General features: G+C 72.3%; 166 protein-coding genes, 1 tRNA gene and 4 pseudogenes (1 of these 171 running past the window's edge). 121 read left to right on the forward strand and 50 right to left on the reverse strand.

Annotated features, from left to right (window positions below; translation table 11 throughout):
- Nucleotides 1-120: 120 nt before the first annotated feature.
- Nucleotides 121-205: transfer RNA gene (locus tag ACIO6U_RS20705), tRNA-Leu, on the reverse strand.
- Nucleotides 206-451: 246 nt separating this feature from the next.
- Between ACIO6U_RS20705 and ACIO6U_RS20710 the strand changes: the two genes are divergently transcribed.
- Both ACIO6U_RS20710 and chpH read left to right on the forward strand, forming a co-directional pair.
- The gene (locus ACIO6U_RS20710) at nt 452-1789 is read left to right on the forward strand and encodes a M20/M25/M40 family metallo-hydrolase (RefSeq protein ID WP_355333086.1); all 1338 of its coding nucleotides are present in this window, start codon (nt 452-454) and stop codon (nt 1787-1789) included.
- Nucleotides 1790-1935: 146 nt separating this feature from the next.
- The gene (chpH, locus tag ACIO6U_RS20715) at nt 1936-2169 is read left to right on the forward strand and encodes a chaplin ChpH (protein ID WP_355333084.1); all 234 of its coding nucleotides are present in this window, start codon (nt 1936-1938) and stop codon (nt 2167-2169) included.
- Nucleotides 2170-2289: 120 nt separating this feature from the next.
- On the opposite strand, the gene ACIO6U_RS20720 is transcribed toward chpH, so the two are convergent.
- Complete coding sequence (locus ACIO6U_RS20720) at nt 2290-2478, reverse strand: DUF5703 family protein (protein ID WP_188283518.1); 189 nt, start codon at nt 2476-2478, stop codon at nt 2290-2292.
- Between the two features lie 47 nt (nt 2479-2525).
- On the opposite strand from ACIO6U_RS20720, the gene ACIO6U_RS20725 reads away from it, so the two are divergent.
- Complete coding sequence (locus tag ACIO6U_RS20725; RefSeq protein WP_355333082.1) at nt 2526-3134, forward strand: hypothetical protein; 609 nt, start codon at nt 2526-2528, stop codon at nt 3132-3134.
- Nucleotides 3135-3361: 227 nt separating this feature from the next.
- Here the strand turns inward: ACIO6U_RS20725 and ACIO6U_RS20730 are convergent, their stop codons facing one another.
- Nucleotides 3362-5623 (reverse strand): helix-hairpin-helix domain-containing protein, encoded by a 2262-nt coding sequence (locus ACIO6U_RS20730; protein WP_401721600.1) that lies wholly within the window; start codon nt 5621-5623, stop codon nt 3362-3364.
- Between the two features lie 337 nt (nt 5624-5960).
- Nucleotides 5961-6941, reverse strand: a complete 981-nt coding sequence (locus ACIO6U_RS20735) for an aldo/keto reductase (protein WP_355333079.1) — start codon at nt 6939-6941, stop codon at nt 5961-5963.
- A gap of 248 nt (nt 6942-7189) precedes the next feature.
- Here ACIO6U_RS20735 and ACIO6U_RS20740 point away from each other — a divergent pair, with 248 nt between their 5' ends.
- Complete coding sequence (locus tag ACIO6U_RS20740; RefSeq protein WP_401306699.1) at nt 7190-8245, forward strand: LLM class F420-dependent oxidoreductase; 1056 nt, start codon at nt 7190-7192, stop codon at nt 8243-8245.
- A gap of 201 nt (nt 8246-8446) precedes the next feature.
- Here the strand turns inward: ACIO6U_RS20740 and ACIO6U_RS20745 are convergent, their stop codons facing one another.
- Complete coding sequence (locus ACIO6U_RS20745) at nt 8447-9076, reverse strand: hypothetical protein (RefSeq protein WP_355333075.1); 630 nt, start codon at nt 9074-9076, stop codon at nt 8447-8449.
- Nucleotides 9077-9270: 194 nt separating this feature from the next.
- On the opposite strand from ACIO6U_RS20745, the gene ACIO6U_RS20750 reads away from it, so the two are divergent.
- The 5 genes from ACIO6U_RS20750 to ACIO6U_RS20770 all read left to right on the forward strand — a co-directional run bounded on the left by ACIO6U_RS20750 (nt 9271) and on the right by ACIO6U_RS20770 (nt 16106).
- A complete protein-coding gene (locus ACIO6U_RS20750) occupies nt 9271-9990 on the forward strand; it encodes an MSMEG_4193 family putative phosphomutase (RefSeq protein WP_391048270.1) in 720 nt (239 codons plus the stop codon).
- Nucleotides 9991-10092: 102 nt separating this feature from the next.
- On the forward strand, nt 10093-10683 hold the full coding sequence (locus ACIO6U_RS20755) for a DUF3090 domain-containing protein (protein WP_355333071.1): 591 nt from the start codon (nt 10093-10095) through the stop codon (nt 10681-10683).
- Nucleotides 10647-11582: an SCO1664 family protein gene (locus tag ACIO6U_RS20760; protein WP_401721102.1), complete on the forward strand. Its 936-nt coding sequence runs from the start codon at nt 10647-10649 to the stop codon at nt 11580-11582. Before ACIO6U_RS20755 ends, ACIO6U_RS20760 begins: the two co-directional genes overlap by 37 nt.
- A 117-nt stretch (nt 11583-11699) precedes the next feature.
- Nucleotides 11700-12929 carry a cysteine--1-D-myo-inosityl 2-amino-2-deoxy-alpha-D-glucopyranoside ligase gene (gene mshC, locus ACIO6U_RS20765; protein WP_391048265.1) on the forward strand — a complete coding sequence of 410 codons (1230 nt, stop codon included), beginning with the start codon at nt 11700-11702 and terminating at the stop codon, nt 12927-12929.
- A 123-nt stretch (nt 12930-13052) separates the two neighbouring features.
- Nucleotides 13053-16106 (forward strand): NPCBM/NEW2 domain-containing protein, encoded by a 3054-nt coding sequence (locus ACIO6U_RS20770; RefSeq protein ID WP_401721105.1) that lies wholly within the window; start codon nt 13053-13055, stop codon nt 16104-16106.
- A gap of 59 nt (nt 16107-16165) precedes the next feature.
- On the opposite strand, the gene ACIO6U_RS20775 is transcribed toward ACIO6U_RS20770, so the two are convergent.
- Nucleotides 16166-17281, reverse strand: a complete 1116-nt coding sequence (locus ACIO6U_RS20775) for a PAC2 family protein (RefSeq protein WP_401721108.1) — start codon at nt 17279-17281, stop codon at nt 16166-16168.
- Between the two features lie 281 nt (nt 17282-17562).
- Here ACIO6U_RS20775 and ACIO6U_RS20780 point away from each other — a divergent pair, with 281 nt between their 5' ends.
- From ACIO6U_RS20780 to ACIO6U_RS20810, 7 genes are all read left to right on the forward strand, one after another.
- Nucleotides 17563-18888 carry an L-fuconate dehydratase gene (locus ACIO6U_RS20780; RefSeq protein WP_355333059.1) on the forward strand — a complete coding sequence of 442 codons (1326 nt, stop codon included), beginning with the start codon at nt 17563-17565 and terminating at the stop codon, nt 18886-18888.
- Complete coding sequence (locus tag ACIO6U_RS20785) at nt 18885-19694, forward strand: SDR family NAD(P)-dependent oxidoreductase (RefSeq protein ID WP_401721111.1); 810 nt, start codon at nt 18885-18887, stop codon at nt 19692-19694. The genes ACIO6U_RS20780 and ACIO6U_RS20785 overlap by 4 nt, the downstream gene beginning before the upstream one ends.
- Nucleotides 19695-19837: 143 nt before the next feature.
- Nucleotides 19838-20875 (forward strand): sugar ABC transporter substrate-binding protein, encoded by a 1038-nt coding sequence (locus tag ACIO6U_RS20790; protein ID WP_355333054.1) that lies wholly within the window; start codon nt 19838-19840, stop codon nt 20873-20875.
- Between the two features lie 3 nt (nt 20876-20878).
- Nucleotides 20879-22465 carry a sugar ABC transporter ATP-binding protein gene (locus ACIO6U_RS20795; protein ID WP_401721114.1) on the forward strand — a complete coding sequence of 529 codons (1587 nt, stop codon included), beginning with the start codon at nt 20879-20881 and terminating at the stop codon, nt 22463-22465.
- Nucleotides 22462-23499 (forward strand): ABC transporter permease, encoded by a 1038-nt coding sequence (locus tag ACIO6U_RS20800; protein ID WP_188282963.1) that lies wholly within the window; start codon nt 22462-22464, stop codon nt 23497-23499. The genes ACIO6U_RS20795 and ACIO6U_RS20800 overlap by 4 nt, the downstream gene beginning before the upstream one ends.
- A gap of 28 nt (nt 23500-23527) precedes the next feature.
- The gene (locus tag ACIO6U_RS20805; protein ID WP_401306721.1) at nt 23528-24517 is read left to right on the forward strand and encodes an aldo/keto reductase; all 990 of its coding nucleotides are present in this window, start codon (nt 23528-23530) and stop codon (nt 24515-24517) included.
- 4 nt (nt 24518-24521) lie between these two features.
- The gene (locus ACIO6U_RS20810; RefSeq protein WP_401721119.1) at nt 24522-25376 is read left to right on the forward strand and encodes an amidohydrolase family protein; all 855 of its coding nucleotides are present in this window, start codon (nt 24522-24524) and stop codon (nt 25374-25376) included.
- Nucleotides 25377-25518: 142 nt separating this feature from the next.
- Here the strand turns inward: ACIO6U_RS20810 and ACIO6U_RS20815 are convergent, their stop codons facing one another.
- Both ACIO6U_RS20815 and ACIO6U_RS20820 read right to left on the reverse strand, forming a co-directional pair.
- A complete protein-coding gene (locus ACIO6U_RS20815) occupies nt 25519-26190 on the reverse strand; it encodes a FadR/GntR family transcriptional regulator (protein WP_355333046.1) in 672 nt (223 codons plus the stop codon).
- A gap of 146 nt (nt 26191-26336) precedes the next feature.
- Entirely contained in the window at nt 26337-27188 is an 852-nt protein-coding gene (locus ACIO6U_RS20820; RefSeq protein ID WP_401721122.1) for a DUF6597 domain-containing transcriptional factor, read from the reverse strand.
- A gap of 156 nt (nt 27189-27344) precedes the next feature.
- Between ACIO6U_RS20820 and ACIO6U_RS20825 the strand changes: the two genes are divergently transcribed.
- Both ACIO6U_RS20825 and ACIO6U_RS20830 read left to right on the forward strand, forming a co-directional pair.
- Entirely contained in the window at nt 27345-27920 is a 576-nt protein-coding gene (locus ACIO6U_RS20825; protein WP_391161069.1) for a TIGR03086 family metal-binding protein, read from the forward strand.
- Nucleotides 27917-28786 (forward strand): hypothetical protein, encoded by an 870-nt coding sequence (locus ACIO6U_RS20830; protein WP_401721125.1) that lies wholly within the window; start codon nt 27917-27919, stop codon nt 28784-28786. The genes ACIO6U_RS20825 and ACIO6U_RS20830 overlap by 4 nt, the downstream gene beginning before the upstream one ends.
- On the opposite strand, the gene ACIO6U_RS20835 is transcribed toward ACIO6U_RS20830, so the two are convergent.
- The 4 genes from ACIO6U_RS20835 to ACIO6U_RS20850 all read right to left on the reverse strand — a co-directional run bounded on the left by ACIO6U_RS20835 (nt 28783) and on the right by ACIO6U_RS20850 (nt 33789).
- A complete protein-coding gene (locus ACIO6U_RS20835; protein WP_355333038.1) occupies nt 28783-30390 on the reverse strand; it encodes a glycerol-3-phosphate dehydrogenase/oxidase in 1608 nt (535 codons plus the stop codon). The genes ACIO6U_RS20830 and ACIO6U_RS20835 overlap by 4 nt on opposite strands.
- Before the next feature lie 8 nt (nt 30391-30398).
- Nucleotides 30399-31976: a glycerol kinase GlpK gene (glpK, locus tag ACIO6U_RS20840; RefSeq protein ID WP_355333035.1), complete on the reverse strand. Its 1578-nt coding sequence runs from the start codon at nt 31974-31976 to the stop codon at nt 30399-30401.
- A gap of 70 nt (nt 31977-32046) precedes the next feature.
- Nucleotides 32047-32835, reverse strand: a complete 789-nt coding sequence (locus tag ACIO6U_RS20845) for an aquaporin (RefSeq protein ID WP_391161063.1) — start codon at nt 32833-32835, stop codon at nt 32047-32049.
- Nucleotides 32836-33024: 189 nt separating this feature from the next.
- A complete protein-coding gene (locus ACIO6U_RS20850) occupies nt 33025-33789 on the reverse strand; it encodes an IclR family transcriptional regulator (protein WP_401721130.1) in 765 nt (254 codons plus the stop codon).
- Nucleotides 33790-34118: 329 nt separating this feature from the next.
- Between ACIO6U_RS20850 and metH the strand changes: the two genes are divergently transcribed.
- From metH to ACIO6U_RS20890, 8 genes are all read left to right on the forward strand, one after another.
- Nucleotides 34119-37607 (forward strand): methionine synthase, encoded by a 3489-nt coding sequence (gene metH / locus ACIO6U_RS20855; protein WP_355333029.1) that lies wholly within the window; start codon nt 34119-34121, stop codon nt 37605-37607.
- Between the two features lie 155 nt (nt 37608-37762).
- Nucleotides 37763-38464, forward strand: a complete 702-nt coding sequence (locus tag ACIO6U_RS20860; protein ID WP_401721133.1) for an HAD family hydrolase — start codon at nt 37763-37765, stop codon at nt 38462-38464.
- Nucleotides 38465-38796: 332 nt separating this feature from the next.
- Nucleotides 38797-40356: an ABC transporter substrate-binding protein gene (locus ACIO6U_RS20865; RefSeq protein WP_355333024.1), complete on the forward strand. Its 1560-nt coding sequence runs from the start codon at nt 38797-38799 to the stop codon at nt 40354-40356.
- A 127-nt stretch (nt 40357-40483) separates the two neighbouring features.
- A complete protein-coding gene (locus ACIO6U_RS20870; protein ID WP_355333022.1) occupies nt 40484-41503 on the forward strand; it encodes an ABC transporter permease in 1020 nt (339 codons plus the stop codon).
- Nucleotides 41503-42546, forward strand: a complete 1044-nt coding sequence (locus ACIO6U_RS20875; protein ID WP_401721137.1) for an ABC transporter permease — start codon at nt 41503-41505, stop codon at nt 42544-42546. The genes ACIO6U_RS20870 and ACIO6U_RS20875 overlap by 1 nt, the downstream gene beginning before the upstream one ends.
- Nucleotides 42543-43643, forward strand: a complete 1101-nt coding sequence (locus ACIO6U_RS20880; RefSeq protein WP_355333017.1) for an ABC transporter ATP-binding protein — start codon at nt 42543-42545, stop codon at nt 43641-43643. The genes ACIO6U_RS20875 and ACIO6U_RS20880 overlap by 4 nt, the downstream gene beginning before the upstream one ends.
- Nucleotides 43627-44979 carry an oligopeptide/dipeptide ABC transporter ATP-binding protein gene (locus ACIO6U_RS20885; protein WP_401721140.1) on the forward strand — a complete coding sequence of 451 codons (1353 nt, stop codon included), beginning with the start codon at nt 43627-43629 and terminating at the stop codon, nt 44977-44979. The genes ACIO6U_RS20880 and ACIO6U_RS20885 overlap by 17 nt, the downstream gene beginning before the upstream one ends.
- A gap of 26 nt (nt 44980-45005) precedes the next feature.
- Nucleotides 45006-46604, forward strand: a complete 1599-nt coding sequence (locus ACIO6U_RS20890; protein WP_355333012.1) for an ABC transporter substrate-binding protein — start codon at nt 45006-45008, stop codon at nt 46602-46604.
- A 113-nt stretch (nt 46605-46717) separates the two neighbouring features.
- On the opposite strand, the gene ACIO6U_RS20895 is transcribed toward ACIO6U_RS20890, so the two are convergent.
- Complete coding sequence (locus ACIO6U_RS20895) at nt 46718-47389, reverse strand: response regulator (RefSeq protein ID WP_188282977.1); 672 nt, start codon at nt 47387-47389, stop codon at nt 46718-46720.
- Between the two features lie 19 nt (nt 47390-47408).
- Nucleotides 47409-48293 carry a PD-(D/E)XK nuclease family protein gene (locus ACIO6U_RS20900; protein ID WP_355333010.1) on the reverse strand — a complete coding sequence of 295 codons (885 nt, stop codon included), beginning with the start codon at nt 48291-48293 and terminating at the stop codon, nt 47409-47411.
- 91 nt (nt 48294-48384) lie between these two features.
- On the opposite strand from ACIO6U_RS20900, the gene ACIO6U_RS20905 reads away from it, so the two are divergent.
- The 3 genes from ACIO6U_RS20905 to ACIO6U_RS20915 all read left to right on the forward strand — a co-directional run bounded on the left by ACIO6U_RS20905 (nt 48385) and on the right by ACIO6U_RS20915 (nt 51472).
- Nucleotides 48385-49653, forward strand: coding sequence for a site-2 protease family protein (locus ACIO6U_RS20905; protein WP_401721144.1), 1269 nt, complete (start codon nt 48385-48387; stop codon nt 49651-49653).
- Nucleotides 49654-49753: 100 nt separating this feature from the next.
- Entirely contained in the window at nt 49754-50674 is a 921-nt protein-coding gene (locus tag ACIO6U_RS20910; protein WP_391046230.1) for a tRNA (adenine-N1)-methyltransferase, read from the forward strand.
- 231 nt (nt 50675-50905) lie between these two features.
- Nucleotides 50906-51472 carry a hypothetical protein gene (locus ACIO6U_RS20915; RefSeq protein ID WP_401721147.1) on the forward strand — a complete coding sequence of 189 codons (567 nt, stop codon included), beginning with the start codon at nt 50906-50908 and terminating at the stop codon, nt 51470-51472.
- Between the two features lie 57 nt (nt 51473-51529).
- On the opposite strand, the gene ACIO6U_RS20920 is transcribed toward ACIO6U_RS20915, so the two are convergent.
- Entirely contained in the window at nt 51530-51883 is a 354-nt protein-coding gene (locus ACIO6U_RS20920) for a ferredoxin (protein ID WP_355333001.1), read from the reverse strand.
- A 236-nt stretch (nt 51884-52119) separates the two neighbouring features.
- Between ACIO6U_RS20920 and arc the strand changes: the two genes are divergently transcribed.
- The 5 genes from arc (at nt 52120) to prcA (ending at nt 57518) form a co-directional block, all read left to right on the forward strand.
- A complete protein-coding gene (gene arc / locus ACIO6U_RS20925) occupies nt 52120-53886 on the forward strand; it encodes a proteasome ATPase (protein ID WP_355332999.1) in 1767 nt (588 codons plus the stop codon).
- A 93-nt stretch (nt 53887-53979) separates the two neighbouring features.
- Nucleotides 53980-55491 carry a depupylase/deamidase Dop gene (gene dop / locus ACIO6U_RS20930; RefSeq protein WP_355332996.1) on the forward strand — a complete coding sequence of 504 codons (1512 nt, stop codon included), beginning with the start codon at nt 53980-53982 and terminating at the stop codon, nt 55489-55491.
- Nucleotides 55492-55635: 144 nt separating this feature from the next.
- Nucleotides 55636-55854 (forward strand): ubiquitin-like protein Pup, encoded by a 219-nt coding sequence (locus tag ACIO6U_RS20935; RefSeq protein ID WP_188282985.1) that lies wholly within the window; start codon nt 55636-55638, stop codon nt 55852-55854.
- Entirely contained in the window at nt 55855-56700 is an 846-nt protein-coding gene (gene prcB / locus ACIO6U_RS20940; RefSeq protein WP_355332993.1) for a proteasome subunit beta, read from the forward strand. It abuts the gene before it with no gap.
- A gap of 71 nt (nt 56701-56771) precedes the next feature.
- Nucleotides 56772-57518, forward strand: coding sequence for a proteasome subunit alpha (prcA, locus tag ACIO6U_RS20945; protein ID WP_188282987.1), 747 nt, complete (start codon nt 56772-56774; stop codon nt 57516-57518).
- Between the two features lie 58 nt (nt 57519-57576).
- Here the strand turns inward: prcA and ACIO6U_RS20950 are convergent, their stop codons facing one another.
- A complete protein-coding gene (locus ACIO6U_RS20950) occupies nt 57577-58641 on the reverse strand; it encodes a substrate-binding domain-containing protein (protein ID WP_391046236.1) in 1065 nt (354 codons plus the stop codon).
- A gap of 133 nt (nt 58642-58774) precedes the next feature.
- On the opposite strand from ACIO6U_RS20950, the gene ACIO6U_RS20955 reads away from it, so the two are divergent.
- From ACIO6U_RS20955 to ACIO6U_RS21010, 12 genes are all read left to right on the forward strand, one after another.
- Nucleotides 58775-60031, forward strand: a complete 1257-nt coding sequence (locus ACIO6U_RS20955; RefSeq protein WP_355332988.1) for an MFS transporter — start codon at nt 58775-58777, stop codon at nt 60029-60031.
- A 9-nt stretch (nt 60032-60040) separates the two neighbouring features.
- Complete coding sequence (gene pafA, locus ACIO6U_RS20960; RefSeq protein ID WP_355332986.1) at nt 60041-61402, forward strand: Pup--protein ligase; 1362 nt, start codon at nt 60041-60043, stop codon at nt 61400-61402.
- A gap of 205 nt (nt 61403-61607) precedes the next feature.
- The gene (locus ACIO6U_RS20965) at nt 61608-62618 is read left to right on the forward strand and encodes an FKBP-type peptidyl-prolyl cis-trans isomerase (RefSeq protein WP_401721154.1); all 1011 of its coding nucleotides are present in this window, start codon (nt 61608-61610) and stop codon (nt 62616-62618) included.
- 39 nt (nt 62619-62657) lie between these two features.
- The gene (locus tag ACIO6U_RS20970; protein ID WP_188282992.1) at nt 62658-63029 is read left to right on the forward strand and encodes an FKBP-type peptidyl-prolyl cis-trans isomerase; all 372 of its coding nucleotides are present in this window, start codon (nt 62658-62660) and stop codon (nt 63027-63029) included.
- Nucleotides 63030-63149: 120 nt separating this feature from the next.
- Nucleotides 63150-64088, forward strand: a complete 939-nt coding sequence (locus tag ACIO6U_RS20975; protein ID WP_355332982.1) for a WYL domain-containing protein — start codon at nt 63150-63152, stop codon at nt 64086-64088.
- 141 nt (nt 64089-64229) lie between these two features.
- Nucleotides 64230-65156, forward strand: a complete 927-nt coding sequence (locus ACIO6U_RS20980) for a WYL domain-containing protein (protein ID WP_355333585.1) — start codon at nt 64230-64232, stop codon at nt 65154-65156.
- A gap of 12 nt (nt 65157-65168) precedes the next feature.
- Complete coding sequence (locus ACIO6U_RS20985) at nt 65169-65423, forward strand: hypothetical protein (protein WP_355332980.1); 255 nt, start codon at nt 65169-65171, stop codon at nt 65421-65423.
- Between the two features lie 128 nt (nt 65424-65551).
- The gene (locus ACIO6U_RS20990) at nt 65552-65755 is read left to right on the forward strand and encodes a hypothetical protein (protein ID WP_355332978.1); all 204 of its coding nucleotides are present in this window, start codon (nt 65552-65554) and stop codon (nt 65753-65755) included.
- A gap of 247 nt (nt 65756-66002) precedes the next feature.
- The gene (gene tatA, locus ACIO6U_RS20995; RefSeq protein WP_188282996.1) at nt 66003-66290 is read left to right on the forward strand and encodes a Sec-independent protein translocase subunit TatA; all 288 of its coding nucleotides are present in this window, start codon (nt 66003-66005) and stop codon (nt 66288-66290) included.
- Nucleotides 66291-66358: 68 nt separating this feature from the next.
- A complete protein-coding gene (gene tatC / locus ACIO6U_RS21000; RefSeq protein ID WP_355332976.1) occupies nt 66359-67288 on the forward strand; it encodes a twin-arginine translocase subunit TatC in 930 nt (309 codons plus the stop codon).
- An 82-nt stretch (nt 67289-67370) separates the two neighbouring features.
- Entirely contained in the window at nt 67371-68267 is an 897-nt protein-coding gene (locus ACIO6U_RS21005) for a diacylglycerol kinase (protein WP_355332974.1), read from the forward strand.
- A gap of 188 nt (nt 68268-68455) precedes the next feature.
- On the forward strand, nt 68456-71311 hold the full coding sequence (locus ACIO6U_RS21010; RefSeq protein WP_355332972.1) for a DEAD/DEAH box helicase: 2856 nt from the start codon (nt 68456-68458) through the stop codon (nt 71309-71311).
- A gap of 147 nt (nt 71312-71458) precedes the next feature.
- Here ACIO6U_RS21010 and ACIO6U_RS21015 read toward each other — a convergent pair whose 3' ends face one another.
- From ACIO6U_RS21015 to ACIO6U_RS21035, 5 genes are all read right to left on the reverse strand, one after another.
- Entirely contained in the window at nt 71459-72022 is a 564-nt protein-coding gene (locus tag ACIO6U_RS21015) for a hypothetical protein (protein WP_391161038.1), read from the reverse strand.
- Between the two features lie 76 nt (nt 72023-72098).
- The gene (locus ACIO6U_RS21020; protein ID WP_401721161.1) at nt 72099-73739 is read right to left on the reverse strand and encodes an allophanate hydrolase; all 1641 of its coding nucleotides are present in this window, start codon (nt 73737-73739) and stop codon (nt 72099-72101) included.
- 216 nt (nt 73740-73955) lie between these two features.
- Nucleotides 73956-77552 carry an urea carboxylase gene (gene uca, locus ACIO6U_RS21025; protein ID WP_401721164.1) on the reverse strand — a complete coding sequence of 1199 codons (3597 nt, stop codon included), beginning with the start codon at nt 77550-77552 and terminating at the stop codon, nt 73956-73958.
- Nucleotides 77549-78310: an urea amidolyase associated protein UAAP2 gene (locus tag ACIO6U_RS21030; protein ID WP_401721166.1), complete on the reverse strand. Its 762-nt coding sequence runs from the start codon at nt 78308-78310 to the stop codon at nt 77549-77551. The genes uca and ACIO6U_RS21030 overlap by 4 nt, the downstream gene beginning before the upstream one ends.
- Nucleotides 78307-79176 carry an urea amidolyase associated protein UAAP1 gene (locus ACIO6U_RS21035; RefSeq protein ID WP_401721169.1) on the reverse strand — a complete coding sequence of 290 codons (870 nt, stop codon included), beginning with the start codon at nt 79174-79176 and terminating at the stop codon, nt 78307-78309. The genes ACIO6U_RS21030 and ACIO6U_RS21035 overlap by 4 nt, the downstream gene beginning before the upstream one ends.
- Before the next feature lie 233 nt (nt 79177-79409).
- Between ACIO6U_RS21035 and ACIO6U_RS21040 the strand changes: the two genes are divergently transcribed.
- Nucleotides 79410-79982 carry a TetR/AcrR family transcriptional regulator gene (locus ACIO6U_RS21040; RefSeq protein ID WP_401721603.1) on the forward strand — a complete coding sequence of 191 codons (573 nt, stop codon included), beginning with the start codon at nt 79410-79412 and terminating at the stop codon, nt 79980-79982.
- A gap of 42 nt (nt 79983-80024) precedes the next feature.
- Here the strand turns inward: ACIO6U_RS21040 and ACIO6U_RS21045 are convergent, their stop codons facing one another.
- Nucleotides 80025-80465: a VOC family protein gene (locus ACIO6U_RS21045; RefSeq protein ID WP_391046260.1), complete on the reverse strand. Its 441-nt coding sequence runs from the start codon at nt 80463-80465 to the stop codon at nt 80025-80027.
- Nucleotides 80466-80638: 173 nt separating this feature from the next.
- Here ACIO6U_RS21045 and ACIO6U_RS21050 point away from each other — a divergent pair.
- A pseudogene (locus tag ACIO6U_RS21050) lies at nt 80639-81421 on the forward strand (DUF1731 domain-containing protein); the annotation flags it as partial.
- A 64-nt stretch (nt 81422-81485) separates the two neighbouring features.
- On the forward strand, nt 81486-82265 hold the full coding sequence (locus tag ACIO6U_RS21055) for an SDR family NAD(P)-dependent oxidoreductase (protein WP_401721172.1): 780 nt from the start codon (nt 81486-81488) through the stop codon (nt 82263-82265).
- A gap of 64 nt (nt 82266-82329) precedes the next feature.
- Here ACIO6U_RS21055 and ACIO6U_RS21060 read toward each other — a convergent pair whose 3' ends face one another.
- The gene (locus tag ACIO6U_RS21060) at nt 82330-82575 is read right to left on the reverse strand and encodes a hypothetical protein (protein WP_401721175.1); all 246 of its coding nucleotides are present in this window, start codon (nt 82573-82575) and stop codon (nt 82330-82332) included.
- Nucleotides 82576-82710: 135 nt separating this feature from the next.
- Between ACIO6U_RS21060 and ACIO6U_RS21065 the strand changes: the two genes are divergently transcribed.
- The gene (locus tag ACIO6U_RS21065) at nt 82711-83250 is read left to right on the forward strand and encodes a GNAT family N-acetyltransferase (protein WP_401721178.1); all 540 of its coding nucleotides are present in this window, start codon (nt 82711-82713) and stop codon (nt 83248-83250) included.
- 128 nt (nt 83251-83378) lie between these two features.
- On the opposite strand, the pseudogene ACIO6U_RS21070 reads toward ACIO6U_RS21065, so the two are convergent.
- The 5 genes and pseudogenes from ACIO6U_RS21070 to ACIO6U_RS21090 form a co-directional block, all read right to left on the reverse strand.
- Nucleotides 83379-83542 (reverse strand): annotated as a pseudogene (locus tag ACIO6U_RS21070) (diadenosine tetraphosphate hydrolase); the annotation flags it as partial.
- A 35-nt stretch (nt 83543-83577) separates the two neighbouring features.
- On the reverse strand, nt 83578-84756 hold the full coding sequence (locus ACIO6U_RS21075) for an ABC transporter permease (protein WP_355332948.1): 1179 nt from the start codon (nt 84754-84756) through the stop codon (nt 83578-83580).
- 158 nt (nt 84757-84914) lie between these two features.
- Nucleotides 84915-85601 (reverse strand): ABC transporter ATP-binding protein, encoded by a 687-nt coding sequence (locus ACIO6U_RS21080; protein WP_355332945.1) that lies wholly within the window; start codon nt 85599-85601, stop codon nt 84915-84917.
- Entirely contained in the window at nt 85598-87049 is a 1452-nt protein-coding gene (locus ACIO6U_RS21085) for a peptidoglycan-binding protein (RefSeq protein ID WP_401721183.1), read from the reverse strand. Before ACIO6U_RS21085 ends, ACIO6U_RS21080 begins: the two co-directional genes overlap by 4 nt.
- Before the next feature lie 127 nt (nt 87050-87176).
- Entirely contained in the window at nt 87177-87872 is a 696-nt protein-coding gene (locus ACIO6U_RS21090; RefSeq protein ID WP_401721186.1) for a hypothetical protein, read from the reverse strand.
- 111 nt (nt 87873-87983) lie between these two features.
- Between ACIO6U_RS21090 and ACIO6U_RS21095 the strand changes: the two genes are divergently transcribed.
- Both ACIO6U_RS21095 and ACIO6U_RS21100 read left to right on the forward strand, forming a co-directional pair.
- The gene (locus ACIO6U_RS21095) at nt 87984-88712 is read left to right on the forward strand and encodes a response regulator transcription factor (protein WP_355332939.1); all 729 of its coding nucleotides are present in this window, start codon (nt 87984-87986) and stop codon (nt 88710-88712) included.
- A 49-nt stretch (nt 88713-88761) separates the two neighbouring features.
- Nucleotides 88762-90594 (forward strand): HAMP domain-containing sensor histidine kinase, encoded by a 1833-nt coding sequence (locus ACIO6U_RS21100; protein WP_355332936.1) that lies wholly within the window; start codon nt 88762-88764, stop codon nt 90592-90594.
- Between the two features lie 10 nt (nt 90595-90604).
- On the opposite strand, the gene ACIO6U_RS21105 is transcribed toward ACIO6U_RS21100, so the two are convergent.
- Nucleotides 90605-90733: a hypothetical protein gene (locus tag ACIO6U_RS21105; protein ID WP_401721190.1), complete on the reverse strand. Its 129-nt coding sequence runs from the start codon at nt 90731-90733 to the stop codon at nt 90605-90607.
- Nucleotides 90734-91185: 452 nt separating this feature from the next.
- Complete coding sequence (locus ACIO6U_RS21110; protein WP_401721193.1) at nt 91186-92778, reverse strand: amino acid permease; 1593 nt, start codon at nt 92776-92778, stop codon at nt 91186-91188.
- 130 nt (nt 92779-92908) lie between these two features.
- Here ACIO6U_RS21110 and ACIO6U_RS21115 point away from each other — a divergent pair, with 130 nt between their 5' ends.
- Together ACIO6U_RS21115 and ACIO6U_RS21120 are read left to right on the forward strand one after the other, a co-directional pair.
- Entirely contained in the window at nt 92909-93211 is a 303-nt protein-coding gene (locus tag ACIO6U_RS21115) for a hypothetical protein (protein ID WP_401721196.1), read from the forward strand.
- 48 nt (nt 93212-93259) lie between these two features.
- Nucleotides 93260-93529: pseudogene (locus ACIO6U_RS21120) on the forward strand (ABC transporter permease); the annotation flags it as partial.
- A 282-nt stretch (nt 93530-93811) separates the two neighbouring features.
- Here the strand turns inward: ACIO6U_RS21120 and ACIO6U_RS21125 are convergent.
- Nucleotides 93812-94747 (reverse strand): siderophore-interacting protein, encoded by a 936-nt coding sequence (locus ACIO6U_RS21125; RefSeq protein ID WP_401721198.1) that lies wholly within the window; start codon nt 94745-94747, stop codon nt 93812-93814.
- Between the two features lie 370 nt (nt 94748-95117).
- On the opposite strand from ACIO6U_RS21125, the gene ACIO6U_RS21130 reads away from it, so the two are divergent.
- The 4 genes from ACIO6U_RS21130 (at nt 95118) to ACIO6U_RS21145 (ending at nt 104384) form a co-directional block, all read left to right on the forward strand.
- Entirely contained in the window at nt 95118-96806 is a 1689-nt protein-coding gene (locus ACIO6U_RS21130) for a cellulase family glycosylhydrolase (RefSeq protein ID WP_401721606.1), read from the forward strand.
- A 279-nt stretch (nt 96807-97085) separates the two neighbouring features.
- Nucleotides 97086-98792: a nitrate/nitrite transporter gene (locus tag ACIO6U_RS21135; RefSeq protein ID WP_401721201.1), complete on the forward strand. Its 1707-nt coding sequence runs from the start codon at nt 97086-97088 to the stop codon at nt 98790-98792.
- A gap of 195 nt (nt 98793-98987) precedes the next feature.
- Entirely contained in the window at nt 98988-100034 is a 1047-nt protein-coding gene (locus ACIO6U_RS21140; RefSeq protein WP_391161009.1) for a LuxR C-terminal-related transcriptional regulator, read from the forward strand.
- A 168-nt stretch (nt 100035-100202) separates the two neighbouring features.
- Nucleotides 100203-104384 (forward strand): carboxypeptidase regulatory-like domain-containing protein, encoded by a 4182-nt coding sequence (locus ACIO6U_RS21145; RefSeq protein ID WP_401721204.1) that lies wholly within the window; start codon nt 100203-100205, stop codon nt 104382-104384.
- 75 nt (nt 104385-104459) lie between these two features.
- On the opposite strand, the gene ACIO6U_RS21150 is transcribed toward ACIO6U_RS21145, so the two are convergent.
- The 3 genes from ACIO6U_RS21150 to ACIO6U_RS21160 all read right to left on the reverse strand — a co-directional run bounded on the left by ACIO6U_RS21150 (nt 104460) and on the right by ACIO6U_RS21160 (nt 106770).
- Nucleotides 104460-105119, reverse strand: a complete 660-nt coding sequence (locus ACIO6U_RS21150) for an alpha-ketoglutarate-dependent dioxygenase AlkB family protein (protein WP_401721207.1) — start codon at nt 105117-105119, stop codon at nt 104460-104462.
- On the reverse strand, nt 105116-105817 hold the full coding sequence (locus tag ACIO6U_RS21155) for a FadR/GntR family transcriptional regulator (RefSeq protein WP_401721210.1): 702 nt from the start codon (nt 105815-105817) through the stop codon (nt 105116-105118). The genes ACIO6U_RS21150 and ACIO6U_RS21155 overlap by 4 nt, the downstream gene beginning before the upstream one ends.
- Nucleotides 105818-105984: 167 nt before the next feature.
- The gene (locus ACIO6U_RS21160; protein ID WP_401721212.1) at nt 105985-106770 is read right to left on the reverse strand and encodes a polysaccharide deacetylase family protein; all 786 of its coding nucleotides are present in this window, start codon (nt 106768-106770) and stop codon (nt 105985-105987) included.
- 428 nt (nt 106771-107198) lie between these two features.
- On the opposite strand from ACIO6U_RS21160, the gene ACIO6U_RS21165 reads away from it, so the two are divergent.
- The 6 genes from ACIO6U_RS21165 to ACIO6U_RS21190 are packed head-to-tail and all read left to right on the forward strand — an operon-like array spanning nt 107199 to nt 112574.
- Entirely contained in the window at nt 107199-108659 is a 1461-nt protein-coding gene (locus tag ACIO6U_RS21165) for an ATP-binding protein (RefSeq protein ID WP_401721214.1), read from the forward strand.
- Nucleotides 108656-109078 carry a roadblock/LC7 domain-containing protein gene (locus ACIO6U_RS21170; protein ID WP_355332904.1) on the forward strand — a complete coding sequence of 141 codons (423 nt, stop codon included), beginning with the start codon at nt 108656-108658 and terminating at the stop codon, nt 109076-109078. Before ACIO6U_RS21165 ends, ACIO6U_RS21170 begins: the two co-directional genes overlap by 4 nt.
- Nucleotides 109075-109440, forward strand: coding sequence for a DUF742 domain-containing protein (locus ACIO6U_RS21175; RefSeq protein ID WP_355332902.1), 366 nt, complete (start codon nt 109075-109077; stop codon nt 109438-109440). The genes ACIO6U_RS21170 and ACIO6U_RS21175 overlap by 4 nt, the downstream gene beginning before the upstream one ends.
- Nucleotides 109415-110041 carry a GTP-binding protein gene (locus ACIO6U_RS21180; RefSeq protein ID WP_401721219.1) on the forward strand — a complete coding sequence of 209 codons (627 nt, stop codon included), beginning with the start codon at nt 109415-109417 and terminating at the stop codon, nt 110039-110041. Before ACIO6U_RS21175 ends, ACIO6U_RS21180 begins: the two co-directional genes overlap by 26 nt.
- Complete coding sequence (locus ACIO6U_RS21185; protein WP_401721222.1) at nt 110041-111342, forward strand: cytochrome P450; 1302 nt, start codon at nt 110041-110043, stop codon at nt 111340-111342. Before ACIO6U_RS21180 ends, ACIO6U_RS21185 begins: the two co-directional genes overlap by 1 nt.
- Nucleotides 111339-112574, forward strand: coding sequence for a cytochrome P450 (locus ACIO6U_RS21190; protein WP_401721224.1), 1236 nt, complete (start codon nt 111339-111341; stop codon nt 112572-112574). The genes ACIO6U_RS21185 and ACIO6U_RS21190 overlap by 4 nt, the downstream gene beginning before the upstream one ends.
- A 75-nt stretch (nt 112575-112649) precedes the next feature.
- On the opposite strand, the gene ACIO6U_RS21195 is transcribed toward ACIO6U_RS21190, so the two are convergent.
- Nucleotides 112650-113588 carry a 5'-3' exonuclease H3TH domain-containing protein gene (locus tag ACIO6U_RS21195; RefSeq protein ID WP_401721227.1) on the reverse strand — a complete coding sequence of 313 codons (939 nt, stop codon included), beginning with the start codon at nt 113586-113588 and terminating at the stop codon, nt 112650-112652.
- Between the two features lie 48 nt (nt 113589-113636).
- Between ACIO6U_RS21195 and ACIO6U_RS21200 the strand changes: the two genes are divergently transcribed.
- The gene (locus tag ACIO6U_RS21200; protein ID WP_401306835.1) at nt 113637-114386 is read left to right on the forward strand and encodes a helical backbone metal receptor; all 750 of its coding nucleotides are present in this window, start codon (nt 113637-113639) and stop codon (nt 114384-114386) included.
- Nucleotides 114387-114401: 15 nt separating this feature from the next.
- On the opposite strand, the gene ACIO6U_RS21205 is transcribed toward ACIO6U_RS21200, so the two are convergent.
- On the reverse strand, nt 114402-115523 hold the full coding sequence (locus tag ACIO6U_RS21205) for a TDT family transporter (RefSeq protein WP_401721230.1): 1122 nt from the start codon (nt 115521-115523) through the stop codon (nt 114402-114404).
- Between the two features lie 70 nt (nt 115524-115593).
- On the opposite strand from ACIO6U_RS21205, the gene ACIO6U_RS21210 reads away from it, so the two are divergent.
- Together ACIO6U_RS21210 and ACIO6U_RS21215 are read left to right on the forward strand one after the other, a co-directional pair.
- Entirely contained in the window at nt 115594-116544 is a 951-nt protein-coding gene (locus ACIO6U_RS21210; protein WP_401721233.1) for a LysR family transcriptional regulator, read from the forward strand.
- 141 nt (nt 116545-116685) lie between these two features.
- Nucleotides 116686-117678 carry a DUF2510 domain-containing protein gene (locus ACIO6U_RS21215; protein ID WP_355332884.1) on the forward strand — a complete coding sequence of 331 codons (993 nt, stop codon included), beginning with the start codon at nt 116686-116688 and terminating at the stop codon, nt 117676-117678.
- Between the two features lie 78 nt (nt 117679-117756).
- On the opposite strand, the gene ACIO6U_RS21220 is transcribed toward ACIO6U_RS21215, so the two are convergent.
- Nucleotides 117757-118959, reverse strand: a complete 1203-nt coding sequence (locus tag ACIO6U_RS21220; RefSeq protein WP_355332882.1) for an amino acid deaminase/aldolase — start codon at nt 118957-118959, stop codon at nt 117757-117759.
- Between the two features lie 165 nt (nt 118960-119124).
- Between ACIO6U_RS21220 and ACIO6U_RS21225 the strand changes: the two genes are divergently transcribed.
- From ACIO6U_RS21225 to ACIO6U_RS21240, 4 genes are all read left to right on the forward strand, one after another.
- Complete coding sequence (locus tag ACIO6U_RS21225) at nt 119125-120225, forward strand: hypothetical protein (protein WP_401721236.1); 1101 nt, start codon at nt 119125-119127, stop codon at nt 120223-120225.
- Entirely contained in the window at nt 120222-121457 is a 1236-nt protein-coding gene (mycP, locus tag ACIO6U_RS21230) for a type VII secretion-associated serine protease mycosin (protein WP_401721239.1), read from the forward strand. Before ACIO6U_RS21225 ends, mycP begins: the two co-directional genes overlap by 4 nt.
- Nucleotides 121458-121466: 9 nt before the next feature.
- Nucleotides 121467-122201, forward strand: a complete 735-nt coding sequence (locus ACIO6U_RS21235) for an SseB family protein (protein ID WP_401721242.1) — start codon at nt 121467-121469, stop codon at nt 122199-122201.
- Nucleotides 122202-122453: 252 nt separating this feature from the next.
- Nucleotides 122454-123212: an MIP family channel protein gene (locus ACIO6U_RS21240; protein ID WP_355332870.1), complete on the forward strand. Its 759-nt coding sequence runs from the start codon at nt 122454-122456 to the stop codon at nt 123210-123212.
- A 63-nt stretch (nt 123213-123275) separates the two neighbouring features.
- On the opposite strand, the gene ACIO6U_RS21245 is transcribed toward ACIO6U_RS21240, so the two are convergent.
- The gene (locus tag ACIO6U_RS21245) at nt 123276-123629 is read right to left on the reverse strand and encodes a DUF1844 domain-containing protein (RefSeq protein ID WP_188281368.1); all 354 of its coding nucleotides are present in this window, start codon (nt 123627-123629) and stop codon (nt 123276-123278) included.
- Nucleotides 123630-123989: 360 nt separating this feature from the next.
- Between ACIO6U_RS21245 and infC the strand changes: the two genes are divergently transcribed.
- The 9 genes from infC to ACIO6U_RS21290 all read left to right on the forward strand — a co-directional run bounded on the left by infC (nt 123990) and on the right by ACIO6U_RS21290 (nt 133577).
- Entirely contained in the window at nt 123990-124655 is a 666-nt protein-coding gene (infC, locus tag ACIO6U_RS21250) for a translation initiation factor IF-3 (protein WP_355333576.1), read from the forward strand.
- Nucleotides 124656-124765: 110 nt separating this feature from the next.
- Nucleotides 124766-124960 carry a 50S ribosomal protein L35 gene (rpmI, locus tag ACIO6U_RS21255; protein WP_327291998.1) on the forward strand — a complete coding sequence of 65 codons (195 nt, stop codon included), beginning with the start codon at nt 124766-124768 and terminating at the stop codon, nt 124958-124960.
- A 98-nt stretch (nt 124961-125058) separates the two neighbouring features.
- Nucleotides 125059-125442, forward strand: a complete 384-nt coding sequence (gene rplT, locus ACIO6U_RS21260) for a 50S ribosomal protein L20 (protein ID WP_018564305.1) — start codon at nt 125059-125061, stop codon at nt 125440-125442.
- 106 nt (nt 125443-125548) lie between these two features.
- Nucleotides 125549-126406, forward strand: coding sequence for a TrmH family RNA methyltransferase (locus tag ACIO6U_RS21265; protein ID WP_401721246.1), 858 nt, complete (start codon nt 125549-125551; stop codon nt 126404-126406).
- A 209-nt stretch (nt 126407-126615) separates the two neighbouring features.
- Nucleotides 126616-127671, forward strand: a complete 1056-nt coding sequence (locus ACIO6U_RS21270) for an ATP-binding protein (protein ID WP_391161384.1) — start codon at nt 126616-126618, stop codon at nt 127669-127671.
- Nucleotides 127672-127857: 186 nt separating this feature from the next.
- Nucleotides 127858-128979 carry a phenylalanine--tRNA ligase subunit alpha gene (pheS, locus tag ACIO6U_RS21275; protein ID WP_401721248.1) on the forward strand — a complete coding sequence of 374 codons (1122 nt, stop codon included), beginning with the start codon at nt 127858-127860 and terminating at the stop codon, nt 128977-128979.
- Complete coding sequence (pheT, locus tag ACIO6U_RS21280; protein WP_401721251.1) at nt 128979-131504, forward strand: phenylalanine--tRNA ligase subunit beta; 2526 nt, start codon at nt 128979-128981, stop codon at nt 131502-131504. Before pheS ends, pheT begins: the two co-directional genes overlap by 1 nt.
- A 261-nt stretch (nt 131505-131765) precedes the next feature.
- Nucleotides 131766-132920 carry a PP2C family protein-serine/threonine phosphatase gene (locus ACIO6U_RS21285; protein ID WP_401306855.1) on the forward strand — a complete coding sequence of 385 codons (1155 nt, stop codon included), beginning with the start codon at nt 131766-131768 and terminating at the stop codon, nt 132918-132920.
- Nucleotides 132921-132980: 60 nt separating this feature from the next.
- Entirely contained in the window at nt 132981-133577 is a 597-nt protein-coding gene (locus ACIO6U_RS21290; protein WP_401721254.1) for a hypothetical protein, read from the forward strand.
- A 398-nt stretch (nt 133578-133975) separates the two neighbouring features.
- On the opposite strand, the gene ACIO6U_RS21295 is transcribed toward ACIO6U_RS21290, so the two are convergent.
- Nucleotides 133976-134614, reverse strand: a complete 639-nt coding sequence (locus ACIO6U_RS21295; protein WP_355332851.1) for a TetR/AcrR family transcriptional regulator — start codon at nt 134612-134614, stop codon at nt 133976-133978.
- Between the two features lie 143 nt (nt 134615-134757).
- Here ACIO6U_RS21295 and ACIO6U_RS21300 point away from each other — a divergent pair, with 143 nt between their 5' ends.
- From ACIO6U_RS21300 to ACIO6U_RS21340, 9 genes are all read left to right on the forward strand, one after another.
- The gene (locus ACIO6U_RS21300; protein WP_401721256.1) at nt 134758-135684 is read left to right on the forward strand and encodes an ABC transporter permease; all 927 of its coding nucleotides are present in this window, start codon (nt 134758-134760) and stop codon (nt 135682-135684) included.
- 136 nt (nt 135685-135820) lie between these two features.
- Entirely contained in the window at nt 135821-136576 is a 756-nt protein-coding gene (locus ACIO6U_RS21305) for an ABC transporter ATP-binding protein (protein WP_401721610.1), read from the forward strand.
- A 343-nt stretch (nt 136577-136919) separates the two neighbouring features.
- Nucleotides 136920-138527: an ABC transporter substrate-binding protein gene (locus ACIO6U_RS21310; protein ID WP_401721259.1), complete on the forward strand. Its 1608-nt coding sequence runs from the start codon at nt 136920-136922 to the stop codon at nt 138525-138527.
- A gap of 4 nt (nt 138528-138531) precedes the next feature.
- Nucleotides 138532-139572 (forward strand): ABC transporter permease, encoded by a 1041-nt coding sequence (locus tag ACIO6U_RS21315; RefSeq protein ID WP_355332846.1) that lies wholly within the window; start codon nt 138532-138534, stop codon nt 139570-139572.
- Nucleotides 139569-141284, forward strand: a complete 1716-nt coding sequence (locus ACIO6U_RS21320) for an ATP-binding cassette domain-containing protein (protein WP_391160977.1) — start codon at nt 139569-139571, stop codon at nt 141282-141284. Before ACIO6U_RS21315 ends, ACIO6U_RS21320 begins: the two co-directional genes overlap by 4 nt.
- Complete coding sequence (locus ACIO6U_RS21325) at nt 141281-142132, forward strand: ABC transporter ATP-binding protein (protein WP_401721263.1); 852 nt, start codon at nt 141281-141283, stop codon at nt 142130-142132. The genes ACIO6U_RS21320 and ACIO6U_RS21325 overlap by 4 nt, the downstream gene beginning before the upstream one ends.
- Nucleotides 142133-142162: 30 nt before the next feature.
- The gene (locus tag ACIO6U_RS21330; RefSeq protein ID WP_401721266.1) at nt 142163-143647 is read left to right on the forward strand and encodes an amidohydrolase; all 1485 of its coding nucleotides are present in this window, start codon (nt 142163-142165) and stop codon (nt 143645-143647) included.
- An 8-nt stretch (nt 143648-143655) separates the two neighbouring features.
- The gene (locus ACIO6U_RS21335) at nt 143656-144522 is read left to right on the forward strand and encodes an alpha/beta fold hydrolase (RefSeq protein WP_391160970.1); all 867 of its coding nucleotides are present in this window, start codon (nt 143656-143658) and stop codon (nt 144520-144522) included.
- Nucleotides 144515-145174, forward strand: a complete 660-nt coding sequence (locus ACIO6U_RS21340; protein WP_401721270.1) for an FMN-binding negative transcriptional regulator — start codon at nt 144515-144517, stop codon at nt 145172-145174. Before ACIO6U_RS21335 ends, ACIO6U_RS21340 begins: the two co-directional genes overlap by 8 nt.
- A 24-nt stretch (nt 145175-145198) precedes the next feature.
- Here ACIO6U_RS21340 and ACIO6U_RS21345 read toward each other — a convergent pair whose 3' ends face one another.
- Nucleotides 145199-146683 carry a helix-turn-helix domain-containing protein gene (locus ACIO6U_RS21345; RefSeq protein WP_355332829.1) on the reverse strand — a complete coding sequence of 495 codons (1485 nt, stop codon included), beginning with the start codon at nt 146681-146683 and terminating at the stop codon, nt 145199-145201.
- Between the two features lie 74 nt (nt 146684-146757).
- Between ACIO6U_RS21345 and ACIO6U_RS21350 the strand changes: the two genes are divergently transcribed.
- From ACIO6U_RS21350 to ACIO6U_RS21360, 3 genes are read left to right on the forward strand one after another with little or no spacing between them, the layout of a single operon-like run.
- The gene (locus tag ACIO6U_RS21350) at nt 146758-147864 is read left to right on the forward strand and encodes a DUF917 family protein (RefSeq protein WP_391046362.1); all 1107 of its coding nucleotides are present in this window, start codon (nt 146758-146760) and stop codon (nt 147862-147864) included.
- Entirely contained in the window at nt 147861-149438 is a 1578-nt protein-coding gene (locus tag ACIO6U_RS21355; RefSeq protein WP_401721273.1) for a hydantoinase/oxoprolinase N-terminal domain-containing protein, read from the forward strand. Before ACIO6U_RS21350 ends, ACIO6U_RS21355 begins: the two co-directional genes overlap by 4 nt.
- Nucleotides 149435-150631 (forward strand): M20 family metallopeptidase, encoded by a 1197-nt coding sequence (locus ACIO6U_RS21360; protein WP_401721276.1) that lies wholly within the window; start codon nt 149435-149437, stop codon nt 150629-150631. Before ACIO6U_RS21355 ends, ACIO6U_RS21360 begins: the two co-directional genes overlap by 4 nt.
- Before the next feature lie 4 nt (nt 150632-150635).
- On the opposite strand, the gene ACIO6U_RS21365 is transcribed toward ACIO6U_RS21360, so the two are convergent.
- The gene (locus ACIO6U_RS21365; protein ID WP_355332819.1) at nt 150636-150824 is read right to left on the reverse strand and encodes an Lrp/AsnC ligand binding domain-containing protein; all 189 of its coding nucleotides are present in this window, start codon (nt 150822-150824) and stop codon (nt 150636-150638) included.
- A gap of 10 nt (nt 150825-150834) precedes the next feature.
- On the opposite strand from ACIO6U_RS21365, the gene rocD reads away from it, so the two are divergent.
- The 3 genes from rocD to ACIO6U_RS21380 all read left to right on the forward strand — a co-directional run bounded on the left by rocD (nt 150835) and on the right by ACIO6U_RS21380 (nt 154297).
- Nucleotides 150835-152043, forward strand: coding sequence for an ornithine--oxo-acid transaminase (gene rocD / locus ACIO6U_RS21370; RefSeq protein ID WP_401721279.1), 1209 nt, complete (start codon nt 150835-150837; stop codon nt 152041-152043).
- 188 nt (nt 152044-152231) lie between these two features.
- Nucleotides 152232-153470, forward strand: coding sequence for a CoA transferase (locus ACIO6U_RS21375; protein WP_391046371.1), 1239 nt, complete (start codon nt 152232-152234; stop codon nt 153468-153470).
- A gap of 2 nt (nt 153471-153472) precedes the next feature.
- Nucleotides 153473-154297 carry a hypothetical protein gene (locus ACIO6U_RS21380; protein WP_401721282.1) on the forward strand — a complete coding sequence of 275 codons (825 nt, stop codon included), beginning with the start codon at nt 153473-153475 and terminating at the stop codon, nt 154295-154297.
- Here ACIO6U_RS21380 and ACIO6U_RS21385 read toward each other — a convergent pair.
- A complete protein-coding gene (locus ACIO6U_RS21385) occupies nt 154294-156246 on the reverse strand; it encodes a helix-turn-helix domain-containing protein (RefSeq protein ID WP_401721285.1) in 1953 nt (650 codons plus the stop codon). The two genes, ACIO6U_RS21380 and ACIO6U_RS21385, sit on opposite strands and share 4 nt — an antisense overlap.
- Nucleotides 156247-156457: 211 nt before the next feature.
- Between ACIO6U_RS21385 and ACIO6U_RS21390 the strand changes: the two genes are divergently transcribed.
- Both ACIO6U_RS21390 and ACIO6U_RS21395 read left to right on the forward strand, forming a co-directional pair.
- Entirely contained in the window at nt 156458-157726 is a 1269-nt protein-coding gene (locus tag ACIO6U_RS21390) for a hydroxymethylglutaryl-CoA reductase, degradative (RefSeq protein ID WP_401721288.1), read from the forward strand.
- A complete protein-coding gene (locus ACIO6U_RS21395) occupies nt 157723-158724 on the forward strand; it encodes a hydroxymethylglutaryl-CoA lyase (RefSeq protein ID WP_401721290.1) in 1002 nt (333 codons plus the stop codon). The genes ACIO6U_RS21390 and ACIO6U_RS21395 overlap by 4 nt, the downstream gene beginning before the upstream one ends.
- Nucleotides 158725-158786: 62 nt before the next feature.
- Here ACIO6U_RS21395 and ACIO6U_RS21400 read toward each other — a convergent pair whose 3' ends face one another.
- Both ACIO6U_RS21400 and ACIO6U_RS21405 read right to left on the reverse strand, forming a co-directional pair.
- Nucleotides 158787-159644: a 3-hydroxybutyryl-CoA dehydrogenase gene (locus ACIO6U_RS21400; protein ID WP_355332800.1), complete on the reverse strand. Its 858-nt coding sequence runs from the start codon at nt 159642-159644 to the stop codon at nt 158787-158789.
- 117 nt (nt 159645-159761) lie between these two features.
- Nucleotides 159762-162488 carry a cellulose binding domain-containing protein gene (locus tag ACIO6U_RS21405; RefSeq protein WP_401721293.1) on the reverse strand — a complete coding sequence of 909 codons (2727 nt, stop codon included), beginning with the start codon at nt 162486-162488 and terminating at the stop codon, nt 159762-159764.
- 259 nt (nt 162489-162747) lie between these two features.
- On the opposite strand from ACIO6U_RS21405, the gene ACIO6U_RS21410 reads away from it, so the two are divergent.
- Nucleotides 162748-164016, forward strand: coding sequence for a family 10 glycosylhydrolase (locus tag ACIO6U_RS21410; protein ID WP_391161382.1), 1269 nt, complete (start codon nt 162748-162750; stop codon nt 164014-164016).
- Nucleotides 164017-164165: 149 nt separating this feature from the next.
- On the opposite strand, the gene ACIO6U_RS21415 is transcribed toward ACIO6U_RS21410, so the two are convergent.
- Nucleotides 164166-166013 carry a helix-turn-helix domain-containing protein gene (locus ACIO6U_RS21415; RefSeq protein ID WP_401721296.1) on the reverse strand — a complete coding sequence of 616 codons (1848 nt, stop codon included), beginning with the start codon at nt 166011-166013 and terminating at the stop codon, nt 164166-164168.
- A gap of 238 nt (nt 166014-166251) precedes the next feature.
- Here ACIO6U_RS21415 and dnaK point away from each other — a divergent pair, with 238 nt between their 5' ends.
- The 8 genes from dnaK (at nt 166252) to ACIO6U_RS21455 (ending at nt 175365) form a co-directional block, all read left to right on the forward strand.
- A complete protein-coding gene (gene dnaK / locus ACIO6U_RS21420) occupies nt 166252-168153 on the forward strand; it encodes a molecular chaperone DnaK (protein ID WP_391046389.1) in 1902 nt (633 codons plus the stop codon).
- A gap of 9 nt (nt 168154-168162) precedes the next feature.
- On the forward strand, nt 168163-168807 hold the full coding sequence (locus ACIO6U_RS21425) for a nucleotide exchange factor GrpE (RefSeq protein WP_401721300.1): 645 nt from the start codon (nt 168163-168165) through the stop codon (nt 168805-168807).
- Nucleotides 168808-168814: 7 nt separating this feature from the next.
- Nucleotides 168815-169792 carry a J domain-containing protein gene (locus ACIO6U_RS21430; RefSeq protein ID WP_355332789.1) on the forward strand — a complete coding sequence of 326 codons (978 nt, stop codon included), beginning with the start codon at nt 168815-168817 and terminating at the stop codon, nt 169790-169792.
- Nucleotides 169789-170178, forward strand: a complete 390-nt coding sequence (locus ACIO6U_RS21435; RefSeq protein WP_355332787.1) for a chaperone modulator CbpM — start codon at nt 169789-169791, stop codon at nt 170176-170178. The genes ACIO6U_RS21430 and ACIO6U_RS21435 overlap by 4 nt, the downstream gene beginning before the upstream one ends.
- The gene (gene clpB, locus ACIO6U_RS21440) at nt 170169-172793 is read left to right on the forward strand and encodes an ATP-dependent chaperone ClpB (RefSeq protein ID WP_401721303.1); all 2625 of its coding nucleotides are present in this window, start codon (nt 170169-170171) and stop codon (nt 172791-172793) included. Before ACIO6U_RS21435 ends, clpB begins: the two co-directional genes overlap by 10 nt.
- The gene (trxA, locus tag ACIO6U_RS21445) at nt 172793-173320 is read left to right on the forward strand and encodes a thioredoxin (RefSeq protein ID WP_355332781.1); all 528 of its coding nucleotides are present in this window, start codon (nt 172793-172795) and stop codon (nt 173318-173320) included. The genes clpB and trxA overlap by 1 nt, the downstream gene beginning before the upstream one ends.
- A complete protein-coding gene (locus tag ACIO6U_RS21450; RefSeq protein WP_401306912.1) occupies nt 173320-173583 on the forward strand; it encodes a UBP-type zinc finger domain-containing protein in 264 nt (87 codons plus the stop codon). The genes trxA and ACIO6U_RS21450 overlap by 1 nt, the downstream gene beginning before the upstream one ends.
- Nucleotides 173584-173688: 105 nt before the next feature.
- Complete coding sequence (locus ACIO6U_RS21455; RefSeq protein ID WP_401721613.1) at nt 173689-175365, forward strand: FAD-dependent oxidoreductase; 1677 nt, start codon at nt 173689-173691, stop codon at nt 175363-175365.
- A gap of 144 nt (nt 175366-175509) precedes the next feature.
- On the opposite strand, the gene ACIO6U_RS21460 is transcribed toward ACIO6U_RS21455, so the two are convergent.
- Nucleotides 175510-177531 carry a beta-galactosidase gene (locus tag ACIO6U_RS21460; protein ID WP_401721307.1) on the reverse strand — a complete coding sequence of 674 codons (2022 nt, stop codon included), beginning with the start codon at nt 177529-177531 and terminating at the stop codon, nt 175510-175512.
- Nucleotides 177532-178226: 695 nt separating this feature from the next.
- Here ACIO6U_RS21460 and ACIO6U_RS21465 point away from each other — a divergent pair.
- From ACIO6U_RS21465 to ACIO6U_RS21510, 10 genes are all read left to right on the forward strand, one after another.
- Nucleotides 178227-179888, forward strand: a complete 1662-nt coding sequence (locus ACIO6U_RS21465) for an ABC transporter substrate-binding protein (RefSeq protein ID WP_401721310.1) — start codon at nt 178227-178229, stop codon at nt 179886-179888.
- Nucleotides 179889-179893: 5 nt separating this feature from the next.
- On the forward strand, nt 179894-180937 hold the full coding sequence (locus ACIO6U_RS21470; protein ID WP_391161381.1) for an ABC transporter permease subunit: 1044 nt from the start codon (nt 179894-179896) through the stop codon (nt 180935-180937).
- 6 nt (nt 180938-180943) lie between these two features.
- Nucleotides 180944-181843, forward strand: a complete 900-nt coding sequence (locus ACIO6U_RS21475) for an ABC transporter permease (RefSeq protein ID WP_401721313.1) — start codon at nt 180944-180946, stop codon at nt 181841-181843.
- Entirely contained in the window at nt 181843-182901 is a 1059-nt protein-coding gene (locus tag ACIO6U_RS21480; protein WP_401721315.1) for an ABC transporter ATP-binding protein, read from the forward strand. Before ACIO6U_RS21475 ends, ACIO6U_RS21480 begins: the two co-directional genes overlap by 1 nt.
- Nucleotides 182898-184031 (forward strand): ABC transporter ATP-binding protein, encoded by a 1134-nt coding sequence (locus ACIO6U_RS21485; protein WP_401721318.1) that lies wholly within the window; start codon nt 182898-182900, stop codon nt 184029-184031. Before ACIO6U_RS21480 ends, ACIO6U_RS21485 begins: the two co-directional genes overlap by 4 nt.
- Complete coding sequence (locus tag ACIO6U_RS21490; RefSeq protein ID WP_391046419.1) at nt 184031-185071, forward strand: substrate-binding domain-containing protein; 1041 nt, start codon at nt 184031-184033, stop codon at nt 185069-185071. The genes ACIO6U_RS21485 and ACIO6U_RS21490 overlap by 1 nt, the downstream gene beginning before the upstream one ends.
- Before the next feature lie 143 nt (nt 185072-185214).
- A complete protein-coding gene (locus ACIO6U_RS21495; RefSeq protein WP_401306928.1) occupies nt 185215-186816 on the forward strand; it encodes an FAD-dependent oxidoreductase in 1602 nt (533 codons plus the stop codon).
- A complete protein-coding gene (locus ACIO6U_RS21500; RefSeq protein WP_401721321.1) occupies nt 186813-189017 on the forward strand; it encodes a glycoside hydrolase family 3 N-terminal domain-containing protein in 2205 nt (734 codons plus the stop codon). The genes ACIO6U_RS21495 and ACIO6U_RS21500 overlap by 4 nt, the downstream gene beginning before the upstream one ends.
- Nucleotides 189018-189334: 317 nt before the next feature.
- Complete coding sequence (locus ACIO6U_RS21505) at nt 189335-191026, forward strand: right-handed parallel beta-helix repeat-containing protein (RefSeq protein ID WP_401721324.1); 1692 nt, start codon at nt 189335-189337, stop codon at nt 191024-191026.
- 137 nt (nt 191027-191163) lie between these two features.
- A complete protein-coding gene (locus ACIO6U_RS21510; RefSeq protein ID WP_401721327.1) occupies nt 191164-193446 on the forward strand; it encodes an FAD-dependent oxidoreductase in 2283 nt (760 codons plus the stop codon).
- 24 nt (nt 193447-193470) lie between these two features.
- On the opposite strand, the gene ACIO6U_RS21515 is transcribed toward ACIO6U_RS21510, so the two are convergent.
- Together ACIO6U_RS21515 and ACIO6U_RS21520 are read right to left on the reverse strand one after the other, a co-directional pair.
- Nucleotides 193471-193692, reverse strand: coding sequence for a hypothetical protein (locus tag ACIO6U_RS21515; RefSeq protein ID WP_355332750.1), 222 nt, complete (start codon nt 193690-193692; stop codon nt 193471-193473).
- A 167-nt stretch (nt 193693-193859) separates the two neighbouring features.
- Entirely contained in the window at nt 193860-195491 is a 1632-nt protein-coding gene (locus ACIO6U_RS21520) for an FAD-dependent monooxygenase (protein WP_401721330.1), read from the reverse strand.
- Between the two features lie 303 nt (nt 195492-195794).
- Here ACIO6U_RS21520 and ACIO6U_RS21525 point away from each other — a divergent pair, with 303 nt between their 5' ends.
- From ACIO6U_RS21525 to ccrA, 3 genes are all read left to right on the forward strand, one after another.
- A complete protein-coding gene (locus ACIO6U_RS21525) occupies nt 195795-196556 on the forward strand; it encodes a thioesterase II family protein (protein ID WP_401721333.1) in 762 nt (253 codons plus the stop codon).
- Between the two features lie 252 nt (nt 196557-196808).
- The gene (locus ACIO6U_RS21530) at nt 196809-199622 is read left to right on the forward strand and encodes an AAA family ATPase (protein ID WP_401721336.1); all 2814 of its coding nucleotides are present in this window, start codon (nt 196809-196811) and stop codon (nt 199620-199622) included.
- A 28-nt stretch (nt 199623-199650) separates the two neighbouring features.
- Nucleotides 199651-200991, forward strand: a complete 1341-nt coding sequence (gene ccrA / locus ACIO6U_RS21535; protein ID WP_355332739.1) for a crotonyl-CoA carboxylase/reductase — start codon at nt 199651-199653, stop codon at nt 200989-200991.
- A gap of 115 nt (nt 200992-201106) precedes the next feature.
- On the opposite strand, the gene ACIO6U_RS21540 is transcribed toward ccrA, so the two are convergent.
- Nucleotides 201107-201559, reverse strand: coding sequence for a nuclear transport factor 2 family protein (locus ACIO6U_RS21540; protein ID WP_391046441.1), 453 nt, complete (start codon nt 201557-201559; stop codon nt 201107-201109).
- 206 nt (nt 201560-201765) lie between these two features.
- Nucleotides 201766-202956 carry a cytochrome P450 gene (locus ACIO6U_RS21545; RefSeq protein WP_401721340.1) on the reverse strand — a complete coding sequence of 397 codons (1191 nt, stop codon included), beginning with the start codon at nt 202954-202956 and terminating at the stop codon, nt 201766-201768.
- 423 nt (nt 202957-203379) lie between these two features.
- Between ACIO6U_RS21545 and ACIO6U_RS21550 the strand changes: the two genes are divergently transcribed.
- Both ACIO6U_RS21550 and ACIO6U_RS21555 read left to right on the forward strand, forming a co-directional pair.
- Entirely contained in the window at nt 203380-218847 is a 15468-nt protein-coding gene (locus tag ACIO6U_RS21550; protein WP_401721343.1) for an SDR family NAD(P)-dependent oxidoreductase, read from the forward strand.
- A 127-nt stretch (nt 218848-218974) separates the two neighbouring features.
- A pseudogene (locus tag ACIO6U_RS21555) lies at nt 218975-230686 on the forward strand (SDR family NAD(P)-dependent oxidoreductase); its annotated part runs 5274 nt beyond the window's last position; the annotation flags it as partial.

Here is a 230686-nt window from a genome sequence, read left to right on the forward strand (position 1 = left end):
ACCCCCACGGGGCCACCGCGCACCTGGACGCCGCAGAGCCCGCGCGCCCTGCCACCGCAGAGCCCGCGCGCGGACACCGAAAAGGGCCGCCCGAAGGCGGCCCTGTAAGGAGAGAAGATGTGTCCGAGGGGGGACTTGAACCCCCACGCCCGATAAAGGGCACTAGCACCTCAAGCTAGCGCGTCTGCCATTCCGCCACCCGGACGGGGTGTGTCACCTCGGCCTATGGGCCGTGGCGACGAGGTAAACCATAGCAAAGATCCGGTCACGTCGATCACGGGCGCGGAGCGGGCCGAGGGGGCCGATGAAGGGGCTGTGCGCGGGGCCCGGGGTGAGGGCCCGGAGGGGAGCCTTGGGCGGGGTGGGGGTGTCGGGGGAGGATGGGGGGAGGCATCGGCCGCGGTCGCCCGGGTGGTGGACGGACGCGGCAGGCAACGAGCGAGGAGACAGCGTGAGCGAGTCGGGGCCGGGCAGGGCGGAGAACGGGACGGTCACGGGCGAGGACGAGGTCGTCGACCTGTGCAGTGAGCTGATCCGGATCGACACCAGCAACTACGGCGACCACTCGGGGCCGGGGGAGCGGGCGGCGGCGGAGTACGTCGCGGAGAAGCTCGCCGAGGTGGGCCTCGAACCGCGGATCTTCGAGTCGCACCAGGGCCGGGCGTCCACGGTGGCGCGGATCGAGGGCGAGGACCGCTCGCGGCCCGCGCTGCTGATCCACGGGCACACCGACGTGGTCCCGGCCAACGCGGACGACTGGACGCACCACCCGTTCTCCGGCGAGATCGCCGACGGCTGCGTGTGGGGCCGGGGCGCGGTCGACATGAAGGACATGGACGCGATGACGCTGGCGGTCGTACGCGACCGGCTGCGCAGCGGGCGCAAGCCGCCGCGCGACATCGTGCTCGCTTTCGTCGCGGACGAGGAGGCGGGCGGTGTGTACGGCGCCCGGCACCTGGTCGACAAGCACCCCGACCTTTTCGAGGGCGTGACGGAGGCGATCGGCGAGGTCGGCGGCTTCTCCTTCACCGTCAACGAGAACCTGCGGCTGTACCTGATCGAGACCGCCCAGAAGGGCATGCACTGGATGCGGCTCACGGTGGACGGCACCGCGGGGCACGGCTCGATGACCAACAACGACAACGCGATCACCGAGCTGTGCGAGGCCGTCGGGCGGCTCGGCAGGCACGAGTTCCCGGTCCGCGTCACCAAGTCCGTCCGCGGCTTCCTCGACGAGCTGTCGGACGCCTTCGGGGTGGAGCTGGACCCGGAGGACATGGAGACGACGCTCGCCAAGCTCGGCGGCGTCGCCAAGATGATCGGCACGACCCTGCGGAACACCGCGGCCCCGACGATGCTCGGCGCGGGCTACAAGGTGAACGTGATCCCCGGCCAGGCCACCGCCCACGTCGACGGCCGCTTCCTGCCGGGCTACGAGGAGGAGTTCCTGGCCGACCTCGACCGGATCCTCGGCCCGCGCGTCAAGCGCGAGTCGGTGCACTCCGACAAGGCGCTGGAGACGGACTTCGACGGCTCCCTGGTGGACGCCATGCAGCTCGCCCTCAAGGCGGAGGACCCGATCGCGCGCGCCGTGCCGTACATGCTCTCCGGCGGCACCGACGCGAAGTCCTTCGACGACCTGGGCATCCGCTGCTTCGGCTTCGCGCCGCTCCAGCTCCCGCCGGAGCTGGACTTCGCCGGGATGTTCCACGGTGTTGACGAGCGGGTGCCGGTGGACGGCCTGCGGTTCGGGGTCCGGGTGCTCGATCGTTTCATCGAGAACTGCTGACGGTTCGGCCGCCCGTACGAGTACGGGCGGCCCGGATCGCTGGGACGAGTGAATGATCCAGTGCTTTCGTAGCTCTATTCCTCCGGCTTCGTTACGACGTGTGTGGTCCGCGGCTGGGACCGCACTTGTCAATCAGGAGGAAGAAAATGATCAAGAAGGTCGTAGCCGCTGCGGCTGTCACCGGCGGTCTCGTGCTCGCGGGTGCGGGCATGGCTGTCGCCGACTCCGGCGCCCAGGGCGCCGCTGTGCAGTCGCCCGGTGTGCTGTCCGGCAACCTGATCCAGATCCCCGTGCACGTGCCGGTGAACCTGTGCGGCAACACGGTCTCCGTGATCGGTCTGCTCAACCCGGCCTTCGGCAACTACTGCGTCAACAAGTAGTCCGAAGGCGTTCGGAACCCCTGTGGTCCGAACCGTCGGAACCGGCCCCGGAAGCGCGTATGCCGCGCTCCGGGGCCGGGCCGTGTCTGCGGCGGACCCCGCGTCCCACCGTCGCGCGTCTCACCATGTGGCCCGCACCTGGCGGATGATCCGGCGGCGCAACCGCACCCTGCGGCTGCCGTCGGGGTAGAGGCGCACCCGGTCCAGTTCCCAGTGCCCGTACTCGGCCTCGTCCGTGAGCAGTCGTGTCGCGTCCTTGCGGGAGACCCCGCGTGCGACGTACATCTCTCTGAATTCGTATTCCGGCATCGCATCTATTGTGCGGGCAACGCCCCGGTGCGGATAGCGTCTGCCTCATGTCTGATGACGTGCAGCCCACCGTTGCCGAGGTCCGAGCCGCTGTCGAGGCGGTCAAGGCCGCGCTGGACCGCCACCTCGAGGCGATCGAGAACCGTACGGGCGAAGACGATCCCGCCGTCTACGCGGCGTTCGAGTCGCTGGCTTCGGCCGCCGAGTCGTATGACGAGTTGCTGTACGACACCTACGACGAGGTGACTCCCTTCGAGGTGCCCGCGGGCGACTCGCTGCCGGAGTACACCGGTCCCGAGGACCCGGAGGCCATCAGTGTGCTGATCCGCCGCGACTACACGATCGTTGAGCCCTCCCGGCTGTTCGCGCAGGCCAGAAGGGCCGATGACGGCGACGGCGCGGCGGACGCCACGGTGAACGCGGCGGTCGGGGTGATCTTCGGCGAGTACGAGCCGGACGAGATCGCCCAGCGCCACAAGGAGTTCGGCCTGGAGGAGGGCGACTCCACGGTGTGGGTGTCGGCCGTGCCGGAGGCCGCGGAACCGGGGGAGTGGCTGGACGCGCCCTTCGAGCAGGCCGACCCGCAGCTCGTCATCTGCCGCTTCGACGTGAGCGCCGTCTTCGACGACGAGCTGAGCGTGCTCGACCCGGACTGAGCGGGTCGCCCGAGCGCCAGGAGGGGGCGGACAGCGGGCGCTGTCCGCCCCCAGGCGCGTCCGGAGCCGGTGGGCGGCGGGACGGGACCGTACGGGCGCGCCGGGCCGGTGGGCGGCGGTTGAGCCGTACGGGGCCGCCGGGGAGGTGGTGGGCGGCGGTTGAGCCGTACGGAGCCGCCGGGGAAGTGGTGGGCGGCGGCTGAGCCGTACGGGGACCGCGCCGCCCGTCAGTCGGCGGCCAGCTCCCGCAGCACGGTCACCAGCCGGGTCGTGCGCGGCGCGGCCTGGGGACCGGCCACGGCCTGGGCCAGGCCCTGATCGGCGCCCTGGACGACCGACAGGTGCCGCTCGCCGCGCGCGAACGCCGTGTAGACCCAGGACCGGGTGAGCAGCGGCCCCGCGTCGCCCGGTACGACCACCACGACCGCGGGCCAGCGCATCCCGGCCGCCTGGTGCCCGGTGATCGCCCAGGCGTGCCGTACGGTCGTCGCCACGTCCGCGCGCGGCACCAGCACCGGCCCGTCCTCGCACTCCAGCCGCAGTCCGTCCGGCTCCGCGCCGACGACCGTGCCGGGCAGCGTACGGCCGGGGACCGGCACGTGGACGACGCGGTCGCCGGGGTCGAAACCGGCGAAGCGGCCGGGGCCGGGATTCAGCCGTTCTTTGAGCGCCGCGTTGAGCACGCGGGTGCCGACCGCGCCGCCGTGCCCCGGCGTGATCACCTGGGTCCGCTCCGCCGGTACGCCGATGGCGCGCGGTACGGAGTCGGCGACGAGCTGCACCGTACGGTGCACGGCCTCGCGCGGGTCGCGTACGGGGACGACGACGACCTCCTTGTCCGGGGCCTCGACCGGGGCGAGTTCGCCGATGCCGATGAGCGAGACCAGCTCGCCGATCGGGCCGGGGTCCGGGGTGCGGGAGGCGACCCGCGGGCAGGACTTGGCGGCCAGCATGTCGGCGAAGGCCAGACCGGGGCCCGCCGACCACATCGCGTGCTCGTCGCCGCTGAACACCAGCCGGGCGCCGTCCGGCACCGCCTCCACCAGCGAGGCGGCCTCCTCGATGCCCAACTGCTGGGCGTCGAGCACCGCGAGCAGGTCCAGGGCGAGGGCGCCGTCGCCGGACCTGCCGGGGCCCTGCGTACCGGCCAGCAGTGCCTCGACCGTCACGGCCGCGTCCTCGCCGAGGGCCTCGGCCAGCCGCCGCCTGCCGTTCGCCGTGTACGCGGCGGCGTACGCCCGCAGGCCCGCCGCGCGCGCCGCGGCCACCAGGGCGGTCGGCTCCTCGCGGGCCGCCTCGCCGCCGGAGTGCACGACCAGGCCGCTGCCCGCGGCGGCCCTGATCAGCTCCGCCGCCGACTTCGACGGCGCGCCCGCGGCGGCCTTCTCCCAGTCCGTGCCGTGGTCGCCCTCGAAGGAGCGCAGCAGCCGCACACAGCCGTCGGCCAGGCTCTCCTCCGCCAGCGCGTACCGGTCGAGACCGATCAGCAGCGGTACGTCCGCCGCGCCGTCCTCGCCCTCGTCCTCCTCCTCGCTCGCGGCCTCCGAGGCCGTCGCGGGGCGCGCGGGGTGCTCGGGGAAGACGAGCACCTGGCCGTCGGCCACGGCGGAGGCCACGGCCGCCGCCGGGTCCGGTACGGCGCGGGCCGCCAGCTCCGCCTGTAGCTCTGCCGACCGCAGGGCTGTGTGCCCCTTCTCGGCGGCGCGCTCCAGCAGCCAGCCGACCAGCGCGTTCGCCCGCCGCTCGTCGTCCGGGCGGCACCGCGCGCCGAGCAGCGCGCGGGCGAAGGTGTCCGCCGGTTCCACCCGTACGCCGGGCAGGCCGAGCACCAGCCACGGGTCCTCCCGCAGCGCCTCCCCGGCCCGCTCCCCGAGCGCTCTGACCGCCGCCTCCGCCAACTCCCCTGGCGCGCCGCCCTCTTCCAGCACGGCCTTCGCCGCCGCGACGGCCGCCGGATCAACGGCCGCCTTTCGCAAGCCGCCCTCGCGCACCCGCGCCCCGGCCGAAGCCGCCCCGCCGCCGGACGCCGCGCCCGCGCCGGCCCGAGGCCGCGCCTCGACACCGGCCGCCGCGCCCGCCCCGGAGGCCGCCGGAGCCGCGCCGTGGCCCTCGCGCCCGTCCTGAGGGCCGTCGGCCCCGGCCGATGCCTGCGGCGCGGCGCCGGGACCTGTGACTCCGCTCTGGGGCGCGTCAGCCCCGGCGGACGGCCGCGGCCCCGTGGCAGGACCCGTGGCTCCCGACGCGGGTCCGTCCGCCCCGGCGTCCGGGGCCGTAACTCCCGTCTCGGACGCCTCCGTTCCGGCCCCTGACGGCTCCTCGGCGCCGTCCTCGTCCCCGCTCCCCTCCGTCGCCTCCACGGACGACTGGGCGTCGTCTGTCGCCTCCGCGTCGGCCTCCGGCCCGCCGTCCGCGCCGTCCGTCCCCGCCGGGGCACCGGCGCCGACCTCCGCCGCCTCCGCGGCCTGCATGGTGGCGGCCTCCGCCGCCATCGCCTCGCGCCGCTTGCGGCGGGCTTCGGCCGCGTCACCGCGCGGCGCGGGCGCCGCCGGATTGTCGCCGCGCTCGATCGAGCGGACGGCGGCGGCCAGCGCGGCCACGTCGGCGACCGGCTTGGCGGCGGCACGGCTCCCCGGCACCGCGGCGGACGCCGTGCCCGTGGGCTGCTCCTGCGGGGCCGTCCGCGAGCCGCCCCCGGAGGACGGCCCGTCCGCGGCGGCCGGTGGGTTCGCCGGGCCTTCGGCGGGGGCGCCCAGCGGCGGGGGAGTGGGGGACTCGGTCACTGCGGCCTCCGTGGGGTGGTGGACCGGCGGGAGGCTTGCGTGCCGTTCAGAGCGTGCTCCAGTCGTGGTCCGGATAGCGGTGCAGGGGTGCTGACACGTCGTCGAGCGCCAGGCAGATCTCTTCCGGAAGCGTAAGCGCCTCCACTGACAACGAGGCGATGAGCTGCTGCGCGTTGCGCGCGCCGAGGATGGGGGCGGCGACACCGGGCCGGTCGCGTACCCAGGCGAGGGCGACGTGCAGCGGGGAGACCGCCAGGCCGTCGGCCGCTATCGCGAGGGCGTCCACGATGAGCCGGGCGGTCTCGTCGAGGTAGGGGGCGACGAAGGCGGCCATGTCGTCGGAGCCGCCGCGCGACTCGGGCGGCGTGCCGTTGCGGTACTTGCCGGTGAGCACACCGCGGCCGAGCGGCGAGGAGGGCAGCAGGCCGACCCCGAGGTCGATCGCGGCGGGCAGCACCTCGCGCTCCACGCCCCGCTGGAGGAGCGAGTACTCCATCTGCGTACTGGCCAGCGGCGTCCGCCCGGGCGCGGCGAGCTGCCACGCGGCGGCCTTGGCGAGCTGCCAGCCGCAGAAGTTGGAGACGCCGACGTAGCGCGCGCGGCCGGAGCTGACGGCGATGTCCAGCGCCTGGAGCGTCTCCTCCGTGGGCGTACCGGGGTCGAAGGCGTGCACCTGCCAGAGGTCGACGTAGTCCGTGCCCAGCCGCTGCAAGGACGCGTCGAGCGCGGACAGCAGGTGTCCGCGCGAGGCGTCGAACCGCCGGTCGGGGTCCGGCACGCTGCCCGCCTTGGTGGAGATCACCAGATCGGCCCGGGGCACGAGATCCTCGATCAGCCGCCCGAGCAGATACTCGGCGCCGCCGTCGGCGTACACGTCCGCCGTGTCGACCAGGCTGCCCCCGGCGTCCCAGAACGCCTTGAGCTGGTCGGCGGCGTCGCGTTCGCCGGTGTTGCGTCCCCAGGTGAGCGTGCCGAGACCGAGTCGGGACACGCGCAACCCGGTGCGGCCCAGGTGCCTATGCTCCATGGGCGCTGAGATTACTGCCCGCACCGGCCGAATGGGCGGCAGTGACGTACCTGACAGGGCCCCGTGCCGCGGCGGGGCGCTACAGTCCGGAGGTACAACGACGTTACTCGCCAGTATGTCGGCGGACGACGGCGGTGACATGACAGCGCAGACCTGACAGCGAAGACCTGACAGCGACGGACGCGAGAGCGACGGACGCGAGAGCGACGACGCGACAGCGACGACACGGCGGCGGAAAGAGGAGCGGTATGCGGCTCGGGATCAACCTCGGCTACTGGGGCGCCGGGATGGACGCGGACAACCTCGCCGTCGCCCAGGAGGCGGACCGGCTCGGCTACGACGTGTGCTGGGCCGCCGAGGCGTACGGATCCGACGGCCCCACCGTGCTCTCCTGGGTCGCCGCGCAGACCGAGCGGATCGACGTCGGCTCGGCGATCTTCCAGATCCCGGCGCGTGCCCCCGCGATGACGGCGATGACCGCCGCGACCCTGGACTCGCTGTCCGGCGGCCGGTTCCGCCTCGGCCTCGGCGTGTCGGGCCCGCAGGTCTCCGAGGGCTGGTACGGCGTCAAGTTCGACAAGCCGCTCTCCCGCACCCGCGAGTACGTGGAGATCGTCCGCAAGGCGATGTCCCGCGAGCGGCTGAGCTACGAGGGCGAGCACTGGACGCTGCCGCTGCCCGGCGGCCCCGGCAAGCCGATCAAGCTCACCGTGCACCCCGAGCGCGAGCACATCCCGCTCTACATCGCCGCGATCGGCCCGAAGAACCTGGAGCAGACCGGCGAGATCGCCGACGGCGCCCTGCTGATCTTCCCGTCCGCCGCGCACCTGGAGGACACCGCGCTGCGGCACATCAGGGCCGGGCGCGAGAAGGCCGGCCTGACGCTGGACGGCTTCGACGTCAGCCCGACCCTGCCGCTCGCCCTCGGCGAGGACGTCCCGGCGCTGGCCGACATCTTCCGCCCGTACACCGCGCTGTACGTCGGCGGCATGGGCAGCCGCAAGCAGAACTTCTACAACCAGCTCGCGCGGCGCATGGGGTACGAGAAGGAGGCCGCCGAGATCCAGGACAAGTACCTGGCGGGCGACAAGAACGGCGCGGGGGCGGCCGTGCCGCAGGACCTCATCGACTCCACCTGCCTGCTCGGCACGGTCGACCGGATCGCGGACCGGCTGCGCGAGTACGCCGACGCCGGGGTCACCACGCTCAACATCACGCCCGCCGGATTCACGCGGGACGAGCGGATCGCGGGCGTACGGGCGGGCGTCGAGGCGCTGGAGCGGGCCGGGCTCGCGGGGGCGTAAGGCGAGGACGTGACGACGGGTCGGCCCGACGTGGGCCGGCCACGGCCCCGTGCCGATGTCGGTCCGATGGGCCGGTCATGGCCCCGTGCCGCTCGACGCGCGCGGGGCCGTGCGTGGCGCCCGCCTCGACGCGGCCCAGCGCCCGTCCTCATGACGGCCCGGCTCAGCCCGTCCTCATGACGGCCCGGCCCAGCGCCGCGCTCAGCTCGGTACCAGCCGCCCCAACAGCCGCCCGAAGGCGATGAGTCGCGCTATCTGCCCGGCGCCGCCGTCGTCCAGGGACTTGCTGAAACGGAACGCCTCGGGGCGGAATTTGGCGGAGGCGACCGGCAGCGGCGAGTCCGGGTCGGCCTGCACCGCGCTCATCTCGTGCGGCATCGCGGTGGCCAGCACCAGATAGACCCCGCGGTCGATCCGCTGCCCGCCCTCGTCGCGGCCGACCAGGGTGCGCATCCCGACGTGCCCGATCGAGTCCAGCGGCAGCACCTGCACCGACGAGTCCAGTACGGTGCCGCCCGGCGCCTTGTCGTCCGCCAACTCCTCGCTGTGCCACAGGATCAGCCGCCGCCCGTCGCACACCGCGGCCTCCTGCCACACCGAGGTGCCCGCCTCGGTCAGGTCGACCACCCGCTCCAGGGTGAAGCCGCGCACGCGGCGGCGGCCCAGCACACCCTCGATGGCGTCGAGCGCGACGTCCGCGTGCAGGAAATACGCGTCGGCGGCGTCCTCCAGGCGGCCGTACGGAGACCAGTCAGAGCCGGCCGGACCACTCCGGCGCGCGCTCGGACGGCTCCTCGTCGCCTTGCTGAACATCTCCACCTGCTTCGCCATCCCGACTGCTGCCCGAAAACTGAAGGGCCCCCCGACCCCTAGACCTTACCTATGAGGCAAGTCGGCGAGGGCTAGGCCGGGGGCAGTGGATCGCAGGGAATTCAGCGGCCGTGGTGGGGGCTCGGGGGGATCTTCCCCGCCACGGCCGTCACCCAGCACAACGGGTCGGCGGCGGAAGGGTTACGGTGGCGGACATGCCCACCGTGATCCTTGTCCGGCACGGCCGGTCGACCGCCAACGCCGACGGAGTGCTGGCCGGATGGAGTCCGGGCGTCGCCCTGGACGACACCGGCCGGGCCCAGGCGACCGTGCTCGCCGCCCGACTCGCCGCACTGCCGCTCGCCGCCGTCGTGTGCAGTCCGCTGCAACGCTGCCAGGAGACCGTAGGACCGCTGCTCGACACGCGCCCCGAGCTGCCGCTGCACACCGACGAGCGGGTCGGCGAGTGCCACTACGGCGACTGGACGGGCCGCAAGCTGGCAGAACTGGCGGAGGAGCCGATGTGGGCGACCGTCCAGCGGCACCCCTCGGCGGCCGTCTTCCCCGGTGAGAACGGCGAGTCGCTGCGCGCGATGCAGGCCCGCGCGGTGGACGCCGTACGGGACTGGAACGCCAGGATCGAGGCCGAGCACGGGCCCGACGCGCTGTACCTGGTGTGCTCGCACGGCGACATCATCAAGTCGCTGGCCGCCGACGCGCTCGGCATGCACCTGGACCTCTTCCAGCGGATCAGCACCGACCCCTGCTCGGTGACCGTCATCCGCTACACCCCGTACCGCCCCTTCCTGCTCCGCCTCGGCGACACCGGCGACCTGACCCCGCTGATCCCGCCCCCGCCGCGGGACAAGCCGCACGACAAGGCGCAGGGCAACGAGGACGACGCGGTCGTCGGAGGCTCCACCGGCGCCCTGTGATCAGCTTCCGCAGTAGGGTGGGGGACCGGCAGTGGAACCAGTGAATGCCACCAGAACGCATCGCGCCAAAGCAGCGATTCAGTCGAGATAACGGAGCGGGACGTGCCCCGTCAGGTCTTCTTCTACGAGCAGCCGGACCGTTTCGTGGCCGGGACAGTCGGCCAGCCGGGTCAGCGGACCTTCTTCCTCCAGGCCACCGCGGCGGGCAGGACCACCAGCGTGGCGCTGGAGAAGACGCAGGTCGCGGCGCTCGCCGAGCGGGTGGACGAGCTGCTGGACGAGGTGGTGCGCAGGTCGGGCGGCAACGCCTCGGTGCCCGCCGTCGCCCCCGCGGAACTGGCCGACTCCGCCCCGCTGGACGCCCCCGTCGAGGAGGAGTTCCGGGTCGGCACCATGGCCCTGGCCTGGGACGGCGCCCACGAGCGCATGGTCATCGAGGCGCAGGCGCTGGTCGAGCTGTCCGGTGAGGACGAGGACGACCTGGAGGCGGCCGAGGAAGAGCTGCTCCAGGACGACGAGAACGGCCCGCCGCTGCTGCGCGTCCTGCTGACCGGCGCCCAGGCCCGCTCCTTCGCCAAGCGCGCGCTCGACGTGGTCTCCGCGGGGCGCCCGCCGTGCCCGCTGTGCAGCCTCCCCCTGGACCCGGAAGGACACGTATGCCCGCGTCAGAACGGGTACCGGAGGTCGGCCTGAGCCCCGGCACCGAGGCCCTCGTCCACGGCGAGCTGACCGTGCGCGGCCAGGTGCGCGACGCCTCCAACGCCGTGCTGTTCTGCGAGACCGAGTACGAGGGCCGCGCGCTCGCCTGCGTGTACAAGCCGGTGGCCGGGGAACGCCCGCTGTGGGACTTCCCCGACGGCACCCTGGCCCAGCGCGAGGTGGCCGCGTACCTGGTCTCCGAGGCGACCGGCTGGGGCCTGGTGCCGCCCACCGTGCTGCGCGACGGACCGTACGGCGAGGGCATGGTCCAGCTCTGGATCGACCCGCCGGACCTGACCGCGGACACGGATTCGGGTACGGATACGGATACGGATACGGAAGCCGGCCCCGACGAGGCCCCCGACGCCGCCGCCGACACCAATTCCGACACCGACGCCGACGCCGGCCCCGCGCAGTCGGAGCTCTTCGGGCTGACCGAGGACACCGAGCCCGCCCCCGGCTGGAAGCCCGTCGTCGAGGCCCGGCTGGAGAACGGCCGCACCGCCCTGCTGGTGCACGCCGACGACATACGCCTGCGCCGCCTGGCCGTGCTGGACGCCGTCATCAACAACGCCGACCGCAAGGGCGGCCACCTGCTCCAGACCGCCGACGGGCGGCTCTACGGCATCGACCACGGAGTGACGTTCCACACCGAGGACAAGCTGCGCACCCTGCTGTGGGGCTGGGCGGGCGAGCCGCTGCCGGACGAGGCCGTGGCCGTACTGCGCAAGCTCCAGGCGGAGCTGTCGGGGGCGCTCGGCGACCGGCTCGCCGAGCTGATCACCCCCGCGGAGACGGCCGCCGTACGGGCCAGGACCGAGCGGCTGCTGCGGTCGGGAGTGCATCCCGAGCCCGGCGGCGAGTGGCCGTCGATCCCCTGGCCGCCGGTCTGAAGCGGGGCGCTCCGGGCCGTCCGGGAGAGCGTTCCGGCAGCGCGCCCGAGCCGCCTCGTCCGGCATTGCCCCAGCTCCGGTTCGTTTGCCAGTCGTCTGCACGGTTAATCTCATGACATGCATGCCTGGCCCGCTTCCGACGTCCCCGCCCTTCCCGGCACTGGACGCGCACTCCGTCTCCACGACACCGCGACCGGTGGGCCGCTGACGATCGATCCGGGCCCGGTGGCCCGGATCTACGTCTGCGGGATCACCCCCTACGACGCCACTCACCTGGGGCACGCGGCCACGTACAACGCGTTCGACCTCGTGCAGCGCGTGTGGCTCGACACGAAGCGCCAGGTGGAGTACGTCCAGAACGTCACGGACATCGACGATCCGCTGCTGGAGCGGGCCAACGCGACCGACGTCGACTGGGTCGAGCTGGCCGAGCGGGAGACCGCGCTGTTCCGCGAGGACATGACCGCGCTGCGGATGCTGCCGCCCGCCCACTACATCGGCGCGGTCGAGGCCATTCCGGGCATCGTCCCGCTGATCGAGCGGCTGCGGGACGCGGGCGCGGCGTACGAACTCGGCGTCGACACGTACTTCTCGATCGCCGCCGACCCCGACTTCGGCAAGGTCTCCGGGCTCGACGCCGCCACGATGCGCGCGCTCTCCGCCGAGCGCGGCGGCGACCCGGACCGGCCGGGCAAGAAGAACCCGCTGGACCCGATGCTGTGGATGGGCGCCCGCGAGGGCGAGCCGAGCTGGGACGGCGGCTCGCTCGGCCCCGGCCGCCCCGGTTGGCACATCGAGTGCGTGGCCATCGCGCTCGACCACCTCGGCATGGGCTTCGACGTCCAGGGCGGCGGCTCCGACCTGGCCTTCCCGCACCACGAGATGGGCGCCTCGCACGCCCAGGCGCTCACTGGCGAGTACCCGTACGCGAAGGCGTACGTGCACGCGGGGATGGTCGCGCTGCACGGCGAGAAGATGTCGAAGTCCAAGGGGAATCTGGTCTTCGTCTCCACGCTGCGCCGCGACGGCGTCGACCCGGCGGCGATCCGGCTCGCGCTGCTCGCCCACCACTACCGCGCCGACTGGGAGTGGACCGACTCCGTGCTCGCCGAGGCGGTCGAGCGGCTCGCGCGCTGGCGGGCCGCCGTCTCCCGGCCGGACGGGCCGTCCGCCGACGCGCTGCTCGAAGAGATCCGCGAGGCGCTGGCCGACGACCTCGACGCACCGCGCGCCCTGGCCGCCGTGGACCGCTGGGCCGCCGCGCAGGAGTCCGAGGGCGGCACCGAGACCGGCGCGCCCGGCCTGGTGTCGCGCACGGTGGACGCGCTGCTCGGAGTCGCGCTGTAGCCCGCACACCCCAACCGCCCCACCCGTGACCGCCCTTGGACTCGTCCGGAGTCCGAGGGCGGTTTCCGTTCCGCTTCCGTTCCGCCCATGGTCCCATGCTCGATTTTGCGCTAAACACGCTTCATGCAAACAAGAGTGCGCACTAGAGTGGCGCTGGTCGGTGCAGCCGTGCTCGGTCTGCTCATGGCATTCACGGGACCCGGCGGCGCGCAGGCCGCCGCACCCACCGCGACCGCCGAGACCTCCGTGGGGGACGTGACCGGCTTCGACCACGCCGGCGCCGTCTACCGGCTGCACGCGGGTCAGGCCCTGGCCCGGGTCAGCTTCGTGTCGGCCGACACCTTCCGTATCGAACTGGCCCCGGACGGCGCCTTCACCGATCCGACCGGCGACGACATCGTCCTGCCGCAGGGCGCGCCGCCCGCCACGCGCTGGAAGGACGTGGGCGACGCCTACGAGTTGAGCACCTCGGCCGTCACGCTGCGGGCCTACAAGGCGCCGCTGCGCTTCGCCCTCTACCGGGCCGACGGCACCCGGGTCTGGTCCGAGACGAAGCCGCTGAGCTGGACCAAGGACAGCACCACCCAGACCCTCGACCGCGGCGCGGCCGAGCAGTTCTACGGCGGCGGCATGCAGAACGGCCGCGGCAACACCTCGCACCGAGGCCAGACCGTCCAGGTCGGCGTGGACGGCAACTGGAACGACGGCGGGCACCCCAACTCCGTGCCGTTCTACCTCTCCACGGCCGGATACGGCGTCTTCCGCAACACCTACGCGCCCAACACCTACAGCTTCGGCGAGCCGGTGACCGCGAGCGCCGAGGAACAGCGCTTCGACGCCTACTACTTCGCGGGCGACGCCAAGAGGGTGATCGGCGACTACACCAAGCTGACCGGCAAGCCCTTCCTGCCCCCGGTCTACGGCCTGGAGCCGGGCGACTCCGACTGCTACCTGCACAACGCCAACCGCGGCGAACGCCACACCCTCGACGCGCTCGACGTGGCCGCCGACTACACCGCCAACGACATGCCCAACGGCTGGATGCTCGTCAACGACGGCTACGGCTGCGGGTACGAGAACCTGCCGGAGACGTCGGCGGGCCTGGCGAAGCAGGACATGAAGCTCGGCCTGTGGACCGAGGACGGCCTGGACAAGCTCGCCGACCAGGTCAAGGCGGGCCAGCGGGTCGCCAAGCTCGACGTCGCCTGGGTCGGCGACGGCTACAAGCACGCGCTGGACGGCTGCAAGGACGCCTACCAGGGCATCGAGGACAACAGCGACGCCCGCGGCTTCACCTGGGCACCGGAGAGCTGGGCGGGCGCGCAGCGCTGCGGCGTGCAGTGGTCCGGCGACCAGTACGGCACCTGGGACTACATCCGCTGGCAGATCCCGACCTACGCGGGCGCCACGATGTCGGGCCTGGCCTACACCTCGGGCGACATCGACGGCATCTTCGGCGGCAGCGCCGACACGTACACCCGCGACCTGGAGTGGAAGTCCTTCCTGCCCGCCGTCATGACGATGGACGGCTGGGCCGCCAACGACAAGCAGCCCTACCAGTACGGAGAGCCGTACACCTCGATCAACCGCCAGTACCTCAAGCTCAAGGAGTCGCTGCTGCCGTACATGTACAGCTACGCGGCCGAGGCGAACAGGACCGGTGTCGGCGCGGTGCGCCCGCTGGCGCTGGAGTACCCGGACGACCCGGTGGCGGCGACCGACGCGGCGAAGTACGAGTTCCTGTCCGGGCAGGACTTCCTGGTCGCGCCGGTCTACGAGGACTCCGCGGTGCGCGACGGCATCTACCTGCCCAAGGGCACCTGGACCGACTACTGGACCGGCCGGATCTACCAGGGGCCGACCACGGTCGACGGCTACAGCGCGCCGCTGGGCACCCTGCCGCTGTTCGTCAAGGCCGGTGCCGCCGTGCCGATGTGGCCCGGCATCAGGTCGTACCGGGACCGTACGGCCGACTCCCCGGTGGCCTGGGACGTCTACCCGCAGGGCACCTCGTCCTTCACCCTCTACGAGGACGACGGCGTGACCCGGCAGAGCCGCGCGGGGAAGTACGCGCGGCAGAAGGTCACGGTCACCGCGCCGAAGTCCGGCGCGGGCGAGGTGACGGTGGACGTCGGCGCGAGCGTCGGCGACTTCCGGGGCAAGCAGACCGCCCGGCCGTACGCGTTCACCCTGCACACCGGTGACGCGCCCGGCGCGGTGCTGCTCGACAGCAAGGTGCTGCCCCGGCTGGGCACCGAGGCCGCCTTCGACAAGGCGACGCAGGGCTGGTGGTACGACCCCGCCGACCGCGGGGGAGTGGTCCGGGTGAAGACCGCGACCCGGTCCACCGCGCAGGCGTTCCGGCTGAGGCTGGCGGGCTCCAGCGCGCTCGGCGGACGTGTGCCGGGCTCGGCCGCGGTGGTCTCCGCGCCCGCGGGCCAGGAGACCGGCGCCGGGGTCGCCTCCGACGTCGCCGTGGACCTGACCGCGGGCAAGCTGCCGGTGGTCGGCGCCAAGGTCTCGCTCCGGGCGCCGGACGGCTGGAAGGTGTCGGCGCCGCAGACCGTGCCCGTGCTGACCGCGGGGAACACCAAGCGGCTGCGCTTCTCGGTGACACCGCCTGCCGGGGTCACGGCCGGACAGGCCGTGCTCACCGCGCGGGCCGACTACCTGTCGTCGGCGCCCGGCCGGGTCGCCGTCCAGCCGTTCGCGGTCGCGGCGATGCCCGCGCCGCCGACGGCCGACACGTATGCCGGGGATCTGACCTGGCTGACCTCGACCAACGGCTGGGGGCCGCCGGAACGCGACCGCAGCAACGGCGAGTCGGGCGCGGCCGACGGGCACACGCTGACCCTGGACGGGATTACGTACGCCAAGGGCATCGGGGCGCACGCGGCCTCCGACGTCGAGGTGTACCTGGGCGGCCGGTGCTCGGTGTTCACCTCGGACGTGGGCATCGACGACGAGATCGACGGCTACGGCTCGGTGACCTTCTCCGTCGTCGCGGACGGCGTCACGCTGTGGACCTCGCCCGTGCTCACCGGGGCGTCCGCCACCGTGCCGGTGTCGGTACCGGTGACCGGGGCCCGGCACGTCCATCTGAAGATCACCCCGGCGGCGACGTCACTCAGCGGTGACCACGGGGACTGGGCGGGGGCGCGGTTCCACTGCGCGTGACCGGTTGAGGGTGAGGGGGTGCGCGCGGCGCTCCCCCTCACTCCCGTCCGTCGCGCGGTCTACTCCTCGCGGCCGTCCCCGTCCCCGTTTGGGGCGTCCAAGTCGCCTTCCCCGTCCTTGGCGGCCTCGGTCTCCGTGTCGGCGTCGGGGGCGGCCTTGCGGTCGGCCTTGCTGTCGGCCTCGGCCTCGGCTGCGGCGTCCTTGTCGGCGCCGTCGTCCGTATCGGTGTCCGTGCCCGCGCCCGCCCCGCTGTCCGGGCCCAGCCGCGGCGACTGCGCACGGTCCCGGAACTGCGGCACCCCGCCGTCACCCTCGCTCGCGTACTCCCCGGCCTGCGGGTCGCGGCGGCGCAGATAGCGCTCGAACTCCTTGGCGATGGCCTCACCCGACGCCTCGGGCAGCTCCGCGGTGTCCCGCGCCTCCTCCAGCGTCTGGACGTACTCCGCGACCTCGCTGTCCTCGGCCGCGAGCTGGTCCACGCCGACCTGCCAGGCGCGCGCGTCCTCGGGCAGCTCGCCCTGCGGGATGCGCAGGTCGAGCAGGTCCTCGAGGCGGTTGAGCAGCGCCAGGGTGGCCTTGGGGTTGGGCGGCTGCGACACATAGTGCGGCACCGCCGCCCACAGGCTCACCGCGGGGATGCCCGCGTGCGTGCACGCCTCCTGGAGGATGCCGACGATGCCGGTCGGCCCCTCGTAGCGCGACTCCTCCAGATTGAGCGTCGTCGCCAGGTCGGGGTCCGAGGTCACCCCGGTGACCGGGACCGGCCGGGTGTGCGGGGTGTCGCCGAGCAGCGCGCCCAGCACCACGACCATCTCGACGCCCAGCTCGTGGGCGAAGCCCAGGATCTCGTTGCAGAACGAGCGCCAGCGCATGCTGGGCTCGATCCCGCGGACCAGCACCAGGTCGCGGGGCTTGGGCGTCGTGATCCTGACAACCGAGAGCCGGGTCGTGGGCCATACGACCCGCCGTACCCCGGCGTCCATCCAGACCGTGGGGCGGTTCACCTGGAAGTCGTAGTAGTCCTCGGCGTCGAGCGCCGCGAAGACCTCGCCCTTGAACTCCCGGTCCATGTGCCCGACCGCGGTCGAGGCGGCGTCCCCGGCGTCGTTCCAGCCCTCGAACGCGGCCACCATGACCGGGTCGATCAGCTCGGGTACCCCCTCGAGCTCGATCACCCAGCGCCTCCTTCCGACCGGAGGGGAGCGGTGCCGTCCCCGTACCGGCTGCTGTTCCTGCACGTGCGGCACCAGCCTACGGCGTACCGAGGCCGGTGCCGTGGTTCTCGTAGCTGGATGATCCCCAGCGCGGCCCCCGATGAGTCACCGGCAGCGCCACCAGGTGAGACATCCGATCTGTTGCCCCACAAAGTTTGGCCCGCCCCTGGACTTCCGGCCCCGCGCGCCGCTATACATCGGATCATCAAGAAAAGATCCGATGTCTCACGACGGGGGTGTGCATGAGTCCGACCATTACCGAGGTCGATGTGTACGACATCCGCTTTCCGACCTCGGAGCAGCTCGACGGCTCGGACGCCATGAATCCCGACCCCGACTACTCCGCCGCCTACGTCATGCTCCGTACGGACTCGCCCGGCGGCCTGGCGGGCTACGGTCTCTGCTTCACGATCGGGCGCGGCAACGACGTCGTCGCCGCGGCGATCAGGACACTGCGACCCTACGTGGTCGGCCGCTCGGTGGACAGTGTCACGGGTGATCTTGGCGGCTTCTACCGGCTGCTCACCCACGACTCCCAACTGCGCTGGCTCGGCCCGGAGAAGGGCGTGATGCACATGGCCGCCGGGGCGGTGGTCAACGCCGCCTGGGACCTGGCCGCCCGCCGGGCCGGGCTGCCGGTCTGGGAACTGCTGGCCGGGATGAGCCCGGAACAGCTCGTGGACATGGTCGACTTCCGCTACCTCAGCGACGCCATGACCCGCGACGAGGCGCTGGAGATCCTGCGCCGCGCCGAGCCGGGCCGCGCCGAGCGCGCCGCGGAACTGCGCCGTCGCGGCTACCCCGCCTACACCACGGAACCCGGCTGGATCGGCTACTCCGACGACAAGTTGACCCGGCTGTCCAAGGAGGCCGTCGCCGCGGGCTTCCAGCAGATCAAGCTCAAGGTCGGCGGCGACCTCGACGACGACCTGCGCCGGATGCGGCTGGCCCGCGACGCGGTCGGCCCCGACATCAGGATCGCCGTCGACGCCAACCAGCGCTGGGACGTCTCCGACGCCGTGGACTGGATGCGGGCGCTGGCGCCCTTCGACCCGTACTGGATCGAGGAGCCGACCAGCCCCGACGACGTCCTCGCGCACGCCGCGATCCGCGCGGGCCAGCCGGTGCCGGTCGCGACCGGCGAACACGTCGCCAACCGCGTGGTGTTCAAGCAGCTCCTCCAGGCCGGCGCGGTGGACTTCGTCCAGATCGACGCGGCCCGCGTCGCCGGGGTCAACGAGAACATCGCGATCCTGCTGCTCGCCGCCAAATTCGGCGTCCCGGTCTGCCCGCACGCCGGCGGCGTGGGCCTGTGCGAACTCGTCCAGCACCTGTCGATGTTCGACTACGTCGCCGTCTCCGGCACCTGGGACAACCGGGTGATCGAGTACGTCCCGCACCTGCACGAACACTTCACCGATCCCGTGGTGATGGACCACGGCCGATACCGCGCCCCTGCCGCGCCCGGCTTCTCCGCCCGTATGGTCCCGGAGTCGCTCGCCGACTACCGCTACCCGGACGGCCCGGTGTGGCAGGCGCGACAGGCCCGACAGGAGCTGACCCGATGAGCACCAGCGCCGATCCGACGCACGCCGCCTCCGCCGCCCAGGACCTCGCGGGCCTCACCGCCCTCGTCACCGGGGGCGCCTCCGGGATCGGCGCCGCCACCGCGGCGCTGCTGACCGCCCGCGGCGCGCGCGTCGCCGTACTCGACCGCGACACCGCGGGCGCGCCGAGCGGCACCGTCCCCGTCACCGCCGACGTCACCTCGGACGAGGACGTACGGGCCGCGGTCGGCGCGGCCGTCGCCGAACTCGGCAGCCTGCACATCGTGGTGAGCAACGCCGGGATCGGCGCCATCGGCACCGTCGAGGACAACCCGGACGACGAGTGGCAGCGCGTGCTGGACATCAACGTCATGGGCATGATGCGGACCGCCCGCGCCGCCCTGCCGCACCTGCGCGAGGCCGCCGCCGCCCGGCCGGGCAGCGCCTCCATCACCCACACCTGCTCGATCGCCGCGACCGCGGGACTGCCGCAGCGGGCGCTGTACAGCGCGAGCAAGGGCGCGGTGCTCGCCCTCACCCTGGCGATGGCCGCCGACCACGTACGCGAGGGCGTACGGGTCAACTGCGTGAACCCCGGAACCGCCGACACCCCCTGGATCGGCCGCCTCCTCGACCAGGCCGAGGACCCGGCCGCCGAGCGCGCGGCACTCGACGCACGCCAGCCCCTGGGACGGCTGGTGTCCGCCGACGAGGTCGCCGCGGCCATCGTCTACCTGGCGAGTCCCGCCGCGGCGAGCGTGACCGGAACCGCGCTCGCCGTCGACGGCGGAATGCAGGGACTGCGCCTGCGCCCCGCCGGAAGCTGAGCCGCCACCCCGGCTTCCGCGCACGGCAGTTGTCCCCAAGTACGTCAGCTCCTCCGCACCTCAGCTCCTCCGCACCTCAGGCACCGCCCCCGCACCACATCCTCCGCAGAGCCGACACACAATTCGAAGGGCAGGGCTCGACGATGAGACTGCGCAGAACGACCGTGGCCGCCTGTGCCGCACTGCTCGCGGTCACCGCGCTCGCCGGTTGCAACCGGGGAAGCGACAGCAAGGCGGGCAGCTCCGGCAAGGTCGGCATCGACCTGCCGCGCTCCGACAGCGACTTCTGGAACTCGTACAACAGCTACATAGAAAAGGGCGTCAAGGCCGGTGACGTCTCGGCCCTGCCCCGCACCAACTCGCAGAACGACATCGGCAAGCTCGTCGCGAACGTGCAGAGCTTCGCCAACGAGGGCGCCAAGGCGCTCGTGATGGCTCCGCAGGACACCGGCGCCATCGCCTCCACTCTGGAGCAGATGGCCAAGAAGAAGATCCCGGTGATCAGCGTCGACACCCGCCCCGACAAGGGCCCGGTGTACATGGTCGTCCGCGCGGACAACAAGGCGTACGGCACGAAGGCGTGCGAGTACCTGGGCGAACAGCTCAAGGGCAAGGGCAAGATCGCGGAGTTCGAGGGCGACCTGTCCTCGATCAACGGCCGCGACCGCTCGGAGGCGTTCGCCGCCTGCATGAAGAGCAAATTCCCGAACATCAAGGTGATCCCGCTGGTCACCAACTGGGACGGCGCCACCGCCTCGGCCAAGCTCCAGACCACGCTGGCCGCCGACCCGGACCTGAACGGCATCTACATGCAGGCCGGCGGGGTCTTCCTCCAGCCGACCCTCGCGCTGCTCCAGCAGAAGAACCTGCTCAAGCCGCCGGGCACGCCCGGACACATCACGATCATCTCCAACGACGGCATCCCCGAGGAGTTCAAGGCCATCAAGGCCGGGCAGATCGACGCCACCATCTCCCAGCCCGCCGACCTGTACGCGAAGTACGCGCTGTACTACGCCAAGGAGGCACTGGCCGGGAAGACCTTCCAGCCGGGCCCGACCGACCACGACTCCACGATCATCAAGATCCCCAACGGTCTCGAGGACCAGCTCCCCGCCCCGCTGGTCACCAAGGACAACGTGGACGACGCGAGCCTGTGGGCCAACCAGCTCGGGAAGAGCTGACCCATGGCCGAGGCCGTACCGCCCCCCGCGGTCCACGCGGAGGGCATCGTCAAACGGTTCGGGGCCACCGTGGCCCTGGACCGGGTGGGCATCACCGTCGCGGCCGGCGACTCGCACGCGCTCGTCGGCCGCAACGGGGCGGGCAAGTCCACCCTGGTCTCCGTGCTGACCGGGCTGCACGCCCCGGACGCCGGGCGGGTCTCCTTCCTCGGGAAGCCCGCCCCCGCGCCCGGCGACACCGCCGCCTGGCAGTCCAAAGTGGCCTGCGTCTACCAGAAGTCGATGGTCGTCCCCGATCTGACCGTCGCGGAGAATCTGTTCCTGAACAGATTCGGCCGCGGCCGGATCCGCTGGTCCGCGCTGCGCGGCCGGGCCCGCGACCTGCTCGCCGAATACGGGGTCGACGTCGACCCGACCGCGCGCGCCGGTGATCTCACCGTCGAGCAGGGGCAGTTCGTGGAGATCGCGCGGGCCCTGTCCTTCGGCGCGCGCTTCATCATCCTGGACGAGCCCACCGCGCAGCTCGACGCGGCGGGCATCGAGCGGCTCTTCACCAAGCTGCGCGGCCTCCAACAGCAGGGCGTGGCCTTCCTGTTCATCTCGCACCACCTCCAGGAGGTCTACGACCTGTGCAGCACCGTCACGGTCTACCGTGACGCCCGCCATGTCGTGACCGCGCCCGTCGCCGAGTTGAGCAAGGCGGAACTGGTCGAGGCGATGACCGGTGAGGCGGCGCAGACCGAACTGGCCTGGCACGCACGGGGGTCGGCCGACGAGTCGGCGTCCAAGGCGCTGTCCACCTCGCTGTCGGTGCCGGTCTCCAAGGGCGCCGCGGACACCGGTGACGCCGTCCTGCGCGCCGAAGGGCTCGTGCTCGACGGCGCCTTCGACAGCATCGACTTCGCCGTACGCCCCGGCGAGGTGCTGGGCCTGGCCGGGGCCACCGCCAGCGGCAACACCGCGCTCGGCGAGACCCTGGTCGGGCTGCGCAAGGCCACCGGCGGCCGGACCCTGGTCGCGGGCAAGGCCGTACGCCCCGGCAGCGTCCCGCACGCGCTCGGCGCCGGGATCGGCTACGTACCCGAGGACCGGCACCGGCAGGGCCTGGTGCTCGGCCGCAGCGTCGCGGAGAACGCCACCCTCACCGTGACCGACCAACTCGGCCCGTACGGCACGGTCCTGCCGTCCAGGACCAGGGAATTCGCACAGCGCATGATCAGCTCGCTGGACATCAAGACCTCGGGACCGGCCCAGCCGGTGGCCGACCTGTCCGGCGGCAACCAGCAGAAGGTCGTCATCGCCCGCGCCCTGGCCCGCGACCCGCGCGTGCTGGTGGCCGTCCGGCCCACCGCGGGCGTGGACGTGAAGTCCAAGGACGCGCTGCTCGGCGTGGTCAGAGGCGTCGCGGACCGCGGCGACGCCGCCGTGATCGTCTCCGACGAACTGGACGACCTGCGGGTCTGCGACCGGGTGATCGCGCTCTTCCACGGGCGGGTGATCGCCGAGTTCGGCAGCGGATGGAGCGACCGGGACCTGGTCTCGGCCATGGAAGGGCTGCCCTCGGGCGGCGACGAGGGAGCCGAGGAATGAGTGACACCAGTCAGTTGACCGCCGATGTGGCGGTACCGGACAAGACCCGGCGGCCGGCGCCGCGTATCCAGCTCACCCGCTACCGGGACCTGTCCCTGCTGCCGGTGATCCTGCTGCTGGGCGTCATCGGCTTCATCGTGTCGCCCACCTTCCTGACCTCCGACAACCTCCTCGGCGTCCTCCAACAGTGCAGTGAACTGAGCCTGTTGGTGCTCGGCGAGGCGATGATCCTGATCTCCGGCCGGATGGACCTGTCGCTGGAGTCCACCATCGGCGTGGCCCCCGTGATCGCCATGTGGCTGGTGATGCCGAGCACCGGCTCCGCCACCTACCACGGCATCGGGCTGCTGCCCGGCTGGTCCTCGATCCCGCTCTGCCTGCTGGTGGGCGTGCTCATCGGCGGCTTCAACGGATTCCTGATCCTGAAACTGCGGGTCAACGGCTTCATCGCCACCCTCGGCATGCTGACCATGCTCCGCGGCCTCCAGGACGGCATATCCCAGGGCAAGTCCATCGTCGAGGTGCCCGCGTCCTTCTCCTACCTCGGCGGCGCGTCCTGGCTCGGCGCCCCGGCCGCGGTCTGGATCTGCCTGGTGCTCTTCGTCCTCGGCGGCCTGGCGCTCGGCTATCTGCGGCACGGCCGGGCGCTCTACGCGATCGGCGGCAACAAGGAGGCGGCCCGCGCGGCCGGTATCCGGGTCGACCTCATCACCTGGGTCGTCCTCGCCGTCGCGGGCCTGCTCGCCGCCTTCGCCGGTGTGCTCTACGTCGGCCACTACGGCGCGATCTCCTCGACCCAGGGCAACGGCTGGATCTTCCAGGTCTTCGCCGCCACCGTGATCGGCGGCGTCAGCCTCAACGGCGGCAAGGGCACCCTCTTCGGCGCCCTGACCGGTGTCGTCGCGCTCCAACTCGTCGTGAACGTCACGACGCTGGGCGGTGTGCCGCCGCTGTGGGACAAGTTCCTCTACGGTGCGATCATCATCGTCGCGCTGATCATCTCCCGCTTCGCGAGCGGCGAGAAGCAGGACTGACCGGATACCCGAGGGAGAGAACGTCACCATGCCCGTACCGGTACTGCCCCGGCTCGGCCTCGGCTGCGCGCCGCTGGGCAACCTCTACCGCGCCGTCACCGAGGAGGAGGCCGAGGCCACCGTGGCCGCCGCCTTCGAGACGGGGGCCGCGGGGCCCGTGTACCTCGACACGGCGCCGCACTACGGCCTCGGCCGGTCCGAGGAACGGCTCGGCCGGGCGCTGGCCGGACGGGACCGCTCCACGTACGTGCTCTCCACCAAGGTCGGCCGCAGGCTGCGCGACCTGCGGCCGGGCGAGGCCCCGGACGGCCAGGGCTTCACCGACTCCCCGGCCCGCGCGCGGGAGTGGGACTACACCGCCGACGGCATCCGCGCCACGCTGGAGGGTTCCCTGGAACGGCTCGGCGTGGACGCCGTCGACATCGTCTATCTGCACGACCCCGAGGACCACCTGCCGGAGATCTACGACACCGGCTTCGCCGCCCTGGCCGACCTGCGCGACCAGGGCGTGGTCAAGGCCATCGGCTTCGGCATGAACTACAGCGACATCCTCGCCCGCCTCGTCGCGGACCTCGATGTCGACGTCGTGCTGTGCGCGGGCCGCTGGACGCTGCTGGAACGCACCGCGCTGGACGACCTGCTGCCGGCCTGCGAACGGCGCGGTACGAAGGTCGTCGTGGGCGGCGTCTACAACTCGGGCCTGCTGGCCGACCCGCGACCCGGCGCACACTACAACTACGTCGAAGCGCCAGCGGAGATCCTGGCCCGCGCCCAGCACATCGCCGCCGTCTGCGCCGAGTTCGACGTCCCGCTGCGCGCCGCCGCGCTGCGCTACCCCTTCGCGCACCCCTCGGTGGTCTCGGCCGTGGTGGGCGCCGCCAACGCCGCCGAGGTGCGCGACAACGCGGAGCTGTTCTCGTACGACATCCCGGACGCGCTCTGGCACGCGCTGGTCGCCCGCGGGCTGCTGGACAAGGACGCGCCGCTGCCGCTCAGGGCTCCCGCCGAGGGGGCCTGACCGGATGCGGATCGACGCCCACCACCATCTGTGGGACCTCGAACGGCGCCCCCAGCCGTGGCTGACCGGGGCTGAACTCGACCCCATCGCCCGGACGTTCCGCCTCGCGGAACTCCTTCCACTGCTGGACGCGCACGGGATCGACGCCACCGTGCTCGTCCAGTCCAGCTCCTCGCTCGACGAGACCCGCGAACTCCTCGCCCTCGCCCGCGACTCCGGCGGCCGGGTCGCCGGGGTCGTCGGCTGGGCCGACCTCACCTCGCCCGAACTCCCCGGCACCCTGGGCACGTTGGTCGCCCTCGGACCCCTGGTCGGCATACGGCACCAGGTCCAGGACGAGGCCGACCCCGGATGGCTGGCGCGCGCCGACGTCAGGTCCGGCCTCGCCGCCGTCGGCGCAGCGGGGCTCGTCTACGACCTGCTCGTCACCGTCGACCAGCTCCCCGCCGCCATCGACACGGTGCGGGCGCTGCCCGAGGTGCGGTTCGTCCTCGACCACGGCGCCAAGCCGCCGGTCGGCGGCGGAGGCTGGGAGCCGTGGGCCGCCTCCATGACCGAGCTGTCGGCGCTGCCGAACGTCTCGTGCAAGCTCTCCGGGCTCGTCACGGAGGCCGACTGGCACCGGTGGCGGGTCGCCGACGTGCTGCCCTACGCCCGCCATCTCCTGGCCGCCTTCGGGCCCGACCGGCTCCTCTTCGGCTCCGACTGGCCCGTGTGCACCCTCGCCGCCGATTACTCCTCCGTCGTCGCCCTCGCCGAGGCCGCCCTCTCCCCTCTCACCCCCGCCGCCCGCGACGCCGTCCTCGGCCGCAACGCCGCTCGCCTCTACGCCCTGAACCTGCCCCCGTCGGGCCCCTGAGCCAGTGCAGCGCCTGCTCCCGGGGGCGCGGCCCCGGACGGGTCGTTCGCCGGGGCGGCAGGCCGAGTTCTCGGGGCGGAAAGCGAGGCCCCGCGGAGGGCGAACGCACAGGGCTCGCGCCCTCCCCACCCCGCCCGGAGGGCTAAAGCGTTGAGCGAAGCCACTGCTCCACGCTGGCGACATGCACCGTCGCCCACGAACGGGCAGCCTCGGCGTCGCGGTCGCGCAGGGCGGTGAGAATGGCCCGGTGCTCGTGCAGCGTGCGGCTGACGGCGTCGACCTGGGTGATGCCGCGCCAGACGCGCGCGCGGGTGGTGGGTCCTGACAGACCGTCGAGCAGCGAGCAGAGCACGGAGTTGCCCGAGCCCTGGACGATGCCGCGGTGGAACTCCAGGTCGGAGGCGACCAGTTCCTCGACGGACGGCTGCGGGCCGAGCGCGTCCAGCTTGCCTTCGAGGGCGTCCAGCTCCTCGACGGAGATGCGGACGGCGGCCATCGCGGTGGCGGCGGGTTCCAGGATGCGGCGGACCGCGAGGAATTCGAGCACGGTGTCGTCGCGGTGGAAGTCCACGACGAAGCTGAGGGCTTCGAGCAGGAGCTGCGGGTCGAGGCTGGTGACGTAGGTGCCGTCGCCCTGGCGGACGTCGAGGATGCGGATCAGCGAGAGGGCGCGGACGGCCTCACGCAGGGAGTTGCGGGACAACCCCAGCTCGGCCGCGAGTTCGCTCTCCTTGGGGAGCCGGTCGCCCGGACGCAGCGCCCCGGAGACGATCATCTCCTTGATCCTCTCGATGGCCTCGTCGGTGACCGCCATCAGCGCCTCCCCTGTCCAGGTCCCGCCGCCGCCAGACCTCCGATGTATGAGGCCCCATTATGGGCCCGGCGCGCCGGAACGCCTAACAACGGCCGGAACCGGGCACAGCCGCCCCCGAACCGGCCGAACCGCCCCCCTGTACGGGCTCAGCGGCTCGCGTACCGGCTCGGCGGCGCGCCGACCGCCGCGGTGAAGTCACGGGTCAGGTGCGCCTGGTCGGCATAGCCCAGGTCGGCGGCGAGCGCGGCCCAGTCGATGTCGGCGCCGCCGTCCGCGCGGGCCGCGGCCTCGTGCAGCCGGGCCCGGCGCAGCACCCACTTGGGGCTCGCCCCCACGTACTCCGCGAAGAGCCGCTGGAGCCGCCGTACGGGCAGGTCCAGCTCGCGGGCCAGCTCGTCCACCCGGAAGAGCTGCGGGCCGGCGGTGATCCTCCCGCGCTCATCGGCCGGGGGGACACCCCTCTCGATTCTCTCGACCAGGTCCGCCACCTCGGCCACCACCGGGTCCTGCCGGGTGCCGGGCAGCAGCTCCAGCAGATACTCCTCGGCCAGCGCCGTCATCGCCGCCAGGTCGTCCAGTGCCAGGATCTCCCGGCTCAGCGCCTCGACGGCCCCGGCCGGGCCGCCCAGCAGACCGGCCGCGGGCACCGCGCGGTCGGCCAGCTCCGCCACCGGCCCGTCGATGAACGGCCGGAAGGCGCCCGGCCGGAATTTCACCCCGAACACCTGGTCGCGCCCGTGCAGCACACGGCTGAACACCCCCCGCTGCACCCCGTACACCAGTGGCTCAGGGGCCTCGAAGACCAGATGGACATTGGGGTGGGCGAGCACCTTCTGCTCGTGGTCCGGCCGCCCCCGCAGGTCCCAGCGCGGATTCCAGTAGAAGTCGACCAGAGCCGCCAGCGCGGGCCGCGGCTGCTGCCGCCGTACTTCGACGCGCCCGCCCGTCGCCTCCGGCCTCAGCACCCCGCGCCCCAGCCCGTGCCCGTGCCCGCTCATGCCCGTCACTGTAAACGCGGCCACCGACAACGGCGCGGGCCCGCGCGGGCACGCACGGGCACGCGCGGGCACCGGCAACGGCGCGGCCACGCGACACGGGCCGGGTGTCGCGTTTCTTCAAGACCGCCGTCCCCGGTCGCGCCTAGCGTCGAGGGCATGAACTTCCACGCACAGATCGCCGACAGTGCCGCGGAGGCCGCCCGGGTCGCCGCCGGGATCACCGACGACCAGCTCACCGGCCCCACGCCCTGTCCCGACTACGACACCCGCACCCTGATCAACCACTGGGTCGCGTACACCGGCCTCGGCATGGAGCTGCGCGCCCGCAAGGAGCCGCACCCCGCCGACCTCGGCGAGCGCGACTTCACCGCGGAGCCCGGCTGGGCCGCCGCCTACGCGCGGCAGCTCGACCGGGCCGCGGACGCCTGGGCCGACCCGGCCGCCTGGGAGGGCGAGCTGGACATGGGCGGCATGGCGATGCCCGCGAAGGACATCGCCGGAATGCTCTTCATGGAGCTGCTGCTGCACGGCTGGGACGTCGCCAAGGCCACCGGGCAGGAGTTCAGGGCCGACGAGAAGTCCGGCGCCCTGCTGCTGGCCGTCGTGCGCGAGCAGGCCGAGATGTTCCGGCAGTACAAGGGCTTCGCGGAACCGGTCGCACCGCCCGCCGGTGCCACCGACTTCGAAACCGCTGTCGCCCTGTCCGGCCGCGACCCATACTGGGCGGCATGATCCAGCACGACCTCATCGCCCGGGTACGGGACATGTGCCGCGCCGACGAACGCCTCGGCGCGGCACTGATGTACGGCTCCTTCGCCGCGGGGGAGGGCGACGCCCACAGCGACGTCGAATTCTGGCTCTTCTTCGACCCGGAGCGGCGCGCGGAAGTGGAACCCGAGCAGTGGTGCCGGGAGATCGCCCCGGCCAATCTGGTGCTGCTCAACGAATTCGGCAGCCATGTCGTGCTCTTCCCGGGCCCGGTGCGCGGCGAATTCCACTTCGCGACCACCGACGACATCCCGACGGTCGCCACCTGGCCCGCGCGCGGCGCCGCCGTCGAGCGGATGGTGGTCGTCGACCGCGAAGGGCTGCTGACGCCGGTGCTCGAAGCGGTGCCCGAGCACCCCGTGCTCCCCGCGGCGCCCGACGAGATCGCCGACCTGTGCGGCCGGTTCGCCAACTGGCTGGTGCTGGCGCTGCACGTCACCGCGCGCGGCGAGCACCTGCGCGCGCGGGACGCGCTCTGGCACGCGGCCCGCCATGTGCTGTGGATGGCCCGGCTCGCCGAGGACAGCACCGCGCACTGGCTGACGCCGTCGCGCGCCGCGGAGGCCGAGCTGCCCGCCCGTACGATCGCGGCCGTGGCAGAGGCCAACCCCGTGAGCCTCTGGCACGAGGGCCGCGACCGCTGGCTGACCCTGCTGCCCAGGACCGGCCGCCCCGCCCCGACCGCCCTGTTCGCCGAACTCGACCGCCTGACCGCCGAGACGGCCCAGCCCGCCGGGACGGCCCAGCCCGCCGGGACGGCCCAGCCCGCCGGGACGGCCGAGGCCGCCGCGACGGAACCGCCCGCAGGGACGGCGGCCCCCACTTCCTAGTCCCGGCGAAGCACCCGCTCGACCCCTTCCCGCACCTCCGGCGTGTCGAGACCGCGGATGGTCAGCGTCGTCCGCCGCCGCAGCACGTCGTCCGCGTCCTGCGCCCACTCGTGGTCGCGGGCGTAGACGACCTGGGCCCAGATCTCCGGGGCGTCCGGGTGCACGCGCCGGGCCAGCTCCGGGTCCTCGTTGGCCAGCCGCGCGATGTCGAAGGCCAGCGAGCCGTAGTGGGTGGCCAGGTGCCTGGCGGTGTCGGCCGCCATGCGCGGTCCCGGCGCGTCGCCGTCGATCAGCAGCCGGTGGGCGACCGCGTCGGGGCTGGCGAAACCGGGCAGCGGGGCCCGGCGCGGCAGCGACGACATCGGCTCCATGTCGTCGGACAGCGGATGCCCGGGCAGCTCGGCCAGCTTGGTCATCACCGTGCGGCCGATGTGCCGGAAGGTGGTCCACTTGCCGCCCGCCACCGACAGCATGCCGCCGGTCCCCTCGGTGACGACCGTCTCCCGCTTGGCCTTCGAGGTGTCGCCGGGACCGCCGGGCAGCACCCGCAGACCCGCGAAGGAGTACGTGATCAGGTCGCGGGAGAGCTGCTGGTCGCGGACGGAGAAGGCCGCCTCGTCCAGGATCTGCGCGATGTCGGCCTCGGTGACCCGCACATCGGCCGGATCGCCCTCGTACACCTCGTCCGTGGTGCCGAGCAGCAGCATGTCCTCCCAGGGCAGGGCGAAGGTGATGCGGTACTTGTCGATCGGGGTGGCCAGCGCCGCCCGCCACGGCGAGTGCCGCTTGAGTACCAGGTGCGCGCCCTTGGACAGCCGGATCGACGGCGCCGCGGCCGGGTCCTCCATCCGCCGCAGGTGGTCCACCCACGGCCCGGTGGCGTTGAGCACCAGCCGCGCGTCGACCCCGAATTCGGTGCCGTCCACGCGGTCGCGCAGATCGGCGCCCGTGACCCGGCCCCGCGTGAAGCGCAGCCCGGTGACCTCGGCGTGGTTGAGCACGGTCGCGCCCGCGTCGACCGCGGCCCGTACCGTCATCAGCGCCATCCGGGCGTCGTTCATCTGCCCGTCCTCGTAGACGGCGACCGCGCGCAGGTTGTCGGTCCGCAGCTCGGGCACGTCCCGCGCGGCCTTGGCCGGGCTGATCACATGGCCGACGCCGTCGCGGAAGGCGGACAGCGCCGAGTACGCGAAGACGCCCGCGCCGAGCTTGGCCGCGCCGTGCGGGCCGCCCTTGTAGACCGGCAGATAGAAGGTGAGGGGGTTGGCCAGGTGCGGCGCGATGTCACGGGAGACCGCGCGCCGCTCCAGGTGGTTCTCCGCCACCAGCTTCACCGCGCCGGTCTGGAGGTAGCGCAGGCCGCCGTGGAGCAGCTTGGAGGAGGCGGAGGAGGTGGCCCCGGCGAAGTCACCGGCGTCCACCATGGCCACCCGCAGCCCCGACTGCGCGGCGTGCCAGGCGGTGGTGATGCCGAGGATGCCACCGCCGATCACCAGCAGGTCGTACGTGGCACGGCCGAGCAGATCCCGGGTCTCGGCCCTGCCGGGGTTGGCGCCTGCGGTCGGATGCGAACCCAGGGCGGGAACGCGCTGCGAGGTGGTCATGGGGTGAATCAGTGCTCCTCTGCGGTGCTCTCTTCGAGCCAGCCCATCGTGGCCTGCACGGCCTTGAGCCAGCTCTTGTACTCGCGGTCCCGTTGGGCCGCGTCCATGCGCGGGGTCCACTCGGCGGCGCGCCGCCAGTTGGCCCGCAGTGCCTCGGTGTCGGGCCAGAAGCCGACCGCGAGACCGGCCGCGTAGGCCGCGCCCAGGCAGGTGGTCTCGGCGACCATCGGGCGCACCACGGGCGCGTCCAGGAAGTCGGCCAGGGTCTGCATGAGCAGGTTGTTGGAGGTCATGCCGCCGTCGACCTTGAGGGCGGCCAGTTCGACGCCGGAGTCCTTGGTCATGGCGTCGGCGATCTCCCGCGTCTGCCAGGCCGTCGCCTCCAGCACGGCGCGCGCGATGTGCGCCTTGGTGACGTAACGGGTCAGCCCGGCGATCACCCCGCGCGCGTCGTCGCGCCAGTAGGGGGCGAACAGGCCGGAGAAGGCCGGTACGAAGTAGGCGCCGCCGTTGTCCTCGACGGACGAGGCCAGCGTCTCGATCTCGGCGGCGGTGCTGATCAGCCCCATCTGGTCGCGCATCCACTGCACCAGCGCGCCGGTGACGGCGATCGAGCCCTCCAGCGCGTAGACCGGCGCGTCGTCGCCGATCCGGTAGCCGACGGTGGTGATCAGGCCGTTGTAGGAGTTGACCGGGGTCTCACCGGTGTTCATCAGCATGAAGGTGCCGGTGCCGTAGGTGGACTTGGCCTCGCCCTCGGCGAAGCAGGTCTGCCCGAACAGCGCCGCCTGCTGGTCGCCGAGCGCGGAGGCCACCGGCACGCCGTCCAGCACGCCGCCGACCGTGCTGCCGTACACCTCGGCGGAGGAACGGATCTCCGGCAGTACGGCGGCGGGTACGCCGATCGACTCCAGGATCTTGTGGTCCCAGTCCAGGGTGCGCAGGTTCATCAGCAGGGTGCGGGAGGCGTTGGTGACGTCGGTGACGTGCCGGCCGCCGTCGACACCGCCGGTGAGGTTCCAGATCACCCAGGAGTCCATGGTGCCGAAGAGGATCTCGCCGCGCTCGGCGCGCTCGCGCAGGCCCTCGACGTTGTCCAGCAGCCAGCGGATCTTGGGTCCGGCGAAGTACGAGGCGAGCGGCAGGCCGGTCTCGCGGCGGAAGCGGTCCTGGCCGACATTGCGGCCCAGTTCGCGGCAGAGCACGTCGGTGCGGGTGTCCTGCCAGACCAGCGCGTTGTGCACCGGCTCACCGGTGTTCTTGTCCCACAGCAGGGTGGTCTCGCGCTGGTTGGTGATGCCGATCGCCTTGACGTCGGCGGCGCTGAAGCCCTCGTTGTCCTGGGCGGCCTTGGCGATGGCGCCCTCGACCACCTCCTGGACATTGGTCCAGATCTCGGCGGCGTCGTGCTCCACCCAGCCCGGCTTGGGGAAGATCTGCTCGTGTTCCTTCTGGTCGACGGCGACGATCCGGCCGTCCCGGTCGAAGACGATGCAGCGGCTCGACGTGGTGCCCTGGTCGATCGCGGCGATGAACGGGCCGGTGCCGTGCGAGTGGGTGCCGGCGGCGGCGGTGGTGTCGGTCACGTGGTGCTCCTCGGGATCTGCGCGGGGGAAGTGGCTGCGGGGGAGTGGGCGTGGCGGTCTCGCGGCGGCCCTACGTGAAGGCGAGCTTGTACAGGCCGCCGGCTATCGCGGCGCCGGCCAGCGGGCCCAGCACCGGGATCCACGCGTAGCTCCAGTCCGAGCCGCCCTTGTTGGGCAGCGGCAGAAGGCTGTGCACGATACGCGGGCCGAGGTCGCGGAACGGGTTGATCGCGTACCCGGTGGGGCCGCCGAGCGACAGGCCGATACCGACGACGAGGAGCGCGGTGAGCAGGATGCCGGTGCCGTTGAGCGCGAGTCCGGTCGTCATGCCCTGGGTGAGGATGAAGAGCACCAGGACGGCGGTGCCGATGACCTCGGTGAGGAGGTTCTGCACCGGGTTCCGTATCTCGGGTCCGGTGGAGAAGACGCCGAGCACGGGTCCCGCGGGCTGCCCCTTGCGGTCGGTCTCCGGGCCCTCGGGGGAGGTCGTGCCCGCGCCGACGATCTCGGGGTCGGTCAAGTGCGCCTGGAACTGGCCCAGGTAGGCCACCCACACCAGGAAGGCGCCGATCATCGCGCCGAGCAACTGCCCCATCAGGTAGAAGGGCACGGTGTGCCACACACCGGTCTTGATCGCCACGCCGAGGGTGACCGCCGGGTTGAGCTGGCCGCCCGAGTAGCCGTTGGCGATGTAGGCGCCGCCGAGCACCGCGAATCCCCAGCCGAAGGAGATGGCGACCCAGCCCGCTCCCCGGGCCTTCGACTTCTTGAGCGTGACGGCGGCGCAGACGCCGCCACCGAGCAGGATGAGCACGGCGGTGCCGAAGGTCTCGCCGATGAAGATATGGCCGTTGGACACAGCGACTCCTTTGTCCAAGTGTCTTTACGTCAGGGCACGGGCGACCCGAATCGCGTCCGGCGTTCGACAATGTCGACCGTACAGCGAATATTTTCTCTCCGGGAGCGGCAGGTCAAGAGGAGTGGACGGTGAAACGCGGGAGAAGGCCGCGCGGGCGCGGCGTCGAGGGCCGGATACGGGCGGGGCGGATCAGAAGCGGGCGGCGCCCAGATCGCGGGAGACGGCGCGGGCGCAGTCCCGTACCGCCGCCACCAGCCGGGCCTGGATGCCGCCCTCGTCGCAGACCCGTTCCACGGCGCCGGTGATGCCCACCGCGCCCACCGGCATCCGCCGCCGGTCGTAGACGGGCGCCGCGACCGAGGCCACGCCCTCCCACGTCTCCTCCAGGTCGGCGGCCCAGCCGCGCGCCCTGGTGAGGTCCAGCAGCGCCTCGAAGTCGGTGATGTCGGTGACGGTGCGCACGGTGAGCGTCGCCCGCTCGTGCTCGGTCACCTCGTTGTGCGCCACCGGGTCGAAGGCGGACAGCACCTTGCCGAGCGCGGTGCTGTGCAGCGGGTGCATCGCGCCCACCTCCAGCGCCTGGCGGCTGTCGTCCGGCCGGAAGACGTGGTGCACGATCAGCACGCCGTCCTGGTGCAGCACCCCGAGATACGCCGCCTCGCCGCTTGACCTGGCCAGGTCGTCGGTCCACACCAGCGCGCGGGCCCGCAATTCGTGCACGTCCAGATAGCTGTTGCCCAGCCGCAGCAGCTCCGCGCCGAGCTGGTACTTGCCGGAGACCGGCTCCTGTTCGACGAAGCCCTCCTGCTGGAGGGTGCGCAGGATGCCGTGCGCGGTGCCCTTGGCCAGGCCGAGCGACGAGGCCACGTCGGTGAGCCCCAGCCGGCGCTCACCGCCGGCCAGCAGCCGCAAAATCGCCGCCGCGCGTTCCAGTGACTGGATGGGACCTGGCATCGGCGGCACTCCAAGCAGAGGGGGGTGTCATGATCGGCGGTCGACAATGTCGACCGCCATCATCTCAGAGATGATTCTGGCACCACGGTCCGCCCATCGGAATGCCTTCGAGCCCGGACGGTGCGGCCCGCTAGGCTGGCCGGGTGCGCGTCCCGCCGCCCTCCGATCCGTCGGCCCCGGCGGGGAACGCATAGCCGACAGCCGTCGCATCCCAGGGAGCACGTTCCATGGCCTCGCTTTCTCCGTCGTCCCCTACGTCTGGTACGTCCGGTTCCTCCCCATCGGGGACGAACACGGCACCGACGCGTACGTCCCCGACCGCGTCGCCGATGGACGCACCCCGCGCCGCCGCCCTCCGCGAGGCGCTCGCCTCCCGCGTGGTCGTCGCCGACGGCGCCATGGGCACCATGCTCCAGGCGCAGGAGCCGACGCTCGACGACTTCCAGCAGCTCGAAGGCTGCAACGAGATCCTGAACATCACCCGCCCCGACATCGTGCGCTCGGTCCACGAGGCGTACTTCTCGGTCGGCGTGGACTGCGTCGAGACCAACACCTTCGGCGCCAACCACTCCGCGCTCGGCGAGTACGACATCCCCGAGCGGATCCACGAACTGTCGCAGGCCGGCGCCCGCCTGGCCCGCGAGGTCGCCGACGGCTTCGCCGCCGACGGCCGCCCGCGCTGGGTGCTCGGCTCGATGGGCCCCGGCACCAAGCTGCCGACGCTCGGCCACGCCCCGTACGGCGTACTGCGCGACGGCTACGAGGCCAACGCGGCGGGGCTGATTGCGGGCGGCGCCGACGCGCTGATCATCGAGACCACCCAGGACCTGCTCCAGACCAAGGCGGCCGTGATCGCGGCCCACCGCGCGATGGCGTCGGCCGGGGTGAGCCTGCCGCTGATCTGTTCGGTGACCGTGGAGACCACCGGCACCATGCTGCTCGGCTCGGAGATCGGCGCGGCGCTCACCGCGCTCGAACCCCTCGGCATCGACATGATCGGCCTCAACTGCGCGACCGGACCCGCCGAGATGAGCGAGCACCTGCGCTATCTCGCCCGGCACTCGCGTATCCCGCTGTCCGCCATGCCCAACGCGGGCCTGCCGGTGCTCACCAAGGACGGCGCGCACTACCCGCTCACGGCCTCAGAACTGGCCGACGCGCACGAGACGTTCGCCCGCGAGTACGGCCTGTCCCTGGTCGGCGGCTGCTGCGGCACCACGCCCGAGCACCTGCGGCAGCTCGTGGAGCGGGTCGGCGGGCAGGACCTGCACCCGCGCAGGCCGCGCCCCGAGGCGGGCGCCGCCTCCCTCTACCAGACGGTCCCCTTCCGCCAGGACAGCTCGTACCTGGCGATCGGCGAGCGCACCAACGCCAACGGCTCCCGCAAGTTCCGCGACGCGATGCTGGAGGGCCGCTGGGAGGACTGCGTGGAGATGGCCCGCGACCAGATCCGCGAGGGCGCCCACCTGCTCGACCTGTGCGTGGACTACGTGGGCCGGGACGGCGTCGCCGACATGGCCGAGGTCGCCGGGCGCTTCGCCACCGCCTCCACCCTGCCGATCGTGCTCGACTCCACCGAGGTGGACGTCCTGCGGGCGGGACTGGAGAAGCTGGGCGGCCGGGCGGTGCTCAACTCCGTCAACTACGAGGACGGCGACGGCCCCGAGTCCCGGTTCGCCAAGGTGACCGCGCTCGCCCAGGAGCACGGCGCCGCGCTGATCGCGCTCACCATCGACGAGGAGGGCCAGGCCCGTACCGTCGAGAAGAAGGTCGGGATCGCCGAGCGGCTGATCGACGACCTGACCGGCAACTACGGCATCAACGAGTCGGACATCCTGATCGACTGCCTGACCTTCACCATCTGTACCGGCCAGGAGGAGTCCCGCAAGGACGGCGTCGCCACCGTCGAGGCGATCCGCGAGCTGAAGCGCCGCCACCCCGACGTGCAGACCACCCTCGGCCTGTCGAACATCTCCTTCGGCCTCAACCCGGCCGCGCGCGTGGTGCTCAACTCGGTCTTCCTCGACGAGTGTGTCAAGGCGGGCCTGGACTCGGCGATCGTGCACGCCTCCAAGATCCTGCCGATCGCCCGCATCCCCGAGGAGCAGCGCGAGGTCGCGCTCGACCTGATCCACGACCGGCGGCGCGAGGGCTACGACCCGCTGCAACGCCTGATGGAGCTGTTCGACGGCGTCGACAACAAGTCGCTGAAGGCCAGCCGCGCCGAGGAACTGCTGGCGCTGCCGCTGGACGAGCGGCTCCAGCGCCGGATCATCGACGGCGAGAAGAACGGCCTGTCCGCCGACCTGGACGAGGCGCTGGCCGAGCGGCCCGCCCTGGACATCGTCAACGAGACGCTGCTCGCGGGCATGAAGGTGGTCGGCGAGCTGTTCGGCTCGGGCCAGATGCAGCTTCCGTTCGTGCTCCAGTCCGCCGAGGTGATGAAGACCGCGGTGGCGTATCTGGAGCCGCACATGGAGAAGTCGGACGACGAGGGCAAGGGCACCATCGTGCTGGCCACCGTGCGCGGCGACGTCCACGACATCGGCAAGAACCTGGTCGACATCATCTTGTCCAACAACGGCTACAACGTCGTCAACCTCGGCATCAAGCAGCCGGTCTCGGCGATCCTGGACGCCGCGCAGGAGCACCGCGCCGATGTGATCGGCATGTCGGGCCTGCTGGTGAAGTCCACGGTGATCATGAAGGAGAACCTGGAGGAGCTGAACCAGCGCGGCCTGTCCGCCGACTTCCCGGTGATCCTCGGCGGCGCCGCCCTGACCCGCGCCTATGTGGAGCAGGACCTGCACGAGATCTACGAGGGCGAGGTCCGCTACGCCCGCGACGCGTTCGAGGGCCTGCGGCTGATGGACGCGCTGATCGGCGTCAAGCGCGGCGTGCCGGGCGCGGCGCTGCCGGAGCTGAAGCAGCGCCGGGTGCCCAAGCGCGAGCAGCCGGAGCCGGACGGACCGGACAAGGCGGTCAACCTCGGCCAGATCCGCTCCGACGTCGCGGTCGACAACCCCGTCCCCACCCCGCCGTTCTGGGGCAGCCGGGTCGTCAAGGGCATCCAGCTCGCCGACTACGCGTCCTGGCTGGACGAGGGCGCCCTGTTCAAGGGCCAGTGGGGCCTGAAGCAGGCCCGCTCGACCGGTCCGACGTACGAGGAGCTGGTGGAGTCCGAGGGCCGGCCCCGGCTGCGCGGGCTGCTGACCAGGATGCAGTCGGAGGGCCTGCTGGAGGCCGCCGTGACCTACGGCTACTTCCCGTGCGTGTCCAAGGGCGACGACCTGATCGTGCTGCGCGAGGACGGCACCGAGCGGACCCGCTTCACCTTCCCCCGCCAGCGCAGGGGGCGGCAGCTCTGCCTCGCGGACTTCTTCCGGCCCGAGGAGTCCGGTGAGACAGACGTGGTGGGCTTCCAGGTCGTCACCGTCGGCAACCGGGTCTCCGAGGCGGCCAACGAGCTGTTCGCGACCGACTCCTACCGGGACTACCTGGAGCTGCACGGCCTGTCCGTGCAGCTCGCGGAGGCACTTGCGGAGTACTGGCACGCGCGGGTTCGCTCGGAGCTGGGCTTCGCCGGTGAGGACCCGGACGAGGTCGAGGACATGTTCGCGCTGAAGTACCGCGGCGCGCGCTTCTCGCTGGGCTACGGGGCCTGCCCCGACCTGGAGGACCGGGCGAAGATCGCGGACCTGCTGGAGCCGGGCAGGATCGGCGTGGAGCTGTCGGAGGAGTTCCAGCTGCACCCCGAGCAGTCCACCGACGCGATCATCATTCACCACCCGGAGGCCAAGTACTTCAACGCGCGTTGAGCGCGGCTCACCAGCGAGTCGTACACTTGACGGTCCGGCACAGGCCGGTCGCCTTCCCGTCCGCGGGACGCGGCGACCGGCCTTTGTGTCCCCCGGAAACGGGACGGGCCGGCCCGACCGGCACCGGGAACCGCGCGAGCCGAGGAGTGGGGCGTATGGCCAGCAGCATCCCTGTCGCCGACACCCGTATGGCGCAAGGCCCCGCCCTCCAGGCGGTGCTCCTCGACATGGACGGCACCTTGGTGGACACCGAGGGCATCTGGTGGGCGGCGGAGAGTGAGGTCTTCGCGGACCTCGGGCACGTGCTGGACGAGGCGCACCGCGAGGTGGTGATCGGCGGCCCGATGGCCCGCAGCGTGGGGCACCTGATCGCCGCCACCGGCGCGGACGCGACGCTGGCCGAGCTGATGCTGGCGGTCAACATCCGCTTCGAGAAGCTGATCGCCCGGGGCGCGCCGCTGATGCCCGGCGCCCGCAGGCTGCTCACCGAGCTGGCCGCGTACGGCGTCCCGACCGCCTTGGTGTCCGCCTCGCACCGGCGGACCATCGATGTGATGCTGCGCACGCTGGGCGCGGAGAACTTCGCCTTCACCGTCGCGGGGGACGAGGTGAGCCGCACCAAGCCGCACCCCGAGCCGTATCTGACCGCCGCCGCCCGGCTGGGCGCGGACCCGGCCGCCTGTGTGGTCGTCGAGGACACCCTGACCGGTGTGGCGTCCGCCGAGGCGGCGGGCTGCCGGGTGGTCGCGGTGCCCTCGCTGGTGCCCGTCGAGGCCGCTCCAGGGCGTACGGTCGTCGGTTCGCTCGAAGAGCTGAGCGTGCCTTTCCTGCGCGCTTTGAATGCGCGCGTTCACTGAGCGTATTTGCTGAATAGGAACCGTCCAGAGGCGTCTCACAGGTCGGAATCCGGCCCCTGGTGATCTATGTCACGCGCGGGGAGGTCGACGCCGCGCTGTCCTGCCTGGATGAGATCCGCAGATCGGGACGTGTGGCGCGGCTGAATGTCCGCAATGTTCCGACCGGGGAGGGATCGTACCGCCGTCCGTTTATCGGTGCTCCGAGCCCCGTTATCGGTATGTAATTCCGCCTCAACTTCGCCGTGCTCTAGCGGAGTAGGTCCCTCCGGCTAGTGTCCCTGCTGGTCAATGCCGAATCGAACGACCGGCATTTGAGCAAGGGGATTCACTGGATGTCACGTAACAAGCGTGTCGTCGCCGCAGCCGCCGTGGCCTTCCTGGCCGTCGGTGCGTCCGCGTGTGGTGGCAAGAAGGACAACTCGTCGGCCGGTGGCGGAAAAGGCGCCGTGATCGTCGGAACCATCGACTCGGTGTCGTCACTCGACCCCGCGGGAGCGTACGACTACGGCTCCTGGGAGGTCATCGACAGCGTCTACCAGAAGGTCATGCACTTCCCGACCGGCGGCACCACGCCGGAACCGGACGCGGCCAAGTCGTGCGCCTTCACCGACCCGAAGACGTACGCCTGCACGCTCCAGCCGGGGCTGGTGTTCTCCAACGGCGACAAGCTCACCGCCGCGTCGGTGAAGTTCTCGTTCGACCGCATGGTCGGCATCGCGGCGCCCAACGGCCCGTCCAGCCTGCTCGCCAGCCTGGACAGCACCGAGGCCAAGGGCGACGACCAGGTGGTCTTCCACCTGAAGAACGCCGACTCGACCTTCCCCTCGGTGCTCGCCACCGACGCGGGCGCGATCGTCGACGAGAAGACCTTCCCGAAGGACAAGCTCCTCGACGGCTCGAAGATCATCGGCTCGGGTCCGTACACGCTGGACAAGTACACGCCCAAGCAGCAGGCGTCGTTCCTGGCCAGCAAGACCTACAAGGGCCCGGCCAAGCTCAACAACGGCCAGTTCGTGCTCCAGTACTTCTCCGAGGCGTCCGCGCTCAAGCAGGCCGTCAAGGACGGCACGGTCAACGCGGCCTTCCGCACCCTGTCGCCCACCGACACCGCGGACCTGAAGAAGACCTCCGGCATCCAGGTGCTCGACGGCACCGGCACCGAGAAGCGCTACCTGGTCTTCGACGCCAAGGTGAAGCCGTCCGACCAGAAGGCGGTCCGCCAGGCCGTCGCCCAGGTCATCGACCGCGAGGGCATCGCCAAGGACGCCTACGACGGCACCGTGGCCCCGCTCTACTCCATGGTCGGCAACGGCATCCAGGGCCACACCGAGGCATTCAAGGACAAGTACGGCGCCCCGGACAAGGCCAAGGCCGCCGCGATACTCAAGGACGCGGGCATCACCGCCCCCGTCGACATCGCGTACGCCTGGACCCCCAGCCACTACGGCGCCGCGGCGGCCGACGAGGCCACCGCGATCAAGCGGCAACTGGAGGCCACCGGCCTGTTCAAGGTGAAGCTCAGCTCCACCGAGTGGCAGCAGTACCAGAAGGACGAGAAGTCCGACACGTACGCCTCGTACATGATCGGCTGGTTCCCCGACCTGCCGGACGCCGACAACGACGTCTCGCCGTTCCTGGGCAAGCAGCCCTTCCTCGGCACCGGCTACGACAACCCGGAGATCCAGCAGCTCCTGGTCAAGGAGCAGGGCACGGACGACGCCAAGGTGCGCGACCAGGCGTTCGCCGACATCCAGAAGATCGTCGCCGACGACGTCCCGATCATCCCGCTCTGGCAGGGCAAGCAGACCGTGGTCATCCGTGACGGCGTGACCGGCGCCGACAAGGCGCTCGACCCGACGATGTTCCGGTTCTACGAGCTCGGCTCCAAGTGACGGACGGCCGGTCCGCGGGGGTGACGCCCCCGCGGACCGGCCGCCGCGGCTGTTCCCCAGCCCGCACCCCAGCCCGTACCTGAGCCGTACCTGAGCCTGTTCTGTTCCTGAAGAAAGACACACTCAGTTGAGCAACACGAGCAAGCAGTCCGGGTCGCTGCGCCGCTACGTCCTCACCAGGATCGCGCTCGCCGTGCCCATGGTCCTCATCCTGCTGGTCCTGGTCTTCGTCATGATGCGGGTGGCGCCGGGCGACCCCATCTCGGCCTCGCAGGGCGGCAAGCTGAGCGCGGCCGAACTCGCCGCCAGACGCCACGCGGCGGGCTTCGACGCCCCCATCTACCAGCAGTTCTGGGACTACCTGAAGTCCGTCGGCACCCTGAACTTCGGCACCACGTTCTCCGACCGCCGCAGCGTGCGGGACATCATCGTCGAGAACGGCGGCGCCACCCTCACCCTCACCGCGGGCGCCCTGGTCTTCGCCGCCGTCATCGGCATCCCCGTCGGCCTGCTCGCCGGCCGCTACCGGGACCGCGCGGTCGACGTCACCAGCCGGCTCTTCAGCACCGTCAGCTACGCCGCGCCCGTCTTCGTCACCGCGCCGCTGCTGATGCTCGCCTTCGGCTCCACCTCCGGCCAGGCCTCCCCGCTGGTGCAGCTCAACGTGCCCACCCAGACGCACATCCTCATCGTGGACGCGGTGCTGGCCGGCGACTGGGACGCGGTCGGCGACATCACCCAGCACCTGATCCTGCCGTCGGTCTGCCTCGGCCTGCTCGTGGTCGGCGTCTTCATCCGGATGATCAGGATCAACCTCATCCAGTCGCTCCAGGGCGACTACATCGAGGCCGCCCGCGCCCGCGGCGTCAAGGAACGCCACGTCGTGGCGCGGCACGGCTTCCGCAACGCCCTGGTGCCGGTGATCACGGTCCTCGGCCTCCAGGTCGCCATGCTGCTCGGCGGCGCGGTGCTCACCGAACAGATCTTCAACTGGCCCGGCATCGGCCGCCAGTTGATCGACTACATCAACCAGCGCGACTACGTCGCCGTCCAGGGCATCGTCACCGTCTTCGCCCTGGTCGTCGTCGTGATCAGCATGCTGATCGACTTCGTGAACGCGCTGATCGACCCGAGGGTGCGGTACTGATGGCCCAGACAACCCCCATACCCCCCGGCCCGGCCACCGAGGCCCCGCAGGCACAGCTGCCCGCCCCCAGGTCGACCCGCTTCGGCGGCCTGCGGCGGATCTGGGCGGCGATCCGCGAGGCCCGCGGCGTACCGCGGTTCATGCTCTGGACCGGCGCCCTGATCTCCGCGCTCTTCGTGATCATGGCCGTCTTCGGCCCGCTGATCGCGCCGTACGACTTCGACACGTACCAGTCCGGCGGCACCCGCTTCCCCAAGCAGGGCGCGCCCGACGGCGACCACTGGTTCGGCACCACCGTGCAGAGCCTCGACGTGCTCTCGCGCACCATCTACGGCGCCCGCACCGCGCTGGAGGTGATGGTGCTCGCCGTGGTGTTCTCGCTGATCATCGGCGTCCTGCTGGGCCTGCTCTCCGGCTACTTCGGCGGCTGGCTCGACCGCGTCCTGGTGCTCGTGATGGACGCGCTCTTCGCGTTCCCCTACCTGCTGCTGGCGATCGTCGCCGGATTCGTCTTCGCCGGGATCGCGGGCGGCAGCATCATCACCGCCGCCCTGTCGATCACCGTGGTCTACATCCCGCAGTACTTCCGGGTGGTCCGCGCCTCCGCGCTCTCCGCCCGCGAGGCGACCTTCGTCGAGGCCGCCCGCGCGATGGGCGCCAAACCGTCCGTCGTCATCCGCAAGTACCTCTTCGGCAACGTCATCCAGTCGGTGCCCGTCATCACCACGATGAACGCCGCCGACGCCATCGCCACCCTGGCCGGCCTCGGCTTCCTGGGCCTGGGCATCCAGCCCACCGACGCCGCCGAGTGGGGCTACGACCTCTCCCGCGCCATCGACGACGTCAACGCGGGCATGTGGTGGACCTGCCTCTACCCGGGCCTGGCCATGGTCATCGCGATCCTCGGCTTCACCCTGCTCGGCGAGGGACTCAACGACGTCCTCAACCCGACCATGCGCCGCCGCCGGATCTCCAAGGTGCTGCTCCCGCCGCACACCCGCCGCCGCACCGTCATCACCCCCGAAGGGACGGCCGCCAAGTGACCACCGTGACCGAACCCGTCCCCGCCGGGCCCGCACCCGCCGGACCCGTCCTGTCCGTACGCGACCTGCGCGTCTGGTACGGCACCGACCGCGGCCCGGTCCGCGCCGTGGACGGCGTCAGCTTCGACGTACGCCCCGGCGAGACCCTCGGCCTGGTCGGCGAGTCCGGCTGCGGCAAGTCCACCCTCGGCCGCGGCGTCCTCGGCCTCACCCCGGCCGCCGCCGCGGTCGACGGCGAGGTCGTGCTGAACAGCGAGGGCGGCGCGGGCCGCAACCTCACCGAACTGTCCGACCGCGAGATCCAGAAGCTGCGCGGCCCGGAACTCGGCCTGATCTTCCAGGAGCCGATGACCCGGCTCAACCCCCTCATGCGGATCTCCCAGCACTTCGAGGAGGCCCTGCGCACCCACCACAAGGACCTCCCCAAGCGCGAGGTGAAGGCGCGCGCCCTGGAGGCGCTGCGCGGCATGGGCATCCCCGAGAGCCGCTACGAGAACTACCCGCACGAGTTCTCCGGCGGCATGCGGCAGCGCATCATGATCGCGCTCGCGCTGGTGCTGCGGCCCGCGTTCATCGTCGCCGACGAGCCCACCACGGCCCTCGACGTCCTGGTCGAGGCGCAGATCATCAAGATCCTCGCCGACCTCAGGAAGAACTTCGACACCTCACTGGTGCTGATCACGCACAATCTCGGTATCGTCGCCGAAGCGTGCGACCGGGTCGCGGTGATGTACGCCGGCCACATCGTCGAACAGGGCGATGCCCGCGCGGTGTTCGCCGACCCGCAGCACCCGTACACCAAGGAACTGCTCCGCTCGACCATCTCCCTGTCCACCACGGGACTGCACTACATCCCCGGCAGTCCGCCGGATCTGGTGCGACCGCCGGAAGGCTGCCGGTTCCATCCGCGCTGCCCGGTGGCGATGGCGGGATGCGCGACGGCGGAGCCGCCCGAGGTGACGCTGCCCTCCGGCGTGCGCAGCGCCTGCTGGCACCAGGCCATCGAGGCCGATCCCTCGCTGGCCGACGAGTTGGGAACGGGCGGGCGCGAGCCGCTCGCCGCGGTGAAGGAGATCAGCGTTGCTGACGAAGCCTGATGTGATGCCCTCCGGCGGCGCCGCCGGGGACGGCGCGGAGGCGCTCGTCGAGGTCGACGACCTCGAAGTCCACTTCGGCCTGCGCGGCAGCCTGCTGGGACGCTTCGGCGGCCGGGCGGCCGGCGCGGTCAAGGCCGTCGACGGCGTGAGCCTCACCCTGCGCAAGGGCGAGGTGCTCGGCCTGGTCGGCGAGTCCGGCTCGGGCAAGACCACCCTCGGCCGCACCCTGATCGGCCTGAACAAGGCCACCGGCGGCTCCATCCGCTACCGCGGCCAGGAGATCGGCGGCCTCGGCGAACGCGCGCTGCGCCCCCTGCGCCGCAAGCTCCAGATGGTCTTCCAGGACCCGCACGCCTCCCTCAACCCGGCGATGGACATCCGCACGGCCGTCGGCCACCCGCTGCGCATCCACCGACTCGTCGACAGCGAGCAGGAGTACGACGCCAGGGTCACCGACGCGCTGGAGCGCGTCGGCCTCACCCCGCCCGAGCGCTACCTCTCCAAGTTCCCCGCCGACCTGTCCGGCGGCCAGAAGCAGCGCGCCGTACTGGCCCGCGCGATCATCGCCGAGCCGGAACTGCTGGTCGCCGACGAACCCATCTCGATGCTCGACATGAGCGTCCGCGCCAAGATCCTCCAGCTCATGCTGGACCTCAAGCGCGACCTGGACCTCACGTACGTCTACGTCACCCACGACCTGGCGAGCGCGAAGTTCTTCTGTGACACCATCGCCATCATGTATCTCGGCCGGATAGTCGAGTACGGCCCGACCGCACAGGTCTTCGCCGACCCGCAGCACCCCTACACCAAGGCCCTGCTCGCGGCCATCCCGGAGCCCGACCCGCGGCTGGCCGTGGAGCGCGAACTGCCGCGCGGCGAGATCCCGGACGCCGCCGCACCGCCCCTGGGCTGCGCCTTTCACCCGCGCTGCCCGGTCGCGGTCGCCGAGTGCGGCTGGGAGGCCCGCGACCTGCGCGCCCTGCTGGAACGCCGCTGGCTGGAGCTGCCCCCGCAGGACAGCACCGCGGAGAAGGCGCTGTTCGCGGACCTCGATTCACTGTCCGCTCCAGGGCTCGGCCACGTATCGATCGCCCCCGGAAGAAGCCACACGGCCGAGGATGTGCTGGAATACCTCCGGCGTCTGCGCGAGGAAGCATCGGCGGCCGAACCGCGTGAGCCCTTCTGGCGCGGAGTGGTCACGATGCGTGCCGAAAGCGGCCGGGTCGTGGTGGAGTTCGCCCCGCCACGCGATCCGCGCCTCAACCTGATTCCGAAGACCGGCGTGCAAGTCGCCTGCCACCTGCACCAGCACGCCGCGAGCGCCCAGGGAACATGAGCGGGAACAAGAGGAGAACGACGACGATGAACCGCAAGCTTCTGGTGCTGCCCGCCCTGCTGGGCGTCATGACACCCCTGATCGCTGGGTGCGGCGGTACCGGCGGGGGGAGCGGCGACAGCGGCAAAGCCATCGTCGTCGGCACCACGGACAGTATCGAGCTGACCAAGGACAACCCGGCCCCCCTCGACCCGGCGACCTCCTACGACAGCGCGACCTGGAACATCTTCTACAACACGTTCCAGATGCTGCTCACCTACCCGCGCGGCAGCACCACCCCGACCCCGGACGCGGCGAAGGAGTGCCACTACAACGACACGTCCGGGCTGACGTACACCTGCACGATGCGCGACGGCCAGAAGTTCTCCAACGGCCACGACCTCACGGCGGAGGACGTCAAGTTCTCCATCGAGCGCATGCAGAAGATCAACTACAAGGTCGGCCCGGCCTCCCTCATATCGGACGTGAAGTCCGTCGAGGCGCCCGACTCCAAGACCGTGATCTTCCACCTGAAGGCCGCCGACGCCACCTTCCCGGCCAAGCTCGCCACCCCGGCCGCCGCGATCGTCGACAGCCGGGTCTACGAGATGGACAAGCCGTACACCGGCTTCAAGCTGGTCGGCTCGGGACCGTACACACTGGACTCCTTCGTCCAGGCCAAGCAGGGCGTGTTCTCCAAGAACTCGCACTACGGCGGCATCCTCAAGCTCAACAACAGCAAGGTCGACCTGAAGCTGTTCGCCGACTCCAAGAAGATGGAGGCGGCGCTCAAGGCCGGCAGCATCGACGTGATGTCGCGCACGCTGAACCCGGACCAGATCAACAACCTGCTCCAGAGCACCGACCCGAACGTGAAGCTGACCGAGGCCCCCGGCGGCGAGGCGCGCTACCTGTTCCTCAACACCGACTCGCCGAACCTCAAGGACGTCGCGGTCCGGCAGGCCATGGCATGGGTCCTGGACCGCCAGGCGATCACCCGTGACGTCTACAAGCGCACCGCCGAGCCGCTGTACTCGGTCGTGCCGCAGGGCATCACCGGTCACATCAACTCGTTCTTCAACAAGTACCAGGTGCCGAGCGTCAGCAACGCCAAGTCGCTGCTGCACCACGCGGGCATCGACGACAAGGTCGAGCTGACCATCAACTACCGCCGTGACACCGGCGGCACGATGAACCAGCCGGAGGCCGAGGAGATCGCCCGGCAGCTCAACGCCAGCGGCCTGTTCACCGTCACGGCCAAGAGCGAGCAGTGGAACGCCTTCCTGTCCAAGGCGTCCTCCCGCGCCTACCAGATCTTCGCGATCAGTTGGCTCCCGGACTTCCCGGACCCCGACAACTACATCGCGCCGTTCTTCGACAAGGACAACTTCCTGAACCTGCCGTACAAGAACAAGCAGATCCAGGACCAGATCCTGCCCGCCACCCGCAAGCAGGCCGAACGCAGCACCGCCAGCGCCGACTTCGCGACCGCGCAGAACCTCATCGCGCAGGACGTGCCGATGCTGCCGCTGTGGCAGGGCAAGCAGTACATCGCGTCGCGCCCCGACATCACCGGTGTCGAGTGGGCGCTCAACTCCTCGACCACCACGCAGTTCTGGGAGCTGGGCCGCGGCGTCTCCGGCTGACCCGGAGACCGGCCGTCCGGTGACGGCGCGACGACGAAAGCGGCCGGCCGCGGTCCCGAACCTCAGGGACCGCGGCCGGCCGCTTCGCGCGTGTCGTGCGCCCGCGGGCGGCGTCAGCCCGCGCCGGGGCGCACCAGCCCGCTCTCGTACGCGTAGACCGCCGCCTGGACGCGGTCGCGCAGCGCCAGCTTGGTCAGCACATGGCCGACATGGGTCTTGACGGTCGTCTCGCTGACGAACAGCTCGGCGGCGATCTCCGCGTTCGACAACCCCCGGGCCACCAGCTTCAGCACCTCGACCTCGCGCTCGGTCAGCGAGTGCAGCGGCTGCGGCACCGCGTCCTCACCGGACGGCAGCCGGCCCGCGTACTTGTCCAGCAGCCGCCGCGTGATGCTCGGCGCGAGCATCGCCTCACCGGCCGCGACCACCCGGATCGCCTGCACCAGCTCGGCGGCGGGCGCGTCCTTGAGCAGAAAGCCGCTGGCCCCCGCCCGCAGCGCCTCCACCACGTACTCGTCGAGGTCGAAGGTGGTCAGCACCAGCACCTTGGCCGGGCCCGACCGGTCGGGCCCGGTGATCTGCCGGGTCGCCTCCACCCCGTCCATCCGGGGCATCCGGATGTCCATCAGGACCACATCGGGCTGCAACGCCCGCACCTGGTCAAGGGCCTGCTGGCCGTCCCCGGCCTCGCCGACCACGACGAGATCGCCCTCGGCCTCCAGGATCATCCGGAAACCGGTACGCAACAGGGGCTGATCGTCCACCAGCAGGACGCGAATAGCCACGGGTTCTCCTTCGCCTTCGCTAGATCGGGCCATTCTCGCCCACGAGAGGCAGCGCACCCGCTATTTCCGCCAGGGGATAGGGCGGGGGAGTCCCCCCGAACTCGGGACAGAACGCCTGGTGGTCGCACCAGCCGCACAGCGGCGTACGGCGCGGGCGCCAGTCCCCGCTGGCCGTCGCCTCCCTGATCGCCTCCCACAGGGCCTGCAACTTGCGCTCGGTGGCCCGCAGATCGCCCTCGGTCGGGTCGTACGTCAGCACGTCCCCGCTGCCCAGGTAGACGAGCTGGAGGCGGCGCGGCACCACACCGCGCAGCCGCCACAGCACCAGCGCGTAGAACTTCATCTGGAACAGCGGCTCGTCCGCGTACTCCGGGCGCGGCGCCTTGCCCGTCTTGTAATCCACCACCCGCAGGTCGCCGCTGGCCGGTGCCACGTCCAGCCGGTCCACGTATCCGCGCAGCGTCAGCCCGGACTCCAGCACCGTCTCCACGTACAGCTCGCGCTCGGCGGGCTCCAGACGCGTCGGGTCCTCCAGGGTGAACCAGCGGTCCACCAGCCGCTCGGCGCTCTCCAGCCACTGCGCCAGCGCCCCCGCGTCCACCGCGTCGTCCGCCGCCCGGAACAGCGACGCCAGCTCGGGGCGGGCCGCCAGCAGCTTCCGCCACTCGCCAGGCACCATCGCCCGGGCCCGCTCGGCCGTACGCTCGGCGGCAGGGGCGTCGAAGAGCCGTTCGAGCACGGCGTGCACCACGGTGCCGCGGGTGGCCGCCTCGCTCGGCTGCTCGGGCAGCCGGTCGATCACCCGCAGCCGGTACAGCAGCGGGCAGCGCATGAAGTCCGCCGCGCGCGACGGGGACAGCGACGACGGCGGTCGCGGCGGGATGCTCTCGGTGCTGGTGCCCATGGCAGACGACCCTACGGCCTGCCACCGACAGTGCGGGTGTCCCGCCCGGAACAGCGGGGCAATAGCATGGCTGCGGAGCCCGTCGTCCCGCATGATCGACTCAGGGTCCGTATCCGAACGAGGGGAACCAGTGAGCGAGAGCGGCCGGCCGCCGTCCAAGAACACCAACATCCCGGGCCGGGACGGCGGCAGCGACAAGCCGCCGCGCGAGCCCGGAGGCGGCATCCTCATGGGCCGCTTCTACGGTGTCCCGATCTACGTCGCCCCGAGCTGGTTCCTGGTCGCCGCCCTGATCACCTGGGTCTTCGGCGGCCAGCTGGAAACCGTGCTGCCCGAGCTGGGCCGCATCCGCTACCTGGTCTCGCTCTTCTTCGCGGTCGCCTTCTACGCCTCCGTGCTCATCCACGAACTGGCCCACACCGTCGCCGCGCTCCGCTTCCGGCTCCCCGTACGGCGGATCCAGCTCCAGTTCTTCGGCGGCGTCTCCGAGATCGAGAAGGAGTCGGAGACACCGGGCCGCGAATTCGTGCTCGCCTTCGTCGGCCCGCTGCTCTCGCTGGTCCTGGCCGGGGTCTTCTTCGGCGGCATGCAGTTCGTGGAGTCCGGCACCGTCCCCGGAGTGCTGCTCGCCGGACTCATGGTCAGCAATCTGATCGTGGCCATCTTCAACTTCCTGCCCGGCCTGCCGCTGGACGGCGGCCGGATGCTGCGCGCCGTGGTCTGGAAGATCAGCGGCAAGCCGATGACCGGCACCGTCGCCGCCGCCTGGGTCGGCCGGGGCCTGGCCATCGCCGTACTGATCGGCCTGCCCCTGCTGTCGTACGCGGGCGGCCTGCGCAACAACGGCGACGGCAGCGGCGCGGACTCGCTCACCGACGCCCTGCTCGCCGCGATCCTGGCCGCCATCATCTGGACCGGCGCGGGCAACAGCCTGCGCATGGCCAGGCTGCGCGAGCGGCTGCCGGGACTGCGCGCCCGCACCCTCACCCGCAGGGCCGTGCCCGTCACCTCCGACACCCCGCTGTCCGAGGCGCTGCGCCGGGCCAACGAGGCGGGAGCGCGCGCCCTGGTCGTGGTGGACGGCGCGGGAGCCGCGACCGCGCTGGTCCGCGAGTCCGCGATCGTCAACATCCCCGAGCACCGCCGCCCCTGGGTCGCCGTCAGCGGCCTCGCCCAGGACCTCACCCCCGGCATGCGCGTCTCGGCCGAGCTGTCGGGCGAGGAGCTGCTCGACGCCCTGCGGGCCGCCCCCTCCACGGAGTACCTGGTGGTCGAGCCCACCGGCGAGATCTACGGCGTCCTGTCCACCGTGGACGTCGAACGCGCCTTCCTCTCGGCGATGTCCCGGCCCGACGCGTGAACGGGCCGACGCGTGATCGGGCCACGTCGGCGGCCCTGGCGAACGGGCGGCCGGAAGCCGCGTGAACAGGCGGCCGTAAAACAGCCGGTAGGGTGGTCTTATGTCCGAACCGACCGGTGCCGCCCGCCGACGCGGGCCCTTCAAAGTCGGGGACCAGGTCCAGCTCACCGACCCCAAGGGACGCCACTACACCTTCACGCTCGAAGCCGGAAAGCAGTTCCACACCCACAAGGGCGCTTTCCCGCACGACGAGCTGATCGGTGCTCCCGAGGGCAGTGTTGTCCGAACCACGGGAAACGTCGCCTACCTCGCGCTGCGCCCCCTGCTCCCCGACTACGTCCTGTCCATGCCCCGCGGCGCCGCCGTGGTCTACCCCAAGGACGCGGGGCAGATCCTGGCGATGGCCGACATCTTCGCCGGCGCCCGGGTCGTCGAGGCGGGCGTGGGCTCCGGCTCGCTGAGCAGCTTCCTGCTGCGGGCGATCGGCGACCACGGCATGCTGCACAGCTACGAGCGCCGCGCCGACTTCGCCGAGATCGCCACCCAGAACGTGGAGCGCTACTTCGGCGGCCCGCACCCTGCCTGGCAGCTCACCGTCGGCGACCTCCAGGACCACCTCTCGGACACCGACGTGGACCGGGTCATCCTGGACATGCTGGCGCCCTGGGAGTGCCTGGAGCCGGTCGCCAAGGCCCTGGTCCCCGGCGGCATCCTGTGCGCGTACGTGGCCACCACCACGCAGCTCGCCCGTACCGTGGAGGCCATCCGCGAGCACGGCACCTTCAACGAGCCCGCGGCCTGGGAGACCATGGTCCGCACCTGGCACGTCGAGGGACTGGCCGTCCGCCCCGACCACCGGATGATCGGACACACCGGCTTCCTGCTCACCGCCCGCCGCCTCGCGGACGGCGTGGAGCCCCCGCTGCGCCGCCGCAGGCCCGCCAAGGGCGCCTACGGCGAGGACTACACAGGACCCGGCAGCGCGAGCGGCGGCTCCGCCCCGGCCGACGCCGCCCCGTAGCGCCACCCGGTCAACAGCGCCGTTTCGGCCAACTTCACCCGGCCGCCGCCGGTTTGCCCTCCGATGGGCACCGGCGGCGGCTTTTTCGCGGTCCGATTCTCCGGGTCCGTGGGCCTTTCCCCGCACCGCACGCGCGGTACCACGGGCAACTGCCGCCCCGCCGTTCCCCCCTGGTGTGACGTATGGCACCATGCTGGCCACCCCCGCCGTTCGACCCCAGGAGACAGGCGAGTGCAGCCGTCCGCAGGCCCGGCCCTCCCGCACACCCGCACCCGCACGGTGCACTGGATCACCACGGCCGCCGCGCTCGGCGCCATCGTGGCCGCGGGGGCCCTCGTACAGCCCGCGGACGCCTCATCGGGCGGCGCCAAGGCGCCCGCCACCCCGGTGGCCGCGCCGGACCCCCAGGCGGTCACGTACCCGCTGGACTGCGCGGGCGCCCCGGTAGAGGTCCTGAACCACGTGTCCGGCGACCTGGACGGCGACGGACGGCCCGAGACGGTCGTCGTGGTGCGCTGCCGGACCGACACCGGCACCCCGCCCAGCGGCGTCTTCGTCCTCGCCGCGCCCGCCACCGCGGGCGGGCGTCCGACGATCGCCGAGACCCTGGTCAGGCCCGCCGACAAGCGGTCCGTCACCGGCTTCCGGCTCCAGGGCCGCACCGTACGGGCCACCGTGCTCGGCTATTCGAGCGACACCACGCCGCGCTGCTGCCCCGACCTGAAGCGGGACTACTCCTGGGAGTGGCGCGACGGCCGCTACGTGGCGCTGCCCGGCCCGGCGAACAACAGCATCTGACCGCGGGCGGCCTCCGGCCGCACGGGCCCGGCGCCCGCCCCCGGCCGCCCGTCCGGCTCAGTCGGCGTCCGGGCCGTACACCTCGACCCGGTCCGCCGCGCGCCGCACGTGAATGCAGTCGCCCGGGCACTCCTTGGCCGAGTCCACCACATCCCGCAACAGCGGCAGCGGTACGGGTACGGTGGCACCAGGTGTCTGGAGCAGCTCGGCTTCCTCACCCTCCGGAGCCGGACCCTTCACATAGGCCAGCCCGTCGATGTCCAGCTCGAAAATCTCGGGCGCGTACTGCACGCAGATCCCGTCACCGGTGCAGAGGTCCTGGTCGATCCAGACCTCGAGTGCTTCGGCCGTCTCGTTGCCCACGGAAACCCTCGCCTGCCGTTCGTCGTTCAGGAAGCATCGGAAACTCATCAGCAACACCATCAGGAAGCAACAGCCTTCGCAGGGTGTTGACCGGATCGACGATACAACCGGCGGCTTTCCGATGGTGATCGGCGGGTCTCGGTGGGTATCTCACTGGCGGAGGGACGTACGCAAGGGTGAAGATCGGACACACCGCGATCGTCTTTTTGATCTAGGGGTTTACACCCCTACCGGCCCAGGTAGGGTCTGGAAACGTCCAGCTCCCCTTGGAGGAGGTGAGGACCGTGGCGGCCCACGACGACGACTACAACCGTGGCGGCCGACCCGCTCGTGGTTCGGAAGACCCCATGAGCCAGGTCGCCTTTCTTGAGCAGGAGATCGCCGTCCTGCGACGCAAGCTCGCCGATTCTCCGCGGCACACGAGGATTCTCGAGGAGCGGATCGTCGAGCTGCAGACCAACCTGGCAGGTGTGTCCGCGCAGAACGAACGGCTGGCGAACACCCTCCGGGAGGCCCGCGACCAGATCGTGGCCCTCAAGGAGGAAGTCGACCGGCTCGCGCAGCCACCTGCCGGCTTCGGCGTATTCCTTCAGGCGAATGACGACGGCACGGCCGACATCTTCACCGGCGGGCGCAAGCTCCGGGTGAACGTCAGCCCGGCCGTCGACCTCGAAGACCTCAGGCGCGGACAGGAGCTGATGCTCAACGAAGCGCTCAATGTGGTCGAGGCGATGGAGTTCGAGCGCGTCGGCGACATCGTCACCCTCAAGGAGGTCCTGGAGGACGGCGAGCGCGCCCTGGTGATCGGACACACCGACGAGGAGCGGGTGGTACGGCTCGCCGAACCTCTCCTCGACGGCGCCCTGCGGACCGGCGACGCCCTGCTGCTGGAACCGCGCTCCGGCTATGTCTACGAACGGGTCCCCAAGAGCGAGGTCGAAGAGCTCGTTCTCGAAGAGGTGCCCGACATCGACTACCGCCAGATCGGCGGACTCGGCGGCCAGATCGAGCAGATCCGCGACGCGGTGGAGCTGCCCTATCTGCACGCCGAACTCTTCAAGGAGTACGAACTGCGCCCGCCCAAGGGCGTGCTGCTCTACGGCCCTCCCGGCTGCGGAAAGACCCTCATCGCGAAGGCGGTCGCCAACTCGCTGGCGAAGAAGGTCGCCGAGGTCACCGGGCAGCCGCAGGGCAAGAGCTACTTCCTCAACATCAAGGGTCCCGAGCTGCTGAACAAGTACGTCGGCGAGACCGAGCGGCAGATCCGCCTGGTCTTCCAGCGTGCGCGGGAGAAGGCGAGCGAGGGCACCCCCGTCATCGTCTTCTTCGACGAGATGGAATCCCTCTTCCGCACCCGCGGATCCGGTGTCAGCTCGGACGTGGAGAACACCATCGTCCCGCAGCTCCTCGCCGAGATCGACGGTGTGGAGGGCCTGGAGAACGTCATCGTCATCGGCGCGTCCAACCGTGAGGACATGATCGACCCCGCGATCCTGCGGCCCGGCCGCCTGGACGTGAAGATCAAGATCGAGCGTCCCGACGCCGAAGCGGCCAAGGACATCTTCTCGAAGTACCTGGTCGACACCCTGCCGCTGCACACCGAGGACCTCTCGGAGCACGGCGGATCCAAGGCGGGCACCGTGGACGCCATGATCCAGTCGGTGGTCGAGCGGATGTACTCCGAGACGGAGGAGAACCGCTTCCTGGAGGTCACCTACGCCAACGGGGACAAGGAAGTCCTCTACTTCAAGGACTTCAACTCCGGAGCGATGATCCAGAACATCGTCGACCGGGCCAAGAAGATGGCGATCAAGGACTTCCTCGACCACGACCAGCGCGGCCTGCGCGTCTCCCACCTGCTCGCCGCCTGTGTGGACGAGTTCAAGGAGAACGAGGACCTGCCCAATACCACCAACCCCGACGACTGGGCCCGTATCTCCGGCAAGAAGGGCGAGCGGATCGTCTTCATCCGCACCCTGGTGACCGGAAAGCAGGGCGCGGACACCGGACGCTCCATCGACACCGTGGCGAACACGGGACAGTATCTGTAAGCACTACCCTCCGGCTGCGGGTCCCCACAGCGGGTACCCGCAGCCGGTGTGTTTCCGGCTCAGCACGGGCCGGAGCCGGGCAAGGAGGGCCGCATGACCGTACGGCGAGTAATGGGCATCGAGACGGAGTACGGCATCTCGGTCCCCGGCCACCCCAACGCCAATGCCATGCTCACCTCGTCCCAGATCGTCAACGCCTACGCGGCGGCGATGCACCGGGCCAGGCGGGCCCGCTGGGATTTCGAGGAGGAGAACCCGCTGCGGGACGCCCGGGGCTTCGACCTCGCCCGGGACTCGGCCGACTCCACGCAGCTCACCGACGAGGACATCGGCCTGGCCAATGTGATCCTCACCAATGGCGCGCGGCTGTACGTCGATCACGCGCACCCCGAGTACTCCTCGCCCGAGATCACCAATCCGCGGGACGCGGTGCTGTGGGACAAGGCGGGCGAGCGCATCATGGCCGAGGCGGCGCTGCGGGCGGCGCAGCTCCCCGGCGCGCAGCCGATCCACCTCTACAAGAACAACACCGACAACAAGGGCGCGTCCTACGGCACGCACGAGAACTACCTGATGAAGCGGGAGACCCCGTTCTCGGACATCGTGCGGCACCTGACGCCCTTCTTCGTCTCCCGCCAGGTCGTGACCGGCGCGGGCCGGGTCGGCATCGGCCAGGACGGCCGTGAGGACGGCTTCCAGATCAGCCAGCGCGCCGACTACTTCGAGGTCGAGGTGGGCCTGGAGACCACCCTCAAGCGCCCGATCATCAACACCCGCGACGAACCGCACTCCGACGCCGAGAAGTACCGCAGGCTCCATGTGATCATCGGCGACGCGAACCTCTCCGAGATCTCGACCTACCTCAAGCTGGGCACCACCGCGCTGGTGCTCTCCATGATCGAGGACTCCTTCATCAAGGTGGACCTGGCCGTCGACCAGCCGGTCCGCACCCTGCACGAGGTCTCCCACGACCCCGCACTGCGACAGCTCGTCACGCTGCGTAACGGCCGGACGCTGACCGCGGTACAGCTCCAGATGGAGTATTTCGAGCTGGCCCGCAAATACGTCGAGGAGCGCTACGGCGTCGACGCGGACCCGCAGACCCGCGATGTGCTGGCCCGCTGGGAGGACGTGCTCAACCGGCTGGAGAACGACCCGATGAGCCTGTCGGGCGAGCTGGACTGGATCGCCAAGCGCGAGCTGCTGGAGGGCTACCGGCGCCGCGACAACCTGGGCTGGGACGCCGCCAGGCTGCACCTGGTCGACCTCCAGTACGCCGACGTACGCCCCGACAAGGGCCTCTACAACCGGCTGGTGGAGCGCGGCCGCATGCGGCGGCTGCTGGACGAGCCCGATGTCGTCAGGGCCGCCACCAAGCCGCCCGAGGACACCAGGGCGTACTTCCGCGGGCGCTGTCTCGAACAGTACGCGGACGACGTCGCCGCCGCCTCCTGGGACTCGGTGATCTTCGATCTGCCCGGCCGGGACTCGCTCCAGCGGGTTCCCACGCTGGAGCCGCTGCGGGGCACCCGCAAGCACGTGAAGGAGCTGCTGGACCGCTGTCGCACGGCGGAGGACCTGGTACGGATCCTTTCCGGCGGCTGATCCGCGGCTGAAACGGTCCAGAACCGGGAAACAACCCAGTGGCACTCGTACGTTGACGTAATCGAGCGCTGATGTCGGGCCCTGCTTGTAGGGTCTGATCTTGTAGGCAGTCAACCGAGCGCACGGAATAGCGGGGTGAGGGACATGGCTACCAAGGACACCGACGGCGGACAGCAGAAGGCGACGCGTTCCACGGAGGAGGTCGAGGAGGTCCAGCAGGACGCCCAGGCGGCCGACGACCTCAAGGAGCGCCAGGAGAAGCTCTCCGACGACGTGGACTCGGTGCTGGACGAGATCGACGACGTACTCGAGGAGAACGCCGAGGACTTCGTGCGTTCCTTCGTGCAGAAGGGCGGCGAGTAGGTGGCAGCCGGCACGTATGGCACCGGACGGCTCCCGGCGGCGTTCCTGACGCCGGGATCCTCCTCCTTCCTGGACTTCCTGGGCGACCACTCGCCGGAGCTGCTGCCGGGCAACCGGTCGCTCCCGCCGGTCAAGGGCGCCGTCGAACTCCCGCACGGCACCACCATCGTGGCCGCCACCTTCAGCGGCGGGGTCATCCTCGCCGGTGACCGGCGGGCCACGATGGGCAATGTCATCGCCCAGCGCGACATCGAGAAGGTCTTCCCCGCCGACGAGTTCTCGGCGGTCGGCATCGCGGGCACCGCGGGCCTCGCGGTGGAGATGGTCAAGCTCTTCCAACTGGAGCTGGAGCACTACGAGAAGATCGAAGGGGCGACGCTGTCCCTGGAGGGCAAGGCCAACCGGCTGTCCACCATGATCCGCGGCAACCTCGGCATGGCGCTCCAAGGGCTGGCCGTCGTCCCGCTCTTCGCCGGATACGACACCGAGCGCGAGAAGGGCCGCATCTTCTCGTACGACGTGACCGGCGGCCGCAGCGAGGACGTGGGCTTCACCGCGACCGGCTCCGGCTCGGTCTACGCCCGCAGCTCGCTGAAGAAGCTCTACCGCAGCGACCTCACCGAGCGTCAGTTGGCCACCGCTGTCATCCAGGCGCTCTACGACGCCGCGGACGACGACTCGGCCACCGGCGGCCCCGACATCACCCGGCGGATCTACCCGATCGTCGCGGTGATCACCGAAGAGGGCTTCCGCAGGCTCAGCGAGGCCGAGGTCTCCGAGATCGCCCGCGCCGTGCTGGACGGACGTCTGGAGCACCCCGACGGCCCGCGGGCCGAAGTGCTCTGAGAGCCGGTCAGTTGAGAACCGGTCAAGCGACGCATCCCTCAGAGCCGACAGCAGAAAGGCACGGTTAGCCGGTGTCCACGCCCTTTTACGTTTCACCTCAGCAGGCCATGGCCGACCGCGCCGAGTACGCCCGCAAGGGCATCGCGCGTGGCCGCAGCGTCGTCGTGCTCCAGTACACCGACGGCATCGTCTTCGTCGCCGAGAACCCGTCCCGCGCACTCCACAAGGTCAGCGAGATCTACGACCGGATCGCCTTCGCGGCGGTCGGGAAGTACAACGAGTTCGAGAATCTGCGGATCGGCGGCGTGCGCTACGCCGATCTGCGCGGATACACCTACGACCGCGAGGACGTGACGGCCCGTGGGCTGGCCAACGTCTACGCGCAGACCCTGGGCACCATCTTCTCCAGCGTGGGGGAGAAGCCCTACGAGGTCGAGCTGATCGTCGCGGAGGTCGGCTCGGCCCCCGAGGACGACCAGATCTACCGGCTGCCGCACGACGGGTCGATCGTCGACGAGCACGGCGCGGTCGCGGTCGGCGGCAACTCCGACCAGATCGGCAGCTACCTCGACCAGCGGCACCGCGACGGCATGACGCTCGCCGAGGCGCTGGCGCTGGCCGTCGAATCCCTCGGCCGCGACAACAACGGCAGCGACCGCCAGCTCACCGCCGAGCAGTTGGAGGTCGCCGTCCTCGACCGCACCCGCCCCCAGCAGCGCAAGTTCAAGCGCATCCTCGGCCGCCAGCTCTCCCGCCTGCTGGAGACCGAGTCCGCCTCGACGGCCACCACGGACGACCCCTCGGACGAGGAGGAGTAGCGCCCCGCGCGGGCGCGGCCCGCCCCCCGCGGGGGGCGGGCGGCGACCTGGCGAGGGATCAGGCCGGCGGCGGGGCCGAGGAGCCGCGGACGACGAGTTCGACGGGGAGTTCCACCGGCCCGACGGAGCCCCCGTCGAGAAGGCTGAGCAGCGCGGTCATACCGCGGTCCCCGACCGCCTCGGCGGGCAGCCGCACGCTGGTCAGCTCGGGATCAAGCGCGGTGGCCAACGCCAGATCGTCGAAGCCGGTGACGGACAGGTCCGCGGGCACCCGGAGCCCCAGGCTCCTGGCGGCCTTGCACGCCCCCGCGGCCAGGATGTCGTCGTCGCACAGCAGGGCGGTGGGCCGGGGGCCCGGCCCGCGCAGAGCGCGCAGGGCGGCGGAGCGACCGGAGTCCACGTCCAAGGAGCAGCGCTCGGAGGTGAGTTCCGCTCCGGGAACCGCGGCCAGCTCGGCCGCGACCGTCCGCGTGCGCTCGTGGAAGGTCCAACTGTCGATGTCGGCCGCGACATGGGCGATCCGCCGGTGCCCGAGCGCGACGAGGTGGCGCACCACCTGCCGGAATCCGTCGCCGACCGCCAGGTCGACCGTGGGGGGACCGCCCGGCGCCGCCGGACCGCTGTCCAGCATCACCAGCGGCAGTTCACCGCCGCCGATGCCGGTCAGGGCGTCCGCGGCCATCGAGGAGGCGATGACCCCGTCGATGGCCGCCCGGGCGGAGCCGAAGGGGTCGCGGGCCGGTCCGACGCCGTCGGGTGACGGGTAGAGCACCACGCCGAAGCCGTGCTCGGCGGCGACCAGCGCCGCCCCCGTGTAGACGCGGGCGAAGTACTCGTTGGTGAGCGCGGGCACCACCATCAGGGCCGTCCGGGTGCGGCCGAGCCGCAGATTGCGGGCGGCGAGATTCGGCCGGTAGCCGAGCCGCCCCGCCGCGTCCCGCACGGCGTGCGCCGTCCGCTCCGACACCCGGCCGTGCCACTTCCCGCCGAGCACGAGCGAGACCGTCGCCTGCGACACTCCGGCCGCCCGCGCGACGTCACGAGAGGTCGGCCGCGTACTCCCCGTCAACCTTCCGCACCCTTCCCGTTCGCTCCTGCGGGTGGACCCGCCGACTGCCGACATGGTACGTATGACCGTAGACGTTATACGTAACACGTGAGCGGTCGCGGCCTTCGGGTCGCGGTGCGGGTCGCGGCCCGTGACCCGCCGGTCACGGCGGCGAGGCACCGGGGACCGCCGGGGGAGAGGGGCCGGGATGGCTGGGCGGACCGCGGGATACGGGGACCTGCTGCGTACACGGCACGCCGCACGGCTGCTCGGCGGGACCCTCCTCGGACGGCTGCCCAACGCCATGGCGGCGCTCGCCATCGTGCTCTTCGCGCGCTCCGAGGGCGCCGGATACGGCCTCGCGGGCACCCTGTCCGCGATCTACGGCGCCGCCGTCGCCATCGGGCAGCCGCTGCTCGGCCGGGCCGTCGACCGGCGCGGCCAGCCGCGGGTGATGACCGCCGCCGCGCTGCTGGCCGCGGCGGGCTTCGGACTGCTCGCGGCCGTCGGCCCCGACCCGCTGCCGCTGGCCGTCGCCGCCGTCGTCCTGGCCGGGGTCGCCACACCGCCGCTGGAGGGCGGCCTGCGGGCCCTGTGGGCCTCCGTGCTGGGCGACGAGGAGCGGGTGCAGAAGGCGTACGCGCTGGACGCCGCCGCGCAGGAGGTGCTGTTCACCCTCGGGCCGCTGCTGGTGACCGTCATCGTCTCGGCCGCCTCGCAGGCCGTCGCCCTGATCGTCACCGGCGCGCTCGGCGTCGCGGGCACCCTCGTCGTGGTGACCTCCCGCCCCTCCCGGCAGTGGCGGGCCGTCCCGCACGAGGCCCACTGGCTCGGCGCGCTGCGCTCACCGGGCCTCGCCGTCCTGCTCGGCGCCTTCTTCTTCGTCGGCATCGCCCTCGGCGCCGTCTCGCTGGCCGCCGTGGCCTACGGCGACGCGCACGGCGGCGGCCCGGTCGCCGCGTACGTCCTGGCCGCCAACGGCGCGGGCGCCCTCGTCGGCGGCCTCACCTACGGCGCCCGCGTCTGGTCCGGCGTGCCCGAGCGCCGCCTGCGGCTGCTCTCGGTCGGCCTCGCCCTCTGCTACCCGCCGCTGGCGCTGGTGCCGGGCCTGCCCTGGATGCTGCCGCTGGCCGCGCTCGCCGGACTCTTCCTCGCCCCCGCCCTGGCCTGCGGCTTCCTCGTGGTCGACCGACACGCCCCGGCCGGCACCGTCACCGAGGCGTTCTCCTGGGTGGTGACCTCCGCCGGGGTCGGCGCGGCGCTCGGCACGGCCGCCGCCGGAGTCGCCGCCCAACACGGCGGAACGGCCGCCGGATTCGGGGTCGCGGGCGCGGGCGGCGCGGTCGCGATGCTCGTCCTGCTGTGCACCGGCCGAATCCTGACGCCGCCAAACCTCCGGAGCCCCTCCGAAAAAGATCGAAACGGAGCGGTCGAACCTCGTTTCAGCACCACGCATCAGGCGTAATGTTCAGACATGGACCGCCGCATTTTCGGGCTGGAGAACGAGTACGGCGTCACATGCACGTTCAGGGGACAGCGGCGTCTGTCCCCTGACGAGGTGGCGCGGTACCTCTTCCGCCGTGTCGTGTCATGGGGCCGGAGCAGCAATGTTTTCCTCCGCAACGGTGCCCGCCTCTATCTCGACGTCGGTTCGCACCCGGAGTACGCCACTCCCGAGTGCGACAACGTCACCGAACTCGTCACGCACGACAAGGCCGGCGAACGCATCCTTGAGGGCCTTCTCGTGGACGCCGAACGGCGCCTTCACGAAGAGGGCATCGCAGGCGATGTGTACCTCTTCAAGAACAACACCGACTCGGCCGGCAACTCCTACGGATGTCACGAGAATTACCTGGTCGCCAGGCACGGGGAATTCTCCCGGCTCGCGGACATCCTCATTCCGTTCCTCGTCACCCGGCAGCTTCTGTGCGGCGCGGGGAAGGTGCTCCAGACCCCGCGCGGCGCCGTTTTCTGCGTGAGCCAGCGGGCCGAGCACATCTGGGAGGGTGTCAGCTCCGCCACCACCCGCTCCCGTCCGATCATCAACACCCGCGACGAGCCGCACGCCGACGCCGAGCGCTACCGGCGCCTGCACGTCATCGTCGGCGACTCCAACATGTCCGAGACCACGATGCTGCTCAAGGTCGGCGCCACCGACCTCGTCCTGCGGATGATCGAGGCGGGCACCGTGATGCGCGACCTGACCCTGGAGAACCCGATCCGGGCCATCCGCGAGGTCAGCCACGACATTACCGGCCGCCGCAAGGTCCGGCTCGCCTCGGGCCGCGAGGCGTCCGCCCTGGACATCCAGCAGGAGTACTACTCCAAGGCCGTCGAGTTCTGCGAGCGCCGCGGCATCCGCAGCGGTGTCATCGAGCAGGTCCTGGAGCTGTGGGGCCGCACCCTGGACTCCATCGGCAGCGGCGACCTCGCCCGGATCGGCACCGAGATCGACTGGGTGATGAAGTACCAGCTCATCGAGCGCTACCGGAACCGGGACAACATCACGATGTCCCACCCCCGGGTCGCCCAGATCGACCTCGCCTACCACGACATCCACCGCCGCCGCGGCCTGTACTACCTGCTGGAACGCAAGGGCCAGGCCAAGCGGATCTGCACCGACCTGAAGATCTTCGAGGCCAAGTCGGTGCCCCCGCAGACCACCAGGGCGCGGCTGCGCGGCGACTTCATCCGCCGCGCGCAGGAACAGCGCCGCGACTTCACCGTCGACTGGGTGCACCTGAAGCTCAACGACCAGGCGCAGCGCACCGTGCTGTGCAAGGACCCCTTCCGGTCGGTCGACGACCGGGTGGAGAAGCTCATCGCCGGCATGTAGGCCGGTACGCGAGCCGATATGTCCTACCGGCGGCGTGACATCCCGGTACGACCTGTCGGTTAGACGTACCGGCGCACGCCATGACCCGGCGTCACAGACGGCACACAGGCCCCGTGCAGAACTCGTACGGGGCCTGTGGCACGCCGTAGGGTGTGGGACGGCATCCAGCCGCCGTTCCCGAACCCGATCCGAACCGAGGACATCCGTGCGCCGACGCTCCGTACTGCTCGCCGTGCCCGCGCTCATGCTCACCGCCGCCGGTTGTGGCAGCGACGACAGCAAGAGCAAGAGCGACCCGGCGGCATCCGAATCCCCCTCGACCTCGGGCTCGCCGTCCGCGTCCGCCACGCCCAGCACGAAGATCGTGGCGGGCCCCGTACCGGACATCACCGGCGGCACCAAGTTCGGCGACAAGCCCACCGTCGCCAAGGGCACCGGCACCCCGTCCACCGACCTGGCCGTCAAGACCGTCATCCAGGGCGACGGCGCCGCCATCGTCGCGGGCGACTACGTCACGACCAACTACCTCGGCCAGATCTGGGACACCGCCAAGGTCTTCGACACCTCCTACGGCCGCGCGCCGTACACCAACGTCATCGGCCAGGGGAAGGTCATCCCCGGCTGGGACAAGGGCCTGGTCGGCCAGAAGGTCAACAGCCGCGTCGAGATGGCGATCCCGCCGGCCCTGGGCTACGGCACCTCGGGCAACTCCCAGGCGGGCATCAAGGGCACCGACACGCTGGTCTTCGTGATCGACGTGCTGGCGACCTACAACGCCAAGAGCTCCGCCAAGGGCAAGGCCGTCCCGCAGAACGACGCGAATCTGCCGAAGGTCGGCACCAACACCGACGGCAAGGCGCCCAGCATCACGGTGCCCAAGGTCAAGGCGCCGACCAAGCTGGTCTCCGAGTACATCCTGGAGGGCGACGGCGCCGCGGTGAAGGCCACCGACACGCTGCTGCTCCAGTACAAGGGCGTGCTGTGGGACGGCGGCAAGGAGTTCGACGCCAGCTACACCGCCGGTCAGCTCGCCGCCTTCCCGCTCGCTCAGCTCATCAAGGGCTGGCAGGAGGGCCTGGTCGGCAAGAAGGCGGGCAGCCGCGTCATGCTGGTGACCCCCGGAGACCTGGCCTACGGCGCCACGCCGCCCAGCGGCAGCAACATCCCGGCCAACGCCACCCTGGTCTTCTCCTTGGACATCCTGGCGATTCTGTAAGACTGTCCAGGTTGCCCGCAACGCACAAGGAGCATTGAAGTGAGCATCGAGAAGCCCGAGATCGACTTCCCGGGCGGCGAGCCGCCGGCCGACCTGGAGATCAAGGACATCTGGGAGGGCGACGGCCCGGTCGCCAAGGCCGGGGACACGGTCTCCGTCCACTACGTCGGCGTGGCCTTCTCCTCCGGCGAGGAGTTCGACGCGAGCTGGAACCGCGGCTCCGCGCTCCAGTTCAAGCTCGGCGTCGGACAGGTCATCGCCGGCTGGGACCAGGGCGTGCAGGGCATGAAGGTCGGCGGTCGCCGCCAGCTCATCATCCCCGCGCACCTCGCCTACGGCGACCGCGGCGCCGGCGCCGCGATCAAGCCCGGCGAGACCCTGATCTTCGTCTGCGACCTCGTCGCCGTCTGATCGGGCCCGTCCGCACAGCCGTCACAGGAGCCCCGGCCTGCCAGGCCGGGGCTCCTCGGCTTTTGTCGCGGGACCTCGGAGCGGTACGGTCGGCGACGAGAGCCGAACGAAGGGTGCGGGATGGCGATTGCCAAGGCTGAGCGGTTGATGAATCTCGCACTGTGCCTGATGAACACCCGGCGGCCGGTCAGCAAACGCGAGCTGCGCAGCTCCATCGAGGCGTACCACGAGGTCACCTCCGACGACTCCTTCAACCGGATGTTCGAACGGGACAAGGACGACCTGCGCGAGCTGGGTCTGGTCATCGACACGGTGGAGAGCATCGACGGCGAGTTCGGCTACCTGGCGCGGCGCGACCGCAACCGGCTGCCCGACATCGCCCTCGACCCCGAGGAGGCCGCCGCGCTCGCGCTGGCCGCCAAGGTCTGGCAGCAGGCCAGATTCGCCGAGGCCGCCAGCGGCGCGCTCCAGAAGCTGCGCGCGGCGGGCGTCCCGTACGAGGACACCCACAGCGCCCTCGAACCGCGCATCCCCACGCCGGAACCCGCCTTCGAGGCCCTGATGCTCGCCACCCGCGAGCGGCGCGCCGTCTCCTTCGAGTACCGCAAGGCCAACGCCGCGCGGCCGGAGCCGCGGCAGATCGAGCCGTGGGCGCTGGAGTGCTGGCGCGGCCACTGGTACGTGGCGGGCTGGGACCGCGACCGCGGCGCCGTCCGCGTCTTCCGGCTCTCCCGGATCAGCGGCAAGGTCCGCGCCCGCGGCGCCTTCACCACCGAGGTGCCCGCGCACGTCGACGTCCGCGAGGCGGTGGCCCGCTGGGCGGGCGAGGGCGCCACCGCCACCGCCCGCATCCGGCTGCGCCGCGACAGCGGCTACCCGCTGCGCTCCCGCGCCGTGACGACCACCCCGGTGGACGCCGACTGGGACGAGCTGGAGATCCCGTACGGGCACGGACTCGACGCCTGGCTGGCCGAGTTCGGCCCCGACGTACTCGTCCTGGCGCCCGAGGAGCTGCGCACGGACGTACTGGACCGGCTGCGCGCCGTGGCGAAGGGCTGACGTGGCCGACGTGAGCGACGCACGCGGGGCAGCCGGGCGGCGGACCAGGACGACGGCCGCGGCCTTGCGCCGGGCGGGCACCGAAGCGAAGAACAGGCGGGGGACGGCGGCGTGAGCAACGCGATCGACCAGACGCGCAGGATGCTGTCCCTGGTGACGTATCTGCGGGAGCGGCCCGGAGCACGGGTCAGCGAGGTGGCACGGGCCTTCGGGGTGACCGAGGCCGAGCTGATCGGCGACCTCAATGTGCTGCCGCTGTGCGGCACCAGCTTCCGCGGCGGCGACCTGCTGGACATCGACACCGACGGCGAACGGATCTGGTGGCACAACCCCGGCACCGCGGACGACGTGGCGCAGCCGCTGCGGCTGGCCGCGGACGAGGCCACCGCGCTGCTGGTGGCCGCCCGCGCGGTGGCCAATCTGCCGGGCCTGCGGGACAGCGACCGGCAGGCGCTGCTGCGCGCCGGGGCGAAGCTGGAGGCCGCCGCGGGCGAGGCGGCCGGGGCCAGCGCGCAGCTCTCGGTGACCTTCGAGTCCGAGGGCAGCGTGTTCGCCACCGTGGACCGGGCGATCACCGAGCGGCGGCGGCTGTGGATGCGCTACTACTCGCCCGCCAGGGACGCGCTGACCGAGCGCGAGGTCGACCCGATCCGGCTGTTCGCCGTCGGCCACACCTACTTCGAGGGCTGGTGCCGCCTCTCGGAGGACCGGCGCACCTTCCGGCTGGACCGGGTCGAGGAGATCCGGCTGCTGGACGAGCCGTCCGACCCGCCGCGGCTCCAGCCGCGCGACCTGTCGCAGGGCCTGGTCCAGCCCGCGGGCGACGACCCCGAGGTAGTGATCGAAGTGGGCCCCGGCGGGCGCTGGGTCGCGGAATACTATCCGCACGACAGTGCCGAGGAGCAGCCCGACGGCGGCCTGCGCATCACCTTGCGCACCCCCGACCCCGGGTCGCTGCGGCGGCTCGCGCTGCGGCTCGGCAAGGACGGCCGGATCGTGTCGCCCCCCGAACTGGCGGGGGACGCGCGCGACGCCGCCGTGCTGGCGCTCGCCGCCTACGGGGAGTGAGAGGACATCACGATGACGGCCACGGCGTCCGGCTGCGCGCCCATGACCATGCCCGTGCTCTTCCGCGCGGGCTGCCCGCACTGCCGCACCAGCTTCGAACTGTCCGCGGGAGCGCTGCTGCTGGCGATCGGCGGCTCGGCGCGTACGACCTTCTACTCCTTCACCTGCCCCGAATGCGATACCGCCGTCCGCAAACCGGCGGGGGAGCGGATCGTCGAACTGCTCACGGTCGGCGGGGTCCGCACGATGCGGCTCCACGCCCCCTGACGGGTGTTCACGTCGGGCGGTCGCGGACAGGGCCGGTGCGCAGGAGGGGCGGTACGGAACACGCCGGTACGGAACAGGCCGGTACGGGTGGCGTCGGCGCGGAAACGGAACCGGTAGGCTCGCGGCCCATGTGGTGGCTCTATCTCTGCGTCGGCCTGGCGACCGCGGGACTCCTGGTGCTCGGGGTGCTGGCGGTCCGGGTCTTCGCCGCCGTCCAGGAACTGGCCCGGCAGGTGGCCGCGGCCACCGACGCGCTGGCCGCCGCGGGCGACCGTCTGCAGCGCGCCGCCCGCCCGTTGAGCGAGCGTGCCGGGCAGATCTCCAGAAGCTGAGCCTGCCGCGAGGCCGCGAACGCGGGGTACGCTGACCGGGCGGCCCGTACTCACGAGCGCGGCGAGGGTCGCAATCCGGCGGATTCCGGGGCATTCCCCGGTGTTCACCGGTGCACGATACGATCACAGCCAGCGCGGCGGCCGGGCACCTGCCCGAATCGTCGTGCACCTGCGGAAGCGGACGCGCGAGCGCCACGCCCTCGCAGTCACGGAACACGCCGCCCACCGGTGAGAAGGTAGACATTTTATGCTCGGCAATCTCAAGCCCCTAGAGATCGTCCTGATCCTTCTCGTCGTCGTCCTGCTCTTCGGCGCGAAGAAGCTGCCCGACATGGCCCGGTCGCTCGGCAAGTCGGCGCGCATCCTCAAGAGCGAGGCCAAGGCGATGAAGAACGACGACTCCGGCACCGCGGAGTCCACCGCCGCCCCGGCTCCCCAGGAGCAGGCCGCACCCCGCACCATCCAGGCCGCGCCCGGCGACACCACGAGCGCCCGTCCGGTCTCCGAGCCGGCGGACCGCACGCCCCGGGCCTGACCTGACCCTCTGCTGAAGGACGAAGCCGACCGCGAGCCGGGCGGCTGCCGCACGAGACGAGGACGTGGGTGCTCAAGACTGCCCGCAAGCAGGAGAAGGACCCCGAGGGGCGGATGCCCCTCGCGGACCACCTGCGTGAGCTGCGCAACAGGCTGGCCAAGTCCGTCCTGGCGATCCTGGCCGTCACGATCGTGGCGGCGTTCGTCTACAAGGACATCATTCACTTCTTCCAGCACCCGATCCTCAAGTCGGTCGGCTGTGTGGACGGTGCGACGCACCAGAAGAACGGCCAGCCCTGCGCCCAGATGACCGTCAACGGTCTGCTCGGCGGTTTCTCCATCGCGCTGAAGGTCTCGCTGATGGCGGGTATCCTCTGCGCCTCGCCGGTCTGGCTCTACCAGCTCTGGGCGTTCCTCGCGCCCGGTCTGCACCGCAGCGAGAAGCGGTACACCCTCGGCTTCGTCGGCGCGGGCGTCCCGCTCTTCTTCGCCGGTGCCTGGCTGGCCTACGCGATCCTGCCGCAGACCGCCAGGATCATGATCGGCTTCGTGCCGGACGACACCACCAACCTGCTGGCCCTGGACGACTTCCTCGACCTCGTCGTCCGCATGGTGATCGTCTTCGGTCTCGCCTTCGAACTGCCCCTGGTGCTGGTGCTGCTCAACTTCACCGGCATGGTCAGCGGCCGTCGCATGCTCGGCTGGTGGCGCGGCATGGTGATCGGCATCACCGTCTTCGCCGCGGTCGCCACGCCCACCGGCGACCCGCTCACCATGTGCCTGCTGGCCGCGCCGATCGTCTTCCTGTACTTCGTCGCCATGGGCATCTGCTTCTTCAACGACAGCCGCCGCAAGCGCCGACTCGAAGCGAACCCGGACTACGCCCTCGACCCGGACGAGGCGTCCACCCTGGACCACGTCCCGGAGCAGATCGCCGCGGAGCCGTACGAGGACCGGACCGGCGAGCGCGTCGACGACGGCTACGACGACGCGACCTGAGCGCCCGACCGCCCCGCCGACCCCTGACACCGCCGCCCCCCACCGCTACTGGTGGGGGGCGGCTGTCCGGTAAGGTCCGCGCGTGACCAGCGAGATCACCCTCTTCGTCAATCCCGTCGCCGGACGCGGCCGGGGCGCCCGCGCCGCCCAGCCCGCCGCCCACGCGCTCCGCGAAGCCGGTTACGGCGTCCGTACCGTCGTGGGCGAGGACGCGGCCGACGCGCTGGCCCGCGCCCGGCAGGCCGTCGACAGCGGTACGGGGGCGCTGGTCGCGGTCGGCGGTGACGGCATGGTCTCGCTGGCCCTCCAGGCGGTCGCCGGGACCGACACGCCGCTCGGCGTGGTCGCCGTCGGCACCGGCAACGACTTCGCGCGGGTCAACGGCCTGCCGGTCCGGGACGCCGCGGCGGCCGGTACGGGCATCGCCGAGGCGCTGCGGGACGGCCGCAGCCGGGCGCTGGACCTGGGCAGGACCGGGGAGCGCTGGTTCGGCACCGTCCTCGCCTCCGGCTTCGACTCGCGGGTCAACGACCGCGGCAACCGTATGCGCTGGCCCGTCGGCCGCTTCCGCTACGACCTGGCGATGCTCGCGGAGCTGGCGGCGCTGCGGCCGATCCCGTACCGGGTGACCTTCGACGACGCGCCGGAACGGCAGATCGAGGCCACGCTGATAGCCGTCGGCAACGGCTCGTCGTACGGCGGCGGCATGCGGATCTGCGCGGACGCGGTGATGGACGACGGGCTCTTCGACGTGTGCGTGGTCGGCCCGTGCAGCCGCACCACCCTGCTGCGGGTCTTCCCCCGCGTCTACCGGGGCACCCACCCGAGCCACCCGGTCGTCACCGTGCACCGCGCGGCCCGCGTCCGGCTGGACGTCGACCCGGCGCAGGGCGTGACCGGCTACGCGGACGGCGAGCGGATCGGGCCGCTGCCGCTGGTCGCCGAGACGGTGCCGAAGGCCGTACGGCTGCTGGTCTGAGCCGGTTGCCGCGCGGGTGCGCGGTGCCCCATGGGGGACCTGATCCGGTCGGCGTGGCGGGCCTGATCCGGGCGGCGCGGCGGGCCTGATCCGGGTGGCGTGGCGGGCCTGATCCGGCCGCTCGACGGGTATAGCGGCAATAAAGATCACGTGCCGTGTCAGTGGTGGCGGGTAGGCTCGGAGCCAAGATGACCGATGAGAAGTCCGCAGATGAGATGGCGCTCGATGAGATGTCGCCCGCCGAGCGCTTCGCCGCCAGCCGTCGCCGCGCAGCGGAGAACGCAACGGCCCTCGCCCAGTTCCGTGAGATGTACGAGTTCGGCCTCGACCCCTTCCAGGTCGAGGCGTGCCAGGCGCTGGAGGCGGGCAGCGGCGTCCTCGTCGCCGCCCCGACCGGCTCGGGCAAGACCATCGTCGGCGAGTTCGCCGTCCACCTCGCCCTCGCCGAGGGCCGCAAGTGCTTCTACACCACGCCCATCAAGGCTCTGTCCAACCAGAAGTACAGCGACCTCGCCAAGCGCTACGGCGCCGAGAAGGTCGGCCTGCTGACGGGTGACAACAGCGTCAACGGCGACGCGCCGGTGATCGTCATGACCACCGAGGTCCTGCGGAACATGCTGTACGCCGGCTCCGCCGCCCTCGACGGCCTCGGCTATGTGGTGATGGACGAGGTGCACTATCTCTCCGACCGCTTCCGCGGCGCCGTCTGGGAAGAGGTGATCATCCACCTCCCGCAGTCCGTCACCCTCGTGTCGCTCTCCGCGACCGTCTCCAACGCCGAGGAGTTCGGCGACTGGCTCGACACCGTCCGCGGTGACACCGAGGTCATCGTCTCCGAGCACCGCCCGGTCCCGCTGTGGCAGCACGTGCTGGCCGGCCGCCGGATGTACGACCTCTTCGAGGAGAAGGCCGGCGCCACCGACGGCAAGGGCCGCCGCGAGGTCAACGCCGATCTGGAACGGCTCGCGCGGATGGAGAACCAGCGCAGCTACCACCCGCGGGCCAAGCGCGGCCGCGAGGCCGACCGCGAGCGGGAGCGGCGCGCCCGCAGCCGGGTGTGGACGCCCAGCCGCGCCGAGGTCATCGACCGGCTGGACAACGAAGGACTGCTGCCCGCCATCACCTTCATCTTCAGCCGCGCGGGCTGCGAGGCCGCCGTCCAGCAGTGCCTCTACGCGGGCCTGCGGCTGAACACCGAGGACAAGCGCGCCCAGGTGCGCGCCATCGTGGAGGAGCGCACCCGCGCCATCCCCGACGAGGATCTGCACGTCCTGGGCTACTTCGAATGGCTCGAGGGCCTGGAGCGCGGCATCGCCGCCCACCACGCGGGCATGCTCCCGACCTTCAAGGAGGTCGTCGAGGAGCTCTTCGTCAAGGGCCTGGTCAAGGCGGTCTTCGCCACCGAGACGCTGGCGCTCGGCATCAACATGCCCGCCCGCTCCGTGGTGCTGGAAAAGCTCGTCAAGTGGAACGGCGAGACCCACGCCGACATCACCCCCGGCGAGTACACCCAGCTCACCGGCCGCGCGGGCCGCCGGGGCATCGACGTCGAGGGCCACGCCGTGGTGCTCTGGCAGCGCGGTTTCGACCCGGGCGCGGTCGCCGGACTCGCGGGCACCCGTACGTATCCGCTGCGGTCGTCCTTCAAGCCGTCGTACAACATGGCGGTCAACCTCGTGGGGCAGTTCGGGCGGCACCGCTCGCGCGAGCTGCTGGAGACGTCCTTCGCGCAGTTCCAGGCCGACCGCTCGGTGGTCGGCATCTCCAAGCAGGTGCAGCGCAACGAGGAAGGGCTCGACGGCTACAAGCAGTCGATGACCTGCCACCTCGGCGACTTCGACGCCTACATGCGGCTGCGGCGGGAGCTGAAGGAACGCGAGTCGGAACTGTCGAGGCAGGGCGCGATGCAGCGCCGCGCCGCGGCCTCCGACGCGCTGGAGAAGCTGAAGCCGGGCGACATCATCCACGTCCCCGCGGGCAAGTACGCCGGGCTCGCGCTGGTCCTGGAACCCGGTGTCCCCGCGGGCCGTTCCAACGGCCACCCGCATCGCAACGAGGAATTCGCCGACGGCCCGCGCCCGTTGGTGCTCACCGCGGAGCGCCAGGTCAAGCGGCTCGGGCAGATAGACTTCCCCGTTCCCGTCGAGGCGCTGGACCGGATGCGGATCCCCAAGTCCTTCAACCCGCGCAGCCCGCAGTCCCGGCGCGACCTCGCCTCCGCGATGCGCTCCAAGGCGGGCACCGCGGGCTGGGCCGCACCCTCACGGCACCGCAAGCAGCGGGCCGCCGCGGCCGACGACACCGAGATCTCCCGGCTGCGTACCGCGATCCGCGCGCACCCCTGCCACGGCTGCGAGGAGCGCGAGGACCACGCCCGCTGGGCCGAGCGCTACCACCGGCTGCGGCGCGACACCCAGCAGTTGGAGCGGCGCATCGAGGGCCGCACCAACACCATCGCCCGCACCTTCGACCGGATCTGCGCGCTGCTCACCGAACTGGGCTATCTCCAGGCCGAGAAGGTCACTCCCGAGGGGCGGCGGCTCGCCCGGCTGTACGGCGAGTTGGACCTGCTCGCCAGCGAATGCCTGCGCGAGGGGGTCTGGGACGGCCTCGGCCCGGCCGAACTGGCGGCCTGCGCCTCGGCGTTGGTCTACGAGACCCGGCAGGCCGACGACGCCGTCGCGCCCAAGCTGCCGACCGGCAACGCGAAGGAAGCCCTCGGCGAGATGGTCCGTATCTGGGGCCGTCTCGACGCGCTGGAGGAGTCCCACCACATCAACCAGGCCGAGGGCGTCGGCCAGCGCGAGCCCGACCTCGGCTTCGCCTGGCCCGCCTACCGCTGGGCCTCGGGCCACGGCCTGGACGCGGTCCTCTCCGACGCCGACATGCCCGCCGGTGACTTCGTCCGCTGGTGCAAGCAGCTCATCGACGTCCTGGGCCAGATCAGCGACGCCGCTCCCGAGGGCAGCCCGGTCCGCCGCAACGCCCGCCGGGCGGTCGACGGGCTGCGACGCGGGGTCGTCGCGTACTCCTCGGTGGGGTGAGCCGCCCCTGCGGCGTGCACCTGTGCGGCCCGGTCCCGGAGGATGACGGGCCGCACGGGCGGTCCGTGCGTTGACTCACGGCATCACGGCATCACGGCCTTACGGCCGCACCGGCGGACCGACACACCGGCGCACCGACGCCCCGACTCACTGACCGGTGAGCTTGGTGCAGGTCAGAGAGCCGTTGACGGTGATCGACTTCCTGTCGTCGCCGTGGTTGCCCGCGATGACGAGGTCCTTCACCGTCACTTTCCAGGTCCCGGCGCTCTTGGCGGCCGTCACGCTGCCGGACGACCGCTGGGAGTACGAGTCGGTGGCCGTCGGCTGGAGCATCGCCAGCTTCTGGAGGCCCCCGGTCGTCGCGATGAACGACGGGGACTTCGGCGCCGACGCGTCCGTCCTGTCGGGGGCGGTCACCCCGACCAGCTTTCCCGCCACGACCTCGCAGGAGATCGCCGAGGTGAACAGGGCGGTCCCGGTGGTGTCCCCGGTGTAGTCCAGCCTGCCGTTGGCGGTCTTCGTCGGCACCGCCGAGGCCGTCGGCGTGGCCGACGGTGTCCCGGCCGACGCGGACGGTTTGGCGCTGTCGTCGGACGAGTCCGACGACGAACAGCCCGCCAGGGCCGTCCCGGTGAGCGTGACGGTCAGCAGAGCGGTGGTGATTGCGGTGACGCGGCGCATACGGCCGTGGTCCTCCCCGTCGGTGAACAATCCGCACAGTGTACGGAGGGTGCCGCTGGGTGGCGGGGGACGGGTGGGGCGACTTCTCCGCGTTCGCCGTCGAGGTTCATGCCCCGGACCGGTCGGCGAGGTACGCGCGCCAGCCGCCGTAGGCCGTGATGTCCTCGGCGCTGTCGAGCGCCGACGGCTCGCACAGGAAGCCGGGGCAACTTGTGCCGTCGGACAGCTCGACGCTGCCCAGGGCCATCGGGCGCGGCAGGGCGGCGGTCAGCGTGCCGAGACCGGCGGCGGGCAGCTCCCAGACCTCGGCCTCGACGGCGGCGCCGCCCTTCTCGGTCCGCACCAGACCGGGCTTGGCGGGTTCGGTGTCCAGGGCGTAGAGCCGGTACGCCGTGGCGGTGGTGGTCGTGGCCGTCAACCGGGCTCCGAGCGCGACGAGTTGGTGGTTGAGGGGCTGGCCGCTGAGGTGGGCGCCGACCACGGCAACGCGGAGAGGCGGCTCCAGCAGGGCGGCGACGTCCGCGATCCGGTCGTCGGTGTGCGCGGGGCCGAGCAGCATCACGCCGAAGGGCCGGCCCTCGACGGTGCCCGCCTGGACCGCGACCGCGCAAAGGTCCAGCAGGTTGGCCGAGTTGGTGAAGCGGCCGAGGCGCGCGTTGGCGCCGAGCGGGTCGGCGGCGACCTCGGCGAGCGTGGGGTGCCCTGGTGCGGTCGGCAGCAACAGGGCGTCGGCGTCGCCGAGTCGCGCCATGGCCTCGGTGCGCAGCGCGGCCAGCCGCCGCTGGTCGGTGAAGAGGCGGTGCGCGGGCAGGTCGCGGGCCGCCGTGATGACGGCTGCGACGGTCGGGTCCAGGTCGGGGGCGTCCCGGTGCGCCTCGATGAACTCGCCCACGGCTGACCAGCGTTCCGCGACGAAAGCGCCCTCGTAGAGCAGCGCCGCCGCCCGCGTGAACGGCGTGAGGTCCAGTGTCCGCAGCTCGGCCCCGGCGGCGGCCAGCCGGTCCGCCGCCGCCTCGTAGGCCGCCGCCCATCCGGCGTCCATCTCGCCGAGTTGCGCTCGCGCCGCCACCGCCACGCGCCACGGTCCAGGGCGGCGCGGCGGTGCCTCGCAGCTCGCGAGGAGCGCCATCGTGCGGCGGGCCTCGGGCAGTGTCCTGGCGAAGACGGACACGCAGTCCAGGCTCGCGCACGCCGGTACGACGCCGCGCGTCGACACCAGGCCGCGGGTCGGCTTCACCCCGACGATGCCGTTGAACGCCGCCGGGACGCGGCCGGAGCCGGCCGTGTCCGTACCGAGCGCCACGTCCACGAGGCCGAGTGCCACCGCGACGGCCGAGCCCGAGCTGGAGCCGCCGCTCACCCGCTCCGGGGTGACGGCGTTGCGCACCGCGCCGTAGGGGCTTCGCGTGCCGACCAGGCCCGTCGCGAACTGGTCCATGTTCGTGCTGCCCAGCACGATCGCGCCCGCCGCGCGCAGGGCCCGCACCGCCGGGGCGTCCTCCCGCGGCGCGTACGCGTACGACGGGCAGCCCGCCGTCGTCTCCAGGCCCGCCACGTCGATGTTCCCCTTCACCGCCAGCAGCCGCCCCGCCAGTGGCAGCGCCTCCCCGGCCGCCCTCCTCGCGTCCACCGCCGCCGCCTCCGCCCGCACCTCCTCCTCCGCGCGCAGCGCGATCCACACCTCCGGGCGGTCCACCTCCGCGATCCGCCGATACGCGGCCCGCACGCGGTCCTGAGCGCTCTCCATGGGCTTCCTCCGTCTGATGTGCGGGTGCGGGTACGGGTGCGGTGGCAGGGGGCCGCTCATTGCCGCTGGGGCTAGTCCTCAATCGCCGGACGGGCTGATTTTGCTTCTGGCGCGTCGCACACGCCTGGCCGCATGCGGGGTGAGTTGCCGATTGGCGGTGGCGGCACAAATCAGCCCCGCCGGCGATTGAGGCGGCGTAAGCCGGAAGGGGGTGAGCTAGGGGGAGAGGGTCAGGAGGGGGGTGCCGGGGGTGACTTGGTCGCCGGGGGAGACGAGGACTTGGGCGACGGTCCCGCCGGTGGGGGAGGTGACGGGGGACTCCATCTTCATGGCCTCCAGGGTCAGGAGGTGCTGCCCGGCCGCGACGCGGTCGCCGGGGCGGACGGCGATGTGCCAGACGGCGGCGGCGAATTCGGCGTCGACCGTACGGCCGCCGGGCGGCACGGTGACGGCGGCGGGGGCCGGGACGGCGGCGGCCGAGTCGTCGGTGCGGGCGAACTCACCGGCGGCTTCCCACGCGTCGCGCTCCGCGGCGAACGCGGCGCCCTGCCGGGCGCGGAAGGCCGCGATGGACTCCGCGTTGTCGGCGAGGAACCGCTGATGGTCCGCGAGAGCGAAACTCCCGTCCTCCACCCGCAGCGGCAGGCGCCCGGCCGCCATGTCGGCCCGGAGGTCGAGGAGTTCGCCAGCGGAGACGGGATACCACTTGATGCGGTCGAAGAAGCGCAGCAGCCACGGCTGTCGGCGGGCGCGGCTGGACCAGACCTGGATCGTACGGCCGACGAACTGGTAGCCGCCGGGCCCTTCCATGCCGTAGATGCAGAGGTAGGCCCCGCCGATGCCGACGGAGTTCTCCGCCGTCCAGGTGCGCGCCGGGTTGTACTTGGTGGTGACGAGCCGGTGGCGCGGGTCGAGCGGCGTGGCGACGGGCGCGCCGAGGTAGACGTCGCCGAGCCCGAGCACGAGGTATTCGGCGTCGAAGACGGTCCGGTACACGTCGTCCACGGAGTCGAGACCGTTGACGCGGCGGATGAACTCGATGTTCCACGGGCACCACGGCGCGTCGTCGCGGACGCCCGCCATGTAGCGCTCGATGGCCTCACGCGTGGCGGGGTCGTCCCAGGACAGCGGCAGGTGCACGGTCCGGCTGGGCACCACGAGCCGGTCGGTGGGCGGCAGTTGCTCCTCGGCCTCGCGCACGGCGTCGAGCAGTTTGGCGGTGGGCAGCGCGCCCGGGTCGGCGTGGATCTGGAGGGAGCGGATGCCGGGTGTGAGGTCGACGACGCCGGGCAGGCGTTGGGCGGCGAGGTGTTCCGCCAGGGCGTGCACCCGCATCCGGAGCGCCAAGTCGAGCTGCATGGGCCCGTATTCGACGAGCAGATTGTCGTCGCCGCTGCGGCGGTACGTCACGGCCGGGCGTGTCGCGGTCGCTTCGGCGCGCCCGAGGACACCCCCGTCGGCGATGACGGGCCGCGACGGCGTCGGCAGGGTCGCGGGCGCGCGCCGCAGCCCGGCGGCGGCGTCCTCGCTGACCGGCACGAATCGTACGGTGTCGCCCGGCCGGAGCTGCCCGAGCTTCCAGCGCTGACCGGTCACGACGGTCGCGGGGCACACGAATCCGCCGAGCGAGGGGCCGTCGGGACCGAGCAGTACGGGCATGTCGCCCGTGTAGTCGACGGCGCCGACCGCGTACGGCGTGTCGTGGATGTTGGACGGGTGCAGTCCCGCCTCGCCGCCGTCGGAGCGCGCCCAGCGCGGCTTCGGGCCGACGAGCCGTACGCCGGTGCGCGCGGAGTTGAAGTGCACGCTCCACTCGGCGGCGTAGAAGTCGCGGATGTCGTCCTCGGTGAAGAACTCCGGCGCGGCGTGCGGGCCCTCGACGGCGCCGATCAGCCACCGCGTCCCCCACTCCGGCCGCAGCGAGGCCGGTACGGGGCCGCTCGCCTCCGTCGTCGTACCGCCGTGCAGGACGTCACCGACGCGCAGCGCCCGGCCGCCGTGGCCGCCGAATCCGCCGAGCGTGAAGGTGGCCGCGCTGCCGAGGAAGCGGGGGACGTCGAGGCCGCCCGCGACCAGCAGATATGTGCGCAGCCCTGCCGCCTCCGGCGCGCCGATGTCGAGCAGCGCGCCCGCCGGTACGGTGACCGGCTCCCAGCGCGGCACCGGGTGTCCGTCGACCGTGACGGTCGCGGGGGCGCCGGTCACGCAGACGGTGGTGGGGTGGCTGAAGCGCAACGCCGGTCCCTGGAGGGTGCATTCGAGGCCGGGCGCGCCCTCGTCGTTGCCGAGCGCTTCGTTGCCGAGCCGGAAGGACAGGTCGTCCATCGGGCCGCACGGCGGAACGCCGACGTGCCACAGGCCGGTGCGGCCCGGCCAGTCCTGGACGCTGGTCAGGGTGCCCGCGCGGACCACGTCGATCCGGCGGGTGGGGTCGGTGACCGCGTCGAGGGTCGCGGTGCTGTGCGTCGCGGCGTGCAGCGCCGGATCGGCGACGGCGGCCCGCAGCAGCCCCAGATTGGTCTCGATGCCGTCGATCCTGGTCGCGGCGAGGGCGTCCGCGAGCCGGGAGAGGGCCTGCGCCCGGTCGGCGCCGTGCGCGATCACCTTGGCGAGCATCGGATCGTAGGAGGTGGTGACCTCGGTGCCGGTCTCGATCCAGGCGTCGACGCGGACCCCCGGCGGGAAGACCACCTCGGTGAGCCGTCCCGCGCTCGGCAGGTGGCCGCGCGTGGGGTCCTCGGCGTAGATCCGGGCCTCCACGGCGTGTCCCACTCGCTTTGTCGACAGGTCAATCGGCGTGTCGTCGCCGGTGCTCAGCGGTGTGTCGCCCTGCGCGAGCCGCAGCATCCACTCCACGAGGTCGACACCGTACGTCTCCTCGGTCACCGGATGCTCCACCTGGAGACGGGTGTTGACCTCCAGGAAGTACGCCTGGCCGCGCGCCGCGTCGTACACGAATTCCACGGTGCCCGCCGAGCGGTAGTCGACCGAGGCGCACAACGCCCGCGCGCTGAGCGCCAGTCGCTCCCGCAGGGCGTCGGGCAGGCCGGGCGCGGGGGCCTCCTCCAGGACCTTCTGGTGGCGGCGCTGGAGGGAGCAGTCGCGGTCGCCGAGGGTCAGGACGCGGCCGTGGCCGTCGCCGAAGACCTGCACCTCGACGTGCCGGGCGCTCTCCACCAGCCGTTCCAGGAAGACGCCCGCCGAGGAGAAGCTGGCCGCCGCTACACGCTGCACCGAGCCCCAGGCGTCGGTGAGTTCGGCGGGGGAGTGGCAGGCGCGCATGCCGATGCCGCCACCGCCGCCGGTCGCCTTGAGCATCACCGGGTAGCCGAGCGACGCGGCGGCCGTCAACGCGCTGTCCACGTCGGGCAGCAGTCCGGTGCCGGGCAGCAGCGGCACCCCGGCCGCCTCCGCCGCGGCGCGCGCGGTGTGCTTGGCGCCGAAGAGTTCGAGCTGGTCCGGCGTCGGACCGACGAAGGCGAGCCCCGCCGCTTCGCAGCGGCGCGCGAAGTCCGCGTCCTCCGACAGGAATCCGTAGCCGGGGTGGACGGCGCCCGCGCCGGTCTCGCGGGCCGCCGCGAGCACCGCGTCCACGTCCAGATAGCTGGACTTGGCCGGTGCGGGGCCCAGCCGTACGGCGGCGTCGGCCAGGTGCACGTGCGGCGCGGCGCGGTCGGGGTCGGAGAAGACCGCGACCGTGCGCAGCCCCATCCGGCGGGCGGTGCGGATGATCCGGGCGGCGATCTCGCCGCGGTTGGCGACCAGCAGGGTGTCGAAGCGCGCCGGGGCGCGCTTCACGGGCTCGTCGGTCATCGGACCGCCTCTCCGGACGGCGCGCCGACCGTGTCCCCGGCCCGGCCCGGCGTCCTGACCGTCATCAGGACCGGTGTCGGATCGAAGCCGTTGCAGGGGTTGTTGATCTGCGGGCAGTTGGAGACCAGGACCAACACGTCGGTCTCGGCGCGCAGTTCGACCTCAAGGCCGGGCGCGGAGATGCCGTCCACGATGCCGAGGGTGCCGTCCTCCTCGACGGGCACGTTCATGTACCAGTTGACGTTGCTCACCAGGTCGCGCTTCCCGAGGCCGTAACGCGCGCCCTCGGACAGGAAGTTGTCCACGCAGGCGTGCTGCGACCACGTGTGGTGGCCGTACCGCAGGGTGTTGGACTCCTTGGAGCACGCGCCGCCGATCGTGTCGTGCCGGCCGCAGGTGTCGGCGACCACGGTCATCAGCGGGGTGTGCTCGTTGGACAGCAGCACGCTGCCGGTGGTCAGGAAGAGGTTGCCCTGGGCCTGTACGGTGTCGGGCGCGCTGTAGCGGACGGCGGTGTCGTGGGCGTCGTAGACCAGGAAGTCCACGGCCTGGTTGCCGTGCAGGTCGGTGATGGTGAGGTGGCCGCCCGCCGGGATCACCGCGGACCAGGGTGCCCGCGCCGGTACGGTCACGGAGGTCGCGCCGCCCAGGGGGGACGGGCCCTCGGTACGGTCCTGGCCGCCGGTCCGGTCCGCGCCGTCCGCGCCGTCCGCGTCGTCCGTAGGGCCCCGGTCGTCCGTCACATTCTGGCCGTTCATACGATCCCCCTGGCGGTGAGGTGTTCCGCGGTGTTGAGGAAGGCGCGGCGGCCCTCGGGTGTCGCGTCCCACAGCGGGTCGCCGGGCGCGGTGGCGGCGCCGGGCCGTGCGCGTACCTCCAACGGGCCGCAGGTGTAGGCCGGTCGGGGGTCCAGCGGGTGCGGCACATTGGCCAGCAGTACGGTCAGCGGCTGCTCGGCGCGCAGGGTCACGCTCGTGCCGGGCCCCGCGGAACCGATGAACTCCAGCGCCCCGTCGGGCTCCACGCGCAGTCCCTGGAAGAAGGAGAGCGACGGCGGGAGGTCGCGTGCCCCCAGCCCGTTCTTGGCGGCGGCCAGCAGGAACAGCTCGCGGCCCGCGGGGGAGCGGCCCTGCGCCGAACCGTCCCCGTACCGCGCGGTGTTGCGCGCAGCCGACGACGTACCGCACAGCGTGTCGTGCCGCCCGCTGGTGTCCGAGACCAGGGAGGCCAGGACGCGGCCCTGGTCGGACAGCAGGAGGCGGCCCGCGCCGAGATACGCGTTCCACTGGACCTTGACGGTGTCGGCCGCGTTCAGCCGCTCCCAGGGGCGGCCGTCCACGAAGAGCAGGACGTGCGCGCACGCGTCGCCGGTCGGGTCGGCGAGCCGCAGCTCGCTGCCGCGGGCCAGCACCTTGTGGGTGTAGCCGCCGCCCGCCACGGTCTCCGACCACAACAGGCCGTCGGGCGCTGGCACTTGGGGCATCGCGGCGGCGCGGGCCCCTTCCTGGGCGCGGGCGTGCTCCCTGGCCTCGTACGTGGTCCCGGTCGGGCGCGGGGCCCTGCGGGATGTCCTGCGGGCCGCGCTCTGGCCGGTCTTCCTTCCACCGGTCGTCCCTGTCGCCACGGGGCTGCACCTCCGTCGTCTCACGGCTCCTGCTCCACACGAATTTCTGTCGCTCGACAGAAATTAGGCGGCGGTGGCTTCACGGCGATTGCCCGGTTGTTGCCGCCCGGTTACCGGCCCCTCACCGGACTGCCCGCCGTCGTCGTCGTGTCGCCGCGTGCGACGATCGGCGGGTGAGCACGAGCGGAAAACGGGTCGGCAGGCCGCGCGCCCAGCAGCGGCCGGACAGCGGCATGAGCGTGCGCGAGGAACTGCTCGCGGCGGCGGCCGAACTCTTCACCACGCGCGGCTACACCGCCACCACCACGCGGGCGGTCGCCGAGCGGGCCGGGATGCGGCAGGCGTCGATCTACCACTACGTCGGCGGCAAGGAGGATCTGCTCGCCGAACTCCTCGAAGGCACGGTCACCCCGTCCCTCGACCTGGCCCGCGCGCTGCTCGCCGACGACACCCGCCCCGCCGAGGCCCGGCTCTGGGACCTGTGCCGCTACGACGCCGAACTCCTCTGCGCGGGGCCGTACAATCTCGGCGCCCTGTACCTCCTGCCCGAGGTCGCCGCCGAGCGCTTCACCGCCTTCCGCCGCGCCCGCGCCGACCTCAAGGCCGCCTACGCCCGCCTGCTGGCCGCCACCGCCCCGGGGCGCGCGCTGCCCGCCCCCGAACTGGCCCTCCGCACCGACCTGATCTTCGCCCTCATCGAGGGCGTCATCCTCGTGCACCGCTCCACCCCGGCCCGCCCCGTCCCCGCCTTCGCCCGCGCCGCCGCCGACGCGGCCCTGCGCATCGCGGACATCCCCGCTCCCTGAGCCGGGGGACCGCCGAGGAGGTGGCCGAACTGGGCTGTCCGCTCAGCTCAGTTGCTCGGCCAGCCCGACGATGATGCCCTCCGGGCCCCGGACGTAGCAGAGCAGGAAGCTGTCCTCGAACCGGGCGATCTCGCCGAGGACTTCGGCGCCGTGCGGGCGCAGGCGGGCCACGGTGTCCTCGATGTCGTCGACGGCGAACATGACGCGGTGGGTGCCCAGGATGTTGTGGGGCCGGTCGCGCGGTCCGCCGCTGATCGCCTCGGGGCTGCGGTACTTGGCCAGTTCGAGCCGGCTGTGACCGTCCGGGGTCCTGACCATCGCGATGTCGCAGTGGACGCCGTCGAGTCCGGTGCACTGGTCGGCGAAGCGGCCCTTGACCTCGGCCCTGCCCTCCAGTTCCATACCGAGGTCCACGAAGAACGCGATGGCGGCGTCCATGTCCTCGACGACGATGCCGACGTTGTCCATCCGCTGAATGGCCATGCTGGTCTCTCCTTCGTCCTCGCGCGGCCGGTGGCGGCTGCCGCTGCCCCTGGGACGGAGCCGGTGGCTCGTTCTCGACATCTCTCGTGCCCGACATCGCTCGCCCTCGGCATCGCTCGTTCTCGACATCTTCGGGCAGGGGCCGCGCCGCCGCGCGCCCTGAGCGCACCGGCGTCTCGTGCCGGTACACCGCCGAGAACCGGCAGGCCATGATGGACTCCCGGGTGGATTCGGCGCGGGCGGTCGGAAAGGCGATCGCCGCCGCCGCGCGGCCACCGCGCCTCTGGCTCCAGATGAGTACGGCGACGGTCTACGCCCACCGCTTCGACGCGGCGCACGACGAGGCGACCGGAGTGATCGGCGGCTCGGAGGACGGAGTGCCGGACTACTGGGCGTACAGCGTCGCGATCGCCGAGAACTGGGAGCGCGCGCAGACCGAGGCGCCGACCCCCGTGACCCGTAAGGTGGCGCTGCGCTCCGCGATGGTCATGAGCCCGGACCGGGGCGGTGTGTTCGACGTGCTGTCACGACTGGCGCGCCTCGGGCTCGGCGGTCCGGTCGCCGGTGGCGCGCAGTACGTCTCCTGGATCCAGGACGAGGACTTCGTGCGGGCGGTGGAGTTCCTGATCGCGCGCGACGACATCGAGGGGCCGGTGAACCTCGCCTCGCCCGGCCCCCTTCCCCAGCGCGCCTTCATGCGGGCGCTGCGCGCGGCCTGGGGCGTCCCGCTGGGGCTGCCCGCGACGCGCTGGATGGCCGAGCTGGGGGCGTTCGCGCTGCGCTCGGACACGGAGCTGCTGCTCAAGAGCCGTCGGGTGGTGCCGTGGCGGCTGCTCGCGGCCGGGTTCACTTTCGCCTGTCCCGAGTGGGGGAGCGCCGCCACGTCCCTCGTGGAGCGGGCCAGGCCGCGGCGCGTTGCCACGAAGCGGGTCCGTGAATCGGGCGATGCCGCGTAACCGGCCACGGGCCTGCGGCTGACCTGGTCGTTGTCGCCGCGGGCCCGCCGTTTAGGATCCGGGCATGACGTCACAGACCTACCTCTCCGAACTGTTCTCGCTGGAGGGACGGGTCGCCGTGGTGACCGGCGGCAGTTCCGGCATCGGCCGCGCTGTCGCCGGGGCCCTCGCGCACGCGGGGGCGAGCGTCGTGGTCGTGGCGCGCCGGGAGGCGGAGCTGGCCGCGACGGTCGGCGAGCTGGCGGCCGACGGCTGCCGGGCGGCCTGGGTGAGCGCCGACCTGAGTACGCGCGACGGCATGCGCGTGGCCGCCGAGGAGGCGGTCGAGGCGTTCGGCGAACCCGACATCCTCGTCAACTCCGCCGGGATCAACCTGCGGCCCCCGATGGGCGAGTTGGGCGAGGACGTGTGGGACACCACGATGGCGGTCAACCTGGAGGCGCCCTACCTGCTGGGGCAGCGCTTCGGGCCCGGCATGGCGGAGCGCGGCTTCGGGCGGATCATCCACATCACCTCCCAGCAGGCGCACCGGGCCTTCGTCCAGAGCGGCGCCTACGGCGTCTCCAAGGGGGCGCTGGAGTCACTGGCCCGCTCGCAGGCCGAGGCGTGGTCGCCGTACGGCGTCACGTGCAACACCCTGGTGCCCGGATTCGTCATGACCCCCCTCAATACGCGCCTGTCGTCCGACCCCGAGAAGGTGGCGGCCCTGGCCGCCCGCACGATGGTCGGGCGCAACGGCCTGCCCGAGGACTTCGCGGGCGCGGCGGTCTTCCTCGCGAGCCGCGCCTCCGGCTACGTCACCGGCCAGGCGGTCTTCGTCGACGGCGGATTCTCCGTTCACTGACGGGGCGGGACGGGGTGGGCCCCGGCAGGACGCGGTAGGCCCCGGTGCGAGCGGGTGCGGTCGCTCAATCGCCGGGAGGCCGCACGGGCGGCCACTCTTCGCTGCTCTCCTGCCGGAACAGCCTCCCGGACACATGAAGGGCCTGTTCCGGCAGCCACCCCTCGCAATAGTCCGGGTCGCCACGGAACGCCAGCGCCAGGCGCCGGACATGCAGGCAGGGCCACTGCTCCCCGTCGATGCGGAAGAAGCTTGTGAACAGCGAGCCCGGCTCGATGCGCGAGCACGTGACGCAGCCCGTGAACATCACCATCCTCGACGCGAAAGCCGCGTCAAGGCGTCGGCGGAGTTGCGGAGTTGAGCCATTGGCCGCCCAGGGTATCCGGGACGTTCGCGGGAAGAGTCCGGTAACCGTCCCCCTGTCGGCGCCGCCCCATAGGCTTTCGCCATGAGCGACGACACGCGTGTGATAAGGATCAGGCCGGGCAGCCCGGCCGACGCACCAGCCGTGTTGGACATGCTCGACTCCGCCGTGGTCTGGATGAACGATCGCGGCAATACCGAGCAGTGGGGCACGACACCGTATTCGAAGAAGCCCGGTGGTGCGGAGCGGGTCGAGCGGTACATGACCGAAGGTGCCCCACACATAGCGGAGTTGGGCGGAGCACCGGTCGGGGCCATGGTGCTGGACTCCGGGCCCAGTCCCCAGATGCCGATCGCCCCGGCCGAAGAACCCGAGCGGTATGTACGGCTGTTGGTCTCCGACCGACGGCACGCCGGTCTCGGCATCGGGGCGACGCTGTTGGCCCATGCCGTGCGGGAGACCCGGCGGGCAGGCGTCGACCTGCTGCGGGTCGACTGCTGGGCGGGCGGCGGCGGCGAACTCGTCGCGTTCTACGAGCGCAACGGCTTCGTTCCCACCGATCCTTTCCTGTTCGGGACGTGGCCGGGACAAGTGCTGGCCCGACGGGTCGGCGCGCATCGCTGACCGGGAGAGACACCGGAATCCACGTCAAAGGCCGGCCCCGCCCGGCGTTGACGGGCGCTCACGTCCGTGCGCATCGGCGCCCACCAGCAGCATGACCCCTGCGGGAAACGCACCACGTCACCCATCGGACGCGACCGATCCAGTTCGCTCCCGATCCCGTCCCGCAGTACGTCATGCTGCGGCCCCAGCCTGAAGCCCTCGTCGGTCCACCGGTCGCCCGGATACAGCCACACAGGCTTGCCCACCAGATCGGCCGGCTCCCACCCGAACGCGGCCAGACGTGGGCATGCAAGTGAGCTCACGCCCGCGCGGGACCGCGGCTGCTTCTCAGGTGGCGCTGAGGGCCTGAGTCGGCGTCAGCCGGGAGGCCCGTACCGACGGGTAGGCGCCGGCGATCATGCCGATCAGGACCGCGCCCAGCAGGCCCGCGGCGAGGGCCGCAGGCGGGATGACCGTCGGCCAGCCCTGGTAAGCGCAGTAGGCGAAGCTCGCCGCGACCCCGATCAGCGTGCCCGCCGCGCCACCGATGCCGGACAGCACGGCCGACTCGGTGAGGAACTGGGCGCGGATCTGGCCGCGGTTGGCGCCGAGGGCCCGGCGCAGGCCGATCTCGCGGCGGCGCTCCAGGATGGAGATGTACATGGTGTTGGCCACGCCTATACCGCCGACCAGCAGGGCGACGGCCGCGAGGCCGAGGAAGAGCGCGGAGAAGGTGGTCCGGGTCGCCTGCTTGGCGGCGAGCACCGACGAGGGGTTGCTGACCCGGACGACGCCCGGCAGCCGCGGGTTGACGGTGGCGGGCAGGACGGCGTGCACCGCGTCGATCTCGTCGTCCGGGGCCTTGACGTAGATCACGGTGGGGCTGCGGTGGAAACCGAGCTCGGTCGCCGCGATGTCCCAGCCGACCAGCACCGACGTGTCGAGGTCCGGATGCAGCGGCACCGGCTTGAGGATGCCCGCCACGCTGAACCACGTCTTCCCGACGAAGATCAGCGGCGGTGTCCGGCCGGTCAGGACCTCGGGGAAGCCGAGCCGATTGGCTGCCGTCGCACCGAGGACGGCCACCGGGAACCGCTCCGTCGCCGCGGTGAGGAACGTGCCGGACGCCATGCTGCCGTTGACGGCGGGCAGCAGGTTGAGCTGGGTGGCGAGTGTGGTCAGCCCGGTGGCGTAGGTGGCCGGGATCTTGTCGGAGCGTTCGACGGGCAGATTGAGGTTGGCCACCGCGCTGGCGATGGTGACCGGGCCGATCCGGGAGACCATCGCCACCGACTCCGGCGGCAGGACCACGGCGGGTTTCGCGTTCGGGTCGTAGCTGACCTGGAGCATGTTGGTCCCCAGCGCGGTGAGCTGGTTGAAGAGGGATCGCTGGCTGGACGCCGGGATGCTGGTCACGACGATGAGCGTGGCGATGCCGATGGATATACCCAGCGCGGACAGCGCGGCGCGCAGCTTGCGGGTGCGGATGCCGAGAAGGCCGAGCCCGAGCAGGTCGAAGGGCGCCAATCGGACCGGCGCCGTGCGCAGGGGCGGTCGTGCGGCCCGCCGGGGAGCGGGCCCGGCCCCCGTACGAGCGGGTGGACCCGCGGCTGAATCCGAGTCAGAACCGAGGCCGGGACCGGAACCATGGCGGGGCGGCTGTCGGCGGGCCGCGTCGGGACCGCTCATACCGGCTCCCCCTGCCGGATGTCGGCGACCAGGCGGCCGTCGAGGATTTGGAGCCGGCGAGGCAGCCGGGCGGCGATGCCCAGGTCGTGTGTGATGACGGCGATGGTCGTGCCTTCCTCGTTGAGCCGGCCCAGCAGGTCCAGGACCGCCGTCCCGTTGGCCGTGTCCAGCGCGCCGGTCGGTTCGTCGGCCAGCACCAGCGCGGGATCGTTGACCAGCGCCCTGGCGATGGCGACGCGCTGCTTCTCGCCGCCCGAGAGCTGGTGCGGTAGATGCGCGGTCCGCCGGGCCAGGCCGACCCGCGCCAGGGCCTCCAGTGCCAGCCGCCGCCGGTTGCGCCGGGGGACCCCCGCGTACAACAGGCCGGTGGCGACGTTCTCGGCGGCGCTGAGCCCCTCGGTGAGGTGGAACTGCTGGAAGACGAAACCGAGCCACCGCCCGCGCAGCGCCGACAGGCGCCGGTCGGAGAGCAGCGCCGCGTCCTGCCCGGCGATCTCCACCACGCCGCTGGTGGGACGGTCCAGGGTGCCCATGATGTTGAGGAGCGTGGACTTGCCGGAGCCGGAGGGACCGACGATGCCCAGCAGTTCGCCTTCCTCGATGGTCAGCGAGACCCGGTCGAGGGCGAGAACGCCGCCGGGGTAGGCCATGCTGGCGCCGCGTACGGCCAGGACCGGGCTCACGCGGCCGTCACCACCCGGGTGCCGGCGGTGATACCCGTCCCGGTGATCTCGACGAGACCCTTGGCGAACATCCCGAGGCGCACCGCGACCAGGGTGCCGCTCCTCAGCTGCACCGCGTAGCCGCCGCCGCTGAGCGCCAGCAGCGCGCCGACCGGCACCGCCAGCACCCCCTTCTCGACCTTGCCGGTGAACTCGACCTGCACGGGGGCGGAGTCCAGGTTCCGTACGTCGGCCGGCCGGTCCAGCGCCACCGAGACGTTCTGCTGGGGCGCGTTGCCGGAGTCGTCACCCGAGCCGCCGCCCGCCGAACCCTGCTCCTGGACGGTGGCGCTCACCGTGGCGACGTGGCCGGGCGTGGTGGAGCTGTCCGGCAGGGTGACGACGACGCGGTCGTTCTCCTTGATGCTGCTCACGGCGTCCGGGTCGGCGGGCACGGTGACGGTCTTGTCGGCCAGGGTGACGGACATCAGCGGCTCGGCGGCGGGGTCCCCGAGGGCCGCCTGCACTCCGCTGACCCGGACCCTGCCGGGCAGCACCACCACGTCACCCGGGCTGAGGGTGCCGGTGGCCGGAAGGCCGAACGTCCGCTGAAAGCGCTTCAGCGCCGCCATGAGGGACGAGGTGAGCACACCGTCCCCGCGCCGCACGACGACCGTCGTCGGCGACGCCGGGGGCGCCGCGGGCGGGCCGTCGCCGGGCGGGGCCGTCGTACCGGCGGTCGCGGATGCCGGCCCGGAGCCCGAGCCGGCGCCGGGAGCCGAGCTCGCACCCGATCCGGAGCCGGAGCCGTGGCCCGGTCCTGAGCCGTCCGTGCCGGAGGTCGCGGACCCGCTGCCCGCCGCGGGCGCGTCGGCCTGCCGGATCGTGCTGCCGACGGACGGCTGCGCGCCGATGTCGTAGCCGAGCGCCTTCAAGTTCGCCGCGACCATCGCCACGTCCCGGCCCACCAGCCCCCGCCGGTCCAGCGGCCGGAACAGCGGAGTGCTGCCGTAGAAGAGCATGACGGGGTGGTCGTCCACCCGCAGCAGCGGACGGCCGCGGGACACGTTCTCCCCCTGCGCGGGGAGCTGGGTCACCGTGCCGGTGCCCGCGCCCTTGACCGTCACCGGTTTTCCGAAGCCCAGCGTCCCGCTGAGGCTCTGCGAGCTGGACAGGTCGGTACGCACCACGGCGACGGTCTGCACCGGCGTCGACGCCGTCCCCCGGCCGGGGGACCTGCTGTCGTGGTGCATGACGACCGCCCCCACGGCCGCCGCCGCGACGGCTGCCGCCACCCCGAGGCTGACGAGCGCCCGCCCGCCCGGCCGCCGGGACGGCGCGGCCGACTCCTCGTCCCCGCGGCCGTCGTCGCCCGGCGGTCCGCCCCCGTCCCCGGCCCCGAGCAGATCACCGCCGGGCGACACACCGCCGCCGCCCGCCCGGTGTCTGGGGCTCTTGCTGTCGGCCATGACCCGGCCCCTCTGTTTCATCATCGGTCGCACACGTACTTTCCGAGCTCCTGTTCACCACGGCCGCTGCCCGGCCCGGTCGGCGGCGGCCGTCACGGCACCGCCCCGCGCACCCGCTCCCGTTTCCCTACGGGTACACGTGCGAGTACACCTGGATGTGGCAGGCCCGCTCCGCCGCCATGGCCTTCTCGCCCTGCTCCTGGGTGCGGGGCGCCCGCACGTAGGTCCAGCTCAAGCCGCCCTCGTAGGCTCTGACCGTCTCGTAGCCCTTGCGGTTGATGCAGTTCACCTCGTCCCGCACGTAGTCCCTGGCGTGCGGGTTGTCCGGGTCCTCGCTGGTCGGCATGAGCGGCTCCTTCGACTCGCAGGCGATGATCGCGGCCCGCGGGGCACCGTCCTTCACGCCGATTGCCTGGATTCCGCCCTGCTCCTTGCCCGCACCCCCGGTCTCGCGGGTGGCACCGTGCTGGATCAGGCAGGACGCGTAGGCGTTGGTGAGGCGCATCTGGGTCGCGGGGGAGTCGTCGAGCCGTATCTGGGGACGACCGGAGGCGGTGTTGGACGGGTCGGGTGCCGGTGCCGCCGGGTTTTCGCCCGCCGCTGACGTCGAGGACCCCGACGACGGCACCGAGCCCGGTGCGGGCGGCGAGGTGGCGGCGAGCGATGCCACACCGCTGCCGCGGGCACCCTCGGAGGAGTGGGAACCGCCGCACGCGGTCAGGGAGGCCAGCGCGGTGACCGCGGCCAGACCGGCGGCGGTCAACGCCGCGTGACGGGACAGGCTGCGGCGGGGGAAGGGCGTGGCTGGGGTCGTGATCGGCATGACCACATCGTGGACAAGAGGTGTGGGCACCTGGTCAGAGACTTGTCAGAATTCTGTTTTTCGTATTTCCGGTCTCTTCGGATCGCACCTGTACGGCTCTACAGTCGTCGCATGAGCGCACGTGTCCTGGTCGCGGAGGACGACGAGACGCACGCCGAACTCCTCCAGCGGTATCTGGAGCATGAGGGCCACGGCGTGGTCGTCGCCCGCGACGGCCGTGAAGCCCTCGACCAGGCCCGCAGATTCCGGCCCGACCTGCTCATCCTCGACGTGATGATGCCCGAGGTGGACGGCATGGACGTGTGCCGGATCCTGCGCCGGGAGTGCGACGTGCCGATGCTGATGCTGACCGCGCGGACGGACGAGGAGGATCTGCTGCTCGGCCTCGGCCTGGGCGCCGACGACTACGTCACCAAGCCGTACAGCCCGCGGGAGTTGATGGCCCGGGTACGCACGCTCCTGCTCCGCTCCCAACGGTCCGGCGGGTGGTCGCGGCTCACCCTGCACGTGGGCGGCCTCACCGTCGATCCGGCCCGGCACCAGGTGTGGATCGACTCCGATGTCGTGGACTGCACACGCGGCGAGTTCGAGATCCTGGCGGCGATGGCCGCGAAGCCCGACCGGGTCTTCACCCGCGCCCAACTGCTGCGGGAGGTCTCCGGCACGGACGCGTACACCTCCGAGCGCACCATCGACATGCACGTCATGAACCTGCGCCGGAAGACCGAGGCCGATCCGCGCCGCCCGGCGCGCCTGGTCACCGTCTTCGGGGTGGGCTACAAGTTGACGGACGGTGCGAACGGCCGGGACCGCACGGATCGCGGCCACCGTGCCCCGTAGCGACCGCCGCACCCGTAGGAGCCGTACCCGTAGCAGACGCGGCGTCCCGTTGCGCAAGAGCCTGATGGTGAGGCTGCTCGCCACCTCCGTGCTGATCGCGGTCTGCTCCATCGCCGCGACCGCCTGGCTGGCCGCGACGACCACGTCCCACGCGCTGCGGCAGGAGCAGGGGCAGGTACTGGCCCGGGACGCCCAGGTCTACGACGCGCTGCTCGGCTACGCGGCCACCCACCGCAGCTGGGACGCGGTGGCCCCCGACGTGGCGTCGCTGGCCAAGCGCACCGGGCGCCGTATCGTCCTGACCACCCCGCAGCGCCGGACGCTGGCCGACTCCGCGGCGGCCGACCACGCCGCACTGCCCGCCGCGGTGTCCGCGGTCGTCAACCCGCTCGCGGTGGACTCCTCACTGACCGGTGGCACCGGCGCCACCCCGATCGACCCGCGGGCTGTCGGCCCCTATCGCCTCACCGCCGCGGAGCGGACGGCACTCGCGGCCTCGGCGCGGAGCATCACCGGGTGCCTGCTCAAGCTGGGCGAGCCGTCGCAGATCAGCTACGCCCCCAGCGGCCGGCCCCGGGTCACCACCGAGTCCCTCACCGCCGCCGCTCCCGTGATCCCCGACGTGTGCGGCGGCCAGAGCAGGATCCTGACCCGCCCCACCCCGACCGAGGCCGCCGCCCTCCACCAACTGGAGGGCCTGGTCAACCCGTGTCTGCGCCGCCAGGGGATGTCGCCCATCCGGATCGGTCTCGACTACATCGGCCCGCAGTCGATCGAGACGCTCTACGCGCCCATGGACGCAGGCCGGATCACCGAGGGCTGTGTCGAGGACGGGCGCCGCGAACAGCTCGCTCCCTACGTGGCGCCCAGTGCCCTGCTCTTCGTCACCGGTGTTCCGGGCGCCGACACCACCGGCTTCGCCCTGACCGGTGCGAACGCCGTCCGCATCGTCGAGGTCGCCGCCCTGGTGCTCACGGTCACCGTCGCCGCCGCTGTGCTGATGTCGACCCGGCTGATCAGGCCGCTGCGCACCCTGACCGAGGCCGCCCAGCGGCCCGACCAGGCGCGCAACCGAGTCCCGGTCTCCACCGACGACGAGATCGGCTCGCTCGCGGTCGCCTTCAACGACCTGTCCGCGCGCCGCGAACGCCTGGAGGACCAGCGCAAGGCGATGGTCCGGGACGTCGCCCATGAGCTGCGCACCCCGCTGAGCAACATCAGGGGCTGGCTGGAGGCGGTCGAGGACGGCGTGGCGGTCGCCGACCGGCCCCTGACCTCGCGGCTGCTGCGTGAGGCGCTGCTGCTCCAGCACATTATTGACGACCTGCGTGACGTGGCCGCCGACGACGCGCACACCTTCCGGCTGCACACCGAGCGGGTCCGGGCCGCGGAGGTCGTGGAGTGGGTCTGCGCCGCCCACCGTGACGCCGCCCGCACCGCGCGGGTCGCGCTGACCTGGTCCGCGGAAGGCGATCCGGAGCTGACTGCCGACGCGCTGCGGCTGCGGCAGGCCGTCGGAAACCTGCTGTCCAACGCGGTCCGGCACACCCCGCCGGGCGGCAGCGTCGAGGTCCGGACGTCCGTCCGGGACCGGTCGGTGCTGATCGAGGTCGCCGACACCGGCAGCGGCATCAGCGATGAGGAGCTGCCGCACGTCTTCGACCTCTTCTGGCGGTCGGAGAAGTCCCGCAGTCGGCTGACGGGCGGCAGCGGCCTCGGCCTTGCGATCGTTCGCCAGTTGACTGAGGCGCACGGCGGCCGGGTCACGGTGTCCAGCACTTTGGGCGCGGGGTCGCTCTTCACCCTCCACCTGCCGTCCGCCGCCGCACCGCCTCTGCGGCGCGACCCCGCCGGGGCGGCGAAGGACCGCCGGGAGCGCTGAGCTCGACACCTCAGGTGAACACGACGGCCTCGCCGCCCAGGATCACGCCGGGCGTCAGCGCCGTCCCGATCGCTTTGAGGTCGGGCCAGGATGTGGTGCTGTCCCGGCCGGGGCAAGAGATGGCTCGCTGCTCCGTCACCCCAGGTATCACCCGTCGGCGCCAAGGGCGGCCACTGCGGCCTCGTAGGCGTGCAGGGCGGTGATGACCGCGGCGCGGTCCGCGGGGTCGAGACCGCGCATGACGCGTTCCCGGGCAGAGGCGCTGCCAGAGAGCCATTCGCCGATCGGTGCGGCGTAGGCGGGGGCGATGGCGACGATGCGGCGGCGGCCGATCCGCCGGTCGGCGTGGGCACGAATTCGGAAGTGGATGCGCGAGGACGCGAACCGCGTCCTGATCGCTGTCGGATCGGTGGCGCGGGTGCCCGAGAAGCTGACGCTCCACGGGCTCCGCGACTGGTACGCCGTCGTGTCCGATCAAGAACAACGAGAACGTGAAGACCGTTCAGGTGCGACTCGGCCACAGCAAGCCGTCGATCACGCTCGACGAGTACACAGGCTTGTGGCCGGTGGGCGACGACACCACGGCGGCTGTCATGGAGTCGGTTCTGGAAACGCTGCCCCTTCGGGGGCGATGCGCCCCCGATGTGCCCTCAGGGTCCGCCAGAGGAAGCCCACCAGCAGCACGGCCAGCAGAAATAGCAGGGTGAACCACTGGAAGTACCAGTGGCCGCCGGAGGGGTCGTAGACGGTGGCGCGGGGCCAGGCGAGGTTGACGGTCATGGCGAGGCCGTAGAGGAGGGCGAGGGCGTTGACGGGGAGGCCCCAACGCCCCAGGGAGAAAAGGGGGTTGCCGGAGGGGTCGGTGGCCGGGGGGAGGGGGGAGCGCAGGCGGCGCAGGAGTTGGGGGCCTGTGACCATCGCGTAGGCGAGGTAGAGCATGACGATGCAGGTGGTGCCGATGGCGAGAAAGGCGTCGGGGGAGCCGAAGTTGAGCAGCAGGAGGGCCGCGGCGAGGACGCCGACGACGAGGGCGGGGGCGGGGGGCTGGCCGGTGCGGGGGGAGACGCGGGCGAGGGGCCCGGAGAAGGGCAGTGCCCGGTCGCGGGCCATCGAGAAGAGCATCCGGGTGGCCGACGTCTGGATGGCGAGGGTCGCCACGGTGACGGCCACCGCGACGTCACAGAGCAGCGCGCGCCCGACACCGTCGCCCAGCCGGCTGGTGAGCACGTAGGACAGGCCCTCGGTGCCGAGCCGCCCGTCGGTGAGGCTGGGCGCGGCCAGCAGGGCGGCGAGGACGAGAAGCGTGGCCAGGGCGCCGGCCGCGGCGAGCGCGGACAGGATCGTACGGGGCGCGACGCGCTGCGGATCGCGGGTCTCCTCGCTCATCTCGCCCGCGCTGTCGAAGCCGATCATCACGTACGCGGCGGCGATCGAGCTGACGAGCAGCGCCGACGAGCCGCCCCCGCCGTGCACGGTCACCGACGGCGTGCGGTCGGCGTGCGTGAAGAGCAGCGTGACGATGAGCACGGCGCCGATGATCTCGGCGGTCACGCCGACCCGGTTGACCAGCGACATCACCGTGTTGTCGAGGAGGTTGACGACGGTGGTCAGGACGAGCAGCGCGATCCCGAGCAGCGCCGCGTTGGCCGCGCCGTCCGACGAGACCGGTGACGTATCGGTCCCGATGAGCTGGAAGCCGGACCAGACGGCGGGCAGGACGACCTGGAGGGCGAGCGCGGCGGCGGCCACCACCACGACCTGGCCGATGACCATGATCCAGCCCGCGTACCAGCCGAAGACGGCGTTGCTCAGCCGGGTCGACCACTGGTAGACGGCGCCGGAGATCGGGTAGCGGGCGGCGAGTTCGGCGAAGCAGGCGGCGACGAGGAGCTGGCCGATCAGGACGGCGGGCCAGGTCCAGAAGAAGCGCGGGCCGCCGAAGGAGTAGCCGAAGGCGAAGAACTGGAAGACGGTGGTCAGCACCGAGATGAAGGAGAAACCGGCGGCGAAGGACGCGTACCGGCCGAGGCTGCGGTGCAGTTCCTGGCGGTAGCCGAAGCCCGCCAGCCCCGCGGTGTCGGTGCCCGCGGTGTCGGTGCCCGGTGCGTCGGTGCCCGCGGCGTCGGCGGCGGTGCCGTGGTCCGGCGGGTCTGAGCGGACCTCGGAAGGTGCGGTGGCGGTCATGGGCCTGGCCCCCTGTCACGAATTCCTGTCGGGCGACAGAAATTAGGGACCCGGTGTTTCGCCGGAATGACACGGCCGTGTCGCGCGCGGGCCGAAGTCCTCACCCCGCCTCGCGCGCGGACGCCTCACGGTGCGGGAGCACCGACGGCCTGCGGAGAAGCACGGCTTCGTGGAGGTCGCGGGGGTCCAGCGGCAGGGCAACCGGCCGGAGCGCACGCTCTACGGGCTCACCGCCGAGGGCCGCACCGAGATGCGCGACTGGCTCGCCGACATGGTGGCCGTGCCCGCCAGGGAGTACCCCGCCTTCGAGTCGGCGCTGTCGCTGATCATGGCGCTGCACCCGGACGAGGTGGCGGAACTGCTCGCCGAGCGGGCCAACACGCTGGAAGCGCACAGCGGCCCTGCGCGGCGTCCTGGACAAGCTGGACGGTGAACTGCCCCGGATCTTCGTGGTGGAGACCGAATTCCAGGCCCACATGGTCGCGAGAGCATCATCGGCATCAACACGTTCCTGCCGCTGCCGCTGACCTTCCTGTCCTCCGCCTTCATGGCGCCCGGCCTGATGCCGTCCTGGATGCGGCACATCGCCGACGTCAACCCGGTCAACTGGGCTCTGGTCGCGGGCCGTTCCGCGATGTCCGCCGACCCCGGCCGGGGCGACGTCCTCAGCCGCGGCGGCGGCCTGCTCGCCCTGGCCCTGGTCGCGGTGTGGCTGTCGACCCGCACCTTCCGCTCGTACCAGAAGTCGGTCCAGCCCTCCGGCCCGAGCGGCATCAACGGTCCGAGCGGCATCAACGGCCCGAGTGGCGAAGGCGGCTCCCGGCGGCAGCGGTTCGCCCCGCGCGGCGGACGGCCCGCCCCCGGTCACCCACTCGGGCCGAACGGGCGGCGGGCCGCCGCCGCGCGTGTCCACGGCCGGGAGACGTTCCATCCGCGGCCGGGGGACGTTCCGTCCGCGGCCGGGCGGGCAACGGGTCGGCCCCGCTCCCCGTCCGTCAGGGACGCCCGCCGCGCGCTCACGCCCGCCGCGCGCTCAGCGCCCGGCGCCGCTTTCCTGCTCGCGCTCCACCTGCTCGTTCCACTCCCGCTTGGACGCCTGCCAGCCGTCCTCGTCGGCGCCGCGGCGCCAGTAGCCGGAGATCGACAGGCGCTCGCGGGGGATCGAGCGGTCGAGGCGGAGGTGGCGGCGGAGGTCCTTAACGAAACCGGCCTCGCCGTGGACGAAGACCTGGACGTCACCCGGCGGGAACTCCAGACCGGTGACGGCCTCGACCAGCGCCTCGCCGACCGGCCGGGCACCGCGGTGCAGCCAGACGATCTCGGCGTCGCCCGAGGTGGCCAGCTTCTGCTCCTCCGCCGGGCCCTCGACCTCCACGAAGACCTTCGCCCGTGCCCCCGGCGGCAGTTGCTCGACCGCCGCGGCGACGGCGGGCAGCGCGCTCTCGTCGCCCGCGAGCAGGTGCCAGTCGGCGGCGGGGTCGGGCGCGTAGGCACCGCCGGGGCCCATGAAGTAGATGCCGTCGCCCGGCCGGACACCGGCCGCCCAGGGGCCGGCCAGCCCTTCGTCGCCGTGGTGGACGAAGTCGATCGTCATCTCGGGCGCGACCGGGTCCCAGGCGCGCACGGTGTACGTACGGGTGGTCGGCCACTGCTCGCGCGGCAGGTCGCGGCGGACGGCCTCCATGTCCAGCGGCTCGGGGTACGTGACCCCGGGAGGCGCGAAGACCAGCTTGACGTAATGGTCGGTGTAGTCGCCCACGGGGAGCCCGGCAAGCCCGTCGCCGCCGAGCACCACCCGGATCATGTGCGGGGTGACGCGCTCGGAACGGATCACGCGGGCGTGGTTCAGCCGCGGGGCCCGGCGTGCGGGGCGCTCGGCGGCGGGCACCGCCCGCTCCTCGGCCCGCGGGTCCTGCGTCGCCGCGCCCGTCTGCTGGTCCGTCGCCCGTCCCACCGGTCGGTCTGCCATGGGCGTGCTCCGCTCTCTCGGTGCTGTGCCGTACTGCGTGGTTCGCGCTGCGCCCGGACTGTTCCCCCAGGCTTAGTTAGGTAAGCCTAACTGATTACGGGCCAGGTGTCGGCGACCCCGCTCGTACGACTCCCTGAGCCCACTCCGACACCTCTTCGGTACTGCCCCCGGCCCCGCCCCCACCCGGCTTCACTACTTGAAGCCTGTGTTTCCTCTTGACGCCACTCGCGTGTCCTCGCTTCCATACGGTTACGAATGGGAGCGCTCCCATCGAGCTTCCGCCGTCCACCCCCACCACGAACTGAAGCGTTCCGTCCCCCCACCGAGAGGAATCGCCACCGTGGTCCCCTTTCCGGGCTCGCTGAGCCCCCTGAGAAAAGCGAACAGGCTGCGGGTCTTTCTGGCCGCCGCCGTCGCGGCGGCGCTGCTCGCGCTGCTCTCCCTCGCCGGACAGACGCACGCCACGGCGGCGGGCGCGCCCGCGGCTCCGGCGGCGGCAGAGGCCGCCACCGGCTACTGGCACACCAGCGGACGCCAGATCCTGGACTCCACGGGCAAGTCGGTCCGCATCGCGGGCGTCAACTGGTTCGGCTTCGAGACCAGCAACTACGTGGCCCACGGCATCTGGTCGCGCGACTACAAGAGCATGATCGACCAGATGAAGCAGCTCGGCTACAACACGATCCGACTGCCGTACAGCGACGACATCTTCAAGGGCACGATGCCCTCCAGCATCAACTACTCCGGCGGCATGAACGCCGATCTCCAGGGCCTCAACTCCCTCGGCGTGATGGACAAGATCGTCAACTACGCCGGTTCCATAGGGCTGCGGGTCATCCTTGACCGGCACCGTCCGGACTCCGGCGGCCAGTCCGCGCTCTGGTACACCGCCGCCGTCCCCGAGTCGACCTGGATCACCAACCTCAAGGCGATGGCGACCCGTTACCTGAACAACCCGGCGGTCGTCGGCATCGACCTGCACAACGAGCCGCACGATCCGGCCTGTTGGGGCTGCGGCGACACCACGATCGACTGGCGTCTGGCGGCCGAGCGCGGCGGCAACGCCGTCCTCGGTGTCAACCCCAATCTGCTGATCTTCGTGGAGGGCGTCCAGACCTTCAACGGGACGTCCGGCTGGTGGGGCGGCAACCTGATGGGCGCGGGGCAGTACCCGGTCGAGCTGAACGTGGCGAACCGGGTGGTCTACTCGGCGCACGACTACGCGACCAGCGTCGCCCAGCAGCCGTGGTTCAGCGACCCGAGCTTCCCGGCGAACATGTCGGCGATCTGGGACAAGTACTGGGGCTATCTGTTCAAGCAGAACATCGCCCCGGTCTGGGTCGGCGAGTTCGGCACCACCCTCCAGTCGACCGTCGACCAGACCTGGCTGCGGACGCTGGTGGACTACCTGCGGCCGACCAGCACCTACGGCGGCGACAGCTTCAGTTGGACCTTCTGGTCGTGGAATCCCAACTCCGGTGACACCGGCGGCATCCTCAACGACGACTGGACGACGGTGAACACCGTCAAGGACGGCTACCTGGCCAGCATCAAGGCGCCCGGCTTCGGCGACTCGGGCGGCACGACCGGTGGCACCACCAACGGCGGTACGTCGACCGGCACGTCGTCGGGCACGTCGAGCGGCACGTCCTCCGGCACGTCCTCCGGCACCTCGTCGGGCACCTCCTCCGGTACGTCGACCGGCACGTCGACCGGTACGACCTCCGGCTCCACCGGCGGTCCGACCGGCGGCAGTTCCGGCTGCACGGCCACCTGGCACACCGACAACCAGTGGAGCGGCGGCTTCACCGCCACCGTGACCGTGGCCAACTCCGGTACTGCCGCGACCAAGAGCTGGAAGGTCACCTGGACGTGGCCGGGCGGGCAGCAGGAGACCAGCGGCTGGAACGCGGACATCCACCAGACCGGAGCGGCGGTGACCGCGGGCAGCCTCGCCTACAACGCCGCGCTCGCCCCGGCCGCCACGACCACCTTCGGCCTCCAGGGCACCTCCAGCGGCACCCTCGGCGCACCCGCGCTGACCTGCACCGCCACCTGACGCACCACTGATGTGCCGGCGCTCCCCGCGGGGCGCCACCGACCGGCGGGTCCCGTTCAGGGGCCCGCCGGTCCCCGTTGTGCGCGGGGCCGGCGCGGCCCGCCCCGGCCTCGATGCGACGCGGAATTGACCCCGTGCAGACCCCTAGGCATACCGACCAGTCGGTACTAGCCTCTGGCCACACCTTCGGGGCCGGCCGCACCGCACCCCCGAGGGGCCGCAGCAGTGCCGTCCCCGTGCCACTCCACCCGGTCTCCAAGCATCTCCAGGAGGAGCCGTATGTCCGCCACCCCGACGCCGCTCGACGCCGACAGACCCGGGCCCGACGCCCGGTCCGCAGGCGCCCGTACCGCGCTCAGTCGGCTCTACCGCCGTGACCTGGCCGAATATCCGGCCACCGGGCGTCGTATGGCGTATCTGGCGATCGTGGTGATCACCACGGTCGTGCTGTACTACATGCTCTACATCCAGTACGCGGTCGCCACGTCGATCATCACGCACTTCGACATGACCTACCGCTACTTCGTGTGGGTCTCGGTGATCGGCAACGCGGTGGGCGCCTTCGCCTCGCTGGTGGCCGGGCTCGCCGACCGCTGGGGGCGGGCGAATCTGGTGGTCTACGGGCTGCTCGTCGCGTCGCTGCTGGTCTTCCTCGGACTGCCGAACGCGGGCGGCAAGACCACGTATCTGGTGCTGTTCGCGCTGGTCAGCTTTATCGAGGGCATCGTGCTCGTGGCCACGCCCGCGCTGATCCGCGACTTCTCGCCGCAGGTCGGGCGGGCCACCGCGATGGGCGCCTGGACGATGGGGCCGGTGATCGGCAGCCTCGTCGTCACCACCGTCACCAGCAACACCCTGGACACGTCGAGCTGGCAGGACGAGCTGCGCTACTCCGGCGTCTCCGGCCTGGTGGTCTTCGTGATCGCGATCTTCGCGCTGCGCGAGCTGTCCCCCGGACTGCGCGACCAGATCATGGTGACGCTGCGGGACCGGGCGCTGGTCGAGGCGCGTGCCAAGGGCATCGACCCGCAGGCCGCGAGGCGCGGCGAGTGGCGGCAGATGCTCCGGCTCGACGTGGCGGGCTCCGCGCTGGCGATCTCGCTCTTCCTGCTGCTGTACTTCGCGGCCGTCGGCAACTTCGTCGTCTACTTCGCGACCACCTACGGCTACACCGAGCAGCGGGCCAACGCGGTCGCGAACTGGTACTGGGCGGCGAACGCCATCGCCCTGGTGGTGATCGGCGTTATCTCCGACCGGCTCAAGGTGCGCAAGCCGTTCATGATCGTGGGCGCGGTCGGTTCCATCGTGGTGACCGCGATCTTCGCCTCCCGCGCCACCCACCCCACCACCGGCTACTACACCTTCGCGTGGCTGTTCATCGGGATCGGCGTCTTCAGCGGCATCGCCTACGGGCCGTGGATGGCGAGCTTCACCGAGACCGTCGAGAAGCACAATCCGGCGGCCACCGCGACGGGCCTGGCGGTGTGGGGCTGGACGATCAGGATCGTGGTGGCGGTCTCGGCCGCCTTCATCCCGGTGCTGGTCACCTCCGTCACCCCGCTGGTCGACCACGGCACCGAGGTCACCGTCGCGCAGCGGCAGGCGGCGCCCGCGCTCGCCGTCGTCAACGCCCATCCCCAACTCTTCGCGGAACTGGGCAAGTACCCGCCGGGCAAGGCGCCCGCGGCCCTCACCCAGCAGGCGGTCCAGGAGGTCGGCCCCGCCGACCTCGCCGTGGTCCAGAAGGCGCAGCCGCAGTTGGCGGTGCTCACCAAGTACGGCGCCAAGGTGCAGAAGGCCGCGCACGACGGCCCCGGCCAGTGGCGTACCTGGTGGTGGATCTGTGTCGGCGGCCAAGTCCTCTTCCTGCCGTTCGTGTTCGTGATGGCCGGTCGCTGGAGTCCCAAGCGGGCCAAGCAGGACGCCGATGAGCACCAGGCGGCGGTGGACCGCGAAATGGCGGCGCTCGCGGCGGAACCCGCCTGAGGCACACGGCACACCCGCGAAATCGCCCGCCGTGCTCAAGAAATGACACAGCGTCAGTCATGCGGGGGTAATGGCCCGGTCATGGGCCCGTCAGGTGCCTCGGCGCCCGGCGGGCCCATGAATGATGTGCGAAGGCCATGGCGCGCCTGTGTGAATCGCCGGTCTCGGCGGCCCGTGAGGGCTACAGTCCCGATCATGAGCGAACGTCCGTTTGAGGCTCTGGGGTTGAGTGCCGACGCGGACCGGGCCTACCCGTTGCTGGTGGCCACGCGGGGAGTGGCCGATGCGGAACTGGCTCGGCAGATGGGGGTGTCGAGGGCGCGGGCGGAGGAAGCCTGCGGGGAGTTGGCCGGGCGCGGCCTGGCGAAGCTCGGGCGCGACGGGCGCTGGTATCCGGTGCCGCCGCAGAGCACGCTGCTGCCGCTGGTGTCCCGCGCCCAGGAGCAGTTGCGGCGCGGCCGGGAACTGCTCGACCGGCTGGGCGTGGAGTACCAGCGGGTGCACGAGGGCCACCGGGCGGAGGAGATCGTCCGGGTGGTCGAGGGCCAGGCCGCCATCGGCCGCTGGGCGGAACAGCTCCACGCCTCGGCCGTCTCGGAGTTGATGGCCTTCGTCCGTACCGACAAGGACACGGCGGACGACACCGTCCCCGACCCGCTGGCCTGCGGCTCGGCCGCCGTGCCGGGGATACGCCGCCGGGTGGTCTTCGAGCGGGCGGGCCTGGAGTCGATGGGCCTGGACCCGCTGGCCGCGCTCGACCCGCCGGGCACCCGGCAGCAGGCGTTCGTCCGGGTCACCGACCGGCTGCCGGTGAGGCTGTGCGTCGCCGACCACTCCCTGGCGCTGCTGCCGCTGCCCGCCGACGCGCGGCCACCGGACCCGGTGATGCTGGTGATCCGGCCGAGCGGACTGCTCGACGCGCTGGTCACGCTCTTCGAGTCGGTGTGGGCGGACGCCGTGCCGCTCGGCCGCCCCGACGCCGGACCCTCGCCGGCCCGCGCCGACGCGGGACCGGCCCGCAGCGCCGTCCAACTGCGCATCCTGGCCATGCTGGTGAGCGGCAGCACGGACGCGGCGATGGCCCGCGCCCTGGGTGTCGCGGTGCGGACCGTGCAGCGGCACATCGCGGCGATGCAGCGGGACGCCGGAGTCGACAACCGTATACGGCTGGTCTGGCACGCGGCCCGGCACGGCTGGCTGGACGACGGATACGGACGCGGTGAGGTTGTGCCGTCTGGTTGACGTGAACGCGACGTGCAGTTCCGGTGTGGGTGATGTCAGGTATCCGACAATCACTTCGGGTTCCAGTGGTGCGTGTGAGGCACAGGTATACGCCAGCGGTTCGATCGGACCGCAACCGGCCACGACCTCGTCATGGCACGGTCCCCTCCGGCATCACGGAGTCCCGCCTTGCGCATATTTCCCAGACGGAGCGGAGGTCGGCGCGCCGCTACCGCGGTAGCCGCCCTCGCGTCGGCCACCATCGCCCTGCTCGGCCTTCAACTGCCCGCCGCGGCAACGGCGTCCGCCGCACCCTCCTCCCGGCCCGACGTCGTACGGCAGTGCGGCGACGCCCAGCCGGGTCAATTCCGCTGCTTCGCGCTGCGCCGCACCGACGTGGCCGCGCACAAGGGCATCCAGCCGCTCGCCGCCACCCCGGCCGGCTTCGGTGCCACTGACCTCCAGGACGCGTACAACCTGCCCGCCGACGGCGGCGCGGGCCAGACCATCGCCATCGTCGACGCCTACGACGACCCCACCGCCGAGGCGGACCTGGCGATCTACCGGGCACAGTACGGCCTGCCCGAGTGCACCACCGCCAACGGCTGCTTCAAGAAGGTCAGCCAGCGCGGCGGCACCGACTACCCGTCACCCGACCCCGACTGGGCGGGCGAGATCTCGCTCGACGTCGACATGGTCTCGGCAGCCGCCCCCAACGCCCACATCCTGCTCGTCGAGGCCGACTCGGCGAACTTCGCGGACCTGGGCGCCGCGGTGGACGAGGCGGTCGCGCTCGGCGCGAAGTACGTCTCCAACTCCTACGGGACCGGCTACAGCAGCACGCCCGGCAGCGGCGAGGACCCGTCCGAGACCACGGACATGGACCCGTACTACAACCACCCGGGTGTCGCGGTGGTCGCCTCCTCCGGCGACGACGGCTTCGGCGTCAGCTACCCGGCGGCCTCGCAGTACGTGACCTCCGTCGGCGGCACCGCGCTCGCCAAGGACACCGGCACCAGCCGCGGTTGGACCGAGTCCGTGTGGAACAACACCTACGGCGGCCCCGGTTCGGGATGCTCGCTCTACGAGCCCAAGCCGGCCTTCCAGACCAACGGTTTCTGTGACAAGCGGTCCGTCGCCGACGTCTCCGCGGTCGCCGACCCGGTCACCGGCGTCTCCGTCTACCAGGGCTACGGCGGCAACGGCTGGGCGGTCTACGGCGGCACCAGCGCCTCCTCCCCGCTGATCGCGGGCGTGTACGCGTCGGCCGGCACCCCGGCCGCGGGCACGTACCCGAACTCCTACCCGTACGCGCAGGCCGGCGCCCTCAACGACGTCACCGCGGGCAACAACGGCACCTGCTCGCCCACCCAGCAGTGCACCGCGGGCCCCGGCTACGACGGCCCGACCGGCCTCGGCACCCCGAACGGCCTGGCGGCCTTCCGCAGCGGCCCGCACGGCGTGCTCACCGGCAAGGTCACCGACCACGCCACCGGGGCGGTCATCGCGGGCGCCAAGGTGACCGCGGGCGACTACAGCGCCACCTCCGACGCGACCGGCGGCTACAAGCTGGATGTCCCGCCGGGCAGTTACGACCTGACCGCCGCCGCCTACGGCTACGCGAGCAAGACCGCGTCCGCCGTCGAACTGGCCGACGGCGCCACCGTCACCACCTCCTTCGCCCTGGACGCGGTGGCCAAGCAGACCGTCGCGGGCAAGGTCACCGACGGCTCGGGCCACGGCTGGCCGCTGTACGCGAAGATCACCGTCGACGGTGTCCCCGGCGCGCCGGTCTACACCGACCCCGTCACCGGTGACTACTCGCTGACGCTCCCTCAGGGCAGCGCGTACACCCTGCACGTCAGCGCCAACTACCCCGGCTACAAGACGGTCGACAAGAGCCTCCAGATCGGCACCGCCGACCAGACGCTCAACGTCCCCGTGCCCGTCGACCCGTCGTCCGACCAGGCGCCCGGCTACGCGGTGCACCTGACCGGCAGCAGCGAGGCGTTCACCTCCACCACCGGACCCCCGGCGGGCTGGTCGGTGACCAACGCGGACAGCACCAACGGCGGTTGGGTCTTCAACGACCCGGGCGCCCGCGGCAACAGGACCGGCGGCAGCGGCGGTTTCGCCAACATCGACAGTGACAACATCGGCCAGGGTCTCAGCCAGGACAGCTCGCTGCTGTCCCCGTCCTACGACCTCACCGACGTCGCCGCCCCGGTGCTCGGCTTCGACACCGACTACAAGGCGTTCAGCAACTCCACCGCCGACGTGGACGTCTCGACCGACGCCGGCGCCACCTGGACCACCGTCTGGCACAAGACGACCACCTCGGTGGCCGGTCCCACGCACGTCGAACTCCCGCTGGCCGACTACGCGGGCAAGAGCGACGTACGGCTGCGCTTCCACTACAAGGGCAACTGGGCCTACTGGTGGCAGCTCGACAACGTTTTCGTCGGCAAGCGGACCTACGACCCAGTCAGCGGCGGCCTGATCGTCGGCAACGTGACCGACAGCAACACCAAGGCGGGCGTCAACGGCGCCACCGTCACCAGCACCGATGCGCCCGACGACCACACCACCACCAACGCCACGCCCGACGACCCGAACCTGGGCGACGGCTTCTTCTGGATGTTCTCGCACCTCACCGGCAAGCACCCGATCACGGCCACCGCGTCGAAGTACACCTCGGCGACCGCGACCGTGAACGTCCCCAGGGACGGCGTCGGTTCGCACAACCTCGCCCTCAAGGCGGGCCAGATCAAGGTCACCCCGGCGAGCATCAGCAAGACCGTCGCCTGGGGCAAGAGCGCGAGCCAGGTCGTGACGGTGAAGAACACCGGTAACGCCCCGGCCACCGTCACCCTCGGCGAGACGCCGGGCGGAGTCGTCCTCCAGAAGGCCGGCGGCGCCCCGCTCAACCTCGTCAAGGGCCACTACTCGCCGCTGTCGCTCACCACGCACGGCGCGAGCGCCAAGAAGGGCGCGCTGTCGCCCGGCGGCAAGGCCACCACCGACGCCGCCGCCAACGCGCAGGGCGCGGCGGGCGACGCCTGGCAGACCATCCCCGACCTGCCCGTACCCACCGGTGACAACGCGGTGGCCGTGCACAACGGGACCGTCTACTCGGCGTTCGGCTTCACCGGCGTGGCCGACACCAGCGACCTGTACGCGTACAGCGCGGACAGCGGCGCCTGGACCAAGCTCGCCTCCGCCGCCGACACCCGTGAGGCCCCGGTCCACGGCGTGATCGGCGACAAGTTCTACGCGGCCGGCGGCTGGGGCGCCAGCGGCAACCCGGACGCCAAGCTGGAAATCTACGACATCGCCTCCAACACCTGGAGCACCGGAGCCAATTCGCCCAAGCCGTACGCGGGCGCGGGCAGCGCGGTGCTCAACGGCAAGCTGTACTCGGTCGGCGGCTGCACCGCCACCGCGTGCGGCACCGCCGACGTCACCTCCTACGACCCGGCCACCAACACGTGGGCCAGCGCCGCCGCCTACCCGGAGCCCATCGCCTGGGAGTCCTGCGGCGCGGTCACCGGCAAGCTCTACTGCTCCGGTGGCACCACGGACGCGGGCAGCACCACTCACGCGTACGTCTACGACCCCGCCGCCGACTCCTGGTCGCCGATCGCGGACCAGCCGACCGACGCGTGGGGCGCCACGTACACCTCGGCCAACGGCGTGCTGCTGGTCAAGGGCGGTGCCATCAACGCGGGCGCCGCGCTGACCAACCAGACGTGGGCCTACCAGCCCACCGACAACACCTGGACGGCGCTGCCCAACGCCAACGCCTCGCTCTACCGCGGCAGCGGCGGCGCCGGCTTCTACTCGGTCGGCGGCCTGGCGGGCCAGACCCCGGCCAAGAACGCGGAAGTGCTCCCCGGCTACGACCAGCCCGACGTCACCGACGTCACCTGGCTGTCGGAGAGCGCCACATCCGTCACCGTCGCACCCGGCGCCAGCACCACGCTGACCGTCACCCTGGACGCCTCCGTCCCCGAGATCACCCAGCCGGGGACGTACTCGGCCTCGATCGGCCTGGCCAGTGACACGCCGTACAGCATCGCCCCGATCCCCGTGTCGCTGACCGTCAAGCCGCCCGCCACCTGGGGCAAGATCACCGGCACCGTCAGCGGCGGCGGATCGCCGCTGGCCGGGGCCACCGTCCAGATCAACACCTGGGCGACGCACTACACGCTGAAGACCGCCCCGGACGGCACGTACGCCCTGTGGCTGGACGTCCGCAACAACCCGCTCCAGCTCATCGTGGCCAAGGACGGCTGGCAGCCGACCGTGGCCACCGTGAAGATCACGAAGGGAGCGACCGTCACCAGCAACTTCACCTTGCTGAAGGACTGATCGGGACTCCTTCGCAGCAGCGCGCCCCTGTCGCCGGTTCCCACCGGCGGCGGGGGCGCCGCCGTGCGAGGGGCGTCAGTCGGTGAGGACGGTGACGCGCAGCGTCAGATTGAGGCGTCCGCCGCTCAGCCCGACGGCCGGATCGCCGGTGTGCGGAAGGACTTTGGGCACCCCGTGGAATGCGTAGCGGGACGGCCCGCCGAAGACGAAGAGGTCACCGGAGGCCAACTCCACGTCGGTGTACGGCTTTCCGCGCGTCTCGGTGTTGCCGAAGCGGAAGACGCAGGTGTCGCCGATGCTCAACGACACCACCGGGGCACCGGACTTCTCGTCCTTGTCCTGGTGCATGCCCATCGTGGCGCCCTCGCCGTAGAAGTTCACCAGCACCGTGTCCGGCGCGTACGCCGCCCCCGCGGCCCCGTCCTCGTACGCGTCCGCCACCGCCTGGCGGCCCAACTCGCCGAGCCGCTCGGGGAAGGCGGCGACCCGGGCGCCGTTCACGTCGTGCGCGATCCGCGAGTACGCGTACGGGCTCCAGTGCCAGCCCAGACACATCGTGTGCACCGACATGACGCCGCCGCGCGGCAGCCGGGTGCGCCGCATCGGCACCGGGCCGCGCGCCCACGCGCGGCACGCCGCCACCAACTCGGCCTGTTCCTCGGGGGAGAGCCAGCCGGGCACGTGGACGGCGCCGGGCGCGGGCCGCGAGCGCGGCCGGGGGATGAGCGCGTTCACGCCGCGCTCCTGGCCCGCGCCTCGCGCAACAGGCGGGCGATGACGTCGAGTTCGGCCGCGACCAGGCGCTCGGCCGCGTCCGCGTCGCCGTCGAGCACCGCCGCGACCAGCGCTTCGTGACCGCCAGGACCCGCGGTCCCCAGGGCCAACAGGGCCTCGCGCAGCGCGGGTGCGAACTCGGCGAACAGATCGGTGAGTACGGGATTGCCGGCCGCGGCCACCAGCGCCGCGTGCAGCGCGAGGTCGGCGTCCGCGCGGGCCGCCGGATCGGCGGCGGCCTCCGGCCGGGCGGCGCGTGCGGTGGCCGCGAGCGCCGAGGCCAGCGCTGCGTCGAGCGCCGTCGCGTCCTCGCCGGTACGGCGCCGCGCCGCCAGCCGTACGGCCCGCGTCTCCAGCAGTGCGCGCACCTCGTGGACGTCCGTCGCCGCCGCCCTGCCGAGCTTGGCCGACCACTCCTCGACCGGTTCCGTGGCGATGACGAACACCCCGGCGCCCTGCCGGGTCCGCAGCTGCCCGGCACCGGCCAGGGCGCGTACCGCCTCGCGGACCGTGGACCGGCCGACACCGAGCGACGCGGCGAGCGCCGTCTCGCCCGGCAGCCTGGCGCCCACCGGCCAGCGCCCCTCGGCGATCTGTTCCCGCAGGCGCTGCGCGGCCTGCTCGACGAGCGGACTGGGGCGCAGTGATCCGACGGTCATCGGCGTCTCACCTCGCAGGTCTCAGGTTCTCTGAGGAGTCGTCCCAAGATCAGTTTACTCGGGGCCACAGGGACGGCGACCCGAGCGGGACGGCGGCCGAAAGCGGGGCTCGATGCGCGGGCTCGATGCGCGGGAGGGGCGCACGGGCCCGGTGCGCGGGAGGGGCCTCAGGGCTTGTAGATCTTCCCCGGCTCCGGCTTCGCGGGGGCCATCAGCTCCGGCACGGTCACCAAGGTGTAGCCCTCAGCGCGCAGCGAGTCGATGATCCCCGGCACCGCGGGCACCGTTCCCTTGTAGAGGTCGTGCAGCAGGATGATCCCGTCCCGGTGCGCGTCCTTGAGGATGCGCTTGTGGATCAGCGCGGAGTCGGTGGTCGCGTAGTCGCTCGCCGTGTCGTTCCACAGCACCAGCGACAGGCCCAACTCCTTGGAGATCTTGGCGACTTCCTTGTTGGTGCGGCCCTGCGGCGGGCGCATCAGCGTCGGCCGCTTGCCGGTCAATTTCTCGACCGCCGTGTTGAGCCGGTCCAACTCGGTGCGGATCTCGGCCGGTTTGAGATCGGTCAGCCTGCGGTGGGTCCAGGTGTGGTTGCCCAGCACATTCCCGTTCCGCCCCATCTGCGCGACCAGGTCCGGGTACTTGTCCACGTGGTTGTGGCCCAGCAGGAAGAAGGTGACCCGCACCTTCTTCTCGTCGAGGACCTTCAGCAGCGCGGGGGTGTGCTCACTGGGGCCCGCGTCGAAGGTCAGCGCGATGCACTTGGCCTTGCGGCAGTCGACGGCTCCGGCGGGCAGCGCCGCGTCGGCCCCGGCCTTCTTCGCCGCCGAGTTCCGCGCGCTGCGCGGGGACTGCGTGTCATAGGTGGTGCACCCGCTCAGCGCCGTCGCCAGCGCCACCGCCGCCACCGCGGCTCCGGCGCACCGGCGTCGTATGGCTGAGGGCGTTCCTGGCATGGCGGGTCCTCCGGGTCTGTGCGTGGGCGCGCCGCGCGGTGGCTCGGAACGGCACCGCGCGGCTGCGTACGGCTGCTCGGCACGGGGCTCCGCCCGGCCCGCCGCGCGGGCTCGCCGGGCGACATCCGTGCGAAGTCTGTATGTCCGCTCTGTGTCTGCTGAGCGGACGGAGACTCACCCTACACACCCGCTATGTACGGCATGTATAGCGGGGTGTTTCGGCCACGCCGCAGGTGGGACAGGGGTGCCCCGGTGCATGAATGTCCGTTGTGTCGACACTTCGGGCAGAACCGGTCGCCCTCGGGCCATATCGAAAAGGATCTTCGCGCAAAACAGCGCGCGACCGATCGGTTCCAGTGTGTACTGGGCACGGCCCGCCCCCGGCGGCCCGCCGTCCCGCCGTTCCCTGATCCTCCGAGGCCGATTCGATGATCGAGATACCGGACCTGGCCGTCGCCGGCCTGGCCGCCGGGACCGTGTCCGCCTTAGTGCTCGGCGGCGGCCTGCTGCGCTCCTTACGGCACAGGACCCGGCAGCGTGCGGAGATCGCCGGGCTGCGGTCCCGGCTCGACGAGGCGCGGCAGGAGACCGAACGGGTCACCACGGCCGTCGCCGCCGAGATCGCCCACCTGGCCGCCGCGCGCATCCCCGCCGAGGCCACCCGCGCCGCCCACCCGCACGTCCGGGTGCCGGGACCGCTGCACCCCGGAACCCTCGGCGGCCGGGCCACCGCGGACGGCGAATCCCCGGACGGCCGACCGCCGCACCCCGACCCGCCGCACCCCGGACCCCCAGCCGCTGAACGCCCGGCCCCCGGACCCCCGCCCGCCGACATCGAAGCCGCCCTGGGGGACGTCCTCACCGCCGTCCTCGCCGCGACCGCCCGGGAGCGCGAGCGGGTCGACGCAGCCGCCCGCGCGGGCATGCGCGGCGCCACCCGCGACATCCAGGCCGGGCTCTACCGCCTCCAGGACGTCCTGCGCGGACTCCAACAGCGTTACGACGAGCCCGAGTTGGCCCAGACGCTGTTCGCCCTCGACCACGAGAACGAGCAGTCGCTGCGCCGCGCCCAGGTGACGGCCGTGGTGTGCGGGGCCTGGGTCGGCCTGGCCCGCGAGGAGTCGCACCTGGTCGAGGCGGTGACCGGCGGCCAGTCCCGGCTCGTCGGCTACCACCGCGTCCGGGTCAACAACCACCTCGAACCCGGTACGGCGCTGGTCTCGCACGCCGTCGAGCCCGTCGCCATCATCGTGGCCGAGCTCTTGGACAACGCGCTGCGGCACTCCGCGCCCGACACCGCCGTGGTGGTCAACCTCGAAGCCGTCCACCACGGTGTCTCCGTCACCGTGGACGACTCCGGCGTCGGCATGGCCGCCGACGAGCGGGCGTACGCGCAGAAGATGGTCGCGGGCACCGACCCGATCCTGCTCTCCGACCTCGGCGACCCGCCGCGCATGGGCCTGGCCGCGATCGGCCAGCTCACCCGGCGCTTCGACCTGTCCGTCGACCTCTCCTCGCCGTCGCCCTACGGCGGCGTCCGGGCCGTCCTGCTGGTCAGGAAGCACCTGCTCAGCCATATCGACCCGGTCGAGCAGCCGCCCGCCGCCAGCACGCCGCGCTCCACCCGCCCGGCCGTCGCGGACGACGGCGCGCCCGACCCGGCCCACGCCCGCGCCGGGTCCCCGGCGGACACCGCCGCGGAGGTGCTGCCGCAACGGCGACGCAAGGCCCGCGCCGCCCACGGGAGGGCGGCGGCGAACGGGACCGCCGCCGCGCCCGCGGCACCCGCCCGCACACCGGAGGAGGCCGCCGCGGCCCTCGGCGCCCTCCAGGCCGGAACCGCCGCGGCCAGAAACGCCGTCGACACCGAAGGGAACGACCCGCGATGACCAGCCGCGACACCGGCGACACCGCGTGGGTGCTGGATCCGATCCTGGAGATCCCGCATGTCACCGCCGCCGTCCTGCTCACCAGGGACGGTCTCGTCTCCGGGTACTCGGAGGCGCTGTCCCAGGCCACCGCCGAGCGCACCGCAGCGATCACCAGCACCGTCCAGGGCGCCTGCCGTACGGCCGCCGCCGCCTTCGCGGACCGGACCGACGCGCGAATCCGGCAGGTGGTGATCGAGTCCGACCACGGCTACATCCTGGTCGCGCCCACCGAACACGGCACGTGCGTGGCCGCGTTCGGCGGTCCCGAGGTCCGCCTCGACCTGCTCGCCCACCGGGTCCACTCGCAGGTGGCCAGGCTCGGCGAGAAGGCCATGACCGCCGCGCCCCGCGCGGGCGATGGCGGCACCGCGGAATGACCGGCCGCCGGACCGGCCGCCCGCTGGTCCCCGCCTATCTGTCCACCGGCGGGGTGGCGCGGCCGAGCCGGGACAGCCTGGAGCGGCTGTCGGTGCTGACCAGCACCGACGCCGACGGCGCGATTCCCGCCGAACTCCCCGCCGCCCAGCACGCGTTGCTGGAACTGCTGGACGGCGGATCCCTCACCGTGGTGGAGACGGCGGCCCTGCTGGGGCTGCCCGTCTCCGCCGTCCGGGTACTCGCCGCGGAGCTGACCGACCGGGGGCTGGTCAGCGTCCGTCCGCCCGTACCCGTAGCCGACCTGCCGGAACCCGACCTGCTGAAGAGAGTGGCCGATGGCCTCCGCGCCCTCAAGCACTGACCCCCACCGAGGCGACGTACATCTGCCGGACAGCGCCCGCGAGTTGGTGAAGATCCTGGTGGCGGGTCCGTTCGGGGTGGGCAAGACCACGCTGATCGACTCGGTCTCCGAGATCCGCCCGCTGCACACCGAGGAACACCTCAGCGAGGCGTCCGCCACCGTCGACGACCTCGACGGCGTCCGTGACAAGACCACCACCACCGTCGCCATCGACTTCGGCCGGATCAGCATGGCGGGCGGCGTCGTCCTGTACCTGTTCGGCACCCCGGGGCAGGAACGGTTCCGCTCGCTGTGGGCCGACATCGCGTACGGGGCGCTGGGCGCGCTGGTGCTGGTCGACACCCGCAGGATCAACGACTCCTTCGACGTCCTCGGCCTGGTGGAGGAGACCGGCCTGCCGTACGCCGTCGCGCTCAACACCTTTCCCGACGCGCGGACGTACACCGAGGCCCAGTTGCGGCAGGCGCTCGACCTGGAGCCCGGCACGCCGATGGTGGCGTGCGACGCGCGCGACACCAACTCCTCCGTCGACGCGCTGCTCGCGCTGGTGCAGCACCTGATCGACCGCAAGGACGCCGACCCAACGCCCGGAGCCCTCTGATGAATCACCCTCCCGCAGCGCCCCCTCCCGCGCCCGCCGCGCCGTCTTCCTCCCCATCGTCCTCCTCCGCGCCCGCCACCCCCGCCGACACCTTCGCCCGGTCGGCGCCGGTCCGGCTCTGGGAGGACGGCTTCGCCGCCGACCCGCACCGCTACTACGCGGCGCTCAAGGCGCAGGGCCCGCTCGGCTGGGCCGAACTCGCGCCGGGCGTACCGGCGTACGTCGTCACCGACCGGCGCGCCGCGCTCGACCTGCTGCGTGACGCGGAGACCTGGTCGCACGACCCGCGCCCGTGGGAGTCCACGGTCGCCGAGGACGCGCCGATCCTCGGCATGATGCGCTGGCGGCCCAACACCCTGTTCTCCGACGGCGACGCGCACGTCCGCTACCGCCGCGCCTTCGCCGACGCGGTCGACCTGGTGGAACCCGCCGATCTGCGCGAGCGGGTGCACCGCGCGGTGGACATCCTGATCGGCCGCTTCGGACCCGTCGGCCACGCCGACCTCGTCGCGGACTTCGCCCGCCCGCTGATGTCGCTGATCTTCAACAACCTCTTCGGGCTGCCGGACAGCGAGAGCGGCCGACTGGAGGTCGCGCTCGGCAAGATGATGGAGGGCGGCGTCCAAGCGGCCGAGGGCGAGGCCGAGTTCGGGGCGTACGTGCTCGGACTGATCGCCGCCAAGAGCGAGACCCGCGGCCCCGACCTGACGAGCTGGCTGCTGGACCACCCGGAGGACCTGACGGCCGAAGAGGTGACCTGGCAGGTCTTCCTCACCCTCGGCGCGGGCCACGAGCCGACCGCGAATCTGGTCTCCAACGCGCTGTCGCGCATCCTCGGCAACCCCGACTTCTACACCACGCTGACCAGCGGCTCCCGCCCGGTCATGGACGCCGTCGTCGAGGTCCTGCGGTACGAGACGCCGCTGTCCAACTACGGCATCCACTTCGCGCGCGAGCCGCTGAGCTTCCACGGCGTGTGGGTGCGGGCGGCCGTGCCCGTCGTCATCTCCTACGGCGCGCTGGGCCACTTCGCCGAGCAGGAGTCGGGCGGCGCCCACCACCCGGGCGACGCCTCCCACCTGTCCTGGTCGGCGGGCGAGCACTCCTGCCCGGTCAAGCAGCACACCCTGCTCATCGCCACCGAGGCCATCGAACGCCTCACCCAGTGGCTGCCCGACCTGGAACCGACCACCGACCGCGACCGCCTCACCTGGCGGCCGGGCCCGTTCCACCGCTCGCTGACGGCGCTGCCCGTCCGCTTCACCCCGCGCACCCCCGACCAGACCGGAGACCGCGCATGACCGCGCCCGCCGCCCGTGTGGCCATCGACCCGTTCGGCACCGACATCCCCCTGGAGAGCGCCGAGTTACGGGCGCTGGGCCCGGTGGTGCCGGTCGAACTGCCGGGCGGCATCCCGGCCTGGGCGCCCACCGGCTACGACACGCTCAAGTCGCTGATCCTCGACCCGCGGGTCAGCCGCGACCCGCGGCAGCACTGGGCACTGTGGTCCGAGGTCGGCGACCACCCCGCCTGGGGCTGGGTCCTCGGCTGGGTCGGCGTGGTCAACATGCTCTCCACGTACGGCTCCGACCACGCCCGGCTGCGCAAGCTCGTCGCGCCCAGCTTCACCGCCCGGCGCACCGAGGCGATGCGGGTCCGCGTCGAGACGATCACTCAGGAGCTGCTGAGCGCGCCGGAGTTGGCGGCGGCCGACCGCCGGCCGGTCGACCTGCGCGCCGCGTACGCGCACCCGCTGCCGATGCGGATGATCTGCGAACTCTTCGGCGTCCCCGACCACTTGACGGAGGCGACGGGCACGCTGATCGCCGCCATCATGGACACCTCCGACCCGACCCCGGAGCACGGACGGTTCGTCCAGGAGCAGATCGGTGTCGTGCTGCCCGCGCTGATCGGCCACAGGACCGAGCACCCCGGCGACGACATGACCACCGAGCTGATCCGGATGCGCGCCGAGGACGGCGACCGGCTCAGCGACGAGGAGTTGCTCTACACCCTGCTGCTGGTGATCGGCGCCGGGTTCGAGACCACGGTCAACCTCATCGGCAACGCGGTGGTCGCGCTGCTCACACACCCCGGCCAACTCGCCGCCGTACGGGCGGGGGAGATCGGCTGGGACGCGGTCATCGACGAGGTGCTGCGCGTCCACCCCTCGATCGCGGCGCTGCCGCTGCGCTTCGCGGTCAGCGACATCACGGTGGACGGGGTCACCATCCCGGCGGGCGACGCCATCGTCACCACGTACGCCGCCGCCGGCCACGACCCGGCGCACTACGGGCCCACAGCCGCCGAGTTCGACGCGACGCGGGCCGCCGACGACCATCTCGCCTTCGGCATCGGTGTGCACCGCTGCATCGGCGCCCCGCTGGCCCGGATGGAGGCGCGCACCGCGCTCCCGGCCCTCTTCGAGCGCTTCCCCGACCTCCGACTCGCCGTCCCGCAGGACGAGTTGAAGCAGGTGCCGTCCTTCATCGCCTACGGCTGGCAGCGAATCCCGGTCCATCTGCACGGCTGACGCCGCTGCCGTACGGCCGCACGCGAAGGCCCCCAGCACGTAAGGGCAGCACGTCAAGGCCGCACGTGAGGAGGATCAGCGCGCGCCCTTGGCGGCGAGCGTGTCCAGCAGCCGGGTCAGCGAGCCGCCGAGCCCCCAGCGCTCCGCGAGCGACTCCAGCACCTCGGGGTCGGCGGCCTCGCCCGGCAGCGTCGGATCGAAGTCCGGCAGCGGTACGTCGGCGGCGACGGCCACGACCTTGGGCGCCACGTCGAGATAGGCGGCGGCCTCCACGATGTTGCGCCGCCTGGCCGGGGTCAGCTTGGACATCGGGTCGGTCGCGGCGGCCCGCACACCGGCCAGGTCCCCGTACTCGGTGACGAGTTGGGCCGCCGTCTTCTCGCCGATGCCCTTCACGCCGGGCAGCCCGTCGCTCGGGTCGCCGCGCAGCGCCGCGAAGTCCGCGTACTGCCCGGCCCGCACCCCGTACCGGTCCTGGATGGCCGCCTCGTCGATGACGTCGCAGTCGCCGACGCCCTTGCGGGGGTAGAGCACGCGCACGCCCCGCGCGTCGTCCACGAGCTGGAACAGGTCGCGGTCCCCGGTGACGATCGCGACCGGCGTGCGGGAGGCGGTGGCGAGGGTGCCGATGACGTCGTCCGCCTCGTAACCGGCGACGCCGACCCGGGCGACACCGATCGCGTCGAGCACCGCCTCGATCACCGGCACCTGCGGGGACAGCGTGTCGGGCACCTCCTCGACGCCCTCGGTGTCCTCGACCACGCGGTGCGCTTTGTACGACGGGATCAGGTCCACCCGCCACTGCGGGCGCCAGTCCGCGTCCATGCAGGCGACCAGCGCGGTGGGGGAGTGGTCGGCGACCAGCCTGGCGATGAAGTCCAGCAGCCCGCGCACCGCGTTCACCGGTGTGCCGTCCGGTGCCTTCACCGATTCGGGCACCCCGAAGTAGGCGCGGAAGTACAGGCTCGCGGTGTCGAGCAGGAGCAGTTTGCTGCCGGGCGTGTCGTCAGTCACGGCGCCAGCATCGCACGGGGGTCGGACAGTCCGTCGTACGGTGGGCGGGTGAATCAGGGCCGATACGCCGTACGCCGGGTGGTCTCGCTGGTGCCGTCGCTGACCGAGGCGGTCGCCGCCACCGCGCCGGAACTGCTGGTCGGCGCCACCGACTGGTGCACCCATCCGGCGGACCTCGACGTGGTGCGGATCGGCGGCACCAAGAACCCCGACGTGCCCGCCGTCGTCGCCCTCGCCCCCGACCTCGTGGTCGCCAACGAGGAGGAGAACCGCGCCCCGGACCTGGCCGCGCTGCGGGCCGCGGGTGTGCGCGTCCTAGTCACCGACGTACGGACGCTGCCCCAGGCGTTCGGCGAGCTGCACCGGATGCTGGTCGACGGCTGCGGGGTGCCGCGCCCGCGGTGGCTGGACGAGGCGGAGGCGGCCTGGCGGGGGATTCCGGCGGCGCCCGCGGTCACGGCGACGGCGGTCGTGCCGATCTGGCGGCGGCCGTGGATGGTGCTCGGCCGCGACACCTTCGCCGGTGACCTGCTGGCCCGGCTCGGCGTGCGCAACGCCTACGCCGGACACGCCGAGCGCTACCCGGCGGTCCCGGTCGAGGAGCTGCGGGCCGTGGGCGCCGACCTCGTCGTCCTCCCCGACGAGCCGTACCGCTTCACCGCCGACGACGGCCCCGAGTCCTTCCCCGGCCTGCCCGCCGCCCTGGTCAGCGGTCGCCATCTCACCTGGTACGGGCCCTCGTTGGTGCGAGCGCCCGCCGTCGTGGGGGCCGCGCTGAGGGCGGCGCGCACGTACTGAGACCGGTCAAGCCGGTCACCCCGTGGGCGCCGCCAGCAGCCGGCCGCTCACCGTCCCCCGCAGCGTGCCCGCGCCCGCCGCCAGCCAGGCCACGACCAGCGCCGCGTACAGCCCGACCGCCAGCCAGCCCAGCGCGTGCAGACCGGTGTGCCGGGCCAGGCTCGCCGCGCCGGTCACGCAGGTGCCGACCGGGAAGGTGAAGGCCCACCAGGTCATCGCGAACGGCATCCCGCGCCGGGCCGCCCGTACCACCAGGGCCGCCGCCACCGCGAGCCACAGCAGCGCGAAGCCCATCACCGGGACGCCGTACAGCACCGCGAAGCCGCGCAACGCCGTCGCGTACGGCGCGGGGACGGCGCCGGAGGCCACGTCGGCGCCCTGGCCGACCGCCGTCGTGGACTGCCCGAGCGGACCGAGCACCAGGAAGAGCGTCGGGGTCAGGGCGAGCGGCAGCGGCCCGCGGCGCACCAGGCGCGACCACACCAGCGGCAGCATCGTCAGCGTCGCCAGCAGGCTCAGCCCGAACATCGCGTAACAGCCCAGCAGCAGCGCCTCCCTGGCCTGTACGGCGTCGGCGGGCAGACGCGGGATCAGCGCGGGCCCGGTGGCCGCCGCGACCATCGGCGCCACCACCGGCAGCAGCCACACGGGCGACGCGTCGTCGAGGCCGATCCGGTGTCTGGCCACCATCAGATACGGCACGGCCGCCGCGACCAGCAGCGACGACGCCGTCCCGACCGCCCACAGCGCCGCGTCGACCGTGACCGCCGTACGCTCCCCGAGCACCGGCGGCCCGAGCAGCAGCGTGCCCGCGCCGACGGCCAGCAGCGCCATCGGCAGACAGCCGTAGAACGGCGCCACGGCCGGGTCGCGCAGATGGCGCCGCGCCTGGTCGGTGTGCCAGGCCCAGTGCGCGCAGCGGGCCGCGAGGACCGCGAGGAGCAGGACCGCGGACAGCGCCCACACCCCGGTGCACACGTCCCGCAGCCAGCGCTGCCCGCCCGGCAGCGCCACCCCGGCGTTCGCCACGATCGCCGTCCCCATGACGGTGGCGTACCAGTTGGGACCGACGTGCCGTACCGCGGGGACACGGGTACGGACCTGGGCGAACGGCTGCGCGGCGTGAACAGTGGCCATGCTCCGACCCTCCCCTCCCGCGGGCCGCCCCGGTAGAGCCCGCGAGGCTATGAGGGCATAACGTGGGCTTATGGCTCAGCCGTCCACCGCGCCGCCCCCACCAGGCACTCCGCTCGCCCGCCGGGTCCCCGACCTCGCCGCCATGGAGCTGCTGCTGGCCGTCGCGCGGCTCGGCAGCCTCGGGCGGGCCGCGCGGGAGCTGGGCATCAGCCAGCCCGCGGCCAGCGGGCGGCTGCGCGGCCTGGAGCGGCAGCTCGGCGTGGCGCTGGTCCGCCGCTCGCCCGGCGGCTCGCGCCTCACCGACGAGGGGGCGCTGGTCAGCGAGTGGGCGCGCAAGGTGCTGGAGGCCGCCGAGGCGTTCGACGCGGGCGCGCGGGCGCTGCGCGGCAGGCGCGACTCCCGGCTCCGGGTCGCGGCCAGCATGACCGTCGCCGAATACCTGCTGCCCGGCTGGCTGATCGCCCTGCACGGCAGCCACCCGGACACGGCCGTCTCGCTCGCCGCGGGCAACTCCGCGGCCGTCGCCCGGCAGGTGCTCGCGGGCACCGCCGACCTCGGCTTCGTCGAGGGCGTGGACGTCCCCGCGGGCCTGGACGCCGTCGTGATCGCGCACGACCTGCTGCTGGTCGTGGTCGCGCCCGCCCACCCCTGGGCCCGCCGCCGCAAGGCGCTGACCGCGGCCGAACTCGCCGCGACCCCGCTCGTCCTGCGCGAGGAGGGCTCCGGCACCCGGCAAGTGCTCGACGCGGGCCTGGCGGGACACGGCGGCCCGGCCGTACCGCTGCTCGAACTCGCCTCGACCACCGCCGTGAAGGCCGCCACCGTCAGCGGCGCGGGGCCCGCGGTGCTCAGCGAACTCGCCGTCGTGGAGGAGCTGGCCGCCCGCCGCCTCGTCCGCGTCCCCGTCGCCGGTCTCGACCTCGGCCGGTCGCTGCGCGCGGTGTGGACGGCGGGCCACCGCCCGGCGGGCCCGGCGCGCGACCTGCTGACGCTGACCCGAGGCAAGAGCGGCAAGCGGTAAGAGCTGCGAGGGGCGAGAGGGACGGGCAGCACGGGGGACGGGCGGCCGGGCGGCCGGAAATCGCGGTGACAGAACGGGTGTAACCGGGCTGTGACCGACGCCCTTACGGGATTCTCATGCAGGGGCCATAGGGTGACGGCCGTGACGACGACGACCCCGCCCGGCTGGTATCCAGAACCCGGGCACACAGGCAACGGCCCGGCCATGGAACGCTGGTGGGACGGGAGTACGTGGACGGAGTACACCAGGACCGCGCCCGTCCCGGTGGACGCGGTCCAGCAGCCCTACGCGGGCTACCCCGGCACGCCGGGCTATCCGGGCGACGTCGTGGCCGGCGGCCCCGGCGGCGGCGGTCGCCGTACCGGTGCGGTGGTCATCGCGATCGTGGCCGCGCTCGTCCTGATCGGTGGCGTGGTCGCCGGAATCCTGGTCCTGGGCAAGGACGACAAGAGCGACAAGAACGCCTCGCCGACGCCCAGCGCCTCGGCGCCGCACCGAGGCGAGTCCCGGACACCGCGGTCGCCGGGCGGCGGGTCGCCCGACCCCGACTCCCCGGACGGCTCGCAGGGTCCCGACGGCGGCAGCGACGGCAAGGCTGTGGACGGCTACGACGGCATCAGGCTCCCCGTGCTCAACGGCTGGACCGGCACCTCGGGCGCCAACGGCATCGGCGCCAGCGTGGTCACCGGCGGCTACCCGTGCCCCGGCGACGCCACCAAGGACTGCGTGCGCGGCGGCGTCTTCGCCCAGCCCGCCGAGGCGCTCAAGCTCACCGCGACCGGAGCGGAGGCCGCCGCCAAGGCGGACATCGCGCAGAACGCGGCCGACGCGTACAGCACCGACATCTACGGCGCCACGACCTCGCACCAGCAGATCGCGTCGCAGCCGGTCACGGTCGCCGGGCAGAAGGGGTACTTCGTCCGCTGGAAGATCGTCACGAAGTCCGGCACCAGCGGGTACGTGGAGTCCCTCGCCTTCCCCTCGCCCCGCGACCCGAAGAACATCGCGGTCGTCCGCTTCGGCTTCGACATCGGCTCCAAAGCCCCGAGCCTGGCCGTCATGGACCAGATCACCCAGGGCATCAAGGCCGACAGCAGCGGCGGCACCGGCGGCACGGGCGGCACCGGCGTCTGACCCGCGGCCCGCGCGAGGCCGTACGCGACAGGGGGCGGCGCCCGGACCCCGGGCGCCGCCCCCTGTCGCCTTCAGCGGCTACAGGAACGTCTTGCCCTCACCGCGGTACGTCGGCACCGTCGCCGTCACCCGGTCGCCCTCGACCAGGTGCAACTCGGCGAAGCGCTCGCACAGTTCACCGGCCTTCGCGTGCCGGAACCAGACCTTGTCGCCGATCAGCAGGTCGTCCGCGGGCGACCCCAGCAGCGGGGTCTGCACCTCGCCGGGACCCTCCTGCGGGTCGTAGCGCAGCCCCTCCGGCAGATACGGCACCGGCAGCCGGTCGGGCCCGGCCGCGCCGGAGGCCGGGTAGCCGCCGCCGAGCACGGTCACCACGCCGACGCCGGGCCTGCGCACCACCGGCTGCGCGAAGAGCGCGGCCGGACGGCCCCGGAAGGACGTGTAGTTGTCGAACAGCCGCGGCACATAGAGCCCGGAACCCGCCGCGATCTCGGTCACCGCGTCCTCGGCAGCGGTGGTCTGCACGCTGCCGGTGCCGCCGCCGTTGACGAATTCCAGCTCCGGCGCGACCGCCCGCACCGCGCGGACCGCCTCCGCGCGCCGCGCCGCCAGCTCCTTGCGGGCCGCCGACTGCATCAGCCGTATGGCCCGCGACCGCAACGGACGGCCCGCGACCGCGTCGCCGACCCCCGCGACATGCCCCTCGTACGCCATGATCCCGGCCAGCCGGAAGCCGGGCCGCGCGGTGACGGTACGGGCCAGCGCCGCCATCCGCTCCGGGTCGTGCAGCGGCGAGCGCAGCGCGCCGATCCGCAGCCGACCGCCCAACTTCCGCAGGCTGGTGTCCATTTCGAGACAGACCCGGACGGTCTCGTCGCCGCCGCCGCGGGCCGCGTCGATCAGGTCGAGGTGCGAGACGTCGTCCACCATCACCGTGACGGCGGCGGCCAGCTTGGGATCGGCGGCCAACTCCGCGAAGCCGTCCCGGTCCGCCGACGGATACGCCAGCAGGATGTCGGTGAAGCCCGCGCGCGCCAGCCACAGCGACTCGGCCAGGGTGAACGACATGATGCCCGCGAAGCCGTCGCGGGCCAGCGCCCGCTCCAGCAACGCCCTGCACCGCACCGACTTGGACGCCACCCGGATCGGTTTGCCGCCCGCGCGGCGCACCAGGTCGTCGGCGTTGGCGTCGAACGCCTCCAGGTCGACGATCGCCACGGGGGCGTCGAGATGGGCGGTGGCCCGGTCGTACCGGGTGCGGTCGGCAGCGCGTTCTGACATGTCATGAAGCTTGCCAGACAGGGGCTACCGGGCGGTAGGGGCGTACGGGGCACGTCCGCCGCCGTGTCACGCGGACGGATGCCGGACGGCCTGCTGGACCACGACGTCCGGTCGACCCCGTAGAGTGACGCGCAAGCCGTGGGGACATGTCACGAGGGGGCGCCGGTGAGCACTGGAGTGGACAACGGAGGAGGCTCCACGTCCCCGTCGTTCCCCTCGCTCCAACCTCGCCGGGAACAGAGCCCGCAGACTCCGCCGACGGTTCCCCTGCACCCCGAGGGACCTCCGCCGCCCGCGGCCGAACCGCCCCCGGCCGTCCCCCCGCCTCCGGCGCGGCCCCCCGCACCGCCGTACACCCCACCGCCCGCCGCCGCGCCGCGGTTCACGGCGTACGGTCCCGGCGGATACGCGCCCGCCGGATACGACCATGGGCCCGCGCGGGCCGTCGCCCCCGCCGCCCGCGGGGCTTCGGCCCGGATCTGGGCGGCGCTCTGCCTGGTGCTCGGGCTCGGGCTGATCGGCGGGGCGGTCGCCGGGAGCGCGATCAACCACAAGCCGCGGGCGGAGCCGCCGTTGGTGGACGGGAGCGTCAAAGCGTTCGCCGCCGTACGGGAGGTGTGGCGCAGCACGCCGGTCGACGCGCTGTTCCCGCGCACGGTGTCCGCCAACGGCGCGGGTCCCGGCGGGGCCGACCGCGCGTGGACCAGGATCGGCGTCGCCGCGCCCGGCGGCTGCGCCGCCGCCTTCGACCCGCTGCTCCAGCAGGTACTCGCCCCGGTCGGCTGCGCGCGCCTGCTGCGCGCGACCTACGTGGACAGCACGTCGACCTCGGTCACTACGGTGGGCCTGCTGGTCACCACCGCCGAGTCGGCCACCATGCGCGGGTTCAGCGGACGCTGGGCCTCGCAGCACCTCGGCGACCGCGCGGACCTGATCCCGCGTCCGGTGGCCTTCCCCGGCACGGCCGCCGACTCCTTCGGCGTGAAGCAGCGCGGCAGCTGGGACGTGCAGGTCTCCGCCGACCTGCCCTTCGTCGTGTACGCGGTCACCGGCTTCGCCGACGGGCGCACCCTCACCCCGCAGTCCGCCGACAAGGCCACCAAGTCCGGCGCCACCAGCGTGGCCGCCCAGGCCGGCCTCGGCTACGACGCGACCGGCCTGGCCTCGGCCGTCGACGACCGCCTGCACAGCGCGGTGACCGCGTTGCTCAGGCCGTCCAGCGGCCCCGGCGGTCCCGGCGCCACCGGTACGGAGAAGTCCCGATGAGCCGCCCCTCCCGTCTCCCGGCCCGCCGCCTGCTCGGCGCCCTGACCTCGCTCGCCGCGAGCGCCGCGGCCCTCGCCCTGGCCGCCCAGCCCGCCGCCGCCGACGCCGTGCGCAACGCCGACTGGGCGCTGAGCGCCCTGCACGCCGAGAGCGCGTGGCGTACGAGCCAGGGCGCGGGCGTCACGGTCGCGGTGCTCGACACCGGGGTGGACGCGACGCACCCCGACCTGACCGGCCAGGTGCTGACGGGCAAGGACATGGTCGGCTTCGGCGCCGGCCGCGGCGACCGCTCCTGGGCCCGGCACGGCACGGGGATGGCCGCCATCATCGCGGGGCACGGCCACGGTCCCGGCCACGACTCGGGCGTCATGGGCATCGCGCCCAAGGCGAAGATCCTGCCGGTGCGGGTGATCCTGGAGGACAAGGACCCGCAGCGGTCCAAGGCGCGTACGAGCAAGGGCAACGCGCTGCCCGACGGCATCCGGTGGGCGGTCGACCACGGCGCCGACGTCATCAATCTCTCGCTCGGCGACGACAGCGCCACCGCCGCGCCCGTCGCCGCCGAGGACGAGGCGATCCGGTACGCGCTCGGCAAGGGCGTCGTGGTCGTCGCGTCCGCGGGCAACGGCGGCGAGGAGGCCGACCGTTCCTCCTACCCGGCCGCGTACCCCGGAGTGATCGCGGTCGCGGCCGTCGACAGGAACGGGCAGCACGCCGCCTTCTCCACCCGCCGCTGGTACGCGTCCGTCTCCGCGCCCGGCGTCGACGTCGTGATCGCCGACCCGGACCGCACCTATTACGAGGGCTGGGGCACCAGCGCCGCCTCCGCGTACGTCTCCGGCGCCGCCGCCCTCATCAGGTCCGCCGACCCGAAGCTGAGCCCGGCCCAGGTCAAGCGGGTGCTGGAGGACACGACGCGGGACCGGCCCAAGGACGGGCGCAGCGACGAGATGGGCACCGGTCTGATCGACCCGGCCGCCGCGCTGAAGGCCGCCGCGAAGCTGAGGCCCGCGCCCCCCGTACCGGCCGCCGCCGGCTATCCGCGGACGTACTTCAGCCCCGGCCCCGCGCCGCCGGTCCGCGCGCCCGAGCCCGCCCGCTTCCTCGGCGACGGTGTCGCGACCGTCTTCGCCGTGGCCGGAGCCGCCCTGGTCGTGGTCGCCGCGCTGCTGTGGTTCCGCCCCCGCCGCGCGGGACGGCCCGCCCACGGTCTGTCGGCGGACGGCGGATAGGGTTCCGGGGTGGCGCTGAAGAACATCCCCGACCCCGGTTTCTCCGACGACGACGGCTCGGCCGACGCGGCACTGGCCGACGCGTTGACCGGCTACGCGCGGGACCCCGGGACGGAGGCGGCCGTGGTCGCCGCGCTGCACGGGGCCCGGCTGCTGGTGCCGGTGGTCGCGGTGCTCGGCGAGGCCGAGACCGGCGAGGACGGGCTGCGCCGCGAGAAGAGCAGCGACATGGCGGTGCCGACGATCCAGGCGCCGGACGGGCGGCGGGCGCTGCCCGCCTTCACCTCCGTGGCGGCGCTGGCCCGCTGGCGGCCGGAGGCGCGGCCGGTCGCCGTACTGCTGGCGCAGGCGCTCCAGGCGCTCGCGCACGAGGGGGCCGACACGCTGCTGATCGACCTCGCGGGGCCGGTCACGTACGAACTGACCGGACCCGCCCTGCGCGCCGCCGCCCTCGGGCCCGGCCGCGCGGACCCGACCGCCGACCCCGCCGTACGGGAGGCGCTGCGGGCCGCGGTGGCCGCCGAGCCCGGTGTCGTACGGGCGCACCTGACGCCGGGGACCGACGGCGACGGCACGCTCGGCCTGGTGCTGGCGCCGGACGCCGACGTCCAGGAGACCGGGCGCAGGATCGCCGCCGCGCTGGCCGCCGACGAGGTGCTGCGGGCGGGCCTGGTGCGCGGCCTCGACCTGGCGCTGCTGCCGCCGGGCGCCGTACTGCCGGGCGAGCCGCTGTTCGCGCGCTGAGACCCATGGACTGAGCCTCGGGCGCTGTGACCCGTGAGCTGAGACCGGCGGGCTGAGACCTATGAGCTGAGACCCGTGCGCTGGACCTCGTGCGCTGGACCTCGTGCGTCGAGCCGAAAGCCTTCGGGTGGGTGGCACCGCTCCAGAACGCCGTCCGGACCGGTTCATTTGCCCTAAATGACCCGAGATGTGGATTTCATCAGCAAGGCCGAGAATGGCGTGAGCAGGCTGTGCTCGTCACAAGGAGGTCCGATGGACAAGCGAACAGTGACCTGTGAATTCCTCGGCACGCTCCTGCTGGTCTTCTTCGCCGTGGGGGCCGCCGTGCTGTCCGGCGAGTACATCGGCACCCTCGGTATCGCGCTGGCCTTCGGCTTCGTCCTGCTCGCGCTGGCCTACACCTTCGGCCCCATATCCGGCTGCCACGTCAACCCGGCCGTCACGCTGGGCATGCTCGTCGCCCGGCGGATCACGGTGCGCACCGCCGTCGAGTACTGGATCGCGCAGTTCCTCGGCGCCATCGCGGGCGCCGCGCTGCTCCTGCTGGTCGCCAAGCAGGTGCCGGGTCTCAAGACGCACGGCGCCTTCGGCACCAACGGCTACGGCTACCGGTCCGCGGTCGGCATCAACACCGCGGGTGCCTTCATCGCCGAGGTGGTGCTGACCTTCCTGCTGGTCTTCGTGGTGCTCGCGGTGACCCACCGGGTCGCGGTGGTCGGCTTCGACGGCCTGCCCATCGGTATGGCGCTCGCCGTCATCCACCTGGTCGGCATCCCGCTGACCGGCACGTCGGTGAACCCGGCGCGGAGCCTGGGCCCCGCGCTCTTCGCGGGCAGCCCGGCGCTCTCGCAGCTCTGGCTGTTCATCGTGGCCCCGCTGATCGGCGGCGCGCTCGCCGCCCTGGTCCACCAGGTCACCCACCCGGCGCTGGTCGCCGCCAAGGCCGCGCGGGCCGCCGCCGTCGACGAGGCGCTGGCCGACAAGGGGGACGGCGCGACCGAGGCGTCATGAGGTCCCGCGGGCCGCGCCGCCCGGCACCGGCCGCGCCGGTCCCGGACCCCTCGGTGGCAGAGGTCAGACGTAGACGGGCCCGGTGTACTTCTCGCCGGGCCCCTGGCCCGGCTCGTCCGGCACCAGCGACGCCTCGCGGAAGGCGAGCTGGAGCGACTTGAGCCCGTCGCGCAGCGGGGCCGCGTGGAAGGAGCTGATCTCGGTGGCGCTCGCCGTCACCAGACCGGCCAGCGCCTGGATGAGCTTGCGGGCCTCGTCCAGGTCCTTGTGCTGCGGGCCCTCCTCGGCCAGCCCCAGATTCACCGCGGCGGCGCTCATCAGGTGCACCGCGACCGTGGTGATCACCTCGACGGCGGGCACATCCGCGATGTCGCGGGTGAGGCTGTCGAAGTCCGGGGTCTGTTGTTCGTCGCTCATGCCGCACACGATATGCCCCGTCCGGCGGATTACGGGCTTCGGTCAGCCTTTGGTATGGTGGGAGAACGACCGGCCGGGCACCCGTGTGTCCCGGCCATCAAGTGGAGGCTCCGATCTCCCACCTGGTTGGCCTTTCGGCCGACGGGTCCCCGGTCAGACGGTTTCCGGTCAGCATGACACCACCGGGCACCGTCCGATGCGCCCCGCGGAATAACGCGGCGGTGCTCCCCGGTTGTGAGGAGCCCCGCCTGTGTACCGTACGGGGCGTTTTTTGCGCCTTGGGTACGGGGTCGGAAGAACCAGACAGACTCATGCGCGGCTGTCGGCCAGTCAGCCGCGTGGTGCAACCGAGGAGGCCCCATCAGCGCCGAGCCCCGCATCAACGACCGGATTCGCGTTCCCGAGGTTCGACTTGTCGGTCCCAGCGGCGAGCAGGTCGGCATCGTGCCGCTTGCGAAGGCCCTGGAGCTTGCGCAGGAGTACGACCTCGACCTGGTCGAGGTCGCGGCGACCGCCCGTCCGCCCGTGTGCAAGCTCATGGACTACGGGAAGTTCAAGTACGAGTCGGCCATGAAGGCCCGTGAGGCGCGCAAGAACCAGGCGCACACGGTCATCAAGGAGATGAAGCTCCGGCCGAAGATCGACCCGCACGACTACGACACCAAAAAGGGTCACGTCGTCCGGTTCCTCAAGCAGGGTGACAAGGTCAAGATCACGATCATGTTCCGTGGTCGCGAGCAGTCCCGGCCGGAGCTGGGTTACCGGCTCCTGCAGCGGCTCGCGGAGGACGTCCAGGACCTCGGCTTCATCGAGTCGAACCCGAAGCAGGACGGCCGGAACATGATCATGGTCCTCGGTCCGCACAAGAAGAAGACCGAGGCAATGGCCGAGGCCCGCGAGGCGCAGGCCGCCCGCAAGGCCAGCCGCCTGGGTGAGGCCCCGGCCGACGACGACGACGTCTCCCACGACGAGGCCGTGTCCCACGACGACGTCGAGGTGCCGGACGAGGCCCAGGCCGACGCCTGAGACGAGACGAACACCCCGGAGCCTCCGGCTCCGGGCCGTAATGCAGGACTGACGCTCTCCGTGCGCCCACCGGCGGACGGGAGGGCCAGCGACGAGGAGACTACGGCGCCATGCCGAAGAACAAGACGCACAGCGGTGCGAGCAAGCGCTTCAAGATCACCGGCTCCGGCAAGGTGCTGCGCGAGCGCGCCGGCAAGCGCCACCTGCTTGAGCACAAGCCGTCCAGCAAGACGCGCGCCCTCACCGGCACCGTCGAGGTCGCCAAGTCGGACGCCAAGAAGATCAAGAAGCTTCTCGGCAAGTGACGGCGGTGCCCCGACGGGGGCACGCCGTTCCGATCCGGGACCTCATTCGCTTTCGGACCGTGTGAGCATCACCGCGGTCCCCTAGAAGGAGTTATCAAGTGGCACGCGTCAAGCGGGCAGTCAACGCCCAGAAGAAGCGCCGGGCAATCCTCGAGCAGGCCAGCGGTTACCGCGGTCAGCGTTCGCGCCTGTACCGCAAGGCCAAGGAGCAGGTCACCCACTCCCTGGTCTACAACTACAACGACCGCAAGAAGCGCAAGGGCGACTTCCGTCAGCTCTGGATCCAGCGGATCAACGCCGCTGCCCGCGCCAACGGCATCACCTACAACCGCTTCATCCAGGGCCTGAAGGCCGCCAACGTCGAGGTGGACCGCAAGATCCTCGCCGAGCTGGCCGTCAACGACGCGAACGCCTTCGCGGCGCTGGTCGAGGTCGCCCAGAAGGCGCTGCCTTCCGACGTGAACGCGCCCAAGGCGGCCTGACGCCGACACGCGCCCTGTTCACGGTACGGTTCCGGGCCCGCGGGTGGTTGTCCCCTGCGGGCCTGTGCCATGCCCGCTTCCCCCGGATCCGGAAGGCGAGTCACCCATGCCAGCCCCCGAGCTGACCTCGTTGCGTTCGACGCGCGTCACCGCCGCGCACCGGCTGGCCAAGCGCAGCTTCCGCGGCAAGGAGCGCCGCTTCCTCGCCGAGGGACCGCAGGCCGTACGGGAGGCCATCGCGCACCCCGGCACCGAGGGCGGCAGGACCCTGGTCGAGCTGTACGCCACCCCGGAGGCCGCCGAGCGGCACGCCGACATCGTGGCCGCCGCCCGTACCGTCGGCGCGCCCGTACTGACCGCGACCCCCGAGGTGATGGCGGAGATCTCCGACACCGTCACTCCGCAGGGCCTGGTCGGGGTGTGCCGCTTCCTCGACTCGCCGTTCGAGGAGATCCTGCGCGCCGGGCCCCGGCTGGTCGCTGTGCTCGCCAACGTCCGCGACCCCGGCAACGCCGGTACGGTGCTGCGCTGCGCAGACGCCGCGGGCGCCGACGCGGTGGTGCTCACCGACGCGTCCGTGGACCCGTACAACCCCAAGGCCGTACGCGCCTCCGCGGGCAGCCTGTTCCACCTGCCGGTCGCCGTCGGCGTGCCCGTCGACACCGCCGTGGCAGGACTGCGGGCCGCCGGGGTACGGGTGGTGGCCGCCGACGGCGCGGGCGGGCGGGACCTGGACGGCGAGCTGGACGAGGGCACCATGAACGGCCCCACCGCCTGGATCTTCGGCAACGAGGCGTGGGGCCTGCCCGAGGAGACCCGCGCGCTGGCCGACGAGGTCGTCCGCGTCCCGATCCACGGCCGCGCCGAAAGCCTCAACCTCGCGACGGCCGCCGCCGTCTGCCTCTACGCCTCCGCGCGGGCGCAGCGCGCGCCCGGAGGGTGCCGCAGCGTCACATCCACCTAGTAGGGTGGCGGCCCGGGGGCCCTGAAAGGGGAGTGGCGGGGATGGATGTGACGGTGCCAGAGGACGAGGCGCGCAGCGCCGTCCTGGGCCGGACCGCGCGCTCCGCGGGACCGCGGACCCCGGGGCCCGCGGGCCACGAAGCGGAATCGCGGGACACCGCGCCGCGCGCCGCCCGCCCCCTCGGCGCGGAACCGTTCGGCGTCGACTCCCTGGGCCTGGACCCGGACGACCTCCCCGACGGCCTGGTGGTCGCCGACGAGCGCGGCCGGGTGATCGCCTTCAACGCCGCCGCCGCCCGGATCACCGCCCTGCACCCGCGCGACGTGCTCGGCAAATCCGTGGAGCGCGCGCTGCCGCTGGAAGACCTCGAAGGCCGCCGCTGGTGGGCGCTCACCGACCCGTACGGCGGCCTGGCCATCAGGGTCGGCCAGCCGGAACGCAATCTGCTGCTGCCCGGCGGACGCGAAGTGCTGGTCGCCGCACGCTACGTGCGCGAATACCCCACGGGACCGGTGCGCCGTCTGGTGGTCTCGCTGCGCGGCACCGAGGCCCGCCGCCGTACCGAACGCAGCCACGCCGAGCTGATCGCCACCGTCGCGCACGAACTGCGCTCGCCGCTCACCTCGGTCAAGGGCTTCACCGCGACCCTGCTCGCCAAGTGGGAACGCTTCACCGACGACCAGAAGAAACTCATGCTGGAGACCGTCGACGCCGACGCCAACCGGGTCACCCGGCTGATCGCGGAACTCCTCGACATCTCCCGGATCGACTCCGGCCGCCTGGAAGTGCGCCGCCAGCCGGTGGACATGGCGGCGGCCGTGCAGCGGCACGTGGACGGCCATGTCGCCGCGGGCCAGCGGGCCGACCGCTTCCGGGTGCGGGTCACCCAGCCGCTGCCCGCGCTGTGGGCCGACCCCGACAAGGTCGACCAGGTCCTCGGCAATCTGCTGGAAAACGCGGTGCGGCACGGCGAGGGGACTGTCACCATCGACGTAGAGCCCTCGTTCTCCGCGCAGGAGCGGAGCTGCACCGGCACAGCGGTGACCGTGAGCGACGAGGGCCCCGGCATTCCGGAGGAGTCGATGGGCCGCGTCTTCACCCGCTTCTGGCGGGGCAGCAAGCGCGGCGGCACCGGCCTCGGGCTGTACATCGTCAAGGGCATCGTCGAGGCGCACGGCGGCACCATCTCCGTCGGCAGGGCCCCCGGCGGCGGCGCCCAGTTCCGATTTATTCTGCCCGTCGGGGCACCCGCTTTCATGGCCTGACCGGCCGCGCGGGCAGAGCGTTCGCCGGGGATGTCGTCCCGGCGGACCCCCGGCGGGCGTGATCAGGCGGTCCACGCGGCGCCGGTAGAATCGGGCTTCGGTATGTGTCCGGTCGGGCAGAGCCTCCACTCGGAGACTCCGTCCTGGGAGGCGCCCCCACCACCATCCACTGCGGAACGGGAAAAGATGTCGGCACCGAACAAGTCGTACGACCCTGTGGAGGTCGAGGCGTTGAAGCCGGAGGAGATCGAGCGGATGCGCGACGCGGCGCTGGCCGCCGTCGCCGCCGCCACCGACCTCGACGCGCTCGCGCACGCGAAGACCGCGCACACCGGCGGCGCCTCGCCGCTGGCGCTCGCCAACCGCGAGATCGGCGCGCTGCCGCCGCAGGCCAAGGCGGAGGCGGGCAAGCGCGTCGGCCAGGCGCGCGGCGCGGTCAACAAGGCGCTGGCCGCCCGGCAGGCCGAGCTGGAGGCGGAGCGCGACGCCCGCGTGCTGGTCGAGGAGGCCGTGGACGTCACGCTGCCCTACGACCGGCGCCCGGTCGGCGCGCGGCACCCGCTCACCACGCTCTCCGAGCGCATCGAGGACATCTTCGTGGCCATGGGCTACGAGGTCGCCGAGGGTCCCGAGGTCGAGAGCGAGTGGTTCAACTTCGACGCCCTCAACTTCCCGCCCGACCACCCCGCCCGCGAGACCCAGGACACCTTCTTCGTCGAGGGCCCCGGCGGCAGCGGCGAGTCCGGCGTGGTGCTGCGCACCCACACCTCCCCGGTGCAGATCCGCGCCCTGCTGGAGCGCGAGCTGCCCGTCTACGTGATCGCGCCGGGCCGCGTCTACCGCTCCGACGAGCTGGACGCCACCCACACCCCGGTCTTCGCGCAGGTCGAACTGCTCGCCGTGGACGAGGGCCTGACCATGGCCGACCTCAAGGGCACCCTCGACCACATGGTGGTCTCGCTGTTCGGCGAGGGCATGACGACGCGGCTGCGGCCCAACCACTTCCCGTTCACCGAGCCGTCCGCCGAGATGGACATGCTCTGCTACGTCTGCCGCGGCGACTCGGTCGGGAACCCCGACCGCCCCTGCCGCACCTGCTCCTCCGAGGGCTGGATCGAGCTGGGCGGCTGCGGCGTCGTCAACCCCAGGGTGCTCACCGCCTGCGGCGTCGACCCGGAGAAGTACAGCGGTTTCGCGTTCGGCTTCGGCATCGAGCGGATGCTGATGTTCCGCCACAGCGTCGAGGACATGCGAGACATCGTCGAGGGTGATGTGCGCTTCACCCTTCCGTTCGGGATGGAGATCTGATGCGGGTCCCGCTTTCTTGGCTGCGGGAGTACGTCGAACTGCCCGCCGGTGAGACCGGCCGCGACGTCCAGGCCAAGCTCATTTCCGCCGGTCTCGAAGTCGAGACCGTCGAACAGCTCGGCGCCGGGCTCAAGGGCCCGCTGGTCGTCGGCAAGGTGCTGACCATCGAGGAGCTGGAGGGCTTCAAGAAGCCGATCCGCTTCTGCACGGTCGACGTCGGCGACGCCAACGGAACCGGCGAGCCGCAGGAGATCGTCTGCGGCGCCCGCAACTTCGCGGTCGGCGACAAGGTCGTCGTGGTGCTGCCAGGCGCCGTGCTGCCCGGCGACTTCGCGATCGCCGCGCGCAAGACGTACGGCCATGTCTCGCACGGCATGATCTGCTCCGCGCAGGAGCTGGGCATGGGCGACGACCACGAGGGCATCATCGTGCTGCCGCCCGAGCACGAGGTGGGCACCGATGCCGTCGAGTTGCTCGAACTGGTCGACGAGGTCCTGGACATCGCCGTCACGCCGGACCGCGGCTACGCGCTGTCGATGCGCGGCGTCGCCCGCGAGGCGGCCATCGCGTACGGCGTCTCGCTGCGCGACCCGGCGCTGATCGACGTGCCCGCGCCCAACGCGTTCGGCTACCCGGTCAAGGTCGCCGACCCGGTCGGCTGCGACCGCTTCACCGCCCGTACGGTCACCGGTCTCGACCCCGAGGCGCGGTCGCCGATCTGGCTCCAGCGCAGGCTCCAGAAGGTCGGCATGCGGCCGATCTCGCTGGCCGTGGACATCACCAACTACGTGATGTTCGAGCTGGGCCAGCCGCTGCACGCCTACGACCGCTCGCGGATCGAAGGGCCGATCGGGGTGCGCCGCGCGCTGCCCGGCGAGAAGCTGACGACGCTGGACGACGTCGAGCGCACGCTGGACCCCGAGGACCTGGTCATCACGGACGACTCCGGGGCGATCGGCCTCGCGGGCGTGATGGGCGGCGCGAACACCGAGATCGCCGCGCCCGCCACCGACCCGGAGACCGGCGTCGTCACCGGCACCACCGAGATCGTCATCGAGGCCGCGCACTTCGCGCCGGTCACCATCGCCCGCACCGCGCGCCGCCACAAGCTCGGCTCCGAGGCGTCCAAGCGGTTCGAGCGCGGCAGCGACCCGCAGGCCACCTCGGCCGCGGCCCAGCGCGCGGTCGACCTGCTGACGGGCCTGGCGGGCGGCACCGCGGACCCCGGCGTCACCGAGGTCGTCTCGCCGTCGGCCCCGCGCACCGTCGCGATGGCCGCCGACCATCCGGACCGCGTCGCGGGCACCGAGTACGGCCGCGAGACCGTCGTCCGCCGCCTCCAGGAGATCGGCTGCGACGTCTACGGCAGCGACGAGCTGATCGTCACCGTGCCGAGCTGGCGCCCCGACCTGGCCTTCCCCAACGACCTCGCCGAAGAGGTCATCCGGCTCGAAGGCTACGAGAATCTGCCGTCGACGCTGCCCAAGCCGCCCGCCGGACGCGGGCTGACCGAGTCGCAGCTCCTGCGCCGCCGGGTCGGCCGGGCCCTGGCCGGCGCCGGATACGTGGAGGCGCCGAGCTATCCCTTCGTCAGCGCCGAGGTCTTCGACCAGCTCGGGCTCGACGCGGACGACCCGCGCCGCCGCACGGTGACCGTCGCCAACCCGCTCTCGGACACCGAGCCCGGTCTGCGCACGACGCTGCTGCCCGGTCTGCTGGCCACGCTGCGCCGCAATCTGGGCCGCGGCACGCACGACCTGGCGCTCTTCGAGACCGGTCTGGTCTTCCTGCCGACCGGCGCGGAGAAGACGCCGCCGCGTCTCGCGGTCGACCGCCGTCCGACGGACGCGGAGATCGCGCGGCTCCAGGAGGCGCTGCCGGACCAGCCCCGCCGGGTCGCCGTCGTGCTCTGCGGCGCCCGCGACCGTAGCGGCTGGTGGGGCGCCGGACACCCGGCGACCTGGGCCGACGCGGTCGAGGCGGCCCGTACCGTGGCCCGCGAGGCCGGGGTCGAGCTGAGCGTCCGCCAGGACCAGCACGCCCCCTACCACCCGGGCCGCTGCGCCGCGCTGTACGCGGTGGTCGACGGCCAGGAGACGCTGGTGGGCAACGCGGGGGAGCTGCACCCGAGGGTCACCAAGGCGCTCGGCCTGCCCGAGCGGACCTGCGCGATGGAACTGGACATGGACCAGGTCGAGCGCGCGGGCGGCGACCGGCCCACCGGGCCGCGGGTGTCCACCTTCCCGGTGGCGACCCAGGACGTGGCGCTCGTCGTCGACTCCTCGGTCCCGGCCGCCGACGTCGAGCGCGCGCTGCGCGACGGCGCGGGTGAACTCCTTGAATCGCTCCGGCTGTTCGACATCTTCACCGGCGAGCAGATCGGCGAGGGCCGCAAGTCCCTCGCCTACGCGCTGCGCTTCCGGGCCCCCGACCGCACGCTGACGGCCGAGGAGACCACGGCGGCGCGTGACGCGGCGGTCGCCAGCGCCCACGCCCTCACCGGGGCGGTGCTGCGCGGCGCCTGACGGCGCGCAGGACCCGAGAGAGGGGCCGTCCCGGACGCACCGGGGCGGCCCCCTTCGTCTTTCGGGCAGCGCTCAAGGGTTTCGTCGCTCATTCGAGTGATTACCCCGTTCGGCGGGCCACTTGTGCGCGGGGAATGGCCAGAATCGGTCGGGATGCGGGAGCCGGGCATGCGGGCCGCGGCTCCGACGCTGCCGCGACCGCGGCTTCTGGGGGGAGCCGGGCGGATGATCCGAAACCGGGCAGTCCGTGCGCTGCGAAGGGTGCCGTGGGCGCTGGTACCCGCCGTGTGGGTGGCGGTGATGGGCGTGCTCACCTGGCAGTTGTCCGAAGGCGCGGACGTGCTGCCCGCCCTCGCCGTGACACCCGCGGTGGCCTGCGCGGCGGGCGCCCGGCGGCTCTGGGTGTTCGGCAGCGGGCTGCTGGCGCTCGGCGTGCTGGGCGCGGAACTGGCCGACGACTCCTTCGACGGCTTCGGCCCGGTGCTCGGCGCCGCGGCCACCGTGGTCGCGGTGATAGCCGCGGCGATGTGGACCGCCCGCCGCCGGTCGCTGCTCTGCGACGAGCTGGACCGTACGCGGGAGATCGCCGTCGCCGCCCAGCAGGTGCTGCTGCGGCCGTTGCCGCGCAGAGCGGGCGGCTGGACGGTGGCGGGGGAGTACGTGTCGGCCAGCCGGGGCGCTCACGTCGGCGGCGACTTCTACGAGGTGCTGGCCACGCCGTTCGGGGTGCGGGCGCTCATCGGGGACGCGCGCGGCCACGGCCTGCCCGCGATCGGCATGGTCGCCGCGCTGCTCGGCAGCTTCCGCGAGGCGGCCCATCAGGAACCCGAACTGGCGGGCGTGCTGCGGCGGTTGGACGGGGCCCTGCGACGCCATCTGCGGGAGCGGACCCGCGGTGAGCACCCGGCGGCGGCCGGTGTCCCGCCACAGGATCCGGTCGCCGAGGAATTCGCCACCCTCCAACTTGTCGAGCTCGCCGACGACGGCGCCTACCGGATCGTCAACTGCGGCCACCCGCAGCCGTATCTGCTCGACGCCGCGCCCGGTCCGCTGCCGATCGGCGAACCCCTGCCGCCGCTGGGCCTGTTCGACCCGGCGCGGACGGCCGCACCGGCCGCCACCGGCCATGTGCCGCCCGGCGACGGGCTGTTGCTCTGCACCGACGGCATGCAGGACGCGCGGGACGCCGAGGGCGTCTTCTTCCCGCTGGCCGACGCCCTGGCCGACGCGGCCGACGTACGCCCCGGCACCCCGCTGTCCGGCCGCGCCGTCGCCGCGGACCTGCGCGCCGCCGTCCTGCGGCACGCCGCCGACCGCCCCGCCGACGACGTGGCCCTGCTGGTGCTCGTCCGGGACGGCGTACGGCCGGCGGCCCGGCCGCGTACGGCGGCGCTCTCCGGAGTGCCGCGCCGCTGAACGCCCCCTTCCTTGGTAGATATGGGCGGATTGCTCGCCTCTACGAAGGAAGGGGACGGCGTGGTGACAGTGACCGGGCACAGCGCCCCCGCACACGGCGTCGCGCCCGCCGCCGTATCGGCCGCGGAACTCCTGGCCGTCATCGGCCCCGCGGGTCCCGAACGCACCGCGATGCTGGTCGCGCTCGGGCGCGGGCTGCGGCCCGGCGGGCGCAGGACCGGGGTGGCGCGGGTGTACGGCCCCGGGTCCCCCGACCCGTACGACCGCGTCGGTGAACTCCTCGACCTGGCGGCCGTCCACGCGGGCCTGCGTGTCGGTGCCCGGCGCATCCACGAAGCCCTGGCCGCCGCCGGGCTCACCCTGGCCGACCACCCGGACCCGGAGCGGCCGGGCGTCGTCCCCCGCCGCGCCCGCTTCGAACACCTGGGGGTCTGCGACCAGCTTCTCCTGGCCGTCGCCCTGGCCCTCATCCCGGCCCCGGACGTCCTCCTGGTCGACCCCGCCGACCTCGCCGTTCCGGCCGAGGGCCGGATCTGGGCCCGCCTCCGCGGGGTCGCCGCCGCGGGCACCCTCGTGATCGCCGCCGCCCCCACGGCGGACGTGGCGGGCGACCACGCCCACCGCACCGTGGTGCTCCCGCACGGGGCCGCCGTTTGACCGCCGGTAACCACCGGCACGTGGACGGCCTTCGACCTGCCGGTCACTACCGGCCCCGGTGGGGCGGTTGCCGCATCCCCCCGACCACCCGCCGGTGATGGGTTTCCCGCGCAGTTCCTCGCGCCCCTTCGGCCACGCGCCGTAGCCCGGCCGGGTGTTCGCCGACTTCCGGTGCGTTGTGGTTGCTCGCGCAGTTCCCCGCGCCCCTTCGGGGGCGAGGGTGCTCGGCTGGGTGCGCTGGGTTTTTAGGGGCGCGGGGAACTGCGCGGCCGGCCGCGGCGGTGGTGCGCTGTGCGGACCGGCCTCAGCGGGGCAGGTCCTGTGGGGGTCCGGGCCGGAGGCCCGGTGGTTACGCGGGAGCCGGGAGCGCGGCGGCGGGGTGGGGGCGGACGTACGCGCTACGTGGAAGCCTGGAGCGCAGCGACGACGGCTGAGGTGAGGGCGTCGAGCTGCGCTCGGGAGTAGGCGGCGCGCATGACGGCCAGACGCCAGTAGAGCGGGCCCGCGATGAGGTCGAGGGCGAGTTCGGGATCGGCGCTGGGGGACAGCTCGCCGCGCGCGGCGGCCTGGCGTATGACGGCGACGGTGATCCCGCCCTGGGCCTCGCGCAGCGCGGTGCGCAGCGTGTCGGCCAGCTCGGGACTGCGAGCGGCCTCGGCCAGCAGATCGGGGATGATCTGCGCCGCGACCGGATGCCGCAGGGCCCGCGCGCTGACGTCGAGCAGGGCGCGGACGTCCCCGTACAGCGTGCCGGTGTCGGGCACGGGAAGGCCCTGCGCGGCGAAGTCGGACACCATGTCGAGGACCAGCGGCAGCTTCGAGCGCCACCGGCGGTACACGGCGGCCTTGCCGACCCCCGCGCGCCGGGCGATGCCCTCCATCGACATGCGCCCGTATCCGACGGCGGCCAGCTCGGCGAAGACGGCCGCCCGGATCGCCTCGGTGACGTCCTCGCGCAGCACGGCGGCGCCCGCCGGGGCGCGGCGCGGACCGCCGGTCGTCGTGGACGGAGAAGCGGCCTCGGCGGAGTCGGTCATGCGAGCGATCCTAACCCGACGTGACGACGGAACGGTTGCGTTCCATCCCGTGACTGCTCTACCGTCGACCGTGACGACGATACGGGCCCGTTCCGTCGTTGCGCAGATGTCTCCCCATGCCCGTCACCCGAAGGCAGCCGCCCATGCCCGTCGCCTCTCCCGCCGTGATCACCGCCCCGCGCGCACCCGCGCGGCCGGGCCCCGCGGACCTCGCTCCCGCCGCGCTCGCCGCCGCCCACGGCCTGACCGTCAGCGGCGCCCGCCCCGGAATCGTGGAGTACACCCGGCGGCTCTGGGCCCGCCGCCACTTCGTCACCGCCTTCGCCGGTGCCCGGCAGGCCGCCCTCTACAGCGACGCGCGCCTCGGCCAGCTCTGGCAGGTGCTCACCCCGCTGCTCAACGCGGCCGTCTACTTCCTGATCTTCGGACTGCTGCTCGGCGCGGGCCGCGGCGTCACGGACTACATCCCGTTCCTGTGCACCGGGGTCTTCGTCTTCACCTTCACCCAGTCGGCCGTCCTCGGCGGCGCCCGCTCGCTGACCGACAACATCGGACTCGTCCGCGCCTTGCACTTCCCGCGCGCCTGCCTGCCGATCGCCGCCACCCTGCTCCAGCTCCGGCAGCTCCTGCTCTCCCTCGGCGTGCTCTCGGTCATCGTGGTCGCCGAGGGCATCCCGGTCACCGCCCGCTGGCTGCTCGCCGTCCCCGCGCTGGCCCTCCAGTCGCTCTTCAACGCGGGGCTGGCCCTGGGCCTGGCCCGCGTCGGCGCCAGGACCACCGACTTCGCCCAGGTGCTGCCCTTCGTGCTGCGGACCTGGATGTACGTCTCCGGGGTCTTCTACGACCTCTCCCGGTTCACCGTCGGCGCGCCGCACGCCGTCGCGGTGATGCTCAACGTCAACCCCGCCCTGGTATATGTCGGTCTGATGCGTTTCGCGCTGATCGACAGCGTCACCCGCGAACAGCTCCCGCCGCACATCTGGCCGCTCGCGGTCGGCTGGGCGGCCGTGGCCGCCTGCGCCGGGTACGCGTTCTTCTGGTCGTCGGAGGAGGAGTACGGCCGTGGCTGAACCAACGGACGAGGCAACGCAGGAGACCGCGCTGAACGCCGTCCCGAACAGCGCCAGGGGCCTGGCCCCCGAGCTGGCCGCCGCCCTGGACCCGAAGATCGCCCCGGAGGTCGCCCCGCGCCTGGTCCGGCCCCTGGTGCCCACCGTCATCGTCGACGGACTGCACGTCGTCTACCGGATCTACGGCGCGGGCACCGGCCGGGGCAACGCGACCTCCGCCCTGCACCGGCTGGTCTCCCGCAGGGCCTCGCCGAACGTCCACACCGTGCACGCGGTCAGGGGCGTCACCTTCACGGCCTACCGCGGTGAGGCGATCGGCATCATCGGCTCCAACGGCTCGGGCAAGTCCACCCTGCTCAAGGCCATCGCGGGCCTGCTCCCCGCCGACCGCGGCCGGGTCTACACCGACGGCCAGCCGTCCCTGCTCGGCGTCAACGCCGCCCTGCTCAACGACCTGACCGGCGAGCGCAACGTCATCCTCGGCGGCCTGGCCATGGGCATGTCCCAGGAGGAGGTGCGCGAGCGGTACGACGGCATCGTCGAGTTCTCCGGGATCAACGAGAAGGACGACTTCATCTCGCTGCCGATGCGGACGTACTCCTCCGGCATGGCCGCCCGGCTGCGGTTCTCGATCGCGGCGGCCAAGAACCACGACGTGCTGATGATCGACGAGGCGCTGGCCACCGGTGACCGCGCCTTCCAGAGGCGCTCGGAGGACCGGATCAGGGAGCTGCGCAAGGAGGCGGGCACCGTCTTCCTCGTCAGTCACAACAACAGCTCCATCCGCGACACCTGCGACCGCGTGATCTGGCTGGAGAAGGGCGAGCTGGTGATGGACGGCCCGACCGAAGAGGTCGTCGCCGCCTACGAGGAGCACAGCGGCGGCGGCTGAACCGCTGGTCGCGGCACATGTCGATGCCGTCGGGGCTTGAAGTACGGAGCCCGCTCCTGCATCGTCTCCAGGGAGATCACCGCGCCGGGGCGGCTTTCGAGGGGCCCGTACCCGGCGCGGGTGCGGGGACACCGGTACCCGGACGGCTCGCGGTCACGAGCCGATGTGGTGCCGGCCACTGTGTTCACAGCACAGTGCGCCACGATTCTCTGCGTCGTCGGCACATTGTCGGGTGTATCCGGGCTTTCTAGCCTCGGACCCAGGGCCTCGGAGTACCCGGGGCCGCCCGGCCCCATCGACCAGGCTCCCGTCCCGCACCGCGTCGAACCAAAGGACGACAGCAATGACCAGGAAGCACCTCAAGCCGTCCGTCGCGGTCGCGGCATGTGCGGTCGCGGCCGTAACGCTCGCCGCCTGCGGTTCCGGCTCAGGCTCCGGCGCCAAGGCGAGCGCAGGCCCGACCTCGTACGTCTCCGGCGGCACGTTCAACGTCGGGCTCAACGACGACCCGGGCAGCCTCTCGCCGCTCACCGGGGTCTCGCTCGTGCAGCGCCAGCTCGTGCCGTACGCCTACGAATCGCTCGTCTACACCTCGGGGGACGGCCAGTCCCTGCCGTGGCTCGCGCAGAGCTGGACGCAGACCCCCACCTCCGTGACGTACACCCTCAAGGACGGCGTCACCTGTTCCGACGGCAGCACGTTCACGGCCGCGACGGCCGCGAACAACATCACCTACCAGGCGGACGCCAAGCACGGCACCTTCTGGCACGGCTCCGACGTCACCGCCGACATGAAGGCCACGGCCGAGGGCAACAAGCTCACGATCACCTCGAAGACCAGCAACCCGTTCCTGCTCAGCATGACGGGCGAGGTCGAGATGGTCTGCCAGGGCGGCCTCGACAAGCCCGACTCGCTGAAGAACGCGACCAACGGCACGGCGCTGTTCCACCTGACCACCGCCAAGGCGGGCAACGAGTACGTCTACACCAAGCGCACCGACTACACCTGGGGACCCCGGGGCGTCACCAGCAGCACCAAGGGGCTGCCCGACAAGGTCGTCGGGAAGGTCGTGACCGACGAGTCCACGGCGGCGAACCTGCTGCTGTCCGGCGGACTCAACGCGGCAGGCGTGGCGGGCACCGACCGCGACCGCCTCCAGGCCGCCAAGCTGGCGTCCAAGGGCGTGCCGAACCCGATCGGCGAGATGCTCTTCAACGAGCGCTCCAGCCGGCCGACCTCCGACGAGCGCGTGCGCAAGGCGCTCACACTCGCCCTCGACCGCTCCTCGGTCGGCGACCTCGTCACCAACGGCCACTCCGAGGAGATGAAGTCGCTGGTCGTCCAGGCGCCGTTCCTGTGCGTCAAGGGCGGCCCGAAGTGGACGCTGCCCGCCACCGACAAGGCGAAGGCCGGCGCGCTGCTGGACGAGGCCGGGTACCCGGCAGGCTCCGGCGGCAAGCGCTCCAAGGACGGCAAGCCGCTGACCATCCGCTTCCTGTACGACGCGGGCACGCCCAGCCACTCCGCCGCCGCCGAGGAGATCCAGGCCGAGTGGAAGGAGATCGGCGTCGACACCAAGCTCGTCGCCGAGGACCCGACCGGCTGGTCCACCGACCTCTACCAGTCCTACGACTGGGACACCGGCTTCATCCAGCTCGCCCCCAACAAGCCCTCCACGCTCAGCCTGTTCTTCCTCGGCGCCACCAGCGAGAAGGGCGGCTACAACTTCATGGACGTGCGCAACCCCGCGTACGACGACCTGGCCAAGCAGGCGATGACCGCCAAGGACACCACGGCGGCGTGCGACCTGTGGCAGAGCGCGGAGAAGGAACTGATCGACCGGGCCGACGCCTACCCCCTCGCGCAGACCGCGGCGCCGACCTTCTTCAACAAGGCCACCGCCGACGTGCCCTGGGGCATCGCGCCGACGACCATCCGCATGCTGGGCTGACGGCATGACGATCCCTTCGAACGCGGTCACCACCGCCGCGCCCCCCGAGCAGGCCGAACCGGCCGCCGCTCGGGCCGGGCGCCCCCGGCTCCTGGCCGGATCGCCGAGGCTCGAATTCGTCCTGCAACGACTGCGTCGCGCGGCGATCTCGTTCGCCGTCGTGCTGGTGGCGTCGTTCTTCATGGTCCAGCTCGTGCCGGGCGACCCGGTACGAGCGGCCCTGGGGCCCACCGCCCCGCTGTCGACGGTGAACGCGCTGCGCCAGCAGCTCGGCCTCGACCAGTCGCTGTGGGCCCAGTTCACCCACTACGTCACCGCGCTGCTGCACGGCGACCTCGGTACGTCGATCACCTCGCAGCGACCGGTCTCCCAGATCCTCGGCGAGCGGCTGCCCACCACGCTGCTGCTGGCCGTGATCTCCTTCCTCGTCGCCGTCGTCGGCGCCTTCCCGATCGGCGTCGCCACGGCGGTCTCGGCCCGGAGCGGTCGCCGCCGCTTCCTCGACCTCGGGGTGTCGGGACTGCTCGGCATCCTCATCGCGATCCCGAACTTCCTGCTCGCGGTGCTGCTCATCGCGACCCTCGGCGTCGGCCTGCCGCTCTTCCCGCCCGCGGGATGGGGCACGCCCGGCCAGGCGGTGCTGCCCGTGCTCGCGCTGGCCATCGGGCCGCTGGCCTACCTGGCCCGGATCGTGCACATCGAGATGCTGCGCGTGCTGGACGCCCCGTACCTGACCACCGCGCGCAGCAAGCGGCTGCCCGGCCGGCTGCTGTACCTGCGGCACGCGCTGCCCAACATCGTCACCGCCACCCTCACCGCGGGCGGCGTGGTGCTGGTCGGACTCGTCGCGGGCACCGTGCTCGTGGAGACGGTGTTCACCGTGCCCGGCATCGGGTCCACGATCGTCTCCTCGATCACGGCCAAGGACTACCCGCTGATCCAGGGGATCGTGCTCGTGTACGCGCTGCTCGTCCTCGGGGCGAACCTCGTCGTGGACCTCGCCATCGCGGTCCTGGACCCGCGCTCGACGATCGCGGAGGCATGACCATGCTGCGCCGTACCCTCCTCACCCCGCAGGGCATCGCCGTACTCGCCGGTCTCACGCTCGTCGTGCTCGCCGCGGTCGTCGGCCCCTTCGTGTTCGACCACGCGGCCACCACCCGGAACATCGCGGGCCGCCAGGCACCGGTCAGCCTCTCCCACCCCTTCGGCACCGACGAACTCGGCCGCGACCTGTTCGCCCGCACCGTCGTCGCCACCCGCCTGTCGGTGCTGCTGACCCTGGGCGCCGCGGGCATCTCCGTCGCGGGCGGCGTCGTGCTCGGCATCGTCGCCGCGGTGCTGCCGCGCGCGCCGCGCCGCCTGGTCACCGCCTTCATCGACATCCTGCTGTCGTTCCCGTGGCTGCTGCTCGCGCTGTTCTTCTCCGTCATCTGGGGGGCGACGGCGCGCGGCGCGATGTTCGCGATCGGTTTCGCGGGCGTCCCGGTCTTCGCGCGCCTGGTCTCCACCCTCGCCTCGTCGGTCGCCAACACCGACTACGTGCACGCCGCGCGGCTGGTCGGAAGCCCGCCGCTGCGCACCGCGCGGCGGCACGTCCTGCCGAACATCCTGCCGCCGCTGGTCGTCAACATCGCCGCGCACGCGTCGGCCACGCTGCTCTCCTTCGCCGCGCTGTCCTTCCTCGGCCTGGGCGTGCAACCCACGCAGTACGACTGGGGACGGCTGCTCAACGAGGGCTCCAAGCGCATCTACTCGGCGCCCATGGCGGCGATCGGGCCGGGCATCGCGATCGTGCTCACCGGTGTGCTGTTCTCGCTGCTGGGCGAGGTGCTCAGCCAGTCCCGCGCCCGGACCGTGCACGCCGTACGCCCCCGGTCGGACGGCGCGGGCGTCACCCCGGCCGAGGGCGAGGCCGTCGCCGAGGTGAAGAACCTGCGGGTCTCCTTCCGCGCCGACGACGGCTCCCTGGTCCAGCGGGTGCACGGCGTGGACCTGACGATCGGACCGGGGGAGGTCGTCGGCATCGTCGGCGAGTCGGGCTCCGGCAAGTCGGTCACCGCCATGGCCCTGGCCGGACTGCTCGGCCCCGAGGCGCTGGTGGAGAGCGAACGCCTGGTCTTCCGCGGCATCGACATGGAACGGCGGCCCAGGGCCGCCGAGCGCCGCAGGCTCGGCCTGGAACAGGCGATGATCTTCCAGGACCCGCTGTCCTCGCTGAACCCGGCCCTCACCGTCGGCCGGCAGCTCACCGAGGCCAGCGAGATCCACGCGGGTGTGGCGCGCGGCGCCGCGACGAAGCGGGCCCTGGACGCCCTCGCCCTGGTGCGCATCCCCGACCCGGAACGGCGGATCCGGCAGCTGCCCCACGAGTTCTCCGGCGGCATGCGGCAACGCGCCATGATCGCGATGGGCCTGATGGGGACGCCCCGGCTGATCATCGCCGACGAGCCCACGACCGCCCTGGACGTGACGGTGCAGCGGCAGGTGATGCGCGCGCTGCGCGACGCCCGCGAGCGGACCGGCGCCGCGATCCTGCTGATCTCCCACGACATCGCCCTGGTGAGCGGCTTCTGCGACCGCATCGCCGTCATGCGGGACGGCGTGGTGGTCGAATGGCTGGACGCGCGACGGCTGGACGAGGCGCGGCACCCGTACACGCGCGGTCTGATCGCCTGCGTGCCCGACATGACGACCGACAGGACCCGCGCGCTGCCGGTGGTCGGCGTCGCCACACAGGAGGAGGCGACCGCGTGAGCACGCTCGAATTCGACCACGTCACGGTGCGCTTCGGCCACGGCCGGGCCGCCCAGATGGCCGTCGACGACGCCTCGCTCGTCGTCCGCTCCGGCCGGACGCTCGGGCTCGTCGGCGAGTCGGGGTCGGGCAAGTCGACCATGGCGCGGGTCGCCGTGGGGCTGGCGCGCGCCGACGCGGGCACCGTACGCCTCGACGGTGTCGACCTCACCGCCCGCTCGCGCGAGGCCAGACTGGCCCGCCGCCGGGTGCAGATGGTCTTCCAGGACCCGCTCGCGGCGCTCGACCCGCGGATGCCCGTGGGCGTCTCCGTCGCGGAGGGCCTGCTCGCCACCGGGCGGCGGCTCAACCGGACCGACCGGGAGGCACGGGTCCGCGAACTGCTCGACCTCGTCCACATCGACCCGTCCCGGGCGGGCGACCGACCGGCCCGCTTCTCCGGCGGCCAGCGGCAACGGATCACCATCGCGCGGGCGCTGGCGGCCGAACCCGCCGTACTCGTCGCCGACGAGATCACCTCGGCGCTCGACGTCAGCGTCCAGGGCGTGGTCCTCAATCTGCTGCGCGAGCTCCAGAGCGAACTCCATCTGACCATGCTGTTCATCTCGCACAACCTCGCCGTGGTGCGCTACGTGAGCGACGAGGTCACCGTCATGCGGGCCGGCCGCGTCGTCGAGGACGGGCCCACCGACGCCGTGCTCGCCGACCCCGCCAATCCCTACACCCGCGAATTGCTGCGGTCGATCCCCGTGATGGGAAGGCCGCTCGACCTCGACGACACCGCCGACCTCGATGACACCGCCGACCTCGACACCAGCCTCGACCTCGACGGCACCCCTCGACCCTGAAGACCCCTGAGATCCGGAGGAACACCTGAGATGCGGTCGCCCATGAGCCCCGTGCCCGACCTCGTCCTGCGCCGCGCGCGCATCCCGCGCACCCCGGGGCAGTGGGACCTCGTGCTGCGCGACGGCCTGATCGAGAGCGTCGCGCCGACCGGCGGCGACCTCCCGGCGGCGGCGGCCCTCGACCTCGACGGGCGCTTCGTGCGCCCCGGCCTGTGGGACGCGCACACCCACTTCGACCAGTGGGTCATCCGCAGCCGCCGGGTCGACCTCGCCCCCGCCACGTCCGCCGCGCACGCGGCCACGATCATGCGCGACGCGCTGGCCGCCACCGCGTCCGACCTCCTGGTCGGCTACGGCTTCCGGGACGCGCTGTGGCCCGACGCCCCGAGCCTGGCCGCCCTCGACGCGATATCGGCCGACCGCGGCCTGGTGCTCGTCTCCGGCGACCTGCACTGCGGCTGGCTCAACTCCGCCGCCGCGCGCCGCCTCGGCGTGCGCCCGCCCGAGGACGGCGTGCTGCGCGAGACCGAGTGGATCGGAACGCTCGACGTCCTCGACCGCGACCACCGGCCCGAGGCCGCCGACCACCGGGCCGCGGCCCAGGCCGCAGCGGCCAGGGGCGTCGTCGGGATCGTGGACTTCGAGAACGCCGACATCACCCGCTTCTGGCCCGAGCGGGTCGCCGCCGGAGTGACCGCGCTGCGCGTGGAGGCGTCGGTGTGGCCCGACCGGCTCGACGACGCGATCGGCCGCGGCCTGCGGACCGGCGACCTCCTCGAACCGAGCGGGCTCATCACCATGGGGCGGCTCAAGATCGTGGTCGACGGCTCCCTCAACACCCGTACGGCGCTGTGCTGGGACCCCTATCCGGGGCTGCCCGCCGACCACCCGCACCCGTGCGGGGTGCAGTCCGTCGCACCCGAGCGCGTCGGGGAACTGCTCGCCCGCGCGGACGCGGCGGGCATCGCGGCGGCCGTCCACGCCATCGGCGACCGCGCCAACACCCAGGTGATCGACGCCTTCGAGCGCCTGGGCATACCGGGCACCGTCGAGCACGCCCAGCTCGTGTCCGCCGCCGACTTCGCCCGCTTCGGCCGGCTCGGCCTGGTCGCGAGCGTGCAGCCCGAGCACGCCATGGACGACCGCGACGTCGCCGACACGCACTGGGCGGGCCGCAGCGACCGGGCGTTCGCGTTCCGCTCGCTGCTGGACGCGGGGGCGACCCTCTCGCTCGGCTCCGACGCGCCCGTCTCGCCGCTCGACCCGTGGGTGGCGATCAGCGCCGCCGTCTCGCGCAGCCGCGACGGCCGCGAGCCGTGGCACCCGGACGAGCGGATCACCCGCGAGGCGGCCCTGTCCGCGAGCGCCCGCGGCCGGATGGACGTGACGGCCGGTGACCCGGCCGACCTCGTCGTCCTCGACGAGGACCCGCTGGAGCTGGACGCCGAAGCGCTGCGCACCCTGCCGGTCGCCGCCACCGTGCTGGGCGGCCGGCCCACCTGGACGAACCTGTAGGAGATCCGATGCCCACCCTCATCACCCCCGCCGGCATCGAGGTCCATTACGAGACCGACGGCGACCCGGCCGGGCGTCCGCTGGTGCTCGTGCACGGCGGCGGCGCCCAACTCATCGGCTGGCACGACGCGTTCGTGGCGCTGTTGGCCGACGCGGGCTTCTACGTCGTACGCCCGGACAACCGGGACGTCGGGCTCTCCCAGCAGACCGGCGGACCCGACGAGTTCGCCGCCACGTACGACCTCTCCGACATGGCCGACGACGTCGTCGCGCTCCTCGACCACCTCGGCATCGGCCGCGCGCACCTGGCCGGTATGTCGATGGGCGGCTACATCGCGCAGTTGGTCGCGATCGAGCACCCCGGACGGGTCGCGAGCCTGGGCCTGATGTCGACCTCGCCGTCGAGCGAGCCGGAGTTCCTGGTCGGGACGCACGGGGACGGTCAGCCGGTGTCGCGGGCGCCCGAACGGCTGGACCGCGCGGCCTACATCGAGATGTTCGTCGGCGGCCAGCGGAACTACCAGTCGCCGGGCTTCCCCTTCGACGCCGAGGAGTCGGCCGCCCTCGGCGCCCGCTACTACGACCGGGTCTACCGCCCCGACGGCCTGGTGCGGCAGTGGAACGCCATGCTGCGCGGCCCGTTGGAGCGCCGCGACGACCTGCGCGAGGTCACGGTGCCGACGCTGGTCATCCACGGGCGCGGCGACCAGTCCCTGCACTGGCGGGCCGCGCTGGCCTTCGCGGAGATCATGCCGCGGGCCGAGGTGCACCTCTACGAGGAGATGGGCCACGACATCCCGCGCGAGCTGTGGCCCGACTTCGTCCGCGCGTTCGCGCGCACGGCGGCGCGAGCGGAGCGGAGCGACCATGCGTGAGACCCCCGAGTACACCGGCGGCGGCCTCGCCTGGGCCGCGGACCTGCTGCGCGGACACCCCTGGGCGACCATGGTGTCCAACGGCGCCGACGGCGCGGGGCCCGTCGTCTCGCACTACCCGTTCCTGATCGAGGAGCCCGAGGAGTCCGGCGCCCCAGAAGACTCCACGGCCCCCGGCGAACTGGTGCTGGTCAGCCATGTCGGCCGCCCCGACGAGGCGCTGCACCGGCTCGGCACCCAGGAGCTGTGCGTGGTCGTCTACGGCCCCAGCGGCTACATCTCGCCGAGCTGGTACGACCTGCCCACCGCCGTACCCACCTGGAACTTCGCCGCCGCCCACCTGTACGGCGTGCCCGACATCCTCCCGGACGAGGAGAATCTGGCCGTCCTCGACCGGCTCGTGGCCCACTTCGAGGCGCCCGTGCCCAACCCGTTCCTGATGCGCGGCACGGCGGAGAACGCCGCCTACGCGCAGCGCATCGTGCACGGCACGGTCGGCTTCCGCATGCGGGTCACCCGCGCGGTCACCAAGGAGAAGATGAGCCAGGACAAGCCAGAACCGGTCGTCGCGCGCATCCTCGCGGCGCTCGACGGGGACGGCCCGTACGCGAACCCCGGCCTTGCCGCGCGGATGCGCGCCGTGCGCGACTGACCGCGCCGTGCCCGGCGCCGTCGCTCAGCGGCGGCTGGCGCCGAGCAGCCGCACCCGGCAGGCGAGTTCGACCGCGAAGCGCGTGTCCGGGTCGTCGAGGTCGAGCTGGAGCGTGTCGCGGACCCGCTTGAGCCGGTAGCCGACGGCGTTGGGGTGCAGATTCAGCTCGCGGCCCGCGTGGGCCAGGGAGTTGCGGTGCGACAGGTAGGCGAGCAGCGTCTGCACCGAGATGTGCGCCCGCTCGGGTCCGAGCGCGTCCAGCGGCAGCAGGATGTCCGCCAGCAGGCTGCGGCTGGTCGGGGAGGCGTACACGTCGAGCAGCACCCGGCGCAGGCCCGTCACGTCCGTCAGTTCGACGCTGCCGAGGCGCCCGGCCGCGATCGCGGAACCGGCGGCGATCCGCGCCTCCGCGGCGGACGAACGCAGCCCCGCCGCCCCCGTCTGCGGGGTGCCGAGGCCGAGCGTGTACTCCCACCCGTGCCCGGTCAGGCCGCGCGCGTACTCCTGGAGCCGGACGGCCACCTCCCGCAGCCGCCGCTGGTGGTCGCCCGCGCCGTGCTCCTCGGTGCTGACCAGGAGCAGGTCGTCCTGGACGAACGCGACGTGCCACATCTCGTCCCGGCCGTCGACCAGTTGGAGCGCGAACAGCTCAAGCGCGGGCTGCACGCTGCGCGGAGCCCGCGCCTCGGGGTTGTCGAGGCCGGTCGGGATCAGCCAGGCCGCGACGTGCGAGAGCTGGAGGGGGAGCCCGAGCATCGCGGCCTGGCCGACGAAGCCCTCGACCCGGTGGGACTCGGCGAGCACCAGCTCGACGATGAGGTCCGACCGCGACTGGGTGGGCGCGAAACGGTCGCTGATCTGGCGCTGGGCGGCCCGCGACAGCAGCGAGGCGACGACGGGCAGGGCGATGGCCATCGCCGGGTCCGACCGGTTCCCGACGAGCCGCCCGATCGGCACCTCGCCGACGCAGACCGCGTCGGCCGCCGACCAGGTCACGGTGGCGTCCTCCACCACGGCGAGCTCCGAGCCGAGCATGCGGTTGGCCTCGGCGAGGATGTGCTCGGGCGTCCCGTCCGGTCCCGCCGCGGCCTCGGTGGCCTTCTCGATGGCGTGCGTCGCCCGCATGATCGCCTCGGACGCGCCGCCCGACAGCAGCCGGTCGACCACGAGGGCCAGATCGGCCGACCGCGCGCCGGGAGCGGCGAAGACCGGCACACCGCCGCGGTCGGCGAGCACCCTGGCGGTGTCGGGCAGGGTCAGCTCGGTCGTGAACACGAGCCCCGCGACCTCGCGCGCGCTCGCCTGACGCAGCGCCACGTCCAGCCGGTACGGCGGCGGGTGCTCGGTGCCGGGCACGATGACGAGGGTTCCGGCGGGCACGGTGCCCAGCAGGTCGAGCGGCGAGACGTCCACCCGTACGACGGCGCGCCCGTCCGCGGGCCCGGCGCGGTGCCGGATGCCAAGGCGGTCGCCCTGGGCGGCGAGGTCGGAGACGGTCAGTTGTGCCATCAGCACAGTATGACGCGATTCTCTGGACTCTCGGGCCATAGGTGCGGTCAGGGCGTCGCCATATCGTGAGGCCCATGGTTCACACACCCCTCGACGCGCCCGCCCCTCACAGGGCCTCCGCCGTCGCGGCCTCAGACGTCGCGGCGCTGGCCGCGGGCACAGCGATCTTCGGCACCGGGGGCGGCGGGGCGGTCTACACCTCGCAGATCGTCGCCGAGGAAGCGCTCCGCGCGAACGGCCCGGTGCCCCTGGTCACCGTCGACGATCTCGGCCCCGACGACCTGGTGATCCTCATGTCGGGCATCGGCGCCCCCACCGTGGGCATCGAGATGCTCTCCTCCAACCGTCAGGTCGACCTCCTCGTCCGCGAGGCAGAGGCCGTCGCCGGCCGCCCCATCACCGCCCTCATGGCCGCGGAGATCGGCGGCAGCAACGGCGTCGGGCCGGTGGGCTGGGCCTCCCGCCTCGGGCTGAAGCTGCTCGACGCCGACGGCATGGGCCGGGCCTTCCCCGACGCGGCGATGGTCGCCATGAACGTCGCCGGAGTCCCGTGCGACTTCTCCGTCCTGAGCGACGTGGTCGGCAACGTCTCGGTGCTCAAGACCGTCGACCTGCACTGGCTGGAGCGGCACGCGCGCGCCCTCACCGTCGCCAGCGGCTCCATCTGCCTCGGCGTGCACTACCCCCTCACGGCCGAGACGGCCAAGGGCGCCGTCGTCGAGGGCACGGTCAGCGCCGCCATCCGCGTCGGCCACGCCCTGCTCTCCTCACCCGAGCCGGTCGCCGCCGTGGCCGCGGAGCTCGGCGGCTCGATCCTGCTCACCGGCAAGATCACCGACCTCGACCGCCGCACCGTCGGCGGTTTCTCCCGCGGCTCCGTGACGATCGCCGGTACGGGCACCGACCGCGGCAGGCTTCAGCGCCTGGAGATCCAGAACGAGAACCTGGTCGTCCTGGAGGACGGCGAAGTGCTCGTGAGCGTCCCCGACAACGTCACCATCATCGACGCCGAGACCGGCCACGCGATCACCACCGAGATGCTGCGGTACGGCCAGCGCGTCTCCGTACTCGCCTGGGCCTGCGACCCGATCTGGCGGACACCGCGCGGCCTGGAACTGGCCGGACCGCGGGCGTTCGGATACGAGCTGACCTACACCCCCTTCGAAGGAAGCACCCGATGACGGCCACGCGCGATCTCTCCATCGGCGTCGACGTCGGCGGCACCAACACCGACGCCGTCGCCATCGACAGCACCGGCACCGTGCTCGCCCACACCAAGCAGGCGACGACCGACGACGTCACCGGCGGCATCAGGGCCGGAATCGCCCATGTGCTCACAGCGCTCGGCGAGGACCGGTCACGGGTCTCACGGGTCATGCTCGGCACCACGCACGCCACCAACGCGATCGTCGCCCGGCGGCAGCTCGACCGGGTGGCGACCATCCGGCTCGGCGCCCCGGCGGCGACCGAGTACCCGCCGCTGCTCGGCTGGCCGGGCGATCTCGCCGGGCTCATCCTGGCCGGGTCCGCGATGGTCGGCGGCGGCCACATGGTCGACGGCACACCGATCGCGCCGCTGGACCGGGACGCCATCCTGCGCTTCCTCGACGGCCTCGACCACTTCGACGCCGTCGCCGTGACCGGCATCTTCAGCCCCTCGATGCCGGACCAGGAACTCGAGGTCGCCGAACTGCTCCGCGCCCACCTCGGCCCCGACGCGCGCGTCTTCCTCAGTCACGACATCGGTCCCACCGGTCTGCTGGAGCGGGAGAACGCCACCGTCCTCAACGCGGCGCTGCACAGCGTGGCCCGCTCGGTCACCGAGGCCCTGGTGACGGTCGTCGACGAGGAAGGGCTCGACGCCGTCACCTTCTTCGCGCAGAACGACGGCACGCTGATGTCGCTGGACTACGCGGCCCAGTACCCGGTGCTCACCATCGGCTCCGGCCCCGCGAACTCCATCCGCGGCGCGGCCTACCTCTCCGGCGCCACCAACGCGATCGTCATCGACGTCGGCGGCACCACCTCGGACCTGGGCGTCGTGGTGAACGGATTCCCCCGCGAGTCCACGCTGCCCCGCGAGATCGGCGGCGTACGGACCAACTTCCGGATGCCCGACATCCTCAGCCTCGGCGTGGGCGGCGGTACGACCATCGACCCGGTGACCGGCGCTGTCGGACCGGGCTCGGTGGGCTACCGGATCGCGACGGAGGGCCTGCTCTTCGGCGGCCGGACGCCGACCCTGACCGACGCGGCGGCCCTCGCGGGGGCCTCGATCGCCGGACGGACCCTCCCCGCCCAGACGGCAGCCAACGAGCAGGCGCTGCGCGCCGCCCTGGAGCGCGCGCACGTGCTGATCGAGGAAGCCGTGGAACGGCTCTCCCTCGGCCGCGCCGACCTGCCGCTCGTGGTGGTCGGCGGCGGCGGCTTCCTCGTACCCGACGACCTGCCGGGCGCCGGTCCCATCGTGCGGCCCGACCACGGCGACGTGGCGAACGCGGTGGGCGCCGCGATCTCGCTCGCCGGAGGCCGCGCCGACCAGATCAGCCCGCTGGAGGACCGGGAGGCGGCCATCGCCCAGGCGTCGGAGGCGGCGATCGCCAAGGCGATCCAGGCGGGCGCCGACCCGCTGGAAGTGGCCGTCGTCGACGTGCTGGAGACCCCCGTCCCCTACAGCGACCGGCCGACCGTGGAAGTGTCGGTCAAGGCCGCGGGACCGCTGGCGCGGCTCGGCGAACGGGCCGCGGCGCGGTGACGGGGTTCACCGCGGGTGACGCGGCGCTCGCCGACCTTGTGGCGCTGCGCCGCGCACTGCACGCCCACCCCGAGGTCGGCCTCGACCTGCCCCGGACGCAGGCGGCGGTCCTCACCGCGCTGGACGGCCTCGGCCTGGAGATCACCACCGGGGACGGTCTGACGTCGGTGACGGCCGTGCTGCGCGGCGGACGTCCGGGCCCCGTCGTCCTGCTGCGCTCCGACATGGACGCCCTGCCGGTCCTGGAGGCCACCGGCCTGCCGTTCGCGGCGGCCAACGGCGCCATGCACGCCTGCGGCCACGACCTGCACATGGCGGGCCTGGTCGGCGCCGCCCGGCTCCTCGCGGCCCGCCGCGCGCAACTGCCCGGCACCGTCGTGTTCATGTTCCAGCCCGGCGAGGAGGGATACGCGGGCGGTCGGCTGATGATCGAGGAAGGCGTCCTGGACGCGGCGGGCGAGCGCCCGGTCGCCGCGTACGCCGTCCATGTCGACTGCGTGACGCCGAAGGGCCGGGCGGTCACCCGGCCGGGTCCGATGATGTCGAGCGTCAGCGCGCTGCACATCCGGGTGACCGGGACCGGGGGCCACGCCGCCTACCCCCACCACGGGTTCGACCCGGTCCCGGTGGCGGCCGAGATCATCCTCGCGACGCAGTCCTTCGTGGCGCGCCGGATACCGGTCGCCGACCCGGCCGTGGTCTCAGTGACCCGTGTCTCCTCCGACTCCGCCGCGGGCAACGTCCTCGCCGCCTCCGTCAGCCTGGAGGCGAACATCCGCGCGCTGTCACCCGCGACGCTCGCGCTGGTACGTGACGAACTCCCGGCGCTGGCCGTCACGCTCGGCGAGGCGCACGGCTGCGCGGTCGACACCGAGTACGTCGAGTCGTACCCGGTGACGGTCAACGACCCGGCAGAGACCGAGCGGGTGCTCGCGGTGCTCGACGAGCGCTACGGCGACCGGGTGGTGCGCCTGCCGTTCCCCGGCATGGCCTCGGAGGACTTCGCCTACGTGCTCGAAAAGGTGCCCGGCACGCTGGTCTTCCTCGGCGTACGGCCCGAGGACGGTACGAGCGGTCCGATGCACTCCGATCGGGCGGTCTTCGACGACTCCCGACTCGACGAACACGCGGCGCTCCTGGCGGAACTGGCATGGCGCCGCCTCGCGGGCCGAGGGGCGCCGCGCCCGCGGTGACCGCTCAGCCGAGCGCGCGCTCGAACAGGCGCGAGAGGACGATCGCGCTCCGGGTCCGGTAGAGCCGGTCGGTGCGGCGGATCTGCTCGATGGTGTCCTCCGACTCCGCGATGGAGCCCGCCAGGACACGGACCAGGGCGTCCGCGTCCCCCGACACGTTCCACACCCCGACACGTTCGAAACAAACGTTCAAGGAGGACATTGTGCACGCAGAAACCACCGTTCCGCAGCGCCGGGTGAGCCGTCTCGCCGACAACTACGCGCCCCTTCCGGTGCGGGCCGAGTCCGCGCGGGGCGTCTGGGTCACGGACGCCTCGGGCAGCCGCTTCCTCGACATGCTCAGCGCCTACTCCGCGATGAACTTCGGCCACGGCAACCCCACCCTGCTCGCGGCGGCCCACGACCAGCTCGCGGCCATGACCCTGATCAGCCGCGCCTACGACCACACCGAGATGGAGCGGTACGCCGCGGCCCTCTGCGACCTGGCCGGCAAGGACATGATGGTGCCGATGAACACCGGCGGGGAGGCCGTCGAGACCGCCATCAAGGTCGCCAGGAAGTGGGCCTACGAGGTCAAGGGCGTCCGCGAGAACCGGGCCGAGATCATCGTGGCCTCCGGCAACTTCCACGGCCGGACGACCACCGTGGTCGGCTTCTCCGACGACCCCGACGCCAGGAACGGATTCGGACCGTTCACCCCGGGCTTCGTGACGGTGCCCTACAACGACGCCGCGGCCCTGGAGGCGGCGATCACCCCCGACACCGCCGCCGTGCTGCTGGAGCCGGTGCAGGGCGAGGCCGGTGTGATCATCCCCGACGCGGGCTATCTGCCCGCGGTGCGCCGGATCTGTGACGAGCGGGGCGTCCTGTTCCTCGCCGACGAGATCCAGTCGGGCCTGGGGCGCACGGGGGAGACCTTCGCCTGCGACCACGTCGGAGTGACGCCCGACGTCTACATTCTGGGCAAGGCGCTCGGCGGCGGCATCGTCCCCGCGTCCGCGGTGGTCGCCGACAGCGACATCCTCGGCGTCCTGCGCCCGGGGCAGCACGGCTCGACCTTCGGCGGCAACCCGCTGGCCTGCCGGATCGGGACCGCCGTCGTCGACCTGCTGAAGACCGGGGAGTACCAGGAGCGCGCCCGGACCCTGGGGGCGCGACTGCGGGACGAGCTGACGCCGTTGGTCGGCCAGGGGCTGGTCTCGGTCCGGACCATCGGGCTGTGGGCGGGGATCGACGTCGACCCCGCGCTCGCCACCGGCCGTACCGTCTGCGAGGAACTGGCCCGGCGCGGTGTCCTCGCGAAGGACACCCACGGCTCCACCGTGCGGCTCTCGCCTCCCCTGGTGATCGAGCCGAGCGAGCTGTCCTGGGGCGTCGCCCAGCTCGCCGACGTCCTGCGGGCACTGGCGTAAGCGGGTTCCGCCGTCCACGGGACGGCAGTGACGAGGGCCCAGGATCCGGCGGTGGTGATGGACGGTGGGCCCATCGCCGCCGGTCGGCGCCACGGCTATCGTGCGGCGCAGAGGCGGAAACAGACATACGGCACGCGGGCCGTGTCCACGCGGCGGAGCCGACGAGAACGAAGAGGCAGGGGTGCGCGATGCACAGGGACCAGCCGGAGACCGGCGCCGACGGCAGGGCCGCACTGACCGGAGTGGTCGTCGTCGACCTGTCCCACGTCCTGGCGGGACCGTACGCCGCGCAGACGCTGGCCGACCTCGGCGCGACCGTCATCAAGGTCGAGAACCCCGCGAATCCCGATGTCTCGCGCGGCTTCCCGCCGTACCTGCGCTCGGGCGACGAGGAGTTCAGCGGGTACTACGGCCAGTACAACCGCGGCAAGCTCGGTGTCTGCCTCGACCTGGCCCGTGACGAAGGCAAGCAGGCCCTCAAGGACCTGGTCGCCCACGCCGACGTCCTCGTCGAGAACTTCCGGCCCGGCACCATGGACAAGCTCGGCCTGGGCTACGAGGTGCTGGCCGGGATCAACCCCCGCCTGGTGTACACGGCCATCTCCGGCTACGGCCAGACGGGCAGCCGTCGCCGCCGTCCGGCCTTCGACAGCACCGCGCAGGCCGCGGGCGGCCTGTGGTCGATGAACGGCTACCCCGACACCCCGCCGGTGCGGGTGGGCGTCACCATCGGGGACCTGTCGGCCACGATGTTCGCCGTCATCGGCACCCTGGCCGCCCTGCGGCACGCCGAGAGCACCGGCGTCGGCCAACTGGTCGACGTCGCCCAGGTCGACAGCGTCGTCGCCATGACCGAGACGGCCGTCGTCGACTACACCGTCGACCGGAAGGTCGCGGCACCGGCCGGGAACGAGCACGCCTGGGTCAGGCCGTACGAGCTGTTCCCGTGCGCCGACGGGCAGGTGTTCTTCGGCGGCTACACCGACAGGCTCTGGGCGGCCAGTTGCGCGCTGTTCGGCACACCGGAGGCGGCCACGGACCCCGAGATCGACACGATGCGCAAACGCTTCGACAAGGAGACGTACGACCGCCGGGTGAAGCCGCTGGTCACCGGCTGGTTCGCCGGGCGGACCCGGCAGGAACTCGAAGACCTCGCGGGCGACGTCATCCCGCTGACGGCCGTCCGCGACATCGGGGAGGTCGTCGAGGACCCGGGCACCGCCGAGCGGGACATGATCGTCGAGGCCGACTACGGCCCGCTGGGCGCGCTGCGGATGTTCGGCTCGCCCATCAAGCTCAGCGCCACCCCCGCCGTGCCGGGGCGACCGGCCAACAAGGTGGGGGAGCACACCGACGAGGTGCTGCGCCGCTTCGCGGGCTACGACCGGGCGCGGATCGAAGAGCTGCGCGCGGCGAAGGTGATCTGACGATGGGTCAGGAGACCGTCCGCCGCGAGCCGTTGCTGACCGGGCCCGCCGCCGCGTATCGCTCCACCTTCGCGCCCTGCGCCCCTGAGCCGGTCCCCGGCGAGCCGCTGCCCCCGGGCTGGGAGGGGATCTACTTCCCCTTCGACGCGGCCTTCGCCGACCTGCGCCCCGACGGCTCGCCCGGCGGCGACGGCACGGTGCCCGACCCCGGCCTGCCCCGGCGCATGTACGCCGGTGAGGACACCCGCTTCCTGCGGCCTCTGCGCTACGGCGACACGGTCGAGCAGCGCACCGCGCTCGGCGCCGTGACCCGCAAGCGCGGCCGGGCGGGGGAGCTGGTCTTCGCCGACATCGAGCGGAGCTACCTGGTGGACGGCGTCGTCGCGGTCACGAGCACCTGGCACGACGTGTTCCTGCCCGCGAGCGACCCCGCCGCCGCGCCCGCCGACGTACCCGCGGGCGAGGCCGAGCAGTGGGACTGGTCGCGGCGGGCGACCCTGGACAGCCGGCAGCTCTTCCGGTACTCGGCGCTGACCTTCAACACCCACCGGGTGCACTACGACCGGGCCTGGGCGCAGGACGTCGAGGGCCTGCCCGACCTGCTGGTGCACGGCCCCCTGATGCGCATGCTCCTGCTCGACTCCGCGACGCGCTCACTGCCCGGCCGCACGGTCCGCGAGTTCTCGATGCGCTCGGTCTCGCCCGCGTTCGTCGACCGGCCGGTGACCCTGGTCGGCCGCGAGGACGCCGACGGCGTACGGGTCCGCGCCCTGGACGCCGACCATCGCGTACTCGCCCGGGGCCGGGTGCGTACGGACGCGGCCTAGAGGCGGCGCAGCCGCTCGGCGATCTCGTCCAGGCGGACGGCGAGCGACAGTCGGAAGAACAGCTCGTCGTCGCGCCAGCCCTCACCCAGGAGCCGGGTCAGCCGTTCGATCCGCTGGAGGATCGTGTTGGTGTGGAAGCCCAGCTCCCGGCCGGTCCTGGTCGGGCTCGACTGATTGCGCACGAAGGCGCGCAGGGTGGCGAGCAGATCCGTACCGTGCTCGGCGTCGTAGCGCCGTACCGGCCCCACCATCGTGTCGAGATACGCGGTCAGGGCGGCGGGGTCGGGCTCGAAGACGGCCGCGTAGGGGTGGTAGTCCTCGGCCCGCGCCGCGAGGTCGCCCGCCCCCAGCGCCTGGAGCAGCCGGACGGTGCGCTGCGCCGTCACGACCGCCGCGGGCAGGTCGCCGGACGCGGCGGCGCTCACCGACAGGACCGGGACCGACAGCGCCGCGCGCAGCTGGTCGTGGAGCCGCTGGACCGTGACGCCGGGCTGCCGGGACGACAGGGCGACGGCGACATGGCCGCCGTACTCGCCCACCAGCGCCCGGCTGTGCAGCGGACCGAGCAGCGTACGGGTCGCCTGCGGCCGGTGCTCGCCCGGCACGGCGAAGAGCACGAGGGTGTCGAGGTCCTGGACGGGGACGCGCAACCGCTTGGCCCGGCGCACCGCGTCGCGACGGCGGTCGGGCGAGCCGTCCAGCAGATCGGCCAGCAACTCGCCCTGCCTGCGGTGCTCCGCGTCGGACACGGCCTGCCGCTGCATGGCCAGGAGTGTGCCGACCTGCGCACCCCGCTCGATGGTCCGCAGGTCGACGGAGCTGAGCGGGAAACCGCCCGTACCGAGCAGTACCGCGCCGAAGTAGTACGAGCCGGTCGTCAGGGCGGCGACCGCCCCGATGTCCCCGCCGTCCTCGACCAGGACGCAGCGGCCCGAGTCATGGCTGGCCCGGACGGCCTCGGCGACGGGTGCGCGGCGCAGTTCGTCGGCGGACAGGGCGCGCCCGGCCGTCACGATCACCTCGCCGTACTCGTCCACGACGGCCACCGCGCGGTCCAGGGCCTCGGCGAGCTTCTCCGCGATCGGCGAGAAGTCGCTGTCCTCCAGCACGGACCGGATGAGCTGCTGATGCACCGCGTTGGCGCGGTCCCGCTCGACCAGGTGCTCCCTCAACCGCTCCAGGGCGTCGCGCGCCTCCTCCTGCGAGCGCTGGAGGCGCTGGAGCCGCTGCGCGGTCTGGAGCACCACCGAGGCGTGGTTGGCGAGCGCCGAGAGCAGCGCGACCTGCTCGGGGGTGAAGGCGTGCTCGTCACGGGTCCCGACGAACAGCACCCCCAGGACGTCCTCGTCGGAGAGCAGCGGCACGCCGAGGAGCGAGACCAGGCCCTCGGCGGCGACCGCCTCGGACAGCGAGTCCTCGTGCCACCCGGCGGAGTCGTCCTCGTAGCGCGTCACCCACTGCGCGGCGCGGGTCCCGACCACGAGGCTGGCCAGTCCGCGGCCGGGCGGCACCACCAGGCGCTGGAAGCGCGGGCTGACCGAGCCCGCCGTCTTGCGGACCCGCAGCGTCATGCTGGCGGCGTCGAACTCCGACAGATACGTGACGTCGGAGTCGATCATGTCGTGCGCGCGCTCCACCAGCCGGGCCAGCAGCGCGTCGGCGTCCCGCTCCTCGGCCAGCTCCCGGGCGCTGGAGAACAGGGCGGTCAGCTCGTGCTCACGGCGGCGCAGCCGCAGTTGGTCGCGCCGCAGCCGGTACAGCCGCTCCGCGGTGCCCGCCGCGGCGCCGCCGGTCACGCCGAGGTCCGCGAGCGCGCCGTCCAGCCGGTACGGGTCCACCGCCTGTTCGCCGACGGCCGCGTCCAGGACGACCGCCAGCGCCCGCGCGCGGCCGTCCGTCGTACCGCCGTCCGCCGTACTCCGGTCCGCCCGCTCGGCTCCGCTCTCCACCGCGACCGCTCCCTCCGCGCGCCGCGCCGGCCTCTGCCGTCGGCCGCTGTGCGCTGCGCACACTCAGCGTGCCGTACGACGTGCTGATGGTCCATAGCGGGGGGTTCCGCGCCGTCATTAGCGTGACCAGCACCCGAGGGACGCGCCCCCGCGCGTCCCTCGGCACCACCGCTCCCGCCCGTGACCGCTTCCGGAGGAAGGCCATGGCATCGTGACCAGCCGTCTGTCGGGTTTCAGGAATCTCTCCGTCGACCAGCGCCGTGCCCGCGCCGCCGAGGCCATGGAGGTGCCCCCCGCCCTGTTCGACGCGCTCTCGCCGGACCGGGGCCTCTCGCTCGACCAGGCCGACCACATGGTCGAGAACGTCGTCGGCGTCCTCGGCCTCCCGGTCGGCATCGCGACCAACTTCGTGGTGAACGGCCGCGACATCCTCGTCCCCATGGCGACCGAGGAGCCCTCGGTCGTCGCGGCCGCCTCGAACCTCGCCCGGATGACCCGCGACCACGGCGGTTTCCGAACCTCGTCCAGCGTCCCGCTCATGCAGGCGCAGGTGCAGATCCTCGACGTCGCCGACCCGGCGGGCGCGCGGGTGCGGCTGCTGTCCGCGGCCGGGGAACTGATCGCGCTCGCCAACGAACAGGACCCCGCGCTGGTCCGGTTCGGCGGCGGGGCGCGCGAGATCTCCGTGCGGCTGGTGCCCAGCAGGCGGCAGACCTACGTCGTGCTGCACCTCGTGGTCGACGTGCGCGACGCCATGGGCGCGAACGCGGTCAACACCATGGCCGAGGCCATCGCCCCCCGCGCGGCCGAGATCGCCCGCGGGCGGACCCTCCTGCGCATCCTCACCAACAAGGCCGACCTGCGCCTCACCCGTGTCTCGGCGACCTTCGACGCGGGCCTGCTCGGCGGCCCCGACGTCGTGGAGAACATGCTGGACGCGGCCGAATTCGCCGTCGCCGACCCCTACCGCGCCGCCACCCACAACAAGGGCATCATGAACGGCGTCACCGCCGTCGTCCTGGCGACCGGCAACGACACCCGCGCGGTCGAGGCGGGCGCGCACTCCCACGCGGTCGGTCCTGACGGCCGCTACACCGCGATGTCGCGCTTCGAGAAGAACGCCGACGGCGACCTGGTCGGCACGTTGGAGCTGCCCATGCCGGTCGGACTGGTCGGCGGCGCCACCAAGGTGCACCCCGTGGCGCGGGCCAACGTCACACTGCTCGGGGTGGAGACGGCGAGCGAGCTGGCCGAGATCATCGTGGCCGTCGGCCTGGCCCAGAACGCCGCGGCGGTGCGGGCGCTGGCCACCGAGGGCATCCAGCGCGGCCACATGTCGCTGCACGCGCGCAATGTGGCCGTCACCGCGGGGGCCACCGCCGCCGAGATCGACACGGTCGTCGCGCGGATGGTCGCGGACAGGTCCGTACGCGCGGACGCCGCCGAGCGGATCCTGGCCGAACTGCGGGACCGGCCGTGACCCGGTCACCGGCCGCGCTCGGACTGCCCGTCGCCCACCGGTCGCCAGGACTGCCGGACCGGGTGACGGTCTACGAGGTCGGGGCCCGCGACGGGCTCCAGGCCGAGAAGGCGCGGGTGCCCACCGCGGCCAAGGTCCGGCTGATCCGCGACCTGACCGCCGCCGGGCTGCCCGTGGTCGAGGCGACCAGCTTCGTCTCCCCGCGCTGGATCCCGCAGTTGGCGGACGCCGCCGACGTGCTCGCCGCGCTGCGGGAGGCGGGCGCGGACCTGAGCAGACACCCCGTCCTGGTGCCGAACGACCGCGGTCTTGACCGCGCCCTGGACGCCGGGGCGTCGGCCGTCGCGGTCTTCGTCAGCGCGACTGAGACCTTCGCGCGCCGCAATCTGGCGATGGGCCGCTCGGAGGCGGTCGAGGTCGCGGGAAAGGTGACCGAGCGGGCACTGGCCGCGGGCGTCCGGGTCCGCGGGTACGTCTCGATGGTCTTCGGCGATCCCTGGGAGGGGCCGGTCCGCCCGGAGCGGGTCGCGGAGGTCACCCGGGCCCTGGCCGACGCCGGGTGCCACGAGGTGAGCCTCGGCGACACCATCGGCGTCGGCACACCCGGCCATGTGGGCGCGGTCCTGGCAGCCGTCGCCGAAGCGGGTGTGGCCCGCGACCGGATCGCCCTGCACTTCCACGACACCTACGGCCAGGCCCTGGCCAACGTGCACGCGGGACTGCTCGCCGGGGTCACGACCTTCGACGCCTCGGTCGGCGGCATCGGCGGCTGCCCGTACGCGGGCTCCGCCACCGGCAACCTCGCGACGGAGGACCTGCTCTGGATGCTCACCGGTCTCGGCATCGAGACCGGGGCCGACCTGGACGCGGCGATGCGCGCGGGGCTCCGCGTCACCGCGCTCCTCGGCCGGCCGTCCCCGTCACGGGTCGTCCAGGCCCTGGACCGCGACTGGCCGGACGGGGACGGGGACCGGCCGGACGGGGACCGGGACGGCTGAGGCGCGGGCGGTCAGGGCTGGCGGGCGGTCAGCGCTGGCGGGCGGTCAGCACGGGCAGGCGGTCAGTACTGGTAGAAACCCGCGCCCGTCTTGCGGCCGAGGCGGCCCGCGTCGACCATCCGCTGAAGGATCGGCGGCGCCGCGTACAGCGGCTCCTTGTACTCCGAGTACATCGAGTCGGCGATGGCGGCGACGGTGTCGAGGCCGATCAGGTCCGACAGCTTGAGCGGGCCCATCGGGTGCGCGCAGCCCAGCTCCATGCCGTTGTCGATGTCCTCGCGGGTCGCGATGCCCGACTCGAACATCCGGATCGCGGAGAGCAGATACGGCACCAGGAGCGCGTTGACGACGAAGCCGGAGCGGTCCTGGGCGCGGATGGCGTGCTTGCCGAGCACGTCGGTGACCAGCGCCTCGGTCCGCTTGAGGGTGTCACTGCCGGTGGTGAGCGCCGGGATCAGCTCGACCAGGCGCTGCACCGGGGCGGGGTTGAAGAAGTGGATGCCGATGACCTGGTCGGGCCGCGAGGTCGCCACGGCCAGCTTGACCAGCGGGATCGAGGAGGTGTTGGAGGCCAGGATCGCGTCCTGCCTGCTCACCACCTGGTCGAGCACCCGGAAGATGTCGATCTTGACCTGCTCGTTCTCCACCACGGCCTCGATGACCAGGTCGCGGTCGGCGAACTCGCCCAGGTCGGTGGTGAAGGTCAGTCGGCCCAGCGTCTCGTCGCGCTCAGCCTCGGTGATCTTGCCGCGCTCCGCGGCCTTGCCGAGCGAGTTCGTCAGCCGGGTGCGGCCCAGCTCCAGGGCCTCACCGGTGGTCTCCGCGACCCGGACGTCGAGCCCGGCCTTCGCGCACACCTCCGCGATGCCCGCCCCCATCTGGCCCGCGCCGACCACTCCGACGCGCTGGATGTCACTCACTCGTCAGCCCCTGCCGCTTCCGTGCACCGCTTCCGTGTACCGGACAGACGTTACCTGTGTCCGGTACGCGCGGGACCGGCCGGGTGCCGGTCCCGCGCGTAGCCGAAGGAGCCGGGGTCAGCCCACGGAGCAGGCGGAACCGTTGAGCGAGAAGGCGGCGGGGGAGGTGTTCGTCCCCGGCGCGTTGCCGGTGAAGCCGAAGGCCGCGGAGCCGCCCGCGGGCAGCACCGCCGCGTAGCTCGGCGCCGTGACCGTCACGGCCGCGCCGCTTTGCGTGTAGTTCGCGCTCCACAGCGACGTGATGGTCTGGCCGCCGCCGAAGGACCAGGTCAGCTTCCAGTTCGAGATCGCGGCCGAGCCGTTGTTCTTGACCGTGACCGACGTCTGGAAGCCGCCGGGCCAGGAATTGGTGACGTCGTACGCCACCGAGCAGGCGCCGGAGCCGGGCGGTGTGGTCGGCGGGGTGGTGGGAGGCGTGGTGGGCGGGGTCGTCGGGGGTGTGGTCGGGGGAGTGGTCGGCGGAGTCGTACCGCCGGAGCCGTCCGAGGTGTCGCCGTAGATGATGCCGCGGCCGTTGGTCGCGATGTAGACGCGGCCGTAGACCCGGGGGTCGCCGGTGATCGCGGTGTTGGTCACGCCGTACTGGTGGGCGTTGTCGTTGATCCGCACCCAGTTCGCGCCCGCGTCGGTGGAGCGGAAGATGCCGCGGACGCCGCCGATCTTCGCGCTGGTGTAGAGCGCCTGGTAGGCCGCGCCGGGGGCGGCCTTGCCGAAGCCGATGGTGTCGGCCTCCTGCACGTTGGCCAGCTTGGTGAAGCTCGCGCCGGAGTTGGTGGAGTGCCACAGGCCGTACGCGCCGCCCGTGCTGCCGCCCGCCACCCACACGTCGCCCTCGGCGCCGGGCAGCGCCTTGAGCTTGCCCGCCTCCGCGGGCAGCCCGGTGGCCGCCGTCGCGGCGAAGGTCGCTCCTCCGTCGGTGCTCACGTAGAACTTGCCGCCGTAGACGCCGTAGAACTTCTTCGGGTTGACCCGGTCGGAGCCGATGGCCGCGCCGGTCGGGATGCCGGTGGAGTCGGCCCAGGAACCGCCGAAGCCGACCGAGTACTTGACGCCGGTACCGGACGGGGCCCACAGGAAGCGGCTGCCGTCGGCCGCCGCGGCGACCGTACCGCCGCCGCTGACCCCGGACGGGTCGGTGCCCGCGAACCAGTTGGCGCCGTTGTCGGTGGAGAAGGCGACATGCGCGCCGCTGTCCGCGTTGCCGACCCTGACCATGGTGTTGGCGTTGGTGGCCGCGAAGTCCAGGCTCGTGGTGGTGGTGAAGTTGGGCTGGGTGAACATCATCGGGGGCACGGCGGTGAGGTCGGTGTGCCGGAAGCCGCCGATGTCACCGAGCGCGCTGATCAGCGGCGCGCCGGTCGGCGGGCTGATCAGGTCCTGGACCGACGTCTCCTCCAGGCCCTTGGCATTGGGCTTGACGGTGAACTTCGCCCCGGTGTCCCAGTTGGTGAGGTTGTCGGTGCCGTAGACGGTGGCCCCGGTGCCGTACCACATGCGGTTGGAGTTGAACGGGTCGATCTCCAGCGACTCGGTCATCCAGCCGAGCTTGGGGGTCTCCTCCGGCGGCGACGGGTTGGCGCCCCAGCTCAGCCACGGCGACGAGGAGACGTCCATGGTGTAGCGGTCGGCGCGGTTGGGGTAACTGGTGAAGTCCCAGGCCCGCGTCCAGGTCGCGCCGCTGTCAGTGCTGCGGAAGATCTGGGTGTCGGCCCACCACGAGCTGTAGCCGGTGACCATGATCGTGCCGGGGTGCTGCCGGTCGACGGTCATACCGCTGTAGCCGAAGTACGTGTCCGCGTCCGACATCGGGCTGATGTTGGTCCACGCGCCGGTCGCGGTCGCGTACCGCCACACCTGGCCCTTGGCGCCGTCGTACGGGCCGCCGGTGTCACTGGTGGCGAGGTAGAGGTAGCCGTTCACCGCGTCCAGCACGCCCTTGTGCGCGATGTACCCGGTGGGCTGGCCCGCCAGCCGGGACCAGGTGGCGCCGCCGTCGGTCGAGCGGTAGACGGTGTTGGCCTTGTCGGCCACACCCACGTAGATGGTCTGCGTGGTGGAGCCCTTGGTGCCTGTGCGCGGGTCGAAGGTCACCCACACATCGCCCTGGTTGTCGCTCTGGTAGCCGCTGCTGTCGGACGGATCGGCCACGTAGTTCCCGACGTTGGGGAAGGCGGTGACCTTCGCCCAGGTGACACCGGAGTCGGTACTGCGCCACAGCCCGTTTCCGCTGGGCGCGGCGAAGTACAGGACGCTGTCCTTGTTGGGGTCGATGGCCAGCCGCTCGCCCATGCCGCGGCCGGGCATGTTGCCGCCGAGCTTGAACGGCAGCGCGGTCGCCGCCCAGGTCGCGCCGCGGTCGGAAGAGCGCAGGATGGCGCCGTTGTCGGGGTCCCAGGAGTTGGTGTACATGCCGACGGCCGCGTAGACCTTGTCGGGTGCGAGCGCGTCGGTGGCGAGGCTGACCACGCCGTTCCTGTTCCAGTCGGTCCAGCCCACCGAATCCAGCAGCGGCGTCCAGGACTTGGTGGCCTCGTTCCAGCGGTAGGCGCCGCCGATGTCGGTCCGCGCGTAGGCGAGGTTCTTCTCCGACTGGTTGAAGACGATGCCGGGCACGAAGCCGCCGCCGTCGATCCTGACGTTCTTCCAGGAGTACGTGTCCGCGACGGCGGCCGGTGCGGCGGTGGCCGGGGCCGCGGTGGCCGTGGCGGTGACCGCGGCGACCGCGGAGGCGCCGCCTATCAGGGACAGGGCCGCGACGAGCGCGGCGAGTGGTCTGCGGAGCATGGAAAGGCGTCCTCTCCGTACGGACGCGGGCCGCGCCGGGCCCGCGCGTGCGGGTGGTGGGGGGATGGACGGTGGCGCTATACATAGGAGGTGTGGGAGCGCTCCCATGATGTTAGCGCCCGCGCCGACGCCCGAGAAGGGGTCGTCAACGCTCCTTCTCGGCGGGGGCCGCGCGAGGGAGTGGACCGAACGGCGGGTTGCCCCGGCGCCGGAAGTCACCCATCATCGGCGGATCATGACGGATGATCAGGAGGCACGGATGGACCGGCTCACCCGCAGGACCTTCACTGTCGCGGCGGCGGGCGCGCTGGCCGCCGTCATCCCCGGCTCGGCGGCGCGGGCGGCCGAACCCTCCCGCGCCCCCCAGGGCGCACCGGGTCCCGCGGGTCACGGCGGACCCGGTGGTCACGGTCGCGACCTGCGCGGCATGTGGATCGCCTCGGTCGCCAACACCGACTGGCCCTCGGCCCCCGGACTCCCCGCCGACCAGCAACGTCAGGAATTGCTCGACCTGTTGGACACCGCGGTCGAACGGGGTCTCAACGCGGTGGTGTTCCAGGTCCGGCCGACCGCCGACGCCTTCTGGCCGTCGGCGTACGAACCCTGGTCGCGGTACCTGACGGGCACTCAGGGGCAGGACCCCGGCTGGGACCCGCTGGGCACCGCGGTGCGCGAGGCGCACCGCCGTGGCCTGGAACTGCACGCCTGGTTCAACCCGTACCGCGTCTCGATGGACACCGACGTCACCAAGCTCGCCCCCACCCACCCGGCCCGCCTCCACCCCGAGTGGATCGTGCCCTTCGGCGGCAAGCTCTACTACAACCCCGGACTGCCCGAGGTCCGACGTTTCGTGCAGGACGCGATGCTGGACGCCGTCCGCCGCTACCCCATCGACGCCGTCCACTGGGACGACTACTTCTACCCGTACCCGGTCGCCGGCCAGGTCTTCGACGACGACGCCGCCTACGCGCGGTACGGCGCCGGATTCCCCGACCGCGACGCCTGGCGGCGGGACAACACCGACCGCCTGGTGCGAGAGACCGCCGCCAGGATCAAGCGGATCCGGCCGAGCACCCAGTTCGGCATCAGCCCCTTCGGCGTCTGGCGCAACGCCGCCACCGACCCGCTCGGCTCGGCCACCACCGCGGGCGTCCAGACCTACGACGACCTGCACGCGGACACCCGCAAGTGGGTCAGGGAGCAGTGGATCGACTACATCGTTCCCCAGGTCTACTGGAACATCGGCTTCGCGGCGGCCGACTACGCCGCCCTCGTCCCCTGGTGGTCCGACGTCGTCCGTGGCACCAACGTGCGCCTCTACATCGGCGAGGCCCTGTACAAGGTCGGCGTCGCGGGCCAGCCCGACGCCTGGCAGGACCCGGCCGAATTGACCCGCCACCTCGACTTCTGCGCCCGCTACCCGCAGGTCCGCGGCAACATCTACTTCTCCGCCTCGCAGGTCGTCGCCGACCCCTTGGGCGCGATGAGCCTGGTCGCCGCCCGCTACCACCACCGCGGACGCCGCTGACGGCGGGCGGTCGGTCCTTCCTGCCCGGCCACGTCCGTGCCGCATGGTGTCAGCCGCCCAAGGCCGAAGGCCGGCTCAGGCGATGCGGGGCCGCGCCGCAGCGCCGGTCCGGCTCACCAGGGCCGGACCACGGCGTCGGTGTCCGCGTCTCACGGCGAGGGCGCGAGCACATTGCGTATGCGGGTGGCGATGTGCAGGTTGAGGCGCGTCTCGACGTCACCGAGGTCGTGGCCGGTGATCTCGCAGATGCGCTGGAGGCGGTAGCGGACGGTGCTGCGGTGGATGTGGAGTGCCTCGGAGGTCGCGTCGTAGCTGCCGCCGCTCTCCAGATAGCGCGAGAGTGTCGTCACCAGCCCGGTGCGGTGGCGGGAGTCGTAGTCCAGCAGGCGTCCCAGCCATTCGCGGACGAATCGGTCGGCTTCCCGTTCGCCTTCGCCGGTGCCCAGCATGCGGCACAGGCCCAGCTCCTCGAAGCCGGTGCTGCCGTACGGGTCCTGGGAACCGCGGCGGACGGCGAGGGCGCGGACGGCCTCGTCGTAGGAGCGCGGCAGATCGGCGACGACCTCGCAGCGGCCGCCGATGCCGACGGCTCCGGCCCCGGTGCCGAGCTCCTCCGAGACGGCCCTGTACAACGCGCCTTCCGGGGCACCCCGGTCTCCCCGGGGCTCCAGGACGACCGTGGCCGAGCCGCGCGAGCCGACGAGGACGTCCAGGCGCAGCCGCCGGGCCGCCCGCGCCGCCGCGTCGCCGAGCGCGGCCCTGCCGACCGTCCCGGCCCACTCCAGTACGGCGACCCTGTACGGCCGGTGCAGGTCGTGGCCGAGGACCGCCGCCCGGGCGAAGTCGTCGTCGGTCGTCTCGCCCGAAATCAGCCGGTCGACCAGGCCGTGGCGCAGCAGGGGCTCCAGCTCGGCCAGCCTGCGCTCGTGCGAGAGCGCGGGGGCCAGCACCAAGGCGGCCTGTTCGAGCGCTGAGCAGTCCGTTTCCGTCGCCCGCCGGTCAGGATCGACCAGCGCGGCCACGCCGAGCACTTCCCCGGCCATTTCGATGGGGACGAGCAGCCGGTCACCGTCGCGGACGGCGCCGGGACGGTGGCGCGCGTCACGGATCAGGGCCTCCCGGTCCCGGTGTCCCGGGGCCGGGCGCGGCCCACTCCCGGGCCGCCCGGAGGGTTCGCCCCCGCCGTGACCCGCCCAGGCCCGCGGGTTGCCGAAGCGGTCCTCGGTGAGGACCGCGAATCCCGTATGGTCGTGCAGGGCCTCCAGGACTCCCGACTCACCGCTGCCCGAGGCAGCGGCCCGGGAGAGCGCGTGGTCAGCGGCGAGCCGTGCGGCCAGGGCGGAGACGCTCGCGCCGGGGTCGGCAGTCGGCGAGAGGCTCTCTGCCGTCGGCGGCCCTGCGATCCCCGGCCAGTGGTGTGAGCGGGCCCCGACCGGCTCTCCCCGGCGCCGGCTGAGGCGTGCCAGGGCGATCCCGGTCTGCTGCGCGAGCAGATCCGTCAGCGCGGTTTCGTCGGTCGAGGGTGCGGTCGCGCCCCCGACGACGAGATAGCCGAGGCAGTCGTCCCCGTATCGCAGCGCGACGGCCCGCGCCCACCGTCCGTCCGCCCGGTACAGATTCCGGCTGCGGCCGTCGAGAGCGTCGATCCGCCGGTCGAGCCGATCGGCGGCCACCATCTCAGCGGCTGCCTCGGCCGGGGCCCGGCCGTTCGGCTCCGCACCGGGCTCCCGCGCCACGGTGCTCCCCGGTCGGGCGTCGGCGGAGGCAGCCTCCGGGCATGGAGGGCAGCGCCGCGCCGCACCATGGTGCACGGCGTACGCCGCTTCGGCGACGAAGGGACCGGCGGCGGCGATCGCCGCCATGGCACCCCACAGCACCTCTCGCTCGTCGTCGCCGTCGAGCATGACCGTCACCAGCCGTAGCAGCGCGTGACGCGCGGCCCCCGGCTGCGGCACGGGGTGAGGCGGGTCGGCGGTCGGAAACGGAAGAGCGTCCATCGCAGGTCCATTCGCGGCTCGAATCAGCCCCCTCTCAACGTACGCCGCTCGGCACGGGCCCTCACCTGCGAGCCGTCGCCGCCCCCCGTCCTCGGGGACCGGAAAGGCGGCGCGGATTGGTCACCCCAGGGCGAGGAAGTCCACCGCGTATTGCGTAAGGCTCGCAGACTGTGCGGGTCCGGCGCCGTGCGCCCGGCGGCCCGCCGGCCGGTTCCGCCTCGCGACGGAGGAGATTCTTATGGCGAAGGCAGTAGGCATCGACCTCGGTACCACCAACTCGGTCATCGCCGTCTGGGAGGGCGGTGAGCCCACCGTCGTCCCGAACGCGGAGGGGGCCAGGACGACCCCGTCGGTGGTCGCCTTCTCCGATGACGGCCAGCGGCTGGTCGGACAGCTCGCGCGCCGGCAGTCGATCCTCAACCCCAAAGGCACCATCACCTCCGCGAAGCGGTTCATCGGACGTCGCTACGACGAGATCTCCGACGAGGCCAAAGCGGTCTCCTTCGACGTGGTCGAGGGGCCCGGCGGGGTGGCCCGCTTCGAGGTGAGCGGCAAGCAGTACGCGCCGGAGGAGATCAGCGCGCAGGTGCTGCGCAAGCTCGCCGACGACGCCGGGAAGTCGCTCGGCGAGAAGGTGACGGAGGCGGTCATCACCGTACCGGCGTACTTCAACGACGCCCAGCGCCAGGCCACCAAGGACGCCGGGAAGATCGCCGGCCTCGAAGTCCTGCGGATCATCAACGAACCGACAGCCGCGGCGCTGGCCTACGGGCTGGACAAGCAGGGCCACGAGACGGTCATGGTCTTCGACCTCGGCGGCGGCACGTTCGACGTGAGCCTGCTGGACGTCGGCGACGGCGTCGTGGAGGTCCGCGCCACCGCGGGCGACTCCCATCTGGGCGGCGACGACTTCGACCGCCGACTGGTGGACCACTTGGCGGACGGCTTCCAGGCGTCCGAAGGCATCGACCTGCGTAAGGACCCGCAGGCATTGCAGCGCCTGTTCGAGGCGGCCGAGAAGGCGAAGACGGAGCTGAGTTCGGTCACCCAGACCCAGGTGAGCCTGCCCTTCATCACGGCGGACGCCTCCGGGCCGAAGCACCTCACCGAGACCGTCCGCCGCTCCACCTTCGAGCAGATCACCTCGGACCTGGTGGAGCGCTGCCTGGAACCGGTCAGGACGGCGATGAGCGACGCCAAGGTCACCGACAACGACATCGACGAGGTCATCCTCGTCGGCGGCTCGACCCGCATACCGGCCGTGCAGAACCTGGTCCGACGGCTGACCGGCGGCAGGGACCCGAACATGAGCGTCAACCCGGACGAGGTGGTGGCGCTGGGCGCCGCCGTCCAGGCAGGCGTGCTCAAGGGCGAGGTCAAGGACGTCCTGCTCCTGGACGTCACCCCCCTGTCGCTGGGCGTCGAGACGGCCGGCGGTGTGATGACCAAGATCATCGACCGGAACACCACCATCCCCGCCCGCCGGTCCGAGACCTTCTCCACCGCCGAGGACAACCAGCCGGCCGTGGACATCGTCGTGCTTCAGGGCGAACGCGAACTGGCGGCCGACAACCGTGTGCTGGGCCGCTTCCGGCTGGAGAACCTGCGGCCGGCCCGGCGTGGGGAGACCCAGATCGAGGTCACCTTCGACATCGACGCCAACGGCATCCTCAAGGTCAGCGCCAAGGACCGGGACACCGGCGCCGAGCAGTCGATCACCATCAGCGAGGGCTCCAACCTCGACCCGTCCGAGGTCGAACGGATGATCAACGAGGCCGAGAACAACCGCACCAGCGACCAGGCCCTGCGCGAGGCCATCGACGCCCGCAACGAGCTCGACGCCGCCGCCTACCAGGTGGAGCGCCGGCTGGACGACCTCGGCGACGCCGCACCGGAGCACGAGCGCGCCCGCGCCCAACTGCTCACCGACGAGGCGCGTACCGCCGTCAAGGAGGAGGCTCCGGCGGAACGGTCCCGGAGCCTGACCTCCGAACTCCAGCAGATCCACGCGGCGCTGGCCGCCCACGCCGCTGAACCGGGCGGAGCCGGGGGCGGCGGAGCCGAGCCCGGCCAGGGGCCCGGGGGCGACTCCCCGAGGGGCGACGACGACGTCATCGACGCCGAATTCGACAAGAGCTGAGGCGGCGACATGTCGGACCAGGAACAGACGCGTCCCGCCGAGGACCGCTCCCCGCCCGAGTCCGAGCCGACGTCGCCCGAGCCGACGCCGCCCGAGTCCGAGCGGACGCCGCCCGAGCCGACGTCGCCCGAGCCGACGTCGCCCGAGCGGAGTGCCGCACCGCGGACGCCCCCGCGGGCCCCGGAAGCCAGGGAGCGGGAGGCGGAATCCACACGCCGCGGCCCCGGTGCGGAGGAGCTGGAGGACCGGTGGCGGCGAGCCCTCGCCGACCTCGACAATCTCCGTAAGCGCTACGCCCGTGAGCTTCCCCGGGAACGGGAGGCCGAGCGGGCCAAGGTGGCCGCGGCGTTCCTCCCGGTCGTCGACAACCTGGAACTGGCCCTCGCCCACGCGGGCGCCGACGACCGCGGCGCGATCGTCAGCGGAGTCCGGGCGGTACGCGACCAGGCCGTCGAGGTGCTGCGAAGCCTCGGCTACCCCCGCTACGAGGAGACCGGCGTCCCCTTCCACCCCGAGCAGCACGAGGTGGTGTCCGTGGTGGATGAACCCGACACACCTGCGGGCACCGTCGTCCAGGTGCTGCGGCCCGGTTACGGCGACCCCGGTCACCAGCTGCGGCCGGCCGCGGTAGCGGTCAGCCGCAAGCAGGAGTGAGGCCGCCATGGCAGAGGACTACTACGAGGTGCTCGGCGTCCCGCGCGGCGCCGACGCGGCCGAGATCCAGCAGGCGTTCCGTACCCTGGCTCGCCGCTACCACCCGGACGTCAACCGCGATCCGGCCGCCGAGGAGCGCTTCAAGCAGATCAACGAGGCGTACAGCGTGCTCTCCGACCCCGGCACCCGGTCGCGCTACGACCGTTTCGGCCCGGACTTCCGGCAGATCCCGGAGGACTACGACGAGCGCGTCGCGGCCGGCCAGGGCTTCGGCGGCGGAGCCGGCGCGTACCGCGGCAGTCCCTTCGCCGGCACCCGAGGCGACGGCCGGGCAGGCGCCCGGACCTGGACCGAGTCCGACTTCGACGCCTCCGGCGTGGACTTCGAGGATCTCTTCGGAGGCGTGTTCGGCGGCCGGGCCCGCGGCGCCGGGCGGGGCAGCCCGATCCCCGGCGCGGACCAGGAGGCCGAACTCACCCTCAGCGTGGAGGAGGCGTACCGCGGCGGCCGACGGAAGATCACCCTCGGCGGGCCCGGCGGGGAGCGCAGTTACGACGTCACCATCCCGGCGGGCGTCGTCGACGGGCAGCGCATCCGGCTCGCGGGGGAGGGCGGCCGGGGCCGCGGCCCGGGTTCCGCCGGGGACCTCTATCTGGTGGTCCGTATCGCCCGCCATCCCCGCTACCGGCTCGTCGGGCACGACGTCCACGTCGATCTGCCGGTCACCGCCTGGGAGGCCGCGCTGGGGGCGACGGTGCCGGTCTCCGGTCCGGGCGGGACGGTCAAGGCGCATGTGCCGCCCGGTACCTCCACCGGCCGCCGGTTGCGGCTGCGCGGCGAGGGGATGCCACGCCCCAAAGGTTCCCCGGGCCACCTCTACGCCGAAATCCAGGTGATGGTGCCGCCCTCGCCCAGCCCGCGTGAACGTGAGTTGTTCGAGGAACTGGCCGCGGTCTCCTCCTTCGACCCGAGGAAGCAGACATGAGAGCCGAACACCGTTCTCCCGCCGAAGGCGCCGGACAGCCCGGCTCCAGGGCTGCCTATCCGCTGGTGCGCGTCTACCGGACCAGTACCAGCCCCTATCAGCTCTCCATGGCCGCGGTGGCCGGCCGCAGTGGACTGCCGCCCGAACTCGTCAGGCGTTTCGTGGCTCTCGGTCTTGTCGACGCCGAGCGTGACGCCCGGGGCCGGCTGTGGTTCCGGGCGAGCGCGCCGTCGGCCCTCGCCCGAGTGCAGCGGCTGCGGGACGGACTGTGTCTCAACTACGCGGCCATCGGCGTCGTCCTGGACATGCTCGACCGCATCGAACGCCTGGAAACCGCACTGCGGCGCAGCGAACGAGCCGCCAAGGAGCCCACACCATGGACATGAATCGCCTCACCCAGAAATCCCAGGAAGCGCTCCAGGAAGCACAGAGCGCCGCGGTCCGTATGGGCCACACCGAGGTCGACGGGGAGCACCTGCTGCTGGCCCTGCTCGATCAGCGCGACGGCCTGACCACCCGTCTGCTGGCCGACGCCGGTGCCGACCCGGCCGCCCTGCGGGCCGCGGTCGAGGCCGATCTCGTCAAACGCCCCCGCACGACGGGTCCGGGCGCCGCCCCCGGCCAGGTGATGGTGACTCAGCGGCTGGCCCGGCTGCTCGACAGCGCCGAGCAGGAGGCCAAGCGGCTCAAGGACGAGTACGTCTCCACCGAGCACATGGTGCTGGCACTGGTGGACGAGGGGGCGACCAGCGCGGCCGGCCGCCGGCTCGGCGAACAGGGCGTCACCAAGGACTCCTTCCTCACCGCCCTCACCACGGTGCGCGGGAACCAACGGGTCACCTCCGCCACTCCTGAGGACGCCTACGAGGCCCTGGAGAAGTACGGGCGGGACCTCGTCGTGGAGGCCCGCACCGGCCGCCTCGACCCGGTGATCGGCCGGGACGCCGAGATCCGCCGGGTGATCCAGATCCTCAGCCGCAAGAGCAAGAACAACCCCGTCCTGATCGGCGAACCGGGTGTCGGCAAGACCGCCATCGTCGAGGGTCTGGCCCAGCGGATCGTGCGCGGCGACGTGCCGGAAGGGCTGCGGGACAAGACGGTGTTCTCGCTCGACATGGGGTCGCTGGTGGCCGGGGCGAAGTACCGCGGCGAGTTCGAGGAGCGCCTCAAGGCCGTTCTGGCGGAGGTCAAAGGCGCCGAGGGCCGGATCCTGCTGTTCGTGGACGAGCTGCACACCGTCGTCGGGGCCGGCGCCGCCGAGGGCGCGATGGACGCGGGCAACATGCTCAAGCCGATGCTGGCCCGCGGCGAGCTGCACATGATCGGGGCCACCACGCTGGACGAGTACCGCAAGCACATCGAGTCCGACGCCGCCCTGGAGCGCCGCTTCCAGACCGTCCAGGTGGACGAGCCGACCGTCGAGGACGCCATCTCCATCCTGCGCGGCATCCGCGAGCGCCTGGAGATCTTCCACGGCGTCAAGATCCAGGACAACGCCCTGGTCGCCGCGGCCACCCTCAGCCACCGCTACATCAGCGACCGCTTCCTCCCGGACAAGGCCATCGACCTGGTCGACGAGGCATGCGCCCGGCTGCGGACCGAGATCGACTCCATGCCCGCCGAACTCGACGAACTCACCCGGCGGGCGACCCGACTGGAGATCGAGGAGGCCGCGCTGGACCAGGAGACCGACCCGGCCAGCCGCGCCCGCCTGGAGGACCTGCGGCGCGAACTGGCCGACCTGCGCGGTGAGGTGGACGCCAAGCACGCCCAGTGGGAGGCCGAGCGCCAGGCCATCCGCAAGGTCCAGGAACTGCGCCAGGAATTGGAACGCGCCCGGCAGGAGGCCGAGCAGGCCGAACGCGCCTACGACCTCAACCGGGCCGCCCAGCTGCGCTACGGAACCGTCAGCGAACTGGAGCGCCGGCTGACCGCCGAGGAGGAACAGCTCGCCAACAAGCAGGGCGAGAGCCGACTGCTGCGCGAGGTGGTGACCGCCGAGGAGATCGCCGAGATCGTCTCGGCGTGGACCGGTATCCCCGTCACCCGCCTTCAGGAGGGTGAACGGCAGAAGCTGCTCAAGCTGGACGAGATCCTGCGCGAGCGGGTCGTGGGCCAGGACGAGGCCGTCCAGCTCGTCGCCGACGCGGTGATACGGGCCCGCTCCGGGGTACGCGACCCGCGGCGGCCGATCGGCTCCTTCATCTTCCTCGGCCCGACCGGTGTCGGGAAGACCGAGCTGGCCAAGACGCTGGCCGCGGCGCTGTTCGACAGCGAGAGCAACATGATCCGCCTCGACATGAGCGAGTACCAGGAACGCCACACCGTCAGCCGCCTGGTCGGCGCGCCCCCCGGATACGTGGGTTACGAGGAGGGCGGCCAGCTCACCGAGGCGGTCCGCCGCAAGCCGTACTCCGTCGTCCTGTTCGACGAGATCGAGAAGGCGCACGCCGACGTCTTCAACACCTTGCTCCAGGTGCTGGACGACGGCCGGATCACCGACGCGCAGGGACGTACCGTCGACTTCCGCAACACCGTGATCATCATGACCTCCAACCTCGGGTCGCAGTACCTGCTCCAGGACGCCACCCAGGCCGGCGAGATCAAGCCCGAGGCGCGGGCGCTGGTGATGACCGAACTCAACGGTCATTTCCGCCCCGAGTTCCTCAACCGCGTCGACGACATCGTCCTCTTCCACCCGCTCGGCATCGCGCAGATCGAGCGCATCGTCGACCTGCTCCTCGACGAACTGCGCGACCGCCTCTCCGAACAGCGCGTCACGCTCGTCCTCACCGAGCCGGCCCGCCACCTGATCGCGGCCGAGGGCTACGACCCGGTCTACGGAGCCAGGCCGCTGCGCCGCTTCATCTCGCACGAGGTCGAGACCAGGATCGGCCGGGCGTTGCTCAGCGGCGAGGCACGCGAAGGCGTGACCATCGTGGTCGACGCCGCAGGCGGCGAACTGACCGTCTCCCTCCAGGACCAGCCGCAGGAGCCGTGATGAGCACCTCTCAGGAAGGCCGCGACGACCGCCCGGCCCGTGACGGCACCACTGGCGCGCAGGCCCGGGTACGGACCGTCGTCTGCGCCAACTGCGGCCGGACCAACCGCGTACCCGCCGCGGCGGGCGGCAGTCCGCGCTGCGGAAACTGCCGGGCGCCGCTGCCGTGGATCGCCGAAGCGGGCGACGCCGACTTCGGTGAGGTCGCCGAGCAGGCGAGCCTGCCCGTGCTGGTCGACCTGTGGGCCACCTGGTGCGGCCCCTGCCGGATGGTGAGCCCAGCCCTGGAACAGGTCGCCGAGGACCTCGCCGGCCGGATCAAGCTCGTGAAGGTCGACATCGACACGTCACCGGCCCTGGCCAGACGGTTCGAGGTCCAGGCCGTCCCCACCCTGCTGATCCTCGACCACGGCAGGCCCGTCGCCCGCCAGACCGGCGCCGCGCCCGCGAACGCGCTCCGCCAGTGGGTGAACGAGTCGCTGTCGACGTCCCCCGGACCGGCCGATCCCGCGACCAGGAGGCCGTGATGACCACTCTTCCCGACCCGCACCTGTCCATGGTCCGGCCCGTGACGCCCAGGACACCGCAGGGCTGCGAGGACTGCCTGCGCATGGGGACTCCGTGGGTGCACCTGCGCCTGTGCCTGACCTGCGGCCACGTCGGATGCTGCGACTCCTCGCCGATGCGGCACGCCCGTGCCCACGCGGCAGCCGACGGGCACCCGATCGTGCGGTCGTTCCAGCCCGGCGAGGACTGGCGGTGGTGTTTCGTCCACGAGTCGATGGTCTGAGCCGGGCGGGCTCGCACGGCGCCTCCGACACCGCGTCCGCCGCTGTTCCCCTCCTCTGCCGTACGCGTCCACCGCTGTTCCTGACGAAGGAAGCGAACCGTCGTGATGCCGCCCCTGACCCCGACCGCCGACGTTCACGACGCCTACCCGCGGCTGACGGACGACCAGATCGCGCTCCTGGACCCCGCCGGACAGGTGCGGCAGGCCAGGGAGGGGGAACACCTCTTCCGGGCGGGCGAACGCACTGAACAGTTCTTCGTCGTCCTCAGCGGCACGGTGGCCGTGGTCGAAGGCCAAGGCGACCAGGAGCACGTCGTCCAGGTGCACGGTCGGCACAGCTTCCTCGGCGAACTCGGCGTGCTGGAGGGCCAGACCGCCTTCGTCAGCGCGGTGGTGAGAACACCGGGCGAGGTCCTGGCGGTGGGCTCGGCTGCCCTGCGCGATCTGCTCAGCCGCGAACCCGCGCTCGGCGACGTGATCCTCCGCGCCTACCTGCTGCGCCGTACGATGCTGGCCGGCGCGGGCACGGGCTTCCGCATCATCGGCTCCGCCTTCTCCTCCGACACCCGGCGGCTGCTGGAGTTCGCCGCCCGCAACCGCCTCCCGCACCGCTGGTTCGATCTGGAGAAGGACACCGAGGCCGAGGCGCTGCTCACGCGCCTGGGGATCGCTCCGCAGGAGACCCCGATCGTCGTCTGGAACGACCACCGGGTGCTGCGCAATCCCTCCAACGCCGCGCTCGCCCGGGTCATCGGGCTGCGCGCCGGGACCGCCGCGAAGGCCGTCTGCGACCTGGTGGTGGTCGGCGCGGGACCCGGTGGCCTGGCCGCCGCGGTGTACGGCGCCTCCGAGGGACTCTCCACCGTCGTGCTGGACGCCGTGGCGACCGGCGGCCAGGCCGGCACCTCCTCCCGGATCGAGAACTACCTCGGTTTCCCCGCCGGGATCTCCGGCATGGAGCTCGCCGAACGCGCCGTCGTACAGGCCAATCGGTTCGGCGCCCGGATCGACGTCCCCGCCGAGGCCACCGGCCTCGAACAGCGCGACGGGAACAGCGTGGTGCGGCTCGCCGACGGCGGCACGGTCACCGCCGCCAACATCGTGGTGGCCACCGGCGCGCGCTACCGGCGGCTGACCGCCCCCGGCGTCGAGCGGTTCAGAGGACTCGGGGTGCACTACGCCGCCACCGTCTGGGAGGCACGGACCTGTCGTCTCGATCCGGTGGCCGTCGTCGGCGGCGGCAACTCCGCCGGTCAGGCGGCCCTGTTCATGGCACGCGAGTCGCCCGCCGTCCACCTTCTGGTCCGCGGCGACGACCTGGAACACAGCATGTCCCGCTACCTGATCGACCGGATCGAGCGGCACTCGCGGATCCATGTCCGGCCGCATACCGAAGTCCGGGAGGTGACCGGCGAGGACCGGGTCGAATCCCTCGTCGTCGAGGACAACCGCACCCGCGAACAGCAGACGCTGGCGGTCCGCGCCCTGTTCGTGTTCATCGGCGCGCGCCCCGCCACGTCCTGGCTCGCCGACGCCGTCACCCTGGACCGGCGCGGCTTCATTCCCACCGGGCAGGACGTGGTCCACCTGACAGCGGACCTCTGGAATCCCCTCGCCCGCACCCCGCTCGCCCTGGAGACGGGTCTGCCGGGCGTCTTCGCCGTCGGCGACGTCCGCAGCGGCTCGGTCAAACGGGTCGCCTCCGCCGTCGGTGAGGGCGCCATGGCCGTCCGCCTGGCGCACGAGCACCTCGGTGAGGTGGGGCCACCCGCCGTCCGCTGACCTCAGCCCATGCCCGCTGACCTCAGCCCATGCCCGCCGCGAGAGGGTGACACGGCAGGCCCGGGCCTCGACCGCCGCGGACCGCTCGGACCTGACCCGCGGCGACTCGCCGCACCTCGCGGCACCTCCTGGCAAGGGGACACGTCAGCGAGGACCCGTACCGCCTTCCTCCACCACCGCCACCTCGCCCGCCGGAACGGCGACGACTCCCGGCACGCGGGCGCCGGACAGGAGGTCGGTCCCCGTGGCGGCCACATGCGTGGTCGCCTCGGTGTGGTTGACGACGAAGAGCCAGGACCGCTCCCCGGAAGGCCCGCTTCTGCGGATGACCTCCACGCCGTCGCCGGACCCCCGGGGCGCGGGCGCGCAACCGGCCTGCGCGGCCCACCGGGGAAGCAGGCGCAGGAGGGACGGGACGTCGGGGCGGGTGGCGAGATAGCGGACGTTTCCGCGGCGCAGGACCGCCGGGCCACCGGCCGCGGGCCCGTCGGCGAAGCGGCACTCCACCTCGGTCCCGGCGTCCGGGACGACCCGCTCGGCCCATACGTTCCCGGTCGAGCCGTCGTCCAGGGCGACGGTGGCTCCGGCCGTGAGCGGCAGGTACTCGTCCACGGTCAGGCCGAGCAGATCGCGGAGCGCTCCGGGGTACGGCCCGGGATGGACACGGTCGTCGGGGTCCACCACGCCGCTGAAGGGACCGACGACCAGGTGGCCGCCGCCTTCGACGTACGCCTCCAGGGCGCGCGCCGTCGAAGCGGACAGCGCGTACAGCGAGGGCACGAGCAGAAGCCGGTGCGCACCGGGGGCGGGAACGATGTCGCAGCCCAGACCGGCGGTCCACAGCGCGCGGTGCCAGGTGCGGAGCGCGTCGCCGCAAGTCAGGTCCGAGCTCGGCCGGTCGGGCAGCTCCAGGGCCCACATCGCCTCGTAGTCCAGGAGCAGCGCGACCGGGGCCTGCGGGCAGGTGCTCTCGGCGACGTCGGCCAGACGCGACACGGCGTTGCCGAGGGCGCTGGCCTCCCGCCGGACCCGGGTATCCTCGCCGCCGTGCGGGAGCATCGCCGAGTGCCATTTCTCCGGGCCGTACGCGGACTGCCGCCACTGGAAGAACAGCGTTCCGTCGGCGCCGCGGGCGAGGTGCGTCAGGGTGTTGCGGGCCATCTCGCCCGGGACTTTGGCGATGTTGCGGAGCTGCCACTGCACCCCGGAGGTGGAGTGCTCCATGAGCAGCCAGGGCCGCCCGCCGGCCAGCCCGCGGGTGAGGTCGGCGGCGAACGCGAGCTCGGCGGCGCGGTGCGGATCCTCGGACCCGAGGTAGTGGTCGTTGGAGACGATGTCGACCTCCCGCGCCCAGCGCCAGTAGTCGCTCCAACGCAGCGCGCTCGCCATGAAGTTGGTGGTGACCGGACGGCCGGGGGAGTGGGCGCGCACGATGTCGCGCTCGGCCCGGAAGCAGGCCAGGTGTTCGGCGTCGCTGAACCGGTAGAAGTCCAGCCACAGGGCGGGCGGGAGGCGGCTGGTACTGGTGCGCGGCGGGGTCACCTGGCTCCAGTCGCTGTAGGTCATGCCCCAGACGCCGGTGCCCCAGCGGTCGTTGAGGGCGTCCAGGTCGTCGCCGTACGTGGTGCGCAGCCAGGTGCGGAACGCCGTCGCGGAGGCCTCGCACCAGCAGTGCGCGTTGCCGTTGGCGTACTCGTTGTTGACGTGCCACATCACCACCGCGGGATGGTCGCCGTAGCGCTCGGCGAGGCGGCGGGTGACGATCGCGGCGCGCTCCCGGTAGAGCGGTGACGACGGGCAGTACGCCTGCCGCGAGCCGGGCGCCAGCCGCCGCCCGTCGGCGGTCACGGGCAGCGACTCCGGGTGGGCGTGCGAGAACCACAGGGGCGGAGCGGCCGTCGGCGTGGCCAGGTCGACGGCGATGCCCGACGCGTGCAGCAGCTCGACGGCCTCGTCGAGGCCGGAGAAGTCGAAGGCGTCCCGCCGGGGCTCGATCCAGGACCAGGCGAAGACGCCGAGCGAGACCAGATTGACCCCCGCCTCGCGCATCAGGCGGACGTCGTCCTTCCACGTCGCCGCGTCCCACTGCTCGGGGTTGTAGTCGGCGCCGTATGCGGGGCGCGGAACACGGCCCCAGACGGAATGCTGCCGGTCGGGTCGCGACATGCGCGGGCTCCTGAATCCTGGAATACGAAAAGGGGTGGGGAATGCGAGGACGAGTGAGGACGAGAGAAACGACGAGAACGGGGACGAGAGCGAGGGCGCGTGACGGCCCGCGAGGGCTCGGTGGGCGAACGGGGCCGGTGGAGGCACCGGTCCGGCCCCGCTCGGGTCAGGGGCGTACCGGGTGTCCCGTCCCTCAGCATTGAGCGGCGAATGCGCCCGGCGGCGAGCGGACGAGACACCTGGAAGGGAATGCGAAAGGCGCCGGGGAAAGCGTCGTGAAAACGCGCGGCGCACGTCGTGTCCGGGCGCCGAACGCGAGTGAAAGCACGGCCGGCGCTGCCTGGCCATGACGTCAGGCGCCGGTGAAGTGCGTCGGCCGGTGCGCCAACTTAGAGCGATCACCCAGGGGTGTCAACGCCCGTCGGCGGTCATCCCCGGCGCGCCCGCCGGCCGTACGGGACGGTGGCCGGGAGGGCCCCGGGTGACGTCCCGGGGAGCCGGTCCGCCGTGTCCCAGGTGCCGTTGAGGTGGCTGGAAAATCTTCCCGTCACCGTCTTGACCCCTCCCGGCAACGTGCGTACGTTTCCGGATCATACGTAGAAGCAGAGGCCATGACAGCTCAGCCACTCGTGCTCATACGTATGTGCACCCCTTTTGTGCGCTGTATCGCCACTCACGAGGAGCAGGAGTCAGCCATGCCCACCAGAAGAGCCTTTATCGCTCGCGCCGCCGGGGCGGCCCTCGCCATACCGCTGGGGGCGAGCGCTTGCAAGAGCGGTACGGCCGCCACGGGCGGTGCGGGCAAGGGCTCGGGCGCGCTGGTCTTCGGGAAGACCGACGGCGGGACGACCTTCATCCGCAACTACAACGTCTTCGGCCCCGCCATCCAGAAGTCGCCCAACGCCGAGATGATCTATGAGCCGTTGGCGCGGGTCGACTACAGCGACGGCGCGAAGGTCAAGCCCTGGCTGGCCAAGAGCCTGGAGTTCGATCCGACGGGCACCACGCTCACCGTGAAGCTGCGCGAGGACGTGACCTTCTCCGACGGCAAGCCCATGACCGCCGACGACGTGCTCTTCTCGCTGAACCTCCCGCTGAAGGACCCCAGTTTCAACCTCGGCGGCACCACGTACGACCGCGTCGCCAAGGTGGACTCCTCGACCGTCACGGTGCACTGGCCGCACGCCGCCTTCAGCGAGCTGAGCCAACTCGCCTCCATCCAGGTCCCGGTGGTGCCCGCGCACATCTGGCAGGGCAAGAACATCAAGAGCTGGTCCAACCCGGACCCGGTCGGCACCGGCCCCTTCACCCTGGACCGGTTCGCGCCCCAGCAGATCACCCTGCGCGCGCGGACCGACTACTGGGGCGGCCGGTTCGCCGTGAAGCAGATCAAGATCATTCCGACCAACGGAGACGCCCTGCGCGCGCAGTTGGTGCGCGGCGACGTGGACTGGGCGCTGGCGGCCTGGGGCAACGGCGAGCAGGAGTACACCGCCAAGGATCCCCGGCACAACCTCTACCAGAAGTACGCGACCGGCGGCGCCTACTCCCTCTTCTACAACACCGCGAAGGCGCCCTTCGACAACGTCCACGTACGGCGGGCGCTGGCGATGACGATTCCCCGCAAGGACATCGTCACCACCCTGGAGCGCCCCGGCACCGAGGCGGGCCCGACGGGGCTGGTGGACCAGATCTACGGGGACGTCATCCTGCCCGAGTACCGGGGCAAGGTGCAGCAGGTCGACGCCGAGGCGGCCAAGAGGGAACTCGCCCTCAGCGGCTACGAGGTCAAGGGCGGCAAGCTCGTCAAGGACGGCAAGTCCTACGCTCCGAAGCTCTCGTTCAACCAGGACTTCGGGTGGGACCCCTACGCGAACATGATGGTCCGCGGTTGGCAGGAGCACCTGGGGATCAAGGTCAAGTCGGTCGGCGCGCCCGGCGCCAACCTCTACGAGCAGCAGCAGACCGGCGAGTTCGACCTCACCATCAGCACCTCGGGCGGAGCGGGCGTCGCCGGTGTCTACAGCGCCCTGAGCAGCCGGGCGTCGCGGCCGCTCGGGCAGACGGCCGCCACCAACTTCGGCCGGTGGAAGGACGCGCCGACCGACGCCGCGATCACCGACCTGCTGTCGTCGGCCGACCCGGCCGTCACCAAGAGCGCGGGCGAGAAGCTGCAACGGATCGTCGCCGAGCAGGTGCCGTACAGCCCGATCTACAACAGCTACTGGTTCGTCCTGATCAACGCCAAGCGCTGGAGCGGCTGGCCCACCCCCGAGCACTTCTCCTACGTGCCCTTCCCCGGCAACGGTCCCGACGCCACCCTCACCCTGCTCAACTTGAAGCAGGCCACCACGTGACCGCGATCGCCGCCTCCGCCGTACCGGCGGCCGGCCGGTTCCGGATTCCGCGCCGCTGGGGATTCCTGCTGCGCCGACTGGGCTTCTACCTGGCAGCCACCTGGTCGGCGATCACCCTGAACTTCTTCCTGCCCCGGATGATGCCCGGCGATCCGTCGGCCGCGATCGTCGAGAAGCTCCAGACCGTCAGCGGTCAGCAGATGTCGCCGAGCGCCATGGAGTCCATCCAGAAGGTGTTCGGCAATCCGAACGCCGGTATCGGCCGCCAATACCTGGACTACCTCAGCCAGTTGGCGCACCTCGATCTGGGCGTCTCGATCAGCAACTACCCCACCCCGGTCACCAGCCTGCTCCGGCAGGGCCTGCCCTGGACGATGCTGCTGGTCGGCGTCACCACCGTGATCGCGTTCGTCCTGGGCACCGGCATCGGCGCGATGGCGGGCTGGAAGGCGGGCAGCCGGTTCGACACGATCGTCAGCCCGCTGACCACCTTCGTCTCGGCGGTCCCCTACTTCTGGATGGCGCTGATCGGCCTGTGGCTCTTCGCCTTCCAACTGGACTGGTTCCCGCTGGCCGGCGGATACGACGCCGACCTGACGATCGGCTTCTCGCCGTCGTTCGTCCTGAGCGTGCTGCACTACGGAGTGCTCCCGGCGGCGACCATCGTCTTCTCGGCCTTCGGCGGCTGGCTGCTGGGCATGCGCAACATGACCGTCACCACGGTCCGTGAGGACTACGTCCTGCTCGCCCAGGCCAAGGGCCTGTCCGGCCGCCGGGTGATGCTCCGCTACGCCGCCCGCAACGCGGTCCTGCCGAACTTCACCGGCTTCACCCTCGCACTCGGCCACGTCGTCGGCGGCGCCCTGCTCACCGAGGTCGTCTTCAACTACCCGGGCATCGGCTATCTGCTCTACACCTCTCTCCAACAGCGCGACTACCCGGTGATGCAGGGCGTGTTCTTCCTCATCACCCTCACCGTGCTGCTGGCCAACCTCCTGGCGGACTCCGTGTACGTGCTGCTCGACCCGCGCATCAGAGAAGGGGGGTGACCGGCCGTGCGTACCCTCTTCCTCCGCGGCTGGAAAGTCCGCATCGGCCTGGGCATCCTCGTCCTCTTCCTCCTGCTCGCCGTGTTCGGCCCCTGGCTGACGCACAGCCTGCTCGGCCTGGACCCGCGCGCCAACGACACCACCGCCATCTCCCGGTCGCCCGGCGTCGGACATCCGCTGGGCACCAACCAGTACGGGCAGGACATGCTCGCCCAGGTCGTGGCCGGTGCCCGCGGCTCGATGTACGTCGGCGTGCTCGGCGCGGTGGTCGGCACGGCGATCGCGATCCTGGTCGGCGTACCGGCCGGGTTCTACGGCGGCAAGATCGACGGCGCCCTGAACTTCCTGACGAATCTCTTCCTCGTCATGCCGACGCTGCCGCTCATCATGATCGTGGCCGGTTACCTCCAGGGCACAGGGCTCACCACGATCGCCCTGATCATCGGCTTCTTCGGCTGGTCGGGCGGCGCGCGCACCCTGCGCGCCCAGGCCATGAGCATCGCCAACCGCGACTTCGTACGCGCCATGCGGATGCTCGGCGAGCGCGGTCGCCGACTGGTCTTCGCCGAAGTGCTGCCGCATCTGACCGGCCTCATCGCGTCGATGTTCCTGCACGCGATGATCGGCGCCGTCATGGCCGAGGCGGGACTGGCCTTCCTCGGCATCTCCGACTCCTCGTCGATCAGTTGGGGGACGATGATCCAGGGAGCGCAGCAGCAGAGCGCGGTCCTGCGCGGCCTGTGGTGGTGGTTCGTGCCGCCCGGCCTGTGCATCGCCCTGATCGGCACCGCGGCGGCGCTGGTCAACTTCGGCATCGACGAACTGGCCAACCCCAAACTGCGCGTCGCCCGACCGGTGTCCGCCCGGCGCACCAGGCAACTGGCGCGGACGGGAGGCGCGGCCTGATGACCGTCCACACAGAGCCGAAGCACCGGCCGCTGATCCCCGCGGGACAGACCGTCCTCGAAGTCCGCGGCCTGACCGTCGAATACGCCACCGGAGCCGATCCGGTGCGCGCCTGCTCCGACATCTCCTTCACCCTGCGCCGAGGGGAGATCCTCGGCGTCGCCGGAGAGTCCGGCTCGGGGAAATCCACGCTGATCACCGCCCTGACCCGGCTCCAGCGCCCGCCGGCCGTCACCACCGCGGGCGAGATCCTCTTCCACGGCAGGGACGGCGCGCCACCGGTCGACCTCGCCGCGCTCGACGGCAAGCGGATGCGCCGCTACCGGTGGACGGCCCTGTCCATCGTGCTCCAGTCCGCGATGGACGCGCTGAACCCGGTGATGCGCATCGGCGCCCAGTTCGCCGACGTCCTGCGCGCCCACGACCGCGCGCTGAACAAGCGGGCCGCCTGGGCGCGGGCGGCCGAACTGCTCGGCCTGGTCGGCATCTCCGAGGACCGGATCCGCGATTACCCGCACCAGTTGTCCGGCGGAATGCGTCAGCGCGCCGCCATCGCCCTGGCCCTGGCCTGCGGGCCGGAGCTGGTGGTGATGGACGAGCCCACGACCGCCGTCGACGTGGTCATGCAGCGGCAGATCCTCGCCCAAGTGCTGCGCCTGCGCGCGGAATTGGGCTTCGCCGTCGTCTTCGTCACCCACGACCTGTCGCTGCTGCTGGAGCTGGCCGACCGTATCGCCGTGATGTACGCGGGCCGCATCGTCGAGGTGGGCGAGGCCGCGGCCATCTACGGGGCGCCCAAGCACCCCTACACCCAGGGGCTGCGCGACTCCTTCCCGCCGCTGCACGCCCCGCTGCGCGATCTGCACGGCATCCCCGGCACACCCTCCGACCTGCGCCGACTGCCGTCGGGCTGCCCGTTTCACCCGCGCTGCGCGCGGCGGACGGACGGGTGCGACGAGCGGCTGCCGCTGCTGCTGCCGGTGGGCCCCGGGCCGGGACACGAAGCGGCGTGCCTGCTCAACGAGACCGACGGCGACAACGGAGGCGAGACCCGATGAGCGAGCACATGACCGAGGCCGTGTCCGCTCCGGACGAAGAGGCCCGCACGCCCGACGCGGCGCACGAAGCGCCGCCGTATGTACTGGAGGCCCTGGACGTCTCCAAGCACTTCACCGCCCGCGGCGCGCTCGGCCGTACCTCCGTCGTCCGCGCGGTCGAGGACGCCACGGTCCGGCTGAAGCCCGGTCAGATCCTGGCGCTGGTGGGGGAGAGCGGCAGCGGGAAGACCACGCTCGCACGGATGCTGGCCCGCTTCCACGAACCGACGCGGGGCGAGATCCTGCTGCGCGGCGAGCCGGTGAGCCGCAGCAGGCGGGGGCGGCGCGCCTACCACTCCGAGGTCCAGATGATCTTCCAGGACCCCTTCGGCTCCCTGAACCCGATGCACCGGGTCCGCTACAACCTCGACCGGGCGCTGCGGCTGCACCACCCGCACCTGTCCGCGGCCGAACGCGAGCAGCGGATGACGCTGCTGCTGGAGAAGGTCAGCCTCACCCCGGCCGCCGAATTCGCCGCGAAGTTCCCGCACGAGCTGTCCGGGGGCCAGCGCCAGCGCGTCGTCATCGCCCGCGCGCTCGCCGTGGAACCCAAAGTGCTGCTCGGGGACGAGCCGATCTCCATGCTCGACGTCTCCATCCGGCTGGAGATGCTCAATCTGCTCCAGCGACTGCGCGCCGAGGACGGCCTGGCGCTGCTGTACATCACGCACGACATCGCCAGCGCCCGCTACCTGTGCGACGAGATCGCCGTGATGTACGCAGGGCAGATGGTGGAGTCGGGACCGAAGGAGGACGTCATCGCGTCCCCCCAGCACCCGTACACCAAGCTGCTCATCGAGTCCTCGCCCGACCCCGAGCGCGGTGTCGGCGACCGCGAGGCGTTCTTCGCGGGCGCCGACGAACTGGGCGAGCCGCCCAGCCTGATCGACCCGCCCGCGGGCTGCCGCTTCCACCCCCGCTGCCCGTTCGCGATGAAGGAGTGCGCCGAGCAGGCCCCACCGGTCACCGACCTCGGCGACGGCCACTGGGCGAAGTGCTGGCTGCACGCCAAGGGCCGGGCCGGGGTGATGGCCGGCACGACACACGCCGCGGCGACCACCGCCCGGCGGGAAGCACTCCAGGGGGCGTGATGACAGGACAACGACGCGGCAGGGCGCCCAACCAGGCGGACGTGGCACGGCTCGCCGGAGTGTCCCAGTCGGCGGTGTCCCGGGTGATCAGCGGTGACGCGGCGACCGCGCGGATCTCGGAGGAGACCCGGCGGCGGGTCTTCGACGCCGTGAAGGAGTTGGGCTACGTCGCCAACCCCGCCGCCCGGGCGATGCGCAATCAGCGCAACAACCTGCTGGGCGTGCACACCTTCGAGCGGGTCTTCCCGCACGCGCGCGAGGACTTCTACTTCGAGTTCCTGCTCGGCATCGAGGAACGCGCGGAGGAGACCGGCTTCGACCTGGTGCTGTTCACCTCCACCGGGGCCGGCGGCGACGGCGAGCGCAAGATCTACCGGGGCGGCACGAACCGGCTGAATCTGGCCGACGGCAGCATCCTGCTCGGTGTGGCGACCGACCGCGGCGAGCTGGCCCGGCTCTGGTACGAGGGGTACACCTTCGTGCACATCGGCCGCCGCGAGGTGCCCGGCGCGGAGATCCCGCAGATCATCCCCGACTACCGGTCGGCCAGCGGACAGATCGTCGAGCGCCTCGCGGACCACGGCCACCGGCGGTTCGGCTACGTGCGCGACTGGCTGGAGCTGGAACCGTACGCCGACCGCCGCACCGGCTACGCCGAGGCCATCGCGCGGCTCGGGCTGACGGACACCTCCCCTGGCCACCTCGGCGCGGCCGACCTCGACCAGGCGTGGCTGGACGAGGTGGCGGACGGCGGCGCGACCGCCGTCGTGGTGGAGAGCGTACGGCTCGCGGAATCGCTGCGTGACGGCCTCGCGAGCCGGGGCCGCAAGATCCCCGAGGACGTCTCGGTCGCCGTACTGGAAGGGGCTTCCGCGGACCTCGCCGGTCAGTGGGCCTCGCTGGAGATCCCCCGCAAGGAGATCGGCCGGATCGCCGTGGACCAGCTGCACGCGATGCTCGACGACCCCGGCAAGCGGGCCGAGAGCGTCCTCGTGCCGTGCCCGCTGGTCCCCGGCGCCACCATCGCGGCGGTGAGCTGACAGGAGCGGCCGCACAGCACGCATCTCACGACAGCGGGCGGCGTCCGTCGATCACGGCTGCCCTGAAGACACCCGGCACGACCACCGAGCCGGAACCGACCGTTCCGACCGGCAGAGACCGGTGACAAGGAGTTCTTGGGCACATGGCAGAGATACGAACAGAGATCCTCGTGGTCGGCGGTGGGCTGGGCGGCGTCGCGGCCGCGCTCACGGCGGCGCGGCTCGGCCGTACGGTGGTGCTCACCGAGCCCACCGACTGGCTCGGCGGGCAGCTCACCGCCCAGGCCGTGCCACCCGACGAGCACCCCTGGATCGAAGGCCCCGCCTGCCCACCCGGCTACGCCGACCTGCGCAGACGCGTGCGCGACTACTACCGCCGCAACTACCCGCTCACGCCCGGGGCGGCGCGGGACCCCCGACTCGATCCGGGTCTCGGCATCGTCAGCCGGATGTGTCACGAACCGCGGGTGGGCGCGGCCGTCATCGAGGAGATGCTGGCCCCCTGGCGGGCCTCCGGCGCGATCACCGTGCTGACCGGGTACGAGCCCGTCGCCGCGCACACCGAGGGCGACCGCGTCGAGGCGGTCACGCTGGCCGGACGGCACGACGACCGCCGGATCACCGTCCACGCCTCCTACGTCGCGGACGCCACCGAACTCGGCGACCTGCTGGAACTGGCCGGTGTGGAACACGTCATCGGCGCCGAGGGCCGCGACGAGACCGGCGAGCCCCACGCGCCCGACACCGCCGACCCCCTCGACCAGCAGGCCGTGTCCTGGTGCTTCGCCCTGGAACACCGGCCGGGCGAGGACCACGTCATCGACCGGCCGGACACCTACGACCACTGGCTCACCACCACCGCGCCCTTCTGGCCGGGACCGCAGCTCTCCCTCACCGACGTCGTTCCGATCACTCTCGAAGAGCGCACCTGGACGCTGATGGGCGCCGACCAGAGCGCGGGGGAGCACTTCGACCTGTGGCAGTTCCGGCGCGTCCTGGCCCGCGAGCAGTTCGCGCCCGGAGCCTTCGCCTCGGACCTCACCGTCGTCAACTGGCCCCAGATCGACTACTGGGAGGCGCCGCTGCTCGGTGTGAGCGCCGAGGCCCGGCAGGCGGCCCTCGCCGCCAGCCGCGACCTGTCGCTGTCCTTCCTGCACTGGCTCCAGACCGAGGCCCCGCGCCCCGACGGCGGCACCGGCTACCCCGGCCTGCGCCCGCGCCCCGATGTCACCGGCACCGCGGACGGCCTGGCCAAGACGCCGTACATCCGCGAATCCCGCCGTATCAAGGCGGAGTTCACCGTCCTCGAACAGCACGTCGGAGTCCAGGCGCGGCCCGAGGGCGCGGGCAGCGAGGTCTTCCACGACAGCGTCGGCCTCGGCAGCTACCGCATCGACCTGCACCCCTCCACCACCGGCCGGACCTACATCGACATCGACTCCTACCCGTTCCAGATCCCGCTGGGCGCGCTGATCCCGGTCCGGGTCGACAATCTGCTGCCCGCCAACAAGAACATCGGCACCACCCACATCACCAACGGCTGCTACCGCCTGCACCCCGTGGAGTGGGCCATCGGCGAGGCCGTCGGCGCTCTGGCCGGATTCTGCCTGGACCGGGCGCTGCCGCCGCGCAAGGTCCGGTCCGACCAGGCGCAACTGGCCGACTACCAAAGGCTGCTGAGCCGTACCCTCGGCATTTCGCTGGCCTGGCCCGAGGCGGTCAGGACCCGGACGGAGGACCGATGAACCAGGGAGAGCCCACGATGCCGAACCCGGCGCGCGCCGACGACCACGAGACCCGTATCGCCGACCTGCTCGGCCGGATGACCGTCGAGGAGAAGTTCGGACAGTTGCAGCAGCTCGCCTGGGCCTGGAACACCGGTCCCGGCGGGGGCAGTACCGGCGCGGTCGAGGCCGCGGCGCGCAAGGGCCTGCTCGGCTCGGTGCTCAACGTGGTCGGCGCCGCGAACAGCAACGCCGTTCAGCGCATCGCGGTGGAGGAGTCCCGGCTCGGCATTCCGCTGGTCTTCGGCCTGGACGTGATCCACGGATTCCACACCACGTTCCCCATTCCGCTGGCCCAGGCGGCGGCCTTCGACCCGGCCGTGACGCGGACCGACGGCGAGGTCTCGGCGGCCGAGGCCCGGTCCAACGGCGTCCACTGGACGTTCTCGCCGATGGTGGACGTCACCCACGAGCCCCGGTGGGGCAGGATCGCCGAGAGCCCCGGCGAGGACCCGTATCTGGCCGCGCGCTACGCGGTGGCCAAGGTGCACGGGTACCAGGGGGACGACCTGTCCGCGCCGGACCGGGTGGCCGCCTGCGCCAAGCACTTCGCGGCGTACGGCGGCGCCGAGGGCGGGCGCGACTACAACACCGTGGACGTCTCCGAGCAGCGGCTGCGCAACCTCTACCTGCCGCCGTTCGAGGCCGCCGTCGCGGCGGGAGCGGCCACCGTCATGGCCGCCTTCAACACCGTCAGCGGCGTTCCCGCGCACGCCAACCCCCGTACGCTGACCGGCGTTCTGAAGGACGGCTGGGGGTTCGACGGGGTCGTGGTCAGCGACTGGACGGGGGTCCAGGAGCTGATCGCGCACGGCAGCGCGGCCGACGAGGCCGACGCCGGGCGGCTGGCGCTGTCGGCGGGTGTGGACCTGGAGATGGTGTCCACCACCTTCGTCGACCACGGCCCGGCCCTGCTGGAGCGCGGCGAGTTGAGCCAGGAGCGGCTGGACGACGCCGTGGCCCGCGTCCTGCGGCTGAAGCTGCGGCTCGGTCTGTTCGAGCGGCCGTACGTCGAGGAGTCCGCCGAGATCACCGCCCCGAGCGCCGCCGCACGGGCCGCCGCCCGCGAGGTGGCGGGCCGCTGCGTGGTGCTGCTGAAGAACGACGGCGGAGCGCTGCCGCTGGACGGGACCGCCATCGGGACGCTCGCCGTCCTCGGCCCGTTCGCGGACAGCGGCGATCTGCTGGGGACGTGGGCGCTGCCCGGAGCGCCCGAGGCCGCCCCGGTCCTGCGGAGCCTGCGCGAAGCCCTGCCGGACGCGGTTGTCACCCATGCCCCGGGCGTCCCCGCGGACGGCTCCGACGTCTCCGGCCTTCCGGAGGCCGTCGCGACGGCCTCGGCCGCCGACGCCGTCGTCCTGGTGGTGGGTGAGCCCTCCGAGATCAGCGGAGAGGCGGCGGTCCGCAGCGACCTGGGACTTCCCGGCCGCCAGGAGGAGTTGATCAGGGCGGTCGCCGCGACGGGCACGCCGTGTGTGGTGGTGCTCGTGGGCGGGCGGCCGTTGACGATCGGGGACTGGGCGGACCAGGTGCAGGCGGTCGTCATGGCCTGGCACCCCGGTATCGAGGCGGGCCCGGCCGTCGCCGACGTGCTCACCGGGGCCGTCGTCCCGGGCGGCAAGCTCCCCGTGACCTTTCCGCGGACGGTGGGCCAGGTCCCGCTGTACTACAACCACGAGCGCACCGGCCGCCCGTACGACCCGGCCGTGCCGGAGGAGAAGTACGTCTCGAAGTACCTCGACGTCCAGGACGGCCCGCGATTCCCCTTCGGCCACGGCCTGAGCTACACCGACTTCGCCCTCGACGAGCCGACGCTCAGCCGCGAGCGGATCACGGTGCGCGAACTCCTGGCGGGCGAGACGGTCGAGGTCACCGTCCGCGTCCGCAACACCGGCGAGCGCGAAGGGGAGGAGGTCGTCCAGCTCTACGTCCAGGACCCCGTGGCCGCCATCGCCCAGCCGGTCCGCCGCCTGCGGGGCTTCGACCGGGTCCGGCTGGCCGCAGGGGAGGAGCGGACGGTCCGCTTCACACTCGGCGCCGACGACGTCGGCTTCTGGACGAACGACCCGGCCGGGGTCTTCACCGTGGAGCCGGGCGAGATCCACGTCCACACCGGCAACAGCTCGCGCACCCAAGCGCGCCGGACCTTCCGGATCACCTGACCAAAGCGATACCCGACCATCCCGATACCCGGCCTTCCGGCCCGCCTGACCATCGGGATACCTGACCAGAGCCTCCGCGCAGAGGCGTACCGCCCGCGCGGGCACATCATCTCGACCCACGGAAAGGAGCGCGCACGAGGTCCCGTGGAGCCGGATCCGGGGTCCGCGACGCCGTGAACGTCGCGGCCCGGAAGCGCACACGGACTGCCCGGCACCGCGCCGGTACACGCCGGACGCGGTTGGCCGAGGCATGCCCCCACCACGATTCATCGGCTGCGTGCCTGTGCGTCGACATACGCACGCAGTGAGGGAGAACCATGAGAGCAAAGGCGCTCACACTCGCGATCGTACCTGTCGTCCTCGGCTGTCTGCCCGCCACAACGGTCGCGGCACACGCCGCGACGGCGACGTACTACGTCTCGCCGAGCGGCAGCGACAGCAACACCGGACTGTCACCCGCCCAGGCGTGGAAGACCGTCGCGAAGGTCAACGGCTCCACCTTCCCCCAGGGAAGCTCCGTCTCCTTCGAAGGCGGGCAGACCTTCACCGGCTGCCTGGTCTTCAACTCCGTCAACGTGCCCTCGTCGTCCGCGTCCACGCCGTTCGTGGTGAACTCCTACGGCACCGGGCTGGCCACCCTCTCCTCGAACTGCACCGGCGACTACTCGGCGGCCGTGACGGCCGACAACGTCAGCGGCTTCCAGTTGACCGGACTGAAAGTGGTCAACGGCTCCACGACCGCGGCCGGCGTCCTGCTGGAGAACCAGAACGGCACGGCCGCCACCCAGGGGCTGGCGGTGTCCGGCTCCGACATCTCCGGATTCTCCACACCCGCCGGAAGCAGCAGCTCGTTCGGCGGGGAGATCATGATCCTCGGCTACGCGGTCAACGGGCACAGCGGGCCCCTGAACGACGTCCAGATCCGTCACAACAAGCTGCACGGCGCGAGCGTGACCTCACCGGACGGCCCCGGCATCTACGGCTGGGGCTCCGGGGAGAACATCACCGACGTCACGGTCGAGGGCAACACGGTCTACAACCTCGGCATGCCCGCGAAGGATACGGGTGCGGGCATCACCGGCAACGGCTGGGACGGCGCGGTGATCCAGCACAACGTGATCCACGACGTGGGCGCGAACGTGACCTCCTGCGGCGGCGCGAGCGGCATCGAGACGTACACCTCGAACAACGTCACCATCAGGTACAACGAGGTCTACAACGTGCAGCCGTACCCGGCGTTCACGGCCGGGTGCGACTGGGACGGCATCGACCTCGACGGCGGCACGACGAACTCGGTGGTCGAGTACAACTACACCCACCACAACGCCGGCAGCGGCCTGCTCGCCTACACCTCGACCGTCGACTCCAAGGTGTGGGGTCCCAACACCTACCGCTACAACATCTCCGAGAACGACGACTGGGCCAAGATCCAGGGCGGCCTGATGACCGTCGTGCCCAACGCGCCGAAGAACGCGCTGTCGGTCTACGGGAACACCTTCTTCACCAACGTCGCCCAGAGCACCAAGTCCACGGCCAGCGCCTGCTTCAACTTCGGCTACAGCGCGGGCACCTGGGCCGGCGGCTCACTGATCGCGGACAACATCTGCGACATGGGCAACAGGGACCAGTACGGTCACCCCGGCCAGTTCTACTACAACGCCTACGGCCAGACCGGCATGACCCTGTCGCACAACCTGTACTACGCGGCCAGCTCCCCGGCCTGGCGCTGGGGCGGCACCACCTACAGCACCTTCGCCGCGTGGCAGGCCGCGGGAGTGGAGACCGGACCGGTCTTCGGCGACCCGCTGTTCACCTCGCCCGGCACCGGCGGCACCTGCGCCTGGACGCCGTCCTCCGGCGCGGGACCGCAGCCGTGCCCGCAGGCGTACACGCTCGCCTCCGGTTCCCCGGCCGCGGGTTCGGGAGTCGCCGTCTCCGGCAACGGGGGCGTGGACTACTACCAGAACGCGATCCCCGGCACCCCCAACATCGGCGCCGACGCCGGTTAGCACCCTGGCCCGCACCTGCCGGGGCGGCCCGTCGCACGCGATGAGCGGCGGGCCGCCCCGGCGCGGCGAAGTGACCATCGCACGGCCCGAACTGACGCCACCTCAACCAGCAGATTCCTAAGGAGCGCTGAAACGGCATGACCGCACCGCGCACTCTCCTCACCACCGAACCCGCCCGCGACAGCCGGGACTTCCGCACCGAGCGGCTCAGCGCCGACCTGGTGATCGTCGGCGGCGGAATGGCCGGTACGTGTGCGGCCGTGACCGCCGCGCGGGCCGGGGCGCGGGTCGTCCTGGTCCAGGACCGGCCCGTGCTGGGCGGCAACGCCTCCAGCGAGATACGGCTCTGGGTGCTGGGCGCCACCGCGCACATGTTCAACAACAACCGCTGGTCGCGCGAGGGCGGCGTGCTCGACGAGATCCTCGTGGAGAACATGTTCCGCAACCCCGAGGGCAACGCCGTGCTGTTCGACACCGTGCTGCTGGAGAAGGCGGTCGCCGAGCCGGGCATCACCCTCCTGCTGAACACGGCGGCGACGGCGGTGTCCAAGGACGGCGACCGGATCGCCTCGGTGAGCGCCTTCTGCGCCCAGAACTCCACGCGCTACGAGCTGACGGCCCCGGTGTTCTGCGACGCGTCGGGTGACGGCGTCCTCGGCTACCTGGCCGGCGCCGCCTACCGGATGGGCGCGGAGTCCACCGAGGAGTTCGGCGAACTCTTCGCGCCCGAGGAGTCGTACGGCGGCCTGCTCGGCCAGTCGATCTACTTCTACAGCAAGGACGTCGGACGGCCGGTGACCTTCGTGCCGCCCGGCTACGCGCTCGACGACATCACCGAGATCCCCCGCTGGCGCAGCTTCGACACCACGGTCCAGGGCTGCCGGCTGTGGTGGATCGAGTACGGCGGCCGTCTCGACACCGTGCACGACACGGAGGAGATCAAGTGGGAGCTCTGGAAGGTGGTCTACGGCGTCTGGAACCACCTGAAGAACTCCGGTGGCTTCCCCGAGGCGAAGACCCTGACGCTGGAGTGGGCCGGGCTGATTCCCGGCAAGCGGGAGAGCCGCCGGTTCGAGGGCCTGTACATGCTCCGCCAGCAGGACATCGTCGACCAGCGCCCCCATGCCGACGCCGTCGCCTCCGGCGGATGGTCCCTCGACCTGCACCCGGCCGACGGCGTGTTCAGCGAGCACGCCGGGAGCAACCACCTGCACGCGCGCGGGGTCTACCAGGTGCCCTACCGCTGCCTGGTCAGCCGTGACGTGAGCAATCTGCTGCTGGCGGGCCGGATCATCAGCGTCTCGCACGTCGCGTTCGCCTCGACCAGGGTGATGGCCACCTGCGCCCAGATCGGACAGGCCGCCGGGATGGCCGCCGCCGTGTGCGCGCGTGACGGCGTACTCCCGGCGGAGCTGACGAAACCCGACCGGATGGCCGCCCTTCAGCGTGAACTCCTGCGCGCCGGGCAGCACATCCCCGACCTGCGGCTCGACGATCCGGACGACCTCGCCGGGCAGGCCGCGCTCACCGCGTCGAGCGAGCTGACCGTGGGGTCGCTCCCCGACGACGGTCCCGCGGCGCCGCTCGACCACTCGCGCGCCCAACTGCTGCCGCTGAACGCGGGAAAGCTGCCGAGGATGACGCTGACCGTCGACGTGGCCGCGCCCACCACCTTGCGGGTGGAGCTCCGTACCGGCAACCGGCCGGAGGACTACACCCCCGATGTGGTGCTGGCCGCGCGGGAGTTCAGTCTCGACGCCGGCGCCGGGCAGCGGATCGAGGTCGACGTCGAAGCGGCGGTCGACCGGCCGCGGTACGTCTTCCTGACGCTGATCCGCAACGACGACGTGTCGGTGCGGACCACCACCCGGCGCGTCACCGGCCTGCTCGCGGTCCGGCACACGGGCACCCAGGAGGCGGACGACGCCGTCGGCAAGCCGCGCGTGGAGTTCTGGACCCCCGAACGGCGCCCCGGCGGACACAACTTCGCCCTGACGATCGACCCTCCGCTCAGGGCGTGGAGCGTGGAGGGCGTCCGCAACGGCCACCACCGGCCCACGGCGCGGCCCAACGCGTGGGCCGCCGCGTACGAGGACCGCCGTCCCACCGTCCGCCTGCGCTGGCCGGAGCCCCGACGCATCGGCCGCCTCCACCTGACCTTCGACACCGACGCCGACCACGCCATGGAGTCCGTCCTGTGGGACCACCAGGAGCGCGCGGTGCCGTTCTGCGTCCGCGATTACGTCGTCCGCGCCGGGGACCGCGTGGTCGCAGAACGCGCCGACAACCACCAGACCCACAACGTCCTCACCTTCGACACCCCCCTCGAAACGGACGAGCTGTCCGTCGAGGTGGTGTCCACGCACGGCGCCGCCCCCGCCGCGCTCTTCGCCGTCCGCTGCTACGCGGCACCGTCGTGACGCCACCGCGGGGAGGACGACGTCCTACCGCGCGCGGTGCCGCAGGACGCGGAGTTGGGACATCAGCAGGCGGATCAGCGGCGTGCGGTTGCGGTGGCTGTTCTCGTAGCGCAGCACCGTTTCCAGTTCTTCGCGCTGGAGTGAGGGGACGATCCCCTCGATCGTGAGCTTGGGCAGATGTTTGTAGTCCGCGATCGGCAGTGCGCCGGTGGGCGGCGAGCCGGTCTCGTCATCGAATATGTCCAACGAAGTCACCTCTTGGGTCACGTATGCGCGTGCCCGGAGGAGGACCGGGGAAACGGGTGTTCGAGTGGGGATCGTCACACGGGTGTCTCCTCGGCGTGCGCGGGACCTCGCCCGCCCGCCGTCCGGGGCCGCGCGGCCCCGGACGGCGGAGGCGCCGTCGCTCCCGGTCAGCGTGCGAGGGCGGCCAGCCGGTCCCGTACTCCGGACATGTCCCAGCCCTGGGAGCGGTGGGAGATGAAGCGGTCGGGCCGGAGCAGGCACAGGCCGGGGCCGGTGGCCGCGAACGCCTGGTGGCAGGCGCCGTGCCGGTCGCCGAGCAGCGACCGGTCGGGGTCGCCCTTCCCGCGGGTCCGGCTCACCGCGACGACGGTGCCGAAGTCCCCGAGCGCCTCGCGGCCCGCCCGCGTCACCTCGGCGATCCGCCGCTCGTCGTCCTCGTACCCGAGGAACACCAGCAGGGCGTGTTCGCTGCCGCGCAGCCGGTGCCGCAGCGTGGTGAAGCCCGTGCCGTCGTGGACGAACGCGTCGGGGGAGAGGTCGCCGGGGCCGGGTCCGCCCGCGCCGGACCTGCGGGCGCGGTCGACCTGCGGGCTGTGCTCGTAGTCGACGAAGAGCTCGGTGACGCCGAGGGCCAGCCGATGCCGTACGGGAGGGGTCCTGCTGATCAGCCGCAGTGCCTGCGCTCGCAGCGTACGGGCGACCGGGGCGTGCGTCGTGGCCACCTTCGTGGCGCGGGTCGTGGCGTGCAGCACCCGGTCCGCCACCGGACGGCGCTCCTGCTCATAGGAGTCCAGCAGCCCCGCGCCCGCCCGCCCCTGCACGACCAGCGCGAGCTTCCAGGCCAGATTGTGCGCGTCCTGGAGGCCGACGTTCATGCCCTGTCCGCCGACCGGGCTGTGGGTGTGCGCCGCGTCCCCCGCCAGCAGGATCCGCCCCTGCCGGTAGTGCTCGGCCAGCGACTCGCGCACCTCGAAACCGCTCAGCCAGTCCACACGGGAGATCGCGCTGCCGCCGTCGGCGCCGCAGAGCGGGGTGCGCTCGGCGAGCAGCCGGTTGAGCATGTCCTCGTCCGGTTCCGGCGCGTCGGAGCCGGACGGGACATCGGCGATGACACGCCAGTGGCCGGGCTTGGGGAGCGGAAGCAGGACGAGGATGCCGTGGCCGCCCAGCCAGGGATGCAGCCGGTCCTGGGGAAGCTCCCAGTCGGCCGCGACATCGGCGAGCAGGAAGGCGCGGTGCAGATCACGGTGGTCGCCGGCGATCCCGGCCGTCCGCCGTACGGTGCTGTGCGCCCCGTCGCAGGCGATCAGCCAGTCGGCGCGAACCGTGCGCTCCGCGCCGTCGGGCATCCGCAGGGTCGCGGTGACGCCGTCCGCGTCCTGACGGCACGTGGTCAGTTCGGTGCCGCGCTCGGCGACCGCGCCCTGCCGCCGCGCGGCCGTCTCCAGTAAATCCGCCACCTCCGGCTGCGGGAGGGAGAGCGCGAAGGGGAACGGCGAGCGGATGCCGTCCAGTTCGAGCGGGATGACGTCGTCCGGGCCGGGATGGACGTCGATACGGCGCAGGATCCGGCCGCGGTCGACCGCCTCCTCGGCGATCCCGAGGTCGTCGAGCACCTCCAGGGTGCGGGCTCCCACCACCAACGCCCTGCTCTGCGTGTTCTCCTCGGTGGACCGCTCGATCAGCCGGACCCGCACACCGCGCCGGACCAGCTCCTCGGCGACCAACAGCCCGGTGGGCCCCGCACCGACCACCAGAACCTGGCAACTCGCGCCGCCGTCAACGGTGTTCGCTTCCATCGATCCTCCGCGAGACCTCATGCGTGTCCTGGCGACACGGCCTGGCCCTCGCCTACCCCGTCCCGCCCTCCGCCCCCGCGGCAAATTCGGCCGGGGCCCGACGCGCCACCGCCGCCGGTCGGGCAGCCGGTCGAGCGGTCCTCGCGGATTGCCGGTTTCGGCCACCCCTGCCTCGCCATTTTCCGTTCATAGGGGTGGCGCTCGCCGGATTAGGGGTTACTGGCGAGTGCGGAGCCGAACTAGTTTCGAAACCGCATGCATGGCACTCCTTGGGCACGTTGGGCGGATTTGTACGAATTGGAGATGTGTGTGAACCGCGAGGCATGGTTCAGCCGCTATCACCCAGCTCCGCCCGGAAGTGAACCCCGCAGACTCGTCTGTTTTCCGCACGCCGGAGGCTCGGCAAGTTTTTACCTCCCCGTTTCCAGCGCGCTGCAACCGGATGTCGAAGTCATCGGGGTGCAGTATCCGGGACGGCAGGAACGCAGGACCGAGCAACCGGTCCAGGACCTGCACGACCTGGCCGACCTGGCCGCCGAGGCGCTGGCCCCCATGGTCGACCGGAGGACCGCGTTCTTCGGCCACAGTATGGGCGCGGTCGTCGCCTACGAAGTGGCCCTGCGGCTGAAACGGAACCATGGGGTGGAGCCGGCCCGGCTCTTCGTCTCCGGGCGCCGCGCGCCCTCCGCCCACCGTCCGCTGCCCGATCCGGTCCACCGGCGGGACGACGCCGGCATCGTCGCCGAACTGCGCCGACTCGCCGGTACCCACGCCGATCTGCTCGCCGACGACGAGATCGTGCGCATGATCATGCCCGCGGTCCGCGGTGACTACCGGGCCATCGAGACCTACGCGCCGCGCCCGGCGCCGCCGCTGAATTGCCCGGTCACCGCGTTCGTCGGCGACCGCGACCCGCAGGTGGAGATCGCGGAAGCGGAGGCGTGGGCAGGGCACACCGCGGGCCCGTTCGACATCGAGGTCTTCCCCGGCGGCCACTTCTACCTGGTGGCCGAGGGGCCGGCGGTGATCGCCGGGTTACGCGACCGGCTCGGCGTGCCGGTGTGACCGATCCGGCGGTGACCGGGTTGGCGGTGACCGGGCCGGCCGTGGCCGACCCGGATGCGGCCGAGTCGGAGATGGCCGACTTCTTCCGCTTCCTTAACGCGCCGAGGTTGCCCGATCTTCGGAAAGCCGCGATAGAGTCGATTCGGCTTTCGGATACGGTGGGAGTTGGCTGTTTGGGATAGATGAGGATCATCTGTGCCACGGGGTTCACACCCGCAGGCGCTTTGTTGCGTTCCCGGTGTCTTTTGGGTAATGCGAATTGAACGGTTTGAACGGGGGCTGTTCACTGTCGTGGAATTTATTCAGCGTGAAGCGCAGTTAGAGTTTTTGAGCAATTCCTTGCGGGATGTCATGTCCGGCAGCGGGAGAACGGTTCTGGTCGAGGGCGCGATCGCCTGCGGCAAGAGCCAGACCCTGGAATGGGTCATCGACGAGGCGACCAGGTCCGGGGTCACCCTGCTGTGCGCGGCGGGGTCGCCCGCCGAGGCCGGCACACCCCTGGGCGCCGTCTCCCAACTGATGGACGGCGTGCCGCCGTCGACCGCGCCACCGGTACCGCCCGACGGGGCCACCGACCAGGGAACCGGCCGGTTCGCCCGCCAACTCGCCGCGGCCGTGAAGGACATGGCCGAGCAGGCACCGGTGGTCATCGCCGTCGACGACCTCCAGCACGTCGACGCCGAGTCGCTGCGGTGTCTGCTCCAGCTCGCCCGGCTGACCCGGCGCGGACGTGTCCTGATGGTGCTCACCCAGCCGCTGCACGGCGGACCGCGGGACCCGCAGTTCGCCGTCGAGCTGCTGCGTCAGCCAGAGGTGCACCGGCTGCGGCTGCTGCCCCTGGACCAGGACGGCGTGGCCCAGATCCTGGCCGCGTATACCGATCTGCCCGCCGGAGCGGTCAACGCCGCGGAGCTGTACCGGCTGACCGGCGGCAATCCGCTGCTGCTGCGGGCGTGTCTCGAGGACTGCCATCGCGCGGTGGCCCACTGGCCGCCGGGCATCGCCCCGCCGCTCGCCGGGGAGCTGTTCGGACAGGCGCTGCTGACCTGCCTGCGCCGCGGAGGCGAGGACACCTGGGAGGTGGCTGCCGCCGTCGCGGTGCTGGGCGAGGCGGCCGACACCGAGTCCGTCGGGCGCGTCTCCGAGGCCACCTCCTGGAGCGTCGACGAGGCGTTGCAGGCACTGGAGTCCGCGGGCATCGTGGACGGCCCGCGCTTCCGCGACCCGGTGGCGCGGGCCGTGGTCCGCGACAGCCTGGACGCGGCCGAGAGCGGCCGGTTGCACCGCGAGGTCGCCGGTCTGCTCAGGGACCAGGGCGCCCGCCCCTCGGCGGTGGCCGCGCACCTGCTCGCGGGGGGCGAGGTGCCCGGCTCCTGGGGAGCGGCCGTACTGCGGGAGGCCGCGGAGGCCGCGCTGCATGAGGACGACGCCCCGCTCGCCATCGACTACCTGGAGCTGGCCTGCGCCGGGTGCGACGACGAGCGGGTGCGTACGGACATCAGGCTGCGGCTGGCCGCCGTGCTGTGGCGGATCAACCCCGCCGCGGCCGAGGCCAGGCACCTGCCGGAACTGGTCGCCTCCGCGGCCACCACCCGGCTGCCCGCCCACACCGCCGCCGGTCTCGCTGACCTGCTGATCAGCCACGGCCGCTTCGAGGAGGCCCGCGCCATCCTCGGCGGCCTCAAGGCGAGGGCGTCGTCCGGCCAGTGGGGCGCGGCGCAGGCGGCGCTCGGTCAACTGACGCCCCTGGCCGGGCAGTGGTGCGGCGAGGGCGGCGACCCCGGGTTGCAGGACCACCCGATATCCGCGGACGCGGTGGCGCATCCGTCCCCCGACGGGTCGCTGCGCTGCCCGGTCCTGTCGCCCGACACCGGCGTGGAGACCTCGGCCGAACGCTTTCTGCGGGTGTCCCCGCTGATGGACGTGACGCTGACGCCGATCGTCAACGCCGTGGTGTCGCTGTACTTCGGCGACCGGCTGGAAGCCGCCGACGACGCCTGCCGCAGATTCCAGGAGGAGGCCGACCGGCGGCGGGCGCCGGGCTGGCGGGCGGTGTTCGCCGGCCTGCGGGCCGACATCGCGCTGCGCGGAGGACGGTTGGAGGCCGCCGCGCAGTACGCGCAGGAGTCGCTGAACAGCGTCTCCGCCCACAACGGGAGCTTCTTCGTCGGCGGTCCGCTGGCCGTGCTGATCCTCACGCACACGGCCGCGGGCGACTACACGGCCGCGGCCCGGCGGCTCAACCAGCCGATTCCCGACGCCCTGCTCAAGAGCGTCTACGGTCTCGGATACCTGCGGGCGCGCGGCCACTTCTACCTGGCCACCGGCCAACCCGAGGCCGCGCTCACCGACTTCAAGACCGCGGGCCGCTTCGCCGTCCGCTGGGGCGTCGACCGACCGGTGCTGCTGCCCTGGCGCACCGACGCCGCGCAGGCGCTGTGCCGTCTCGAACAGCCCGACCGCGCCGAGCGGTTGATCGTGGACCAGCTGCGGATGCCGGACGCGGTGCACCCGCGGGTGCGCGGCGTCACGCTGCGGCTGCGCGCGCAGAGCGTCGATCTCAAGCTCCGGCCGTCGCTGCTGGCCAGGGCGGTCGAGGACCTGCACCGGTCGGGCGACCGGCTCGAACTGGCCCGCACCGTGGGCGTGCTGGGCGAGACGTACCGCGAACTGGGAGAGACCACACGGTCGATCGCCGTCACCCGCCGGGCCCTGCACCTGGCCCGCGAGTGCGGCGCGGAACCGCTGTGCGCGGAGTCCGGGCAGCGGCTGCGTGAGGGCGAGCGGGAGCGGGCCCAGGATCTCGCCCCGGCCGCCGCCGCGCTCGCCGAACCGGTCGCAGCCGACGCGCTGGGCGCGGAGGCCGAGGCGAAGCTCAGCGATTCCGAGAAGCGGGTCGCGGCCCTGGCGGCCTGCGGATACACCAACCGGGAGATCTCGGCGAAGCTGTTCGTGACGATCAGCACCGTCGAGCAGCACCTGACCCGGGTCTACCGCAAGCTCAACATCACCAGGCGGCACCAACTCCCGCTGGAAGTGCACATGCCGACCAACGAGATCGCCTGACCGCCGGGTCACAACGGGAGGACCGCTCATGCAGCAGATCATCGACGCCGTGCGCGCGGGTGCCGGAGCCGAGGACTTCCTCGCGCTCCCGGTGCCGGAGAGCTACCGCGGCGCGGCCGTGCTCCGCGAGGAGACCGACATGTTCGAGGGGCTGGAGACCCGCGAGAAGGACCCCGCCAAGTCCCTGCACACCATCGACGTCGCCACCCCGGAACCCGGCCCCGGTGAGGTGCTGATCGCCGTGATGGCCAGCGCGATCAACTACAACACGGTCTGGAGCGCGATCTTCGAACCGCTGCCCACGTTCACCTTCCTCGACCGGTACGCGCGCAGCAGCCCCGAGGCGGCGCGCCACGCGCAGCCGTACCACGTCCTCGGCTCCGACGTCGCCGGGGTGGTCCTGCGCACGGGGCCCGGTGTGCGCAACTGGAAGCCGGGTGATCGGGTGGTCGCGCACTGCCTGAGCGTGGAGCTGGAGTCCGCCGACGGGCACGACGACACGATGCTCGACCCCGAGCAGCGGATCTGGGGCTTCGAGACGAACTTCGGCGGCCTCGCGGAGCTGACGCTCGTCAAGTCCAACCAGTTGATGCCCAAACCCGCGCACCTGACGTGGGAGGAGGCCGCGTCGTCCGGGCTGGTCAACTCCACGGCCTACCGCCAGCTCGTCTCGCGCAACGGCGCCTCGCTCAAGCAGGGCGACGTGGTCCTGATCTGGGGCGCGGGCGGCGGCCTCGGCTCGTACGCCACCCAACTGGCCCTGAACGGCGGGGCGGTGCCGGTGTGCGTGGTCTCCGACCCGCGCAAGGCCGAGCTGGTGCGGGCCATGGGCGCGGAGCTGGTCATCGACCGGGCCGCGGAGGGCTACCGGTTCTGGAAGGACCCGCAGACGCCCGACCCGCGCGAGTGGAAGCGGTTCGGCGGCCGGATACGGGAGTTGACCGGCGGCGAGGACCCGGACATCGTGCTGGAGCACCCCGGCCGGGAGACCTTCGGCGCCAGTGTCTTCGTCACCCGCCGCGGCGGCACCGTCGTCACGTGCGCGTCCACCTCCGGATTCCGGCACGAGTACGACAACCGGTACCTGTGGATGTCGCTGAAGCGGATCGTCGGCTCGCACTTCGCCAACTACCGCGAGGCGTGGGAGGCCAACCGCCTCATCACCAAGGCGATGGTGCACCCGACGCTGTCCACGGTCTACCCGCTGGAGGCCACCGGGGAGGCGACCCGCGCCGTCCACCGCAACGAGCACAGCGGGAAGGTGGGCGTGCTGTGCCTGGCGCCCCAGGAGGGGCTCGGCGTGACCGACCCCGAGACGCGTGAGCGGCACCTGCCGGAGATCAACCGGTTCCGTACCCCGGTGGGCTGACAACGGCGGCGGGGGGGGCCCCCCCCGGGGGGGGGGCCCCCGGGGGGGGCCCCCCCCCCCGGGGGGGGCCCCGCCACCGTGTCGCTCCGCCCGGCCGGGGGCGGTCAGCGGTCCGTCACTTCCGGTCGATGAGGGTGACGTCGGAGCTGCCGTACAGCGCCATCATCCGGTCGACCAGGCCGACTTCGTTGACGTGGATCGTCATCACGATGTTCACCCGGATCATCTTCTCCTCCGGGTCCTTGGGCGGGATCGGCGGCAGCAGGCCCGACTCGGTCATCGCGGGACCTGCCAGCGGCAGGTAGTTGAAGGTCGAGACCATCGGCACCGACGCCCACTGGCCGTCCTTGGACGCCACCGGCATGGCCGCGTCCTCGAAGGCGCCGGAGAAGACGGCGGCGGCGGCGCGCTGGCTGAGCGCGTGCAGGCCGTGCTGCTCGCCGTTGCCCACCGGGTCCTCGAAGGTGCAGTCCTCGGCGTAGAGCTGGAGCAGGCCCTCCACATTGCCGTCGTTGATCATCCGACAGTGTTCGAGAATGAGCCACTTGGCCCGTTTCTCGTCGGTCATCGTGGCTGCTCCGATGGTCGGGAGGGCGGTGGGACGGGCGGTCGGGGAAGGGGTGGGACGGGCGGTCGAAGAAGGGGTGGGACGGGAAGTCGGGAGGACGGTCGGGAGAGAGCTGGGACGGGAATTCGGGAGAGCGGTCGGGAAGGCGTTCGGACGGCCGGGCGCAGGGCGAGGGCCGTCGGGACCTGAAGGGGAGGCCACGGCGGTCACGTGTGGACGACCGACACCGGCAGCGACTTCACTCCGAAGAAGTTCCGGTCGTAGAACTCCAGCGGCTCGCTGCGGTCGAGCCGCACGTCCTGGTAATGGTCAAGGAGGAGATTGAGGGCCACGCGCCCCTCCAGCCGGGCCAGCGGCGCACCGATGCAGAAGTGGATGCCCTTGCCGAACGCGACGTGCGAGTTGGGCGTACGGGTGATGTCGAACCGGTCCGGGTCCTCGAACTGCCGCTCGTCGCGGTTGGCCGACGCCAGCCACGGGATGACGATCGACCGCTCGGGGATGACCACACCGCCGATCGGCACGTCCCGGGTGGTGTACCGGCCGGTGATGGTGAACGGCGGCCGGTAGCGCATCACTTCCTCCAGCGCGGCCGGGATCAGCGAGCGGTCGGCGCGCAGCGCGGCGGCTGCCTCCGGGTGCTCCTCGAAGCACAGGATCGCGCTGCTCAGCATCATCGTCGTGGTGATGTGCCCGGCGATCAGCAGCAGCCGGGCGAAGTTGACGGCCTCCTCCGACGACAGCGGCTCGCCGTCCACCTCGCTGGTGGCCATCTTGCTGAGCAGGTCGTCACCGGGACGGGACCGCCGCTCCTCCAGCATGCCGTCGAGGTAGTAGTCCATCTCCTCGATCGCGGTCCGCAGGCGCTCGTAGTTCTCCGGCAGGTCGATGCCGACGATCTTGGCGGCGATGATGCGGTCCGCCCAGTGCCGGAAGATCGGCCGGTCCTCGGCCGGTACGCCCAGCAGCTCGGCGATCACGATCACCGGCAGTGGATGGGTCAGATGCCGCACCAGGTCGAAACGGTCCATGCCGTCGGTGGCGCCGAGCAGTTCCTGGCCGATCTCGGCGATCCGCGGCTCCAGTTCGGCCACGGTGCGGGGCGTGAACACCCGGCTGATCCCGCGTCGCAGGTGGTGGTGCTCCGGTGGGTCGATCTGGGCCAGGTCACCGCGGGCGATCTCCGCCGCTTTCGGTGACACCGGGGTCGGGTCGGAGGAGAAGTCCTTCTGGTCCGACAGCACCCGCTGCACGTCCGCGTACCGCAGGACGTGCCAACTGCCGTTCTCGTCGCGGAACACCGGATGGTCGTCGCGCATGCGGCGCAGCCACGCGAACAGTTCAGCGCCGCCGTCGGCGGCAGACGGCGGGCTCAGCGACACAGCGGAATCGGTCACGCGAGACTCCCAGCGTATGACGCGCGGCGTGCGGATGCGGCCGTGGCCGGACACTTGTTTCACGCCGCGAATGAGGAATTATTCCGAATTTCATCGCCCGTGGACGGTAACAGCGTGCGGCAGTGGCTCAAACCCCGGAATAGGTATAGGGGGTGGGGGCCGTGTTTTAGGGGGTACCCCCGCGGGGGCAGGGGTCGTGCGGTCAATGACCCCGGTTGACTGGCCAGTTGAACGCTGATGGGATCGATTACCGGTCCACGTCCGTCCTGTCCGCAACCACGGATGACGGCGCGGAGGGCGACAATTCCGAGGCGATCGGGACGCGCACTCCGCATTCCACCGAGGCGGTGGAAAGTCTGGCGTTTTCGTGCGACCTGTATCACCCCCCGGGTCGTGGGATTCCGAAGGAGCTCTGACGTACTGGTGGCGGACACAAATGCCGACCGGAATTCGCTGAACGGACACGGCGGCGACCCCGCCGGGCCGGGCGAACCCATCGCCGTCATCGGGGTCTCCTGCCGACTGCCGGGAGCGGACGACCCGACGGCGTTCTGGGACCTGCTGCGCGGCGGCGCGGACGCCGTGACCGAACTCGCCGCGCCCCGTTGGCCGGTGGAGGGCGGCGCGGACGCCGAGCCGGACGTCGATTCGGACATCGGGAAGGGCGGTCCGGGAGATCCGGGAGATCCGGGCGGTCCGGGCGCGGCCGGTCCACAGCGCGGCGGCTTCCTGGACGCCGAGCGGATCGAGGGCTTCGACGCGGAGTTCTTCGGCGTCACGCCCCGCGAGGCCGCCCAGATGGACCCCCAGCAGCGACTCGCGCTCGAACTGGGCTGGGAGGCGCTGGAGGACGCGGGCCTCGCCGCCCTGCACCCCGCCTCCAGGCCCGGGACCCCCGAGGCCGCCTCGGCGGAGCACCCGGGGAAGACGGCTCGACGGCCCGTCGCCTACGGGGTGTTCCTCGGCGTCATCGCCGACGACTACGCGACCCTCAGCGCCCGGTCAGGACCGGCCACCGCCCACACCCTCACCGGCCTGCACCGCAGCCTCGTCGCCAACCGCATCTCCTACGCGCTGGGCCTCAACGGCCCGAGCCTGACCGTCGACGCCGGGCAGTCCTCCTCGCTGGTCTCGGTCCACCTCGCCTGCGAGAGCCTGCGCTCCGGCGAGTCGGCGGTCGCCCTGGCCGGCGGCGTGAACCTCAACCTCGTCCCGGAGACCACCGAGCGGATCACCGCCTTCGGCGCTCTCTCTCCCGACGGCCGCTGCTACACCTTCGACGAGCGCGCCAACGGCTACGTCCGCGGCGAGGGCGGCGCGGTCCTGGTCCTCAAGCGGCTGAGCGACGCCGTCGCCGACGGCGACCCGATCCGCTGCGTGCTGCTCGGCAGCGCCGTCAACAACGACGGCGGCGGCCCCGGCCTCACCAGCCCGCACCAGGCGGCGCAGGAAGACCTGCTGCGCAGCGCCTACCGGCAGGCCGGGGTCGCGCCGGACGAGGTGCAGTACGTCGAACTGCACGGCACCGGCACCCGCGTCGGCGACCCGGTCGAGGCCCGCGCGCTCGGTACGGTGCTCGGCGCCGGCCGCGACCCGCGAGCGCCGCTGGCCGTCGGCTCGGTCAAGACCAACGTCGGCCACCTGGAAGGCGCGGCGGGCGTGACCGGCCTGCTCAAGCTGATCCTCAGCGTCCAGCACCGGGCACTGCCGCCGAGCCTCAACTACCGCCGCCCGAACCCGGAGATCGCGCTGGCGGACCTCCGCCTGCGGGTGCAGACCGGGGACGGGGCGACCGCCTGGCCCGACGCCGACCGGCCGCTGCTGGGCGGTGTCTCCTCCTTCGGCATGGGAGGCACCAACTGCCATGTGGTGGTGGGCGAATGGGCCGCGGCCTCGGCCTCCGTCGTCCCCGAAGCGGTTGCCCCGGTCGCCGCCCCCGCGAAACGGTCACCGCTCGGTGAACTCGACCTCGTGCCCTGGCCGGTGTCCGCGCGGTCCGCCGCCGCGCTGCGAGGCCAGGCCGAACGCCTGCTCGCCGTCGCCGAATCCGCCGATGCCGAATCCGCCGAATCCGCCGATGTCGATGCCGATGCTCATGCCGGCTCCGGCTCCGGCTCCGGCTCCGACTCCGGCTCCGACTCCGCCGACGGCGGCGGCCCGTCGAGCCTGCGCCCGGTAGGCCGGGCCCTCGCCCTCTCCCGGGCGGCGTTCGAGCACCGCGCTGTCGTCCTCGCGGCCGGACCCGCGGACGCCCGTAGCGCCGTCGGCATGCTCGCCACCGGCATGCCCGCGGCCGGTCTCGTGAGCGGCGCGGTGCGCGCCGGAGGCAGCCGGGTGGCCCTGGTGTTCCCGGGCCAGGGCTCGCAGTGGGCGGGCATGGCGATGGAACTGCTCGCCACCTCACCGGTGTTCGCGTCCCGGATGGGGGAGTGCGACACGGCGCTGGCCCCGTATCTCGGCAGCTCGGTGGTCGAGGCGATCCGGGAGGGCGCCCTGGACGACGTGGTCGTCGTCCAGTCGGCGCTGTGGGCGGTGATGGTGTCGCTGGCCGAGGTGTGGCGCGCCGCCGGTGTCGAGCCCGGCGCCGTCATCGGGCACAGCCAGGGCGAGATCGCCGCCGCCTGCGTCGCGGGCGCGCTGTCCGTCGAGGACGGGGCGAAGACGGTCGCGCTGCGGGCGAAGGTGATCGGCGCGTCGCTGTCGGGCCGCGGCGGGATGCTCTCGGTCGGGCTGCCCGTCGGCGCGGTGCTCGAACGCCTCACCCGCTGGGGCGACCGGCTGTGCGTCGGATCGGTCAACGGGCCTTCTTCCACCGTGGTGTCGGGCGAGCTGGACGCGCTCGCCGAACTGCGCGCCGCCTGCGACGCCGAGGGCATTCGCGCCCGGCGCGTCGACATCGACTACGCGTCGCACTCGGTCCAGGTCGACGCGATCCGGGAGGAGGTGCTGGACGCCCTGGCCGGCATCACCCCGGTGGCGTCCGACGTGCTCTTCTACTCCACGGTCACCGGCGGCCGGCTCGACACCCGGGAGCTGGACGCCGCGTACTGGCTCGCCAACCTCCGCGGGCAGGTGCGGTTCGACGAGACCGTACGCGCGCTGCTGGCGGACGGGTTCGGCTACTTCGTGGAGGCCAGCGCGCACCCCGTGCTGGCGGTGGGCCTGGCCGAGACGTTCGAGGACGCCGGGTTCGACGCGGTGGCGCTCGGCACGCTGCGCAGGAACCAGGGCGGCCAGGAACGCTTCCTGACCTCGCTGGCCGAGGGCTGGGTACGCGGCCTGCCGGTCGACTGGCAGGCCGTGTTCGCCGACACGGCCCCGGCCCAAGTGGCCCTGCCCACTTATGCGTTCCAGCGCCGCCGCCACTGGCTGGACACCGCGACCGGCCGCCGTCGCCGACGCGCGGGAACCGCCGCCGTACCGGCCCGGCGCACCATCAGGGACGCCGAGCACGACGAGGACCGGGACTCCGGCGCCGAACCGGCCGCCGCCGCCTCCTCGTTCGCCGCCCGACTGGCCGCGCTGCGCCCGGCCGAGCGGGATTCGACGCTGCTGCGCTTCGTTCTGGCGCACGCGGCGGCGGTCGCGGGACAGCCGTCGCCGGACGCGCTCGACCCCGAACAGACCTTCAAGAACCTCGGGTTCGACTCGCACCTGTCGGTCCAGCTCCGCAACCGGATCGCCGAGCAGGCCGAGGTGGCGATGCCCGCCACCGTCCTCTTCGACCAGCCCACGCCGTCCGCGCTCGCCCGCCACCTGCGCGCCGCCCTGCTCGACGCGGGACCCGCGGCGAACGACACCGCGGCGCCCCCCGCTGACCACCCGGACGCCGACGACTCCCCGATCGCCATCGTCGCCATGGCCTGCCGACTGCCCGGCGGCGTCGACTCGCCCGAGGCGCTGTGGGACGTCGTCGCGGACGGCCGGGACGTCATCGGCGACTTCCCCGACAACCGCGGCTGGGACATCGAGCGCCTCTACGACCCGCAGGCGCGGCGCGCGGCCACCAGCTACGTCCGGCACGGCGGATTCCTCGACGGCGCACCGGACTTCGACGCCGGGCTGTTCGGGATCTCGCCGCGCGAGGCCCTGGCCATGGACCCGCAGCAGCGCCTGCTGCTGGAGACCTCGTGGGAGGCGGTGGAGCGCGCCGGGATGGACCCGCTGTCCCTGCGCGGCACCCGCACCGGCGTCTTCTTCGGCGCGATGTTCCAGGAGTACGGGCCGCAGCTCCAGTACGGCGCGGACGGCGTCGAGGGCCACCGGCTCACCGGCACCCTCACCAGCGTCGCCTCGGGACGGCTGGCCTACACGCTGGGCCTCGAGGGCCCGGCCGTCACCCTGGACACGGCCTGCTCGTCGTCCCTGGTCGCACTGCACTGGGCGGTACGGTCGCTGCGGTCGGGCGAGTGCACGATGGCGATCGCGGGCGGCGTCACGATCATGTCCACGCCCGGCATGTTCGTGGAGCTGAGCCGACAGGGGGCGCTGTCCCCCGACGGCCGCTGCAAGGCGTTCTCCGCGGCCGCGGACGGCACCGGCTGGTCCGAGGGCGTCGGCGTCCTCGTGGTCGAGCGGCTCTCCGACGCGCGCCGCAACGGCCACCAGGTGCTGGCCCTGATCCGCGGCTCCGCCACCAACCAGGACGGCGCGAGCAACGGCCTGACCGCGCCGCACGGCCCCTCGCAGGAGCGGGTGATCCGTGACGCGCTCGCCGACGCGCGGGTCGCCGCCGCCGACGTGGACGTGGTCGAGGCGCACGGCACCGGCACGACGCTCGGCGACCCGATCGAGGCGCAGGCGCTGCTGGCCACCTACGGGCGCAGCCGCCCCGAGGACCGGCCGCTCCGGCTCGGCTCGGTCAAGTCCAACATCGGGCACACCCAGGCCGCGGCGGGCATCGCGGGCGTGATCAAGATCGTGCAGGCCCTGCACCACGAGGAGCTGCCCCGCACTCTGCACGCGGACGTTCCCTCGCCGCACGTCGACTGGTCCGGCGCCGTCACGCTCCTGACCGAACCGGTGGCGTGGAAGCGCGGGGAACGGCCGCGGCGCGCGGGCGTCTCGTCGTTCGGCATCAGCGGCACGAACGCGCACGTGATCCTGGAGGAGGCGGAGGCTCCCGTAAGCGCTCCGGCCGCGCCCGGCGCGTCCGAGGCCGAGGTCGAGGTCGAGTCCGTATCCGCTTCGGACTCCGTATCCGCTTCCGCTTCCGAGGGCGGGGCCGGGGACCCGCGGGCGCTCCCGATCCTCACCGGCGCCCCCGCACCGTGGCCGGTGTCAGGACAGTCGGCCGCCGCGCTGCGCGCCCAGGCCGCCCGTCTCCGCGACTGGACGGGCGAGGCCGGGGGAGACGGCCCCGCGAGCACGGGTGACGGCCGGGCCGCCACCGGCCATGCCCTGGCCACCGCCCGCGCCGTACTCGAACACCGGTCCGTCGTGCTCGCCGCCGACCCCGACGGTACCCGTGACGCGCTGACCGCCGTCGCCGTCGGCGCGCCCACCCCCCACGCCGTCGTCGGCGCGGCCGACCTGCGCGGCCGGACCGTGTTCGTCTTCCCCGGCCAGGGCTCCCAGTGGCGCGGCATGGCCGCCGAACTCCTCGACACCTCACCGGTGTTCGCCCGCCGCTTCGCCGAGTGCGAGCGGGAGGCGGCCGCCTACGTCGACTGGTCCGCCACCGCTGTGCTGCGCGCCGCCCCGGACGCGCCGCCGCTCGACCGGATCGACGTACTCCAACCGGTGCTGTTCGCCGTCAACGTGTCCCTGGCCGCGATGTGGCGCGCCGCGGGCGTCGAGCCGGCCGCCGTCGTCGGCAGCAGCCAGGGCGAGATCGCCGCGGCCTGCGTCGCGGGCGCCCTCACCCTCGCCGACGCCGTCCGCATCGTCGTCCTGCGCAGCGCGCTCTTCGGCGAGGAACTCGTCGGCAACGGCGCCGTCGCCTCGGTCGCGCTGAGCGCGCAGGCGCTGGAAGAGCGGCTGGCCGCGTGGGACGGCCGCCTCACCGCGGCCGGACGCAACGGACCCACCGCGCAGACCGTCGCCGGGGACGAGACCTCGCTCGCCGAATTCGTCGCCGCCTGCAAGGACGAGGGGATTAGGGCCCGCGTCATCGGCTCCACCGTCGCCTCGCACTGCGCCCAGGTCGACCCGCTGCGCGACCGCATCACGCAGATGTTCGCCGACGTCACGCCCGCCGCGGGCGACGTCCCGTTCTACTCGACCGTCACCGGCGGCGCGCTCGACGGACACGGGCTCGACGCCGACTACTGGTTCGAGAACGCCCGCAGGCCGGTCGACTTCGAGACCGCCGTCCACACACTCCTCGACGAGGGCTTCCGGTTCTTCGTCGAGATCAGCGCCCACCCCGTACTCACCCCCGCCATGCAGGAGACGTTCGAGTACGCCGGGACCGACGCCCTCGCCCTCGGCACGCTCCGCCGCGACGAAGGCGGCGCCGACCGCTTCCTCACCTCCGTCGCCGAAGGCTGGGTCCGCGGCCTGCCCGGCGTCGACTGGACCCGCCTGCTGCCCGCGACCGACGGGCGCCGCGTCCACCTGCCCACCTACGCCTTCCAACGGGCGCGGTACTGGCTGGAGTCGGCGGCGGGCGCGGGCGCGGGAACGGACGGCCTCGGCCTGTCCGCCACCGGGCACCCGATGCTGGGCGCGGCCGTACAACTCGCCGACACCGAAAACCTGTTGCTCACCGGCCGGATCTCGTTGCGCACCCATCCGTGGCTGGCGGACCACGCCGCTCTCGACACGGTGCTGCTGCCCGGCGCGGCGTTCGCCGAACTGGCCCTGCACGCCGCTGAGTTGACCGGATGCGCCCAGGTCGAGGAACTCACCCTGGAAGCACCGCTGGTCCTCACGGGCCAGGACGGCGTGCACCTCCAGCTCACCGTCGGCGCACCGGACACGACCGGCCGCCGCGAACTGCGAATCCACTCACGACCCGACCGCGCCGACGCGCACGACGACTTCGGAAGCGTCGACACCGGCCCCTGGGTCCGGCACGCCGCGGGCGTCCTCGCCTCCGAGGCGCCCGCCGCTCCCGAACCCCTGACCGCCTGGCCCCCGGCCGACGCCCGGCCGGTGCCCGTCGAGGAGTTCTACGCGGACCTGGACGCGACCGGTTACGGCTACGGTCCGGCCTTCCGCCGCGTCCGCGCCGCCTGGCGGTCGGGTCAGCACCTCTACGCCGACGTCGCCCTCGCCGACGAGCAGGCCACCGAAGCCGGATCGTACGGCGTCCATCCCGCCCTGCTGGACGCCGCGTTGCACATCTGCCTGGCCCATGTGGACGGCCTGCGGCTGCCGTTCGCCTGGCGCGGGCTCGCCCTGCACGCCGTCCACGCCTCGGCGGTCCGCGTCCGCGTCACTCCCGACGGCCCGGACACCGTCGCCCTGACCCTCGCGGACGCCACCGGCGCGCCCGTCGCGTCCATCGAGGCGCTCACCCTGCTGCCCGTCGGCGAGGCGCAGTTGAGCCCCGCTGGGCGCCCCGCGAACACCCCCGCGGACCAGGCGCTCTTCCGGCTCGACTGGCAGCCCGCCGCGACCGCGGAGCGCGCCGCCGAATGGCTGGCCGTCGGTCCCGGCACGGGCGACGACGGCGTGCCCGACATCGCGGAGCTGCTCGCCCGCATCGACGCGGGCGCCATCGAGGCGCCGCCGACGGCACTGGTACGGCTCGGCGGGTGGGGGCACGAGGAGCCGGGCGGCGCGAAGGGTGCGCCGGGCGACGGCGACGGTTACGGGAGCGGGGCGTCGGGTTACGACGGCGGCCAGCCTGTCGGCGCGAACGGTTTCCTCGGCGACGGGAGTGGGACGGCGGCCCACGAGGGCGGGACGCCGGGCCGTACGCCGGTCGACGCGGCACTGCCCGCCCGCGCCCACGCAGCGACCGCCGAGGCGCTGGCCCTGCTCAAGACCTGGCTCGGCGACGAGCGGCTGAGCACGTCGCGCCTGGTCGTGCTGACGCGCGGGGCGGTGGCGGCGGGACCCGACGAGGCCGTCGCCGATCTGGCGACGGCACCCGTCTGGGGCCTGATCCGCAGCGCCCAGTCCGAGCACCCCGGCCGCCTCGTCCTGGTCGACACGGACGACACACCGGCGTCCCGGGACGCACTGGCCACGGCCGTCGCCACCGCCGTCGCGCGGGACGAGGCGCAGATCGCCTTGCGCGCGGGCGAGACACGGCTGCCCCGGCTGGTCCGCGCCACCCCCGGCGCCGCGTCCGAGACGCCCGGCACCCAGAGCGACCCGCACACCGCCGAGGCCGACCCGCACGGCACGGTCCTGATCACCGGCGGGACCGGCGCCCTCGGCTCGCTGCTGGCCGGTCACCTGGTCACCGAACACGGCGTCCGGCACCTCGTCCTGACCAGCCGCCGCGGACCCGACACGGACGGCGCCGCCGACCTCAGGGCCCGGCTCCGCGCCGACGGCGCGGAGACCGTCGACATCGTCGCCTGCGACGCGGCCGACCGAACGGCGCTGGCCGCCCTGCTGGACTCCGTTCCCTCCGACCGGCCGCTGACCGGCTTGGTGCACGCGGCCGGTGTGCTCGACGACGGACTCGTGCTGTCCCTCACCGACGACCAACTGTCCCGCGTGCTCACGCCGAAGGTGGACGCGGCGGTCCATCTGCACGAGCTGACCCGGCACTTGGACCTGTCGCTGTTCGTGCTGTTCTCCTCCATCGCCGCGACCTTCGGCAACCCCGGCCAGGCCGACTACGCCGCCGCCAACGCCTTCCTCGACGCCCTCGCCGCGCGCCGCCGCGCCGAGGGCCTGCCCGCGCACTCCCTCGCCTGGGGCCTGTGGGAAGAAGTCGGCAGCATGCGCGCCCACTTGGACGACGCCGACCTCGCCTGGCTGCGCGCCTCCGGCGTCCGGCCGCTGGCCGCCGACCTCGGCCTGGCCCTGTTCGACGCGGCCACGGCCACCGACACGTCCTGCCTCGTCCCCGTCTCGCTCGACCTGTCCGCCCTGCGCACCGAGGCCGCCCGCGGCTCCCTGCGGCCCGCCTTCCGCAGCCTGGTCCGCGCACGGCGCACCGCCGCCGCTGCCGCACCGGCCGACAGCGCCAGCGACCTGCGGCACCGCCTCACCGGCCTCGACCCGCAGGAACAGGACCGGCTCCTGCTCGATCTGATCCGTGAACAGGCCGCAGCCGTCCTCGCGTTGCCGACACCGGACACGATTTCCGCGCGCCGCAGCTTCAAGGAGTTCGGCTTCGACTCGCTGACCGCCCTCCAACTCCGCAACGCCCTCGCCACGTCCACCGGCCTCCGGCTCCCCGCCACCATCGTCTTCGACTACCCGACGCCCCAGGCGCTCACCGGCTTCCTCCGCACCCTCGTGCTGGGCACCGACCGGCCGGGCCAGCTGGCGGCAACGGCCCCGACCGACGCGGCAGTCCGGGCGCCCGCTCCGGACAGTGACACCGATCCGGTGGTGATTGTGGGGATGGCGTGCCGGTATCCGGGTGGTGTGGGTTCGCCTGAGGAGTTGTGGTCGCTGGTTGCTTCGGGTGGGGACGCGGTGTCGGGGTTCCCGGTGGACCGGGGGTGGGATGTTGAGGGGTTGTTTGATTCGAATCCTGGTGTGGCGGGGCGGAGTTATGCGCGTGAGGGTGGGTTCCTCTATGGCGCGGGTGAGTTCGATGCGGGGTTCTTCGGGGTGTCTCCGCGTGAGGCGTTGTCGATGGATCCTCAGCAGCGGTTGCTGCTGGAGGCGTCGTGGGAGGTGCTGGAGCGGGCGGGTATTGATCCTGGTTCGCTGAAGGGCAGTTCGACGGGTGTCTTCACCGGCGTCATGCACCACGACTACGGCTCCACCGGCGACCGCCCCGAAGAACTGGAGGGCTACGCCGTCACCAGCACGCAGGGCAGCGTCGCCTCCGGCCGGGTCTCGTACACCTTCGGTTTCGAGGGTCCGGCGATGACGGTGGACACGGCGTGCTCGTCGTCGCTGGTCGCGATGCATCTGGCGGCGCAGGCCCTGCGGTCGGGGGAGTGCTCGCTCGCCCTGGCCGGAGGCGTCACCGTCATGGCGACCCCGTGGGTCTTCGTGGAGTTCAGCCGCCAGCGGGGCATGGCGCCCGACGGCCGCAGCAAGGCGTTCTCGGCGGCGGCGGACGGTGCCGGGTGGGGCGAGGGCGTCGGTGTCCTGCTGCTGGAGCGGCTGTCGGACGCACGGCGCAACGGTCACCAGGTGCTGGCGGTGATGCGGGGCTCCGCGGTGAACCAGGATGGCGCGTCGAACGGGCTGACCGCCCCGAACGGGCCTTCGCAGGAGCGGGTGATCCGGGCCGCCCTGGAAAGCGCCGGTCTGACGGCCGCCGATGTCGACGCCGTCGAGGCGCACGGGACCGGCACGGCACTGGGCGACCCCATCGAGGCGCAGGCGCTGCTCGCGACGTACGGGCAGGAGCGGGCCGGTGAACTGCCCCTCTGGCTGGGCTCGGTGAAGTCGAACATCGGCCACACGCAAGCCGCCGCCGGGGTCGCGGGCGTCATCAAGATGGTCCAGGCGATGCGCCACGGTGTGCTGCCGCGCACGCTCCACGTGGATGAGCCGACGCCGCACGTCGACTGGTCGAGCGGCGCCGTCGAGTTGCTGACCGACTCCCAGGACTGGTCCCCGGGCGACCGCCCGCGCCGGGCCGCCGTTTCGTCGTTCGGCATTAGCGGGACGAACGCGCACGTGATCCTGGAGGAGGCCGAGCCGTCGCGGACCTCCGAGCCCGACGCCGCGCCGGAGGCAGGCCCGTTGGGGTCGCTGACGGTGGTGCCGTGGGTGGTGTCCGCGCGGTCGGCGGACGCGCTGCGCGGACAGGCCGGACGCCTGGCGTTCTTCGTCGAGGCGGGCGGCGCGGAGAACTCCCCGGCGGACGTCGGCCTCTCCCTCGCGACGTCCCGCACCGCCCTGGAGCACCGGAGCGTGGTGCTGGCCCCGGACATCGCCGAGGCCGTCTCGGGGCTCGGCGCCCTGGCCGACGACACCCCGGCCGCCCGCGTGGTGTCGGGCGCGACGGTGCGGGACCCCGGCCGGGTGGTGTTCGTGTTCCCTGGTCAGGGGTCGCAGTGGGCGGGGATGGCGATGGGGTTGTTGGACTCCTCGCCGGTATTCGGGGCGCGGTTGGCGGAGTGTGACGCGGCGCTGCGTCCTTATGTGGGGTCGTCGGTGGTGGAGGCGATTCGTAGCGGGGCTCTGGACGATGTGGTCGTTGTTCAGGGTGCGTTGTGGGCGGTGATGGTGTCGCTCGCCGAGGTGTGGCGGTCGGTGGGCGTTGAGCCGGGTGCGGTGATCGGTCACAGTCAGGGTGAGATCGCGGCGGCGTGTGTCGCTGGCGCTCTTTCCGTGGAGGATGCGGCGCGGGTCGTGGCGCTGCGGGCGAAGGCGATTCGCGGGACCTTGTCGGGCCGAGGCGGGATGGTGTCGGTCGCGCTGCCCGCGCAGGACGTACGGGAGCGGATCGCGCGCTGGGACGGCCGTATTTCTGTCGCGTCGGTGAACGGGCCCTCGTCCACGGTCGTTTCGGGTGAACCCGGCGCGTTGGATGAGCTGTTGACGGCGTGTGAGGCCGAGGGCGTACGGGCGCGTCGTATCGATGTGGACTACGCGTCGCACTCGGTGCAGGTGGACGCGATCCGTGACGAGGTTGTTGAGGCTCTGTCGGGCATCGAGCCGCAGTCGTCGCAGGTGCCGTTCTACTCGACGGTGACCGGCGGCCGTATCGACACGAGCACGCTGGACGCTGCGTACTGGGTGACCAACCTCCGCCAGGAAGTCCGCTTCGACGAGACCGTCCGGGCCCTACTGGCGGACGGGTTCGGCTACTTCGTGGAGTCCAGCCCCCACCCGGTTCTCGCTGTCGGTCTGGCCGAGACGTTCGAGGACGCGGGGTCGGACGCCGTCGCCCTGGGCACCCTCCGCCGCGAAGAGGGCGGCCAGGAAAGGTTCCTGACGTCTCTCGCGGAGGGTTGGGTACGCGGCCTCCCCGTCGACTGGCGATCCGTCTTCGCCGGAACCCCCGCCCACCACGTCGACCTGCCCACGTACGCCTTCCAGCACGAGCGCTACTGGCTGACCGGTGAGGGCAGCCGCAGCGGCGATCCCAGCGGGCTCGGGCAGGAGGCCGTCGATCACCCGCTGTTGGGTGCGGTGGTGCGCCTGGCGGATTCGGATCAGGTCGTGTTCACGGGCCGGTTGTCGCTGGCGTCGCACGCGTGGCTGGGCGATCACCGGGTGGAGGGGACCGTGCTGGTGCCGGGCGCGGCCCTGGCCGAATGGGCGTTGCGCGCGGCGGACGAGGTCGGGGCCGGGCGGGTCGAGGAGTTGACGCTCCAGGTGCCGTTGGCGGTGCCGGAGGGCGGCGGCGTACAGGTGCAGGTCTCCGTCGGCGCGCCCGACGCGGACGGACGGCGCGAACTCGGCATCCACTCCCGCGCGGAGAGCGCCGCGCCGGGCGACCGGCCCTGGACGCGTAACGCCGCCGGCACGCTGCTCGACGGCAGCCCTGACACCCCGGACACGCTCACCGCGTGGCCGCCGCCGGGCGCCGAGCCGGTGCCGGTCGACGGCTTCTACGAGCGGGCAGCGGCGGCCGGTTACGGCTACGGCCCTGCCTTCCAGGGCCTGCGGGCCGCATGGCGCGACGGCGACGAGCTGTACGCGGAAGTGGCGTTGCCGGAGGCCGCGGCCAAGGACGCGGCCCGGTTCGGCATCCATCCCGCCCTGCTCGACGCCGCGATCCAGGCCGTACTGCTGGAGCACCCTCACGGCTCGCCGGTCCGGCTGCCGTTCGTCTGGTCCGATGTCGTGCTGGGCGCGGTCGGCGCGACCTCCGTACGCCTACGGCTGCGGGCCTCGGGACCTGACACGGTGTCAGTGACGGTGACCGACACCGCAGGCGCCCTGGTCCTGTCGGTGACGTCCCTCGTGCTGCGCGCGGTATCGGGCGACCAGCTCCGTGGTTCCGGCGCGGACCCGGTCGACGGCCTGTTCCGGGTGGACTGGGTCCGCGCGACGCCTACGGAGGCCGACGCGGCGACGGCCGACTGCGTCCTCGTGCCGGGGGCAGCGGGCCTCGCGGCCCTGGCCGCCGCCTCAGAGTCGGTTCCGCCGCTGGTCGGCGTGGCCCTGCCCCCGGTCTCAGTCTCGGATGGCGTGCCGGGTGCGGTGGCGGACGCAGTGACCGGCGTGCTGAGTCTGGTCCAGGAGTGGCTGGCCGAGGAGCGGTTCGCTGGTTCGCGGTTGGTCCTCCTCACCCGTGGCGCGGTGTCCACTCACAGCGGTGAGCCTGTCGCCGATCTGGTCCACGCCCCGGTGTGGGGCCTGGTGCGCAGTGCGATCGCCGAGAACCCCGGCCGCCTGCTGCTGGTCGACACCGACCACGACGTGGACACGGCCGCGGAGCTCGGTGTGGTGCTCGGTGTCGCGGTGGCGGCGGGTGAGCCGCAGGTGGCGGTGCGCGGTGGTGAGGTGCTGGTGCCGAGGCTGGTGCGGGCGCCTGCCGGTGGCGGGGGTTTGGTGCCGCCCGCCGAGGGCGCGTGGCGACTGGTCGCCTCCGAAGGGACGCTCGACGGGCTGGCCCTGGCCCCCCACCCCGCTGCCGACGCGCCGCTCGCCCCCGGCCAGATCCGGGTCGGTATCCGCGCGGCCGGTGTCAACTTCCGTGACGTCGTGGTCAGTCTGGGCATGGTCGGCACTGAGGAGTCGCTCGGCTGCGAGGGTGCGGGTGTCGTGGTCGAGGTCGGGCCCGGTGTCGCGGGTGTCGTGGTGGGTGACCGGGTGATGGGTCTGCTGCCGGAGTCGTTCGGGCCGTTGGCGGTGGTGGACGAGCGGTTGGTCGTCCGGGTGCCGGAGGGCTGGAGTTTCGAGCAGGCCGCCGCCGTGCCCGCGGTGTTCCTCACGGCGTGGATCGGTCTCGCCGACCTCGGCGAACTCCGGTCCGGACAAAGGGTGTTGATTCACGCGGCGACCGGTGGTGTGGGGATGGCGGCCACGCAGTTGGCTCGCCACTGGGGTGCCGAGGTCTTCGGGACCGCCAGCGAGGGCAAGTGGGACACCCTCCGGGACATGGGCTTTGACGCCGAGCACATCGCGTCCTCCCGGACCCTGGCCTTCGAGGACGCCTTCATGACCGCCACCGGGGGCGACGGAGTCGACGTCGTACTGGACTGCCTGGCGCGGGAGTTCGTGGACGCGTCGTTGCGGTTGCTGCCGCGTGGCGGCCGGTTCCTGGAGATGGGCAAGACCGACATCCGCGACCCGGAGGCTGTCGCCGCCGAGCACCCCGGTGTGACCTACCGGGCCTACGACCTGGCGAAGGCGGACCCGCAGCGAGTCGGCGAGATCCTGCGGGAGTTGGCGGGGTTGTTCGCGGAGGGTGTGCTGGAGCCGTTGCCGGTGCGGGTGTGGGACGTACGGCGGGCGGACGAGGCGTTGCGGTTCATGTCGCAGGCGCGGCATGTCGGCAAGGTCGTGCTGCGTCTTCCCCGCCGGGTGGATGCCGCGAGTGCGGTGGTGATCACGGGTGGTACGGGTCTGCTGGGCGGGCTGGTGGCCCGGCATCTGGTGGCCTCGTACGGGGTCCGGGATCTGGTGCTGGCCAGCCGACGGGGCGAGGACGCTCCCGGAGCGGCCGAGTTGGTGGCGGAGTTGGAGGCGGCCGGTGCGCGGGTCGAGGTCGTGGCGTGTGATGCCGCGGTCCGGGACGAGGTGGCCGGGCTGCTCGCGCGCTTTGGCGGGGACCGGCCGTTGGGTGGTGTGGTGCACTGCGCGGGCGCGCTGGGCGACGCGCTGATCGGTGGTCTGGACGAAGGCCGGGTGCGCGCGGTGTTGGGCGCGAAGGTGGATGCGGCGTGGCATCTGCATGAGCTGACCCGGGACCTGGACCTGTCGTTGTTCGTGCTGTTCTCGTCGCTCGCGGGCGTGGTGGGCACGGCGGGGCAGGGCAATTACGCGGCGGCGAACACGTTCCTGGACGCTCTGGCGGGCGTGCGCCGTACGAGTGGTGCGGCCGGTGTGTCGATGGCATGGGGACACTGGGCCACCGACTCCGAGCTGACCGGTTCGCTCGATGAGGTCGACCGGGCACGTCTGGCCCGTTCTGGTGTGGTGCCAATGAGCGTCGAGCAGGGAATTGGCCTGTTCGACGCGGCCGTGAACTGGGACACGCCGCTCGCCGTCACGGCCCGCCTCGCGCCCGAGACGGCGGACGAGCAGACCGCGGGAGAAGCCTTCCGCGCTCTCGCGCGCGGCCTGACGAGCCGTACCCCGCAGCGCCGTACCGCCAAAGCCGCTGTCCCTGCGGAGCGTTCGGGCGGCGCGGACCTGGCCGCGCGCCTCGCCGCGCTCGGCGCCGCCGAGCGCAGCGCCGTACTCGTCGACATGGTGCGCACCAACGTCGCGGCGGTGCTCGGCCACGGATCGTCGGCCGCCGTCGATCCGGCGCGCGCGTTCAAGGAACTGGGCTTCGACTCGCTCACCGGAGTCGAACTGCGCAACCGCCTCGGCACCGCCACCGGACAGCGGCTCGCGGCCACCGTGGTCTTCGACCACCCCACCCCCGACGCCCTCGCCGCGCACCTGCTCGGCACGCTGCTGCCCGACGAACGACCGCCAGGTGCCGATGAACTCCTGGCCGAACTGGCGGCGTTGGAGACCCAGCTCGCCACCGTCGCGGCCGAGGAGGTGGACGCGGACCAGCGCGCCGCGGTCGGCCGCCGACTGGAGACACTGCTCGCTCTCTGGCGCGACTCCGGCACCGAGACCGGCTCAGGCACACGCGAGACCGGTGCCGCCGACCGGCTGAAGTCGGCATCCGCCGACGAGGTGCTGGATTTCATCAACAACGAGCTCGGGATCTCCTGAGCGGCCTCGCCCGGCGCGGCGGCACGAGCGCCGGGCGGGCCACACGACGCAGGACATCCCGTAACCGCTCGGAGGAGGAACGCCTCGGATGACGAACGACGACAAGCTGGTCGACTACCTGAAGCGCGTCGCGGCCGACCTGCACCAGACCCGGCAGGAGTTGCAGGAGGTCAAGGACCGGGAGAGCGAGCCGATCGCGATCGTCGGCATGGCCTGCCGGTTCCCCGGTCACGTCGGCACACCCGAGGACTTCTGGCGGCTGCTCGACACCGGCGGCGACGCCATCGCCGACTTCCCGTCCGACCGAGGCTGGGACACCGAGGCCCTTTACGACGCGGACCCCGACGCGCCCGGCAAGACGTACCTCCTCAAGGGCGGATTCCTCGACGGGGCAGGGGACTTCGACGCCGAGCTGTTCGGCGTCTCGCCGCGTGAGGCCCTGGGCATGGACCCGCAGCAGCGGCTCGTCCTGGAGTCGTCGTGGGAGGTGCTGGAGCGCGCCGGTATCGACCCCAGCTCGCTCAAGGGCACCAAGACCGGCGTGTTCGTCGGCGCCGCGGGGACCGGCTACCTCACCAACATGCAGCAGGTGCCCGAAGGCGTCGAGGGCTACACCGGCACCGGCTCCTTCATCAGCGTCATCTCCGGCCGCGTCTCGTACTCCCTGGGCCTCGAAGGCCCCGCGCTGACCGTCGACACCGCGTGCTCGTCGTCGCTCGTCGCCCTGCACCTGGCCGTGCAGTCCCTGCGCAACGGCGAGTCCACGCTCGCGCTCGTCGGCGGTGTGGCCGTGATGCCGACACCGTGGGTCTTCGTCGACTTCAGCCGACAGCGCGGCCTCGCGCCCGACGGCCGCTGCAAGGCGTTCGCCGCCGGGGCAGACGGCACCGCCTGGTCCGAGGGCGTCGGCATGCTCCTTGTCGAACGGCTCTCCGACGCACGCCGCAACGGCCACAACGTCCTTGCGGTGGTGCGCGGTTCAGCCCTCAACCAGGACGGCGCGAGCAACGGCCTCACCGCGCCGAACGGCCCCTCCCAGCAGCGTGTCATCCGCGCGGCCCTCGCCAACGCCGGTCTGACCGGCGACGAGGTGGACGCGGTCGAGGCGCACGGTACGGGCACGACGCTCGGCGACCCGATCGAGGCGCAGGCACTGCTCGCCACCTACGGCAAGGGCCGCACGGGAGGCCGCCCGCTGTGGCTCGGGTCGGTCAAGTCGAACCTGGGCCACACCGCGCACACCGCAGGCATGGCGGGTGTCATCAAGATGGTGCTGGCCCTCCAGGAGGAGAAGCTGCCGCGCACCCTGCACATCGACGCGCCCACCTCGAACGTCGACTGGTCCGCGGGCGCGGTCCGTCTGCTGGAACAGCCGGTCGACTGGAAGCGCGGGGACCGCCCGCGCCGGGCCGCCGTGTCCTCGTTCGGTATCAGCGGGACGAACGCCCACGTGATCCTGGAAGACGCACCCCCGGCCGACGAACCCGCGTCCGTGGACGAAACGACCTCCGCTCAGGGCCCGTTGGGCGAGCTGGCAGCGGTGCCGTGGGTGGTGTCCGGGCGGTCCGCCGCCGCGCTGCGCGGCCAGGCCGCGAGGCTCGCCGCCTTTGCGGCCGACTCGAACGAGCTGCCCGCCCCGGCGCACATCGGGCGCGCACTTGCCGCCTCCCGCGCGGCACTTGAGCACCGCGCGGTGACCCTCGCCGATGACGTCAAGGCAATGGTGCCGGGGCTGGCGGCCCTGTCGGAGGGCGTTGCGGCCTCGGGTGTGGTGTCCGCTGTGGTGCGTCCGGGCGCGGGTCGGGTGGTGTTCGTCTTTCCTGGTCAGGGGTCGCAGTGGTCGGGGATGGCGACTGAGCTTCTGGGGTCGTCTCCGGTGTTCGGGGCGCGGTTGGCGGAGTGTGACGCGGCGCTGCGTCCGTATGTCGGTTCGTCGGTGGTGGAGGCGATCCGTAGCGGGGCTCTGGACGATGTGGTCGTGGTTCAGGGGGCGCTGTGGGCGGTGATGGTGTCGCTGGCTGCGGTGTGGCGGTCGGTGGGTGTCGAGCCGGGTGCGGTGATCGGTCACAGCCAGGGGGAGATTGCCGCCGCGTGCGTCGCGGGCGCGTTGTCGGTGGAGGATGCGGCGCGGGTCGTGGCGCTGCGGGCGAAGGCCATTCGCGGGACCTTGTCTGGCAATGGTGGGATGGTCTCGGTCGCCCTCCCGGCGGATGCGGTACGGGAGCGGATCGCGCGCTGGGACGGTCGTATCTCCGTCGCGTCGGTGAACGGGCCTTCGTCCACGGTTGTTTCGGGTGAGCCTGGCGCGTTGGACGAGCTGTTGACGGCGTGTGAGGCCGAGGGCGTACGGGCGCGCCGTATCGATGTGGACTACGCCTCGCACTCGGCACAGGTCGACGCGATCCGTGACGAGGTCGTCCAGGCCCTGTCCGGTATCGAGCCGCAGTCCTCGCAGGTGCCGTTCTACTCGACGGTGACCGGCGGCAGGTTCGATACGGCCGGGCTGGACGCCGACTACTGGGTGACCAACCTTCGCCAGGAAGTCCGTTTCGATGAGACGGTCCGGGCCCTACTGGCGGACGGCTTCGGGTACTTCGTGGAGTCCAGCCCGCACCCGGTCCTGGCTGTCGGCTTGGCGGAGACGTTCGAGGACGCGGGCTCGGACGCCGTCGCCCTGGGTACCCTCCGCCGTGACGAGGGCGGCCAGGAGCGCTTCCTGACCTCGCTGGCGGAGGGTTGGGTACGCGGTCTGCCCGTCGACTGGCGGTCCGTCTTCGCCGGAACCCCCGCCCGCAGCGTGGACCTGCCCACCTACGCCTTCCAGCACCAGCGTTACTGGCTGGAGTCCGGCTCACTCGGCAGCGCGGACGCCTCGTCGCTGGGGCTCGGGGCGGCCGACCATCCGTTGCTCGGCGCGGCCGTACAACTCGCCGACGAGAACGCCCTGTTGCTGACCGGCCGGATCTCCCTGCGTACGCACGCGTGGCTGGCCGACCACGCCGTGAACGACACCGTACTGCTGCCCGGCGCGGCCTTCGTGGAACTCGCCTTGCGTGCCGGTGAGGAGATCCGCGCCGAGCAGATCGACGAGCTGATCCTTGAGGCGCCGCTGGCGATCCCCGAGGGCGGTGCCGTCCAACTCCAGGTGGCGGTGGGCGGCCCGGACGCCGACGGACGCCGCGAGATCACGATTCACTCGCGCGGCGAGGACGGCAGCGCGGACGACGAACCGTGGACACGGCACGCCGTCGGCGTCCTCAGTACGGAACGGTCCGCTGAAAGCGCGGGGTTGACCGACTGGCCGCCCGCCGGTTCCCGGCCGGTCCCGGTCGAGGACTTCTACGCCCGGGTGGCGGCGGCGGGTTACGGCTACGGTCCGGCGTTCCGGGGTCTGCGCGCCGCGTGGCGGCGGGGCGACGACGTGTACGCCGAGGTCACGCTGCCCGACGCGGCGGCCAAGGACGCCGAACGCTTCGCCCTCCACCCCGCCCTGCTCGACGCGGTCCTCCACGCCGTGTCCCTGCTCGACGGCGGTACGCCGGAGTCGGCGCCGCTGCGGCTGCCCTACGCGTGGGAAGGCGTGGCGCTGTCCGCCGTCGGCGCGAGTCGGCTGCGGCTGCGGGTCCGCCCGCTGGACGGCGGTGCCGTCGCGCTGACGCTCGCCGACGCGGCAGGGGCCCCGGTCGCGGAGGTGCAGTCCGTCGTCCTGCGTGAGACCACCCCCGAGCAGCTCCGGCAGACCGACGGCACCGCCAGCCGGGACGGCCTCTTCGCCCTGGACTGGACACCGCTGCCCGTTTCCGCCGGGGCCGCCGTTCCCGCGCCGGGACCGGTCCTCACTCTGGGCGGCGGCCAGGACGTCACGCATGTCGCCGCGCTGCTGGCGGGCCTGGACGCGGGCACCCTGGAACCCCCCGCCCATGTGATCACCCGGCTGGGTCCCGGGAACACCCGGTCGGAGGTCGACCGTGAGCTGCCGTCGCGGGTGCGCACCGCCGTCACCGACGCGCTCGCCCTCGTCCAGGCATGGCTCGCCGACGAGCGGCTGAACGCCTCGCGGCTGGTCGTCGTCACCACCCGGGCGGTCTCCACCGGGCCGGACGACGAGGTGGCGGACCTCGTGCACGCACCCGTGTGGGGGCTGCTGCGGACCGCCCAGTCCGAGGCGCCGGACCGCTTCCTCCTGGTCGACACCGACGGCACCGCTGGCACTGACGGCACCGCTGGCACGGACGGCACCCGTGGCACCAATGCCGCTTCCGGCACCCTGGCCGCCGCTGTCGCCTCCGCCGTCGACCTCGGCGAACCGCAGATCGCGATACGCGACGGCGTGCTCCTCGCGCCCCGTTTCGCCCGCGTCGCCCCGGCCGGGCCCGCGCCGGTGCCGCTGCGCGACGACGGGACCGTGCTCATCACCGGCGGAACCGGCACCCTCGGACGGCTCCTCGCCGAGCATCTGGTCTCGGCGCACGGGGTGCGGCATCTGCTGCTGGCCGGCCGCCGGGGCCGGGCGGCCACGGGCGCACCGGAGTTGGAGCGGCGCCTGCTGGACGCGGGCGCGTCGAGCGTCGAGATCGCGGCGTGTGACGTGGCCGACCGGGCTTCGTTGGCCGCGCTGTTGGAGGCGATTCCCTCCGACCGGCCGCTGACGGGTGTGGTGCACGCGGCCGGTGTGCTCGACGACGGAGTGGTGTCGGCACTGACGCCCGATCAGGTGGCGCGAGTCCTCGCGCCGAAGGTGGACGCGGCGGTGCATCTGCACGAGCTGACACGGCACTTGGACCTGTCGCTGTTCGCGCTGTTCTCCTCGATCGCCGGTGTGCTCGGCAACCCGGGCCAGGCCGGTTACGCGGCGGCCAACGTCTTTTTGGACGCCCTCGCCACGCGCCGCCGCGCCGAGGGACTGCCGGTCACCGACCTGATCTGGGGCTACTGGTCAGAGGCCAGCGAGCTGACGGCCCACCTCGGCGACGCCGACGTGGCCCGCTACCTGCGAATGGGCGTCACGCGGATGTCGCCCGAGCAGGGCCTGGCGCTCTTCGACGCCGCCGCGTCCGCCGACGGCGGCTCCGGGGTCCACGTCGTCAGCCGCCTCGACCTGCGCGCCCTGCGCAGCGCGGCCCGCGCGGGCGAACCCGTCCTCCCGCTCTACCGGGGCCTGGTCCGCGGCCGACCGCGCCGCGCCACCGACGTCGGCGGCGGCTCCGGCAGCCTCCTGCGCGCCCTCACCGGCCTGACCGAGGAGGACCAACTCCGCTATCTGCTCGACCTGGTCCGGGGCCGCGCCGCGACAGTCCTCGGATACTCCGACCCGTCCGCCGTCGAACCCGCCCGCAGCTTCAAGGAGTTCGGCTTCGACTCGCTGACCGGCCTGCAACTGCGCAACGCGCTCGCGGGAGCGACGGGCCTGCGGCTTCCGGCGACGCTTGTCTTCGACTATCCGACGCCACGGGCGTTGGCCGGTTTCCTCCGCACGCTGGTGCTCGGTGACGAGCGCACCGGTCAGGTCGCCGCCCGTAGGGGTACGGCGGGTCCCCTGTCGGCGCGTGAGACGGCCGACCCGGTGGTGATTGTGGGGATGGCGTGTCGGTATCCGGGTGGTGTGGGTTCGCCTGAGGAGTTGTGGTCGCTGGTTGCTTCGGGTGGGGATGCGGTGTCGGGGTTCCCGGTGGACCGTGGTTGGGATGTTGAGGGGCTGTTTGATCCGAATCCTGGTGTGGCGGGGCGGAGTTATGCGTGTGAGGGCGGGTTCCTCTATGGGGCGGGTGAGTTTGACGCGGGGTTCTTCGGGGTGTCTCCGCGTGAGGCGTTGTCGATGGATCCGCAGCAGCGGTTGCTGTTGGAGGCGTCGTGGGAGGTGTTGGAGCGGGCGGGTATTGATCCCGGTTCGCTGAAGGGCAGTTCGACGGGTGTCTTCACCGGAGTCATGCACCACGACTACGCCGTGGGCGCCGATGCCACGGCCAACGACACCGAGGGCTACGCCCTGATGGGCTCGTCCCCGGCCGCCGTGTCCGGCCGCGTGTCGTACACCTTCGGGTTCGAGGGTCCGGCGATGACGGTGGACACGGCGTGCTCGTCGTCGCTGGTCGCGATGCACCTGGCGGCGCAGGCCCTGCGGTCGGGGGAGTGCTCGCTCGCCCTGGCCGGTGGCGTCACGGTGATGTCCACGCCCACCCTTTTTGTGGAGTTCAGCCGTCAGCGGGGCATGGCGCCCGACGGCCGGAGCAAGGCGTTCTCGGCGGCGGCGGACGGTGCCGGGTGGGGCGAGGGCGTCGGTGTCCTGCTGCTGGAGCGGCTGTCGGACGCGCGGCGCAACGGTCACCGGGTGCTGGCGGTGATGCGGGGCTCCGCGGTGAACCAGGACGGTGCGTCGAACGGGCTGACCGCCCCGAACGGTCCTTCCCAGGAGCGGGTGATCCGGGCCGCCCTGGACAGTGCCGGTCTGACGGCCGCAGATGTCGATGTGGTCGAGGCGCACGGTACGGGGACCACGCTCGGGGACCCGATCGAGGCGCAGGCGCTGCTGGCCACCTATGGCCAAGAGCGTGGCGGCGAGGACCCGTTGTGGCTGGGCTCGGTGAAGTCGAACATCGGCCACACGCAGGCCGCGGCCGGGGTCGCGGGCGTCATCAAGATGGTCGAGGCGATGCGCCACGAGGTGCTGCCCAAAAGCCTTTACGCGGACGAGCCGACGCCGCACGTCGACTGGACGAGCGGCGCGGTCGAATTGCTCGCCGAGGCGATGCCGTGGACCGCCGACACCCACCCGCGCCGCGCGGGGATCTCGGCCTTCGGGGCGAGCGGGACGAACGCGCACGTGATCCTGGAGGAGCCAGGGGGCGACGCTGGGGCCGACACCTCTTCGGAGCCAGAGCGCGAGCCCGAAGTCGGCCCGGAGGCAGGCCCGTTGGGGGCGCTGACGGTGGTGCCGTGGGTGGTGTCCGCGCGGTCGGCGGACGCGCTGCGCGGCCAGGCCGGACGCCTGGCGTCCTTCACAGGGACGGACGACGCACCTGCCCTCACCTCGGTCGGCCGCGAACTGGCCCTCTCCCGAGCGGCGTTGCCCCACCGGAGCGTGGTCCTGGCCGCCGACGCCGAACACGCCCAGGACGTCCTCGGCGCGCTCGCCGAAGGAGCCCCGGCCGCCCGACTCGTCAGCGGCGCGACGCGCTCGGGCGACGGCCGGGTGGCGTTCGTGTTCCCGGGTCAGGGGTCGCAGTGGGCGGGGATGGCGATGGAGTTGCTTGCTTCGTCTCCGGTGTTCGCGGAGCGGTTGGCTGAGTGTGACGCGGCCCTGTTGCCTTACGTCGGCTCGTCGGTGGTGGAGGCGATCCGCGACGCCGCTCTGGATGATGTGGTCGTTGTTCAGGGAGCGTTGTGGGCGGTGATGGTGTCCCTGGCCGAGGTGTGGCGGTCGGTGGGCGTTGAGCCGGGTGCGGTGATTGGTCACAGTCAGGGTGAGATCGCGGCGGCTTGTGTGGCGGGTGCGTTGTCGGTGGAGGATGCGGCGCGCGTGGTGGCGTTGCGGGCGAACGCCATTCGCGGGACCTTGTCCGGCAACGGTGGGATGGTGTCGGTCGCGCTGCCCGCGCAGGACGTACGGGAGCGGATCGCGCGCTGGGACGGTCGTATCTCCGTCGCATCGGTGAACGGACCCTCGTCCACGGTCGTTTCGGGTGAACCTCAAGCCTTGGTTGAACTGCTGACGGCGTGTGAGGCCGAGGGCGTACGGGCCCGTCGTATCGATGTGGACTACGCCTCGCACTCGGCACAGGTCGACGCGATCCGTGACGAGGTCATTGAGGCCCTGTCCGGCATCGAGCCGCAGTCCTCGCAGGTTCCGTTCTACTCGACGGTGACCGGCGCCCGTATCGACACGAGCACGCTGGACGCCGACTACTGGGTGACCAACCTCCGCCAGGAAGTCCGTTTCGACGAGACGGTCCGGGCTCTGCTCTCCGACGGCTTCGGGTACTTCATCGAGTCCAGCCCCCACCCGGTTCTCGCAGTCGGTCTCGCGGAGACCTTCGAGGACGCCGGGTCCGACGCCGTCGCGCTCGGCACCCTGCGTCGCGAAGAGGGCGGCCAGGAAAGGTTCCTGACCTCTCTCGCGGAGGGCTGGGTACGCGGCCTGCCCGTCGACTGGCGGTCCGTCTTCGCCGGTACGCCGGATTCGACGGGTGCCGGGCAACTCGCCCTGCCGACGTACGCTTTCCAGCACGAGCACTACTGGCTGACTGCCGACGCCGCGCGCGCCGGGGACCCGAGCGGGCTCGGGCAGGCCGCTGCGGACCACCCCCTGCTCGGCGCGGTGGTGCGGCTGGCCGGTTCGGATCAGGTGGTGCTCACGGGCCGGTTGTCGCTGGCGTCGCACGCGTGGCTGGGCGATCACCGGGTGGAGGGGACCGTCCTGGTCCCCGGTGCCGCGCTGGCGGAGTGGGCGCTGCGGGCCGCTGACGAGGTCGCGTCCGGGTGCGTAGAGGAGTTGACGCTTCAGGCACCGCTCGTCGTTCCGGAGAGCGGCGGCGTGCAGGTGCAGGTCTCCGTCGGCGCGCCCGACGCGGACGGACGGCGCGAACTCGGCATCCACTCACGGCCCGAAGGGGCGGGGGAGTCGGCGCCCTGGGTACTGCACGCGGTCGGCACTCTCGCGGTCGCGTCCGACACCGCAGAGGCGACCGAGGACTTGACCGCGTGGCCGCCGCCCGGCGCCGTGCCGGTACCGGTCGAGGACTTCTACGCCGAGGTGGGCGCGTCCGGTTACGGCTACGGTCCGGCGTTCCAGGGGCTGCGCGCCGCGTGGCGGCACGGCGACGACGTCTACGCCGAGGCCGCGCTGCCGGACGAACTCCACCAGGACGCGGCCAAGTTCGGCATCCACCCGGCCCTGCTCGACGCGGCCCTGCACGGGATCGTCCTGTTGCGCGGCGGCTCGCCCGCCGAACTCAACTCCCTGCGGCTGCCGTTCGCCTGGACCGACGTGGCGCTCGGCGCGGTCGGCGCGACCTCCGTACGCGTACGGCTGCGGCCTGCGGGCGAGGACGCCGCCTCGGTGCTCCTGGCCGATGCCGAGGGGGCTCCCGTCGTATCGGTGGCATCGCTCGCGTTGCGCACGGCGACCGCCGACCAGATCCGCGTCGCCGCCGCGAGTGCGGCAGGCACGGCCGACGGCCTGTACCGCGTGGACTGGGTGCCGGCCGCGCTGTCCGCCGATGGCGGCGCGCCCGACGGATGCGTGTTCCTGGAACGGCTTTCCGACATCGACGCGGCGCAGCCGGTTCCGCCGCTGGTCGGCCTGGTGCTGCCCCCGGCGTCAGTCTCCGGCGATGTGCCGGGTGCGGTGGCGGAGGCGGTGACCGGCGTGCTGGGTCTGGTCCAGGAGTGGCTGGCCGAGGAGCGGTTCGCTGATGCGCGGTTGGTTCTCGTCACCCGTGGTGCGGTGTCCACTCACAGCGGTGAGCCTGTCGCTGATCTGGTCCACGCCCCGGTGTGGGGCCTGGTGCGCAGCGCGCTCGCCGAGAATCCCGGGCGTTTCCTGCTGATCGACTCAGACGCCGATGTCGATGTCGACGTCCACCTCGCGTCGGGACAGGCTGCGGTACGTGACGCGGTCGGTGTCGCGGTGGCGGCGGGTGAGCCGCAGGTGGCGGTGCGCGGTGGTGAGGTGCTGGTGCCGAGGCTGGTGCGGGCGCCTGCCGGTGGCGGGGGTTTGGTGCCGCCCGCCGAGGGCGCGTGGCGGCTGGTCGCCTCAGGCGACGGCACGCTCGACGGACTGTCCGTCGAGCCGGACCCGGCCGCCGAGGCGCCGCTCGTCGCCGGTCAGGTGAGGGTCGACGTCCGTGCCGCGGGAGTCAACTTCCGCGATGTGCTGATCAATCTGGGGATGTACCCCGACCCGGACGCGTACCTCGGAACCGAGGGCGCGGGTGTCGTGGTCGAGGTCGGTCCTGGCGTCGCGGGTGTCGTGGTGGGTGACCGGGTGATGGGTCTGCTGCCGGAGTCGTTCGGGCCGTTGGCGGTGGTGGACGAGCGCTTGGTCGTGCGGGTGCCGGAGGGCTGGAGCTTCGAGCAGGCCGCCGCCGTCCCCGTCGTCTTCATGACCGCCTGGTTCGGCCTGGCCGATCTCGGCGAACTCCGGTCCGGACAGAGGGTGTTGATTCACGCCGCTGCCGGTGGTGTGGGGATGGCGGCCACGCAGTTGGCCCGGCACTGGGGTGCCGAGGTCTTCGGGACGGCCAGCGAGGGCAAGTGGGACACGCTCCGGCTGGCGGGTCTCGCCGAGGACCACATCGCCTCGTCCCGCACCCTCGGCTTCGAGGACGCGTTCCGGCAGGCCACCGATGGCCACGGCATGGACGTCGTTCTCAACTCGCTGGCGCGGGAGTTCGTGGACGCGTCGTTGCGGTTGCTGCCGCGTGGCGGCCGGTTCCTGGAGATGGGCAAGACCGACATCCGCGATCCGCAGGCCGTCGCCGCCGAGCACCCCGGCGTCACGTACCACCCGTACGCCCTCACCGACATCTCTCCGGACCGACTCGGCGAAATCCTCCGCGAGTTGGCGGGGTTGTTCGCGGAGGGTGTGCTGGAGCCGTTGCCGGTGCGGGTGTGGGACGTACGGCGGGCGGACGAGGCGTTGCGGTTCATGTCGCAGGCGCGGCATGTCGGCAAGGTCGTGCTGAGCCTTCCCCGCCGGGTGGACGCCGCGAGTGCGGTGGTGATCACGGGTGGTACGGGTCTGCTGGGCGGGCTGGTGGCCCGGCATCTGGTGGCCTCGTACGGGGTCCGGGATCTGGTGCTGGCGGGTCGGCGTGGTGCGAACGCGCCTGGTGCGGATGCGTTGGTGGCGGAGTTGGGGGCGGCCGGTGCGCGGGTCGAGGTCGTGGCGTGTGATGTCGCGGTCCGGGACGAGGTGGCCGGGCTGCTCGCGCGCTTTGGCGGGGAACGGCCGTTGGGTGGTGTGGTGCACTGCGCGGGCGCGCTGGACGACGGTCTGGTGCCGGACCTGGACGCGGAACGTGGCCGGAGTGTGCTGGGCGCGAAGGTGGATGCGGCGTGGCATCTGCATGAGTTGACCCGGGACCTGGACCTGTCGTTGTTCGTGCTGTTCTCGTCGCTCGCGGGCGTGGTGGGCACGGCGGGGCAGGCGAACTACGCGGCGGCGAACACGTTCCTGGACGCTCTGGCGGGCGTGCGCCGTACGAGCGGCGCTGCGGCTGTGTCGATGGCATGGGGACACTGGGCCACCGACTCCGAGCTGACGGGCTCCCTCGGCGAAGTGGACCGGGCGCGCCTGGCCCGTAGCGGCGTGGTGCCGATGAGCGTCGAGCAGGGGATCGGGCTGTTCGACGCGGCTGTCGGCTGGGACGTACCGCTCGCCGTCACCGCGCGTCTGACGCCCGGCGACGCCCAGAGCACCGGGGAAGCCTTCCACGCCCTCACCCGCGACCTGACCACCGCGTCCGTCCGCAAGTCCCGTGCTCTGGCGACAAGTTCGGCCCGTGCCGACTCCTCGGCCCTGGTCCGGCGGCTCTCCGCGCTGTCGGCCGCCGAACGGACCGAGGCCCTGCGCGATGTCGTACGCACGCACGTCGCGGCGGTGCTCGGCCACGGGTCGCCGGCCGCCGTCGACCCCGAGCGGGCGTTCATGGAGCTGGGCTTCGACTCACTGACCGGTGTCGAACTGCGCAACCGCCTCGGGGCCGCGATCGGGCAGCGGCTCGCGGCCACCGTGGTCTTCGACCACCCCACCCCCGACGCCCTCGCCGCGCATCTGGCGGACGAACTGGGCCTCGGCGCCGCGACCGCCGACGACCGTGCCCCGGCCGGAGCCCTTCCG

Origin of the sequence: Streptomyces sp. NPDC087422, assembly GCF_044744145.1 — a bacterium.
GTDB lineage: Bacteria > Actinomycetota > Actinomycetes > Streptomycetales > Streptomycetaceae > Actinacidiphila.

Bases quoted from the DNA above. Each gene is read 5' to 3' on its own strand.
- chpH (WP_355333084.1), top strand. From the start codon at position 1,936: ATGATCAAGAAGGTCGTAGCCGCTGCGGCTGTCACCGGCGGTCTCGTG.
- ACIO6U_RS20720 (WP_188283518.1), bottom strand. From the start codon at position 2,478: ATGCCGGAATACGAATTCAGAGAGATGTACGTCGCACGCGGGGTCTCC.
- ACIO6U_RS20725 (WP_355333082.1), top strand. From the start codon at position 2,526: ATGTCTGATGACGTGCAGCCCACCGTTGCCGAGGTCCGAGCCGCTGTC.
- ACIO6U_RS20730 (WP_401721600.1), bottom strand. From the start codon at position 5,623: ATGGCGGCGGAGGCCGCCACCATGCAGGCCGCGGAGGCGGCGGAGGTC.
- ACIO6U_RS20735 (WP_355333079.1), bottom strand. From the start codon at position 6,941: ATGGAGCATAGGCACCTGGGCCGCACCGGGTTGCGCGTGTCCCGACTC.
- ACIO6U_RS20740 (WP_401306699.1), top strand. From the start codon at position 7,190: ATGCGGCTCGGGATCAACCTCGGCTACTGGGGCGCCGGGATGGACGCG.
- ACIO6U_RS20745 (WP_355333075.1), bottom strand. From the start codon at position 9,076: ATGGCGAAGCAGGTGGAGATGTTCAGCAAGGCGACGAGGAGCCGTCCG.
- ACIO6U_RS20750 (WP_391048270.1), top strand. From the start codon at position 9,271: ATGCCCACCGTGATCCTTGTCCGGCACGGCCGGTCGACCGCCAACGCC.
- ACIO6U_RS20760 (WP_401721102.1), top strand. From the start codon at position 10,647: ATGCCCGCGTCAGAACGGGTACCGGAGGTCGGCCTGAGCCCCGGCACC.
- mshC (WP_391048265.1), top strand. From the start codon at position 11,700: ATGCATGCCTGGCCCGCTTCCGACGTCCCCGCCCTTCCCGGCACTGGA.
- ACIO6U_RS20770 (WP_401721105.1), top strand. From the start codon at position 13,053: ATGCAAACAAGAGTGCGCACTAGAGTGGCGCTGGTCGGTGCAGCCGTG.
- ACIO6U_RS20780 (WP_355333059.1), top strand. From the start codon at position 17,563: ATGAGTCCGACCATTACCGAGGTCGATGTGTACGACATCCGCTTTCCG.
- ACIO6U_RS20785 (WP_401721111.1), top strand. From the start codon at position 18,885: ATGAGCACCAGCGCCGATCCGACGCACGCCGCCTCCGCCGCCCAGGAC.
- ACIO6U_RS20790 (WP_355333054.1), top strand. From the start codon at position 19,838: ATGAGACTGCGCAGAACGACCGTGGCCGCCTGTGCCGCACTGCTCGCG.
- ACIO6U_RS20795 (WP_401721114.1), top strand. From the start codon at position 20,879: ATGGCCGAGGCCGTACCGCCCCCCGCGGTCCACGCGGAGGGCATCGTC.
- ACIO6U_RS20800 (WP_188282963.1), top strand. From the start codon at position 22,462: ATGAGTGACACCAGTCAGTTGACCGCCGATGTGGCGGTACCGGACAAG.
- ACIO6U_RS20805 (WP_401306721.1), top strand. From the start codon at position 23,528: ATGCCCGTACCGGTACTGCCCCGGCTCGGCCTCGGCTGCGCGCCGCTG.
- ACIO6U_RS20810 (WP_401721119.1), top strand. From the start codon at position 24,522: ATGCGGATCGACGCCCACCACCATCTGTGGGACCTCGAACGGCGCCCC.
- ACIO6U_RS20815 (WP_355333046.1), bottom strand. From the start codon at position 26,190: ATGGCGGTCACCGACGAGGCCATCGAGAGGATCAAGGAGATGATCGTC.
- ACIO6U_RS20820 (WP_401721122.1), bottom strand. From the start codon at position 27,188: ATGAGCGGGCACGGGCACGGGCTGGGGCGCGGGGTGCTGAGGCCGGAG.
- ACIO6U_RS20825 (WP_391161069.1), top strand. From the start codon at position 27,345: ATGAACTTCCACGCACAGATCGCCGACAGTGCCGCGGAGGCCGCCCGG.
- ACIO6U_RS20830 (WP_401721125.1), top strand. From the start codon at position 27,917: ATGATCCAGCACGACCTCATCGCCCGGGTACGGGACATGTGCCGCGCC.
- ACIO6U_RS20835 (WP_355333038.1), bottom strand. From the start codon at position 30,390: ATGACCACCTCGCAGCGCGTTCCCGCCCTGGGTTCGCATCCGACCGCA.
- ACIO6U_RS20850 (WP_401721130.1), bottom strand. From the start codon at position 33,789: ATGCCAGGTCCCATCCAGTCACTGGAACGCGCGGCGGCGATTTTGCGG.
- metH (WP_355333029.1), top strand. From the start codon at position 34,119: ATGGACGCACCCCGCGCCGCCGCCCTCCGCGAGGCGCTCGCCTCCCGC.
- ACIO6U_RS20860 (WP_401721133.1), top strand. From the start codon at position 37,763: ATGGCCAGCAGCATCCCTGTCGCCGACACCCGTATGGCGCAAGGCCCC.
- ACIO6U_RS20865 (WP_355333024.1), top strand. From the start codon at position 38,797: ATGTCACGTAACAAGCGTGTCGTCGCCGCAGCCGCCGTGGCCTTCCTG.
- ACIO6U_RS20875 (WP_401721137.1), top strand. From the start codon at position 41,503: ATGGCCCAGACAACCCCCATACCCCCCGGCCCGGCCACCGAGGCCCCG.
- ACIO6U_RS20890 (WP_355333012.1), top strand. From the start codon at position 45,006: ATGAACCGCAAGCTTCTGGTGCTGCCCGCCCTGCTGGGCGTCATGACA.
- ACIO6U_RS20900 (WP_355333010.1), bottom strand. From the start codon at position 48,293: ATGGGCACCAGCACCGAGAGCATCCCGCCGCGACCGCCGTCGTCGCTG.
- ACIO6U_RS20905 (WP_401721144.1), top strand. From the start codon at position 48,385: ATGATCGACTCAGGGTCCGTATCCGAACGAGGGGAACCAGTGAGCGAG.
- ACIO6U_RS20910 (WP_391046230.1), top strand. From the start codon at position 49,754: ATGTCCGAACCGACCGGTGCCGCCCGCCGACGCGGGCCCTTCAAAGTC.
- ACIO6U_RS20920 (WP_355333001.1), bottom strand. From the start codon at position 51,883: ATGAGTTTCCGATGCTTCCTGAACGACGAACGGCAGGCGAGGGTTTCC.
- dop (WP_355332996.1), top strand. From the start codon at position 53,980: ATGACCGTACGGCGAGTAATGGGCATCGAGACGGAGTACGGCATCTCG.
- ACIO6U_RS20935 (WP_188282985.1), top strand. From the start codon at position 55,636: ATGGCTACCAAGGACACCGACGGCGGACAGCAGAAGGCGACGCGTTCC.
- ACIO6U_RS20950 (WP_391046236.1), bottom strand. From the start codon at position 58,641: ATGTCGGCAGTCGGCGGGTCCACCCGCAGGAGCGAACGGGAAGGGTGC.
- ACIO6U_RS20955 (WP_355332988.1), top strand. From the start codon at position 58,775: ATGGCTGGGCGGACCGCGGGATACGGGGACCTGCTGCGTACACGGCAC.
- pafA (WP_355332986.1), top strand. From the start codon at position 60,041: ATGGACCGCCGCATTTTCGGGCTGGAGAACGAGTACGGCGTCACATGC.
- ACIO6U_RS20975 (WP_355332982.1), top strand. From the start codon at position 63,150: ATGGCGATTGCCAAGGCTGAGCGGTTGATGAATCTCGCACTGTGCCTG.
- ACIO6U_RS20980 (WP_355333585.1), top strand. From the start codon at position 64,230: ATGCTGTCCCTGGTGACGTATCTGCGGGAGCGGCCCGGAGCACGGGTC.
- ACIO6U_RS20985 (WP_355332980.1), top strand. From the start codon at position 65,169: ATGACGGCCACGGCGTCCGGCTGCGCGCCCATGACCATGCCCGTGCTC.
- ACIO6U_RS20990 (WP_355332978.1), top strand. From the start codon at position 65,552: ATGTGGTGGCTCTATCTCTGCGTCGGCCTGGCGACCGCGGGACTCCTG.
- tatA (WP_188282996.1), top strand. From the start codon at position 66,003: ATGCTCGGCAATCTCAAGCCCCTAGAGATCGTCCTGATCCTTCTCGTC.
- ACIO6U_RS21010 (WP_355332972.1), top strand. From the start codon at position 68,456: ATGACCGATGAGAAGTCCGCAGATGAGATGGCGCTCGATGAGATGTCG.
- ACIO6U_RS21020 (WP_401721161.1), bottom strand. From the start codon at position 73,739: ATGGAGAGCGCTCAGGACCGCGTGCGGGCCGCGTATCGGCGGATCGCG.
- uca (WP_401721164.1), bottom strand. From the start codon at position 77,552: ATGACCGACGAGCCCGTGAAGCGCGCCCCGGCGCGCTTCGACACCCTG.
- ACIO6U_RS21030 (WP_401721166.1), bottom strand. From the start codon at position 78,310: ATGAACGGCCAGAATGTGACGGACGACCGGGGCCCTACGGACGACGCG.
- ACIO6U_RS21040 (WP_401721603.1), top strand. From the start codon at position 79,410: ATGAGCGTGCGCGAGGAACTGCTCGCGGCGGCGGCCGAACTCTTCACC.
- ACIO6U_RS21045 (WP_391046260.1), bottom strand. From the start codon at position 80,465: ATGGCCATTCAGCGGATGGACAACGTCGGCATCGTCGTCGAGGACATG.
- ACIO6U_RS21055 (WP_401721172.1), top strand. From the start codon at position 81,486: ATGACGTCACAGACCTACCTCTCCGAACTGTTCTCGCTGGAGGGACGG.
- ACIO6U_RS21060 (WP_401721175.1), bottom strand. From the start codon at position 82,575: ATGGTGATGTTCACGGGCTGCGTCACGTGCTCGCGCATCGAGCCGGGC.
- ACIO6U_RS21065 (WP_401721178.1), top strand. From the start codon at position 82,711: ATGAGCGACGACACGCGTGTGATAAGGATCAGGCCGGGCAGCCCGGCC.
- ACIO6U_RS21085 (WP_401721183.1), bottom strand. From the start codon at position 87,049: ATGGCCGACAGCAAGAGCCCCAGACACCGGGCGGGCGGCGGCGGTGTG.
- ACIO6U_RS21090 (WP_401721186.1), bottom strand. From the start codon at position 87,872: ATGCCGATCACGACCCCAGCCACGCCCTTCCCCCGCCGCAGCCTGTCC.
- ACIO6U_RS21095 (WP_355332939.1), top strand. From the start codon at position 87,984: ATGAGCGCACGTGTCCTGGTCGCGGAGGACGACGAGACGCACGCCGAA.
- ACIO6U_RS21110 (WP_401721193.1), bottom strand. From the start codon at position 92,778: ATGACCGCCACCGCACCTTCCGAGGTCCGCTCAGACCCGCCGGACCAC.
- ACIO6U_RS21125 (WP_401721198.1), bottom strand. From the start codon at position 94,747: ATGGCAGACCGACCGGTGGGACGGGCGACGGACCAGCAGACGGGCGCG.
- ACIO6U_RS21135 (WP_401721201.1), top strand. From the start codon at position 97,086: ATGTCCGCCACCCCGACGCCGCTCGACGCCGACAGACCCGGGCCCGAC.
- ACIO6U_RS21140 (WP_391161009.1), top strand. From the start codon at position 98,988: ATGAGCGAACGTCCGTTTGAGGCTCTGGGGTTGAGTGCCGACGCGGAC.
- ACIO6U_RS21155 (WP_401721210.1), bottom strand. From the start codon at position 105,817: ATGACCGTCGGATCACTGCGCCCCAGTCCGCTCGTCGAGCAGGCCGCG.
- ACIO6U_RS21160 (WP_401721212.1), bottom strand. From the start codon at position 106,770: ATGCCAGGAACGCCCTCAGCCATACGACGCCGGTGCGCCGGAGCCGCG.
- ACIO6U_RS21165 (WP_401721214.1), top strand. From the start codon at position 107,199: ATGATCGAGATACCGGACCTGGCCGTCGCCGGCCTGGCCGCCGGGACC.
- ACIO6U_RS21170 (WP_355332904.1), top strand. From the start codon at position 108,656: ATGACCAGCCGCGACACCGGCGACACCGCGTGGGTGCTGGATCCGATC.
- ACIO6U_RS21175 (WP_355332902.1), top strand. From the start codon at position 109,075: ATGACCGGCCGCCGGACCGGCCGCCCGCTGGTCCCCGCCTATCTGTCC.
- ACIO6U_RS21180 (WP_401721219.1), top strand. From the start codon at position 109,415: ATGGCCTCCGCGCCCTCAAGCACTGACCCCCACCGAGGCGACGTACAT.
- ACIO6U_RS21185 (WP_401721222.1), top strand. From the start codon at position 110,041: ATGAATCACCCTCCCGCAGCGCCCCCTCCCGCGCCCGCCGCGCCGTCT.
- ACIO6U_RS21190 (WP_401721224.1), top strand. From the start codon at position 111,339: ATGACCGCGCCCGCCGCCCGTGTGGCCATCGACCCGTTCGGCACCGAC.
- ACIO6U_RS21205 (WP_401721230.1), bottom strand. From the start codon at position 115,523: ATGGCCACTGTTCACGCCGCGCAGCCGTTCGCCCAGGTCCGTACCCGT.
- ACIO6U_RS21210 (WP_401721233.1), top strand. From the start codon at position 115,594: ATGGCTCAGCCGTCCACCGCGCCGCCCCCACCAGGCACTCCGCTCGCC.
- ACIO6U_RS21220 (WP_355332882.1), bottom strand. From the start codon at position 118,959: ATGTCAGAACGCGCTGCCGACCGCACCCGGTACGACCGGGCCACCGCC.
- mycP (WP_401721239.1), top strand. From the start codon at position 120,222: ATGAGCCGCCCCTCCCGTCTCCCGGCCCGCCGCCTGCTCGGCGCCCTG.
- ACIO6U_RS21240 (WP_355332870.1), top strand. From the start codon at position 122,454: ATGGACAAGCGAACAGTGACCTGTGAATTCCTCGGCACGCTCCTGCTG.
- ACIO6U_RS21245 (WP_188281368.1), bottom strand. From the start codon at position 123,629: ATGAGCGACGAACAACAGACCCCGGACTTCGACAGCCTCACCCGCGAC.
- rpmI (WP_327291998.1), top strand. From the start codon at position 124,766: ATGCCGAAGAACAAGACGCACAGCGGTGCGAGCAAGCGCTTCAAGATC.
- ACIO6U_RS21265 (WP_401721246.1), top strand. From the start codon at position 125,549: ATGCCAGCCCCCGAGCTGACCTCGTTGCGTTCGACGCGCGTCACCGCC.
- pheS (WP_401721248.1), top strand. From the start codon at position 127,858: ATGTCGGCACCGAACAAGTCGTACGACCCTGTGGAGGTCGAGGCGTTG.
- pheT (WP_401721251.1), top strand. From the start codon at position 128,979: ATGCGGGTCCCGCTTTCTTGGCTGCGGGAGTACGTCGAACTGCCCGCC.
- ACIO6U_RS21295 (WP_355332851.1), bottom strand. From the start codon at position 134,614: ATGACCGACTCCGCCGAGGCCGCTTCTCCGTCCACGACGACCGGCGGT.
- ACIO6U_RS21300 (WP_401721256.1), top strand. From the start codon at position 134,758: ATGCCCGTCGCCTCTCCCGCCGTGATCACCGCCCCGCGCGCACCCGCG.
- ACIO6U_RS21310 (WP_401721259.1), top strand. From the start codon at position 136,920: ATGACCAGGAAGCACCTCAAGCCGTCCGTCGCGGTCGCGGCATGTGCG.
- ACIO6U_RS21315 (WP_355332846.1), top strand. From the start codon at position 138,532: ATGACGATCCCTTCGAACGCGGTCACCACCGCCGCGCCCCCCGAGCAG.
- ACIO6U_RS21320 (WP_391160977.1), top strand. From the start codon at position 139,569: ATGACCATGCTGCGCCGTACCCTCCTCACCCCGCAGGGCATCGCCGTA.
- ACIO6U_RS21330 (WP_401721266.1), top strand. From the start codon at position 142,163: ATGCGGTCGCCCATGAGCCCCGTGCCCGACCTCGTCCTGCGCCGCGCG.
- ACIO6U_RS21335 (WP_391160970.1), top strand. From the start codon at position 143,656: ATGCCCACCCTCATCACCCCCGCCGGCATCGAGGTCCATTACGAGACC.
- ACIO6U_RS21340 (WP_401721270.1), top strand. From the start codon at position 144,515: ATGCGTGAGACCCCCGAGTACACCGGCGGCGGCCTCGCCTGGGCCGCG.
- ACIO6U_RS21345 (WP_355332829.1), bottom strand. From the start codon at position 146,683: ATGGCACAACTGACCGTCTCCGACCTCGCCGCCCAGGGCGACCGCCTT.
- ACIO6U_RS21350 (WP_391046362.1), top strand. From the start codon at position 146,758: ATGGTTCACACACCCCTCGACGCGCCCGCCCCTCACAGGGCCTCCGCC.
- ACIO6U_RS21355 (WP_401721273.1), top strand. From the start codon at position 147,861: ATGACGGCCACGCGCGATCTCTCCATCGGCGTCGACGTCGGCGGCACC.
- ACIO6U_RS21375 (WP_391046371.1), top strand. From the start codon at position 152,232: ATGCACAGGGACCAGCCGGAGACCGGCGCCGACGGCAGGGCCGCACTG.
- ACIO6U_RS21380 (WP_401721282.1), top strand. From the start codon at position 153,473: ATGGGTCAGGAGACCGTCCGCCGCGAGCCGTTGCTGACCGGGCCCGCC.
- ACIO6U_RS21405 (WP_401721293.1), bottom strand. From the start codon at position 162,488: ATGCTCCGCAGACCACTCGCCGCGCTCGTCGCGGCCCTGTCCCTGATA.
- ACIO6U_RS21410 (WP_391161382.1), top strand. From the start codon at position 162,748: ATGGACCGGCTCACCCGCAGGACCTTCACTGTCGCGGCGGCGGGCGCG.
- ACIO6U_RS21415 (WP_401721296.1), bottom strand. From the start codon at position 166,013: ATGGACGCTCTTCCGTTTCCGACCGCCGACCCGCCTCACCCCGTGCCG.
- dnaK (WP_391046389.1), top strand. From the start codon at position 166,252: ATGGCGAAGGCAGTAGGCATCGACCTCGGTACCACCAACTCGGTCATC.
- ACIO6U_RS21425 (WP_401721300.1), top strand. From the start codon at position 168,163: ATGTCGGACCAGGAACAGACGCGTCCCGCCGAGGACCGCTCCCCGCCC.
- ACIO6U_RS21430 (WP_355332789.1), top strand. From the start codon at position 168,815: ATGGCAGAGGACTACTACGAGGTGCTCGGCGTCCCGCGCGGCGCCGAC.
- ACIO6U_RS21435 (WP_355332787.1), top strand. From the start codon at position 169,789: ATGAGAGCCGAACACCGTTCTCCCGCCGAAGGCGCCGGACAGCCCGGC.
- clpB (WP_401721303.1), top strand. From the start codon at position 170,169: ATGGACATGAATCGCCTCACCCAGAAATCCCAGGAAGCGCTCCAGGAA.
- trxA (WP_355332781.1), top strand. From the start codon at position 172,793: ATGAGCACCTCTCAGGAAGGCCGCGACGACCGCCCGGCCCGTGACGGC.
- ACIO6U_RS21450 (WP_401306912.1), top strand. From the start codon at position 173,320: ATGACCACTCTTCCCGACCCGCACCTGTCCATGGTCCGGCCCGTGACG.
- ACIO6U_RS21455 (WP_401721613.1), top strand. From the start codon at position 173,689: ATGCCGCCCCTGACCCCGACCGCCGACGTTCACGACGCCTACCCGCGG.
- ACIO6U_RS21460 (WP_401721307.1), bottom strand. From the start codon at position 177,531: ATGTCGCGACCCGACCGGCAGCATTCCGTCTGGGGCCGTGTTCCGCGC.
- ACIO6U_RS21465 (WP_401721310.1), top strand. From the start codon at position 178,227: ATGCCCACCAGAAGAGCCTTTATCGCTCGCGCCGCCGGGGCGGCCCTC.
- ACIO6U_RS21480 (WP_401721315.1), top strand. From the start codon at position 181,843: ATGACCGTCCACACAGAGCCGAAGCACCGGCCGCTGATCCCCGCGGGA.
- ACIO6U_RS21485 (WP_401721318.1), top strand. From the start codon at position 182,898: ATGAGCGAGCACATGACCGAGGCCGTGTCCGCTCCGGACGAAGAGGCC.
- ACIO6U_RS21490 (WP_391046419.1), top strand. From the start codon at position 184,031: ATGACAGGACAACGACGCGGCAGGGCGCCCAACCAGGCGGACGTGGCA.
- ACIO6U_RS21495 (WP_401306928.1), top strand. From the start codon at position 185,215: ATGGCAGAGATACGAACAGAGATCCTCGTGGTCGGCGGTGGGCTGGGC.
- ACIO6U_RS21500 (WP_401721321.1), top strand. From the start codon at position 186,813: ATGAACCAGGGAGAGCCCACGATGCCGAACCCGGCGCGCGCCGACGAC.
- ACIO6U_RS21505 (WP_401721324.1), top strand. From the start codon at position 189,335: ATGAGAGCAAAGGCGCTCACACTCGCGATCGTACCTGTCGTCCTCGGC.
- ACIO6U_RS21510 (WP_401721327.1), top strand. From the start codon at position 191,164: ATGACCGCACCGCGCACTCTCCTCACCACCGAACCCGCCCGCGACAGC.
- ACIO6U_RS21520 (WP_401721330.1), bottom strand. From the start codon at position 195,491: ATGGAAGCGAACACCGTTGACGGCGGCGCGAGTTGCCAGGTTCTGGTG.
- ACIO6U_RS21525 (WP_401721333.1), top strand. From the start codon at position 195,795: ATGTGTGTGAACCGCGAGGCATGGTTCAGCCGCTATCACCCAGCTCCG.
- ACIO6U_RS21530 (WP_401721336.1), top strand. From the start codon at position 196,809: ATGCGAATTGAACGGTTTGAACGGGGGCTGTTCACTGTCGTGGAATTT.
- ccrA (WP_355332739.1), top strand. From the start codon at position 199,651: ATGCAGCAGATCATCGACGCCGTGCGCGCGGGTGCCGGAGCCGAGGAC.
- ACIO6U_RS21540 (WP_391046441.1), bottom strand. From the start codon at position 201,559: ATGACCGACGAGAAACGGGCCAAGTGGCTCATTCTCGAACACTGTCGG.